The sequence below is a fragment of the Kitasatospora sp. NPDC001119 genome, assembly GCF_053598475.1.
The window spans coordinates 113,185-340,155 of record NZ_JBSFKI010000002.1 but is presented as its reverse complement, the minus strand read 5'-3'; the positions used below and the strand labels follow the sequence as shown (position 1 = coordinate 340,155).

At 72.9% G+C, this 226,971-nt stretch carries 198 protein-coding genes, 6 tRNA genes and 2 pseudogenes (1 of these 206 only partly in view); 109 read left to right on the top strand and 97 right to left on the bottom strand.

The features are described from left to right. Together ACWDD9_RS03890 and ACWDD9_RS03885 are read right to left on the bottom strand one after the other, a co-directional pair. Positions 1-843, bottom strand: a pseudogene (locus ACWDD9_RS03890) (sugar phosphate nucleotidyltransferase); its annotated part reaches 231 nt to the left of the window's first position; the annotation flags it as partial. Positions 844-1,185: 342 nt separating this feature from the next. Beyond that, positions 1,186-3,429, bottom strand: a complete 2,244-nt coding sequence (locus tag ACWDD9_RS03885) for a (Fe-S)-binding protein (protein WP_387976491.1) — start codon at positions 3,427-3,429, stop codon at positions 1,186-1,188. Between the two features lie 308 nt (positions 3,430-3,737). On the opposite strand from ACWDD9_RS03885, the gene dnaK reads away from it, so the two are divergent. The 5 genes from dnaK to ACWDD9_RS03860 all read left to right on the top strand — a co-directional run bounded on the left by dnaK (position 3,738) and on the right by ACWDD9_RS03860 (position 9,212). Continuing rightward, positions 3,738-5,579, top strand: coding sequence for a molecular chaperone DnaK (gene dnaK, locus ACWDD9_RS03880; protein WP_074001854.1), 1,842 nt, complete (start codon positions 3,738-3,740; stop codon positions 5,577-5,579). After that, a complete protein-coding gene (grpE, locus tag ACWDD9_RS03875; RefSeq protein WP_049650422.1) occupies positions 5,576-6,193 on the top strand; it encodes a nucleotide exchange factor GrpE in 618 nt (205 codons plus the stop codon). The genes dnaK and grpE overlap by 4 nt, the downstream gene beginning before the upstream one ends. Before the next feature lie 146 nt (positions 6,194-6,339). Beyond that, on the top strand, positions 6,340-7,503 hold the full coding sequence (gene dnaJ, locus ACWDD9_RS03870; protein WP_049650429.1) for a molecular chaperone DnaJ: 1,164 nt from the start codon (positions 6,340-6,342) through the stop codon (positions 7,501-7,503). 7 nt (positions 7,504-7,510) lie between these two features. After that, on the top strand, positions 7,511-8,041 hold the full coding sequence (locus ACWDD9_RS03865; protein WP_380741244.1) for a heat shock protein transcriptional repressor HspR: 531 nt from the start codon (positions 7,511-7,513) through the stop codon (positions 8,039-8,041). A gap of 163 nt (positions 8,042-8,204) precedes the next feature. Continuing rightward, positions 8,205-9,212 carry a helix-turn-helix domain-containing protein gene (locus tag ACWDD9_RS03860; RefSeq protein WP_449810707.1) on the top strand — a complete coding sequence of 336 codons (1,008 nt, stop codon included), beginning with the start codon at positions 8,205-8,207 and terminating at the stop codon, positions 9,210-9,212. A 91-nt stretch (positions 9,213-9,303) separates the two neighbouring features. Here the strand turns inward: ACWDD9_RS03860 and ACWDD9_RS03855 are convergent, their stop codons facing one another. Next, positions 9,304-9,474 (bottom strand): hypothetical protein, encoded by a 171-nt coding sequence (locus ACWDD9_RS03855; protein ID WP_181970623.1) that lies wholly within the window; start codon positions 9,472-9,474, stop codon positions 9,304-9,306. A 331-nt stretch (positions 9,475-9,805) separates the two neighbouring features. Here ACWDD9_RS03855 and ACWDD9_RS03850 point away from each other — a divergent pair, with 331 nt between their 5' ends. Beyond that, positions 9,806-10,423, top strand: a complete 618-nt coding sequence (locus ACWDD9_RS03850; protein WP_143204511.1) for a TIR domain-containing protein — start codon at positions 9,806-9,808, stop codon at positions 10,421-10,423. 7 nt (positions 10,424-10,430) lie between these two features. On the opposite strand, the gene ACWDD9_RS03845 is transcribed toward ACWDD9_RS03850, so the two are convergent. The 6 genes from ACWDD9_RS03845 to ACWDD9_RS03820 form a co-directional block, all read right to left on the bottom strand. Further along, positions 10,431-11,402, bottom strand: a complete 972-nt coding sequence (locus ACWDD9_RS03845; protein WP_449810706.1) for a LuxR C-terminal-related transcriptional regulator — start codon at positions 11,400-11,402, stop codon at positions 10,431-10,433. Further along, positions 11,395-12,360 carry a LuxR C-terminal-related transcriptional regulator gene (locus ACWDD9_RS03840; protein ID WP_449810705.1) on the bottom strand — a complete coding sequence of 322 codons (966 nt, stop codon included), beginning with the start codon at positions 12,358-12,360 and terminating at the stop codon, positions 11,395-11,397. Before ACWDD9_RS03840 ends, ACWDD9_RS03845 begins: the two co-directional genes overlap by 8 nt. Further along, positions 12,357-13,334 (bottom strand): LuxR C-terminal-related transcriptional regulator, encoded by a 978-nt coding sequence (locus tag ACWDD9_RS03835; RefSeq protein WP_449810704.1) that lies wholly within the window; start codon positions 13,332-13,334, stop codon positions 12,357-12,359. Before ACWDD9_RS03835 ends, ACWDD9_RS03840 begins: the two co-directional genes overlap by 4 nt. Then, on the bottom strand, positions 13,327-14,301 hold the full coding sequence (locus ACWDD9_RS03830) for a LuxR C-terminal-related transcriptional regulator (RefSeq protein ID WP_449810703.1): 975 nt from the start codon (positions 14,299-14,301) through the stop codon (positions 13,327-13,329). The genes ACWDD9_RS03835 and ACWDD9_RS03830 overlap by 8 nt, the downstream gene beginning before the upstream one ends. Beyond that, on the bottom strand, positions 14,291-15,280 hold the full coding sequence (locus ACWDD9_RS03825) for a LuxR C-terminal-related transcriptional regulator (protein ID WP_049650416.1): 990 nt from the start codon (positions 15,278-15,280) through the stop codon (positions 14,291-14,293). The genes ACWDD9_RS03830 and ACWDD9_RS03825 overlap by 11 nt, the downstream gene beginning before the upstream one ends. Before the next feature lie 712 nt (positions 15,281-15,992). Next, entirely contained in the window at positions 15,993-17,102 is a 1,110-nt protein-coding gene (locus ACWDD9_RS03820; RefSeq protein WP_449810702.1) for a TDT family transporter, read from the bottom strand. Positions 17,103-17,173: 71 nt separating this feature from the next. On the opposite strand from ACWDD9_RS03820, the gene ACWDD9_RS03815 reads away from it, so the two are divergent. Next, positions 17,174-18,115: a LysR family transcriptional regulator gene (locus ACWDD9_RS03815; RefSeq protein ID WP_449810701.1), complete on the top strand. Its 942-nt coding sequence runs from the start codon at positions 17,174-17,176 to the stop codon at positions 18,113-18,115. A gap of 97 nt (positions 18,116-18,212) precedes the next feature. Then, positions 18,213-20,819, top strand: a complete 2,607-nt coding sequence (clpB, locus tag ACWDD9_RS03810; protein WP_049650413.1) for an ATP-dependent chaperone ClpB — start codon at positions 18,213-18,215, stop codon at positions 20,817-20,819. 138 nt (positions 20,820-20,957) lie between these two features. Here the strand turns inward: clpB and ACWDD9_RS03805 are convergent, their stop codons facing one another. After that, positions 20,958-21,239, bottom strand: coding sequence for a helix-turn-helix domain-containing protein (locus ACWDD9_RS03805; protein ID WP_074001862.1), 282 nt, complete (start codon positions 21,237-21,239; stop codon positions 20,958-20,960). A gap of 439 nt (positions 21,240-21,678) precedes the next feature. Between ACWDD9_RS03805 and ACWDD9_RS03800 the strand changes: the two genes are divergently transcribed. The 6 genes from ACWDD9_RS03800 to pyrE all read left to right on the top strand — a co-directional run bounded on the left by ACWDD9_RS03800 (position 21,679) and on the right by pyrE (position 28,899). After that, positions 21,679-22,236 (top strand): type III secretion system chaperone family protein, encoded by a 558-nt coding sequence (locus ACWDD9_RS03800; RefSeq protein ID WP_049650411.1) that lies wholly within the window; start codon positions 21,679-21,681, stop codon positions 22,234-22,236. A 120-nt stretch (positions 22,237-22,356) separates the two neighbouring features. Beyond that, complete coding sequence (locus ACWDD9_RS03795) at positions 22,357-23,517, top strand: pyridoxal phosphate-dependent aminotransferase (protein WP_449810700.1); 1,161 nt, start codon at positions 22,357-22,359, stop codon at positions 23,515-23,517. Positions 23,518-24,030: 513 nt separating this feature from the next. Further along, entirely contained in the window at positions 24,031-24,561 is a 531-nt protein-coding gene (locus ACWDD9_RS03790) for a DUF2617 family protein (RefSeq protein WP_074001863.1), read from the top strand. 155 nt (positions 24,562-24,716) lie between these two features. Beyond that, positions 24,717-26,363, top strand: a complete 1,647-nt coding sequence (locus tag ACWDD9_RS03785; protein WP_234348276.1) for a polyamine aminopropyltransferase — start codon at positions 24,717-24,719, stop codon at positions 26,361-26,363. A gap of 902 nt (positions 26,364-27,265) precedes the next feature. Beyond that, complete coding sequence (locus ACWDD9_RS03780) at positions 27,266-28,297, top strand: hypothetical protein (RefSeq protein ID WP_449810699.1); 1,032 nt, start codon at positions 27,266-27,268, stop codon at positions 28,295-28,297. A gap of 65 nt (positions 28,298-28,362) precedes the next feature. Further along, complete coding sequence (gene pyrE, locus ACWDD9_RS03775) at positions 28,363-28,899, top strand: orotate phosphoribosyltransferase (protein WP_049659651.1); 537 nt, start codon at positions 28,363-28,365, stop codon at positions 28,897-28,899. 105 nt (positions 28,900-29,004) lie between these two features. On the opposite strand, the gene ACWDD9_RS03770 is transcribed toward pyrE, so the two are convergent. After that, positions 29,005-29,727, bottom strand: a complete 723-nt coding sequence (locus ACWDD9_RS03770) for a DedA family protein (protein WP_049659650.1) — start codon at positions 29,725-29,727, stop codon at positions 29,005-29,007. Between the two features lie 362 nt (positions 29,728-30,089). Between ACWDD9_RS03770 and fbaA the strand changes: the two genes are divergently transcribed. Further along, entirely contained in the window at positions 30,090-31,112 is a 1,023-nt protein-coding gene (gene fbaA / locus ACWDD9_RS03765; protein ID WP_049659648.1) for a class II fructose-bisphosphate aldolase, read from the top strand. 160 nt (positions 31,113-31,272) lie between these two features. Here the strand turns inward: fbaA and ACWDD9_RS03760 are convergent, their stop codons facing one another. Beyond that, positions 31,273-31,692: a DUF3151 domain-containing protein gene (locus ACWDD9_RS03760; RefSeq protein WP_049659647.1), complete on the bottom strand. Its 420-nt coding sequence runs from the start codon at positions 31,690-31,692 to the stop codon at positions 31,273-31,275. 218 nt (positions 31,693-31,910) lie between these two features. Between ACWDD9_RS03760 and ACWDD9_RS03755 the strand changes: the two genes are divergently transcribed. Beyond that, positions 31,911-32,708: a DUF3152 domain-containing protein gene (locus ACWDD9_RS03755; RefSeq protein WP_449810698.1), complete on the top strand. Its 798-nt coding sequence runs from the start codon at positions 31,911-31,913 to the stop codon at positions 32,706-32,708. Positions 32,709-32,740: 32 nt separating this feature from the next. On the opposite strand, the gene ACWDD9_RS03750 is transcribed toward ACWDD9_RS03755, so the two are convergent. The 4 genes from ACWDD9_RS03750 to purS form a co-directional block, all read right to left on the bottom strand. Beyond that, entirely contained in the window at positions 32,741-33,598 is an 858-nt protein-coding gene (locus ACWDD9_RS03750; RefSeq protein WP_449810697.1) for a sterol carrier family protein, read from the bottom strand. Positions 33,599-33,663: 65 nt separating this feature from the next. Continuing rightward, the gene (gene purL / locus ACWDD9_RS03745; protein ID WP_074001867.1) at positions 33,664-35,919 is read right to left on the bottom strand and encodes a phosphoribosylformylglycinamidine synthase subunit PurL; all 2,256 of its coding nucleotides are present in this window, start codon (positions 35,917-35,919) and stop codon (positions 33,664-33,666) included. After that, positions 35,919-36,596, bottom strand: coding sequence for a phosphoribosylformylglycinamidine synthase subunit PurQ (purQ, locus tag ACWDD9_RS03740; protein ID WP_049654011.1), 678 nt, complete (start codon positions 36,594-36,596; stop codon positions 35,919-35,921). Before purQ ends, purL begins: the two co-directional genes overlap by 1 nt. Beyond that, positions 36,593-36,847 carry a phosphoribosylformylglycinamidine synthase subunit PurS gene (gene purS / locus ACWDD9_RS03735; protein ID WP_049654013.1) on the bottom strand — a complete coding sequence of 85 codons (255 nt, stop codon included), beginning with the start codon at positions 36,845-36,847 and terminating at the stop codon, positions 36,593-36,595. The genes purQ and purS overlap by 4 nt, the downstream gene beginning before the upstream one ends. A gap of 465 nt (positions 36,848-37,312) precedes the next feature. Between purS and ACWDD9_RS03730 the strand changes: the two genes are divergently transcribed. From ACWDD9_RS03730 to ACWDD9_RS03700, 7 genes are all read left to right on the top strand, one after another. After that, positions 37,313-37,630, top strand: coding sequence for a histone-like nucleoid-structuring protein Lsr2 (locus ACWDD9_RS03730; RefSeq protein WP_030056585.1), 318 nt, complete (start codon positions 37,313-37,315; stop codon positions 37,628-37,630). A 143-nt stretch (positions 37,631-37,773) separates the two neighbouring features. Continuing rightward, a tRNA-Gly gene (locus tag ACWDD9_RS03725) sits at positions 37,774-37,846 on the top strand. A 39-nt stretch (positions 37,847-37,885) separates the two neighbouring features. Then, positions 37,886-37,958: transfer RNA gene (locus tag ACWDD9_RS03720), tRNA-Gly, on the top strand. Positions 37,959-38,146: 188 nt separating this feature from the next. Then, entirely contained in the window at positions 38,147-39,154 is a 1,008-nt protein-coding gene (locus tag ACWDD9_RS03715; protein WP_074001868.1) for an ABC transporter ATP-binding protein, read from the top strand. Beyond that, positions 39,151-39,996, top strand: a complete 846-nt coding sequence (locus ACWDD9_RS03710; protein ID WP_449810696.1) for an ABC transporter permease — start codon at positions 39,151-39,153, stop codon at positions 39,994-39,996. The genes ACWDD9_RS03715 and ACWDD9_RS03710 overlap by 4 nt, the downstream gene beginning before the upstream one ends. A gap of 97 nt (positions 39,997-40,093) precedes the next feature. Further along, positions 40,094-41,323 carry a sensor histidine kinase gene (locus ACWDD9_RS03705; RefSeq protein ID WP_388047268.1) on the top strand — a complete coding sequence of 410 codons (1,230 nt, stop codon included), beginning with the start codon at positions 40,094-40,096 and terminating at the stop codon, positions 41,321-41,323. 17 nt (positions 41,324-41,340) lie between these two features. Further along, positions 41,341-41,964, top strand: coding sequence for a response regulator (locus ACWDD9_RS03700; RefSeq protein ID WP_387829768.1), 624 nt, complete (start codon positions 41,341-41,343; stop codon positions 41,962-41,964). 33 nt (positions 41,965-41,997) lie between these two features. Here ACWDD9_RS03700 and ACWDD9_RS03695 read toward each other — a convergent pair whose 3' ends face one another. The 4 genes from ACWDD9_RS03695 to purD form a co-directional block, all read right to left on the bottom strand. Then, on the bottom strand, positions 41,998-42,897 hold the full coding sequence (locus tag ACWDD9_RS03695) for a phosphoribosylaminoimidazolesuccinocarboxamide synthase (RefSeq protein ID WP_049654021.1): 900 nt from the start codon (positions 42,895-42,897) through the stop codon (positions 41,998-42,000). A 125-nt stretch (positions 42,898-43,022) separates the two neighbouring features. Then, a complete protein-coding gene (locus tag ACWDD9_RS03690) occupies positions 43,023-44,561 on the bottom strand; it encodes a N,N-dimethylformamidase beta subunit family domain-containing protein (RefSeq protein ID WP_049654022.1) in 1,539 nt (512 codons plus the stop codon). Positions 44,562-44,788: 227 nt separating this feature from the next. Next, positions 44,789-46,375, bottom strand: a complete 1,587-nt coding sequence (locus tag ACWDD9_RS03685) for a hypothetical protein (RefSeq protein ID WP_449810695.1) — start codon at positions 46,373-46,375, stop codon at positions 44,789-44,791. A gap of 625 nt (positions 46,376-47,000) precedes the next feature. Continuing rightward, positions 47,001-48,248, bottom strand: a complete 1,248-nt coding sequence (gene purD, locus ACWDD9_RS03680) for a phosphoribosylamine--glycine ligase (protein WP_049659445.1) — start codon at positions 48,246-48,248, stop codon at positions 47,001-47,003. A gap of 367 nt (positions 48,249-48,615) precedes the next feature. Here purD and ACWDD9_RS03675 point away from each other — a divergent pair, with 367 nt between their 5' ends. Further along, positions 48,616-49,401, top strand: a complete 786-nt coding sequence (locus ACWDD9_RS03675) for an SLATT domain-containing protein (protein WP_074001872.1) — start codon at positions 48,616-48,618, stop codon at positions 49,399-49,401. A 37-nt stretch (positions 49,402-49,438) separates the two neighbouring features. Here ACWDD9_RS03675 and ACWDD9_RS03670 read toward each other — a convergent pair whose 3' ends face one another. The 3 genes from ACWDD9_RS03670 to ACWDD9_RS03660 form a co-directional block, all read right to left on the bottom strand. Then, the gene (locus tag ACWDD9_RS03670) at positions 49,439-50,086 is read right to left on the bottom strand and encodes a hypothetical protein (protein ID WP_049659440.1); all 648 of its coding nucleotides are present in this window, start codon (positions 50,084-50,086) and stop codon (positions 49,439-49,441) included. A 117-nt stretch (positions 50,087-50,203) separates the two neighbouring features. After that, the gene (locus ACWDD9_RS03665; RefSeq protein ID WP_074001873.1) at positions 50,204-51,220 is read right to left on the bottom strand and encodes a GntR family transcriptional regulator; all 1,017 of its coding nucleotides are present in this window, start codon (positions 51,218-51,220) and stop codon (positions 50,204-50,206) included. 208 nt (positions 51,221-51,428) lie between these two features. After that, the gene (locus tag ACWDD9_RS03660) at positions 51,429-52,226 is read right to left on the bottom strand and encodes a carbon-nitrogen family hydrolase (RefSeq protein WP_449810694.1); all 798 of its coding nucleotides are present in this window, start codon (positions 52,224-52,226) and stop codon (positions 51,429-51,431) included. Positions 52,227-52,400: 174 nt separating this feature from the next. Between ACWDD9_RS03660 and ACWDD9_RS03655 the strand changes: the two genes are divergently transcribed. Next, the gene (locus ACWDD9_RS03655; protein ID WP_375875054.1) at positions 52,401-53,222 is read left to right on the top strand and encodes a maleylpyruvate isomerase family mycothiol-dependent enzyme; all 822 of its coding nucleotides are present in this window, start codon (positions 52,401-52,403) and stop codon (positions 53,220-53,222) included. Between the two features lie 39 nt (positions 53,223-53,261). Here the strand turns inward: ACWDD9_RS03655 and ACWDD9_RS03650 are convergent, their stop codons facing one another. Both ACWDD9_RS03650 and ACWDD9_RS03645 read right to left on the bottom strand, forming a co-directional pair. Beyond that, a complete protein-coding gene (locus ACWDD9_RS03650) occupies positions 53,262-54,656 on the bottom strand; it encodes an MFS transporter (RefSeq protein ID WP_449810693.1) in 1,395 nt (464 codons plus the stop codon). Between the two features lie 60 nt (positions 54,657-54,716). Next, positions 54,717-55,949 (bottom strand): M64 family metallopeptidase, encoded by a 1,233-nt coding sequence (locus ACWDD9_RS03645; protein ID WP_387829754.1) that lies wholly within the window; start codon positions 55,947-55,949, stop codon positions 54,717-54,719. A gap of 365 nt (positions 55,950-56,314) precedes the next feature. Here ACWDD9_RS03645 and ACWDD9_RS03640 point away from each other — a divergent pair, with 365 nt between their 5' ends. Together ACWDD9_RS03640 and ACWDD9_RS03635 are read left to right on the top strand one after the other, a co-directional pair. Further along, positions 56,315-57,241 carry an LAETG motif-containing sortase-dependent surface protein gene (locus tag ACWDD9_RS03640; protein ID WP_449810692.1) on the top strand — a complete coding sequence of 309 codons (927 nt, stop codon included), beginning with the start codon at positions 56,315-56,317 and terminating at the stop codon, positions 57,239-57,241. A 213-nt stretch (positions 57,242-57,454) separates the two neighbouring features. After that, positions 57,455-58,411 carry an LAETG motif-containing sortase-dependent surface protein gene (locus tag ACWDD9_RS03635; RefSeq protein WP_449810691.1) on the top strand — a complete coding sequence of 319 codons (957 nt, stop codon included), beginning with the start codon at positions 57,455-57,457 and terminating at the stop codon, positions 58,409-58,411. Between the two features lie 81 nt (positions 58,412-58,492). On the opposite strand, the gene ACWDD9_RS03630 is transcribed toward ACWDD9_RS03635, so the two are convergent. From ACWDD9_RS03630 to pdhA (ACWDD9_RS03620), 3 genes are read right to left on the bottom strand one after another with little or no spacing between them, the layout of a single operon-like run. Next, on the bottom strand, positions 58,493-59,929 hold the full coding sequence (locus tag ACWDD9_RS03630; protein ID WP_449810690.1) for a dihydrolipoamide acetyltransferase family protein: 1,437 nt from the start codon (positions 59,927-59,929) through the stop codon (positions 58,493-58,495). Between the two features lie 15 nt (positions 59,930-59,944). After that, the gene (locus tag ACWDD9_RS03625) at positions 59,945-60,919 is read right to left on the bottom strand and encodes an alpha-ketoacid dehydrogenase subunit beta (protein WP_049658928.1); all 975 of its coding nucleotides are present in this window, start codon (positions 60,917-60,919) and stop codon (positions 59,945-59,947) included. After that, positions 60,919-62,073, bottom strand: a complete 1,155-nt coding sequence (gene pdhA / locus ACWDD9_RS03620) for a pyruvate dehydrogenase (acetyl-transferring) E1 component subunit alpha (RefSeq protein WP_049658931.1) — start codon at positions 62,071-62,073, stop codon at positions 60,919-60,921. Before pdhA (ACWDD9_RS03620) ends, ACWDD9_RS03625 begins: the two co-directional genes overlap by 1 nt. 426 nt (positions 62,074-62,499) lie before the next feature. Between pdhA (ACWDD9_RS03620) and ACWDD9_RS03615 the strand changes: the two genes are divergently transcribed. Further along, positions 62,500-63,159: a response regulator gene (locus ACWDD9_RS03615; RefSeq protein ID WP_074001879.1), complete on the top strand. Its 660-nt coding sequence runs from the start codon at positions 62,500-62,502 to the stop codon at positions 63,157-63,159. 64 nt (positions 63,160-63,223) lie between these two features. Beyond that, the gene (locus tag ACWDD9_RS03610; RefSeq protein WP_234348650.1) at positions 63,224-64,324 is read left to right on the top strand and encodes a phosphotransferase; all 1,101 of its coding nucleotides are present in this window, start codon (positions 63,224-63,226) and stop codon (positions 64,322-64,324) included. Between the two features lie 19 nt (positions 64,325-64,343). Here the strand turns inward: ACWDD9_RS03610 and ACWDD9_RS03605 are convergent, their stop codons facing one another. The 10 genes and pseudogenes from ACWDD9_RS03605 to ACWDD9_RS03560 form a co-directional block, all read right to left on the bottom strand. After that, positions 64,344-66,062, bottom strand: a complete 1,719-nt coding sequence (locus ACWDD9_RS03605; protein ID WP_449810689.1) for a protein kinase domain-containing protein — start codon at positions 66,060-66,062, stop codon at positions 64,344-64,346. A gap of 112 nt (positions 66,063-66,174) precedes the next feature. After that, the gene (locus ACWDD9_RS03600) at positions 66,175-67,620 is read right to left on the bottom strand and encodes a protein kinase domain-containing protein (RefSeq protein ID WP_074001882.1); all 1,446 of its coding nucleotides are present in this window, start codon (positions 67,618-67,620) and stop codon (positions 66,175-66,177) included. A 301-nt stretch (positions 67,621-67,921) separates the two neighbouring features. Next, a complete protein-coding gene (locus tag ACWDD9_RS03595) occupies positions 67,922-68,536 on the bottom strand; it encodes a bacterial proteasome activator family protein (RefSeq protein ID WP_198959330.1) in 615 nt (204 codons plus the stop codon). Positions 68,537-68,828: 292 nt separating this feature from the next. Continuing rightward, positions 68,829-69,617 carry a hypothetical protein gene (locus ACWDD9_RS03590; RefSeq protein ID WP_449810688.1) on the bottom strand — a complete coding sequence of 263 codons (789 nt, stop codon included), beginning with the start codon at positions 69,615-69,617 and terminating at the stop codon, positions 68,829-68,831. A gap of 149 nt (positions 69,618-69,766) precedes the next feature. Continuing rightward, a complete protein-coding gene (locus ACWDD9_RS03585) occupies positions 69,767-70,744 on the bottom strand; it encodes an NAD(P)H-quinone oxidoreductase (RefSeq protein WP_049659602.1) in 978 nt (325 codons plus the stop codon). 42 nt (positions 70,745-70,786) lie between these two features. Next, the gene (locus tag ACWDD9_RS03580; RefSeq protein ID WP_117488713.1) at positions 70,787-71,848 is read right to left on the bottom strand and encodes a potassium channel family protein; all 1,062 of its coding nucleotides are present in this window, start codon (positions 71,846-71,848) and stop codon (positions 70,787-70,789) included. A gap of 55 nt (positions 71,849-71,903) precedes the next feature. Then, a complete protein-coding gene (locus tag ACWDD9_RS03575; RefSeq protein WP_449810687.1) occupies positions 71,904-73,088 on the bottom strand; it encodes a molybdopterin molybdotransferase MoeA in 1,185 nt (394 codons plus the stop codon). A 20-nt stretch (positions 73,089-73,108) separates the two neighbouring features. After that, positions 73,109-74,050, bottom strand: a pseudogene (locus ACWDD9_RS03570) (NTP transferase domain-containing protein). 16 nt (positions 74,051-74,066) lie between these two features. Further along, positions 74,067-75,020 (bottom strand): MBL fold metallo-hydrolase, encoded by a 954-nt coding sequence (locus tag ACWDD9_RS03565; protein ID WP_449810686.1) that lies wholly within the window; start codon positions 75,018-75,020, stop codon positions 74,067-74,069. Positions 75,021-75,129: 109 nt separating this feature from the next. Further along, the gene (locus ACWDD9_RS03560) at positions 75,130-75,777 is read right to left on the bottom strand and encodes an FMN-dependent NADH-azoreductase (protein ID WP_049651105.1); all 648 of its coding nucleotides are present in this window, start codon (positions 75,775-75,777) and stop codon (positions 75,130-75,132) included. Positions 75,778-75,884: 107 nt separating this feature from the next. Between ACWDD9_RS03560 and ACWDD9_RS03555 the strand changes: the two genes are divergently transcribed. After that, a complete protein-coding gene (locus tag ACWDD9_RS03555) occupies positions 75,885-76,292 on the top strand; it encodes a winged helix-turn-helix transcriptional regulator (RefSeq protein WP_117488718.1) in 408 nt (135 codons plus the stop codon). A 96-nt stretch (positions 76,293-76,388) separates the two neighbouring features. Here ACWDD9_RS03555 and ACWDD9_RS03550 read toward each other — a convergent pair whose 3' ends face one another. Next, positions 76,389-77,156, bottom strand: a complete 768-nt coding sequence (locus ACWDD9_RS03550; RefSeq protein WP_074001887.1) for a polyprenol monophosphomannose synthase — start codon at positions 77,154-77,156, stop codon at positions 76,389-76,391. A 336-nt stretch (positions 77,157-77,492) separates the two neighbouring features. On the opposite strand from ACWDD9_RS03550, the gene manA reads away from it, so the two are divergent. Then, positions 77,493-78,671 (top strand): mannose-6-phosphate isomerase, class I, encoded by a 1,179-nt coding sequence (gene manA / locus ACWDD9_RS03545; protein ID WP_380779769.1) that lies wholly within the window; start codon positions 77,493-77,495, stop codon positions 78,669-78,671. 22 nt (positions 78,672-78,693) lie between these two features. On the opposite strand, the gene dnaB is transcribed toward manA, so the two are convergent. After that, positions 78,694-80,298 carry a replicative DNA helicase gene (dnaB, locus tag ACWDD9_RS03540; RefSeq protein WP_079271991.1) on the bottom strand — a complete coding sequence of 535 codons (1,605 nt, stop codon included), beginning with the start codon at positions 80,296-80,298 and terminating at the stop codon, positions 78,694-78,696. A 451-nt stretch (positions 80,299-80,749) separates the two neighbouring features. On the opposite strand from dnaB, the gene ACWDD9_RS03535 reads away from it, so the two are divergent. Beyond that, the gene (locus ACWDD9_RS03535; protein WP_049651108.1) at positions 80,750-82,096 is read left to right on the top strand and encodes an MATE family efflux transporter; all 1,347 of its coding nucleotides are present in this window, start codon (positions 80,750-80,752) and stop codon (positions 82,094-82,096) included. An 83-nt stretch (positions 82,097-82,179) separates the two neighbouring features. Here the strand turns inward: ACWDD9_RS03535 and rplI are convergent, their stop codons facing one another. The 4 genes from rplI to rpsF form a co-directional block, all read right to left on the bottom strand. Beyond that, the gene (rplI, locus tag ACWDD9_RS03530) at positions 82,180-82,626 is read right to left on the bottom strand and encodes a 50S ribosomal protein L9 (RefSeq protein ID WP_049651109.1); all 447 of its coding nucleotides are present in this window, start codon (positions 82,624-82,626) and stop codon (positions 82,180-82,182) included. 17 nt (positions 82,627-82,643) lie between these two features. Next, entirely contained in the window at positions 82,644-82,880 is a 237-nt protein-coding gene (rpsR, locus tag ACWDD9_RS03525) for a 30S ribosomal protein S18 (protein ID WP_030059640.1), read from the bottom strand. A 79-nt stretch (positions 82,881-82,959) separates the two neighbouring features. Beyond that, positions 82,960-83,577: a single-stranded DNA-binding protein gene (locus tag ACWDD9_RS03520; RefSeq protein ID WP_380779771.1), complete on the bottom strand. Its 618-nt coding sequence runs from the start codon at positions 83,575-83,577 to the stop codon at positions 82,960-82,962. Between the two features lie 96 nt (positions 83,578-83,673). Next, a complete protein-coding gene (gene rpsF / locus ACWDD9_RS03515; RefSeq protein WP_049651111.1) occupies positions 83,674-83,964 on the bottom strand; it encodes a 30S ribosomal protein S6 in 291 nt (96 codons plus the stop codon). A gap of 321 nt (positions 83,965-84,285) precedes the next feature. Here rpsF and ACWDD9_RS03510 point away from each other — a divergent pair, with 321 nt between their 5' ends. The 3 genes from ACWDD9_RS03510 to ACWDD9_RS03500 all read left to right on the top strand — a co-directional run bounded on the left by ACWDD9_RS03510 (position 84,286) and on the right by ACWDD9_RS03500 (position 86,976). Then, complete coding sequence (locus ACWDD9_RS03510) at positions 84,286-84,585, top strand: hypothetical protein (RefSeq protein ID WP_074001889.1); 300 nt, start codon at positions 84,286-84,288, stop codon at positions 84,583-84,585. Between the two features lie 224 nt (positions 84,586-84,809). Continuing rightward, positions 84,810-85,928, top strand: a complete 1,119-nt coding sequence (locus ACWDD9_RS03505) for a lipid II:glycine glycyltransferase FemX (RefSeq protein WP_074001890.1) — start codon at positions 84,810-84,812, stop codon at positions 85,926-85,928. A gap of 13 nt (positions 85,929-85,941) precedes the next feature. Continuing rightward, a complete protein-coding gene (locus tag ACWDD9_RS03500; protein ID WP_049651114.1) occupies positions 85,942-86,976 on the top strand; it encodes an alanine racemase in 1,035 nt (344 codons plus the stop codon). A gap of 40 nt (positions 86,977-87,016) precedes the next feature. Here the strand turns inward: ACWDD9_RS03500 and ACWDD9_RS03495 are convergent, their stop codons facing one another. Continuing rightward, positions 87,017-88,594, bottom strand: coding sequence for a glycosyltransferase family 87 protein (locus ACWDD9_RS03495; RefSeq protein ID WP_049651115.1), 1,578 nt, complete (start codon positions 88,592-88,594; stop codon positions 87,017-87,019). A gap of 169 nt (positions 88,595-88,763) precedes the next feature. Next, positions 88,764-91,250, bottom strand: a complete 2,487-nt coding sequence (locus ACWDD9_RS03490; protein ID WP_380781122.1) for a transglycosylase domain-containing protein — start codon at positions 91,248-91,250, stop codon at positions 88,764-88,766. A gap of 518 nt (positions 91,251-91,768) precedes the next feature. Here ACWDD9_RS03490 and ACWDD9_RS03485 point away from each other — a divergent pair. From ACWDD9_RS03485 to ACWDD9_RS03465, 5 genes are all read left to right on the top strand, one after another. Continuing rightward, positions 91,769-92,467 carry a PadR family transcriptional regulator gene (locus ACWDD9_RS03485; RefSeq protein WP_049651118.1) on the top strand — a complete coding sequence of 233 codons (699 nt, stop codon included), beginning with the start codon at positions 91,769-91,771 and terminating at the stop codon, positions 92,465-92,467. Between the two features lie 126 nt (positions 92,468-92,593). Beyond that, positions 92,594-93,676 (top strand): inositol-3-phosphate synthase, encoded by a 1,083-nt coding sequence (locus ACWDD9_RS03480; protein WP_049651119.1) that lies wholly within the window; start codon positions 92,594-92,596, stop codon positions 93,674-93,676. A gap of 189 nt (positions 93,677-93,865) precedes the next feature. Further along, positions 93,866-95,188, top strand: a complete 1,323-nt coding sequence (locus tag ACWDD9_RS03475) for an MFS transporter (protein ID WP_449810685.1) — start codon at positions 93,866-93,868, stop codon at positions 95,186-95,188. A 108-nt stretch (positions 95,189-95,296) separates the two neighbouring features. Next, positions 95,297-95,968 (top strand): LppU/SCO3897 family protein, encoded by a 672-nt coding sequence (locus ACWDD9_RS03470; RefSeq protein ID WP_387970928.1) that lies wholly within the window; start codon positions 95,297-95,299, stop codon positions 95,966-95,968. Between the two features lie 32 nt (positions 95,969-96,000). Continuing rightward, positions 96,001-97,014, top strand: coding sequence for an LppU/SCO3897 family protein (locus tag ACWDD9_RS03465; protein ID WP_159028681.1), 1,014 nt, complete (start codon positions 96,001-96,003; stop codon positions 97,012-97,014). Positions 97,015-97,113: 99 nt separating this feature from the next. On the opposite strand, the gene ACWDD9_RS03460 is transcribed toward ACWDD9_RS03465, so the two are convergent. Further along, the gene (locus ACWDD9_RS03460; RefSeq protein ID WP_049659839.1) at positions 97,114-98,538 is read right to left on the bottom strand and encodes a CCA tRNA nucleotidyltransferase; all 1,425 of its coding nucleotides are present in this window, start codon (positions 98,536-98,538) and stop codon (positions 97,114-97,116) included. Between the two features lie 367 nt (positions 98,539-98,905). On the opposite strand from ACWDD9_RS03460, the gene ACWDD9_RS03455 reads away from it, so the two are divergent. From ACWDD9_RS03455 to trxA, 7 genes are all read left to right on the top strand, one after another. Beyond that, positions 98,906-101,437 (top strand): DUF6049 family protein, encoded by a 2,532-nt coding sequence (locus tag ACWDD9_RS03455; RefSeq protein ID WP_074001893.1) that lies wholly within the window; start codon positions 98,906-98,908, stop codon positions 101,435-101,437. A gap of 58 nt (positions 101,438-101,495) precedes the next feature. Then, on the top strand, positions 101,496-103,958 hold the full coding sequence (gene murJ, locus ACWDD9_RS03450) for a murein biosynthesis integral membrane protein MurJ (protein WP_117488736.1): 2,463 nt from the start codon (positions 101,496-101,498) through the stop codon (positions 103,956-103,958). A gap of 303 nt (positions 103,959-104,261) precedes the next feature. Next, positions 104,262-106,283, top strand: coding sequence for a serine/threonine protein kinase (locus ACWDD9_RS03445; RefSeq protein WP_449810684.1), 2,022 nt, complete (start codon positions 104,262-104,264; stop codon positions 106,281-106,283). A 45-nt stretch (positions 106,284-106,328) separates the two neighbouring features. Beyond that, positions 106,329-107,063: an RNA polymerase sigma factor SigM gene (gene sigM, locus ACWDD9_RS03440; protein WP_449810683.1), complete on the top strand. Its 735-nt coding sequence runs from the start codon at positions 106,329-106,331 to the stop codon at positions 107,061-107,063. Next, positions 107,060-108,070, top strand: a complete 1,011-nt coding sequence (locus ACWDD9_RS03435; RefSeq protein WP_449810682.1) for a hypothetical protein — start codon at positions 107,060-107,062, stop codon at positions 108,068-108,070. The genes sigM and ACWDD9_RS03435 overlap by 4 nt, the downstream gene beginning before the upstream one ends. A gap of 173 nt (positions 108,071-108,243) precedes the next feature. Next, positions 108,244-109,209: a thioredoxin-disulfide reductase gene (gene trxB / locus ACWDD9_RS03430; RefSeq protein WP_449810681.1), complete on the top strand. Its 966-nt coding sequence runs from the start codon at positions 108,244-108,246 to the stop codon at positions 109,207-109,209. Between the two features lie 129 nt (positions 109,210-109,338). Continuing rightward, on the top strand, positions 109,339-109,665 hold the full coding sequence (gene trxA / locus ACWDD9_RS03425; protein ID WP_049655857.1) for a thioredoxin: 327 nt from the start codon (positions 109,339-109,341) through the stop codon (positions 109,663-109,665). Positions 109,666-109,800: 135 nt separating this feature from the next. On the opposite strand, the gene ACWDD9_RS03420 is transcribed toward trxA, so the two are convergent. The 9 genes from ACWDD9_RS03420 to rpmH all read right to left on the bottom strand — a co-directional run bounded on the left by ACWDD9_RS03420 (position 109,801) and on the right by rpmH (position 116,516). Then, the gene (locus tag ACWDD9_RS03420; RefSeq protein ID WP_049655856.1) at positions 109,801-110,415 is read right to left on the bottom strand and encodes a GNAT family N-acetyltransferase; all 615 of its coding nucleotides are present in this window, start codon (positions 110,413-110,415) and stop codon (positions 109,801-109,803) included. 132 nt (positions 110,416-110,547) lie between these two features. Further along, complete coding sequence (locus tag ACWDD9_RS03415; RefSeq protein WP_449810680.1) at positions 110,548-111,588, bottom strand: ParB/RepB/Spo0J family partition protein; 1,041 nt, start codon at positions 111,586-111,588, stop codon at positions 110,548-110,550. Further along, the gene (locus ACWDD9_RS03410; RefSeq protein WP_234348544.1) at positions 111,585-112,556 is read right to left on the bottom strand and encodes a ParA family protein; all 972 of its coding nucleotides are present in this window, start codon (positions 112,554-112,556) and stop codon (positions 111,585-111,587) included. The genes ACWDD9_RS03415 and ACWDD9_RS03410 overlap by 4 nt, the downstream gene beginning before the upstream one ends. Positions 112,557-112,803: 247 nt before the next feature. Continuing rightward, complete coding sequence (rsmG, locus tag ACWDD9_RS03405) at positions 112,804-113,622, bottom strand: 16S rRNA (guanine(527)-N(7))-methyltransferase RsmG (protein WP_079271995.1); 819 nt, start codon at positions 113,620-113,622, stop codon at positions 112,804-112,806. A 159-nt stretch (positions 113,623-113,781) separates the two neighbouring features. Then, positions 113,782-114,312: a Jag family protein gene (locus tag ACWDD9_RS03400; RefSeq protein ID WP_049655854.1), complete on the bottom strand. Its 531-nt coding sequence runs from the start codon at positions 114,310-114,312 to the stop codon at positions 113,782-113,784. 82 nt (positions 114,313-114,394) lie between these two features. Further along, on the bottom strand, positions 114,395-115,567 hold the full coding sequence (gene yidC, locus ACWDD9_RS03395) for a membrane protein insertase YidC (RefSeq protein ID WP_049655853.1): 1,173 nt from the start codon (positions 115,565-115,567) through the stop codon (positions 114,395-114,397). Then, on the bottom strand, positions 115,564-115,935 hold the full coding sequence (gene yidD, locus ACWDD9_RS03390) for a membrane protein insertion efficiency factor YidD (RefSeq protein WP_049655851.1): 372 nt from the start codon (positions 115,933-115,935) through the stop codon (positions 115,564-115,566). Before yidD ends, yidC begins: the two co-directional genes overlap by 4 nt. After that, positions 115,932-116,360, bottom strand: coding sequence for a ribonuclease P protein component (gene rnpA / locus ACWDD9_RS03385; RefSeq protein ID WP_049655849.1), 429 nt, complete (start codon positions 116,358-116,360; stop codon positions 115,932-115,934). Before rnpA ends, yidD begins: the two co-directional genes overlap by 4 nt. A gap of 18 nt (positions 116,361-116,378) precedes the next feature. After that, complete coding sequence (gene rpmH / locus ACWDD9_RS03380; RefSeq protein ID WP_030305394.1) at positions 116,379-116,516, bottom strand: 50S ribosomal protein L34; 138 nt, start codon at positions 116,514-116,516, stop codon at positions 116,379-116,381. A gap of 353 nt (positions 116,517-116,869) precedes the next feature. Here rpmH and dnaA point away from each other — a divergent pair, with 353 nt between their 5' ends. The 14 genes from dnaA (at position 116,870) to ACWDD9_RS03310 (ending at position 132,754) form a co-directional block, all read left to right on the top strand. Continuing rightward, on the top strand, positions 116,870-118,726 hold the full coding sequence (dnaA, locus tag ACWDD9_RS03375; protein WP_380777895.1) for a chromosomal replication initiator protein DnaA: 1,857 nt from the start codon (positions 116,870-116,872) through the stop codon (positions 118,724-118,726). A gap of 952 nt (positions 118,727-119,678) precedes the next feature. Further along, the gene (dnaN, locus tag ACWDD9_RS03370) at positions 119,679-120,809 is read left to right on the top strand and encodes a DNA polymerase III subunit beta (RefSeq protein WP_074001900.1); all 1,131 of its coding nucleotides are present in this window, start codon (positions 119,679-119,681) and stop codon (positions 120,807-120,809) included. Positions 120,810-120,979: 170 nt separating this feature from the next. After that, positions 120,980-121,855 carry a phosphogluconate dehydrogenase (NAD(+)-dependent, decarboxylating) gene (gene gnd / locus ACWDD9_RS03365; RefSeq protein WP_049654622.1) on the top strand — a complete coding sequence of 292 codons (876 nt, stop codon included), beginning with the start codon at positions 120,980-120,982 and terminating at the stop codon, positions 121,853-121,855. Positions 121,856-121,896: 41 nt separating this feature from the next. Beyond that, on the top strand, positions 121,897-123,030 hold the full coding sequence (recF, locus tag ACWDD9_RS03360; protein ID WP_049654621.1) for a DNA replication/repair protein RecF: 1,134 nt from the start codon (positions 121,897-121,899) through the stop codon (positions 123,028-123,030). Between the two features lie 193 nt (positions 123,031-123,223). Further along, complete coding sequence (locus tag ACWDD9_RS03355; RefSeq protein WP_049654619.1) at positions 123,224-123,763, top strand: DUF721 domain-containing protein; 540 nt, start codon at positions 123,224-123,226, stop codon at positions 123,761-123,763. A 259-nt stretch (positions 123,764-124,022) separates the two neighbouring features. Next, positions 124,023-126,047 (top strand): DNA topoisomerase (ATP-hydrolyzing) subunit B, encoded by a 2,025-nt coding sequence (gyrB, locus tag ACWDD9_RS03350; protein ID WP_369808323.1) that lies wholly within the window; start codon positions 124,023-124,025, stop codon positions 126,045-126,047. Positions 126,048-126,103: 56 nt separating this feature from the next. Further along, the gene (gene gyrA, locus ACWDD9_RS03345) at positions 126,104-128,713 is read left to right on the top strand and encodes a DNA gyrase subunit A (RefSeq protein WP_049654618.1); all 2,610 of its coding nucleotides are present in this window, start codon (positions 126,104-126,106) and stop codon (positions 128,711-128,713) included. A gap of 150 nt (positions 128,714-128,863) precedes the next feature. Further along, positions 128,864-129,619, top strand: coding sequence for a DUF3566 domain-containing protein (locus ACWDD9_RS03340; protein ID WP_074002160.1), 756 nt, complete (start codon positions 128,864-128,866; stop codon positions 129,617-129,619). Positions 129,620-129,879: 260 nt separating this feature from the next. Beyond that, positions 129,880-131,274 carry an SAM-dependent methyltransferase gene (locus ACWDD9_RS03335; RefSeq protein ID WP_074001901.1) on the top strand — a complete coding sequence of 465 codons (1,395 nt, stop codon included), beginning with the start codon at positions 129,880-129,882 and terminating at the stop codon, positions 131,272-131,274. Between the two features lie 16 nt (positions 131,275-131,290). Further along, a tRNA-Ile gene (locus ACWDD9_RS03330) sits at positions 131,291-131,367 on the top strand. 102 nt (positions 131,368-131,469) lie between these two features. Continuing rightward, positions 131,470-131,543: transfer RNA gene (locus ACWDD9_RS03325), tRNA-Ile, on the top strand. Positions 131,544-131,732: 189 nt separating this feature from the next. Next, the gene (locus tag ACWDD9_RS03320) at positions 131,733-132,107 is read left to right on the top strand and encodes a DUF6191 domain-containing protein (RefSeq protein WP_449810679.1); all 375 of its coding nucleotides are present in this window, start codon (positions 131,733-131,735) and stop codon (positions 132,105-132,107) included. Positions 132,108-132,366: 259 nt separating this feature from the next. Next, on the top strand, positions 132,367-132,495 hold the full coding sequence (locus ACWDD9_RS03315) for a DLW-39 family protein (RefSeq protein WP_014137031.1): 129 nt from the start codon (positions 132,367-132,369) through the stop codon (positions 132,493-132,495). Positions 132,496-132,681: 186 nt separating this feature from the next. After that, a tRNA-Ala gene (locus ACWDD9_RS03310) sits at positions 132,682-132,754 on the top strand. An 83-nt stretch (positions 132,755-132,837) separates the two neighbouring features. On the opposite strand, the gene ACWDD9_RS03305 is transcribed toward ACWDD9_RS03310, so the two are convergent. Then, positions 132,838-133,575 carry a DUF5324 family protein gene (locus ACWDD9_RS03305; RefSeq protein ID WP_074001946.1) on the bottom strand — a complete coding sequence of 246 codons (738 nt, stop codon included), beginning with the start codon at positions 133,573-133,575 and terminating at the stop codon, positions 132,838-132,840. 260 nt (positions 133,576-133,835) lie between these two features. Between ACWDD9_RS03305 and ACWDD9_RS03300 the strand changes: the two genes are divergently transcribed. Further along, entirely contained in the window at positions 133,836-134,729 is an 894-nt protein-coding gene (locus ACWDD9_RS03300; protein WP_074001947.1) for a rhomboid family intramembrane serine protease, read from the top strand. 347 nt (positions 134,730-135,076) lie between these two features. Here the strand turns inward: ACWDD9_RS03300 and crgA are convergent, their stop codons facing one another. After that, positions 135,077-135,325 (bottom strand): cell division protein CrgA, encoded by a 249-nt coding sequence (crgA, locus tag ACWDD9_RS03295; RefSeq protein ID WP_049656797.1) that lies wholly within the window; start codon positions 135,323-135,325, stop codon positions 135,077-135,079. A 169-nt stretch (positions 135,326-135,494) separates the two neighbouring features. Between crgA and ACWDD9_RS03290 the strand changes: the two genes are divergently transcribed. The 5 genes from ACWDD9_RS03290 (at position 135,495) to ACWDD9_RS03270 (ending at position 139,209) form a co-directional block, all read left to right on the top strand. Beyond that, positions 135,495-136,259 (top strand): DUF881 domain-containing protein, encoded by a 765-nt coding sequence (locus ACWDD9_RS03290; protein ID WP_380745407.1) that lies wholly within the window; start codon positions 135,495-135,497, stop codon positions 136,257-136,259. 69 nt (positions 136,260-136,328) lie between these two features. Then, complete coding sequence (locus tag ACWDD9_RS03285) at positions 136,329-136,508, top strand: hypothetical protein (RefSeq protein ID WP_049656795.1); 180 nt, start codon at positions 136,329-136,331, stop codon at positions 136,506-136,508. A 55-nt stretch (positions 136,509-136,563) separates the two neighbouring features. After that, on the top strand, positions 136,564-137,229 hold the full coding sequence (locus ACWDD9_RS03280; protein ID WP_449810678.1) for an aminodeoxychorismate/anthranilate synthase component II: 666 nt from the start codon (positions 136,564-136,566) through the stop codon (positions 137,227-137,229). Positions 137,230-137,234: 5 nt separating this feature from the next. After that, the gene (locus tag ACWDD9_RS03275; protein ID WP_053112322.1) at positions 137,235-138,329 is read left to right on the top strand and encodes a class E sortase; all 1,095 of its coding nucleotides are present in this window, start codon (positions 137,235-137,237) and stop codon (positions 138,327-138,329) included. A 37-nt stretch (positions 138,330-138,366) separates the two neighbouring features. Then, complete coding sequence (locus ACWDD9_RS03270) at positions 138,367-139,209, top strand: class E sortase (protein WP_449810677.1); 843 nt, start codon at positions 138,367-138,369, stop codon at positions 139,207-139,209. A gap of 130 nt (positions 139,210-139,339) precedes the next feature. Here ACWDD9_RS03270 and pknB read toward each other — a convergent pair whose 3' ends face one another. The 6 genes from pknB to ACWDD9_RS03240 all read right to left on the bottom strand — a co-directional run bounded on the left by pknB (position 139,340) and on the right by ACWDD9_RS03240 (position 147,843). Then, a complete protein-coding gene (gene pknB, locus ACWDD9_RS03265; RefSeq protein ID WP_416875743.1) occupies positions 139,340-141,457 on the bottom strand; it encodes a Stk1 family PASTA domain-containing Ser/Thr kinase in 2,118 nt (705 codons plus the stop codon). A gap of 260 nt (positions 141,458-141,717) precedes the next feature. Continuing rightward, on the bottom strand, positions 141,718-143,175 hold the full coding sequence (locus ACWDD9_RS03260) for a peptidoglycan D,D-transpeptidase FtsI family protein (RefSeq protein WP_387970903.1): 1,458 nt from the start codon (positions 143,173-143,175) through the stop codon (positions 141,718-141,720). Further along, positions 143,172-144,575: an FtsW/RodA/SpoVE family cell cycle protein gene (locus ACWDD9_RS03255; RefSeq protein ID WP_049656877.1), complete on the bottom strand. Its 1,404-nt coding sequence runs from the start codon at positions 144,573-144,575 to the stop codon at positions 143,172-143,174. The genes ACWDD9_RS03260 and ACWDD9_RS03255 overlap by 4 nt, the downstream gene beginning before the upstream one ends. A gap of 133 nt (positions 144,576-144,708) precedes the next feature. Then, positions 144,709-146,328, bottom strand: coding sequence for a PP2C family protein-serine/threonine phosphatase (locus tag ACWDD9_RS03250; protein ID WP_380777574.1), 1,620 nt, complete (start codon positions 146,326-146,328; stop codon positions 144,709-144,711). 53 nt (positions 146,329-146,381) lie between these two features. Beyond that, positions 146,382-146,927, bottom strand: a complete 546-nt coding sequence (locus ACWDD9_RS03245) for an FHA domain-containing protein FhaB/FipA (RefSeq protein WP_074001953.1) — start codon at positions 146,925-146,927, stop codon at positions 146,382-146,384. 46 nt (positions 146,928-146,973) lie between these two features. Further along, positions 146,974-147,843 (bottom strand): FhaA domain-containing protein, encoded by an 870-nt coding sequence (locus tag ACWDD9_RS03240; RefSeq protein ID WP_074001954.1) that lies wholly within the window; start codon positions 147,841-147,843, stop codon positions 146,974-146,976. Between the two features lie 421 nt (positions 147,844-148,264). Between ACWDD9_RS03240 and ACWDD9_RS03235 the strand changes: the two genes are divergently transcribed. Continuing rightward, positions 148,265-148,348, top strand: a tRNA-Leu gene (locus tag ACWDD9_RS03235). 84 nt (positions 148,349-148,432) lie between these two features. Here the strand turns inward: ACWDD9_RS03235 and ACWDD9_RS03230 are convergent. Continuing rightward, on the bottom strand, positions 148,433-149,578 hold the full coding sequence (locus ACWDD9_RS03230) for a sensor histidine kinase (protein ID WP_079272002.1): 1,146 nt from the start codon (positions 149,576-149,578) through the stop codon (positions 148,433-148,435). Further along, a complete protein-coding gene (locus tag ACWDD9_RS03225) occupies positions 149,575-150,228 on the bottom strand; it encodes a response regulator (RefSeq protein ID WP_234348583.1) in 654 nt (217 codons plus the stop codon). The genes ACWDD9_RS03230 and ACWDD9_RS03225 overlap by 4 nt, the downstream gene beginning before the upstream one ends. 338 nt (positions 150,229-150,566) lie before the next feature. Here ACWDD9_RS03225 and ACWDD9_RS03220 point away from each other — a divergent pair, with 338 nt between their 5' ends. Further along, complete coding sequence (locus ACWDD9_RS03220; protein ID WP_449810676.1) at positions 150,567-152,396, top strand: phosphatidylglycerol lysyltransferase domain-containing protein; 1,830 nt, start codon at positions 150,567-150,569, stop codon at positions 152,394-152,396. A gap of 169 nt (positions 152,397-152,565) precedes the next feature. Further along, the gene (locus tag ACWDD9_RS03215; protein WP_159028583.1) at positions 152,566-153,366 is read left to right on the top strand and encodes a hypothetical protein; all 801 of its coding nucleotides are present in this window, start codon (positions 152,566-152,568) and stop codon (positions 153,364-153,366) included. A gap of 82 nt (positions 153,367-153,448) precedes the next feature. On the opposite strand, the gene ACWDD9_RS03210 is transcribed toward ACWDD9_RS03215, so the two are convergent. Next, positions 153,449-156,292: a SpoIIE family protein phosphatase gene (locus ACWDD9_RS03210; RefSeq protein ID WP_449810675.1), complete on the bottom strand. Its 2,844-nt coding sequence runs from the start codon at positions 156,290-156,292 to the stop codon at positions 153,449-153,451. 215 nt (positions 156,293-156,507) lie between these two features. On the opposite strand from ACWDD9_RS03210, the gene ACWDD9_RS03205 reads away from it, so the two are divergent. The 4 genes from ACWDD9_RS03205 (at position 156,508) to ACWDD9_RS03190 (ending at position 161,930) form a co-directional block, all read left to right on the top strand. Further along, a complete protein-coding gene (locus tag ACWDD9_RS03205; protein ID WP_449810674.1) occupies positions 156,508-157,728 on the top strand; it encodes a rhodanese-like domain-containing protein in 1,221 nt (406 codons plus the stop codon). A 93-nt stretch (positions 157,729-157,821) separates the two neighbouring features. Continuing rightward, complete coding sequence (locus ACWDD9_RS03200) at positions 157,822-158,484, top strand: DUF5819 family protein (protein WP_049660264.1); 663 nt, start codon at positions 157,822-157,824, stop codon at positions 158,482-158,484. Continuing rightward, positions 158,481-159,749, top strand: a complete 1,269-nt coding sequence (locus tag ACWDD9_RS03195; protein ID WP_449810673.1) for an HTTM domain-containing protein — start codon at positions 158,481-158,483, stop codon at positions 159,747-159,749. Before ACWDD9_RS03200 ends, ACWDD9_RS03195 begins: the two co-directional genes overlap by 4 nt. A 9-nt stretch (positions 159,750-159,758) precedes the next feature. Then, positions 159,759-161,930: an FUSC family protein gene (locus ACWDD9_RS03190; protein ID WP_074001958.1), complete on the top strand. Its 2,172-nt coding sequence runs from the start codon at positions 159,759-159,761 to the stop codon at positions 161,928-161,930. Between the two features lie 217 nt (positions 161,931-162,147). Here the strand turns inward: ACWDD9_RS03190 and ACWDD9_RS03185 are convergent, their stop codons facing one another. Next, the gene (locus tag ACWDD9_RS03185; RefSeq protein ID WP_449810672.1) at positions 162,148-162,795 is read right to left on the bottom strand and encodes a hypothetical protein; all 648 of its coding nucleotides are present in this window, start codon (positions 162,793-162,795) and stop codon (positions 162,148-162,150) included. Positions 162,796-162,888: 93 nt separating this feature from the next. Between ACWDD9_RS03185 and ACWDD9_RS03180 the strand changes: the two genes are divergently transcribed. Continuing rightward, positions 162,889-163,524, top strand: a complete 636-nt coding sequence (locus ACWDD9_RS03180; RefSeq protein ID WP_449810671.1) for a TetR family transcriptional regulator — start codon at positions 162,889-162,891, stop codon at positions 163,522-163,524. After that, a complete protein-coding gene (locus tag ACWDD9_RS03175; protein ID WP_380740683.1) occupies positions 163,521-164,282 on the top strand; it encodes a TrmH family RNA methyltransferase in 762 nt (253 codons plus the stop codon). Before ACWDD9_RS03180 ends, ACWDD9_RS03175 begins: the two co-directional genes overlap by 4 nt. A gap of 40 nt (positions 164,283-164,322) precedes the next feature. Here ACWDD9_RS03175 and ACWDD9_RS03170 read toward each other — a convergent pair whose 3' ends face one another. The 5 genes from ACWDD9_RS03170 to ACWDD9_RS03150 all read right to left on the bottom strand — a co-directional run bounded on the left by ACWDD9_RS03170 (position 164,323) and on the right by ACWDD9_RS03150 (position 170,903). Next, positions 164,323-165,669, bottom strand: a complete 1,347-nt coding sequence (locus ACWDD9_RS03170) for a peptidoglycan-binding protein (RefSeq protein WP_387970874.1) — start codon at positions 165,667-165,669, stop codon at positions 164,323-164,325. Positions 165,670-165,826: 157 nt separating this feature from the next. After that, complete coding sequence (locus ACWDD9_RS03165) at positions 165,827-166,738, bottom strand: pyridoxamine 5'-phosphate oxidase family protein (RefSeq protein WP_449810670.1); 912 nt, start codon at positions 166,736-166,738, stop codon at positions 165,827-165,829. Positions 166,739-166,753: 15 nt separating this feature from the next. Then, a complete protein-coding gene (locus ACWDD9_RS03160; protein ID WP_449810669.1) occupies positions 166,754-167,224 on the bottom strand; it encodes a VOC family protein in 471 nt (156 codons plus the stop codon). Positions 167,225-167,408: 184 nt separating this feature from the next. Next, positions 167,409-168,431, bottom strand: coding sequence for a hypothetical protein (locus ACWDD9_RS03155; protein ID WP_079272005.1), 1,023 nt, complete (start codon positions 168,429-168,431; stop codon positions 167,409-167,411). Between the two features lie 315 nt (positions 168,432-168,746). After that, entirely contained in the window at positions 168,747-170,903 is a 2,157-nt protein-coding gene (locus tag ACWDD9_RS03150) for a protease pro-enzyme activation domain-containing protein (protein ID WP_449810668.1), read from the bottom strand. Positions 170,904-171,161: 258 nt separating this feature from the next. On the opposite strand from ACWDD9_RS03150, the gene ACWDD9_RS03145 reads away from it, so the two are divergent. Then, positions 171,162-171,728, top strand: coding sequence for a CGNR zinc finger domain-containing protein (locus ACWDD9_RS03145; protein ID WP_449810667.1), 567 nt, complete (start codon positions 171,162-171,164; stop codon positions 171,726-171,728). A gap of 61 nt (positions 171,729-171,789) precedes the next feature. Here the strand turns inward: ACWDD9_RS03145 and ACWDD9_RS03140 are convergent, their stop codons facing one another. The 3 genes from ACWDD9_RS03140 to ACWDD9_RS03130 all read right to left on the bottom strand — a co-directional run bounded on the left by ACWDD9_RS03140 (position 171,790) and on the right by ACWDD9_RS03130 (position 176,556). After that, positions 171,790-173,280, bottom strand: coding sequence for an FAD-dependent monooxygenase (locus ACWDD9_RS03140; RefSeq protein WP_449810666.1), 1,491 nt, complete (start codon positions 173,278-173,280; stop codon positions 171,790-171,792). 145 nt (positions 173,281-173,425) lie between these two features. Then, a complete protein-coding gene (gene paaN / locus ACWDD9_RS03135; protein WP_449810665.1) occupies positions 173,426-175,126 on the bottom strand; it encodes a phenylacetic acid degradation protein PaaN in 1,701 nt (566 codons plus the stop codon). A 161-nt stretch (positions 175,127-175,287) separates the two neighbouring features. Further along, entirely contained in the window at positions 175,288-176,556 is a 1,269-nt protein-coding gene (locus ACWDD9_RS03130) for a glycosyltransferase family protein (protein ID WP_117488785.1), read from the bottom strand. 129 nt (positions 176,557-176,685) lie between these two features. On the opposite strand from ACWDD9_RS03130, the gene ACWDD9_RS03125 reads away from it, so the two are divergent. Next, positions 176,686-177,270, top strand: coding sequence for a TetR/AcrR family transcriptional regulator (locus ACWDD9_RS03125; protein ID WP_049652808.1), 585 nt, complete (start codon positions 176,686-176,688; stop codon positions 177,268-177,270). Positions 177,271-177,318: 48 nt separating this feature from the next. Here ACWDD9_RS03125 and ACWDD9_RS03120 read toward each other — a convergent pair whose 3' ends face one another. Beyond that, positions 177,319-177,780, bottom strand: coding sequence for an Lrp/AsnC family transcriptional regulator (locus tag ACWDD9_RS03120; RefSeq protein WP_049652805.1), 462 nt, complete (start codon positions 177,778-177,780; stop codon positions 177,319-177,321). A gap of 149 nt (positions 177,781-177,929) precedes the next feature. On the opposite strand from ACWDD9_RS03120, the gene pdhA (ACWDD9_RS03115) reads away from it, so the two are divergent. The 4 genes from pdhA (ACWDD9_RS03115) (at position 177,930) to ACWDD9_RS03100 (ending at position 183,357) form a co-directional block, all read left to right on the top strand. Beyond that, complete coding sequence (gene pdhA, locus ACWDD9_RS03115) at positions 177,930-179,072, top strand: pyruvate dehydrogenase (acetyl-transferring) E1 component subunit alpha (protein ID WP_049652804.1); 1,143 nt, start codon at positions 177,930-177,932, stop codon at positions 179,070-179,072. A gap of 77 nt (positions 179,073-179,149) precedes the next feature. After that, positions 179,150-180,118 (top strand): alpha-ketoacid dehydrogenase subunit beta, encoded by a 969-nt coding sequence (locus tag ACWDD9_RS03110; RefSeq protein WP_449810737.1) that lies wholly within the window; start codon positions 179,150-179,152, stop codon positions 180,116-180,118. Then, positions 180,118-181,443 carry a dihydrolipoamide acetyltransferase family protein gene (locus ACWDD9_RS03105; RefSeq protein WP_449810736.1) on the top strand — a complete coding sequence of 442 codons (1,326 nt, stop codon included), beginning with the start codon at positions 180,118-180,120 and terminating at the stop codon, positions 181,441-181,443. Before ACWDD9_RS03110 ends, ACWDD9_RS03105 begins: the two co-directional genes overlap by 1 nt. 432 nt (positions 181,444-181,875) lie before the next feature. Continuing rightward, complete coding sequence (locus ACWDD9_RS03100; RefSeq protein ID WP_449810664.1) at positions 181,876-183,357, top strand: globin domain-containing protein; 1,482 nt, start codon at positions 181,876-181,878, stop codon at positions 183,355-183,357. Here the strand turns inward: ACWDD9_RS03100 and ACWDD9_RS03095 are convergent, their stop codons facing one another. Continuing rightward, positions 183,358-183,900 carry an NUDIX domain-containing protein gene (locus ACWDD9_RS03095; RefSeq protein WP_049653246.1) on the bottom strand — a complete coding sequence of 181 codons (543 nt, stop codon included), beginning with the start codon at positions 183,898-183,900 and terminating at the stop codon, positions 183,358-183,360. 238 nt (positions 183,901-184,138) lie between these two features. Between ACWDD9_RS03095 and ACWDD9_RS03090 the strand changes: the two genes are divergently transcribed. After that, positions 184,139-185,032: an IclR family transcriptional regulator gene (locus ACWDD9_RS03090; RefSeq protein WP_117488791.1), complete on the top strand. Its 894-nt coding sequence runs from the start codon at positions 184,139-184,141 to the stop codon at positions 185,030-185,032. Positions 185,033-185,229: 197 nt separating this feature from the next. Then, a complete protein-coding gene (locus tag ACWDD9_RS03085) occupies positions 185,230-185,655 on the top strand; it encodes an SsgA family sporulation/cell division regulator (protein ID WP_049653243.1) in 426 nt (141 codons plus the stop codon). 96 nt (positions 185,656-185,751) lie between these two features. Here ACWDD9_RS03085 and ACWDD9_RS03080 read toward each other — a convergent pair whose 3' ends face one another. Beyond that, on the bottom strand, positions 185,752-186,132 hold the full coding sequence (locus tag ACWDD9_RS03080) for a phage holin family protein (protein WP_049653241.1): 381 nt from the start codon (positions 186,130-186,132) through the stop codon (positions 185,752-185,754). Between the two features lie 163 nt (positions 186,133-186,295). On the opposite strand from ACWDD9_RS03080, the gene tenA reads away from it, so the two are divergent. After that, the gene (gene tenA, locus ACWDD9_RS03075) at positions 186,296-186,967 is read left to right on the top strand and encodes a thiaminase II (protein ID WP_049653239.1); all 672 of its coding nucleotides are present in this window, start codon (positions 186,296-186,298) and stop codon (positions 186,965-186,967) included. Positions 186,968-187,029: 62 nt separating this feature from the next. Here tenA and ACWDD9_RS03070 read toward each other — a convergent pair whose 3' ends face one another. Both ACWDD9_RS03070 and ACWDD9_RS03065 read right to left on the bottom strand, forming a co-directional pair. Next, a complete protein-coding gene (locus ACWDD9_RS03070) occupies positions 187,030-188,346 on the bottom strand; it encodes a hypothetical protein (protein ID WP_449810663.1) in 1,317 nt (438 codons plus the stop codon). Positions 188,347-188,542: 196 nt separating this feature from the next. Continuing rightward, a complete protein-coding gene (locus ACWDD9_RS03065; protein WP_416876056.1) occupies positions 188,543-189,850 on the bottom strand; it encodes a hypothetical protein in 1,308 nt (435 codons plus the stop codon). A gap of 262 nt (positions 189,851-190,112) precedes the next feature. On the opposite strand from ACWDD9_RS03065, the gene ACWDD9_RS03060 reads away from it, so the two are divergent. Then, a complete protein-coding gene (locus ACWDD9_RS03060) occupies positions 190,113-190,313 on the top strand; it encodes a DUF5326 family protein (RefSeq protein ID WP_049653234.1) in 201 nt (66 codons plus the stop codon). A gap of 87 nt (positions 190,314-190,400) precedes the next feature. Here ACWDD9_RS03060 and ACWDD9_RS03055 read toward each other — a convergent pair whose 3' ends face one another. Further along, positions 190,401-192,896 carry a PKD domain-containing protein gene (locus ACWDD9_RS03055; RefSeq protein WP_449810662.1) on the bottom strand — a complete coding sequence of 832 codons (2,496 nt, stop codon included), beginning with the start codon at positions 192,894-192,896 and terminating at the stop codon, positions 190,401-190,403. 367 nt (positions 192,897-193,263) lie between these two features. Between ACWDD9_RS03055 and thiC the strand changes: the two genes are divergently transcribed. Then, positions 193,264-195,078: a phosphomethylpyrimidine synthase ThiC gene (thiC, locus tag ACWDD9_RS03050; RefSeq protein WP_375876532.1), complete on the top strand. Its 1,815-nt coding sequence runs from the start codon at positions 193,264-193,266 to the stop codon at positions 195,076-195,078. A 58-nt stretch (positions 195,079-195,136) separates the two neighbouring features. Here the strand turns inward: thiC and ACWDD9_RS03045 are convergent, their stop codons facing one another. Both ACWDD9_RS03045 and ACWDD9_RS03040 read right to left on the bottom strand, forming a co-directional pair. Further along, positions 195,137-195,568 (bottom strand): SRPBCC family protein, encoded by a 432-nt coding sequence (locus ACWDD9_RS03045; protein WP_449810661.1) that lies wholly within the window; start codon positions 195,566-195,568, stop codon positions 195,137-195,139. 17 nt (positions 195,569-195,585) lie between these two features. Continuing rightward, complete coding sequence (locus tag ACWDD9_RS03040) at positions 195,586-195,942, bottom strand: VOC family protein (RefSeq protein ID WP_449810660.1); 357 nt, start codon at positions 195,940-195,942, stop codon at positions 195,586-195,588. Positions 195,943-196,055: 113 nt separating this feature from the next. Here ACWDD9_RS03040 and ACWDD9_RS03035 point away from each other — a divergent pair, with 113 nt between their 5' ends. Further along, on the top strand, positions 196,056-196,853 hold the full coding sequence (locus ACWDD9_RS03035) for a helix-turn-helix domain-containing protein (protein ID WP_449810659.1): 798 nt from the start codon (positions 196,056-196,058) through the stop codon (positions 196,851-196,853). A 15-nt stretch (positions 196,854-196,868) separates the two neighbouring features. On the opposite strand, the gene ACWDD9_RS03030 is transcribed toward ACWDD9_RS03035, so the two are convergent. Further along, on the bottom strand, positions 196,869-197,309 hold the full coding sequence (locus ACWDD9_RS03030) for a CBS domain-containing protein (protein ID WP_380740717.1): 441 nt from the start codon (positions 197,307-197,309) through the stop codon (positions 196,869-196,871). Positions 197,310-197,616: 307 nt separating this feature from the next. Between ACWDD9_RS03030 and ACWDD9_RS03025 the strand changes: the two genes are divergently transcribed. Beyond that, positions 197,617-198,066, top strand: coding sequence for a DUF5994 family protein (locus ACWDD9_RS03025; protein ID WP_375876529.1), 450 nt, complete (start codon positions 197,617-197,619; stop codon positions 198,064-198,066). Between the two features lie 205 nt (positions 198,067-198,271). Continuing rightward, complete coding sequence (locus ACWDD9_RS03020; RefSeq protein WP_049659222.1) at positions 198,272-198,709, top strand: SRPBCC family protein; 438 nt, start codon at positions 198,272-198,274, stop codon at positions 198,707-198,709. A 91-nt stretch (positions 198,710-198,800) separates the two neighbouring features. Here the strand turns inward: ACWDD9_RS03020 and ACWDD9_RS03015 are convergent, their stop codons facing one another. Next, the gene (locus ACWDD9_RS03015) at positions 198,801-199,187 is read right to left on the bottom strand and encodes a VOC family protein (protein WP_449810658.1); all 387 of its coding nucleotides are present in this window, start codon (positions 199,185-199,187) and stop codon (positions 198,801-198,803) included. 134 nt (positions 199,188-199,321) lie between these two features. Here ACWDD9_RS03015 and ACWDD9_RS03010 point away from each other — a divergent pair, with 134 nt between their 5' ends. Beyond that, positions 199,322-200,245: a LysR family transcriptional regulator gene (locus ACWDD9_RS03010; protein ID WP_449810657.1), complete on the top strand. Its 924-nt coding sequence runs from the start codon at positions 199,322-199,324 to the stop codon at positions 200,243-200,245. A gap of 21 nt (positions 200,246-200,266) precedes the next feature. Here the strand turns inward: ACWDD9_RS03010 and ACWDD9_RS03005 are convergent, their stop codons facing one another. From ACWDD9_RS03005 to ACWDD9_RS02985, 5 genes are all read right to left on the bottom strand, one after another. Further along, entirely contained in the window at positions 200,267-200,827 is a 561-nt protein-coding gene (locus ACWDD9_RS03005) for a hypothetical protein (protein WP_449810656.1), read from the bottom strand. 143 nt (positions 200,828-200,970) lie between these two features. Then, entirely contained in the window at positions 200,971-202,428 is a 1,458-nt protein-coding gene (locus ACWDD9_RS03000; protein ID WP_449810655.1) for an alpha/beta hydrolase family protein, read from the bottom strand. A 138-nt stretch (positions 202,429-202,566) separates the two neighbouring features. Beyond that, positions 202,567-203,442, bottom strand: a complete 876-nt coding sequence (locus tag ACWDD9_RS02995; RefSeq protein ID WP_449810654.1) for a hypothetical protein — start codon at positions 203,440-203,442, stop codon at positions 202,567-202,569. A gap of 272 nt (positions 203,443-203,714) precedes the next feature. Then, the gene (locus ACWDD9_RS02990; protein WP_449810735.1) at positions 203,715-204,827 is read right to left on the bottom strand and encodes a metallophosphoesterase; all 1,113 of its coding nucleotides are present in this window, start codon (positions 204,825-204,827) and stop codon (positions 203,715-203,717) included. A 421-nt stretch (positions 204,828-205,248) separates the two neighbouring features. Then, on the bottom strand, positions 205,249-206,406 hold the full coding sequence (locus ACWDD9_RS02985) for a LacI family DNA-binding transcriptional regulator (RefSeq protein ID WP_074001983.1): 1,158 nt from the start codon (positions 206,404-206,406) through the stop codon (positions 205,249-205,251). A gap of 342 nt (positions 206,407-206,748) precedes the next feature. Here ACWDD9_RS02985 and hisC point away from each other — a divergent pair, with 342 nt between their 5' ends. From hisC to ACWDD9_RS02960, 5 genes are all read left to right on the top strand, one after another. Further along, entirely contained in the window at positions 206,749-207,828 is a 1,080-nt protein-coding gene (hisC, locus tag ACWDD9_RS02980) for a histidinol-phosphate transaminase (protein ID WP_049651240.1), read from the top strand. A 323-nt stretch (positions 207,829-208,151) separates the two neighbouring features. Beyond that, complete coding sequence (locus ACWDD9_RS02975; protein WP_449810653.1) at positions 208,152-209,534, top strand: efflux RND transporter periplasmic adaptor subunit; 1,383 nt, start codon at positions 208,152-208,154, stop codon at positions 209,532-209,534. 9 nt (positions 209,535-209,543) lie between these two features. Continuing rightward, positions 209,544-210,407, top strand: coding sequence for an ABC transporter ATP-binding protein (locus ACWDD9_RS02970; protein WP_449810734.1), 864 nt, complete (start codon positions 209,544-209,546; stop codon positions 210,405-210,407). After that, the gene (locus tag ACWDD9_RS02965; RefSeq protein WP_449810652.1) at positions 210,404-211,615 is read left to right on the top strand and encodes an ABC transporter permease; all 1,212 of its coding nucleotides are present in this window, start codon (positions 210,404-210,406) and stop codon (positions 211,613-211,615) included. The genes ACWDD9_RS02970 and ACWDD9_RS02965 overlap by 4 nt, the downstream gene beginning before the upstream one ends. Before the next feature lie 12 nt (positions 211,616-211,627). Next, positions 211,628-212,290, top strand: coding sequence for a DUF5666 domain-containing protein (locus ACWDD9_RS02960; RefSeq protein ID WP_449810651.1), 663 nt, complete (start codon positions 211,628-211,630; stop codon positions 212,288-212,290). A gap of 83 nt (positions 212,291-212,373) precedes the next feature. Here the strand turns inward: ACWDD9_RS02960 and ACWDD9_RS02955 are convergent, their stop codons facing one another. Both ACWDD9_RS02955 and ACWDD9_RS02950 read right to left on the bottom strand, forming a co-directional pair. Beyond that, on the bottom strand, positions 212,374-212,625 hold the full coding sequence (locus ACWDD9_RS02955; RefSeq protein ID WP_049651245.1) for a hypothetical protein: 252 nt from the start codon (positions 212,623-212,625) through the stop codon (positions 212,374-212,376). Further along, positions 212,622-212,975: an ATP-binding protein gene (locus ACWDD9_RS02950; RefSeq protein WP_380743920.1), complete on the bottom strand. Its 354-nt coding sequence runs from the start codon at positions 212,973-212,975 to the stop codon at positions 212,622-212,624. Before ACWDD9_RS02950 ends, ACWDD9_RS02955 begins: the two co-directional genes overlap by 4 nt. A 227-nt stretch (positions 212,976-213,202) precedes the next feature. Here ACWDD9_RS02950 and ACWDD9_RS02945 point away from each other — a divergent pair, with 227 nt between their 5' ends. The 3 genes from ACWDD9_RS02945 (at position 213,203) to ACWDD9_RS02935 (ending at position 214,533) form a co-directional block, all read left to right on the top strand. Further along, positions 213,203-214,069 carry a helix-turn-helix domain-containing protein gene (locus tag ACWDD9_RS02945; RefSeq protein ID WP_117488826.1) on the top strand — a complete coding sequence of 289 codons (867 nt, stop codon included), beginning with the start codon at positions 213,203-213,205 and terminating at the stop codon, positions 214,067-214,069. Beyond that, the gene (locus ACWDD9_RS02940; RefSeq protein WP_117488828.1) at positions 214,062-214,265 is read left to right on the top strand and encodes a DUF397 domain-containing protein; all 204 of its coding nucleotides are present in this window, start codon (positions 214,062-214,064) and stop codon (positions 214,263-214,265) included. Before ACWDD9_RS02945 ends, ACWDD9_RS02940 begins: the two co-directional genes overlap by 8 nt. A gap of 64 nt (positions 214,266-214,329) precedes the next feature. Then, entirely contained in the window at positions 214,330-214,533 is a 204-nt protein-coding gene (locus tag ACWDD9_RS02935; protein WP_375876519.1) for a DUF397 domain-containing protein, read from the top strand. Positions 214,534-214,704: 171 nt separating this feature from the next. Here ACWDD9_RS02935 and ACWDD9_RS02930 read toward each other — a convergent pair whose 3' ends face one another. Next, the gene (locus ACWDD9_RS02930) at positions 214,705-215,091 is read right to left on the bottom strand and encodes a hypothetical protein (RefSeq protein ID WP_449810650.1); all 387 of its coding nucleotides are present in this window, start codon (positions 215,089-215,091) and stop codon (positions 214,705-214,707) included. Between the two features lie 227 nt (positions 215,092-215,318). Here ACWDD9_RS02930 and ACWDD9_RS02925 point away from each other — a divergent pair, with 227 nt between their 5' ends. From ACWDD9_RS02925 to ACWDD9_RS02890, 8 genes are all read left to right on the top strand, one after another. Further along, a complete protein-coding gene (locus tag ACWDD9_RS02925) occupies positions 215,319-215,612 on the top strand; it encodes a hypothetical protein (protein WP_143204522.1) in 294 nt (97 codons plus the stop codon). A 98-nt stretch (positions 215,613-215,710) separates the two neighbouring features. Beyond that, positions 215,711-216,112, top strand: coding sequence for a hypothetical protein (locus tag ACWDD9_RS02920; protein WP_049651250.1), 402 nt, complete (start codon positions 215,711-215,713; stop codon positions 216,110-216,112). A 305-nt stretch (positions 216,113-216,417) separates the two neighbouring features. Beyond that, positions 216,418-216,639, top strand: coding sequence for a hypothetical protein (locus tag ACWDD9_RS02915; protein ID WP_449810649.1), 222 nt, complete (start codon positions 216,418-216,420; stop codon positions 216,637-216,639). Beyond that, positions 216,623-217,144, top strand: coding sequence for a DUF6879 family protein (locus ACWDD9_RS02910; RefSeq protein ID WP_449810648.1), 522 nt, complete (start codon positions 216,623-216,625; stop codon positions 217,142-217,144). Before ACWDD9_RS02915 ends, ACWDD9_RS02910 begins: the two co-directional genes overlap by 17 nt. Further along, positions 217,134-217,982 (top strand): helix-turn-helix domain-containing protein, encoded by an 849-nt coding sequence (locus ACWDD9_RS02905; RefSeq protein WP_449810647.1) that lies wholly within the window; start codon positions 217,134-217,136, stop codon positions 217,980-217,982. Before ACWDD9_RS02910 ends, ACWDD9_RS02905 begins: the two co-directional genes overlap by 11 nt. Before the next feature lie 72 nt (positions 217,983-218,054). Continuing rightward, entirely contained in the window at positions 218,055-218,507 is a 453-nt protein-coding gene (locus tag ACWDD9_RS02900; RefSeq protein ID WP_449810646.1) for an NUDIX domain-containing protein, read from the top strand. Between the two features lie 248 nt (positions 218,508-218,755). Beyond that, a complete protein-coding gene (locus tag ACWDD9_RS02895; protein WP_449810645.1) occupies positions 218,756-219,526 on the top strand; it encodes a hypothetical protein in 771 nt (256 codons plus the stop codon). A gap of 56 nt (positions 219,527-219,582) precedes the next feature. Continuing rightward, the gene (locus tag ACWDD9_RS02890; RefSeq protein ID WP_449810644.1) at positions 219,583-220,686 is read left to right on the top strand and encodes a methyltransferase domain-containing protein; all 1,104 of its coding nucleotides are present in this window, start codon (positions 219,583-219,585) and stop codon (positions 220,684-220,686) included. Positions 220,687-220,746: 60 nt separating this feature from the next. Here the strand turns inward: ACWDD9_RS02890 and ACWDD9_RS02885 are convergent, their stop codons facing one another. Beyond that, positions 220,747-221,181 carry a VOC family protein gene (locus ACWDD9_RS02885; protein WP_074001997.1) on the bottom strand — a complete coding sequence of 145 codons (435 nt, stop codon included), beginning with the start codon at positions 221,179-221,181 and terminating at the stop codon, positions 220,747-220,749. A 159-nt stretch (positions 221,182-221,340) separates the two neighbouring features. After that, positions 221,341-223,575, bottom strand: a complete 2,235-nt coding sequence (locus ACWDD9_RS02880) for a transglycosylase domain-containing protein (RefSeq protein ID WP_416876041.1) — start codon at positions 223,573-223,575, stop codon at positions 221,341-221,343. Positions 223,576-223,976: 401 nt separating this feature from the next. Between ACWDD9_RS02880 and ACWDD9_RS02875 the strand changes: the two genes are divergently transcribed. Continuing rightward, complete coding sequence (locus tag ACWDD9_RS02875; protein ID WP_117488836.1) at positions 223,977-224,330, top strand: UBP-type zinc finger domain-containing protein; 354 nt, start codon at positions 223,977-223,979, stop codon at positions 224,328-224,330. Between the two features lie 281 nt (positions 224,331-224,611). Continuing rightward, positions 224,612-225,919 (top strand): aspartate--tRNA(Asn) ligase, encoded by a 1,308-nt coding sequence (gene aspS, locus ACWDD9_RS02870; RefSeq protein WP_449810643.1) that lies wholly within the window; start codon positions 224,612-224,614, stop codon positions 225,917-225,919. A gap of 125 nt (positions 225,920-226,044) precedes the next feature. Here the strand turns inward: aspS and ACWDD9_RS02865 are convergent, their stop codons facing one another. Continuing rightward, positions 226,045-226,758 (bottom strand): IclR family transcriptional regulator, encoded by a 714-nt coding sequence (locus ACWDD9_RS02865; RefSeq protein ID WP_030246527.1) that lies wholly within the window; start codon positions 226,756-226,758, stop codon positions 226,045-226,047. Between the last annotated feature and the right edge of the window lie 213 nt (positions 226,759-226,971).

The following is a 226,971-nucleotide window of genomic DNA, read 5'->3' as shown; positions in this document are numbered from 1 at the left end:
CTCGACCACCGCGTCCTCGGCGACCACGGTGCCGCCGCTGAGCACCGCGCCCGGGTGGACGGTGGCGCCGGGCAGCAGCAGGGCGTCGCCGGTCGGGCCGGGGACGGCCGGGGAGTCGACCTTGCCGAGCACCAGGTCGGCCGAGCCGCGGACGAAGGCCGCCGGGGTGCCCAGGTCCAGCCAGTACGAGGTGTCGACGACACCGCGCAGCAGCGCGCCGGTGGCCAGCAGTTCGGGGAAGGTCTCACGCTCGACGGACACCTCGCGGCCGGTCGGGATGCGGTCGATCACGGACCGGGTGAAGACGTAGCAGCCGGCGTTGATCTGGTCGGTGACGATCTGCTCCGGGGTCTCCGGCTTCTCCAGGAACTCCAGCACCCGCCCGTCCTCGTCGGTCGGGACGAGGCCGAAGGCCCGCGGGTCCTCGACCCGGGTCAGGTGCAGGGTGACGTCGGCCCCGGCGGCCACGTGGCCGTCGCGCAGGGCGGCGATGTCGACGCCGGAGAGGATGTCGCCGTTGAAGACCAGGACCGGTTCGTCCGGGCCGCAGGTCAGGCCGGAGGCGGCGTTGCGGATCGCCCCGCCGGTGCCCAGCGGCTCGCGCTCGGTCAGGTAGACGAGCTCGATGCCGTACGGGGTGCCGTCCTGGAAGTGGTCCTCGAACACCTCGGCCAGGTACGAGGTGGCCAGCACGACGCGGGTGACGCCGGCGGCGGCCGCGCGGGCCAACTGGTGCGCGATGAACGGGACGCCTGCCACCGGCAGCATCGGCTTGGGGGTGTGGGTGGTCAGCGGACGCAGTCGCGTGCCCTTACCACCGACCAGCATGATCGCCTCGGTCATGGTCTGCGCTGTTCCCCTTGTGGTCTCTGCGGCCCGGCCCGGCGGGCCGACACCTCGTCGTCGGTCTGGACCCGGCCGTGCGGCCGGCGCGGGTCGCCACCCGCCCGGGGCTTCCGTCCGGAACGGGTCGACCGGCACGAAGCCGGTCCGGGCCTACTGTATTTGCTTCCGACCGAATGCCCGTCCGGCGCCTGTGCGATTGCCGTCACCCCCCGTACGCCCGCCGTACCGGGGCAGGCCGTCCGGAGCGACCGAAAGCCCGGCCCGGCGGGCGCGTTCGCGGCGTCCACCGGGCCGGGCAGTTGTAGCAGAACTGTCGAACAGCGGGCTCGTCGGCGCCGGTCAGGCGCCGACCGTCGCGGGCTGCTCCTCGTCCCCGGTCGGCGGGAGGGCCTTCACCGAGTCGAGCAGCAGCTGGGCCACGTCGACCACCTTCAGGTGCTCCTTGGCCGCGCCCTCGTTCTTCTTGCCGTTGACCGAGTCGGAGAGCATCACCAGGCAGAACGGGCAGGCGGTGGAGACGATGTCCGGGTCGAGCGACAGCGCCTCGTCCACACGCTCGGTGTTGATCCGCTTGCCGATGCGCTCCTCCATCCACATCCGGGCACCGCCGGCGCCGCAGCAGAAGCCGCGCTCCTTGTGCCGGTGCATCTCCTGCTGGCGCAGACCGGGGACCTTGTCCATGATCTCGCGCGGCGGGCTGTAGACCTTGTTGTGGCGGCCCAGGTAGCAGGGGTCGTGGTAGGTGATCAGGCCCTCGACCGGGTTGACCGGGATCAGCTTGCCCTCGTCGATGAGGTGCTGCAGCAGCTGGGTGTGGTGGATGACCTCGAAGTGGCCGCCCAGCTGCGGGTACTCGTTGGCGATGGTGTTGAAGCAGTGCGGGCAGGTGGCCACGATCCGCTTGACCGGGGCGTCCTCCAGGGCCGCGTTCAGCGTCTCCACGTTCTGCGCGCCGAGCATCTGGAACAGGAACTCGTTGCCCAGGCGGCGGGCGGAGTCACCGGTGCAGGACTCCTCCTTGCCGAGGATCGCGAACTTCACGCCCGCGGTGTGCAGCAGCTCGGCGAAGGCCTTGGTGGTCTTCTTGGCGCGGTCCTCCAGGGCGCCGGCGCAGCCGACCCAGTAGAGGTACTCGACCTCGGCGGGGTCGATGTCCTCGCCGATCACCGGCACCTCGATGCCGGTCTCCTTCTTGAGCTCCTTGACCCAGTCCAGGCGGGCCTTGGTGGCCATGCCCCACGGGTTGCCCTTGTTCTCCAGGTTCTTGAGCATCGTCCCGGCCTCGGTCGGGAACGAGGACTCGATCATCACCTGGTAGCGGCGCATGTCGACGATGTGGTCGATGTGCTCGATGTCCACCGGGCACTGCTCGACGCAGGCGCCGCAGGTGGTGCAGGACCACAGCACGTCCGGGTCGATGACGCCGCCCAAACCACCGGAGTCAGGGGCCTCGGCGGTGCCGATCAGCGGGCGCTCGGCCTCGGCCAGGGCGGCCGCCGGGACGTCCTTGAGCTGCTCGGAGGTGGCCCGCTCCTCGCCCTCCATGTCCTTGCCGCCGCCGGCCAGCAGGTACGGCGCCTTGCCGTAGGCGTGCTCGCGCAGGCTCATGATCAGCAGCTTCGGCGAGAGCGGCTTGCCGGTGTTCCAGGCCGGGCACTGCGACTGGCAGCGGCCGCACTCGGTGCAGGTGGAGAAGTCGAGGATGCCCTTCCAGGAGAAGTGCTCGACCTGGGAGACGCCGAAGACGGCGTCCTCGGCCGGGTCCTCGAAGTCGATCGGCCGGCCGCCCGAGGTCATCGGACGGAGGGCGCCGAGCGCGGTGCCGCCGTCCTCCTCGCGCTTGAAGTAGATGTTGAAGAAGCCGAGGAAGCGGTGCCAGGCCACGCCCATCGAGGGGTTGAGGCCGATGGTGGTCGCCCACGCGAACGAGATGCAGATCTTCAGCATCGCGAACAGGTAGATCAGGTTCTCCAGCGTGCCGTGCGACAGGCCGCCCAGCGCGGAGACCAGCGGGTACGAGACCAGGTGCTCCGGCCCGTACGAGTCGACGCCGTTGAGGGCGCCCTCCAGGCCGCGCAGCATCAGGATGCACAGGCCGATGCCGAGGATCGTGTACTCGACGTAGAAGGCCTGCCAGGCGATCGAGCCGGCGAACCGGGACTTGCGGCCGGACCGGGACGGCAGGCTCATCAGCCGGATCACGATCAGGACGGCGATGCCCAGCGTGGTCAGGGTGCCGACCAGCTCGACGAAGAGCTGCCAGATCATCCAGTGGCCGATGATCGGCAGCGCGAAGTCGGCGTCGAAGAGCTGGCCGAAGGCGTTGACGATGGTCAGCACCAGGCTGAAGAAGCCGACCGCCACGAACCAGTGGGCGATGCCGACGATCCCCCAGCGGTTCATCCTGGTGTGGCCGACGAACTCGGTCGCGACGGTCTTCACCCGCTGGGCGGGCTGCCCGAAGCGGGTGGAGTCCGGCGCACCGGTGCGGACCACCTTGTAGATGTACAGCGCCGCACGGGCGGCGAGCGCGGTGCCGATCACGAATGTGACCAGCGAGATGACGATCGCTGCTAGCTGCATCGGCTCTCCGTCTCCTGCGGCTTTGCGGTTGAGCAGGCTCTGCGTTACACGGTCTTGGGAACTGAGTGTACTGGTCGGTAACTTGCCGGGCCGACGGCCCGGACATTACCGGTGACCGACCGTCGTCCAGAAGATTCCCAAGCTATGGCGGCAGTCACGTGGCCGCACCCCCGCCCCGGCGTGGCGCGCCCACTCCGCCCCGTCGCTCAGCAAAGTTGAGCGAGCGGCGCTCATAGCTGTTGACTCCGTCCACCGGGTCGTGCATCCTTGAGCCTGTAAAGCTCAACTCTTCCGTGGAGGTATCTACGATGGCACGCGCGGTCGGCATCGACCTCGGTACGACGAACTCGGTCGTCAGCGTTCTGGAGGGTGGCGAGCCCACCGTCATCACGAACGCCGAGGGCGCTCGGACCACGCCGTCCGTCGTCGCCTTCGCCAAGAACGGCGAGGTCCTCGTCGGCGAGGTGGCCAAGCGCCAGGCGGTCACCAACGTCGACCGCACCATCCGCTCGGTCAAGCGCCACATGGGCACCGGGTGGAAGATCAACATCGATGGCAAGGACTTCAACCCCCAGCAGATCTCGGCCTTCGTGCTGCAGAAGCTGAAGCGGGACGCCGAGGCGTACCTGGGCGAGACGGTCACCGACGCCGTCATCACCGTCCCGGCGTACTTCAACGACTCGGAGCGCCAGGCCACCAAGGAGGCCGGCGAGATCGCGGGCCTGAACGTCCTGCGCATCGTCAACGAGCCGACCGCGGCCGCCCTGGCGTACGGCCTGGACAAGGACGACCAGACCATCCTGGTCTTCGACCTCGGCGGCGGCACCTTCGACGTCTCCCTGCTGGAGATCGGCGACGGGGTCGTCGAGGTGAAGGCCACCAACGGTGACAACCACCTCGGTGGCGACGACTGGGACCAGCGCGTCGTCGACCACCTGGTCAAGGTCTTCCAGGGCGGCCACGGCGTCGACCTGTCCAAGGACAAGATGGCCCTCCAGCGTCTGCGCGAGGCCGCCGAGAAGGCCAAGATCGAGCTGTCCTCGTCCTCCGAGACCTCGATCAACCTGCCGTACATCACGGCCTCCGCCGAGGGCCCGCTGCACCTGGACGAGAAGCTCACCCGCGCCCAGTTCCAGCAGCTGACCGCGGACCTGCTGGAGCGCTGCAAGGTCCCGTTCCACAACGTCATCAAGGACGCCGGCATCTCGCTGTCCGAGATCGACCACGTCGTCCTCGTCGGCGGCTCGACCCGCATGCCGGCCGTCGCCGAGCTCGTCAAGGAGCTGACCGGCGGCCAGGACGCCAACAAGGGCGTCAACCCGGACGAGGTCGTCGCCATCGGCGCCGCGCTCCAGGCCGGTGTCCTGAAGGGCGAGGTCAAGGACGTCCTGCTGCTCGACGTCACCCCGCTGTCCCTCGGCATCGAGACCAAGGGCGGCATCATGACCAAGCTGATCGAGCGCAACACCACGATCCCGACCAAGCGCTCCGAGATCTTCACCACGGCCGAGGACAACCAGCCGTCCGTGCAGATCCAGGTCTACCAGGGCGAGCGCGAGATCGCGGCGTACAACAAGAAGCTCGGCATGTTCGAGCTGACCGGCCTGCCGCCGGCGCCGCGCGGCCTGCCGCAGATCGAGGTCACCTTCGACATCGACGCCAACGGCATCATGCACGTCGGCGCCAAGGACCTCGGCACCGGCAAGGAGCAGAAGATGACCGTCACCGGCGGCTCCTCGCTGCCGAAGGACGAGGTCGACCGCATGCGCCGCGAGGCCGAGCAGTACGCCGAGGACGACCACAAGCGCCGCGAGGCCGTCGAGACGCGCAACTCCGCCGAGCAGCTCGTCTACTCGACCGAGAAGTTCATCGCCGACAACGCCGACAAGCTGCCGGGCGACGTCAAGACCGAGGTCGAGACCGCCATCGGCGAGCTCAAGGAGGCCCTGAAGGGCGAGGACATCGCGAAGATCCGCGAGGCCTCGGAGAAGGTCTCCACCACCGCGCAGAAGCTCGGCCAGGCGCTGTACGCCAACGCCGACGCCACCGCCGGTGCCGCCCCCTCCGGTGACTCCGCCCAGGCCAAGGACGACGACGTCGTCGACGCCGAGATCGTGGACGACGAGAAGCCCAAGGGCGGTGCGGCATGACGGACAAGCCGCAGGGCGGTAAGCCCGGCGACGACTCCGCCGCCGAAGAGGCCGTGATCAAGGCTGCCGAGGAGGCCGCCGCGGCCGGCAGCGGGGAGTCCGGTTCGGAGGGTCTCGCCGCCGCCAAGCGCGAGCTCGCCGAGCGCACCGGTGACCTGCAGCGCCTCCAGGCCGAGTACCAGAACTACCGCAAGCGGGTCGAGCGCGACCGGCTGACCGTCCGCGAGATCGCCGTCTCCAACATCCTGGAGTCGCTGATCCCGGTCCTGGACGACATCGGCCGCGCCCGCGAGCACGGCGAGGTCACCGGCGGCTTCAAGTCCGTCGCCGAGTCGCTGGAGACGGTCGTCGCCAAGCTGGGCCTGCAGCAGTTCGGCAAGGAGGGCGAGCCCTTCGACCCGACCATGCACGAGGCGCTGATGCACAGCTACTCCTCGGACGTCACCGAGGACACCTGTGTCCAGGTCCTCCAGCCCGGCTACCGCATCGGCGAGCGGATCATCCGCCCGGCGATGGTGGCCGTCGCCGAGCCCCAGCCCGGCAGCCAGGCGTCCACGGACGCCGAGGCCAAGTCCGCCGACGCGGACAAGTCCGACGGTGGCTCGGACAGCTGACAACCTGTGACGGGTGACAACCAGTGCGCTGCGGAGTCGTACGCCGGCCAGTACGGCGGCCGGCTCCGCAGCGCGCTGTCAGCAGTCGTGCTCGCAGCCGCTGTTGACAGCTCAGTGACGATGGACATCGGGAGGTGGCGTACGCCATGAGTGGCAAGGACTTTGTCGAGAAGGACTACTACAAGGTCCTCGGCGTGCCCAAGGACGCCACCGCCACCGAGATCAAGAAGACCTACCGCAAGCTCGCGCGCGAGTTCCACCCCGACGCCAACAAGGGTGACGCCAAGGCCGAGGAGCGGTTCAAGGACATCTCCGAGGCGTACGACGTCCTCTCCGACGAGAAGCGCCGCAAGGAGTACGACGAGGCCCGCAGCCTCTTCGCCAACGGCGGCTTCCGGGCCGGCGGCGGCCCCGGCGGCACCGGCAGCTACAGCTTCGACTTCGGCGACCTCTTCAGCGGCAGCCAGGGCGGCGCCGGCAGCGGGGGCGGCATCGGCGACGTCTTCGGCGGCCTCTTCAACCGCGGCGGCACCCGGCAGGCCCAGCCCCGGCGCGGCGCCGACGTCGAGACCGAGGTGACGCTCTCCTTCGAGGAGGCGGTGGACGGCGCGACCGTCCCGCTGCGGATGACCAGCCAGGCCCCCTGCCGCAGCTGCAACGGCACCGGCGCCAAGACCGGCACCACCCCGCGGGTCTGCCCGACCTGCGTCGGCGCGGGCACCGTCAGCCGCGGCCAGGGCGCCTTCGCGCTCTCCGAGCCGTGCAAGGACTGCCGCGGCCGGGGCATGATCGTCGACGACCCGTGCACCGACTGCCACGGCAGCGGCCGGGCCAGCTCGGCCCGCACCATGCAGGTCCGCATCCCGGCCGGCGTCCAGGCCGACCAGCGCATCCGGCTCAAGGGCAAGGGCGCACAGGGCGAGCGCGGCGGACAGCCCGGCGACCTCTACGTCACCGTGCACGTCGACCCCCACCCCGTCTTCGGCCGCAAGGGCGACAACCTCACCGTCACCGTGCCGGTCACCTTCCCCGAGGCCACGCTCGGCGCCACCATCGAGGTGCCCACGCTGAACGGCCCCGCCGTGAAGCTCAAGCTGCCCCCGGGCAGCGCCAACGGCCTCACCATGCGCGCCCGCGGCAAGGGCGCCACCCGCAAGGACGGCACCCGCGGCGACCTCCTCGTCACCGTCGAGGTCGTGGTGCCGCAGCACGTCACCGGCGACGCGCTGAACGCCCTCGAGCAGTACCGCGAGGCCACCGCCTCCGACGATCCGCGCGCCGCCCTCTTCCGGGCGGCGAAGGGAGCGTGACGACCAGATGTCCCCGATGAACCCGATCGACCCCGACACTCCGATCGGCCCCGGCCTCGGCGAAGGCCTGCCCGGCGCCGGCCCCCGCCGCACCCGCCGCGCCGCCACCGCCCCGCCGGCGTACGTCCTCACCGAGGACACCCCGGTGTACGTCATCTCCGTGGCCGCCGAACTGTCCGGCCTGCACCCGCAGACCCTGCGCCAGTACGACCGCCTCGGCCTGGTCTGCCCCGACCGCACCGCCGGCCGCGGCCGCCGCTACTCCGCCCGCGACATCCAGCAGCTGCGCGAGGTCCAGCGGCTCTCCCAGGACGAGGGCATCAACCTGGCGGGCATCAAGCGGATCATCGAGCTGGAGAACCAGGTCACCGCCCTCCAGTCCCGCGTCACGGAACTGGTCGACTCCCTGGAAGGCGCCGCCACCGCCCTCCAGCAGCGCGAGGCCGCCGTCCACGCCTCCTACCGCCGCGACCTCGTCCCGTACCAGCCCCCCACCCCGCAGTCCAGCGCCCTCGTCGTCTGGCGCCCCAAGCGCTGACCGGGCACCCACCGGCCGCCGGCCCCTCCTCTCGGGGGGTGCCGGCGGCTGCCGTGTGGTGAGAGAGTGACACCCTGACAAACTGACCGAACGGTCGCACGGTCGACGTGCCGCAGGATTCGCAGCCTAGACTTCAGGGCCGACAGATCCTGAACAGCCCCGGATGGACGGCAAGGAGCCGAAGATGAGTGGACGGGCTCAACTCGGTCCCACCGCGGGTGGGACTCCCGCTCTGTCACCCGAGGCCCGGGCCCTCTACCTGGAGATCGTCAGGGCCGGCGGGCGGGTTTCCTCGGAATCCAGGTGCCACCAGCCCAACACGCTCACCGAACTCCTGGAGATCGGGCTGCTGATGCCCGATGCCGACGAACGCAGCGACTTGGTCGCCGTCGATCCAGCACAACTCTCGGCACGACTGAGCGGTACTTGGCAGCGCCAGGCCCTCGACCTCCTGTCCCGGGCGGTTTCCCTTCCGGTTGAACTCCAGGAGCTTTCCCAGGAATTCCATGCGCCGGAAAAGAGCAGTGGCGCGATCGAATACGTCCAGGGCAAGGTTCTGATAAACCAGAGAATCGACCAACTCATGGCGGCGGGGGTCGAAGAAGCTCTTGCCCTGCAACCGGGCGGACCACGCCCGCCCGAACTGCTGGCCTCGATGGTCGAACGCGACCTCGATGCACTGAACAGTGGCACGGCCATGCGCACCATCTACCACGCCAGCACGCGCTACCACCAACCCACCAGGGACTACGTGGCCAGACTTGCGAAGGCCGGTGGGCAGTTCCGCACGCTGGACGAGCCGTACACGCGACTCATCGTCATCAACCGGCGGGCAGCTGTCATACCGGTGGCCGACGACATGACGCTGGCAGCATTCATCTTCGAACCGGTGATCGCCAATTATCTGGCAGAGGAAGTATTCGAACCAAGCTGGAACAGGGCTCTCGAATTCGACGGCAACCGCGCTGTTCCCCAGCAAGTAGTGTCGCGGCTCCGCCAGACCATCATCGACCTGCTGCTCGCCGGGATCAACCACCGGGTCATCGCACGCCGCCTGGGCATCAGTGAACGAACTCTCGCCCGGCACATAGCCGAAATGCGCGAAGACTACAACGTGGAGTCACTGTTCCAGCTCGGATATGCCCTCGCCCGCGCATCAGAGCACTCCTGACAGCAGGAACACACGAGGGATGTCGGCCTCGCCGGGCCAACAGGACTCAGTGCACCGACAATCCCGGGAAGCTCCGCAGTCCGTATCGGGATTAGGACCAGCCGACATCCAAGTCGCTGACCACACCACGCTGCATGGAGACCGTGACCGCGCCCGCCGGAGTGCCCACGTCCGAAGCCGCGGAATACGCAAGAGCCAACAAGGCCACGCCGGCAACCGACATCAATGCGGTCTTGCGGACAAATCGGCGCAGACGAGACATGCACCTACCCCTTCCTCATGCGTACGGCATCAACCGACAAGAGAAGCACTATCGTCCACATGCTGCCTCAAGTCGTACAGACATGCCAAGCCCTACCTCCGCGTCATCTCCCTGCCAGGCATCCACATGACACCGGTGAACCCTGGACGCGACGGCTGTTAGCGATGGACGATCAGTTCGCTCTCGATGGTCCGACAGAGCCCCCAATCCTGGCAATGTTCAATCAAATACGCCATCACCGCCCATCCGTTGTAAGCCGTCCAGCCTGATCACACGCATCCGCTCAAGCAGTGCCCCGATCGCGCCGGAAGGCCACTTCCCCGGAGTCGACATGACCGAGCCCTACCTGCGTCACCACGACAGCCAGGCCCCTGAGGGTCGGCGTGCACGTGTGTTCCTGGCCGCCCCGCTGATGCGACTGACCGGGCCGGCCGACAGCGTGGTGACCCTCGCCAGCCGGACGCGGCTGACGACGCTCCGCACCACCCTCCTCCGCAGCGGTGCCGCCGTGTACAGCGCGCACCACAGCGACGCCTGGACCATCTCCGGCCGCGCGCCGGAGCCCCGCGTCCCCTCCGACTTCCGCGCCCTCCAGTCCGCGGACCTCGTGTTCGCCTACGTCGGCGCCCCGCTCTCGGCCGGCGTGAGCCTGGAGCTCGGCTGGGCGTCCGCGCTGCGCAAGCCGATCGTCCTCCTGGTCGACGAGGCCATCACCCACAACCCGCTGATCGCCACCATCGAGCAGGTCGCCCCCGTCCTCCCGCTGGTCTTCGACGACACCTGGTCGCAGGAGGCCCTCAACCACACGGTCGAGACCGCGCTCGACTGGGCCGGCATGGCGCTCTCCCTGCGCGAGGGCTTCTGGACCGCCCCCGGCGAGCAGTTCAACGTCCCCCGGCAGCAGCCCGCCGTCCCCGGCTACTGGCCGACCGGCGCCGCCACCGGCTGAGCAGCGGCTACCCACCGGGCTCCCCCGCCCGGGCTCCCCGCATCTGCCAGCCCAACTGGAACAGCGTCTCCGCGTCGTACAGCTCACGCAGCCGGGCGATGTGACCGGCGACGGTGCGTTCGCTCAGCCCCAACCGGCTGGCGATCGCCCGCTGCGTGAGGCCGCGGGCGAGCAGCCGCCCGACCTGCTCGTGGGCGGCGGGTTCCGTCGACGTGGCCGCCAGGTCGACCCAGTCCACGACCTGCGCCTGCCGCCACTGTTGTTCGAAGACCCCGACCAGGTACGTGACGGTCGCGGGATCCTCCACCACCGCAGCGGCCCTGTTGTCGGGGGCGGCCGGGATCAGGGCAACGGTTCGGTCGAAGATGAGGGTCCGGCTGAAGGCTGCGTCGAGGACCCGGATCCGCGAACCGAGCTTCGTGGTCTCCGCCGCGTACTCGACCTGATCCCGGTCCAGCCTGGCCTGCGGTTGGTAGATCGTGCGCACCGAGCCACCGCGCTCGATGTAGCGGCACGTCTGCGCGAGGCTGTCCTCCCGCTGAGCCGGAGGATGGAACCTGCCCGGCTGGGCGGTCAGGCATTCGTGCGGATAGTCCTTGATGAGCTGGGAGAGCAGGTGCCGGATCTCCACCATGCCCGCCACCTGCCGGACGCCACTCGCCACGTCCCTACGACGCGGAGCCGCGTCGTAGGCCTGGGTGAGGTCCTCCAGCAGATCCGGGAGACTGGCTGCCCTGGCGAGCAGACGGCTGCTCTCCTCCCGTAGGTCGGCGCCCAGACGCTCGCTCACGGCCCGGGGGTTGATCGCGCTGTAGACGCCGTCCGCCGCGTGCAGAACCAGGAAGCCGAGGTCGGCGAGCTGCCTGACCCCCGCTTCGTCCTGCGCTCGGACCTCACTGAGCCGGAGACGTCCGCCGTCCCTGAGGATCTCCCGGTAGAGCTCCCGGGCCGCGGCGTCCGGCAGGCCGGCGTCAGGCATCGTGGGCTCCCCGCATCTGCCAGCCCAGTTGGAACAGCGTCTCGGCGTCGTACTGCTCCCGCAGCCGGGCGATGTGGGCCGCGACCGTCCGCTCGCCCAGGCCCAGGCGGGTGGCGATCGCCCGCTGGGTGAGGCCGCGGGCGAGCAGCCGGCCGACCTGCTCGGGCACGGACGGCTCGCTGGAACCGGATGCCAGGGAGGCCCAGTTGACGCCCTCGGCGTCCTGCCAGTGCAGTTCGAAGGTCCGCACCAGGAAGTCGACCACGGCCGGGTCGTCGATGACGGCCGCGCTGGTTACCCCCGGTGCGGCGGCGACCACCGCCACGGTGCGGTCGAAGATCAGCATCTTGGGGAACGAGAACGCCGCGACCCTGATGTGGCAGCCGATCCCGGTCAGCCGGGCAGCCAGTCGGACGGTCGAGGCGTCGAGACGGGCCGCGGACTGGTAGAGGGTGCGGATCGAACCGCCCGTCTCCAGGAAGCGGCGGGCGTGGTTCACGGTGTCGTCGGCGGCGTCCACCGGCCGGGCGCCGCCGGGGTGGGCGCAGAGTGCCTCGTGACGGAGCTCCTCGGAGAGTTGGGAGACCTGGTGCCGGATGTTCTCCATGCCCTCGACGACCCGGGTGCTCCCGGAGCGGTCGCGGCGGCGGGACGCCGCGTCATAGGCGACGGTGAGGTCGCCGAACACGTCCGGGAGTTCCTCGGCCCGCGTCAGCAGACGCGTGCCGGCCGCCCGCAGGTCGGCGCCGATCCGGGCCGTGACCGAGCGCGGGTCCACCGCGCTGAGCGAGCCGTCCAGGACGTACGGCTTCAGCAGCCCCAGGTCCATCAGGGTCTGGACGGTCTGCGCGTCCTCCTCCGCCACGTCCGCGATCCGGATCCGGCCGCCCTCGCGCAGGATGGCCAGGTAGAGGGCGCGGGCGGTGTCGTCGGGCAGGGCGAATCCGGTGTCGGTCACAGCCGCTCCCCCCGCATCTGCCAGCCCAGCTGGAACAGCGTCTCGGCGTCGTACTGCTCCCGCAGCCGGGCGATGTGGCCGGCCACGGTCCGCTCGCCCAGGCCCAGGCGGGTGGCGATCGAGCGCTGGGTGAGGCCCTGGGCGAGCAGTCGGGCGATCTGCTGATGGCTGGGCGAGTCGGCGGAACCGGCGGCCAGGGCAGCCCAGTTGACTCCCTCGGCGCGCTGCCAGAGCTGCTCGAAGGCGTCCACCACGAAGGACACCATCGCCGGGTCGTCGACCACGGCGGCGCTGGTGTGATCGGGAGCGGCCGGGATGACAGCCACGGTGCGGTCGAAGACCAGGAAGCGTGTGAACGGGACGTCGAGGATCCGGGTGGTGCAGCCGAGCAGGGCGACCTCGGCGGCGAAGCGGACGGTCGGCGGGTCCAGTCTGGCCGAGGCCTCGTAGAGCGAGCGCACGGTGCCACCGCGCTCGTGGACGCGGCGGGCGCGGTCGAGGGAGTCGGGTAGCAGTTCGGCGGGACGAGGGCCGCCGGGCTGGGCGGTCATCGTCTCGTCGGGGAACTCCTGGGCCAGCAGTTCCAGTCCGTGCCGGATGTCCTCCTTCGCCGTGAGGTAGCGGACCCCGGCCGTGCCGCTCCGCCGTTTCGGGGTCGCGTCGTAGGCGCGGGACAGTTCGCCCATCAGCTCGGGCAGTTGCTCGGCCTCCACGAGCAGGCGGGCGCTCTGTCGGCGGATCTCGGTGCCGATCCGCTCCGTGGCCGCCCGCGGGTCGACCGCGCTGTACGCCGCGTCCTGCAACTGCGGCACCAGCAGCCCGACTTCCACCAGCCGTCGGAGCGCAGGACCGTCTTCCTCGCCGACCTCGGCCGCCCGGACCCGGCCGCCCTCGCGCAGGACGGCGAGGTAGAGGGCGCGGGCGGCGGCGTCCGGGAGGGCGGCGGAGAGCGGGGTGGCGGGGGTGTCAGTCATGGTGTTCTCCGCGGAGCTGCCAGCCGAGGTGGAAGAGGCTGTGGGCGCCGTAGCGGTCGCGCAGCCGGGAGATGTGGGCGGCGACGGTGCGTTCGCTCACGCCGAGCCGGGTGGCGACGGCCCGTTGGGTGAGGCCTCGGGCGAGCAGCCGGCCGATCCGGACGGTGGTGACGGACGGCGGGTCGAGGTGGCGGTCGGCGGGGGTGGCGCGGGCCCAGTCGCGCTCGAACTGGGCGACCAGGTAGGCGACGGTGGTGGGGTCGGTGAGGAAGGCGGCCCGGTTGCGGTCCTCGTCGGCGGGGATGACGGCCACCGCGCGGTCGAAGACCAGTACCCGCTCGTACGGTTCGGCGAGGACGCGGACCTGGGCGCCGTGCCCGGTGCGCAGCGCGACCTGGCTCCGCGCGGCGGGGTCGGCGAGGGTGACCGGCTGGTAGACGGTGCGCAGTGAGCAGCCGCGGCGGAGCAGCGAGAGGTCCTGGGCGAGGGCCATCCGGAGGGCTTCGAGGGGACGCGGTCCGGGCTGGGCGGCGAGGACCTCCTCCCGGCATTCCGAGACGAGTTCGCCGACCCGCCGGCGGACTTCGGCGGCGTCGTCGACGGTGCCGGCCGCGGGATCGCCGGCACCGGGATCGCCGGCACCGGAGTGGATAGCCGGGAGGTCGACGCCCGGGTGGCGGGCGGCGTCGTAGGCGCGGGCCAGTGGCCCGAGGGTGCCCGGGAGCCGCTCGGCGTGCCGTAGCAGGCGGAGGGCGCGGGTGCGCAGTTCGAGGCCGATCCGGTCGCCGAGGGCGCGCGGGCTGGCGGCGGTCCAGCCGGTGGCGGTGGGGGTGAGCAGGCCGCGGGCGACGAGGGCGGCCAGGGTGGGGCGGTCGGCGGGGGCGAGGTCCTCGGGGCGCAGTCGGCCGCCGCCCCGGACGGCGGTGAGGTAGAGCGCCCGCTCGGCCGGGCTCGGCTCATCGGTCATCGCGGGAGCCTCGCATCAGCCAGCCGAGTTGGAAGAGGGTCTGGGCGCCGTAGCGGTCGCGCAGCCGGGAGATGTGGGCGGCGACGGTGCGTTCGCTCAGGCCCAGCCGGGTGGCGACGGCGCGCTGGGTGAGGCCGCGGGCGAGCAGCCGGCCGACCCGGTCGGGGATGGTGCGGGCGGGTGTCTGGCCGGGGGCGGCGGCGCCGGCGGTGTCGGCGCGGGCCCAGTCGCGTTCGAAGGTGCCGACCAGGTAGGTGATGGTGGCCGGGTCGGTGATGAAGGCGGCGGTGCTGTTGTCGTCGTTGGCGGAGATCACGGCGACGGTCCGGTCGAAGACGATCAGCCGCTGGAAGGGCTCGTCGAGCACCCGGATGAGCGAGCCGTGCCGGGTGACCTCCTCGGCGTAGGCGAGGGCGGGCGGGTCGGCGAGGGCGACCGGCTGGTAGATGGTGCGCAGCGAGCAGCCGCGCCGGAGCAGTTGGACGTCCTGGAGGAGGGCGACCTGGAGGGTGTCGGCGGGCCGGTGGCCGGGTTGCGCGGTGAGGACCTCGGAGCGGCAGTCGGAGACCAGTTGGGAGATCCGCTGGCGGATGTGGACGTGCCCCTCGACGTGGACGGCGCCGCCGGCCCGGTCGGTCGGCCGGGGCATCGCGTCGTAGGCCCGGGTGAGGCCGTCGAGGGCGCCCGGGAGGTTCTCCGCGCGGACCAGCAGCCGGGTGGCCTCGCTGCGCAGTTCGGCGCCGAGGCGGTCGCTGACCGAGCGCGGGCTGACGGCGGTGTAGCAGCGGTCCATCCGGTTGACCATCAACAGGCCGATGTCGATGAGCTGTTGGAGCGCGCCCCGGTCGGCGTCCGCGACCTCGCCGGTGGGGACGCGGCCGCCCTCGGCGATGATGGCCAGGTAGAGCTGCCGGGCGGCCTCGTCGGGCTCCTCGCCCACCGGTCCCTGCTGCGGTGTGACCGCCGGTTCCGCCGTCACGTCGCACTCTCCCTGCCGGACGCCTCTCCCCTGGTGCTGCCCCTGTTCCTCGCCGCGCGGGCCGCGGCACCGGTGGGCCGGGCGGGCTCACGGTGCCGGTGGGCGGTACGGCGTGATCATGGATCAGGCGGTCACGGTACCGGGTGGGACGGCGGACCCCCGGGCCCGGGTGCCGTCGCACGCCGGGTCGTCCGGGGGCCGCCATCGGTACGCCAATGCCAAGGCGCTCCCGTCGAGGCGGAGCAGCAACGCCTCGACGGGTCCGGCCGGGAGGCCATCACCACACATGGTCCCGGCCGGCGCCCTTCCCCCCCGTTCCACCGGTGCGGGTTGTCGCACCTGCGGTCAGTTTCGAAGAGCGAGTCGCCACCATCAGGCTGCGGTTGCCTGGACGACTTGGCGTGCCTCCACCCTCACAGCGTGACGGCCGGTGAACAAGTGCCGCCCGAGTGCATGTTCGCGCAATTGCAGCTATCTGCATCCGGGGCGGCCGCGGGCGGTTCGGGCGGTGGGGCGGATTCCGGTGGGAACCCGGGCCTGGAAGGGGAGTCGGCGCCGACCGGCACTTCCGCCGGGCGGCTGTGCGCGGTCGTCCCGGCCGTGCACGTTCCTGCATCGGCGGCGTGCTCCTGAGCCCTACCGTCCGCGCGCGGGGACGGGCCCCGCACCACGCGGACGGCCGCCCCGGGCGACGGGCACCTCAGCGGGCCCCTCAGCGGGCCAGCAGCCGCCCCCGCGCGAGCCCGGCCGCGGTGCCGCCCGCGGCGAGCACCCAGGCGGACGCCAGCAGCAGGTAGAGGCCGACGGCCAGCGCGCTGAAGCCCGCGAAGCCGGTGTGCCGGGCGAGCGCGGAGGCGCCGGTGACGCAGGTGCCGACCGGGAAGGTGTACGCCCACCAGGTCATCGCGAACGGCATCCCGGCCCGCCGGGCCCGCAGGTTGGCGGCGAGCGCGACGGCCAGCCAGAGCATCGCGACGCCGATCACCGCCACGCCGTACAGCTCGGCGAGGTCGGTCATGGCGGGGGCCAGCGCGGGCAGTACCGGGCGGGCGGCGTCGGCGAGCTGGTGGACCGCGGTGACGGACTGGCCGAGCGGGCCGAGCACCAGGAACAGCGTGGGGGTGAGCGCCAGGGCGGGCAGCCTGCTGTGGAACAGCCCGGTGAACACCACCGGCAGCAGCACCAGGGTGGCCAGCAGGCCGACGCCGAACAGCGCCCAGCAGCCGTACAGCATGGCCTGCTGGGCCGTTCCGGCCGGCAGGTGCGGGACGAGCGCCGGGCCGCAGGCGGAGGCGACCAGCGGGGCGACCACCGGCAGCAGCCAGGTCGGGTTGGCCTCCAGGGCGGAGACCCGGTGCCGGGTGATCATCAGGTACGGGATGCCGCCGGCCACGGCCAGCGCGTACACGGTGCCGAGGCCCCACAGCACCGCGTCCAGGGCGACCGCCGGGCCGGTGCCGATGACCCGGGAGCCGAGCAGCATGGTGCCCAGTCCGACCGAGAGCAGTGCCATCGGCGGGCAGCCGTAGAAGACCGCGGTCGCCGGGTTGTCCAGCAGCTGGGCGCGGGCCGCCTCGCGGTGCCGGGTGAGGTGGACCAGCCGGGCCCCGGCCAGCACCAGCAGGGCGGCCAGCGCGAGCGCCCACAGCACCTCGCCGAAGCCGGTCAGCCCGGGCGGCCGCACCGGCAAAACGGCGGCGCCGTTCGCCAGGATCGCGGTGCCCATCACGGCGGCGTACCAGTTGGGGCCGAGCTGGGCGAGGTCGGGCCGGCGGCGGGCGGCGGGGCGGGCGAGGGGTCGGATACCGGCCAGAGTGGACATGCTCCCACCGTCGCCCGGAGGGCCCGGCGGCCGGTAGCGCCGGGGCTTCTATGGGGGCATAGCCTGGATCTATGCCCCTCTCCTCGCACGTCCCCGAACTCGGCGCCCTGGAACTGCTGCTCGCGGTGGCCCGGCTGGGCAGCGTCGGACGGGCGGCGGCCGAGCTGGGCGTCAGCCAGCCGACCGCCAGCGCCCGGATCAAGGGCATGGAGCGGCAGATCGGCGTCGCGCTGCTGGACCGCTCGCCCCGGGGCAGCCGGCCGACCGAGGCGGGCCGGCTGGTGGTCGAGTGGGCCCGGCAGGTGGTGGAGGCGGCGCAGGCGCTGGACGCCGGGATCGACGCGCTGCGCGAGCGGCGGGACGCCAAGCTGCGGGTGGTGGCCAGCCTGACCGTCGCCGAGTACCTGATGCCCGGCTGGCTGCTGGGCCTGTCCGAGGCCAGCCCGGGCACCGCGGTGACGCTGCGGACCGCGAACTCGGCGGAGGTCGCCGGGCACGTCCTGGCCGGGGACGCCGACCTCGGCTTCGTCGAGGGCCCGTCCACCCCGCCCGGGCTGGCCGGCGCGGTGGTGGCGGCGGACCGGCTGGTGGTCGTGGTGGCGCCCGGCCACCCGTGGGCGCGCCGCCGCGTCCCGCTGACCGGGGCCGAGCTGGCGGCCGTCCCGCTGGTGCTGCGCGAGCCCGGCTCGGGCACCCGGGAGGTGCTGGAGGCGGCCCTGAAGCCGTACGGGGGCGCGGCGCGGCCCCGGATGGAGCTGGCCTCGTCGACCGCGCTGAAGGCGGCGGCGATGACCGGGGCGGGGCCGGTCTGCCTGAGCGAGCTGGCCGTGGTGGAGGAGCTGGCCACCCGGCGGCTGGTCGAGGTGCCGCTGGTGGAGGAGCTGGACCTGCGGCGGCCGCTGCGCGCGGTCTGGCCGGCCGGGCAGCGGCCGAGCGGGCCGGCCCGGGAGCTGCTGGGGCTGACCCGGCGGCCCGTCGGGCGTCCGGCGGCACGTCGGCTTCCCCCGGCCTGAAGAAGCCCTGTTCCCGAAAGGTTGAGCGGAATAGACTCAACTTAGTGCATGCTGTACGTAGCAGTAGTGAAGGACGACCAGGGAGGACCCCCCAGCAGTGGACGCCAGCAAGTTCACCACCAAGACGCAGGACGCCCTGTCCGCCGCGATCCGGCAGGCGGGCACGGCCGGCAACCCGGACGTCAGGCCGGTGCACATCCTGATCGCCCTGCTGGAGCAGCCCGAGGGCATCGCCCGGCCCCTGCTGGAGGCGGTCGGCGCCGACGTCGCCCGGGTCGACGCCGAGGCCCGCCGCCAGGCGGCCGCGCTGCCCAGCGCGATGGGCTCGACGGTCTCCGCGCCGCAGCTCGCCCGGGACACCATCGCGGTGCTCACCGAGGCCGGCAAGCGCGCGAGCGACCTCGACGACCAGTACGTCTCCACCGAGCACCTGATGGTCGGCCTGGCCGCCGAAGGCGGGCAGGTGGCCGAGCTGCTGGTGCAGCAGGGCGCCACGCCGAAGGCGCTGCTCGCCGCGTTCAAGGACGTCCGGGGCAGCGGCCGGGTCACCTCGCCGGACCCGGAGGGCACCTACAAGGCGCTGGAGAAGTACGGCACCGACCTCACCCAGGCCGCCCGGGACGGCAAGCTCGACCCGGTGATCGGCCGCGACCACGAGATCCGCCGGGTGGTCCAGGTGCTCTCCCGCCGGACCAAGAACAACCCGGTGCTGATCGGCGAGCCCGGCGTCGGCAAGACCGCCGTGGTCGAGGGCCTGGCCCAGCGCATCGTGGCCGGCGACGTGCCGGAGTCGCTGCGCGGCAAGCGGCTGGTCTCGCTGGACCTCAGCGCGATGGTCGCGGGCGCCAAGTTCCGCGGCGAGTTCGAGGAGCGGCTGAAGGCCGTCCTGAACGACATCAAGGCCTCCGACGGCCAGGTCGTCACCTTCATCGACGAGCTGCACACCATGGTCGGCGCGGGCGCCGGCGGGGACTCCGCGATGGACGCGGGCAACATGCTCAAGCCGATGCTGGCCCGCGGCGAGCTGCGGATGGTCGGCGCCACCACGCTGGACGAGTACCGCGAGCGGATCGAGAAGGACCCGGCCCTGGAGCGCCGCTTCCAGCAGGTGCTGGTCGGCGAGCCCAGCGTGGAGGACTCGATCGCCATCCTGCGCGGCCTCAAGGGCCGGTACGAGGCGCACCACAAGGTGCAGATCTCGGACGCCGCCCTGGTCGCCGCGGCCACCCTGTCCAACCGCTACATCACCTCCCGCTTCCTGCCCGACAAGGCGATCGACCTGGTCGACGAGGCGGCCTCCCGGCTGCGGATGGAGATCGACTCCTCCCCGGTCGAGATCGACGAACTCCAGCGCTCGGTCGACCGGTTGCGGATGGAGGAGCTGGCCCTGGAGAAGGAGTCGGACCCGGCCTCGGTCGACCGGCTGGCCCGGCTGCGGCGCGACCTCGCCGACCGGAACGAGCAGTTGAGCGTGCTCACGGCGCGCTGGGAGCAGGAGAAGAAGAGCCTCAACCGGGTCGGCGAGCTCAAGGGACGGCTGGACGACCTGCACGGCGCGCTCGAACGCGCCCAGCGCGACGGGGACTTCGAGCGGGCGTCCAAGCTGATGTACGCCGAGATCCCGGCCGCCGAGAAGGAGCTCACCGACGCCCAGGAGCGGGCCGCCGACCAGGACGCCTCCGCCTCGATGGTCAAGGAGGAGGTCGGCCCGGACGACGTGGCCGACGTGGTCGCCTCCTGGACGGGCATCCCGGCCGGCCGGCTGCTGGAGGGCGAGAGCGCCAAACTCCTGCGCATGGAGGAGGAGTTGGGCCGCCGCCTGATCGGCCAGAAGGAGGCCGTGCAGGCCGTCTCGGACGCGGTGCGGCGCACCCGCTCCGGCATCGCCGACCCGGACCGCCCGACCGGCTCCTTCCTCTTCCTCGGCCCGACCGGCGTCGGCAAGACCGAACTCGCCAAGGCCCTGGCCGACTTCCTGTTCGACGACGCCCGGGCCATGGTCCGGATCGACATGAGCGAGTACGGCGAGAAGCACTCGGTCTCCCGCCTGGTCGGCGCCCCGCCCGGGTACGTCGGCTACGAGGAGGGCGGCCAGCTCACCGAGGCGGTCCGCCGCCGCCCGTACAGCGTGGTGCTGCTGGACGAGGTGGAGAAGGCCCACCCGGAGGTCTTCGACGTCCTGCTCCAGGTGCTGGACGACGGGCGGCTCACCGACGGCCAGGGCCGCACGGTGGACTTCCGCAACGCCATCCTGATCCTCACCTCCAACCTGGGCTCGCAGTACCTCGTCGACCCGGCCACCCCGGAGGCCGAGAAGCGGGAGCTGGTGCTGGGCACCGTCCGGTCCGCGTTCAAGCCGGAGTTCCTCAACCGGCTGGACGACATCGTGGTCTTCGAGCCGCTGGGCACCGGCGAGCTGAGCCGGATCGTCGACCTCCAGGTGGCCCTCCTGGGCGAGCGGCTGCGGGAGCGGCGGCTCACCCTGGACGTCTCCGAGGCCGCCCGCGACTGGCTGGCGCTCACCGGCTACGACCCGGCGTACGGCGCCCGCCCGCTGCGCCGGCTGGTGCAGTCCGCGATCGGCGACCAGCTGGCCCGGGCGATCCTGTCCGGCGCGGTGCACGACGGGGACACCGTCGTGGTCGAGCGGGACGAGGAGGGCGACCGCCTCACCGTCCGCGGCCGGGGGCCGCTGGAGAAGTAGCACCGCCGGGCGTCCGGCGCACGGGCCGTTCCCTCCGCTCCGGCGGCGGGGGACGGCCCGTTCCGCATCCCCGGCCCCTTCCGCATCCCCGGCCCGTTCCGCATCCCCGGCCCGGTTCGCGCCCCGGGCCGGACGCCGTCACTCCGCCGCCTGCCGCAGCAGCCGCCGCGTCCGGTCCCGCCGGCTGCGCGCCAGCCGGTGCAGTTCGGCCACCTGGGCGTCCGGCAGGTTCCAGGTCTGGGTCAGCAGCCGCAGCGTGGACACCCGCGGGCAGGACACCTCCCGTTCCAGGTCCCGGATCGACCGCACGCTCAGCCCGGTCGCCTCGCCCAGCTGCTCCTGCGTCATCCCCCGGTCCAGCCGGATGCTCCGCAGCAGCGCCCCGAGCGATGCGCCGTCCCCCGTCGCCGCTCCACCCACTCCTGTTCCCCCCTCAATTCCGGACAGTCCGCCTCAGGACAGCTCAACTCACCCGGCTGGGCCGGGATTTGACCGAAGCGATTTCCGTCGCACGCTAACCGCATCCGGCCCGCACGGCAGCCGAACCGGCGCGCCAGGCGCGTGACGTGGCTCACGCGCGCTCTCCGGACGGCCTCCAGCCCGCCCCGGACACCCTCCGTGACGGCCGCCCGCTCCACCCCGGCCGGAACCGCCGGGGAACACCCTGGGGAAGCCCGGGAAGAACCCGGGAAGGACACCCGGAACGACACCGCGAAGAACGCCGTGAAGAACGCCGGACGAAGATCGACTCGCCCCTCGGCTGCCCCTGTGAGCGGAGCCCCGAATGAGGCAGGATGGGAGGTGGAAAGGGCGGCCTCTCATTGCCGGCCACCACGTGCACTGAGGAATGAGGACCCCCATGAGCATCGACCCGTCGTCCATCCCGTCCTTCGGCGTCCCCCAGGGCGGCCAGCCCGGCGGCCAGGGCGGGCGGCCGGCCGGCCCGCCGCCGATCATCGTCCCGGACCAGGGCCTGGTCACCCAGCTGCTGGACCAGATGCAGCTCAAGCACGTCGTGGACGAGGAGGGCGACCTCACCGCCCCCTGGGAGGGCTTCCGCGTCTACTACATGTTCCGCGGCGAGCAGAAGGAGCTCTTCGCGGTGCGCGCCTTCTACGACCGCGCGTACCCGCTGGAGAAGAAGGGCGAGATCCTCGACCTGATCGACGAGTGGAACCGCGAGACCCTCTGGCCCAAGGTCTACACCCACACCCACGAGGACGGCGTGGTCCGCCTGATCGGCGAGGCCCAGATGATCGTCGGCGCCGGCGTCAACCTGGACTACTTCGTCACCACCACCGCCAACTGGACCCAGGCCGCGGTCGGCTTCGAGCAGTGGATCGTCGAGCGCCTCGGCCTCCAGAACGAGATCGAGGGCGAGGACGGCGAGGGCGCCGAGGGCACCGACGAGGCCTGATCCCGCCCCCGCACCGCCCGTTCGGCCCGCCACCCGCCCCCGCGGCGGTGGCGGGCCGTTCTTGTCCCCGGCTCCCGGCTGACCCAGGATGGCCTGACAACGAGCCGTGAGGAGCCACCGATGGGTACCAGGCCACTGCTGAACCGCCGACTGGCCGGGATGGGCACGACGGTCTTCGCCGAGATGTCCGCCCTGGCCACGGCCACCGGTTCGATCAACCTCGGCCAGGGCTTCCCGGACACCGACGGGCCCGAGGAGGTCCGCGAGGCGGCCGTACGGGCCCTGCGCGAGGGCCGCGGCAACCAGTACCCGCCCGGCCCCGGCATCCCCGAGCTGCGCACCGCGATCGCCGAGCACCAGCAGCGCTTCCACGGCCTCGCGTACGACCCGGACAGCGAGGTGCTGGTCACCGCCGGCGCCACCGAGGCCATCGCCGCCACCCTGCTGGCCCTCCTGGAGCCGGGCGACGAGGTGATCGCCTTCGAGCCGTTCTACGACTCGTACGCCGCCTGCATCGCGATGGCCGGCGCCACCCGGGTGCCGCTCACCCTGCGGGCCCCGTCCTTCCGCCCCGACCTGGACGAGCTGCGCTCGCTGATCACCCCGCGCACCCGGCTGCTGCTGATCAACACCCCGCACAACCCGACCGGCACCGTCCTCACCGCCGAAGAGCTCGCGACCATCGCCGAACTCGCCGTCGAGCACGACCTGCTGGTCGCCACCGACGAGGTCTACGAGCACCTGGTGTTCGGCGCCGCCCACCACCCGATCGCCGCCCTGCCCGGCATGCGCGGACGCACCGTCAGCATCTCCTCGGCCGGCAAGACCTTCTCCTTCACCGGCTGGAAGGTCGGCTGGGTCACCGCGAGCCCGGACCTGGTGGCGGCCGTGCGCACCGCGAAGCAGTACCTCACCTACGTCAGCGCCGGCCCCTTCCAGTACGCCGTCGCCGAGGCCCTACGGCTGCCGGACACGTACTTCGACACCCTCCGCGCCGACCTGCTGCGCAAGCGCGACCTGCTGGTCGACGGCCTCACCGCGGCCGGCTTCCGGGCCTTCACGCCCGAGGGCACGTACTTCGTCACCACCGACATCACCCCGCTCGGCGAGAAGGACGGCATCGAGTTCTGCCGTGCCCTGCCCGGCCGTTGCGGCGTCGTCGCCATCCCGAACGCGGTGTTCTACGACGACGTGGAGGCCGGCCGTAGCCTGGTCCGCTTCACTTTCTGCAAAAAGGACGAGGTCCTTCAGGAGGCCGTCGCCCGCCTGCGGCGCCTGTGAGGGGCCGCACGCCCCCTTTCACGCCCTTCTCCGCACCCTTCGAACAGGACTGCCCGCAGCCCGACACCAGTTCTGATGGATCATCAACTTCCTTGATCGGCTTGCTTGTTTGCCGCCACTGAGGCACGCTGGCCGACCCTCCGGGCACTCTCCCGCCGCCCTCCACGCCCCGCGCCTGGAGGGCGGCGGCGCGTGATGCGCCCGAACAGCGCACACCCGGCGCGCACGGCGCGCAATCCGGTGATAGGGGCGCGCGCTGTGCAGACTCGTACACGGGCTCGATCAGAGCCGGGAAGCAGGTGTGCTCGAAACGGTGAATGCTTGACAAAGTTGGGTAAATCACCGGCGGGCCCGACGTATTCGTGCTTCTCTGCTGCTGAATCTCCAGCCGGAATCCTTCCTTCCACGGTCGGCCGCGCCCAGGGCCGCACAGCCACGAACAGCCTCGCCATCGCCTAGGCCTACTCGGTGCTGCTCGGCGGGCGCGCACGGAGCTGAAACGCGGAGCCGAGCATGCTCACCACACTGCAGACCTCCTACACGGACACCCGCGCCGGTGACCTCGCCTGGTGCCTCGGCGGCGACCCGCTGCCCGCTCTCGCCGTCCGCGACCTGAGACTCGACGGAGGCGGCCGCCCGGGCGCGTCCGGCACCCTCCAGCTGCGCCTGCTGGGCGCCTCCCACCAGGTGGTGATCGACGCGGGCCCCGGCCGATGTCTGGAGACCGTCGCCTGCCTGCCCGGCCGCCGCACCCCGCTGCCGGCCCGGGTGGCCAAGCAGGTCGGCGGCTGGGAGTACGAGTTCGCCGCCCGCATCGAGGCGCTGCCGCCGCACGACTTCGCGGCCCGCGCCCAGGAGCTGCTGGCCCTGGTCGAGGGGCACCCCCGGGGCCTCGCCGGGGTCTTCCCGGGCGACCCGAGCGCCTTCACCGCGCTGGTCACCCAGGGCGGCCCGGACCGGCTCCTGTGGCGCACCTGGCACGCCTATCCGCAGGAGGGGCAACTGGTGTGCACCCGCTCCTCGCTGGTGGTGTCCGGGGCATGACCGCCCCCAAGTCCGGAGCGGAACACCGGTCCGGCCGTAGGCCGCCCAACCCGGGCCTACGAATCGTACGCAGGAACGATTCGTCAATTCGACGTCGCTCACTGTCCGTCGGATGGGCGCAGCCATCCGTCCCGCACGTCCCCTAGCGTTTGTTCGTGATCAACCATCCGGCCGGTCCGCCCGCACGCCCGCGTGTGGACCTCGACGACGGCACCCCACCCCGGCCCGGGCGAGCCCACGCCCCACTCCTGCCCGCCCGCCGTCGGCCCCGGCTGCGCTCCCGACCACGGTTCGCCCGCCTGACCGTCCTGCTGGCCGCGTTCGTCTGCGCGGCCTGCGGACTCGTCTACGAGCTCGAACTCGTGGCGCTCGGCGACTACCTGCTCGGGGACACGGTCACCCAAACCTCCGTCGTGCTCTCCGTCATGGTCTTCGCGATGGGCCTCGGCTCCCTCCTCGCCAAACGGCTCACCAGCCGGCCCGCCACCGCCTTCGCCCTGGTCGAGTGCGCGCTCGCGCTCACCGGCGGACTCTCCGTCCTCGCCCTCTACTCCTGCTGGGCCTGGATCGGCCGCTACCAGGCCGCCATGGTCGGCCTCACCTGCCTGATCGGCATCCTCATCGGCGCCGAGATCCCCCTGCTGATGACCCTCATCCAACGGATCCGGCGCGAGGACGCCGGCCGGGCCGTCGCCGACCTGTTCGCCGCCGACTACGTGGGCGCCCTGATCGGCGGCCTCGCCTTCCCGTTCCTGATCCTGCCCGGCCTCGGGCCCGGCGACGGAGCACTGCTCACCGGCGCCGTCAACGCCGTCGCCGGGGCCGCCGTGGTGCTCTGGCTGTTCCGCGAGGAACCCGCCCCCCGGATACGACGGCTGCTCTGGGGCGGCTGCCTGCTGGTGCTCGCCGTGCTCGCGGCGGCCGCGGCCGGCTCCGACGCCGTCGAACGCGCCGCCCGGCACGCCCTCTACGGCGACCAGGTCCGCTACGCGACCCGCAGCCGGTACCAGGAGATCGTGCTCACCGGCCCCGCCGAAGGCCCGCTCCGGCTCTACCTCGACGGCCGGCTCGCGGTCTGCGGACCCGACGAGTACCGGGGCAGCGAGGGCCTCGTCCACCCCGCCATGGCGGCCGGCCCGGACGCCCGGGTCCTGCTGCTCGGCGGCGGCGACGGACTCGCCCTGCGGGAAGTGCTGCGGCACCGGGGCGTCCGCACCGTCCGGCTGGTCGACGCCGACCCCGCCCTCCCCCGGCTCGCCCGCACCGACCCCGGGCTCGCCGCCCTCGGCGGCCGCTCCCTGGACGACCCCCGGGTCCGCACCACCGCCGCCGACCCGATGGCCTGGCTGCGCGGCGCGGGCGCCCCCGGCGGGGACGGACCGTACGACGTGGTGCTCGCCGACCTCCCGGCACCGGCCGACGGCGGACCGGTCAAGTTCCACTCCCAGGAGTTCTACGGCCTCGCCACCCGGCTGCTCTCCCCCGGCGGCCGGATCGCCGTCCGCGCCGGGAGCGACCTGGACGGCCTCTGGCAGATCGAGTCCGGCCTGCGGACGACGGGCCTGCAGACCGCCCCGTACGCCGTCCCGGGCAGCGCCACCGCCGCCTGCCGCCCCGGCCCGCCGGACGGCGCCCAGAACTTCCTCCTCGCCGCCGCCACCCGCCCCCCGCTCACCCTCGCCCCCGACGCCCCGGCCCCCCGCGCCCTCACCCCCGACACCCTCCACGCCACCACCACCCGCCTCACCGCCCTCCGCCCCGCCCACCCCCCGGCCGCCCTCACCCTCCTCGGCCCCCGCTGAGGTCGCCGCTGAGCCGCGGCCCGGCGGCCCTCCTGCGCCACCGTTGAGGCCGACAGCCGGAAACCCCGCACCCGCACCGCCGCTCCGACGGCCCCGCGGCCGCCACCGGCCGCACCCGACGCCCCGGGAAGAGCGGCCGGAGGAAGCGGCCCCCGCCGGACACGGCAGGGGCCGCCCGGCATCCGCGAAGCGGGCCGAGGCGGGCAGAAGCCCCCTCCGCTCCCCGGGGTCCGCCCGCAGTCGGAACGGTGATCGACTCGCCGCCCCATCGCCGCTGCGCGAGAAGTCGATCCAGCCGACTTCCCACGCGGGGAAGCCCGGAAGAACGGGCGCCTCGACCGGCAAGCCCCCGCACGGGCGGGGCCGCTCGGCAGCTGGGGAGCGGACCCCGGCAGGAGAAGGCCCATGGCCCCGGCCCACCTTGCGGGGGCGGACGGCCGCCGGACGACGGGCGACGGAGCGGGTCCCGTCACGGTGCGGGGCCGATGGGGAGGGCAGCCCCGGGCCCGGGGGCCGCTGGATAGGCGCGGGCCCAATGGGCAGGACCGTGGGCGGCCCCGGGCCTGCGGGGCCAAGTGGGCGAGGCGGGGCCGGAGGGTGCCGGGCCCGTGAGCGGGGCGGCCCCGGGCCTGGGGCCGGTGGATGGGCGCGGGCCCGGTGCGCAGGGCTGTGGGCGGCCCCGGGCCTGGGGCCGGGTGGGTGGGGCAGCACCGGAGGGCGCGGGGTCGGTGGGCGTGCGCAGCCTCGGGCCTGCGGGGCCGGAGGGCGCCGGGCCGGTGGGCGGGGCGGCCCAGGCTCGGGGCCGGGACGATGGTGCGACGGCCAAGGGAACGGGTGGGGCGGGGAAAATCTGGTGGTGGTGGGTAGGGACCGGGCGGGGACCAGTCGGTAGGCTCCGTGGCATGGAGCATGAGGTTGTCGTCCCGATGTCCGCCGAGCTGGTGCGGCAGGCCTTGCAGGATCCGGCGCTGCTGGCGCGGAGCGTGCCGGGGCTGAGCACCGAGCCGGCCGCGGTCGGGTCCGGTGCGGCCGAGGAGATCGGCGGCCGGCTGAAGCTGCGGATCGGCGGCTCCACGATCACGTACAAGGGCGTGCTGTCGCTGATCGAGGGCCGGGAGGGCGTGCTGACCGTGCTCGCCGAGGGCGAGGAGGCCCGGGGCAGCGGTGAGGCGACCGCGACCGTCCGGGTCAGCGTCGTGGACGGCGCCGAGGAGGGCACCGCGGCGATCCGCTTCACCGGCGACCTGAGCGCCACCGGCCGGCTGACCGAGTTCGACGAGGAGACCCTCGACGCCACCGGCCGCCGTCTGCTGGACAGGTTCGCCGCCGCGCTGGTCGCCCCGGAGGGCGAGCAGCCGCAGGACCAGGAGGGCTCGGAGGACCTGGACGAGCAGGAGGACCAGGCCGCGGAGACCTCGACCGGCGCGGGTGTGGTCTTCATCGAGGAGCGCCAGGACCAGCCCGGCGACGACCTGGACGACGACCTCTCCGACCTGATCGCCTTCTCCGACGCCGACGCCGAGCGCTTCGGTCTGCCCACCGGCTCCGCCGACGACGACGAGGACGACGTCGATGGCGAGGGCGAGGGCGAGGGCGAGGACGGCTCCGCCGAGCAGGACGGCGTCGCCGAGGAGCTGCCCGCCGAGCCGCTCTTCGCGTACGAGGACGAGCCCGTGCTCTCCGGCCCGGTGCGCCGCAGCATCGTCGGCCGGTCCGCAGAGGAGGTGGACCACGCCCCGCCGCGCGGCCCGTACGCCCCGGCGCTGCCCGCCCGCAGCGCGCGGGCCCGGGCGGCGTCCCGCTGGGGCGGGGAGGCCGGCGGGATCGTGGTGCCGGGCGCGGGCGGCCGCAACGCGGTGCCGTGGGTGATCGGCGGCTCGGTGGCCCTGCTGGGCGGTGCCGTGGTGCTGGTCAGGGCGCTGCGCCGCCGCTGACCGGGCGCCGGCCGGGTGCGAGCCCGGAGAGCCGCGGGGACTGCCAGGGCCTAGACTGAACGCTCATGAGCAACGACCGCGACGCCCTGCTGGCACAGATCAAGGACAAGGCCGTCGTGCACGGCAAGGTCACCCTCTCCTCCGGCAAGGAGGCCGACTACTACGTCGACCTGCGCCGGATCACGCTGGACGGCGTGGCCGCCCCGTTGGTCGGCCGGGTGATGCTGGACGCGACCTCGCACCTGGAGTACGACGCCGTCGGCGGTCTGACCCTGGGCGCCGACCCGGTGGCCGCCTCGATGCTGCACGCCGCCGCCGCGCGCGGGCAGCAACTGGACGCCTTCGTGGTCCGCAAGACCGGCAAGGCGCACGGCCTGCAGCGCCGGATCGAGGGCCCGGAGGTCAAGGGCCGCCGGGTGCTGGCCGTCGAGGACACCTCCACCACGGGCGGCTCGGTGCTGACCGCCGTGGAGGCGCTGCGCGAGGCGGGTGCCGAGGTGGTCGGCGTCGCGGTGATCGTGGAGCGCGGCGGCGCGGCCGCCGTCGAGGCCCAGGGCCTGGAGTACGTGACCGCGTACACCCTGGACGACCTGGGTCTCTGACCCCGACCCGCCGGGACGACAAGGCCGGGACGACGAACGACCGAGGGCCGGTGCTGTTTCACGTGAAACAGCACCGGCCCTCGCCGTGTCCGGAGCGGCGGGCGCTCAGCCCCGCCGGTGCCGGCCGCCGCCGGCCTGGACCTGGCTCTCCTCGTCGACCTCGGCGCCGACGCCGGCCCGCTTCTTCTTCCGCTCGCGCATGACCTCGATCAGGATCGGCGAGATGGACAGCAGGACGATCAGCAGCACCGCCGGGATCAGGTACTTGTCGATCACCGGGGCGAGCGCGTCACCGAAGAAGTAGCCGATCAGCAGCATGGACTCGGTCCACAGCACGCCGCCGATCACGTTCCAGACGAAGAAGGTCCGGGCGGGCATCTCCAGGGTGCCGGCGACCGGGTTCAGGAAGGTGCGGATGATCGGCATGAAGCGGGCCAGCACGACGGCCTTGCCGGAGCCGAACTTGTTGAAGTACTCCTCCGCCTTCACCACGTAGTCGCGGCGGAAGATCTTCGAATCGGGCTTGTCGAACATCTTCGGCCCGACCTTGGCGCCGATCAGGTGCCCGAGCTGGGCGCCGGCGATCGCCGCGATCGGGCAGCCGATCAGCAGGACGGCGATCGGCAGCTTGGCGCCGTCGCCGAGCACCGAGGAGGCTGCGTTCGAGGCGGCGACGCCCGCGAGGATCAGCAGCGAGTCACCCGGGAAGAAGAAGCCGACCAGCAGGCCGGTCTCCGCGAAGATGATCGCGATCAGCCCGATGGCGCCGAGGGACGAGATCAGGGATTTGGCGTCGAGCAGGTTGACGGCCAGCTGGTTGTAGTCCACGGGCGCAGGATAGCGGGCGCACCTTGCCGGCGACGCGGGCGTACCGTGCCGACGGCGCCCGGCCGGGACCGGTTCCGGCCCCCGCCGGGGCCGCCCGGGTGCCGCCGTGCGCCCGTACCGTGCGACGTTCCGCATGGCGGGCTCCTGCTGACCCGCGGGCACGAGTCTGGGAAGATGGCACAGGCGTCCGGTCCGCGGTGGCACACCACCCTCATGGCCGTACCGCGCAGGTCGCCGCGAACGTGCCGGAGAGCCACCACCGCAACGCCGCGCGTCGGCGGGCCGGCACGGAGTCGTCACGAAGGCGTACACAGCGTCGGACAGCACCGTCCGTACGCCGCAACCCGACAGGAGCGGATCGCATGCCCATCGCAACTCCCGAGGTCTACAACGAGATGCTCGACCGGGCCAAGGCGGGCAAGTTCGCCTACCCGGCCATCAACGTCACGTCGTCGCAGACCCTGCACGCCGCGCTGCGTGGTTTCGCCGAGGCCGAGAGCGACGGCATCATCCAGATCTCGACCGGTGGCGCGGAGTTCCTGGGCGGCCAGCACAGCAAGGACATGGTGACCGGCGCGGTCGCGCTCGCCGAGTTCGCCCACATCGTCGCCGCCAAGTACGACGTCACCGTCGCGCTGCACACCGACCACTGCCCGAAGGACAAGCTGGACGGCTACGTCCGCCCGCTGCTGGCGGTCTCCGCCGAGCGCGTGGCCAAGGGCGAGAACCCGCTGTTCCAGTCGCACATGTGGGACGGCTCGGCCGAGACCCTCGCCGACAACCTGGCCATCGCCCAGGAGCTGCTGGCCCAGGCCGCCGCCGCCAAGATCATCCTCGAGGTCGAGATCACCCCGACCGGCGGCGAGGAGGACGGCGTCACCCACGAGATCAACGACGAGCTGTACACCACCGTCAACGACGCCGTGCGCACCGCCGAGGCGCTGGGCCTGGGCGAGCAGGGCCGCTACCTGCTGGCCGCCTCCTTCGGCAACGTGCACGGCGTGTACAAGCCGGGCAACGTCGTGCTGAAGCCGGAGCTGCTGCGCGAGCTGCAGGACGCGATCGGCAAGCAGTACGGCAAGACCGACCCGTTCGACTTCGTCTTCCACGGCGGCTCGGGCTCGACCGCCGAGGAGATCGCCACCGCGCTGGAGAACGGCGTCGTGAAGATGAACCTGGACACCGACACCCAGTACGCCTTCACCCGCCCGGTGGCCGGCCACATGTTCGCCAACTACGACGGCGTGCTGAAGGTCGACGGCGAGGTCGGCAAGAAGAACACCTACGACCCGCGCACCTGGGGCAAGCTGGCCGAGGCCGGCATGGCCGCCCGCGTGCGCGAGGCCGCCGAGCAGCTGCGTTCGGCGGGCAAGCGCCTGAAGTGAGGCCCGCGCCCCGCGTAGGACCCGCGCCCCGAGCGTGAGAAACGGGTGCCCCCGGCGGACTCCGCCGGGGGCACCCGTACGTCGGGGGGTGTCTACCGCTCTACAGCTCTGCCGCTCTCTACGGCTCTACCGATCTCTACGGCTCTGCCGCTCGACCGCTCTACTGCTTGAGCTCCGCGTACGCCTCCGCGCTGCTGTCCTTCAGGAACTGCCAGCAGCGGGCCTCCTCCTCGGTCTCCTTGATCGCGCCGGCCGCCCGGGCGAGCGCCGCCAGGCAGCGCAGGAAGCCGCGGTTGCCGCGGTGCTCCCACGGCACCGGGCCGTGGCCCTTCCAGCCGTTGCGCCGCAGCGCGTCCAGACCACGGTGGTAGCCGGTACGGGCGTAGGCGTACGACTCGACGTACCGGCCGGCCGCGTAGGCGTCGTCGGCCAGCATCGCCCAGGCGAGGCAGAAGACCGGGAACTCGGCCGCCACCTGGGTCGGGGAGGCCGATTCCTCCGCCAGCATCCGGTAGGGCCGCTCCTCCTCCGGGAGCAGGGTCGGTTCGGGACCGTCGAGAAGATTCCTGTGAATCGCCATGCCCTGAAGTCTGCCACCCGAGACGCAGGGGTCAACCGCCGTCCCGGACGGGCGGCCGCCACGGGCACCGGCACTGCCCGCGGGAAGGTGGACATTCACCCGTTCGCCATGCCAGTGTGAAGATCATGTCTGCAGCCCGATCCGTCGGCAGGCGCACCGCACCGCCCCGGAAGGGCGGTCGCCGACGCCGCCGGCAGCGGCGCAGACCCGGTCCTGGCATGCTCACGGCACTGGTGCTCTCCGTGCTGGTTCTGGGCGCCACGGCGGTCGTGCTGAACCGCCCCTCGGCCACCCCGGCCACCACCCCGACCACCCAGGCGAGGGTCGCCCCGCCGGCCGAGCAGGCCGCCACGGCGGCACCGGCGCCGGCTCCCGCACCGGCCGACACCCCGCCGCCCCCGCCGGCCCCGACACCGACCCCGCCGCCCGCCCCCGCCGCGCCGGACCCCGGCCCCGCCAAGGGCGCCGGCACCTTCACCGTCGCCCCCGCCACCGCCAAGCCGGTCGGGCGCGGCACCGTGCGCCGCTACCGGGTCGAGGTCGAGGACGGCATCGGCATCGACGCCCCGTCCGCCGCCGCGCAGGTCCACGGCATCCTCGGCGACAAGCGCGGCTGGACCAACGACCGCAAGAACGGCTTCCAGCTGGTCGCCGACGGCCCGTACGACTTCACCGTGAAGATCGCCTCACCGGCCACCGTGGACCGGATCTGCGGCGCCTCCGGACTGGACACCCACGGCGAGGTCAACTGCAACGTCGGCAACCAGGTGCTCGTCAACTCCAAGCGCTGGAACACCGGTTCACCGCAGTTCAGCGGCCCGCTGGAGGAGTACCGGGCGCTGATCGTCAACCACGAGGTGGGCCACCGGATCGGCCACGGGCACGAGGGCTGCCCGGGCGAGGGCAAGCCCGCGCCCGCGATGATGCAGCAGATCTACGGTCTCAAGGGCTGCGCGCCCAACGCCTGGCCGTACTCGGCGGAGGGCACCTACCTCAGCGGGCCGTCCGTCCCGTAGCCCGCGGGACCGGAGCCGCACCGGGGAGCCGGTCAGCCGAGCACCGGCAGGTACGCCCGCAGGTCGCTGCGCTCCCCCGAGGCGGACACCTCGGCCGCGTCCACCGCCGCCGCCCAGTCCGTCCGGCCGGTGGCCAGCCGGATCCAGGTCAGCGGGTCGGTCTCCACCACGTTGGGCGGGGTGCCCCGGGTGTGCCGAGGGCCCTCGACGGCCTGCACCACCGCGTACGGCGGGATCCGCAGCTCGACCGCGCCGCCCGGGGCGCGGTCGGCGAAGGCGTCGGCCAGCAGCCGGGTGACGGCCGCGACGGCCTGCCGGTCGTGCGGGAACGCCGGGAGGGCCTGGGAGGCCGAGGAGACCGGGGAACCGGGGAAGGCGTCGGGCCCGAGCGCGGCGGCCAGGTCGTCGGCGTGCACGACCGTCTCCACCAGCCTGGTCACCAGCATGTCGGAGAGCATCATCGAACCCAGCCGGATCTCGAACCGCCGCGCCGGGTCGGCGGCTTCGGGCCGCTCCAGCAGGGCGAGCAGCGCGTCCGCGGCCCGGCCGAAGGCGGCCGCCACCGAGGCCGCGTCCCCGGCGAACTCCGCCGCGCCCCGCGCCCGGGCCTGCTCGTCCAGCAGCGGCGCGACGGTGGCGACCCCGGCCGCCCAGCCCGACAGGTCCAGCGGTGCCCGCCCCTGCGGCCGGTCGTCCAGGTGCGCCGGGACGTAGTCGAGTTGGACGGCCAGGTGGGCGAGCAGCTCGCGGACCCGCCACCGCCCCAACCGGGTCGGCAGGTCCAGCTGCTCCGTGCCGAGCGCGTCCACGGCGGCACGCAGCGCCCTGGTCTGGGCGGCCAGCGCGGCGCGGACCTTCTGCGGCTGGTACGTACGGGGCTTGGCAGGCATGGGGCTCAACATATGACGAGGGGCGGACGGTTCACCAGGAACCGCCCGCCCCTCGAACAGGCCGATCAGGCCAGCAGGGCCTCGATGACGCCGGTGTGGGCGTCCTTCAGCTCCGCCAGCGAGACGCTGAACTGGCCCTGGACGTCCAGGCTGTCGCCGTCCACGACACCGATCCGGGTGGCCGGCAGGCCGCGCGCGGTGCACATGTCGTTGAAGCGGAGCTCCTCGCTGCGCGGCACCGCCACGACGGCGCGGCCGGCCGACTCCGAGAACAGCAGGACGAACGGGTCCTGGCCCTCCGGCAGGACGATCCGCGCACCGTGGCCGCCCTTGAGGCAGCTCTCCACGAGCGCCTGGCCGAGGCCGCCGTCGGACAGGTCGTGCGCGGCGTCGATCATGCCGTCGCGCGAGGCGGCGATCAGGATGTCGCCGAGCAGCCGCTCGCGCTCCAGGTCCACCGCGGGCGGCAGGCCGCCGAGGTGGTCGTGGACGGCCTGCGACCAGGCCGAGCCGCCGAGCTCGTCCGCCGTGTCGCCGAGCAGGTAGAGCAGCTGCCCCTCCTCGGCGAAGGCCAGCGGGGTGCGCCGGGTGACGTCGTCGATGACGCCGAGCACCGCGACCACCGGGGTCGGGTGGATGGCGACCTCGCCGGTCTGGTTGTACAGCGAGACGTTGCCGCCGGTGACCGGGGTGCCGAGCACCAGGCAGGCGTCGGCCAGGCCGCGGGTGGCCTCGGCGAACTGCCACATCACGTCCGGGTCCTCGGGGGAGCCGAAGTTGAGGCAGTCGGAGACGGCGAGCGGCTTGGCACCGCCGGCCGCGACGTTGCGGTACGCCTCGGCCAGGGCCAGCTGGGCGCCGGTGTACGGGTCCAGCTTGGCGAAGCGGCCGTTGCCGTCGGTGGCGACCGAGACGCCGAGGTTGGTCTCCTCGTCGATCCGGATCATGCCCGAGTCCTCGCCGACCGAGAGCACGGTGTTGCCGAGCACGTAGCGGTCGTACTGGTCGGTGATCCAGGACTTGGAGGCCTGGTTCGGGTGGCTCGCGACCTTCAGCAGGTCGGCCTTGAGGCCCTCGCCGGTGGTCGGGCGGGCCAGCCGCTCGGCGGTCGGGGCGTCGGCCTGCAGCGCGTCCTGCCAGCTGGGGCGGGCGTACGGGCGCTGGTAGGTCGGGCCCTCGTGGGCGACGGTGCGCGGCGGGACGTCCACCACGAGCTCGCCGTGCCAGTAGATCTCCAGGCGCTCGCCGTCGGTCACCTCACCGATGACGTTGGCGATGACGTCCCACTTCTCGCAGATCTCCAGGAAGCGGTCGATCTTGTCGGGCTCCACGATCGCGCACATGCGCTCCTGCGACTCGCTCATGAGGATCTCCTCCGGCGAGAGCGTGTGGTCGCGCAGGTGCACGGTGTCGAGCTCGATCCGCATGCCGCCGGAGCCGGCCGAGGCCAGCTCGCTGGTGGCGCAGGACAGGCCGGCGCCGCCGAGGTCCTGGATGCCCTTGACGAGCTTCTCCCGGAAGATCTCCAGGGTGCACTCGATCAGGAGCTTCTCCTGGAACGGGTCGCCGACCTGGACCGCCGGGCGCTTGGCCGGCTTGGTGTCGTCGAAGGTCTCGGAGGCGAGCACCGAGACGCCGCCGATGCCGTCGCCACCGGTGCGGGCGCCGTACAGGACGACCTTGTTGCCGGCGCCGGAGGCCTGCGCGAGGTGGATGTCCTCGTGCTTCATGACGCCCACGCACAGCGCGTTGACCAGCGGGTTGCCCTGGTAGCAGGAGTCGAAGACGACCTCGCCGCCGATGTTCGGCAGGCCCAGGCAGTTGCCGTAGCCGCCGATGCCCGCGACGATCCCGGGCAGCACGCGCCGGGTGTCCGGGTGGTCGGCCGCACCGAAGCGCAGCGGGTCCATCACGGCGACCGGGCGGGCGCCCATCGCCAGGATGTCGCGCACGATGCCGCCGATGCCGGTGGCCGCGCCCTGGTAGGGCTCGATGTACGACGGGTGGTTGTGCGACTCGACCTTGAAGGTGACCGCGTAGCCCTGGCCGACGTCGACGACACCGGCGTTCTCGCCGATGCCGACGAGCATCGCGTCCGAATCCGGCTTCTTCTCGCCGAACTGCTTCAGGTGGACCTTGCTGCTCTTGTACGAACAGTGCTCCGACCACATGACCGAGTACATGGCGAGCTCGGCGCCGGTGGGACGGCGGCCGAGGATCTCGCGGATGCGCGCGTACTCGTCCTCCTTGAGGCCGAGGTCGGCCCAGGGCTGGGCGGCGTCCGGGGTCTGCTCGGCGTTCTTGACGGTGTCGAGGCTCATCAGGCGTTCACCAGCTGCTTCAGGACGGAAGTGAAGAAGCCCAGGCCCTCGGTGGTCGGACCGGTGAGCGGCTCCACGGCGTGCTCCGGGTGCGGCATCAGGCCGACGACATTGCCGGCGGCGTTGGTGATGCCGGCGATGTCGCGGTACGAACCGTTCGGGTTGACGTCCAGGTAACGGGCGACGACCCGGCCCTCCGCCTCCAGCTCGTCGAGCACCCGCTCCTCGGCGACGAAGCGGCCCTCGCCGTTCTTCAGCGGGACGACGATTTCCTGGCCGACGGAGTAATCCCCGGTCCAGGCGGTGCCGGCGTTCTCGATGCGCAGCTTCTGGTCGCGGCAGATGAAGTGCAGCGAGTCGTTCCGGGTGAGCGCACCGGGCAGCAGGTGCGATTCGCAGAGCACCTGGAAGCCGTTGCAGATACCGAGCACCGGCATTCCGAGCTTCGCCTGCTCGATGACGGTCTCCATCACCGGCGAGAACCGGGAGATGGCACCGCAGCGCAGATAGTCGCCGTAGCTGAATCCGCCCGGCAGGACGACGGCGTCGACCTGGTGGAGATCCTTGTCACGGTGCCAGAGGGCGACCGGCTCGGCGCCGGCGAGACGGACCGCCCGCCGGGCGTCGCGGTCGTCGAGGGAGCCGGGGAAAGTGACGACGCCGACGCGGGTGGTCACTTGCCCTCCTCCTCGACCCGGACGGTGAAGTCCTCGATCACGGTGTTGGCGAGAAAGGTCTCGGCGGCTTCGCGGATACGGGCGAGCGCCGCGTCGTCGACCGGGCCCTCCACATCCAGCTCGAAACGCTTGCCCTGGCGGACGTCGGCGATCCCGGTGAATCCGAGACGGGGCAGTGCACGCTGCACCGCCTGTCCCTGGGGGTCGAGGATCTCCGGCTTGAGCATGACGTCGACTACGACGCGTGCCACTGGCACTCCCGGTGGTGTCTTCGGTGAGGCGGGGGAACTCCAGACTACCGGTGGTTTCGGGCAGGATTGCTGGCCGGGCATAGCGACGCGCGTAGACCCCAGACCCTTACGCAGCAAGGGATCCAGCGCCCCGATCACCTGCCCGGGCCGGCCGGTTTCCCCGGATTCGGCACTCGGAACGACGCCCTCCGGAGAACACCCGAATACGGCACTTGGGGACAGAACCGCCCGACCCGCACATCGGTATCAAGGAACCCGCCGAAGAGACGTGAATATCCGGAAAAGAATGCCGGACTCTTCGATTTCGGCCCCCTTCGGGTGCAGAATAGGGCCACCTGTCGCGGCAAGTGCTGCGTATCAGGCGAGCCGCCCGGCCCGCCCGTACGCGCTTGCGCGAGTTGGTGCACATCAGGCCCCGGTACCCCCTCGGACCGGCGGCCGAATTGCCCGAGAGGATTGACACCCATGGCTCAGCGTGTAGTTGTCACGCTCTCCGACGACCTGGACGGCGGCGCCGCCGCCGAAACCGTCCACTTCGGCGTCGACGGAAAGTCGTACGAGATCGACCTGTCCGTGGACAACGCGGAAAAGCTGCGGGAGGCCCTCGCTCCGTTCGTCGCCGCCGGCCGCCGGCAGAGCCGCACCGGAAAGTCCTTCCGGCGCACCGCCCTCACCCCGGACCCGGCCGCCGTCCGCGCCTGGGCCCTGTCCCGCGGGATGGAACTGCCGGCCCGCGGCCGCATCCCCAAGCACGTGTACGAGGCGTTCGCCGAGGCGAACTGACCCCGCGGGGAGCCCGCTCCCCGGTCGCCCCGCCCGCCCGGTCCGAAAGGGTGGGGCGACCACCCCGAACGATGCTGTAGAGTATTCCTCGTCGCCGCAACGGAGAGATCCGAAGAGGCGGCGGGTGCCCCACCAGGCACCATGCGGACGTGGCTCAGTTGGTAGAGCATCACCTTGCCAAGGTGAGGGTCGCGAGTTCGAATCTCGTCGTCCGCTCGCAGTGCGCGAGCACAGCACAACTCAATAGTTTGACCTGCGGACGTGGCTCAGTTGGTAGAGCATCACCTTGCCAAGGTGAGGGTCGCGAGTTCGAATCTCGTCGTCCGCTCAGATACGAAGGGCCCCCTCAATCGAGGGGGCCCTTCGGCATTCCCTCCCGGGGCGTCCCGGCACCCCCGCACCCGGCGGCCGGCGATATCGGCCATGACATTTGTCATCGCCGACCCGTGCGTCCCCACCGCGATGTCATGACGGCGCGCACTGCCCGTACCGCCCGGCCGACGGGAGGCTTGGGGCATGGAAACGAGCCGGCCCTCCCGCCCCAGCGACGACGTGATCGAGGTCACCGACCTGCACCGCCACTACGGCGGCGGCAGCACCGGGTACCACGCCGTACGCGGCGTCGACCTGACCGTCCGCCGCGGCGAGCTGTTCGCCCTGCTCGGCACCAACGGGGCCGGCAAGACCTCCACCATGGAGGTCATCGAGGGCCTGGCCGCGCCCACCGGCGGCACCGTCCGGGTGCTCGGCCGGGACCCCTTCACGGAGCGCGGCGCCGTCCGCCCGCGGATCGGCATCATGCTCCAGGAGGGCGGCTTCTCCGGCGAGCTCACCGCCGCCGAGACCGGCCGCACCTGGGCCGGGATGACCAGCGGCGCCCGCCCGGTCGCGGAGGCGCTGGAGCTGGTCGGCCTCGGCCACCGGGCGAACGTCCGGGTCAAGCAGCTGTCCGGCGGCGAGAAGCGCCGACTGGACCTCGCGATGGCCCTGCTCGGCCGCCCCGAGGTGCTCTTCCTGGACGAGCCCAGCACCGGCCTCGACCCGGAGGCCCGCGCCGCCGTCTGGCGGCTGGTCCGCGAGCTGCGCGCCCAGGGCACCACGGTGCTGCTCACCACGCACTACCTGGAGGAGGCCGAGGAGCTGGCCGACCGGCTGGCCATCATGCACGGCGGCCAGGTCGTCACCTCCGGCACCGTCGCCGAGGTGATCGCCGGCCGGCCCTCCCGGATCTCCTTCGAACTGCCCGAGTTCACCGGGACCGCGCTGCCCCTGCTGCCCGGCGCCGAGCTGTCCGTCGACGGCCGCAAGGTCACCGTGCAGACCGTCGGGCTCCAGGACACCCTCACCGACCTGCTCGGCTGGGCCCGGCACCACGGCATCGCGCTCGGCGCGCTGGACGCCCGCAGCGCCTCGCTGGAGGAGGCCTTCCTCGCGATCGCCTCCGAGGCCGCCCACCAGCACCCCCCGCAGGCGCCCGCCGCCACCCGCCCCGCCCGCCGCCGCCTGATCGGATCCGCCCGATGACCACCGCCACCACCGCCACCGCCACCGCCGCCACCACCGCCGGTCCGCAGAGCACCGCCGTCCGCCGGCTGCTCGCCCTCGGCCGGGCCGAGGCCACCCTGCTGCTGCGCAACCGCACGGCCCTGTTCACCGCCCTGGTGCTGCCGTTGTTCCTGGTCGTCGTCCTCCGGAGCACGCTGGCGCAGCAGGCCGAGTCCAACCCCGGCCTGGACGTCGACTCGCTGCTGGTCTACGGCTCGGTCGGGATGGTCCTGGCCTTCGTCGTGTACTACAACCTGACCGCCGCGTATGTCGGACGGCGCGGCGAGCTGGTCCTCAAGCGGCTGCGCACCGGCGAGGCCCGGGACATCGAGATCCTGCTCGGCACCGCCGTCCCCTCGCTCACCCTCGGCCTGCTGATGGCCGCCCTGATCGGGATCGGCGGCAGCGTCGCCCTGCACCTGACCGTGCCGGTCAACCCGCTGCTGATGCTGGTCGGCCTGCTGCTGGCGCTGGCCACCATGATCGCCCTGGCCGCGCTGTCCAGCGCCTTCACCAGGACCGTGGAGAGCGCCGGCATCACCACCCTGCCGGTCATGCTGGTCATGCAGTTCGGCTCCGGCCTGTTCGTCCCGCTGGACGTCATGCCCGAGCAGCTGGCGAACATCTGCCGCCTGCTGCCGACCACCCCGGCCTTCCAGCTGATTCGCGTCGGCTGGTTCGGCACCGACGGCTCGGCCGCCGCGACCGGTTTCGCCGGCTCCTGGGGCGCCGCCGGCTCGCACCTGGTCACCGGGGGCATCTGGCTCGCCCTCGCGGTCTGGGGCGCGGTGCGCTACTTCCGCTGGGAGCCGCGCCGCTGAGCATCCGGCAGTAATCCGAAGGAACGCCCCCGGTCCGACCTCTGATATGAAGGCAGCAAGCATGATCGTGGTCGAACTGGGGGCGGAAGAAATGAGAATGCGGTCGCCGCTTCGCAGCTGGACGAGCCTGAGCAATCCCCAGCGCACCGAGCTGTACCTGCGCTGGTCGCTCTACCTGATGGCGCTGTTCATCCTGCCCGGCATCCTGCTCACCGTCGGGAGCGTCGCCGACCAGGCCGAGAACATCCCGGTGATCCGGATCTCCCTGCTGATCGGACTCGCCGTCACCCTGGTGCTGCTGCGGGCCTACCGCACCGCGCTCGACCACTACCTGGGCCGCCCCGCCGACCACCGGCTCTGGACCGCCCTCTCGGCCGGCCTCGCGGTGGCCGGCTCCTGGACGGTCCTGCTGTTCGGGCCCGCCGACGGCGGGACGCGGAACCCGGGAGGCGCGCCCTTCACCCCGTTCGTCGCCAGCGTCCTGCTGATCGCCTCCTTCGGGCCGGTGTGCGTGGCGCTGACCCCGCGCTGGGCCGCCGTCACCGGGGTGGGCATGCTGGCGGCCGTCTTCCCGGCCGGGGTGCTGTCCGGGGGCGACCCCGCCGGCGTCGCCGGGTACCTGACCGGACTGACCATCGGCATGGCCTTCATCGGCTTCAGCTGCCGCAGCTTCGCCTGGCTGACCTCGATCGTCTGGGAACTGGACACCGCCCGCGAGGCGCAGTCCCGGCTGGCCGTCGCCGAGGAGCGGCTGCGCTTCTCCCGCGACCTGCACGACGTGATGGGCCGCAACCTCACCACCATCGCGCTGAAGAGCGAGCTCGCCGTACAGCTCGCCCGCCGGGGCCGCACCGAGGCCGCCGACCAGATGGCCGAGGTGCAGAAGATCGCCCAGGAGTCGCAGCGCGAGGTCCGGGACGTCATCCGCGGCTACCGCACCGCCGACCTGCACGCCGAGGCGATCGGCGCCCGCGCGGTGCTGCGCTCGGCCGACGTCGTCTGCGAGATCGACCTCGGCGAGCAGGCGGACGAGCTGCCGGCCCCGGTCCAGTCGGTGTTCGGCTGGGTCATCCGCGAGGCCACCACCAACGTGCTGCGGCACAGCGAGGCCGACCGCTGCCTGATCCGGCTGCGGACCGAGGACGGACGGGCCGTGCTGGAGCTGGAGAATGACGGGGTGCCCGACGTCCCGTTCCCCTCCCAGGGCAGCGGCACCGGGCTGCGCGGACTGCGCGAACGGCTCGCCGCCCACGGCGGCGAGCTGGCCGTGCCGACCGCCGGGCAGGGCGTCTTCCGGATGCTCGCCACCGTCCCGCTGCCGAGCTGAGGAAGAAAGACCGCCCGATGACCGAGAACGCCGCGCCCGTCCGCGTCCTGCTCGCCGACGACGAGCACCTGATCCGGGGCGCGCTGGCCGCGCTGCTCTCGCTGGAGGACGACATCGAGGTGGTCGCCCAGGCCGGCTCCGGGACGGAGGCGCTGGCGATGGCCCAGGCGCACCGCCCGGACGTCGCGGTGCTGGACCTCCAGATGCCCGGCAAGGACGGCATCGAGGTGGCCTCCGCGCTGCGGCTGCTGCTGCCGGACTGCCGCTGCATGATCGTCACCGGCCACGGCCGCCCGGGCTACCTGAAGCGGGCGCTGGAGGTCGGAGTGCGCGGCTTCCTGCCGAAGACCGTCTCGGCGGCCGACCTGGCGGGCATCATCCGGACCGTGCGCTCCGGCGGCCGGTACGTGGACCCGGAGCTGGCGGCGGACGCGATCAGCGCCGGCGAGACCCCGCTGACCCCGCGCGAGACGGACGTCCTGGAGCTGGCCGCGGACGGCACCCCGATCGCCGAGATCGCCGAGCGCGCCTCGCTCTCCCAGGGCACCGTGCGCAACTACCTGTCCTCGGCGGCCACCAAGCTGGGCGCGGAGAACCGGCACGCGGCGGTGCGGATCGCCCGCGAGCACGGCTGGATCTGAGGGATCCGGCGCCCGCGGGCGATCGTTCCGGGCTCAGGCCCAGGTGGTGCCGGTCAGCCGCTCGTACACCTCGATGTACCGGGCCCGGGTCTGCTCGACGATCTCGGTCGGCAGCGCCGGCGGCGGCTGCTCGCCGTGGCGGTCCCAGCCGGAGGCCGGGGAGACCAGCCAGTCGCGGATCAGCTGCTTGTCGAAGGACGGCTGCGAGCGGCCCGGCTGCCACTGGTCGGCGGGCCAGTAGCGGGAGGAGTCCGGGGTGAGCACCTCGTCGCCGATCAGCAGCTCGCCGTCCAGCAGGCCGAACTCGAACTTGGTGTCGGCCAGGATGATGCCGCGCTCGCGGGCGATGTCCCGGGCCCGGGCGTAGACGTCCAGGGTGGTGCGGCGCAGCTGGGCGGCGAGCTCGGCGCCGATCCGGCGGGCGGTCTCCTCGTAGGAGACGTTCTCGTCGTGCTCGCCGACCTCGGCCTTGAGCGCCGGGGTGTAGATCGGGGCGGGCAGCTCGGAGCTGTTCTCCAGGCCCTCGGGCAGCGCGATGCCGCAGACCGTGCGGCTCTCCTGGTACTCGGCCAGGCCGGAGCCGGCCAGGTAGCCGCGGGCGACCGCCTCGACCGGGACCATCTCCAGGCTGCGGCAGACCAGCGTGCGGCCCTTCCAGTCGGCCGGGGCGCCGGCCGGGACCTCGGTGGAGATCACGTGGTTGGGGACGATGTCCGCGATCCGCTCGAACCACCACAGCGACAGCTGGGTGAGGATGCGGCCCTTGTCCGGGATCTCGTTCGGCAGCACCCAGTCGTGGGCGGACGTCCGGTCGCTGGCCACCATGACCAGCTCGCCCGATCCGGTGCGGTAGAGGTCGCGCACCTTGCCGGTGTGCAGGTGGACCAGGCCGGGTACCTGGACCGGCTCGGGCTTGGTGACAAATCCGCTCAAGGTGTTCAGTCCTCAGGGGTCGTTCGCGGGTGGGGCACCGCGAAAGGGGAGGTCACTGCCCCCGCAGTCTTTCACGACCGGGTTCGCCCGCCCCGACCCGTCCCCGGCCTCGGGGGACGGAGCGCCTAGTTCTTGCACAGTCGGTCCAGCAGGTTGGCGGTGGCCCGCTGGATCCGCTCGTCGGTCAGGCCCGGGCGGCCCAGTGCGGGCGACCAGGCGAAGGTGCCCGCCGCGAAGACGTACGCGCCGCTGGGCGCCCGGTACAGCGAGGTCTCCTGGTAGCGGGTGCGGCCGCCCAGGTCCTGGTACGGCGAGTGCGCCAGCAGCACCCGCTCGATGTGCTCGGGCAGCGCCACCTTGGGGTAGTAGCGGTCGGCCTCGCCGGCGACCAGCCCGGGCAGCTCGTCGCCCTCCTGGAGGCCGGTGCCGTCCCAGAGCCAGTGCGCGGTGTGCCGGGCGACCAGCGGGACGGGCGCGGCGACCCGCCCCGAGTACTGCACCCCGAGCAGCTGCTGCTCGGGCTCCCCGGCGTCCCGCCACAGCGCGCTGGCCGCGCCGGGCGCCCCGGCGGCCGGGCTGCCGGGGCGGACCTTCTGCCGCTTGCGGCAGTTGAGCAGCCGGTTGGGCTCGCCGGAGGCGGCGGCGCTCAGCTCGACCCGCCAGTACATGGTGTTGGCGGAGAGGAACACCAGCGAGGTGCCGCCGTCCCGGGCCCGCTCGGCGGCCCGGCGCATCGGCTCGGACCAGTACTCGTCGTGGCCGGGGAAGACCAGCGCCCGGTGCCGGGACGGGTCCACCAGGCCGGCGTGCAGGTCGGTGGCGGTGGCGTAGGAGAGGTCGTAGCCGAAGCGCTCGGCCCAGCGGATGAAGTCGTACGCGTGGCCGACGTGCAGCGGCAGTCCGGCGGTGGCGTGCGGGCGGTCGAAGGAGACGGTGACGGCCGCCTCCGGCTCGCCGACCAGACCGCCCAGGCCGTCCCAGGCGTGGTAGAGGCTGGCGCCGGTGCGGCCGTCCTCGGGAAACAGGTTGTACGCCTGCCAGGTCACGTCGGGGAGCACCAGGAGCAGCTCGGCGGTGCGCGCCCGCTCGTCGAAGTCCCGGACGGTGAAGGGGATGTGGCTGCGGTGCAGCATGTCCGCGGTGGTCAGCACGGCGACGTACGAGCCGGGCTTCCAGTGCGCCGGGATCTGGAGCCGCCAGGAGTGCCACCAGTGGTGGCAGGAGACCGTCCGGTCGACCACCAGCGGGGCGGGCTGGGCGAGGCCGGAGATCAGCGGGCTGGAGGTCATGTGGCGGGCGCCGTCGCCGCCGTAGTGGCCGATCCGGAAGACGTCCACGGTGAACTCGCGGGGCGGGTTGACGGTGACCCGGAAGTCCACCGAGCCGCCGGGGCGGATCACCCCGGCCGAGGCGAAGCCCTTGATCTGCTGGTCCACGTCGTTGGCGCCCTGCGGGCTGCCGACCGACGGCTTGGGCCGGGTGCCCGCGGCCAGCGGCTGCTGGCCGGGCGCGTCCACCGAGACGTACCAGGGGACGGCGCCCTCCGCCCCCGCCAGGTACTGGTCCGGGCTGCGCAGCCAGGGCAGCGGCCCCTGACCGAAGGGGTCGGAGACGCTGTAGGCGTGCGTCCCCGACTCCCAGCGGCGGTTGAGTTCGGTCCCCACGCGCCCCTCCCAGGTGCACTTCCGCCCGGTGGCACGTGCCCCCCGGATGTGCGTGCGGTCTAATACACCACAGAGTGCTGCCGTAACGTCACCCTCCGGTAGCAATTGGTGCAGGGAATCTCGCGCGCCTCCCGGGCAGGGCCTCCGGCCTGCGAAGACGCCGGGCGGCCAACCGATTTGGGGGCGCGCACCGGGGCACCGAGCGCCCTCCTGGAACGCCTGGGACGTCAGAGGCGGACGGGTTTCTCGAGACGGACGTCGGCCGCGTCCAGCCAGGCGCGCAGCGGGCCGTCCTGGCCCTGTTCGACGGCCTGGGCGACCGGGCCGGCCAGGTCGGTGCGGCGCACCCCGCCGAGCAGCAGCACCGGGCCGTCCAGCCAGTCCAGGCCGGGGGCGCCGCCGGCGGTGTCCACGGCGGCGCAGCAGACCATCGCGGTGACGTGGTCGACCAGCAGGTCGCGGCCGCTGCGGTCGGGTTCGAGCAGCGGGGCCGGGGCGGTGGTGCGGGCCAGCTGGGCGGCGAGCGCGGCGGCCAGCAGCTCGCCGTCGCCCTCGGCGAGCCGGCCCAGCAGCCGGGTGAGGGTCGGAGCGCCCGGGCGGGACTGCGGGGCGAGCCGGTCCAGGGCGGTCTGCAGGGCGGCGGCGCCCGCCCGCCAGCCGGCGTCCACCACCTCGGCCGGGTAGTCGGCCCACTCCAGCTCGTGCCAGCCGCCGGCCGCCGGGCGGCCGAAGAACAGGTCGGCGGCGAGCCGGGAGACCGCCCGGTCGACGGTGCCGGGCTCCTCCAGCAGGTCGCAGGCGGGGCGGTCGCCGAGCCGGCTGCCGTAGCCGTCGGCCAGCCGGTCGCGCCGGGACAGCTCGGTGAGCGCGGAGACCACGCCGGCGTTGAGGTGGGCCGGGTGGCGGCCGAGCCGCCAGGCGGGCAGCGCGACCCGGGTGAGCAGCCGGTCCCAGCCCGCGTAGGCCAGGCCGACCTGCTCCTGGGCGGCGATCCGCAGGCCGTAGTCGACCGCCCTGGCCTGCTCGGAGGCCCAGCCCGCGACCGAGCGCTCCAGCTCGGCGGAGTGGCCCCGGCAGGCGCCGAGCAGACGGCGGACGACCCGGCGGACGACCCGGTCGGCGAGTGCGGCCGGACCGCGCCGGGGCGGCCGGGGCGGGGCGGCCAGGATGCCGCCGCCGAGGCCGGGGGCCGTGCCGCCGCCGGAGTCCAGGCAGGCGTCCAGGCGGCGCAGGAAGCGCCGGGCGGCCGCGATCTCCGGGTCGGCGCAGGCGGCGGTGCCGGCCACCACGGGGGCGAGCAGGGCCCGCAGCTCGCCGGCCCGCATCCACCAGAGGAAGGGCGAGCCGATCACCAGGACGGGGGCGGGCTCGGCCGGGTCCGGCTGCGGCGGCGCGGCCGTCGGCCCGGCGGGCGGGACGTCCTCCAGCCAGCTGTCGCAGTCCGGGGTGAGGGCGACGGCGGAGGGCGCGGGCACGTCCAGCCGGTCCGCCAGCTCGTCGATCAGCCGGTACAGCTCGGGTGCCTCGGCGCGGTCCAGCGGGACGGCCGGGGTGGACGGCGGGACGGCCCGGCGCAGGGCCCGGGCGGTCAGCCCGGCCACCAGCAGGGTCAGCGCGGCGACCGCGCAGACCGCCCAGCGGGCGGCGTCCCAGCCGGCCGCGTCGGCGGCCCCGGGCGCGCCGATCCGGCCGGTGAACCGGCCCGCGAGCAGGACCACCGCGACGGCGGTGGGCAGGGCGGCGGCGGCCCGGGCGAGGCCTCGGACCCGCAGGACCGCCTGGGCGTGAGCGCGCGCGATGTCGACTGCTGCCATACGGTGCGGCACCCCCTTCGGAGCCCTCGGGCGCCCGGCTTCGGGCCCTGAGCCGACTCGAAATGATCAGTTCCGACCGGGAAGCGGAGGCGTCCGATCCCCGGTAGTGCATGCTGCGTGGCGCTACTGACATTTTCGACGCCCCGGTCCGGGTGGGCGTTCCGGATCACCCCGGTTTCCACTCGTCCCGGTGACACTGCCCGGATTCCGGACGCCGGCGGCCGGTCCGGTGCGAAGCACCCGACGACCGCCCGGCCGGACGCCGTCCAGCATCCCCCCGTGGGAGCACCGCTACCCGGCGGCGACCCCGGCGCACGGGCCCCGCGCACCGCGATCCAGCGCACCATAAGGCCGCACAGCCGGTTGCGTCAGCCGGATGCGGGTGCTGTCACCCGATGGGCTGGAATCCGTCGGCCGAACGGTGAGTCCGCCCCGGTGGGCCCTCCAGCCCCGAAACGCCCGGGGCACTGCGCCCATGGGGGTTGACCGGCCAGCTCGGTTGTTCGATCTTCGCTCGCCCCTGCCGGCGGTCCCCCGCCGCGGGCCCGAGCGGGGCCGTCACACGCCGCGGCCCCCGTGCGAACGGTTCGCACGGGGGCCGCGGTCGGCACGGGCACGGGTGGCCTCAGGCGGTGGCCGCCTTCAGCGCGATGTCGGTGCGGTGCTGGCCGCCCTTGAGGGAGATCCGGTCCACCGCGGCGTACGCGCGCTCGCGCGCCTCGGCCAGGTCGGCGCCGGTCGCGGTGACCGACAGCACGCGGCCGCCGGCGCTCAGCACCTGGCCGTCCTCGCCCGCCGTCGTCCCGGCGTGCAGCACGAACGCGGTGCCGTCCGCCTCGGCCTCGGCCAGGCCGTCGATCGGGTCGCCGGTGCGCGGGGCGGCCGGGTAGCCCTCGGAGGCGACGACCACGGTGACGGCCGCGCCCTCGTCCCAGCGCAGCGGCTCCAGCTGGTCCAGGGTGCCGTTGGCGGAGGCCAGCAGCACGCCCGCCAGCGGGGTGCGCAGCCGGGCCAGCACGACCTGGGTCTCCGGGTCGCCGAAGCGGGCGTTGAACTCGATCACCCGGGTGCCGCGCGAGGTGAGCGCCAGGCCCGCGTACAGCAGGCCGGAGAACTCGGTGCCGCGGCGGCGCAGCTCGTCCACGGTCGGCTGGAGGACGGTCTCCAGGACCTCCTCGACCAGCCCGGCGGGCGCCCACGGCAGCGGCGAGTAGGCGCCCATGCCGCCGGTGTTGGGGCCCTCGTCGCCGTCCAGCGCGCGCTTGAAGTCCTGGGCGGGCTGGAGCGGGACGACGGTGGTGCCGTCGGTGATCGCGAACAGCGAGACCTCGGGGCCGTCCAGGTACTCCTCGATGACCACGCGCTCGCAGGCGGCGGCGTGCGCCAGCGCCTCCGCGCGGTCGGAGGTGACCACGACGCCCTTGCCGGCGGCCAGGCCGTCGTCCTTCACCACGTACGGGGCGCCGAAGGCGTCCAGCGCCTCGGCCGCCTCGGCGGCGGTGGTGCAGACGTAGGAGCGGGCGGTGGGCACGCCGGCCGCGGCCATCACGTCCTTGGCGAAGGCCTTCGAGCCCTCCAGTCGGGCGGCCGCCGCGGACGGGCCGAACACCGGGACGCCGGCCGCGCGCACGGCGTCCGCGACGCCGGCCACCAGCGGGGCCTCCGGCCCGACCACCACCAGGGCGGCGCCGAGCCGGCCGGCCAGCGCGGCGACCTGCGCACCGTCCAGCTGGTCGACCGGGTGGACCGTCGCGACCTGCGCGATCCCGGCGTTGCCCGGGGCACAGTGCAGTTCGGACACAGCGGGATCTTGGGACAGAGAGCGGCACAGGGCGTGTTCGCGGGCGCCGCCGCCGATGACGAGGACCTTCACGCCTGGCAGCGTAGTCGGTGGCCTGTTCCGGCCGCTCTCCGGTCCCGTCGGATCCTCCAGGCGGAACGCTCCGTACGCCGAGCACACTGGAGGATCGTCCAAGCCCGACCGGGCCGATTCGGCGACGGGTGCCCGGGTCACGACGGCGGGTCACCGGACCCTCGCTCGGACGGGTGAAATCTCGCCGACCCCCGCAACCCGCCCACCTCGGGTTCCGTTGGCCGAAACCGGTAACGATCAGCGGAGAAGCGCCCCCACGGTCAGCCATTTGGCGGTAAGAAGTGCTGTTGGAGAACCACCGGCGGACACCACGTCAGCCGTTGCGCCGACAGACCCAGCAGTCCGCCCGCCACAGGGAGCCCCACAGGTGAGCCAGCCGGAAATGCAGCCCGAGGAGAGTGCCTGGGGCAAGGAGATCGGCGAGGAGGACCCGCCCGCCGCCGCCGTCGTCCGACGGGCCTCCACCCGACGCCGGGACGATCTGAGCACCCGACAGTTCCCGCTCGGGGACTGGGGCGAGCCCGCCGAACGGCTGGAGGAGCTCTACCGCTGGTCCGAGGAGCGGGCGGTCGAGGCCATCGAGTGGTACCGCCGGGACCGGATCTGGAAGCGCCGCTGGGCGCGCCTGCTGCGGTTCGGCGCGGCCGGCTTCGCGGTGGGCGGGGTGACCGCCCCGCTGGTCGACCTGGCCGGCGCCTTCGCGAACGGCACCGGCTGGGGCTACGTCGGCTTCGCGCTCTCCGCCGGCTGCCTGGCCGTCGACCGGGTCTTCGGCCTCACCTCCGGCTGGATGCGGGACGTCTCCACCGGACAGGCGCTGCAACGCCGCCTGGAGGCCTTCCAGTTCGACTGGGCGTCGGAGTGCGTGCGCGAGGTGCTCGGCCCGACCGAGGGCACCGCGGGCGAGGCCGCCGAGCGCTGCCTGGGCGTGCTGCGCCGGTTCTGCGAGGACGTCTCCGACATGGTCCGCTCCGAGACCTCGGAGTGGATGCTGGAGTTCCGCGCCTCGATGACCCAGCTGCCCACCCAGTCCGGCGGGGCCTGGGGCGGGCGCAGCGAGCCCGGGGTGGGCGCCCAGGTGCGGGTGCTGCCGCCGCCGGGCACCCGGCCCACCATGCCGCGTCAGCGGCCGCCGGAGGGGCCGCTGCGCTAGCGGCCGGGAGGCCGGCTCGCGGCTCGGGGCTCAGGGCTCAGGCGAAGACGATCATCGAGCCCTGGGCGACGCTCCTGGTCGCCGCCGCGTACAGGCCCGACCAGGCGTGCCGCTCCCGGGCGAAGGGGTGGACGTCGTCGATCGGCGGCCCGAACGGCTGCTCCAGGCCGGTCGGGCCGAGCGGCCGGGTCGGGTCCGGCGGGTTGAGTGGGTCGATGCCCAGCGCCGGTGCGACGGCCTGGAGTTCGCGCAGCAGCCCGTGGCTGGAGCCGAGCGGGCCGCCGGAGGCGAGCAGCGTCTCGTCCACCAGCGGCACCGCGAACTCGACCGGCACGTACGCGCCGGCGTGGTCGAAGTGCCAGACCAGGTGCGACTGTTCGGCGCCGCTCTCGAACATCTCCAGCAGCTGCTCGTAGTCGCCGCCGAGCGTGTCGACCGGGGTGATGTCCAGTCCGGTGAGGCCCAACAGGTAGGCGCGGCGCAGGAAGTGCAGCGAGTCGTAGTCGAAGGCGGCTATCGGCTCGACCGCACCGCTGATGCCCGGGACGAACTGGTAGACCGGCACCTCGGGCAGCCCGCGCGAGGCCAGCACCGCGTTGTAGAGCGCGAGGTCGTCCCGGAAGGGGTTGTCGGGACTGTGGCTCAGCACGTCCACCAGCGGGACGAGCCAGAGGTCGCAGGCCATGGCCGGCAGTTCCTCTCCGGAGGCGGGGATCGCCCGCGGAGACGGGGCGACGACGGGGGCTTGGGTCGGTACCCGGACGGCCCGTTGGCGGGGCGCCCGGTCCGACGCCCGCCCACCCTACCGGCCCGGCGCGGCGTGCGGGTCGGACCGCCCCCGCGGGGCCTCCGGGGGCGGCTCCGGCAGCCGCCGGCCGAACCGGCCGTACGGCGTCGCGCGCGGCTGCGGCACCAGGCCGAGGCCCAGGCCCAGTTCACGGCCGAGCTCCCGGCCGACCTCGTCGCTGCGGCGGCTCCGCTCGGCGCGGGCCGCGCCGGGCCCGGCGGCGGACTCGGCGGCCGGCTCCGGCGGGGCCGGCGGCGCGGGCGGAGGCTCGACCGGCACCGCCGGCGGCTCCTCCCCGGCGAACTCGGTGAGCAGCCCGAGGACCGTCACCGACTCCAGCGGCTGTCCGGCCAGCCCGGCCAGCAGCCGGACGGTGTACAGGTTGTACTCGCAGATGATCCGGTGCGCGGCGAGCGGGTCGCGGGCCTCGATCGCCTCGACCAGGTCCGGGTGGCGCTCCCAGCAGACCCCGCCCAGCGCGGGCAGCTCCCGCAGGTAGCGGGCGGCGAACATCCAGGACTGCACCCGCAGCCAGTCCAGGTAGTCGGCGATCCGGCGGTTGCCGAGCAGCGCGCCGACCTCCTGCCAGAACCGGCGGTCGCAGCCCACCATCACGTCCAGGTTCCCGGCCCGGGCGGCCCGCACCGCCGCGTCGGCCCGGCGGTGCAGCGAGGACAGCCGGCTGAGGTCGGGCAGCGCCCGGCGGGCGGTGTACTGGCGGTGGAAGCTGTCGGTGATCAGGACCCGGGACTCGAAGATCTCCAGGAAGTCGTCCCAGCCGAGCTCGGGCACGGTGAAGCCGCGGTGGTGCTCGGCCCGCAGCAGGCCCTGCGCGCCGAGGTCGACCAGGGCCTCGCGGGCCGGGGTCGCGGAGACGCCGTACAGCTCGGCGATCTCCTTGACGGTGAAGTTGCGGCCGGCCGCGAGTCGGCCGGCCATCATCTCCTCGCGCAGCGCGCCGGCGATCTGCTCGCGCAGGCTGTTGCGGTGGATGACGGGACGGGGGGTGTCGCCTGCGCCGTTGTCAGGCATGGGCGCGACCTCCTCGGGCGGGCCGACCGGGCAGGCCCTCGTACGGGCCGGCGGGGAACACGACGAGTGCTCATCTTCTCAAACCCGATCGACCCAGGTACGAACCAACCCTCCGGAACGCCGTCCACGGCGCCCCGGCGCCGTCCCGACCGCGCCCCGTCCCCCGCTCCCGCCGCCGCGCCGGCCCCGCTCGGGGCGCCGCTCCGGCTCAGCGCTGGACCGGCGCCGGGATCCCCAGCAGGCGGTCCCGCAGCACCGGGAACTCCTCGCGCGCCTTGGCCACCTCGGCCGGGTCGAACCCGACCGTCAGGACCTCCTCGTCCGCCCCCGCCTCGGCCAGCACCCGGCCCCACGGGTCCACCACGATGCTGTGCCCGGCCTGCTCGACCCCGGCGTGCGTCCCGGCGGTGTTGCAGGCCAGCACGAAGGCCTGCTCCTCCACCGCCCGGGCCCGGGCCAGCAGCGTCCAGTGCTCGCGCCGCCGGGCCGGCCAGGCCGCCGGGACCACCAGCAGCTGCGCGCCGGCGTCCAGCAGCGCCCGGAACAGCTCCGGGAAGCGCAGGTCGTAGCAGGTGGCCAGGCCCAGCGTGGCGAAGTCGGTGGGCGCGGTGACGATCTCCTGCCCGGCGCCCATCACCACCGCCTCACCGCTGTCGAAGCCGAAGCGGTGGATCTTGCGGTACGTGTGCACCAGCTCGCCGTCCGGGGAGAACAGCAGCGAGGTGTTGTAGATCGGACCGTCCGGATCGCGTTCGACGATCGAACCGGCGTGCAGCCAGACCCCGGCGGCCCGGGCGGCGGCCGACATCACGTCCGAGGTGGGCCCGTCCAGCGTCTCCGCGCCGTCCGACCAGAGGTCGTAGGCGAAGCCGCCGAGCGGCCACAGCTCCGGGAGGACCACCAGGTCGGCACCCTGTTGCGCCCGCACCAGGGCGGCCGCCCGAGCCCTCCGCTCGGCGGGCGGCTCCGCGTCGGAGACCGCGAGTTGGATCAATGAAGCGCGCACAGTACCACCGTCCACGGCAAGAGACCTACGATCGTCACCCGAAAGCGCTGCCCAGCTGTCTCCCGGCAGCGTAACGTGCGGTTAGCGTGTGCGCCGGGAAAGCCGGACCATCCCGGTCGGCCGTGACGGCGGGGCACAGGCGGCAAGGAAGCTGACGGAGGGCCGGAGATTCCCGTGACGGACAACCAGACCGTGCAGGCTTACACCGAGGCGTGGACCCAGACCATCGAGTCCATATCGGAGCTGGTCGCCCCCCTTCCCGAGGGCTCCTGGAACCGGGCCACCGAGTGTCCGGGCTGGTCCGTCCGGGACGTCGTCTCGCACGTGATCGCGGTCGAGTCCGACCTGCTCGGCGACCCCCGCCCGATCCACTCGCTGCCGCGTGACCTCCGTCACGTGACCTCCGAGTTCGCCCGCTACGTCGAACTCCCGGTCGACAAGCGCCGCTGCCACACCGCGCTGGAGATGACCAGCGAGCTGGAGTACACGATCATCCGGCGCTCCCGGGCGCTGCGGAACGCCAAGCAGACGCCCGAGGAGCCGGTGCGCTGGCCGGCCGGGCCGCTGGCCAGGGACGTCCCGTACCACGAGCTGCTGCGGAGGCGGGCCTTCGACGTCTGGGTGCACGAGCAGGACCTGCGCCGGGCCCTGGAGGCCCCGGGCAACCTGGACGCCCCGGCCGCGCTGATCACCCGGGACGTGCTGCTGGAGCTGCTGCCCCAGGCCGTCGCCACCAAGGCCGGGGCCCCGGCCGGAACGGCCCTGGTGCTGGACGTCACCGGCCCGGTGGAGTTCCTGCGCACCGTCCGGGTGGACGCCACCGGCCACTGCACCGTGGACGAGTCGATCAGCCTGGCGCCCGACGTCCAGCTCACCATGGACTGGGAGACCTACCTGCGGCTCGCCTGCGGCCGCGGCCGGCCCGGCCCGGTCTCCGTCGAGGGCGACCAGGAGCTGGCCGAGCGGGTGCTGGCCAACTTCTCGGTCACCATCTGAGGCGGACCGCCCGGGGCCCGGGGCCGGACGGCCCCGGGCTCAGCCCGCCTGCGCCGCGACCTTCCGGCGCAGCCGCAGGATCATCGCCGTGCCCACCGCCAGCGGGACGTACTGCCAGCAGAACGCCCAGCGGAAGGCGTCGGCCGAGTACCCGACGGCCCCGTCCGGGGAGAGCGCGTCCAGCAGCACGCCGATGCCGAACAGGGTGATCATCGTGCCGATGAAGCCGCCCATGTTGACGATCCCGGAGGCGGTGCCGAGCCGCTCCGCGGGGTTGCGGGCGCGCGCGTAGTCGAGGCCGACCAGCGAGGCCGGGCCGTTGCTTCCCATCACCAGGATGATCCCGACCAGCAGCCAGGTCGGCGGGTGGCCGCCGGGCCAGGCCAGCACCAGCGCCCAGCCGAGCGCGGTGGTCACGACGACGGTCAGCACGATCGGCATCCGGGCCCGCGCCGAGGCGGAGAGCAGCCGGCCGAACAGGAAGCCGAAGCTCATGTTGCTGAGCACCAGCAGGGTCAGCAGCCCGCCGGCCCCCGCTCGGGACATGCCCTGCGCCTGCACCAGGTAGGGCAGGCCCCAGAGCAGGCCGAAGGCGTTGCCGGGGAACTGGGTGGTGAAGTGGATCCAGAGCCCGAGCCGGGTGCCCGGCTCCCGCCAGCAGGCGAGGACCTGCTGGCCGACCTTCGGCCGTGCCCCGGTCGCCCCGCCCTTCCCGGCCTCCCCGGGCCGGGCGGCGGCGGCCTCCTGCGGGGGCGTGTCCTTGAGGAAGAGCGCGACCAGCGCGAACACCGCCACGCCCAGCAGCGCGATCGCGGTGAAGGTGGGCGTCCAGCCCTCGCTGTGCAGCGCCTGGGCGAGCACCACGGTGGTGACCAGGTTGCCGCCCATCCCGGCCAGGCCGGTCAGCTGGGCGACGAACGGGTTCCGGGCCGCCGGGAACCACCGGGCGGCGATCCGCAGCACGCTGATGAAGGTCATCGCGTCGCCGCAGCCGAGCACCGCGCGGGAGGCCAGCGCGGGGCCGAAGGAGGAGCTGAACGCGAAGGCCAGCTGACCGGCGCTCAGCAGCAGGACGCCCAGCAGCAGCACCCGGCGCGGCCCGAACCGGTCGACCAGCAGGCCGACCGGGATCTGCATGGCCGCGTAGACCAGCACCTGGAGGATCGAGAAGGTGGAGAGCGCCGAGGCGCCGATGCCGAAGCGGTCGGCGGCGTCCAGTCCGGCCACGCCGAGGCTGGTGCGGTGGATGACGGCCAGGATGTAGACGCTGACGCCGACGGACCAGGCCAGCCAGGCCGCGCGGCCGCCGGGCGGCTCGAACGCGGGTCCGGGCACCGGCGCTGACGCCGGCGCGGGGCCGCCCGGGGGCCCGGCGGCGGGTCGGGGAGCGGGGACGGACGGGGACGGGGCTGGACGGGCGGGCTCCACGGTCATAGTCCGACCAGATTAGTCATCCCATGATTGGACGCCCAGATCCGGGGCGCGCACCGCGCCTCAGCCGGTCAGCGTCCAGGACACCGAGCGGGTCATGTGGCGCTCCCGGAAGGCCTCGTCCCGCACCCAGTCGGTGGTGTCCTTGACGGTCGCCGTCACGGTGGCCGGCCGGCCCGGGGCCAGCTCCAGCGGGGCGGTGTCCAGCCAGGAGCCGTCGGGGGACTGCGGCGTCACGGGGACGCCGTTCACCTTCCACTCCACCTTCAGCTGCCGCGGGCCGGTCAGCGGCAGCGGCCGGACGTCGAGCCGGGGCCGCCCGGACACCTCGCCGGGGGCCGGCACCGGGGCGTCGGTCGGCCGGACCCTGCGGTACAGCTCCTCGATGATCGCCTCGCGCGAGGGGAGGTTGTACGCGCTGCCGAGGGTGCGCATCACCGAGTCCGGGGTGGGCCGGTAGAGGCCGTTGGCACTGCGGTACGCCCCGACCACCCCGGCCCCGTCCGGGGACTCGGCGCCCAGCCAGCGCCACCACTTGGTCTGCTTCCTGCGCATGTCGTCGGCGTTGAGGGTGGCGAGGTTCGGATAGTCGGCGTCCTCCGGGGCGCTGTCGTACTCGTCGCCGAGGTCCCCCACGGTGTGCCCGATCTCGTGCTGGATGATCCGCCCGGCGTCCGGGCTGCCGCCCGCCAGGGTGGTCACCCCGGTGCCGCCGGCGCCGCCGTACTCGGTGGAGTTGGCCAGGGCTATCAGGTACTGCGGCCCGGCGCCGCCCCCCGCGTACCGGGCGGTGGCGGCCTCGTCGGCGCAGAGCAGCCGGGCGGTGCCCTCGCACCAGAAGTGCATGCCGAGCGGGGTGGCGGTCTTGCGCCCGCGGCTCTCGGACTCCGCTATCCCGGAGACCGGGGAGACCACCTCGACCCGCCTGATGTTGAAGAAGCCCTGGTAGGTGCGGAAGGGCTCGATGTCCATCAGCGCGTGCCAGGCCTTGTCGGCCTGCTGCCGGAAGAGCTCCTGCTCGCCGGCCGTGTAGCCGTCGCCGAGCAGCACCAGGGTGATCCGGTTGGCCGGGTCCCCGGTGCGGCGTATGTCGACGGTGGGGGCGGCCGCGGGTATCCGCTGGTCGGCCTGGAGGGCCGCGTGCGGCGGCACCGCGCGGTCGGCGGCGGCCCCCGGCCCGATCACGCCGAACGGCGAGGGGCCGACCAGCTCCAGGGCGCCCGGGAGGGCGGCGGCGGACACCAGCACGAGTGCGGCCAGACTCCGGACGAGACGGCCAGGGTTGCCAGGCGGCATACGGGTGCGTCCTCCGGGTTCCGGTCACCCGGCGTCGCCCGGGTGGTGGAGCGGAGACGTACCCGGGCGGCCGGGACTCCCCTATCCGGCCGCGAAAAAGTCACCGACCTGGCCGAACGATCCGTACTTTCCGGATCATTCAGGTCATACCAACCATCACTCGGACGGTCTCCGAGGCCCGCCGAAGAACTCCGAAAAATTCTCGGAACCCACCTGCAACCCCTGACGGGGATGCGCGTCTATACGGATGAAGGCACGGAGAGCGAGACCGGCGGAGCCGGGGGGCGCTTCCGCTCGTGAAGCAGCGGGGCCGGTCGTCTTCGCCCACACACACCGTCAGACCCATGACCCTGGGGAGTCACGTCATGCGCACGTCCGTTATCACCCGTTTTGCGAAGAACGACCGCGCCTTCTCCGGCCGCCGCCGCATCGCCACCGTCGCCGCCACCGTCGTCCTCGCCGGCGGCGTCCAGCTCCTCGCCACCGACACCGCCTGGGCCTGCGGGGACCACCGGCTCAACGGCGCGTACGAGGCTCCGGCCAACGTGCCCGGACTGTCCCCGGACACCGCCATCGTCTCCGCCAAGTCCTCCGTGGTGGCGGACGGCAGCTGGAACGAGGTCTCCGTCAAGGTCACCAACAAGGCCGCCGAGGACGCCCACGGCATGGAGCCCTTCCTCGGCATCCACACCCCGGGCTCGGGCGCCGCGGCCCGCCTCAAGGACGTCAAGATCCAGTACGAGGACTACACCGGCGCCTGGAAGAACCTCCAGCTGCTCGACGGCTGCTCCCGCGTCGTCGACATCACCGGCTCCCAGCGCCAGCGGATGGCCGCCAACAGCTCGGCGACCTTCAAGTTCCGCTACTCGCTGGCCGCCGGCACCCCGGCCGGCGTGACCACGATCGACCTGCTGGCCTCGACCGAGATGGCCGGCTCCCAGGGCCCGGGCGACTCGGGCTTCAAGACGGTCAAGGTGACCCACCCCCAGGACACCGCCGGCACCAAGCCGACCACCCCGGCCAAGCCCAAGCCCACCCCCACCAAGGACACCAAGCCGGCCCCGGCCAAGCCCGCCGCCGAGCAGACCAAGGACACCGCCGCGGCCGCCCCGGCCTCAAAGCCGACCACGCCCTCCGCCGCCCCGGCCACCACCGCGCCCGCCGGCACCCCCGAACTCGCCCAGACCGGCTCCTCCTCCACCAACACCTTCCTCGCCGCCTCCTCCGCCGCGCTCCTCGCCCTCGGAGCGGGCGCCCTGATCGCCGTGCGCCGCCTCCGCCGCCAGCACTGACCTGCGGTCGTCGGCACCGAGCGGACCCCGGCGCCGACGGTCGAAAGATTCTCGGAACCCACCTGCAACCCCCGGCGGGGATGCACGTCCATACAGATGAAGGCACGGAGAGCGAGACCGGCAGAGCCGGGGGGGCGCTTCCGCTCGTGAAGCAGCGGGGCCGGTCGTCTTCACCCACACACCACCAGCACGACGACTTTGGGGAGTCACGTCATGCGCACGTCCGTTATCACCCGTTTCGCGAAGAACGACCGCGCCTTCTCCGGCCGCCGCCGCATCGCCACCCTCGCCGCCACCGTCGTCCTCGCCGGCGGCGTCCAGCTCCTCGCCACCGACACCGCCTGGGCCGCCGGGAACGGCGGCACCGCCGCCGCCGGCGCGCCCGCCGCGACCGCTCGGCAGGCCACCGCGGACCACCACGGGTCGTACAAGGCCGGGTTCCACATGACCCCGGACGGCCAGACCATCATCGCGGGCGGCCCCAAGGTCGAGATCGGCGTCGCCGTCACCAACTTCACCGGCGCTCCCTACCAGAACGTCTCCGCGGTGCTCGCGCTGTTCAACCCGAACTCCGGCACCGGCCTGCGGATCGAGGACCTGACGGTCGAGGTCGCCTCCGCGGGAGGCTGGAAGCCGGTCAAGCTGCGGCACTACGGCGACTCGACGCTGTTCACCGTCGAGTCCCCGGCGACGACCACCCCGCGCCTGGAGGACGGCCGGGCCGCGAACTTCATGTTCCGGGTGGGGCTCTCCGCGAAGGCGCCCAAGGACCTGACCGAGCTCGGGGTCGGCACCATCGCCAAGGCCCCCGGGTTCCCGGCCGACGGCACCGGCGACGCCAACCACACCTTCCAGGTAGCACGGTCCACCGCCCCCGGCACCAAGCCGACCACCCCGGCCAAGCCCAAGCCCGTACCCACCAAGGACGCCAAGCCGGCCCCGGCCAAGCCCGCCGCCGAGCAGACCAAGGACACCGCCCCCGCCGCCGCGGCCCCGAAGCCGACCACGCCCTCCGCTGCCCCGGCCACCACCGCGCCCGCCGGCACCCCCGAACTCGCCCAGACCGGCTCCTCCTCCACCAACACCTTCCTCGCCGCCTCCTCCGCCGCGCTCCTCGCCCTCGGAGCGGGCGCCCTGATCGCCGTCCGTCGACTCCGTCCCCAGCGCTAGTCGAACGGGCGGTCACACCGAAGGGGCCCTCCTCCGCACGGCGGTGCGGAGAAGGGCCCCTTCTTCGGTGCTACCGGGCCGTCAGCCCCAGGTGATCAGGCGCTTCGGGCGCTCCAGCAGCGCGGCCACGTCGGCCAGCACCTTGGAGCCCAGCTCCCCGTCCACTAGGCGGTGGTCGAAGGAGAGCGCGAGCGTGGTCACCTGACGCGGGACCACCTTGCCCTTGTGCACCCACGGCAGTTCCCGGACCGCGCCGAAGGCCAGGATGGCGGCCTCGCCCGGGTTGAGGATCGGGGTGCCGGTGTCGACGCCGAAGACGCCGACGTTGGTGATGGTGATCGTCCCGCCCTGCATGTCGGCCGGCGAGGTCTTGCCCTGACGGGCGGTCTCGACCAGCTCGCCGAGCGACGTGGCCAGCCCCGAGAGGGTCCTGGACCCGGCGTCCTTGATGTTCGGGACGATCAGGCCGCGCGGGGTGGCCGCGGCGATGCCGAGGTTCACCTGGCCCTTGAGGACGATCTCCTGGGCCGCCTCGTCCCACTGGGCGTTGATCCCGGGGTGCCGCTTGATCGCGGTGAGCAGCGCCTTGGCGACGATCAGCAGCGGGCTGACCCGGACGTCCCGGCCCAGCTCGCCGCTCTCCTTGAGCCGGCGGACGAACTTCATCGTGCGGGTCACGTCGACCTGCACGAACTCGGTGACGTGCGGGGCGGTGAAGGCCGAGGCCACCATCGCCTGCGCGGTCGCCTTGCGGACGCCCTTGATCGGCACCCGGACGTCGCCCGCGCCGGACACCGGCGCCTGCGGCGCGGCCGGCTCGGCCACGGCGGTCTCGGCCACCGGCGCCACCGGGGCCGCCGGAGCGGCCTGGGCGGCGGCGTGGGCGTGCACGTCCTCGCGGGTGATCACGCCGTCCCGGCCGGTCGGGGTGACCGCGCGCAGGTCGACGCCGAGGTCCTTGGCCAGCTTGCGCACCGGCGGCTTGGCCAACGGCCGCTCCCCGACCGGTACTTCGGCGACCGGGGCCGGAGCCGCGGGCGCCGGTGCGGCGACCGGGGCCGGGGCGGCGGTCGGAGCCGGCCTGGTCGCGGCGACCTTGGTGGTGGTCGTCCGCCGGGCCCGGCGCTGGCTGCCGCCGGTGCGCGGGCCGTACCCGACCAGCACCTCGCGCCGCTCGGGCTCGGGCTCCTCGGCGGGAGCCGGAACCGGCGCCTGGGCCGGTGCCGCGGCGGGGGCGGCCGGAGCCGCGGCACCCGCCTCCCCGGCGACCGCGATCGAGATGATCACGGTGCCGACGTCGACCGTCGCGCCCTCGGGGAAGTGCAGCGTCTCGACCACCCCGTTGAACGGGATGGGCAGCTCCACGGCCGCCTTGGCGGTCTCCACCTCGCAGACGACCTGCCCGTCGGTGACGGTGTCACCGGGCTTGACGTACCAGCTGAGGATCTCGGCCTCGGTGAGGCCCTCGCCCACATCGGGCATCTTGAACTCGCGGAGCGAGCGAACTTCGGTGGTCATCTTCGCTCCCCGGAGTCAGTACGCGAGCGCGCGGTCGACGGCGTCGAGCACGCGGTCCAGGTCGGGGAGGAAGGCCTCCTCGACCCGGGACGGCGGGTACGGCGCGTGGTAGCCGCCGACCCGCAGCACGGGTGCCTCCAGGTGGTAGAAGCACTTCTCGGTGAGCCGGGCGGCCAGTTCGGCGCCCATGCCCAGGAAGACCGGTGCCTCGTGCACCACGACGGCCCGACCGGTGCGCTTGACCGACGCCTCCAGGGCGGCGAAGTCCACCGGGGAGAGCGAGCGCAGGTCGACGACCTCCAGCCGGCGGCCGTCCTCCTCGGCGGCCGCGGCGGCCTCCAGGCAGACCTTGACCATCGGCCCGTACGCGATCAGCGTCAGGTCGGTGCCGGGCCGGACGACCCGGGCCTCGTGCAGGCCCAGGTCGGCGGCGTCGCCGACCTCGCCCTTGTCCCAGTAGCGGCGCTTGGGCTCCAGGAAGACGACCGGGTCGTCGGACTCGATCGACTGCCGCAGCATCCAGTGCGCGTCGTGCGCGCTGGACGGGGTGACCACGCGCAGACCGGCGGTGTGCGCGAAGTACGCCTCGTGCGACTCGCTGTGGTGCTCGACCGCGCCGATGCCGCCCGCGTAGGGGATGCGGATGGTGACCGGCATCTTGACGTGCCCGAGCGCGCGGGCGTGCATCTTCGCCAGCTGGGAGACGATCTGGTCGAAGGCCGGGTAGACGAAGCCGTCGAACTGGATCTCCACCACCGGGCGGTAGCCGCGCAGCGCCAGGCCGATCGCGGTGCCGACGATGCCGGACTCGGCCAGCGGGGAGTCGATCACCCGGTCCTCGCCGAAGTCCTTCTGCAGGCCGTCGGTGATCCGGAAGACGCCGCCGAGCTTGCCGATGTCCTCGCCCATGAGGAGGGTCTTCGGGTCGTTCTCCAGCGACTTGCGCAGCGCTCCGTTCAGCGCCTTGGCGATGCTCAGCTGACCGGCCATCAGTGGGTCTCCCCCGCCTCGAAGGAGGCCGCGTACTCGACGTACTCGGCCCGTTCCTCATCGACCAGCGTGTGCGGCTCGCTGTACACGTGGTCGAAGATCAGGGTCGGGTCCGGGTCCGGCATGCCGCGCACGCCCTCGCGCACCCGCAGCCCCAGCTGCTCGCTCTCGGCGTCGACGGCGGCGAAGAACTCCTCGTCGGCCAGGCCCTCCTTCTCCAGGTGGGCGCGGAGCCGGGAGATCGGGTCCTTGGCCTTCCAGGCCTCGGTCTCCTCGGTGTGCCGGTAGCGGGTGGGGTCGTCGGAGGTGGTGTGGGCGCCCATCCGGTAGGTGAACGCCTCGATCAGCACCGGGCCGTTGCCGTTGCGGGCGTGGTCGAGCGCCCAGCGGGTGACCGCGAGGCAGGCCAGCACGTCGTTGCCGTCGACCCGCACGCCGGGGAAGCCGAAGCCGGAGGCGCGGCGGTACAGCGGGATCTTGGTCTGGGTGGTGGTGGGCTCGGAGATCGCCCACTGGTTGTTCTGGCAGAAGAAGACCACCGGCGCGTTGTAGACCGAGGCGAAGGTGAAGGCCTCGTTGACGTCGCCCTGGCTGGAGGCGCCGTCGCCGAAGTACGCGATGACCGCGTCGTCGGCGCCGTCCTTGGTGATGCCCATCGCGTACCCGGTGGCGTGCAGGGTCTGCGCGCCGATCACGATGGTGTACAGGTGGAAGTTCTTCTCGTTCGGGTCCCAGCCGCCGTGGTTCACGCCGCGGAACATGCCGAGCAGGTTCAGCGGGTCGACGTCGCGGCACCAGGCCACGCCGTGCTCGCGGTAGGTGGGGAAGGCGTAGTCGCCGGGGCGCATGGCGCGGCCGGAGCCGACCTGGGCGGCCTCCTGGCCGAGCAGCGAGGCCCACAGGCCCAGCTCGCCCTGGCGCTGGAGCGCGGTGGCCTCGCCGTCGAACCGGCGCACCAGCACCAGGTCGCGGTAGAGGGCGCGCAGCTCCTCGGGAGTGGTGGTGAGGGGGTAGTCCGGGTGCTCGACCCGCTCGCCTTCCGGCGTGAGCAGCTGGACGAGCTCCGGCTGGGCGTCCTTGCCCGTGGCGCGGAGGGTGTCAGGGACGCCGGGGGCCGCCTTCTTGCGGGCCCTCGCCGTGCTTTTGACGGTCACGTTCACTCCTCGGTCTGTCCGGCCGCCCGGGGTCGCCGGTGACCGGTCCGGTCACCGCCTCGCGGGGCGCGCGTGGGTGTGCGCTCCCACTGCGGGGCAGGTGGTGATCCTGTTCCGACGGCGTCCCTCACGAGAACGTTACCCAGCGTCCGCCCTCGACGCGCTTGCGCTAGGACGTCCTACTTGTTCAGGGCCTACAACCCCGAGGGTGCCGCGTTCGGCTCGCCGTCGGAAGGGTGGGGGTGACGGTCGGCGTGACGCAGCTCTCAATTCGAGCGCCTTCAGGACACCAGCGCACGTTATCCGGGCAGACGCCCGTACGTAAGGGGGTTCTCGGTATCGGTTTCGGACGGCTGTGGCCGGATCGCGTTGGTATGGAGGTCCGGGCGATAGGTCTTTCGTACGGTGTTATGGGAGGCTTTGGACGTGACTGATAACGGACAAATCAGGGTATTCCTGCTCGACGATCACGAGGTCGTCCGGCGGGGCGTGCACGATCTGCTCTCGGTCGAGGACGACATCGAGGTCGTCGGCGAGGCCGGCACGGCCGCCGAGGCGCTCACCCGGATCCCCGCGGTCCACCCGGACGTGGCGGTGCTCGACGTCCGGCTGCCGGACGGCAACGGGGTCGAGGTCTGCCGCGAGATCCGGTCCAAGCTGCCGGAGATCAAGTGCCTGATGCTCACCTCGTTCTCGGACGACGAGGCGCTGTTCGACTCGATCATGGCCGGCGCCTCCGGCTACGTACTGAAGGCGATCCGCGGCACCGACCTGATCACCGCCGTCCGGGACGTCGCGGCCGGCCGCTCGCTGCTCGACCCGGTCGCCACCAGCAGGGTGCTCGCCCGGCTGCGCGACGGCGGGGAGAAGGAGGACGAACGGCTCGCCCAACTCACCAAGCAGGAACGGCGGATCCTCGATCTGATCGGCGAAGGTATGACAAATCGTCAGATCGGCAACGAGTTGCACCTGGCGGAGAAGACGGTGAAGAACTACGTCTCCAGTCTGCTCGCCAAGATGGGCATGGAGCGGCGCACCCAGGCGGCCGCCTTCGTGGCGCGGCACCAGGCCGACCACCAGTACTGATCCGGCCCTTCACAGAACTGACGGTTTGTCAAGGGCCCCCACAAGGGGGCCATAACCTCTGCACGTGACTTTCAGCCAGACCCTTGCCTGCGCACCGGCCCGCCCCGATCTCTCCGCACCACCGATGGGGACCCTCAGTCCCCCCGTCCCGGGGGGTGCGCTCGCCGAGGTCCTGGCCCGCTACCGGGTCGGACGGCCGCTGACCACCGAACCCGTCGCCGAGGGCCTGTTGAACCGGGGGTACCTGGTCACCACCGAGGCCGGTCCGTACTTCCTGAAGTGCTACGTCGACTCCGCCACCGCCAGCCGTCCGAAGATCCTCGCCCACCACCGCGCGATGGCCGCGCTGAACACCCTCGGCCTGCCCGTCGCACCCCCGCTGGCCTGCGCCGAACGGTCCGGCACGGTGGCCGCCTGGGGCGGCCGGCTGTTCGCCCTGTTCCCCTGGGTCGAGGGGCGGCACCGGCACGGCGACGAGCTCGACCCGTCGCAGTGCGACGCGCTCGGCACGCTGCTCGGCCGGCTGCACGGCGCGCTCGACGACGTCTGCGCCCCCCTCGAACAACCCGCCGGGTACCGGAGCGCCGACCCCGTCGACAGCGCCGCACTCGCCCGCGACCTGCGGCGCCGCGCCCGGGAGCACCAGCCGGCCGGGGAGTTGGACGCCCTCGTGGTGGAACGGCTCACGGAACGGCTGGAACTGCTCGCCGAGCACGCCCACCGCCGCCCCGCCCCGGAGGCCGCGCCGCCCACCGGCTGGACCCACGGCGACTTCCACGGCCTCAACCTGCTGTACGAGGACGACCCGCGGGGCGGCCGGGTGGCGGCCGTCCTGGACTGGGACAAGCTCGGCCCCCAGCCACGCGCCGAGGAGGCGGTCCGGGCCGCCACGCTGCTCTTCAACGACCGCTCGTCCGGCGCCCTCGACCTGGTCCGGGTCCGCCGCTACTCCCAGGCCTACCGGGCCTCCGGGGCGGCCACCGCCGAGCACCTGGCCGCCGCCGTCCACCGGGTCTGGTGGGAGCGGCTGAACGACTTCTGGATGCTGCAGTGGCGCTACCAGCGGGCCGACCACCGGGCCGACCCGCTCTACCCCGCCTCCGCGGGCCAGCTGGCGTGGTGGTGCCAGGAGTACGAGCAGGTCCTGGACGCCTTCGCCAACTGACCCGCCGCCGCCGACCGGGTCAGGGGGTCGGCGGCACGACCGGGATGGACGGCTTCGGGTCCGTCGGCGGCTTCGGCGACCCGGTGCCGGGGCCCGCGGTCTGCGGCGGCGCCGTCGTGGCCGGCGCCGTCGTCGCGGGCGCCGTCCCGGTCGGCGTGTGGCTGGCCGTCCCGGTCGGCGTCGGGGTCGGGGTGTGCTTGCCCGTGTTCGGCGACGGCGACATGTTGTTGCCGCTGTTCCCGTTGTTGTTCCCGTTGTTGTTGCCGGGGTCGGTCGGCTGCTGCGGCTTCTTGCTGCCGGAGGCCGAGGCCGGCGGGGTCGCCAGGCCGCTCTGGGACGGGGGCGCGGTCGTCTCGGTACTGGTGGCCGCCGGGGGCTGCGGCGAGATGTCCGAGTGGCCGGTGGGCTCGCTGCCGCTGAGCGCGAACGCGATGCCCGCACCGGCCGCGACCAGCACGGCGATCGCGCCGGCCACCCAGGCCCAGGGCCCGCGCCGCCGGCCGGGGCCCTCGTCGTCCCCGCCCGCACCGGTACCGCCGCCGTACGGGCCGCTGGCCGCCGGGTAGGGCGAGGAGGGGGTGTGCGGGCCGCCCGTCGAGTACGGCAGCACGGAGGTCTGGTCGGCCGGTCCCACCGCGCCGAAGGCCGCGGTGGCCGCGGCCTGGTCCGGCCGGAGCACCTGGGTCGCGCCGGTGTCGACCGCGGCCCCGCCGGCCCAGGCGGCCCCGCCCGCGCCGTGCATCTCGCGCAGCGCGTGCTGGACGTGGGCGCGGAACTCGTCGGCGTCCTGGAAGCGGTCGTCCGGGTTCTTGGCGAGCGAGCGCAGCACCAGCGCGTCGAGGCCGGCCGGCACCCGGCCGTTGGCCTGCGAGGGCGGCACCGGCGGGTCCTGGACGTGCTGGTAGACCACCGACAGCGGGGTGTCGCCGGTGAACGGCGGTCGCACCGTGAGCAGTTCGTAGAGCATGCAGCCGGCCGCGTACAGGTCCGAGCGGTGGTCGACCGGCTTGCCGAGCGCCTGCTCGGGCGAGAGGTACTGCGGGGTGCCCATGACCATGCCGGTCTGGGTCATCGTGGTGGCCCCGCCGGTCAGCGCCCGGGCGATGCCGAAGTCCATCACCTTGACCGCGCCGGCGTTGGTGATGCTCACGTTGGCGGGCTTGATGTCGCGGTGGACGATGCCGCTGCGGTGGCTGTAGGCGAGCGCCTCCAGCACCCCGGCGATGATGATCAGCGCCTGGTCGACCGGCGGCGCCTCCTCGTCCGCCAGCAGCTCGCGGACGGTGCGGCCCTCGACCAGCTCCATCACGATGTACGGCGTGGACTCGTCCCCGTCGTACTCCTCGCCGGTGTCGTAGACCGCGACGATCGAGTGGTGGTTGAGCGCCGCGACGGCGTGTGCCTCGCGGGTGAAGCGCAGCCGGGCGACGTCGTCCTGGGCCAGCTCGCCACGCAGCAGCTTGACGGCGACGGTGCGGCCGAGCCGCACGTCCTCGGCGGCGAACACCTCGGCCATGCCGCCGCGCCCGAGCCGGTAGGTCAGCCGGTAACGGCCGTCCCCGACGGTGCTCAGCGGCACGGCGGTGCCACGGCCCGGGGTGTGCGGGCCGCCCGTGGCGACCGGCGGCAGCGCCGAGGTCGGGGCCTCGCCGCCGGGCTCGGGAATCCTCGGGGTTCCGCCGGTCCGGCCGACCGCCCGGACACCCGCGTCGTCGTCCGGCTGCTGCGTCTGTGCCATCGCTCCTCGCCCCGGGCGTTCGCTCGGATCGCGGTGCCCTGTCGCTTACGTATCCCCGAACGCTACCGCCTCCGGCGGACGACCGTGGTACCCCCGAACCTGCCGGAAACCGTCAGAGCAGGCCATTCCGGTCGGCCGGGAGGTCGAGGACCAGCACGTCGGCGGGACGGTCCGCGTGGCTGAACTTGCCGCCCGTCTTCTCGTCCGCCTTGTTGACCACGATCGCGATGATGATGCCCGCGAGCACCAGCACGCCGACGATGATCCCGATCACGACCACGGCCGTCGAGCAGCCGCCGCCGCTGGTGGGCGCCTTCGGCTGCTGGTACGGCGGCATCGGCTGCGGCATCGGCTGCGGCGGCGGGGTGTGCGCCCCCTGCTGGAGGTACTGCGGGTGCGGCGTGTGCGGGGCCTGCGGCCGCGGGGTCTGGTAGGCGGGCGGCGGCGTCTGGTACTGCTGCCCGCCCTGCTGGAGGTACTGCGGGTGCGGGGTGTGCGGGGCCTGCGGCTGCGGCGTCTGGTAGGCGGGCGGCGGCGTCCGGTACTGCTGGGCCCCCTGCTGGAGGTACTGCGGCTGGGGCGTCTGCGGGGCCTGCGGAGCGGCGTGCACCGAGCGCGGGCCCTCGTTGATCACCAGCGGGGTGCTGGCCTGCAGCCGGTGCCCGTTGTCGCCGCCCTTGGCGGCCGCGATCAGCCGCTCCGCCTCGTCCCGCATCGCCGCCGCGCTCTGGAACCGGTGCGCCGGGTCCTTGCGCAGCGCCTGGGCGACGAAGGCGTCCACCTCGGGCGTGATCGAGCGGTTGAGGGTGGAGGGGGCCGGCGGCTCCTCCTGGACGTGCTTGTAGGCGATCGAGAACGCCGAGTCCCCGTCGAAGACCAGCTGCCCGGTGATCATCTCGAAGAGCATCACGCCGACCGAGTAGAGGTCGGAGCGGGCGTCCACCGGCTTGCCGAGCGCCTGCTCGGGCGAGAGGTACTGCGGGGTGCCGACCACCATGCCGGTCTGCGTCATCGACGTGACGCCGGATTCCAGCGCACGGGCGATGCCGAAGTCCATGACCTTGACGTTGCCCTTGCGGTCGAACATGACGTTGCCGGGCTTGATGTCGCGGTGCACCAGGCCCATGTCGTGCGAGGCCTCCAGCGCGTTCAGCACGCCGACGGTGACCTTCAGGGCCTCCTCGGCCGGCATCGCGCCGTACTGGCCGACCGCCTCGTTGATCGCCTCGCGCAGGCCGTTGCCGTCGATCAGCTGCATCACGATGTACGGCGTGCTGGAGCCGTCCGGGGCGATGTCCTCGCCGCTGTCGTACACGGTGACGATGTTCGGGTGCTCCAGCCGGGCCACCGCCTGGGCCTCGCGGCGGAACCGCTCCTTGAACGAGTCGTCCCGGCCCAGCTCGCTGTGCATGCTCTTCAGCGCGACCTGCCGGTCCAGCACGCGGTCGTGGGCGAGGTGCACGGAGGCCATGCCGCCCTCGCCCAGCAGCCGCTGCAGCACATAGCGGCCGTTGCCCAGGGAGAAGCCCTCGACCGCCGCGTTGCCGTGCTCGCTCATGGTCCTCTGCTCCCCCTCGGCGCGGCCGTGCTCGCCGCAACCTGACGTTCGGTCTCGTCCGTGCGTGGTGGGCCCGGCCCGCTGGCCTGGCGGGCCCCTGCCGCGGCGGTTCCACCGGCCGGCGACAGGGGCCAGGGTATCGGCTCGCGCCGACGGTGATCGGTCCAGGGCCGGGGCCGGTCCCGGCCCTGGGCCGCCCGGCCCGGCGGCCCGGGACCGGGGAGGATCGTCGTGGTACGTCCGGTCCGACGGCGGTCCGGGCGGCCCGGAGGCGCCTACCGGCGGGTACCGCCGGGTGCGGCTACAGGTAGGGGCCGGAGCGGATGCCGCGGCCCTGGCCCGGCTCGTCCTCGTCCGGCTCGCCGCTGTGCAGCCCGGGCGGCAGCGCCCGCCGCATCTGCTCCAGCTGCGCCCGCGCCGCCATCTGCTGCGCGAACAGGGCGGTCTGGATGCCGTGGAACAGGCCCTCCAGCCAGCCGACCAGCTGGGCCTGGGCGATCCGCAGCTCGGCCTCGGTCGGGATGGTGTCGTCGGTGAACGGCAGCGACAGCCGCTCCAGCTCGGCGACCAGCTCCGGGGCCAGCCCCAGTTCGAGCTCCTTGATCGAGCTCGCGTGGATGTCCTTCAGCCGGACCCGGCTCGCCTCGTCGAGAGGCGCCGCCCGGACCTCCTCCAACAGCTGCTTGATCATGCTGCCGATGCGCATGACCTTGGCGGGCTGCTCGACCATCTCGGTCACCGGGAGCTCGCGCGGCACGTCGCCCTCGTCGTCCCCGTCCCCAGCCGCACCGGCGAACCCCTGGCCCACGGGCAGCCCGTCCGGTCCGACGATCAGCACCTTCTGGCCGTCCTGCGACTGCCCGCCGCCGGCCCGGAAGGGCTCCTGCGACGGGCGCTCGTTCATCGGATTCGTCATGAACAACATTCTCTCTCACTGGGGTTGGTCGGGCGGAAGCCCCCGGTCGTCCCGCCGTCCTGCGCCACCCGTGACGACGCTACGCCTCCGGACGCCCTGCGGGAATCCGTACGGATACTCAGTTCCCGCACCCGGTCCGCCGACCGGCCACCGGCGGCCCGGCGACGGCACCCCGGCCCCGCGCACGGCGGTCCGCCGCTCCGTGGCCGCCGAAACCCCGGGCCGCTCCGGGCGCGCCGCGCCCCGCCGGGCCCCCAGCCCTTGCGCTACCGCAGCCCCGGCCCTGGGGGGCTCAGTCCTTGCGCAGCCGCAGACCGACCAGCCCCAGGCCGCAGCCGATCAGGCCCAGGCCGACGCCCAGCGGGAGCTGGGTGGTGGAGGCGTCCTGCCAGCGGGCGGGGAAGAGCGCGGGCACCCCGGCCACGGCCGCGACCGGCTGTCCGGCGACCGCCTCGGCCGTGTTCGCCGCGGCCGGGTCCGGGACGGCGGCCGCGCCGGGGGCCTCGGCCTCCGCGGCGTCCCCGTCGGCCTCCGGCTGCTCGGCCCCGACGGCCTGGTCCGGGGCCTCATCCGGGGTCTGCTCGGCAGCCTGGTCGGGAGCCTGCTCCGGGGCCTGCTCGACGGCCTGGTCGGCGGCCTGGTCCGGCAGCTGCTCGGGAGCCTGGTCGGGAGCCTGCTCCACGGCGGCGTCGGAGCGCTCGGGCAGCGAGGCCAGGTGGTGCCGGTGGGCCTGCGGGGCGTTGCCGGCCGGGTGCGGACGCGGCAGCGGTCGCCGCGGCGGCGCGGCCACCGGCCCGGGGACGCCCGGTTCGTCGTCGGCTTCGTCGTCCTGCTCGGCGGCCGGCCCACCGCCCGGCTCGGCACGCGTCCCCGCGTCCGGCGAGGGATACGCCGCCGGCAGGGGGAGCGCCCCCGGCGAGGGCAGCGCCACCGCCGCCGAGGCGGCGGCCAGCGGGAGCGTGAGCCCCAGCACGGCCGCCGCGAACAGCCGCTGGGCGCGGCCCGGAGAGCGCCGGGACGGACGACGGTGGTGCGGCGCGACGGGCAGCGGCCCGAGGGATGCGTGCGGAGATGCGGCCACGGTCGGAGTCCTTCCGACGGCCGACGGCGCCCGGGGGCGGGATCGGCGGCGGGACTGCTCCGGACCAGATTCGCACGCGCCCGCCGTTACGGCATTTCGGGCAATTCACACCCGTCCGGCCGCCGCCCCGCCACCGGGGTCCCCCGTGCTCAGGCCCGCAGCACGACCTTCCCGACCTGCTCCCCGCGCTCCAGCACCCGGTGCGCCTCGGCCACCTCGGCCAGCGGCAGCACCCGGTCCACCACCGGCTTCACCACCCCGGACTCGACCAGCGGCCACACGTGCTCCCGCACCGCCGCCACGATCGCCGCCTTCTCCGCCAGCGGCCGCCCGCGCAGGTTGGTGGCGATCACCGCCCCGCGCTTGCGCAGCAGCGTGTTGAGGTCGAGCTCGCCCTTCACCCCGCCCTGGAGTCCGATGATCACCAGCCGCCCGTTGACCGCCAGCGCGTCCACGTTCCGCTGGAGGTACTTGGCGCCCATGATGTCCAGGATCACGTCCGCCCCGGCCCCGTCGGTGGCCTCCCGGAGCACCTCGACGAAGTCCTGCTCGCGGTAGTCGATCAGGATGTCCGCGCCCAGCTCGGCGCAGCGCGCCAGCTTCTCCGGGCCGCCCGCGGTGACCGCGACCCGGGCGCCGACCGCCTTGGCCAGCTGGATCGCCATCGTCCCGATCCCGCTCGCGCCGCCGTGCAGCAGCACCGTCTCGCCGGGCCGCAGGTGCGCGGTGAGGAAGACGTTGGACCAGACCGTGCAGGCGACCTCGGGCAGTGCCGCGGCCTGCTCGGCGGACAGCCCCGCGGGCAGCGGCAGCAGCTGCCCGGTCGGCACCGCGACCCGCTGCGCGTAGCCGCCGCCGGCCAGCAGCGCGCACACCTCGTCGCCGACCGCCCAGCCGGCCACCCCGGGCCCGAGCGCGACGATCCGCCCGGCGCACTCCAGCCCCGGGTAGGGCGGGGCGCCGGGCGGCGGGTTGTAGAAGCCCTGCCGCTGGAGCAGGTCGGCGCGGTTGACGGCGGTGGCCGCCACCTCGACCAGGACCTCGCCCTCGGCGGGGACCGGGTCGGGCACCTCGGCCCAGACCAGTGCCTCGGGACCGCCGGGTACGGGAATCGTCATCGCATGCATGCCCCGAACCTACTGCGGGCGGGGGCGGTTCCACGGCGCGGCTCAGCCCGTCGGCGCGGCCGCGCTGGACTTGATGACGATCACCCGGTCGGTGAGCTGGAGCACGGCGGCCTCCGGCTCGGTGTAGTTGAGCACCCGTCGGCCCCGGACCACCGCGACCACCAGGTCCGCGCACTCGCGCGGGCTGTGCCCGGCCTCGGCCCGGGTGACCGGGCGCTCCACCACGTCCAGCCCGTTGCCGTACGTCAGCAGGTCCTCCATCACCGCCCCGGCGTGCGGGCTGAGCATCGACAGCCCGAGCAGCCGCCCGGCCGAACTGGAGCTGGTCACCACGACGTCGGCGCCGCTCTGCCGCAGCAGCGGCGCGTTCTCGTCCTCCCGTACGGCGGCGACCACGGTGGCGGCCTTGTTCAACTGGCGGGCCGTCAGCGTGATCAGCACGGCGGTGTCGTCCCGCTCCGGCGCGACCACCACCCGTGCGGCGGTGGGCAGCCCGGCGCGCACCAAGGTGTCGGTGCGGGTGGCGTCGCCGACCACCCCGACCAGGCCGTGCTGGGCGGCGGCGTCGACCACCTTGCGCTGCGGGTCGACGACGACGATCTCCTCCTTCTTCACCCCCTGCCCGATCAGGGTGTCGACGGCGCTGCGGCCCTTCGTCCCGTAGCCGATGACGACGGTGTGCTCGCGCACGGTGGACCTCCAGCGGTTCAACCGCCATTGCAGGCGGGTCCGTTCGGTGAGCACCTCCAGGGTGGTGCCGACCAGGATGATCAGGAACACCACGCGCAGCGGGGTGATCACGAAGATGTTGGTGAGCCGGGCGCCGTCGCTGAACGGGGTGATGTCGCCGTACCCGGTGGTGGAGAGCGTCACGGTGGCGTAGTACGCCGCGTCCAGGAAGCTCAGCCCGCCGCCGGCGTTGTCGTTGTAGCCGTCCCGGTCGAGGTAGACGATGAACGTGGTGGCGACCAGGACGGCGAGCGCCAGCAGCAGCCGGGAGCCGACCTGCCGCACGGCGGGCTCGGCCCGTCGGGCGGGCAGCACGATCCCGGCGTCCGCCCACGGCTCGGTGCCGGGCGCGAGGTTGCGTCGGATCCGGCTCATGCGCCCACCCCGGCGGCCCCCGCGCCGGACGCGCGGCTCTTGACGGTTCCCTCGTTCACGGCGCCTCCAGCAGTTCGACCGTCTCCCCCGCCGCCGCCCCGCCGGGCGGCACCACGGCGAGCGCCTCGGCCCGGGCGAGCCCGCGCAGCATCGCCGGGCCGTCGAAGGCCAGCGGCAGGACGCCCTCGGCGGTCCGCCGGACCGGCTGGAGCCGGGTGTCCGTCCGGTGCCCGGCCAGCGGGGCCGCGGCCGGGGCGAGGGCGGGCGGGCCGACGGTCCGTCCGCTGCGGGCGTGCAGCAGCGGCAGGACGAGGGTGACCATCCCGGCGACGGCGGCCAGCGGGTTGCCCGGCAGGCCCACCAGGTGGCGGCCGCCGGGGAGTTCGGCCAGCAGCATGGGGTGCCCCGGCCGGACGGCGACGCCGTCCACCAGCAGTCGGGCGCCGGCCTCGGCGAGCGCCCGGTGCAGGAAGTCGACCGGTCCGGCGGCCGTTCCGCCGGTGGTGACCACCAGATCGGCGGTGGAGTGCCGCAGCGCGTCCCGGAGCAGCCCGAAGTCGTCCCGGACGTACCCGACCTCGGGCGTCCCGGCGCCGGCGGCCCGCAGCCAGGGCGGCAGCAGCGGCCCGAGCGCGTCCCGGACCAGGCCCGACCCGGGCACCCCGGAGGTGAGCAACTCGTCCCCCAGGACGAGCAGTCGGACCTCCGGACGGCGGCGGACCGGCAGCCGGTCGTGGCCGCAGGCGGCGGCCAGGCCGAGCACGGCCGGCCCGACCGGGGTGCCGGCCGGCAGCAACTCCTCGCCCAGGCGGCACTCCTGGCCGCGCGGGCGGACGTCCTGGCCGGTGGTCAGCGGCCGCGGGCCGCGGTCGTGCAGCAGCGCGGCGTCCGTCCACCCGTGCTCACGGCGCAGTACGGCGGTGGCGCCGGGCGGCAGTTGGGCGCCGGTGGCGATCTCCACGGCGGTGCCGTCGGCCAGCGGCGCCGGCTCGGCCCGTCCGGCCAGCACCCGGCCGGCGACCCGCCACGGGCCGGGACCGGCGACCGCCCAGCCGTCCATCGCGGAGGTGTCGAAGGCGGGCAGGTCGGTCAGCGCGCCGAGCGGCTCGGCGAGGGTGCGGCCGAGCGCCTCGGCCAGCGGGACGGGGACCCCGGGCAGCGGGCGCAGCCCGGCCCGGCGCGCGGTCTCCCGGGCGCCGGGCCAGCTCAGCACGCCGGGACCGGTGGACGGTGCGGCCACGGTCGGCTGTCCGACCGCGCTCACGACTCGCCCGGCCGGTCGGCGGGGCCCCAGCCCTCGGCGAGGGCCTCGGTCCGCCGGGCCGCCTCGGCGACGGCCTCCGCCCCGCCGCCCCGCTGGGCGGCCGCGTAGCCGATCAGGAAGGCGGTCAGCGGCGCGGCCGGCCGGGCCACCCCGTGCGCGACCACCCGGGCCGTGTCGAGCAGACCGTGGACGTCGACGTCCAGGTCGATGCCCAGGTCGGCCTTGACCTCGGCGATCCAGTCATCCAGCGTGCGCTCCATGCGCCCATGCTGCCTGATCGGTGGTTTCCCGAAGTGTTCGCCCCGTGTGCGGGGCGCGTCGTTTCGCTCACACGTCGGTGGCCGGGGCGGTGCGCCTCAGGTCCGGTCGCGCTCGCGGGCCTGCTCCAGGTCCTCCCAGGTGTCGCAGTCGTAGGCGACGTTGTCGGTGTCGGCCACCCGCAGCCGGGGCAGTCCGCCGACCAGGCGGCGCAGCGGCTGGTCGGCGGGATCGCCGAGGGCGGCCAGCGCGGCGCGCAGCGGGGCGGTGCGGTAGGCGGCGGCGAGCGGCTGGTCGCGGCCGCCCGCGTCGACCAGCACGGCGGCGTCCCCGTGCGCCCCGGCCCGGTCGAGGGCGGCGACCAGCCGGTCCACCGTCCGCCGGTCCAGGAAGGGCAGGTCGGCGGCGAGCAGCAGCACGGTGTCCGCGGTGACCAGGTCGAGCCCGGCCGCGACGGCGGCGACCGGCCCGCCGCCGGGCGGCCGCTCCCTGGTCCAGTGGACGCCGCCGCGCGCGGTCGGCCGGACCGGGCCGACCACGACGGTGGTGCGGGCGCCCGTGCAGGCGGCGAGCACCCGGTCGAGCAGGGTGGTCCCGCCGACCGTCAGCCCGGGCTTGTCGGCCCCGCCGAGGCGCCGGGCGGCCCCGCCCGCCGGGACGATCACGTCGTACGGCGTCATGCGGCCAGTATCCGCCCTACGCCTGCTCGGGCCCGCCGTCCTCCTCGGACTCCCGGTCCTCCTCGGGCTCCCCGGCCGCGCGGGCGGTGTTGGCCGCCGCGCCCAGTTGCAGGAAGGACGGCAGGGTCAGCTCCCCGTACCGCTCGTTCATCGCCGTGACCAGCGCCTCCGGGTCGTCCGGGTGCTCGGCCAGCAGCCGGTCGAAGTCCTGGAGGTACTCGCCGGTGAAGGCCAGCACCCGGGCGGCGTCGTCGCCCTGGTCCGGGGCCCGGTGGCCGGCGATCACCCGGTCCGCGCCGAGGTCGGCGATCCGGCCGAGGTTGTGCCCCCACGTGGTGCGCTGGGCCGGGGTGGTGTCGGCGGTCCAGACGTGGGTGCCGTTGTGGACGAAGTCCCCGGCGATCACGGTGCGGATGCTCGGCACGTGGACGACCGTGGAGTCCCCGCAGTCGGCCTGGCCGAGCAGCAGCACGGGGATCACCTGGCGGTCCAGCATCAGCGGCTGCGGCAGCAGCGGGGCGGGGATCAGCGGGTGGTCCGGGATGTCGTCGCCGTACACCGGCTTCCACTGCGCGACCTTGGCGGCGACGGTGCGCCGGATGCCCTCGACCACGGCCGGGGCGGCCAGCAGCTGCGCGTCGGGGAAGAGCCGCAGCACCTCCTCGGCGCCGAAGTAGTGGTCCGGGTGCTGGTGGGTGACGACGACGGCGAGCAGGCGTCTGCCCTTGCCGGCGACCCACTCGGCCAGCTCGCGCCCGGCGCTGCGGGTCAGCTGGGCGTCCACCAGGATCGCGGTCCGCTCGCCGAGGATCAGTGTCGAGGTGGCGAAGAAGGCCGACTCGGGGCCGGTGAAGACGGCGACCTCCAGCGGCCGGGCCGGCTGCCCGGGCTCGGGCGGCACCGCGCCCGCGGCCGGCCGGGCCTGGGCACGCTCCGCGCCGGCGCTCTCCTCGGACGGGGACGTCGTCACGGGCTGCTCCCTCTGGTCGGCGGTCGGATTCCCTGCGCCCTACAGCATGGGAGCACCGACGGCCGATTGCGCGGAAGGCGCGCCCGGTGGGGCGCGCCTCCGGTGCACGTCACACCGCGGCTCGGGCGGCCGCTTCCTTGGCCCGGCGGGCGGCCTGCTCCAGGGCCTGGGCCTTGGACTCGACGGCCTTCGGGACGAAGTCGGCCATCGCCGGGACGGCGGCCGCCAGGGTGAACTCCGGGACGATGAAGTCGACCTCCAGCCCGAGCATGCCGGTCAGCACCTTCTCCAGGTAGGTGGTGACGAACTCGAACGGCTCGCGCGGGGCGCCGGGCGCGTACGAGCCGCCGCGGGAGGCGACCACGGTGACCGGGGTGCCCTTGGCGGAGGGCGTCTCGCCGGCGGTGCGGCCGACCAGGATCACGTGGTCCAGCCAGGTCTTGAGGGTCGACGGGATCGTGAAGTTGTACATCGGGCTGCCGATCAGCACGGCGTCGGCCTGCTCCAGCTCGGCCATCACCTGCTCGCGCAGCGCGAAGGCGGCGGCCTGCTCGGCGCTGTGGGCCTCGGCGGGGGCGAATCCGGCGCTGATGCCGTGCACGTCGAGGTGCGGGAGGGGGTCGGCGGCGAGGTCCCGGTAGATCACCGTGCCCTCGGGGTGCTCGGCCTGCCAGGCGGCGCGGAAGGCGGCGGTGACCTCGCGGGAGACGGAGCCGTCGGCGATCGCGGAGGAGTCGAGGTGCAGGAGCGTGGGCATGGCAGTGCCTCCAGATAATAAGTAGCTGCTGATTTCGCTGCGACTGCAATTACCGTAGCAGCTTACTTTTCTATAGTCACTAGTAGGGGTTCGAGTAGGCTGGACCCATGGCCGAGCACGAGGCAGTGACCGACGGAGTCCCGATCGCCACCGACGCGTGCGGCGCCGAGGGCCCCGGCCCGTGCCGCAACGTCGACCTGGCCCTCACCCGGGTGTTCACCCTGCTCGGCAAGCGCTGGACCGGCATGCTGCTGGGCGTCCTCACCAACGGCGGCCCCGCGTACTTCTCCGAGCTGCGCCGCGCCGTCCCGGGCATCAGCGAGCGGATGCTCTCCGACCGGCTGACCGAGCTGGCCGAGGCCGGGCTGGTCGTCCGCGAGGTCGACGCCGGCCCGCCGCTGCGGGTCAGCTACCGGCTCACCGAGGCCGGCTTCGCGCTCAAGCCCGCGCTCACCGAACTGGCCGTCTGGGCCGACCGCTACCTGCCGGAGGGCGTGCTCAGGAGCGGCTGCTGAGCCCCCCGGGCGCCCGGCGCACCTCCCCCGGACATGCGGAAGGGCCCGTCCACCGGTTCGGTGGACGGGCCCTTCGGCCAGGAACGGTTCGGTCGGTCAGCGCTTCGCGGTGGCCCCGCGCAGCTTGGCCAGCCGGTCGGTGACACCCCAGGTGGTCACCCGCCACAGCGCCTCGACCACGATGCCGCGGCTCATCTTGGACGCCCCCAGCTCGCGCTCGACGAAGGTGATCGGCACCTCGGCGACCTTGAACCCGGCCTTCACCGTGCGCCAGGCCAGGTCGACCTGGAAGCAGTACCCGGCCGAGGCGACCTCGTCCATGCCCAGGCCCAGCAGGGTCTCCTTGCGGAACGCCCGGTAGCCGCCGGTGACGTCCCGGATCGGCACGCCCAGCATCAGCCGCGAGTAGGTCGAGCCGCCGCGCGAGAGCAGCAGCCGGGACTTCGGCCAGTTCACCACCCGGCCGCCCGGCACCCAGCGCGAGCCCAGCACCAGGTCGGCGCCGCGCAGCGCGCCCAGCAGCCGGTCCAGCTCCTCGGGCTGGTGCGAGCCGTCCGCGTCCATCTCGACCAGGACGTCGTAGCCGTTGTCGATGCCCCAGCGGAACCCCGCGAGGTAGGCGGCCCCGAGGCCCTCCTTGCCCTTGCGGTGCATGACGTGGACGTGCTCGTCCTCGACGGCCAGCTTGTCGGCCAGCTCGCCGGTGCCGTCGGGGCTGTTGTCGTCGGCGACCAGGACGTGCGCCTCGGGGACGGCGGCACGGACCCGGCCGACGATCCGCTCGACGTTCTCCGCCTCGTTGTAGGTCGGGATGATCACCAGGACCTTGCCGAGATCAGCAAAACTCTGCTGGTTCACGGTCACGTACAAACCTCTCGGCCGATGACGGGGGGTCTCGGAACACCGGCGCCCGCACTCTGGAACGCGGCTCCGCCGGCAGCCCGCCGGGAGGACCTCGGTGGCGAACTGCGCGCAGGGCGGAGGCTACTGCGTCCTGGCATCCTACTACCGCGCCGGGAACCGCAGGTCCGGCCGTGGCACTCCCACCCGGTGGCCACCGTTTCCCCGTGGGTGACACCGTTCGGCTAGGGTCGTTTCCCTTGCCCGTGCCCGGACCGCCCGCACCGCCGGGCCCGCCCCGGCGATCCGGACTCGGGACATCCGGGGCCGCCCAGACTGCGAAGGAGTAGGACCGCGCGCATGGACAGGCTCGTCAACACCGTCCGCCCGTACGCCTGGGGGTCGCTCACCGCCCTGCCCGAGCTGCTCGGGCAGCGGCCGACCGGTGAACCGCAGGCCGAGCTGTGGATGGGCGCCCACCCCGGCGCCCCGTCCCGCGCCGACCGCGGCGAGGGCCCGCGCCGACTGGACGAGCTGATCGCAGCCGACCCCGAGGGCGAGCTGGGCGCCGCGAGCGTGGCCAGGTTCGGCCCGACCCTGCCGTTCCTCTTCAAGGTCCTGGCCGCGGGCATCCCGCTGTCCATCCAGGCCCACCCCACGCTCGACCAGGCCCGGGCCGGCTTCGCCGCCGAGAACGCCCTCGGGATCCCCCTGGACGCCCCCGAGCGCAACTACCGGGACGCCAACCACAAGCCCGAAATGGTCTGCGCGCTGGGCGACTTCGACGGCCTGTGCGGCTTCCGGCGGCCCGCCGACGCGGCCCGGCTGCTGACCGGGCTCGGGGTGCCCGGGCTCGCCCCGGTGATCGGGCGGCTGGCCGCCGAGGACGACTCCGAGGCGCTGCGCGGCGCCCTGACCGCCGCCCTCGCGCTGGACCCGGAGACCGTCCGGCGGACCGTCGAGGTGCTGGCGGCGACCGACCCGGACGGGGAGTACGCCCCGTACGCCCGGATCGCCGAGGACTTCCCGGACGACCGCGGCGTGGTCGCCGGCATGCTGCTCAACCACGTCCGGCTGCGGGCCGGCCAGGCGCTCTACCTGGGCGCCGGGGTCCCGCACGGCTACCTGTCCGGCGTCTGCGTCGAGCTCCAGGCCAACTCCGACAACGTGCTGCGGGCCGGCCTCACCCCCAAGCACATCGACGTGCCGGAGCTGCTGAAGGTCGTGGTCTTCGAGGCCGGCGCCCCCGAGCCGCTGGAGCCGGCCCCGGTCGAGGGCACCCCGGGCGAGGAGCTCTACCCCGTCCCGATCGACGAGTTCCGGCTCTCCCGCTTCGTCCTGGACGGCGCCGAGCGCGAGATCGACGGCCGCACCCCGCAGATCCTGCTCTGCACCGAGGGCGCCACCCGGCTGACCGCCGCCGACGGCACCGTCCTGGACCTGGCCCGCGGCCAGGCCGCCTTCCTCCCCGCCACCGGCACCCCGACCCGCCTCTCCGGCACCGGCGGCACGCTCTTCCGCGCCACCGTCACCGTCTGACCGCTCCGGACGGGGCCCGGGCTCAGTCCCGGGTCATGTCGACGAAGCGCGAGTAGTGGCCCTGGAAGGCCACCGTGATCGTCGCGGTCGGACCGTTACGGTGCTTGGCGACGATCAGGTCGGCCTCGCCCGCGCGCGGGGACTCCTTCTCGTAGGCGTCCTCGCGGTGCAGCAGGATGACCATGTCGGCGTCCTGCTCGATCGAGCCGGACTCGCGGAGGTCCGAGACCATCGGCCGCTTGTCGGTGCGCTGCTCGGGACCACGGTTCAGCTGGGACAGCGCGATGACCGGGACTTCCAGCTCCTTGGCCAGCAGCTTGAGGTTACGGGACATGTCCGAGACCTCCTGCTGGCGGTTCTCGGCCCGCCGGGAGCCGCCGGACTGCATCAGCTGGAGGTAGTCGATGACGACCAGCTTGATGTCGTTGCGCTGCTTCAGCCGGCGGCACTTGGCGCGGATCTCCATCATCGACAGGTTCGGCGAGTCGTCGATGAACAGCGGCGCCTCGCTGACGTCGGGCATCCGGCGGGCCACCCGCGTCCAGTCGTCGTCCGTCATGTTCCCGGAGCGCATGTGGTGCAGCGCCACCCGGGCCTCGGCGGAGAGCAGGCGCATGGCGATCTCGTTGCGGCCCATTTCGAGCGAGAAGATCACGCTCGGCAGCTTGTGGTGGATCGAGCAGGCCCGGGCGAAGTCCAGCGCCAGGGTGGACTTGCCCATCGCGGGACGGGCCGCGATGACGATCATCTGGCCGGGGTGGAGGCCGTTGGTGAGCTGGTCGAAGTCGGCGAAGCCGGTGGGGACGCCGGACATCTCGCCGTTGCGGGAGCCGATCGCCTCGATCTCGTCGAGGGCGCCCTCCATGATGTCGGAGAGCGGGGCGTAGTCCTCGTTGGTGCGCTGCTCGGTGACGGCGTAGATCTCCGCCTGGGCGGCGTTGACGATCTCGTCCACGTCGCCCTCGGCCGCGTAGCCCATGCCGGCGATCCGGGTGCCCGCCTCGACCAGCCGGCGCAGCACCGCGCGCTCGTGCACGATCTGGGCGTAGTACTCGGCGTTGGCCGCGGTCGGGACGGAGTTGACCAGGGTGTGCAGGTAGGAGGCGCCGCCGACGCGCTGGAGCTCGCCGCGCTTGGTCAGCTCGCCGGCCACGGTGATCGGGTCGGCCGGCTCGCCGCGGGCGTAGAGGTCGAGGATCGCGCCGTGGACCATCTCGTGCGCGGGCCGGTAGTAGTCGACCGGCTTGAGCACCTCGACGACGTCGGCGATGGCGTCCTTGGAGAGCAGCATGCCGCCGAGGACGGACTTCTCGGCGTCCAGGTCCTGCGGCGGGACGCGCTCGAAGCCGTCCACGCCCCCGCCCCCGTCGCCGCCGCCCTCGTCCCGGCGCTGCCAGCCGCCGTCCTTCCGGTCGCCCTTGCCGCCCTTCTGGAAGCCGCCCTTCTGGCCGTCACGGCCACCGCCCTGACCGCCCTGGCCACGGCCGCGCGAGACCGGCAGCCGGTCCCCCGGGCCGTCCGGGAAGGGGGCGTCGTCGAAGGCGCCGGCCGGGAAGGGGTCCTCGGCGGGCTGCCAGTCCTCCTCCGGCGGCGGGGCGTCGTGGTCGTCGTACTGGGGGCCGGTCACGCGTGTTCCCCGATCAGCGAGTGGTGCGAAGGTGGAGCGGGCTTGCCGGTGGCTGGGTGGAGCGGAGCCGCTCCTCTTTGTACGCCACGGTCCCGACAAAACGGACGCCGGGGCGGCGGGAGTGTCGGGCGGAGGGCCCACGCTAAGGCGCCGGACGCCGTTGCGCCAAGGCGGTTATCCACAGGGGGTGTGGATGACCGGCCCCGTCCTGTGGAGAACTGCCGCAAAGCTGTGGACACCCCTGTGGACGTCCCTGTGGATAACCGAACAATCGATCCACCGTCAACCTGTTGACCTGGGATTACCTCTTCCCGGTCCTGTGCATGAGAAATTCTTCACACACCTCCGAACGGCTGTGGGCGCAGAGCGGACGAACCGCGCCGCTCAAGATTTCGAGTAATAGTCAATAGGCCCTTACATCCATTACCTGTGGATGAGTAGCCTGGAGCCCATGACCGCCTCGCCCCCGACCCCGGCCCCGAAGCCCTCGCGACGCCGGCACGACCGGGAGATCCTCGCCCTGGCCGTCCCGGCCTTCGGCGCGCTCGTCGCCGAACCGCTCTTCCTGATGGCCGACTCGGCGATCGTCGGCCACCTCGGCACCCCCCAGCTGGCCGGGGTGGGCGTCGCCTCCGCCGCGCTCTCCACCGCGACCGGCGTGTTCGTCTTCCTCGCCTACGCCACCACCGCGGCGGTCGCCCGCCGGATCGGCGCCGGGGACCGCCGGGGCGCCGTGCAGCAGGGCATCGACGGCATCTGGCTCGCCCTGGGCCTGGCCGTCCCGGTGGTCCTCCTCACCCTGGTGCTGGCGCCCTGGGCGGCCGACGCGCTGGGCGCCTCGGCGACCGCCGCGCCGCACGCGGTGACGTACCTGCGGATCAGCTCGCTGGGCATCCCGGCGATGCTCATGGTGCTGGCCGCCACCGGGGTGCTGCGCGGCCTCCAGGACACCCGCACGCCGCTGGTGGTGGCCGTCGCGGGCTTCGCCGCCAACATCGGCCTGAACGCCGGCCTGGTGTACGGCGCCGGGCTCGGGGTGGCCGGCTCGGCCTGGGGCACCGTGCTCGCCCAGACCGGGATGGCCGCCGCCTACCTGGTCGTGGTGGTCCGCGGCGCCCGCCGGGAAGGGGCCTCGCTGCGGCCGGACACCGCGGGCATCCGGGCCAGTGCCAGGGCCGGCGGCCCGCTGCTGGTCCGGACGATCAGCCTGCGCGCGGTGCTGATGACCGCCACCGCGGTCGCCGCCCGGCTCGGCGACGACCAGGTCGCCGCCCACCAGATCACCATGGCGCTGTTCAACTTCCTGGCCTTCGCGCTGGACGCGATCGCGATCGCCGGCCAGGCCATCATCGGCCGCTACCTGGGCGCCTCGGACGTCCCCGGCGCCAGGGCCGCCACCCGGCGGATGGTCGAGTGGGGCGTCGTCTCCGGGCTGGTGCTCGGCCTGCTGGTGGTGGTCGCCCGCCCGCTGTACGTCCCGCTCTTCACACCCGATCCGGCCGTCCGGGCCCAGCTGGACACCGCCCTGCTGCTGCTCGCGCTCACCCAGCCGGTGGCCGGCCCGGTCTTCGTGCTGGACGGCGTGCTGATGGGCGCCGGGGACGGCCGCTACCTGGCCTGGGCCGGGCTCGCCACCCTGGCGGTGTTCGTCCCGGTGGCCCTGGCGGTGCCGGCCACCGGCACCGGACTGGCCGGGCTCTGGTGGGCGATGAACCTGTTCATGCTGCTGCGGGCCGGCTTCCTGGCCTGGCGCGCCCGCGGCGGCAAGTGGCTGGTCACCGGAGCGGTGCGCGGCTGAGACCCGAAGAGAACCGGGCCGGAAAAGACCGAGGGCCGGACTCCCGGAGGAGTCCGGCCCTCAGGCCTTGTGCTCTACGGAGCTCAGGCAGCCACGACGGCGACGTCGAGGTTGGCCACGACGTCCGAGTGCAGCTTGACCGAGACCTTGTGGGAGCCCACGGTCTTGATCGGCGAGGCGATCGCGACGGCGCGCTTGTCCACGGCCGGGCCGCCGGCGGCCTTGATGGCCTCGACGACGTCGGCCTGGGTCACCGAGCCGAACAGACGGCCGGCGTCGCCCGAGCGGACGGCCAGCTTGACCTGGACGCCCTCGAGCTGACCCTTGACCGCGGTGGCGGCCTCGAGGGTCTGGATCTCGTGGATCTTCCGGGCGCGACGGATGGCGTCGACGTCCTTCTGACCACCCTTGGTCCAGCGGATGGCGAAGCCACGCGGGACCAGGTAGTTGCGGGCGTAGCCGTCCTTGACCTCGACGACCTCGCCGGCGGAGCCGAGACCCGGCACCTCGTGAGTGAGGATGATCTTCATTACTTGGTCACCCTCTCTTAGCGCGCGGTGCTGGTGTAGGGCAGCAGCGCCATCTCACGGCTGTTCTTCACGGCCGTGGCGACGTCACGCTGGTGCTGGGTGCAGTTGCCGGTCACCCGACGGGCACGGATCTTGCCGCGGTCGGAGATGTACTTCCGCAGCAGGTTCGTGTCCTTGTAGTCAACGTAGTTGACCTTGTCCTTGCAGAAGACGCAAACCTTCTTCTTCGGCTTGCGAGCAGGCGGCTTCGCCATTGTGTGCTCCATTTGGGGTTCACGGCCCGGCGGGCGTCCGGGGACGCCGGCGGCCGGGCCGCACGAAATCTGTCAGCTCTTAGAACGGGGGCTCTTCCGAGTAGCCGCCACCGCCGCCGGCCGGGGCACCCCAGCCGCCGCCCTGGTTTCCACCGGACGGGGCGCTGGAGGCCCAGGGGTCGTCGGAGGGGCCGGACTGGCCGCCGCCGGAGTTTCCACCCCAGCTGCCGCCGCCCTGCTGGCCGCCGCCGCCGGAGTTTCCACCCCAGCTGCCGCCGCCGCCCTGGCCGCCACCCTGCTGGCCGCCGAAGCCGCCACCGGGGCCGCCGGACCGGTTGGCCCGGGTGACCTTGGCGGTCGCCGAGCGCAGGCTCGGACCGACCTCGTCGACCTCGACCTCGAAGACCGTCCGCTTCTCGCCTTCCTTGGTCTCGTAAGACCGCTGGCGCAGTCGGCCCTGCACGATGACGCGCATGCCGCGCTGCAGCGACTCGGCCACGTTCTCCGCCGGCTGCCGCCAGACGTTGCACGTGAGGAAGAGGCTCTCGCCGTCCTTCCACTCGTTCGTCTGACGGTCGAAGGTGCGGGGGGTGGACGCGATGCGGAACTTCGCGACCGCCGCACCCGACGGGGTGAAGCGCAGCTCGGGGTCGTCGACGAGATTGCCGACGAGGGTGATGACGGTCTCGCCTGCCATGGTGGTGATGACCTCTCGGGAAGATGTCCGTTCACCGCTGTTTCACGTGAAACAGCGGACGCGAGCTACCCGAGACCCGAAGGCCTCAGAGGTGGCTCAGTGGGTGTCCGGGCGCAGGACCTTGGTCCGCAGAACCGACTCGCTCAGGCCCAGCTGGCGGTCGAGCTCCTTGACGACCTCAGGCGTGGCCTTGAGGTCGATGACCGAGTAGATGCCCTCGGACTGCTTGTTGATCTCGTAAGCCAGACGGCGGCGACCCCAGGTGTCGACCTTCTCCACCTTGCCACCCGCGTTGCGGACGACGGTGAGGAAGTTCTCGATCAGGGGGGAGACAGCGCGCTCCTCGACCGAGGGGTCGAGGATGACCATCAGCTCGTAGTGACGCATGAGTAACCCACCTCCTTTGGACTCAGCGGCCACGGTCTCTCCGTGGCAGGAGGGTTGTGCGTAGCGTCGGCACCGGAGCAGTGACGACTCCGGCCCACCGTAGCGGCCGGGTCGGACAATCGGCCCCCGCTCCGCCCGGAGGCGGATCCCACCCGGTAGAGGGTGCAGAGGGGGCACAACTACACCAGTGCAGACGGCACAGCCTACCTGCACCCGGACGGCCGAACAAAACGCATAGGGGTTGTGAGAGCGGCCCAAGCGCCGCAATCTGGACGGAACGGGATTCCTGCCCGTTCGTCTCCACGCCAGGAGGTGGGACCCATGGCACAGTCCGTCCACCGCATGCCCGCCCTCACCCTGAACACCGACGGCCACCCGCACCCCCGCGAGAACGCCCTGGTGGGCGTCACCGCCGTGCTGGGCGTGATCGCCTTCACCACCTCGTTCTTCCACAACCTGCACCTGCTGACCTCGTGGACCGGCCTGTTCGGCATCGTCACGGGCCTGTGGGGCATGTTCGTCTCGGTCACCACCGCCGAGCGCTTCGTCCTGATGATCACACTCGGCGCCGCCGCGATCGGCTTCTACCTCGGCATCGCCCGCGGCGGTCTCTGGGGCTGAACCGGGCCCCCGCGCCCCCTCGCACGCCCCCGGACCGCACCGCTGGGACCGAGCCCACAGGCCCCGCCCGGAACCCTCGCCGCCCCCGTCGCGTATCTGCAGAGGAGACAGGTACCCGACGGGGGCGCCGCCGTGCCCGCAGCGACGGGCGCCCGGACCCCGGACGATAAGGTCAGCCCGAGAACCTGGGCCACCGCAGCCCGACGACGAGGAGCACCGAGCACATGAGCCTGCGCCTGAGGACGATCACCCGCGAGGAGCACCTCGCCTTCATCAGGAGCCGCGCCTCGGCCAGCCACATGCAGGTGCCGTCGTGGGGCGACGTGAAGGCCGAGTGGCGCTCCGAGTCGATCGGCTGGTTCGACGAGACCGACCAGCTCGTCGGCGCCGGCCTGGTCCTCTACCGCCAGCTGCCCAAGCTCAAGCGCTACCTCGCCTACCTGCCCGAGGGACCGGTCATCGACTGGTTCGACCGCGACCTCGACCGCTGGCTCTCCCCGATGCTGGCGCACCTCAAGTCGCAGGGCGCGTTCTCGGTGAAGATGGGCCCGCCGATCGTCATCCGCCGCTGGAACGCCCCCACCATCAAGGAGGCCATCGCCGGCAAGCAGGCCAAGCGCCTGCGCGACGTCGAGGCCGACTGGTACGAGGCCCGCGCCTTCGAGGTGGCCGACCGGCTGCGCAAGGCCGGCTGGCTGCAGGGCGAGGACGGCGGCGCCGGCTTCGGCGACGTCCAGCCCCGCTACGTCTTCCAGGTGCCGCTGGCCAACCGCTCGCTGGACGACATCCACAAGAACTTCAACCAGCTCTGGCGCCGCAACATCAAGAAGGCCGAGAAGAGCGGCGTCGAGGTCTACCAGGGCGGCTACGACGACCTGCCGATCTTCCACCAGCTCTACCTGGTCACCGCCGAGCGCGACAAGTTCACCCCGCGCCCGCTGGCCTACTTCCAGCGGATGTGGAAGGCCCTGGTGGCCGAGGACCCGAACCGCATGCGGCTCTACATCGCCTACCACGAGGGCGAGCCGCTGGCCGCCACCACGATGCTGGTGGTCGGCGAGCACGTCTGGTACTCCTACGGCGCCTCGGCCAACCACAAGCGCGAGGTCAAGCCGTCCAACGCCATCCAGTGGCGGATGATGCGCGACTCCTACGCCCTCGGCGGCGGGGTGTACGACCTGCGCGGCATCAGTGACACCCTGGACGAGAACGACCACCTGTTCGGCCTGATCCAGTTCAAGGTCGGCACCGGCGGCCAGGCGGCCGAGTACCTCGGCGAGTGGGACTTCCCGCTCAACAAGCTGCTGCACAAGGCCCTCGACCTCTACATGTCCCGCCGCTGAGGAGGCTGACCCGATGACGCTGTCGCTCTACCTCGAGACCGAACGCTGGCGCACCCACCAGCGCTCCGTCCTCGCCGAGTTCCCCGGCCTGGTGCCCGTCGCCAAGGGGAACGGCTACGGCCTGGGCAACCACCGGCTGGCCGAGGAGGCGACGCTGCTGGGCACCGGGGTGCTCGCCGTCGGTACCGCGTACGAGGCGGCCGACGCCGCCGAGTGGTACGGCGGCGAGCTGCTGGTGCTCACCCCGTACCGGGTCGGCGAGGAGGTGCTCCCGCTGCCGCACGCCCGGGTGATCCGGACGGTGGCCAGCGTGGAGGCGCTGCGCTCGCTGCACGGCGCCCGGGTGGTGCTGGAGTGCATGACCACCATGCGCCGGCACGGCGTGAGCGCGGCCGACCTGCGCACCGTCGCCAACGAGCTGGAGGGCGTCGCCTTCGAGGGCCTGGCGCTGCACCTGCCGATGGACCGGCCGGACGGCTCCAGCCCGATCGAGGAGGTCGCGTACTGGGTGGACACCGCCCGGGCGGCCGGCATCCCGGTGCACACCGTGTTCGTCAGCCACCTCGGCGCGGCCGGCATGGACCAGCTGGCCCAGCGCTACCCGGAGACGGTCTTCCGCGCCCGGATCGGCACCCGGCTCTGGCTCGGCGACCACGCCGCGCTGGAGGTCCGGGCCACCGTCCTGGACGTCACCCCGCTGCAGAAGGGCGACCGCTACGGCTACCGCCAGCACCCGGCGCCCTCCGACGGCCACATCCTGGTGGTCGCCGGCGGCACCGCGCACGGCATCGGCCTGGAGGCGCCCAAGTACCTCCAGAGCATGGGGGCGCGGGCCAAGGGCATCGCCCGGGCCGGCCTGGCGACCGTCAACAAGACCAAGTCGCCGTTCCACTGGGCCGGCAAGCAGCTGTGGTTCGCCGAGCCGCCGCACATGCAGGTCTCGCTGCTCTTCCTGGACGGGGAGACCAAGCCCCCGGCGATCGGCGAGGAGCTCGGTCTCCAGGTCCGGCACACCACCACGCACTTCGACCGCGTGGTGGACCGCTGACCCGCCAGGCCTTTCCGACCCGCCAGGCCTTTCCGACCGGCTAGGCCTTTTCGGCCGGCTCCGGCAGCTCGGGCTCGTTGAGCCACTGCTCGGGGCCGGCCGGCGCGTACCCGGCGTAGCTCTCCTCCTCGCGCAGCCGGCGGGCGGTGCCCAGCACGGACACGTCCGGGGCGTGGTCCAGCACCCCGCCGGAGGGGTCGTCGCTGCCGTCCCAGCGGACCGGGTCGCGGTCCGGGTGGAGGACGTCGCGGACCACCAGGGCGACCAGGTACAGCGTGCCCAGCAGGTGCAGCCCGATCGCGAAGTGGTACCAGCCCTCGCCGATCCCGTGCTGCTTGGAGCCGGTGACCAGGCCCAGGTGGGACCAGATGCCCAGGGTGTAGAGCACCTCGCAGGCCTGCCAGACCAGGAAGTCCCGCCAGCGCGGCCGGGCCAGCACCGCGAGCGGCAGCAGCCAGAGCGCGTACTGCGGCGAGTACACCTTGTTGACCAGCACGAACAGCGCGACCACCAGGAAGGCCAGCTGGGCGAAGCGCGGCCGGCGCGGGGCCGAGAAGCCGAGCCACGCTATGGCCAGGCAGCCCAGCACCATCAGCACGCCGATGTAGACGTCGAGGTCGGCCAGCCCGGCGCCCCGGCGCTGCATCAGGATCAGCCAGAACGAGCCGTAGTCCTCGCCGCGGTGCTTGCTGAACACGTAGAAGGTCGACCAGCCCCGCCAGTTGGCCAGCATGATCGGCAGGTTGACCACCAGCCAGGAGCCGACCGCGCCGCCCAGCATCACCCGGAACTCGCGCCACCGGCCGGCCCGCCAGCAGAGCACCAGCAGCGGGCCGATCAGCAGCAGCGGGTAGAGCTTGGCCGCGGTGGCCAGGCCGATGAAGACACCGGCCCAGCCCGGGCGGGCACCGCTCCACCAGGCCATCGCCACGGCGGCCAGGGCGACCGCGAGCAGGTCCCAGTTGACGGTGCCGTTGAGCAGCAGGACGGGGGCGAGCGCGAACAGCAGCGCGTCCCATGGACGGCGCCGGTGGGTGCGGGAGAGCGCCACCGCGGCGACCACCGCGCAGGCCATCAGCATCCCGGCGTTGATCGCCCAGAACCACTGCTCCTGGCTCTGCTGGTCCCCGCCGCCCGGCGTCAGCCAGGCCGCGACCTGCATGAACAGGCCGGTCAGCACCGGGTACTCCAGGTACTGGAGGTCCCCCGAGGAGCCCGGGACGCGGTCCACGTACGGGTGCAGCCCGGCCGCGAAGCCGCGTCCGGAGAACAGGTGCGGGATGTCGCTGTAGCAGGCGTGGATGTACTGCGGCGAGCCCGGCTGGAACCAGGCCTGCTCGTAGCAGGGCAGCTTCTGCACCATCCCGAGCACCGACACCACGATCACCGCGAGCGCCAGGAAGCGCGCCGGGACCCACCAGGAGACGCCGAGCAGCGCCCGGCGGCCCGGGGGCCCGCCGAACACCTCGCTGCCGGCCGCCGCCACCGGGTCCTCGTCGGCCGGCACGACCACGGTGTTGGCCGGCGGCGCGGCCGTGGCGACGGCTGCCGGGAGGGGCCCTGCGGCGGCGCCGGACCCGTCCGGCCCGGCGGTTTCGTCACGATCGCTCGACGTCATGCCGGACATCCTGCCGCACCCGTCCCGCCGGGACGAGGAGGACCCCGCAACGGTCTGTACCTCTTCGCCGCGGGCGGGCGCGGCGGGCGCGACGGAAACGGCGGTGGCGGCCCTCCGAGGAGGACCGCCACCGCCGTGGTTCCGGGTTCCGGGTTCCGCCCGGCCGGGGCTACTGCCCGGCCGCCCCGCCGCCCTGGAGACCGCCCGTGCTGCTCGGCGTCGGCTTGCCGCCGCCGGTCGGGCGTCCGCCACCGCCACCGTTGCCGCCGCCCGGCGGCGTGGTGTCCGTCGGTCCCGGCGGCTGCGTCTGGCAGCCGATCACCGGCAGGCAGCTGTTGCCCGGGTTCGGCCTGGTGTGCGAGGGGGTCGGCTGGTCGCCGGGGCAGTCCACGCCGGGCACGCAGGTCTGGGTGGGCTGCGGCTGCACGGGCGGCTGCGGCGCCTGCGTCTGGGCGGCCGGCGGGGCCGTCGGGCTGTCGGTCGTGGTCGGGGTCGCCGCCGCGCTGGCCGTGGACGGCGCGCCGGAGGAGTCGACCTCGGTGCCGACCGGCTGCGGGGTCGGGAAGTCCATCTTCTTCTCGTTGGCCAGTGCGGCCTTCATGTACCGGGTGAAGACATCGGTCGGGATGTCACCACCGTGGATGGACTCCTTGCCGCCGGTGCCGTTGAGCGACTGCCGCTCGTGCTTGGTCGGGTCCTCGCGCCACATCGCGACGCTGGTCGCCAGCTGCGGGGTGTAGCCGACCCACCAGGCCGACTTGTTCTGGTCGGTGGTACCGGTCTTGCCGGCCACCGGGCGGCCCAGGTCCTTCGTCTTCTTACCGGTACCGTTCACCGCCACGTTCACCAGCGTGTCGGTGACGTTGTCGGCGACGGCCGGCTCCAGCGCGACCTTGGGCTCCTTCTTGCCGAAGCCCGGCCGCTCCACGCCGCTCACCTCGACCTTGGTGACCGAGTACGGCTCGGCCTCCTTGCCGCTGGCCGCCAGGGTGCCGTAGGCGGTGGCCATCCGGATCGGGCTGATGGTGGAGGTGCCGAGCGGGAAGGTCGCCGTCTTCGGGTCGGCGAGGCTCTCCTTCTTGATGCCCATCTGCACCGCGATGTCGGCCACGTTCTGGCCGCCGACGTCCTGGTTCAGCTGGACGAAGGGCACGTTGTACGAGTACTGCATGGCCATCCGCAGCGAGACGTAGCCGCGCTTGCCGGCGTCCTCGTTCTTCTGCCGGTAGGGCTTGCCGTCGTCGCCGATCACCAGCGAGCCGTCCGCCTTGCGGATCTCGGACATGTCGTCGGCCAGGTAGCGGCTGTCGGCGTTGATCCGCTTCGGCTTGCCCTTGTCGTCCTTCGCGGTCTGCACGCCGGTCTGCATCGCGGTGGCCAGCACGAAGGGCTTGAAGGTCGAGCCGACCTGGACGCCGGTGGCGTCGGCGTTGTTGTCGAAGTGGCCGTTCTCCACGCCGTCGCCGCCGTAGAGGGCGACGATCGCGCCGTCGCCGGGGCGGATGCTGGCGGAGCCGAACTGGATGTTGGTGTCGTTGTCCGGCCGCTTCTGCGGGTTGAGGTTCTCCGCCTTGACGGCGTCGACGGCGCTCTTCAGCGCGTCGACCTTGTCCTTCTCGAAGGTGGTGTAGATCTTCAGGCCGCCCCGGTCGATCATCTGCTGGGTGATCGTCTTGTCGGTGGCCATCACGTACTTGTTGGCGGTGTCGACCAGGTAGCTGATCTCACCGTTCATGTTGGAGTTGGGCTTCTGCGTGATCGGGTCCGGGAACGCGGTGCACTTGGCGCGCTCCTCCGGGGTGATGGCCTTGGTGTCCACCATCTGGTCCAGGATCCAGTTCCACCGGCCCTGGGCCCGGTCCTTGTTGGCCGGGTTGGTGGGGTCGTAGTACGCCGCACCCTTGAGCAGACCGGCCAGCATGGCGCTCTGACAGACGTTGAGGTCCTTGGCGTCCACCCCGTAGTACGCCTGGGCGGCCGCCTGGGCACCGTTCGCACCGCGGCCGAACCAGCTGGTGTTCAGGTAGCCGGTGAGGATCTCCGGCTTCTCCTTCTCCTGGTTGATCTTCAGCGTGATGAAGAACTCCCTCACCTTGCGGCTGAGGGTCTGCTCCTGGCTCAGGTAGGCGTTCTTCACGTACTGCTGGGTGATCGTCGAGGCGCCCTGGGTCTCACCGCCCTTCGCCATGTTCCAGACCGCGCGGAGCATGCCCTTGGGGTCGATGCCGCTGTCGGTCTTGAAGCTCTTGTTCTCCGCGGCGATGACGGCGTCCTGGAGGTGCGGACTGATGTCCTTGAGCTCGACGATCTGACGGTTGGTCTGGCCCTTGCGGGTCATCTCCGTGTTGTCGGCCCAGTAGTAGATCGTGTTCTGGTCCTTCACCAGATCGTTCAGCTTGGGGACCTCGGTGGTCTGGTACAGGTAGAACACCAGGCCCACGAAGCAGCCGAAGACCAGTACGAAGGCGCTCAGCCACTGCTTCCAGGACGGCAGCCAGCGCCGGACGCCGGTCTTGCCGAACCGCGGGTAGTCGATGAAGCGCTTCTTGCCGGGGCCGGCGGCCGCGGCGGCGGAGGCGGCCGCGGCGTCACCGCGCCGGCCACCCCCCTTGGCGCCCTTCTTCTGGGCGGCCTTGCGCATCTCCGCACGGGTCATCCGGGGCTGCTGTGCGGTCTCCCTGACCCCCGAGGGGCGTCGCCGACCGGCGCCGTCCGAGCGCAGCTCGTCGGGTCCCGGCCCCTCGCCCTGACGGCCACCGCCTCCCGGGGGCTGCTGCCCCTCACCGCCCGGGTTGGGCGTCCTTCGCCGTCGCTCGCTCATCTTCCAGCCACTCCTCGCCAGGCGTTTCCAGCCTGAAGGCAGGGTTCACGTCCGATGCCCGCCAACCGCCCTGATCCCGGAGGTGGTCCTCGTGCACACGCGACAGCGTACGCAGCACGGATATACAACTAATCGGACATCAGTTGCCAATGCCCGCAAAACGGCAACAGATCATTACAAGCCCGTTGCCAACACCAGCCGCGCGTCGGCTTGTGATCACATTCACGCGCGCCCCTCTTGCCCGTTCCGGGGGTCGGGTTTACTGTTCTCGATATATCGAGCCGATACATCGAAGCGGTATACCGCCGGATGCAGCGGCCGATCGGACACCGAGCGGGAGGAGGGCGGCGACAGTGGGCAGGCGCTCAGGAGTGCTGGAGTTCGCCGTCCTCGGGCTGCTCCACGACGCCCCGATGCACGGCTACGAGCTGCGCAAGCGGCTGAACATCCTGCTCGGGACGTTCCGGGCGCTCTCCTACGGGACGCTCTACCCCTGCCTGAAGAGCCTGGTCGCCCAGGGCTTCCTGGTCGAGGACAACCCCGACGTCGAGTACGTCCCGGCCACCGCGCTCAACGGCAAGCGGTCCAAGATCGTCTACCGGCTCTCCGCCGAGGGGAAGCAGCGCTTCGAGGAGCTGCTCGCCGACTCCGGCCCGGACGCCTGGGAGGACGAGCACTTCGGCGTGCACTTCGCCTTCTTCGGCCAGACCGACCGGGCCGTGCGGATGCGCGTCCTGGAGGGGCGCCGCAGCCGGCTGGAGGAGCGGCTGGAGCGGATGCGCAACTCGCTGGCCCGCGCCCGCGAGCGGTTCGACGACTACACCGTCGAACTCCAGCGGCACGGACTGGAGTCGGTGGAGCGCGAGGTCCGCTGGCTCAACGAGCTGATCGAGACCGAGCGGTCCAACCGCACCGGAAAGACCGGCCCCGACGCCGGCGGCAGCGCCGCCGGACCCCGCAAGACTTCGGACGGCCGTGGCCAGGAGACCGGGTCCCCGGACCCGTCCGGGCCACCGTACGACCGCCCGGGGCGCTCCGCCCAGGAGCGCTGACACCGCGCCAGCCCTGTGCCGCGCGGCAGGAATGGGCGCCTCGCGCCCGTGCACGCAGTCATCGAAGAAGCAGGACGAGTTCCGCCTACCCCGGCGGGCCTCATGAGATCACAGGGAGCAACCGGAATGGGTTCGGTTCGCGTAGCCATCGTGGGCGTGGGCAACTGCGCCGCGTCGCTGGTGCAGGGTGTCGAGTACTACAAGGACGCCGACCCGGCCGGCAAGGTCCCCGGGCTGATGCACGTCCAGTTCGGTGAGTACCACGTCCGCGACGTGGAGTTCGTCGCCGCCTTCGACGTCGACGCCAAGAAGGTCGGCTTCGACCTGGCCGACGCCATCGGCAACAGCGAGAACAACACCATCAAGATCTGCGACGTGCCGCCGACCGGCGTGACCGTCCAGCGCGGCCACACCCTCGACGGCCTGGGCAAGTACTACCTGGAGACCATCGAGGAGTCGGACGAGGCGCCGGTCGACGTCGTCCAGGTCCTCAAGGACCAGCAGGTCGACGTCCTCGTCTGCTACCTGCCCGTCGGTTCCGAGGACGCGGCCAAGTTCTACGCCCAGTGCGCCATCGACGCCAAGGTCGCCTTCGTGAACGCCCTGCCGGTGTTCATCGCGGGCACCAAGGAGTGGGCGGACAAGTTCACCGAGGCCGGCGTGCCGATCGTCGGTGACGACATCAAGTCCCAGGTCGGCGCGACCATCACGCACCGCGTGATGGCCAAGCTGTTCGAGGACCGCGGTGTCATCCTCGAGCGCACCATGCAGCTGAACGTCGGCGGCAACATGGACTTCAAGAACATGCTCGAGCGCGAGCGCCTGGAGTCCAAGAAGATCTCCAAGACCCAGGCCGTCACCTCGCAGATCCGCGACCGCGAGCTGGGCGCCAAGAACGTCCACATCGGTCCCTCGGACTACGTGGCCTGGCTGGACGACCGCAAGTGGGCGTACGTCCGCCTCGAGGGTCGCGCGTTCGGCGACGTCCCGCTGAACCTGGAGTACAAGCTCGAGGTCTGGGACTCCCCGAACTCCGCCGGTGTCATCATCGACGCCGTGCGCGCCGCGAAGATCGCCAAGGACCGCGGCATCGGCGGCCCGATCCTGTCGGCCTCCTCGTACTTCATGAAGTCCCCGCCGGTGCAGTACTTCGACGACGAGGCCCGCGAGAACGTCGAGAAGTTCATCCGCGGCGAGGTCGAGCGCTGAGCGCAGCGAAGTTCGCGACTGTTGAGCGCTGAGCGCTGAGCGCAGCGAAGTTCGCGACTGTTCAGCGCTGAGCGCTGAGCGCCGCCAGCTCGCAGGAAGGGCCCGTGGTCTCCGGATCGCGGGCCCTTCACGTTCTCGCGGCCAATGTTTCACGTGAAACAGCGGCCGGTTCCATGGCACTCTGGGCGGGTGGCGATCACCGAGAACGGCAGCACCCACCAGTCCGCGCACCGCGCCACGCTCCTCGACCTGATGAAGGGCCGCGACTTCCGGCGGCTGCTGACCGCCCGGGTGCTCTCCCAGCTCTCGGACGGCGTCTTCCAGGTCTCGCTCGCCGCGTACGTGGTCTTCTCCCCCGAGAAGCAGTCCTCCCCCGCCGACATCGCCTCGGTGCTGGCCGTGATGCTGCTGCCGTTCTCGGTGATCGGCCCGTTCGCCGGTGTGCTGCTGGACCGCTGGCGCCGCCGCCAGGTGCTCTACTTCGGCAACCTGGCCCGCTTCGGACTGGGCCTGGGCACCGGCGCGCTGCTGCTGGCACAGGCCCCGACCTGGCTGTTCTTCGCCTCGGCCCTGCTGGTCACCGCGCTCAACCGGTTCATCCTGGCCGGCCTGTCCGCCGCCCTGCCCCGGGTGGTGGAGCAGGACCAGCTGGTCACCGCCAACGCCCTCTCCCCCACCCTCGGGACGGTCGCCGCCGCCTCCGGCGGGGGCATCGGCTTCGCGCTGCACCAGCTGATGGCCCCCGGGCCGAAGGCCGACGCCGCCCTGGTCACGGTGGCCGCGCTGCTCTACCTGTCGGCCGCGCTGGCCGCCCGGCGGATGGACCGCGACCTGCTCGGCCCGGAGCAGCACCGGGACCGCCCGGGGCTCGGCCAGGCACTGGTCCGGGCCGCCGTCGAACTCGGCGCCGCGGTGCGCCACCTGGTCCGGGACTGCCGGCCCGCCGTGCACGCGCTGGCCGCCGTCACCGCGGCCCGGTTCTGCTACGGCGTGCTGATCGTGGTGGTGGTGATGCTCGCCCGGTACACCTTCAACGACCCGACCGACAGCGCGGCCGGGCTGGTCACCCTCGGCCAGGCGGTCGGCCTGTCCGCCGCCGGGTTCTTCGTCGCCGCGCTGGTCAGCCCCTGGTGCACCCGCCGGCTGGGCCTGGCCGGGTGGATGACGGCCTGCCTGGTCGCCCCGGTGGTCTTCGTCCCGGCGCTGGGCCTGAGCTTCACCCTGGTGCCCTGCCTGCTCGCCGCCCTGCTGCTCGGGGTGGTCACCCAGGGCACCAAGATCTGCGCCGACACGGCGGTCCAGGAGTCGGTCGAGGACGAGTACCGCGGCCGGGTCTTCGCCATCTACGACGTGCTGTTCAACGTCGCCTTCGTGGCCGCCGCCCTGGTCACCGCGATGGTGCTGCCGCTGTCCGGCCGCTCGGTCGCGGTGGTGCTCGGGGTCGCCGGGGTATACGCGCTGACGGCGGTCCTCTACCTGCGCTCCGCCCGCCGGAGTCCCCTCCCCCGCTGACCAGGCCTCCTGGAAACCCGCGGGACTCGGGGCCGACGGCGTCCGACCGACTCGCTAAGGTACTCGAACCTGTCGTAGCGACAGAACTCTGTCTCGGGGGACGAACTGATGAGCACACCGCCCAATCCGTACGGGCCGCCCTCGTCGGCCCCGGTGGGCCGGCCCGCAGCACCGCCGTACGGGGCACCCGTCCCCCCGCCGGCCGCGCCGTACGGGCCGCCGCCGGCCTACGGACAGCCCACGCCGCCGCCCCCGCCCGGCTTCGGCCCGCCGCCCGCCTACGGGCAGCAGCCGAACGGCCAACCGCCGTACGGGCAGCAGCCGTACGGGCAGCCGGCCCCCGGGCCGTACGGGCAGCAGCCGCCCCCCGGGCCGTACGGCTACCCGCAGCCCGCGCCGCCGGTGCAGCCCGCGCCGGCCGCCAAGCGCGGCATCCGCTCCAAGCTGCGGATCGTCGGGGTGGTCGGCGGCTGCCTGGCGCTGGCGGTGGGCTACTTCGTGGCCGGGCCGAGCGTCAGCAGCGCCAAGGCCGGCGACTGTGTGCACGCCAGCGGCTCCCGAGACGTCGAGATCGTCAAGTGCACTGACACCAAAGCGAATTACCGGGTGCTGTCGAAGTTCGAGGGCACCACCGACGTGACCCGCTGCCAGCAGACGCCGCAGACCACGACCGCCGTCTCGGGCAAGAGCGGCCGCCGCTGGAACAAGAAGCGGTACGTGCTCTGCCTCGGCCCGCTGGCGCCCGCCACCACCGGCGTCCCGCCGGTGAAGAAGTCCTGAACTCTTCCGCTCTTCCTTTCCCGGGGGACCCCTTGTCCGTTCCGCCTCCGCCCCAGATGCCGTACGGCCCGCCACCGGGCGACGGCAACCCGTACGCCTCCGGCGGTTCCTACGGCGCCCCGCCGCCGCCCCCGCCGCCGCCCGGGTACGGCTACCCGAGCGCGCCGCCGCCGCCCGAGCAGCCGTACGGCGTCCAGCCCCCGCCGGGCGGTTACGGCTACGGGTACCCGCCGCCGCCCCCGATGGACGGGACCACCTGCCGGTTCTGCGGCGGCTACCCCGCGGTCAACGCCACCGTCCGCGGCCACCAGGGCCTGATCATCGCCTACCGGATGCTGCGGATGACCGGCCCGTTCTGCCGCACCTGCGGAACGGCGACGGTGCGCGACATGTCGGCCCGGACGCTGGTCCAGGGCTGGTGGAGCCTGGTGTCCTGGCTGCTGACCCCGATCACGCTGCTGCTGAACCTCGGCCCGCACAACAAGTTCAAGCGGCTGCAGCCGCCCGTCCCGGGCAGCCACGGCCCGCAGCTGAACCCGGGCGTCCCGCTGACCAGCCGGCCGCACATCGCGATGCTGCTGGTGCCGGTCTCGCTGGTGGCCGCGGTGACCCTGGCCGCCACCGGCGTGCTCGGCCCCGGGAAGACCGACCCGGCCGCCGACCCGACGCCGACCCCCACCCGGCTGACCCTCTCGCCCACGCCGCCGCCGGTCATCCCCTCGCCGACCTACACGCTGCCGGCACCGACGCTCACCCTCCCGCCGGTCAGCACCCCGACCGACTCTGACAGCAAGGTGGACGCGGCCGGGGTCGGCGACTGCCTGTACAACGCGAACGGCACCAACCAGACCAACGACACCCACCCGAAGATCACCGTGGTGCCCTGCACCGACGCCAAGGCGCAGTACAAGGTCGTCTACAAGTACCTCGCCACCTCCGACGAGAAGTCCTGCGAGAAGCAGCCGAAGTCGGACAGCTGGTACACCAGCAAGCACCCGAGCTTCCCGGCCCTGGACTACGTGCTCTGCATGAAGCAGATCAAGTAGCCCGGTACGGACGAGGGGTGGCCCCGGCGCTCGGCCGGGGCCACCCCTCTCGTCGTGCCCGGAGCTCCCGTGGCGCCGTCGCGCCGTCTGGAGCCGGGCTCAGCCCTGCTGCTCGGCCCACCAGGCCCGCAGCGCCCCGACCGCCTCGTCGTGCTCCATCGGGCCGTGCTCCAGCCGGAGTTCGAGCATGTGCTTGTACGCCTTGCCGACCTGCGGGCCGGGCTTGAGGCCGAGCAGCTCCATGATCTGGTTGCCGTCCAGCGCCGGGCGGACGGCGTCCAGCTGCTCCTGCTCCTTCAGCTCGCCGATCCGGGTCTCCAGGCCGTCGTAGGTGCGGGAGAGCGCGGCCGCCTTCTTCTTGTTGCGGGTGGTGCAGTCGGAGCGGGTCAGCTTGTGCAGGCGCTCCAGCAGCGGCCCGGCGTCGGTGATGTAGCGGCGCACCGCGGAGTCGGTCCACTCGCCGCCGCCGTAGCCGTGGAAGCGCAGGTGCAGCTCGACCAGGCGCGAGACGTCCTCGGTGAGCTCCTTGGAGTACTTGAGCTCGCGCATCCGCTTGCGGGTCATCTTGGCGCCGACCACCTCGTGGTGGTGGAAGGAGACCCGGCCGTCCGACTCGAAGCGGCGGGTGCGCGGCTTGCCGATGTCGTGCAGCAGCGCGGCCAGCCGCAGGGTGAGGTCCGGGCCGTCCTGCTCCAGGTCGATGGCCTGCTCCAGGACGGTCAGCGAGTGCTCGTAGACGTCCTTGTGCCGGTGGTGCTCGTCCCGCTCCAGCCGCAGCGCGGGCAGCTCGGGCAGCACGTACCCGGCCAGGCCGGTGTCGACCAGCAGCCGCAGGCCCTTCACCGGGTGCTTGGCCAGCAGCAGCTTGTTCAGCTCGGCCTGGATCCGCTCGGCGGAGACGATGGTGAGCCGCTCGGCCATCGCGGTCATCGCGGCGACCACCTCGGGCGCCGGGTCGAAGTCCAGCTGGGCGGCGAAGCGGGCGGCCCGCATCATCCGCAGCGGGTCGTCGGAGAAGGACTCCTCGGGGGTGGCGGGGGTGCGCAGCACCCGGGCCTCCAGGTCCTCCAGGCCGTGGTGCGGGTCGACGAAGCCGCGGCCGGGCAGGTCGACGGCCATCGCGTTGACCGTGAAGTCCCGGCGGACCAGGTCCTCCCCGATGGTGTCGCCGTAGCTGACCTCGGGCTTGCGCGAGGTGCGGTCGTACGCCTCGGAGCGGTAGGTGGTGATCTCGATCAGGAAGGAGCCCTCGGGGGTGTCCTTGCGGGCGCCGACCGTGCCGAAGGCGATGCCGACGTCCCAGACCGCGTCCGCCCAGCCCTTGACCAGCTTGAGCACCTGCTGCGGACGGGCGTCGGTGGTGAAGTCCAGGTCGTTGCCGAGCCGGCCGAGCAGCGCGTCCCGGACGGACCCGCCGACCAGCGCCAGCCGGTGACCGGCCGCCTGGAACCGGCTGGCGATCTCGTCGGCGACCGGCGACACCCGCAGCAGCTCTTGGAGGCCGAGCGTCTGGGCCTCGCTCAGCCCTGGGACGACCTGGACGTCGGTGCTGGAACGGTCGGTGCGCGCGGTGGGCTCATTGGCAGTGGACACGGCTCACAAGGGTACGTGCCCCGACAGGTCAACCGCCCGCGCGTTCTGGGCGTCTCACCCCACAGCCCGCAACACTGCGCCGCGGGCTGCATCGTTACCATGCCGGTGGACGAGTCTCGGGCACCGGACAGGGGATGCGGTGCCGCGCGCCGCCGCCGTCCGCGGGATCCCCGTGGCAGCGGTGCGGCGACGGCGTCGGGCGAAGAGCTCCACCAGAGTCAAGCGAAGACCGTCGGGCGGACCGCGCCGGACGGACAGCATCAGCAGCGAACGATCGAGAACGGCGAGGGCGAAGCGAGTGAGTGAGCCGGCACGGCACTCGGGCCTGGGGGCGCACCGACAGCCTGGACGGGCCGAGCGCCCCGCCGGGGGGCGCCATCCGGCCCGCCGGGCGCGCCGTGCGGGCCGGCGCCTGGCCGCCGCCTGCGCGGCCGCCCTGACCCTCTTCACGGCTTCCCCGGCCGGTGCGCTGCCCGCCGGCGGCAACGTCCGGCCGGCCGGCGACTCCACCGCCACGGCCGAGTACCCGGTGGTGATGACCATCGACACGCTGAACCCGCAGGTGGCCGCCCCGGGCGGGATCGTGACGATCACCGGCCAGGTCACCAACGCCGGCAAGTCGGCGATCAAGGGCGCCCACGCGGCCGTCCGCAAGCCGTACTCCGGCAAACCGCTGGACCGGCGCAGCGACCTGGCCAACGTGGCCGACCGCTCCACGCCGGACAGCAAGGACGGCGTGGAGCTGGACAGCCCGCAGTACGCCCTGCCGGAGCTGAACCCGGGGCAGAGCCAGCCGTACACCCTGAGCGTCGCGGTGAGCGACCTCGGCTTCTCCGCGAGCGGCGCGTACGAGCTCGCGGTGGACGCCTGGGGCGGGACCGGCGACAACCCGCGCGACCGCGCCCTGGGCATCGCCCGGACCTTCCTGCCGTACAACCCGGGCGGCGCCGAGGCGCAGCCGACGAAGGTCGCCACGATCTGGCCGCTGGTGCACGCGCCGGTGCTGGCCGCCCAGACCACCGCCGACAACAGCGACCAGCCGACCCCGGTGCTGCGCGACGACAGCCTGGCCGGCGAGTTCGCCCCGGGCGGCCGGCTGTACGAGCTGGTCGACACCGGCGCGAAGCTGAACGGCCTGACCTGGGTGATCGACCCGGACCTGCTGGACGCCGCGCTCGCGATGACCAAGCCCTACCGGGTGCAGAAGCCGGGCACCGAGGCCGCGGGCAAGTCCGCCAAGGACGACAACACCGTCCAGGTGCCCGCCTCGGCCGCCGCCGTCGCCTGGCTGGACAAGCTGCGGGCCGCCGTCGCCAAGCCGGGCAGCCAGGTGGTCTCGCTGCCGTACGCCGACCCGGACCTCGCCTCGATCGCCCACAACGGCTCCGACCTGGCCGGGATGACCACCGCGCTGAGCAAGGCGTCCACCGCCGGCCGGCTGACCGTCGAGGGCCGGCTCTCCGTGGACACCCGCTCGGACGTCGCCTGGCCGTACCGGGGCTACCTCGACCAGCAGATCGCCGCCCTCGCCCAGCAGTCCGGCAACGGGCTGGTGCTGGTCGACGGCGCGAGCATGCCGGAGCCGGACTCGCTCACCTACACCCCGACCGCGGTCCGCCCGATCGGCGGCGGGCAGAGCGCCGTGGTGGCCGACGAGACCGTCTCCGCGCTCTTCGACAAGGACCTGAGCAGCCCGCAGGCGCAGACCGACGCCACCCAGCGCTTCCTCGCCGAGACCTTCGCGATCACCCACGAGCAGCCGCAGAACCAGCGCGGGCTGCTCGTCCTGCCGCCCCGCGAGCTGAGCACCGCCGGCGCCAAGGCGCTGGCGAACGCCCTCCAGACGGCGGACGGCAAGTGGATCTCCTCGGTCAAGCTGGACGCGGTGGCCCAGTCCGCGGCCGACCCGAAGGCCAACACCGCCGTCCCGGCGCCCACCGACTACCCGACCCAGATCCGCGCCTCGGAGCTGCCGGCGGCCGACCTGAGCCGCACCGACGACATCCAGCACGACCTGGACACCCTGATGCGGGTGCTCACCCTGCCGCAGCGGGTGCGCGGCCCGTTCAGCGCCGCGATGGTCCGCTCGCTGTCCACCGAGTGGCGCAGCCAGCCGCCGGCCGGGAGCACCTACCGGGCCGGCGTCACGGGGTACCTGAAGGAGCTGACCAAGGCCGTCCAGGTGCCGAGGAAGAACGTGGTCACCCTGGCCGGCGAGTCCGGCCTGCTCCAGGTCAGCGTCCGCAACGACCTGACCCAGACGGTCACCAACCTGAAGCTGGTGCTCACCTCGGCCCAGCCGAACAGGCTGCGGGTGAGCAAGGAGGAGGAGCTGGTCCTCCCGGCCTCGCAGAGCGTGACCCTGCGCTTCAACGCCGAGGCGCACAACAACGGGCCGGTCGCGATGACCGCCCAGCTGTGGACCACCGGCCCCGACTCCCGGCCGTACGGCGAGGCGCAGAAGTTCACGGTGGAGGTCACCTCGGTGACCAACGGCGTGCTGTACGTCTTCGCGGGCGCCGGCGTCCTGCTGCTGCTGGCCGCGCTGCGCTTCGTGCGCCAGCGCAAGCGCCTCGGCGGGCAGCCGCACGAGGACGGCGACCAGCCGGTCGGCGACGCCCCGCTCGGGGACGCCCCGGCCGCGGGCGGCGCCGCGGCGGCGGAGCCCGCCCCGCGGGCCCCGGCGGAGGACACCGCGGAGGGGGCCCCGGCGGCGGACGGGACCGACGGGACGGACGACACCCCTGGTGACGGTCCCGCGCAGACACCGCGTGGCAGCAGCCCGGATGGCCGGGATCGGGCCGCCGGTGATGAGAAGGTTGGTCCTTGATACCGCCGACCCCCTGCCTTGCCGGGCCGGCCTCCCCCCACGACAGCGAAGAGGTGACATGACCGGGCGCAGCGAGGAGCGGCCGTCGGGCCGCGGTGAGAGCCGGCCGGGCGCCGAGTCGCCGTCCGGCGACTGGTACGTGGCCGACACCTACGCCCAGGACCCGTACGCGGTGGACGCGTACGGGAACCCCCAGGACGGCCAGGACCCGTACGGTCTGCGGGCCGGTCGGCCCGCCGCGCCCCAGCCGCCGGCCGCCGCGTACGACGTGCCGCCGCAGCTGCCGCCGCAGGGCGTCGGCTACCCGACGCCGGTGCCGCCGACCCCGTACCAGGCCCCGGAGCACTTCGGGGCCCCGGTGCCGCCGGTGCAGCCCGGCTGGGACACCCCGGTGCAGCCCGCCTGGCCGCAGGAGCCGGCCCCGGCGCAGGCCGCCGGCGGCCACTGGGGCGGCGTCGAGCAGCCCCGGCAGCAGTGGCAGCCCGGCCCGGCGCACTCCGCCTGGGACACCGAGACCACCGAGTACGTCGGGGTGGACGGCCTGTTCGGCGGCCGCGAGGCGCAGGCCGCGGTCCAGCCGCCGGTCCCGCAGCCCGCCCCGGCCCCCCAGCCCGGCCCGCCGCCCGGCCCCGCGCCGTACCCGCCGATGGGCGGCCACCCGGGACAGCCCCCGTACGGCGCCGCTCCGGGCGGGCAGCAGCACTTCGTGCCGCCGATCGAGTTCGACCCGCCGCTCTCCGAGGCGGAGGCCACCATGCAGGTGGCCGCCGTCGCGGTGCCCCCGGCGGTCGAGCCGCTGGCGGACATCGTCGCCGAGGAGCGGGCCGCCGAGCAGGCGCCCGCCCCCGCCGCCGAGCCCGGCAAGGCGGCCGGCGGCGGCAAGGTCTCCAACCTGCTGAACTCCAGCGCGATCATGGCGGCCGGCACGCTGGTCTCCCGCGGCACCGGCTTCGTCCGGACCATGGTGATCACCGCGGCCATCGGCGTCGGCATCATGGGTGACTCGTACAACGCCGCGAACACCCTGCCGACCCTGCTGTACATCCTGATCGGCGGCGGCGCGCTGAACGCGGTCTTCGTGCCGCAGCTGGTGCGCAGCATGAAGAACGACGAGGACGGCGGCACCGCGTACGCCAACCGGCTGCTCACCCTGGTGATGGTCGGGCTCGGCGGCGTGGTCTTCCTGGCGGTGCTCGGGGCGCCCGTGCTGGTGCGGCTGATCGCCCAGCCGATGATGGCCAACCCGGAGCGCGCCGAGACCACGGTGGCGATGGCCCGCTACTGCCTGCCGACCATCTTCTTCATGGGCATCCACGTGGTGATGGGCCAGATCCTCAACGCCCGCGGCCGCTTCGGCGCGATGATGTGGACGCCGGTCCTGAACAACATCGTGGTGATCTTCACCTTCTCCGCCTACATCTGGGTCTACGGCGGGTTCGGCACCACCCAGGTCACCCCGGAGGGCATCTCCCCCGAGGGCGTGCGGCTGCTCGGCCTCGGCACCCTGATCGGTCTGGGCGTCCAGTCGCTGGCGATGATCCCGTACCTGCGGGCCGCCGGGTTCCGCTTCCGGCCCCGCTTCGACTGGCGCGGCCACGGCCTGGGCAAGGCCGCCCGGCTGGCCAAGTGGACGTTCTTCTTCGTGCTCGCCAACCAGGCCGGCTACCTGGTGATCACCCAGCTGTCCACCAAGGCGGGCGCCGCCGCGGCGGCGGCCGGCCACAACGGCGTCGGCCTGGCCGCGTTCTCCAACGCGCTGCTGATCTGGCAGCTCCCGCAGGCCGTGATCACCGTCTCGATCATGAGCGCGGTGCTCCCCCGGCTCTCCCGGGCGGCGGCCGACGAGGACGCCGGTGCCGTACGCGACGACATCTCCTACGGTCTGCGCACCACCGCGGTGGCGGTCGTCCCGGCGGCCTTCCTGTTCCTGTCGCTCGGCCCGGTGGTCGGCCGGGCGATCTACGCGATCGGCGGCAACGACACCGTCCTGAACGACGCCACCAACGTCGGTCTGATGCTCTCCGCGTTCGCGCTGGGCCTGATCCCGTACTCCGCCCAGTACGTGATGCTGCGCGGCTTCTACGCCTACGAGGACACCCGGACGCCGTTCTACAACACCGTCTGGGTCGCCGCCTGCCAGGCCGGCTTCGCGCTGCTGTGCTGGCTGGTGCTGCCCTCCGAGTGGACGGTGACCGGCCTCGCCTTCGGCTACGGCCTGGCCTACGCCATCGGGGTGATGGTCGCGATGCCGAAGCTGAAGAAGCGGATCGGCGGGCTGGACACCAAGCGGATCGGCCGGACGTACAGCCGGCTGGCCGCCGCCTGCGTCCCGGCCGCCCTGGTCGGCCTCGGCGCCAGCCTGGGCGTCCAGCAGGTGCTCGGCGGCTGGCCGGGCAGCGTGGCGGCCCTGGTCGTGGCCGGCGGCCTCCAGCTGGCGGTCTTCGTGCTCATCGCGAAGCGCCTGCGGATCGAGGAGCTGAACTCCATGCTGGGCATGGTCCGCGGCCGACTGGGCCGCTGACCGCCCGACCACCGGCCGGACGAGCGGGCGCCCTGACCGGGCGTCAACCGGAGCAGAAGGCTCCTCCGCTCGTCCGGCCGAGTGCTGGGCCACCGGTTGGTTCGGGTCCGCCCGACCGCCGGATGGCGACCAGGTGTCGGATCTGCACCACATCTCTCCACCCGTATGCAACCGAGCGGACGTCTCAGCGGTCGTACCCGGTGGAGAAGAGTGGGCACAATTGTCCTGGAGCACAGGGCCGCCGACCCTAGGGCTCCAGCGACTCTCTCAAGCCGCGGCGACACAAGGGGAGGCAGGACCACGGTGGCTGATGGCACCAAGGCGGTCGTCGACACGTCAGCAGCTGACGCGGCGACGGACGAGGCCGCGCTGGCCGCGGCGATCGACGAGCTCGCGGGCTCGGACGACGCCGGCGAGAGCACCTCCGCGGACGCCCGCGAGGGCGCCCCCGCCGCCCCCACCGCTGCCGCCGCCCCCGGGCGCCCCGACGCGGACGAGAACACCGACCAGGACGGGGAGAAGGGCCGGGGCGAGGAGCGGGACCGCGACGACGTGCCGGCCGCGGGCCCGGAGCCCGCCGCCGGCGAGGAGACCTCGGAGATCACCGCCCCGCTCTCGGTCCAGGAGCTGCGCGCCGAACTGGCCGCCGGGTCCCCCCGGAAGAAGCCCGCCCCCGAGCCCACCCGCCCCGCGCGCCGCCCCACCGACCCGCAGCCCACGGTCGACCCGCGCGACACCGCCACCCTCCCGCGCACCCTCCCCGCCCCGCAGCGCCGCAGCGGGGACATGATCGGCCACCGGTACCGGCTGGAGGAGTGCATCTCCCAGACCGAGACCTTCAGCAGCTGGCGCGCCGTCGACGAGAAGCTGCGCCGGGCGGTCGGCGTCCACCTGATGGCCTCCGGCCACCAGCGGGCCCGCAAGGTGCTGGCCGCGGCCAAGTCCGCCGCGCTGCTCGGCGACCCGCGCTTCGTCCAGGTGCTGGACGCCGTCCACGAGGGCGAGCTGGTCTACGTCGTGCGGGAGTGGCTGCCGCACTCCTCCGACCTGGCCAGGCTGCTCGCCAACGGCCCGATGGAGCCGCACGAGGCGTACCAGATGGTCCGCCAGGTCGCCGACGCCGTCGCGGCCGCCCACCGGCGCGGCCAGGCCCACCTGCGGCTCACCCCGCGCTGCGTGCTGCGCACCGACAGCGGCCAGTACCGGATCAACGGCATCGCGGTGGACGCCGCCCTGCGCGGGCTGCCCGCCGAGGACGCCGAGGACGCCCAGCGGGCCGACACCCGCGCGATCGGCGCACTGCTGTTCGCCGCGCTCACCCACCGCTGGCCGTACCCGGAGGACCGCTACGACCTCCAGGGCCTGCCCAAGGGCCTCCAGAACGCCGCGCCGGACCAGGTCCGCGCCGGGGTCCACAAGGGCCTGTCCGAGCTCGCCGCGCGGGCCCTGTTCGACCAGCCGCCGCACCATGCCCAGCCGATCACCACCCCGGAGGAACTGGTCCGGGCGATCGCCAAGCTGCCCAAGATCCGCCAGCCCGCGCCGGAGCTGCCCGCCTTCCCGGCCCCGCCCCGGCACAACACCCACGCGCTGCCCACCGCGCCCAACCCGACCCGGGTCGCCGACACCACCGTCTCCCCGCTGCCGGCCTCCTCCCGCCCGGCCCCCTCCCGGCGCACCCGCACCCGGCGGCGGCTGCGCCGGGTGGTCAAGGCCACCGCGTGGACGGTCGCGCTGGGCGCGATCGGCGTCGCCTCCTGGCAGTTCGTCGACAGCCTGCGCCACACCGGGGCGGCCACCGCGTCCCCGCTGACCTCGGCCAGCAGCACCGCGCCGAGCCCCCAGGCGAGCACCCACAACCCGGTGTCGATCGCCATCAAGGAGGCGCAGTCGTACAACCCGCTGGGCGACGGGCCCGAGGGCACCGAGAGCATCGGGAAGGCGATCGACAACGACGCGAACACCTCCTGGACCACCGGCTGGTACGTCGACCAGCTCGGGCCCAAGCCGCCCGCGCTCAAGTCCGGCACCGGTCTGCTGATCGACCTCGGCTCACCGCAACCGGTCTCCTCGGTGAGCGTCCTGTTCTCCGGCGGCGAGCAGTCCGCGGAGCTGCGGGTGCCCACCGCGGCCGCCGCCGGCAACCCGCTGCAGGCCAAGCCGGACGCCTTCACCGTCGTGGGCAAGAAGACCGGGACCAATGTCGAGTACGCCCTCGACTCCCCGACCACCACGCGGTACCTCTTGATCTGGCTGACCGGTCTGGCGAAGGATGCCGACGGCAAGTACCGGGGCCACGTCGCCGAGGTCAAGGTCTCCGGCTGACCCGGGGCGGACGGCCCCGGCACGACGGCACGACGGCAGAGGGGGGTGACGGTGGCGGACGACGACGCGGCGCTGCTCGCCCGGCACGTCGCCGGCGACCGGGCGGCCTTCGGCCTGCTGGTGGACCGCCACCGCGACCGGCTCTGGGCGGTCGCCCTGCGCACCCTGGGCGACCGCGAGGAGGCCGCCGACGCCCTCCAGGACGCCTTGGTGTCCGCCTTCCGCGCCGCCGCCGGCTTCCAGGGCCGCTCGGCGGTCACCACCTGGCTGCACCGGATCGTGGTCAACGCCTGCCTGGACCGCGCCCGGCGCAGCGCCACCCGGCGCACCACCCCGCTCGACGATGACCCGCAGCGGCTGGACACCCTGGTCGGCGCCGCCGAGCCGGCCGACTCCCCGGTGGTCCGGGCCGAGCTGCACCGGGAGCTGACCGCGGCGCTCGCCGAACTGCCCGCCGAACAGCGGGCCGCCCTGGTGCTGGTCGACATGCAGGGCTACCCGGTGGCCGAGGCCGCCGAGCTGCTGGGCGTCCCGGTGGGCACGGTGAAGAGCCGCTGCGCGCGTGGCCGGGCCCGGCTCCTCCCCCTGGTCCGGCACCTGCGCGAGCCCGATGTTTCACGTGAAACACCGCCCGCCCCCGGCTCGGCCCCGCCACGCCGGGACGCCCCCGGGAACCCGAAGCGCCCCGGCTCCGTCACAGGGACGGGGCCGAGCACCGGCACAGGGACGGGGCAGAGCACCGGTCGGACGATGCTGGAAGGAGACGTGAGCACCCGATGAACGCCCATCCCTCCTTCCCCGACCCCGCCGACGACCACCCCCCGGTCGAGCAGCTGGCCGACCTCGCCGAGGGGCTGGTCGACTCCCCTTCCACCGTCGAGGCGCTGCGGCGGCACCTGGACGGCTGCGCCGAGTGCCGGGAGACCGTCGACGCGCTCGCCGAGGTCCGGGCCCTGCTCGGCGACGTCGAGACCCCGCCGATGCCGGCCGACGTCGCCGCCCGGCTGGACGCGGCCCTCGCCGCGGCTGTCGCCGAAGCCACCGAAGCCACCGAAGCCGCCGGGAGCGCCGACGAGGCCGTCGAGCGGCCGCAGGAGGCCCCCGCGGCCGACCGTCGACCCGACGCCCCGGCCCGGCCCGTACGCACCGCCACGGCGCCCCTCACGCCGTCCTCCGCCCCGCCCTCCAGGCCCGCGGGGCGTCCCGCCGGCCGGTCCGGCCCGGCCACCGGCCCCGGCCGCCCCCGGCGGCGGCGGTTCGCCCTGCTGATCGGCACGGCCGCCGCCCTGGCCGCCCTCGGACTCGGCGGGGCGCTGCTGCTGCAGCCCGACGACCGGTCCGGCACGGTGACGGCCAGCGCGGGCGGCGCCCCGACCGCCACCGCCGACAGCCACGACGCCCGGGCCCCGCACACGGCCGCCGGCACCGACTACCGCGAGGACGAACTCGCCACCCAGGTCCAGCGGTTGCTGGCCCGCTCGGAGAACGTCCCGGGGCTGCGGGCCACCGGGCCCGCCATGTCCGAAGGCGCCCTGCCCGCCGCCGGCGGCCGGCCGGAGTCCGACCCGCCCTCCCCCGCGGGCTCCCCCACCGGCTCCCCCACCGCGCCGGGCTGCCCGGCCCCGGCCTCCGGCACCCCGCTGGCCACCGACCGGGGCACCTTCCAGGGCGCCCCGGTGGACGTCCTGGTCTACCTGCTGCCCGGCCGGCCCGGTTTCGTCGACGTCTACCTGCGCTCCCCCGACTGCGGCCCAACCGTCCTGCACCAGGCCGTTCCCAGCCACTGACCGGCGGTTTCCATGCGATCCACGCCAACTCCGCCACGCCGCTTCCGGACTTCGGGCGGCTGGTACTGATCCGCCTGGGAATGCGAGACACTGGTCAGTCGTTGTCCCGGGCGGCGGAGCAGGACCGCCCTCCCCGCAGCAAACGCGGGTCGCGATGCGAACCAGGAGAAGCAGTGAGCGACGTCCGTAACGTGATCATCATCGGTTCCGGCCCGGCCGGGTACACGGCCGCGCTCTACACGGCCCGTGCCTCCCTCAAGCCGCTGGTCTTCGAGGGGGCCGTCACCGCCGGTGGCGCGCTCATGAACACCACCGAGGTCGAGAACTTCCCGGGCTTCCGGGACGGCGTCATGGGCCCCGAGCTGATGGACAACATGCGCGCCCAGGCCGAGAAGTTCGGCGCCGAGCTGATCCCCGACGACATCGTCGCGGTCGACCTCACCGGTGACGTCAAGACCGTCACCGACTCCGAGGGCAACGTGCACAAGGCACGCGCCGTGATCGTCACCACCGGCTCCCAGCACCGCAAGCTCGGCCTGCCGAACGAGGACAAGCTCTCCGGCCGCGGCGTCTCCTGGTGCGCGACCTGCGACGGCTTCTTCTTCCGCGACCAGGACATCGCGGTGGTCGGCGGCGGCGACACCGCGCTGGAGGAGGCGACCTTCCTCTCCCGCTTCGCCAAGAGCGTCACGATCATCCACCGCCGGGACTCCCTGCGCGCCTCCAAGGCGATGCAGGAGCGCGCCTTCGCCGACCCGAAGATCCGCTTCGAGTGGGACAGCGCGGTCGAGGCCATCCACGGCGACCCGAAGCTGACCGGCGTCACCCTGCGCGACACCACCACCGGCGAGACCCGTGAGCTGGCCGTCACCGGCCTGTTCATCGCGATCGGCCACGACCCGCGCACCGAGCTCTTCAAGGGCCAGCTGGACCTCGACGCCGAGGGCTACCTCAAGGTCGACGCCCCCTCGACCCGGACCAACATCCCGGGCGTGTTCGGCGCCGGCGACGTCGTCGACCACAGCTACCGCCAGGCCATCACGGCCGCCGGCACCGGCTGCTCCTCCGCCCTGGACGCCGAGCGCTACCTGGCCGCGCTGGACGACCTGGAGGCCAAGGCCGCCGCCGTCGCGGTCTGAGCCCTTCCCGCTCCACCCGCGGGGGTGTTCCACGTGAAACACCCCCGCCCCGGCCGGGCAGAAACAGAACGGGCCCACCCGTTGTTCTCCTGGCAGCAGCCCCCTCCGTCCGAACCCCGAGGAGTTCCCGTGGCCGGCGCCACCACCACAGTCACCGACGCGACGTTCGAGAAGGACGTCCTCGAGAGCGAGAAGCCCGTACTGGTCGACTTCTGGGCCACCTGGTGCGGCCCGTGCCGCCAGGTCGCCCCGGTCCTGGAGGACATCGCGGCCGAGCACGGCGACAAGCTGACCATCGCCAAGCTCGACGTGGACGCCAACCAGGCGACCGCCGCCAAGTACGGCGTCATCTCGATCCCGACCCTGATCGTCTACCAGGGCGGCGAGCCGGTGAAGTCCATCACCGGTGCCCGTCCGAAGGCCGCGCTGCTGCGCGAGCTGGCCGACTTCATCTAGGTCTTCCGGTCGTCGACCACGCGGAGGCGGGGCTCCCCTCGGGGGGAGCCCCGCCTCCGTCGTTCCCGGCCCCTCGAAGGACGTCTCCGGCCCCTTGAAGGGCGTCTCCGGGCCCTAGAAGGGCGTCTCCGGGCCCTAGAAGGGCAGCACCGGCTCCTTGCGCCCGCCGCCCAGCAGCCGCTCCAGCGCCCCCTCCACGTCGCCCCGCCAGGAGAGCGTGGTCCGCGCCTCCAGCCGCAGCCGCGGGTAGCGCGAGTGCGGGCGGACGGTCCTGAAGCCGACCGCGAGCAGGTGGTCGGCCGGCAGCACGCAACTGGTCGGCGCCCGCCCGGAGGAGCCGAAGGCCTCGATCGCCCGCACCCCGCGCCCGATCAGGTCCTTGGCCACGGTCTGCACCAGCACCCGGCCGATCCCCTGGCGCTGGTATCCCGGCAGCACCCGGCTGACCATCAGCTGAACGGCGTCGGGCGAGACCGGGCTGGTCGGGAAGGACTGCGAGCGGGGGACGTAGGCGGGCGGCGCGTACAGCACGAACCCGGCGGGCCGGTCGTCCACGTAGACGATCCGGCCGCAGGAGCCCCACTCCAGCAGCACCGTGGAGATCCACCCCTCCTTCTCCAGCTCCGGCTTGCCCGACTCCACCGCTTCCTTCGCACTGACCGGGTCCAGCTCCCAGAACACGCAGGAGCGGCAGCCGGCCGGCAGGTCCCCGAGGTTGTCCAGCGTCAGCGGAACGATCCGCCGTCCCATGGCCGCACCTCCTCCTCCCTCTCACGGTCGAGCATTCCCCCACGAACGCCGATGGGTGCATGTTTCACGTGAAACAGCGCTCACGTGGAACACGCACCCATCGGGTCGTCGCCCTCGGCCGGCCGGGCCGGCTCAGCCCTGCGACAGCCGCAGACCGTCCTCCCCCGGGGCCATGCTGTCCAGGATCCGGTTCAGGTCCTCGACCGAGCCGAACTCCAGCACCACCTTGCCCTTGCCCAGCCTGCCGCCGCGCTGCGACACCTCGACCTTGACCCGGGTGTCGAAGCGGTCGGACAGCCGGCTCGCCAGGTCGTTGAAGGCCGGGGAGTTCAGCTTGCCCGCCTTCGGCGCCTGGCGCCTGGGCTGCTCCGGCTCCTCCGAGCGCATCAGCACGACGAGCTCCTCGACGTTGCGCACCGTGAGGCCCTCGGCGATCACCCGCGCGGCCAGCCGCTCCTGCTGCTCCGGGTCCGACAGGCCGAGCAGCGCCCGGGCGTGCCCGGCCATCAGCGTCCCGGCCACCAGCCGGGTCTGGACGGAGGGCGGGAGCTTCATCAGCCGCAGGGTGTTGGAGACGTGCGTCCGCGAGCGGCCGATCCGATCGGCCAGCTCCTCGTGGGTGCAGGAGAAGTCCCGCAGCAGCTGGTCGTAGGCGGCGGCCTCCTCCACCGGGTTCAGCTCGGCGCGGTGCAGGTTCTCCAGGAGGGCGTCCAGCAGCAGCTTGTCGTCCTCGGTGGCCCGGACGATCGCCGGGATCCGCTCCAGCCCGGCCTCCCGGGAGGCGCGCCAGCGGCGCTCGCCCATGATCAGCTCGAAGCTGTCCACGCCGACCTGGCGGACCACGATCGGCTGGAGCAGACCGACCTCCTTGATGGAGGTGACCAGCTCGGCCAGCTTGTCCTCGTCGAAGACCTCACGCGGCTGGCGCGGATTGGGGGTGATCGCGTCCAGCGGCAGCTCGGCGAAGTACGCGCCGGCCGGCTGCGCCTGCTCGGCCCGCTTCTCGGCGGCCGCCCTGGCCGCCACCGTGCCGCGGACACTCGGCAGCGGCGTCACCGGGGCCGGTACGGGCACGGCTGCCGCAGTCTTCGCCTCCACCCCGCCGTCCACCGGCGCGGCGGGGCGGATCAGCGCCTCCAGCCCTCGACCCAGACCAACCCTGCGAGCACTCACTGATGACCCTCCGTCGTACCGTGCTGTGCCACCGGGGCGCCGTGCCCCTGCTGGCCGTCCCGCTGCTGACCCACCAGTGAGCCGCCCGGGCCCACCGCACGCTGCGCGAGCTCGCGGGCGGCCTCCAGGTAGGAGAGCGCCCCGGTCGACCCCGGGTCGTAGGTGAGCACCGTCTGCCCGTAACTGGGCGCCTCCGAGATGCGCACCGACCGCGGGATCGCCGTGCTCAGCACCTCTTGGTGGAAGTGGGTCCGGACCTCCTCGGCGACCTGGGCGGCCAGCCTCGTCCGGGCGTCGTACATGGTGAGCAGGATGGTCGACACGTGCAGTGCGGGGTTGAGGTGCGCGCGCACCAGCTCGACGTTGCGCAGCAGTTGGCCGAGGCCCTCCAACGCGTAGTACTCGCACTGGATCGGGATCATCACCTCCTGGCCGGCGACCATGGCGTTGACCGTCAACAGGCCCAGCGAGGGCGGACAGTCGATCAGGATGTAGTCGAGCGGCTGCTCGTAGGCGGTGATGGCGCGCTGGAGCCGGCTCTCCCGGGCCACCAGGGAGACCAGCTCGATCTCGGCGCCGGCCAGGTCGATGGTGGCGGGGACGCAGAACAGCCCCTCGACGTCGTGCACCGGCTGCACCACGTCGGCCAGCGGCTTGCCCTCCACCAGGACGTCGTAGATGGACGGCACTTCGGCGTGGTGGTCGATGCCGAGCGCCGTGGAGGCGTTGCCCTGCGGGTCGAGGTCGACGACCAGGACGCGCAGGCCGTGCATGGCGAGGGAGGCGGCCATGTTCACGGTGGTGGTGGTCTTGCCCACCCCACCCTTCTGGTTGGCGACCACGATCACCCGGGTGGCGGCCGGCCGGGGCAGTCCCTCACCCGCTCGGCCGATCGCCCGGACCGCGGCCTGGGCGGCCCGCGCGATGGGCGTGTCATCGATCTGGTCGACGGTCTCCGAGTCCTGCATGGGGGTCAGTGTTTCACGTGAAACCGGAGCGGCAACAGTCGCCGCCCGGTCACGGCGGAGGATGCCCGAGAGCAAGGAGCGACGTTTCACGGGAAACACCATGCCCGCTATGCCGGAAATCTGACGTTGCGACACTCCGGTGTCCAGCCGTCGACCCCACCGACACCTGAACGACGACGGGCGGACGTTCCCCCCTCGCAGGAGGACCGTCCGCCCGTGGTCGTCAGGTGCCCGACGTCACGCCCGATCAGCGTCCGCGGCGCCGTCCGCCCCGGCCGCGCTCGCCGTTCCGGACGCTCGCGGTGCGGCCCGCCCGGGCCGCCTTGGCGCGCCGGGTGGCCGCCTTCACCCCGCCGGGGCTCTCCCCCGCCTTCACCTGGACCACCCGGGTCGAGGTCTCCAGGGTGCCCTCGCCGACGGCGATGACGCTCCACTCGACCGCACCCAGCTTGGCCAGCCCGGCCCGCGAGTCGGCCAGCTCCTGCTCCGCGCTGTCCCCCTTGAGCGCCAGCATCTGCCCGTGCGGGCGCAGCAGCGGCATGCCCCAGCCGGCCAGCCGCTCCAGCGGCGCCACCGCCCGGGCGGTCACCACGTCCACCGCGAGCTTGCCGACCATCTCCTCGGCGCGGCCGCGCAGCACCGTGACGTTGTCCAGCCCCAGCTCCCGGACGACCTCCTCCAGGAAGGTGGTCCGGCGCAGCAGCGGCTCCAGCAGCGTCACCGAGACGTCCGGACGGGCCAGCGCCACCGGGATGCCCGGCAGGCCGGCCCCGGAGCCGACGTCGCACAGGGTGATGCCGGAGGGCAGCAGCTCGGCCAGCACCGCGCAGTTCAGCACGTGGCGGTCCCAGAGCCGGGGCACCTCGCGGGGCCCGATCAGCCCGCGCTGCACGCCCGCGGTGGCCAGCAGCTCGGTGTAGCGGACCGCGGCGTCGTAGCGCTCCCCGAAGACCTCCCGGGCGGCAGCCGGTGCCTCGCCAGGGTGCTCCAGCTCGGTGGCCGGCCCCTCAGCGGCCGGGTCCACGTCCGCCCCCGGCCGGCCGGCAGCCGCGTTCTCCGTGTCCATCTCGACCTCTCCGATCCCCGGATCCACCGACCCGCTCAACGCACTGTTTCACGTGAAACATCCCAGAAGGGACGACGACCCCGCCCGCACGAGGCGGACGGGGTCGCGTCCGGTGAAGCTCTCCGGCCGCCGCGGCGGCCGGTCGTCGACCTGTCGGCCTCAGACCGGCAGCACGACCACGAACCGCTGGGGCTCTTCGCCCTCGGACTCGCTGCGCAGGCCGGCCGCGGCGACCGCGTCGTGGACGACCTTGCGCTCGAAGGGAGTCATCGGCCGCAGCTTGACCTGCTCGCCACTGCTCTTGGCCTGCTCGGCGGCCTGGGCGCCGAGCACCGCCAGCTCCTCGCGCTTGCGGGCCCGGAAGCCGGCAATGTCCAGCATGAGGCGGCTGCGCTCGCCGGTCTCCCGGTGGACAGCCAACCGGGTCAGCTCCTGGAGGGCCTCCAGCACCTCGCCGTCCTGGCCGACCAGGCGCTGCAGCGCACGGTCGTTGCCGTCGCTGACGATGGAGACCAGGGCGCGGTCGCCCTCGACGTCCATGTCGATGTCACCGTCGAGGTCCGCGATGTCGAGCAGACCCTCCAGGTAGTCCGCCGCGATGTCGCCCTCCTGCTCCAGGCGGGAGATGAGGCTCTCGTCGGCGCTGGCGGCGGCCTCGGCCTCGACGGCGGAGGTGGTGCCTTCCGTCACTGATGGACTCCTTCGGAGATGGGCCCGTCTGTCGGGCCGGGGACGAAGCTCTTCGCGGCGGTCACAACGGGCTCGGGACCGGTCAGGACTTCTTCTTCGGCCGCTGGCCGCCACCGCGCTTCGGCTGCTGCCGGGTGCCCTGCTTGGTACCGGCGGGCTTCGCCGCGGCCTGCTTGGCGGCCGCCGGCTTGGCACCGGAGTCGGACGGCACGCTGTCGGACGGAGCCGTGTCGGCGGCTTCCTCCGCCTGGCTGTCCTTGTCCGGCTCGCCGGTCGGCTGTCCGACACCGGCCTGCTGGCGCTGGGCCTTGCTCTGCCGACGGGGCTGCTGGCGGCGCACCTGCACCGACTCCTCGACCACCGCGGCGGCGCTGGCCGCCTCGCTGACGGCCGCCTTGGACGGGGGCAGCATGCCCCAGAGCGCGCCCTTGATCTCCGTACCGTCCGGACGCAGCCGGCCGGCCTTCTTCAGACGGGCCTGACGCTCCTCGAAGGCCTTGCTGCCCGGGGTCGGGTTGTTGTGGATCACGACCAGCTGCTGGCCCATCGACCAGACGTTGGTGGTCAGCCAGTAGACCAGGACACCGACCGGGAAGTTGATGCCCATCACGGCGAACATGATCGGGAAGACGTACATCAGCATCTTCTGCTGCTGCATGAACGGCGTCTTCACCGAGAGGTCGACGTTCTTGGTCATCAGCTGGCGCTGGGTGACGAACTGCGACAGCGACATCAGGATGATCATCACGGCGGTGACGATCTTGACGCTGGTCTCGGGGCTGCCCACGAAGGTCGCGGAGAGCGGGGCACCGAAGATGTGCGCCTTGCCGGCGCTCACCAGCAGGTCACCGTGGATGACGCCGATGTCCTGGCCCTTGGCGACCTTGGCGAGCACCCCGTAGAGCGCGGTGAAGAACGGCGCCTGCACGATGATGGGAAGGCAGCTGGAGAACGGGTTGGTACCCGCCTCCTTGTACAGCTTCATCATCTCTTCGGACTGGCGCTGCCGGTCGTTCTTGTAGCGCTCCTGGATGGCCTTCATCTTCGGCTGGATCGCCTGCATGGCCCGGGTCGCCTTGATCTGCTTCACGAAGAGCGGGATCAGGCAGATCCGGATGACGACCACCATCGAGGCGATGGCAAGACCCCAGGCCCAGCCACCGTCCGGGTTGAAGATGTGGCTGTACAGCGAGTGGAACTGGACGATGATCCAGGACACCGCTGTGTACAGGGGATTCAGGAAGGAGAAGGTCACCGGTCAGGCTCCTTGGACAGGTGGATTGGCCGCACGGGGCCAATGGTCGCCGGGCCCTCGGGGTCCGGACCGGCGGGGGTGGCGGTCACCGGGTCTCCGGTGGCGGACCGGCTCTTCAGCCAGTCTCGCAACCGCCGGTGCCACACCGGATGCTTGCGCGGCGGGACATGATCGACCCCACCGGGCGTCCACGGATTGCAGCGCAGGATGCGCCACACGGTCAGCCCGCCGCCCTTGACCGCTCCGTGCACCTTCACGGCCTCGTAGCCGTAGTGCGAGCAGGAGGGGTAGTAACGGCAGACCGGACCGAGCAGTGGGCTGATGGTCCACTGGTAGACCCTGATCAGACCCATCAGCAGGTACTTCATCGACCTGCTCCCGTCGGCGCCGTGGCGGCGGGCTCCGTCCTCAGCAACCGCTTCAGTGCCGCGTCCAGGTCACGTTCGAGGTCCTGGTACGAGGCGGTCGCGGCCTGGGGCAGCGCACGCACCACTATCAGGCTACCGGCGGGCAGCCTGGAGAGACGATCACGAACGAGATGGCGCAACCGGCGCTTGACCAGGTTGCGAACGACCGCCGGGCCAACGGCCTTGCTCACGACGAAACCCGCACGCGCCGAAGGAGTCCCCTCGGCGACGTGCGGGCGGGAGTCGCTGGTCCGGTCGGTCTGCCCCTGCGGGTCACCGTCTCTGCTGAGATGGACGACCAGAAGGGGCCGGCCGGCCCGGCGACCGCGTTTCACCGCGGTCGCGAAGTCCTGGCGCCGCCGCAGCCGATTCTCGGAGGGCAGCACAACAGACTCTGGCGCGGATCAGGCGGACAGGCTGCTGCGGCCCTTGCCACGGCGGGCGGCCAGGATGGCGCGGCCGGCGCGGGTACGCATACGCAGCCGGAAGCCGTGGGTCTTCGCGCGACGACGGTTGTTCGGCTGGAAGGTGCGCTTGCTCACTCGGGGGCTCCTGAGGTGAATCGTAGGATGACGGGGAATCGCTTGGCCGTCACCGTGCGTCCGCGTGATCTCCCCTGATTCGGAAATCCGGCCCATCGCCCCAGTTCGGCTGGGGTTTGAGGCAATCCACGGCGCCCGTGCTGCGCGCCTTATGGAGCGGGTGGACCCGCGGACATGCGGCAGCGGCCATCGACAACTCGACCTGGTTACGGTACGCGGGACGGGGCACGGGGGTCAAACCAGCCGTCTCCCGCCCGTCTTACCCACAGCCTGTGGACAACGACTTGATCCGTCCCTGTTCGCTGACTACCGTTGCAGAACTTGTCTGGTTTGTTCTTGGAAAGCGTGCACCAGTGGCTGATGTCAACAGCGACCTCGTCCCGGTCTGGGCCAGGGTCGTCGAGCGGCTGGTCGCCGACCCCGATGTCGGGGAGATGGACAAACAGTGGGTGCAGCGCACCCAGCCGATGTGGATGATGCACGACACCGCCCTGCTGGCGACCCCGAACGAGCGGGCCAAGCAGGTGCTGGAGGGCCGGCTGCTGCCGCAGCTGACCGAGGCCCTCAGCCGTGAGCTCAGCCGCCCGGTCCGGATCGCCGTGATGGTCGACGCCAACGCGGTGCCGACCACCCCCGCGCCCGCCCCCCAGGCCCCCGCCGAGCCCTACCCGGGCCCGGCCGAGGACGACGCCCCCGGCTACGGCGGCCAGGGCTACCAGCAGCCGTACGAGCACGGCCAGCCCTACGAGCAGCCGCAGCCGTACGAGCAGGGCCAGGGGTACGAGCAGGACTACGAGCGCCCCCGCTACGACACCGGCGGCTACGAGCAGCGCCAGGCCCCGTACGGCGGCCCCGGCGGCGGGCCCGGCTGGCAGGGCTACCAGGAGCAGCCGCCCGGCTACCGCGACGCGGAGGAGCCCGCGTCCCGTCCGGCGCCGCGGCCCGTCCCCGGCCCGCCCGCGACCACCCAGGGCGACCTCTTCGGCGGCGCCTACGGCCCCGGCCCGAACGAGCAGCCCCGCACCGGCGCCGGCCGTCGGGCCGGCGGCTCCCGCCCCACCGGCGGCCGCCCGGCCGAGAAGGCCGCCCCGGAGCGCTCCGCCGAGCGTCCCGGCGTCCCCGGCGTGCCCGCCCCGCCCGGCGCTCCCCCGGCCGGCGGCTCCCGCAAGGACGAGCCGGCCGCCCGGCTGAACCCCAAGTACCTGTTCGACACCTTCGTCATCGGCGCCAGCAACCGCTTCGCGCACGCGGCGGCGGTGGCGGTCGCCGAGGCTCCGGCCAAGGCGTACAACCCGCTCTTCATCTACGGCGAGTCCGGGCTGGGCAAGACCCACCTGCTGCACGCCATCGGGCACTACTCGCGCAGTCTCTTCCCGGGCACCCGGGTGCGCTACGTGTCCTCGGAGGAGTTCACCAACGAGTTCATCAACTCGATCCGGGACGGCAAGGCGGACACCTTCCGCCGCCGCTACCGGGACATGGACATCCTGCTCGTGGACGACATCCAGTTCCTCGCGAGCAAGGAGTCCACGCAGGAGGAGTTCTTCCACACCTTCAACACCCTGCACAACGCGAACAAGCAGATCGTCCTCTCCTCGGACCGGCCGCCCAAGCTGCTGACCACGCTGGAGGACCGGCTGCGCAACCGCTTCGAGTGGGGTCTGATCACCGACGTCACCCCGCCGGAGCTGGAGACCCGGATCGCGATCCTGCGCAAGAAGGCGATCCAGGAGCAACTCAACGCTCCCGCCGACGTGTTGGAGTTCATCGCCTCCCGGATCACCCGCAACATCCGGGAGTTGGAGGGCGCGCTGATCCGGGTGACCGCCTTCGCCAACCTCAACCGGGCCCCGGTGGACCTGGAGTTGGCCGGGATCGTCCTCAAGGACCTGATCCCGGGCGGGGACGAGGACGCCGGGCCGGAGATCACCGCGCAGGTCATCATGCAGCAGACCGCCGCCTACTTCGGCCTGGGCGTGGACGACCTCTGCGGGTCCTCGCGCAGCCGGGTGCTGGTGACGGCCCGGCAGATCGCGATGTACCTCTGCCGCGAGCTCACCGACCTCTCGCTGCCGAAGATCGGCGCGCAGTTCGGCGGCCGCGACCACACCACGGTGATGCACGCGGACCGCAAGATCCGCTCGCTGATGGCCGAGCGGCGCTCGATCTACAACCAGGTCACCGAACTCACCAACCGCATCAAGAGCTAGCCGGAGCAGGCACGGCGGGCCCCGGGTCCGAAGACGGGCCCCAAGGGCGTCAGGAGCGAATCCTGACGCCCTTTCTCGTGTCCACAGGTGTGCGTCGCGCGCGGGCTGGGCAGGGATGCCCTCGACGGACGGTCCGCCAGTCCACAGCCCGCGCCGAACAACTGACCGGTGATTCGAAACCCGGGGGCGCGCAAGGCCGTTGTCCACAGGACGGGCCCCTCCGCCGCCGTCCACAGGGTGGGGAGTGCGGAGTTATCCAGAATTCGTCCACAGGCCCGTCGCCGCTACGCTCTTCCGCGCAGGTCAGGTGCCTGTGGACTTGTGCACAACGGTTATCCACAGGGTGTGGACAATTGACGGGTCCACAGTGGGCCGTCCGGGTTATCCACCGGTTGTCCCCAGGGGAGGGCCGGTTATCCCCAGGTTGTCCACAGCGGCGTCCACAGTTCGACAACCGTGGGCTGGCGTTCATACCCTGGTGTGAAAGGCGTCACGTAAAGTTGACCGGCGCCCGTGGATAACCGGGCCCGGATCTGGGGACAGCCCTGGGGATAACCTGTGGATACCCTGCGTGCCCTGTGGGTAACGCTCGGCTGTCCACAGCGCGGCCTGCCCGTCCACAGCCGCCGTCCACACCCGCTGTGGACAAAATTCGGGCTCTGACCTGCGGAAACAGGGTTATCCACGGTTTCCACAGGCCCTACTACTACCACTACACATTTAGACCCCGGACTTGCTTTCAAAGTGGGTGGGCCCCGAATCTGTGGACAACCGGGCCCCGACAACAGTTCGGGTCGCTTCCGCCCGTCTGCCCCGTCTGTCGGCGGAGTACGTCAGACTGTCCTTGCGACTGGAAGCGGAGTGACCGAGCTCGGTGGACAGCCGAACCGACGATCAAGATCAGACGAACCAGAGTGCGAGCGGGAGCGCTCGATCCAGGAGGCGGTTACCGGTGAAGTTCCGGGTGGAGCGTGACGTCCTCGCGGAGGCGGTGGCCTGGGCTGCCCGCAGCCTCCCGGCACGGCCGCCGGTGCCGGTGCTGGCCGGCCTGCTGCTGACCGCGCAGGAGGGCAGCCTGGCGCTGTCCGGCTTCGACTACGAGGTCTCGGCCCGGGTCGAGCTGGAGGCGGACGTCGAGGAGGCCGGCACCGTCCTGGTCTCCGGCCGGCTGCTGAACGACATCTCCCGCAACCTCCCCAACCGGCCGGTGGAGATCTCCACCGACGGCCAGCGGGTCAGCGTGGTCTGCGGCAGCTCCCGGTTCACCCTCCCCACCCTCCCGGTGGACGAGTACCCGGCGCTGCCCCAGATGCCGACCGCCACCGGCACCGTCTCCGGCGACGTCTTCGCCTCGGCCGTCAGCCAGGCCGCGGTCGCCGCCGGCCGGGACGACACCCTCCCGGTGCTCACCGGTGTCCGGGTCGAGATCGAGGGCGACCGGATCACCCTGGCCGCCACCGACCGCTACCGCTTCGCCGTCCGCGAGCTGCTGTGGAAGCCCGAGCAGTCGGACATCTCCGCCGTCGCGCTGGTCCCGGCCAAGACCCTCCAGGACATCGCCAAGTCCCTGGGCAGCGGCGACAACGTCTCCATCGCGCTCTCCTCGGGCGGCGCGGGCGAGGGCCTGATCGGCTTCGAGGGCGCCGGCCGCCGGACGACCACCCGGCTGCTGGAGGGCGAGTTCCCCAAGTTCCGCAGCCTCTTCCCGACCGAGTTCAACGCGATCGCCGCGATCCAGACCCAGCCCTTCCTGGAGGCGCTCAAGCGCGTCTCGCTGGTCGCCGAGCGCAACACCCCGGTCCGCCTCAACTTCGAGGAGGGCGTGCTGACGCTGGAGGCCGGTTCGGGCGACGACGCCCAGGCCACCGAGCGGATCGAGGCCTCCCTGGAGGGCGACGCCATCTCGATCGCGTTCAACCCGGGCTACCTGGAGGAGGGCCTCAAGGCCATCGACTCCCCCTTCGCCCAGCTCAGCTTCACCACCCCGACCAAGCCCGCGCTGCTCAGCGGCAAGGTCTCGGTGGACGCCGAGGAGGACAAGGCCTACCAGTACCTGATCATGCCGGTCCGCCTCTCCGGCTGATCCCGCCCGTCCTTCGTCCACAGGCTGTGCACACCCGCTGTGCACAGCCTGTGGCCGTCTCCCCCGGCCGGCCCCGACCGCAGCCGGGCGGGGCCGCTCCAGCGCGTAGGCTCAAGGAGTGCGGCAACGGCGCCGCCGGCAGGCACGTCACCACAGGTAAGGACTTGGTCATGGAGCTCGGCCTCATCGGTCTCGGCAAGATGGGCGGCAACATGCGCGAGCGGATCCGCCGCGCCGGCCACACCGTCATCGGCTACGACCGCAACCCTGACATCTCCGACGTCGAGAGCCTCCAGGAGCTCGTCAGCAAGCTCCAGGGCCCGCGCGTGGTCTGGGTCATGGTCCCGGCGGGCGCCGCCACCCAGGCGACCGTCGACGAGCTCGCCGAGCTGCTCTCCCCCGGCGACGTGGTGGTCGACGGCGGCAACTCCCGCTGGACCGACGACGTCAAGCACGCCGAGGCGCTGGCCGCCAAGGGCATCGGCTTCGTGGACTGCGGCGTCTCCGGCGGCGTCTGGGGCCTGGAGAACGGCTACGCGCTGATGTACGGCGGCGACGCCGAGCACGTCGCGAAGGCCCAGCCGGTCTTCGACGCCCTCAAGCCCGAGGGCGAGTTCGGCTCGGTGCACGCGGGCGCGGTGGGCGCCGGCCACTTCGCCAAGATGGTCCACAACGGCATCGAGTACGCGATGATGCAGGCCTTCGCCGAGGGCTGGGAGCTGCTGGAGGCCGCCCCCGAGGTCACCGACGTGCGCGACGTCTTCCGCAGCTGGCAGGAGGGCACCGTCATCCGCTCCTGGCTGCTGGACCTGGCCGTCCGCGCCCTGGACGAGGACGAGCACCTGGACAAGCTGCGCGGCTGGGCCGCCGACTCCGGCGAGGGCCGCTGGACCGTCGAGGCCGCGATCGACCACGCCGTGCCGCTGCCGGCGATCACCGCCTCGCTGTTCGCCCGCTTCGCCTCCCGCCAGGAGGACTCGCCGCAGATGAAGATGATCGCCGCGCTGCGCAACCAGTTCGGCGGCCACGCGGTCGAGTCCAAGTAACCAGCAGGTCCTCCCCAAGAAGGCGGGCGCAGTCCACAGCCATGCACGTCGCGCACCTGTCGCTCGCCGACTTCCGGTCGTACGCCCGGGCCGAGGTTCCCCTCGACCCGGGCGTGACCGCCTTCGTGGGGCCCAACGGCCAGGGCAAGACCAACCTGGTCGAGGCGATCGGCTACGTGGCCACCCTGGGCAGCCACCGGGTCGCCACCGACGCCCCGCTGATCCGGCTGGGCGCCGAGCGGGCGGTGGTCCGCACCTCGGTGGTGGACCGCGGCCGGTCCACCCTGATCGAGCTGGAGCTCACCCCGGGCAAGGCCAACCGGGCCCGGATCAACCGCTCCGACAACGTCCGCCCGCGGGACGTCCTGGGCCTGCTGCGCACCGTGCTGTTCGCCCCCGAGGACCTCAGCCTGGTCAAGGGCGACCCGGGTGAGCGGCGGCGCTTCCTGGACGAGCTGCTGACCGCCCGGGCACCCCGGCTGGCCGGGGTGCGGCAGGACTACGAGCGGGTGCTCAAGCAGCGCAACGCCCTGCTGAAGACCGCCGCGATGGCCCGCCGGGCCGGCGGCGGCAAGGGCGCCGACCTGTCCACCCTTGAGGTCTGGGACGGCCATCTGGCCCGCGCCGGCGCCGAGTTGACGGCCTTCCGGATCCAGCTGGTGGCCGCCCTGCAGCCCCTGGTGGCGGCCGCGTACGGACAGCTGGCCCCCGGCGGCGGCGAGACCGCCCTGGAGTACCGCAGCTCCTTCGAGGGCGAGCTGCCGACCAGTCGCGAGCAGGCCGAGGAGCAGCTGCTGAACGCGCTGCAGGCGGTCCGCAAGCAGGAGGTCGAGCGCGGTGTCACCCTGGTCGGCCCGCACCGCGACGAGCTGGGGCTCAAGCTCGGCCCGCTGCCCGCCAAGGGCTACGCCAGCCACGGCGAGTCCTGGTCGTTCGCGCTGGCGCTGCGGCTGGCCTCGTACGAGCTGCTGCGCGCCGACGGCGGCGAGCCGGTGCTGATCCTGGACGACGTGTTCGCCGAGCTGGACGCCGCCCGCCGGGACCGGCTGGCCGAGCTGGTGGCCGGCGGCGAGCAGGTGCTGGTGACCGCGGCGGTCGCCGAGGACGTGCCGAAGGCGCTGGCCGGCGCCCGGTTCGCGGTCTCCGACGGCGCGGTGCGCCGGGTCGACGCCTGACCGCGCCCCCGCGTCCGCACCGCTGCACACCCCTCCACCCGCACCACCACACCGCCGTCACCGGACCGCGACCGCTTCCGCGCACCGCGCGCCCCTGCCCCGGCCCGAGGGGCCCGGCGGCTCCCGTAGGCTGGACGGCTCGGCGGGCGCGCGACCGCGACCGTTGTCCACAGGCTGGGGAAAGGAGATCGCCGTGAGCGAGCCGGCGGAGCACTCCCCCGAGCCCGGTGCCCCGGCGCCGACCGGTGCCGATCTCGCCCGCTCCGCGCTGCGCGCGGCCCGGGCCCAGGCCCGTCAGCGCGGCGAGCAGGTCCGGGAGAAGCGCGAGGCGAAGCGGCACGGCCTGCGCAGCGGCGCCCGCTCGGACGGCCGCGACCCGGTCCCGCTGGGCGCGGCGCTCAACCGGCTGCTGACCGAGCGCGGCTGGGAGTCCTCGGCCGCCGTCGGCGGGGTGATGGGCCGCTGGCCGCAGATCGTCGGCCCGGACATCGCCGCGCACTGCCACCCCTCCTCCTACGACGAGGCCGCCGCGGTGCTCACCGTGCAGTGCGACTCCACCGCCTGGGCCACCCAACTACGCTGGCTGGCACGGCAGTTGGTGGCCCGTCTGAACCACGAGCTGGGCCACGGGACGGTCCGGACCATCAAGGTGCTCGGCCCCGCGGCGCCCGCCCGCGGCTACGGCCGGCTGCGCGCGCCCGGGAGCAAGGGGCCGGGCGACACCTGGGGCTGACCGGGACCTCGGACGGCCGGCGGGGGCGCGGATCGGATGGCGATCTTCCGGAACCCCTGACAGCCCTTCCAGGCGCCCTGGGCCCCCCGGGCGAGTATCGGGACATGTCCCGAGGGGATTCAGGGCGGCATATCTGCCCTCAAGGGCTGCCAAACGCCCATCTCTGTCAGTCGTACCGGTAGACTGAAAGCCAAACACTGTTGCTAGTGGCAACCGAGTCGAAACGCTGTGGTCGCACGCCCGCCCGTACGGGGTGGGCATGCGACCCGTGCTGTGCCAGAGAGGGCGCTTCGTGGCCGATTCCGGCAACCCCAGCCAGACCCCAGACCAGTCCGAGCAGGCTTCCTACACCGGTAGCAACATCCAGGTGCTGGAAGGCCTCGACGCCGTCCGCAAGCGCCCCGGCATGTACATCGGTTCGACGGGCGAGCGCGGCCTGCACCACCTGGTGCAGGAGGTCGTGGACAACTCCGTCGACGAGGCGATGGCCGGGCACGCCGACACCATCGACGTCACGATCATGGCCGACGGCGCCATCCGCTGCGTCGACAACGGCCGCGGCATCCCGGTGGACATCGTCCCCGGCCAGGACAAGCCCGCCGTCGAGGTCGTGCTCACCGTCCTGCACGCCGGCGGCAAGTTCGGCGGCGGCGGCTACGCCGTCTCCGGCGGTCTGCACGGCGTGGGCGTCTCCGTGGTGAACGCGCTGTCCACCCGGCTCTCGGTGGAGATCCACCGGGACGGCCACATCTGGACCCAGGACTACAAGATGGGCGCGCCGACCGCCCCCCTGGTCAAGGGCGCGGAGACCGACCGCACCGGCACCACGGTGACCTTCTGGGCCGACGGCGACATCTTCGAGACCACCGTCTACTCCTTCGAGACGCTCTCCCGGCGCTTCCAGGAGATGGCCTTCCTCAACAAGGGCCTGTCGATCTCGCTGACCGACGAGCGCCCCGAGCACGCGGACGAGGAGGGCAAGCCGCTCACCGTCACGTACAAGTACGACGGCGGCATCGCCGACTTCGTCGCCCACCTCAACTCCCGCAAGGGCGAGGTCGTCCACCCCTCGGTGATCGACTTCGAGGCGGAGGACAAGGACAAGGCGATCTCGGTGGAGATCGCGATGCAGTGGAACTCCTCCTACACCGAGGGGGTCTACAGCTTCGCCAACACCATCCACACCCACGGCGGCGGCACCCACGAGGAGGGCTTCCGCGCCGCGCTGACCGGCCTGGTCAACCGCTACGCGCGGGACAAGAAGCTGCTCCGCGAGAAGGACGACAACCTCTCCGGCGAGGACATCCGCGAGGGTCTGACCGCGATCATCTCGGTCAAGCTCGGCGAGCCCCAGTTCGAGGGCCAGACCAAGGACAAGCTCGGCAACACCGAGGCCAAGACCTTCGTCCAGAAGGTCGTCCACGAGCACCTCAACGACTGGCTGGACCGCAACCCCAACGAGGCCGCGGACATCATCCGCAAGTCCATCCAGGCCGCCACCGCGCGCGTCGCCGCCCGCAAGGCCCGCGACCTGACCCGCCGCAAGGGCCTGCTGGAGTCCGCCTCGCTGCCGGGCAAGCTCTCGGACTGCCAGTCCAAGGACCCGTCCGAGTGCGAGATCTTCATCGTCGAGGGTGACTCCGCCGGCGGCTCGGCCAAGCAGGGCCGCGACCCGCGCACCCAGGCCATCCTGCCGATCCGCGGCAAGATCCTGAACGTCGAGAAGGCCCGGATCGACAAGGTCCTCCAGAACACCGAGGTCCAGGCGCTCATCTCGGCCTTCGGCTGCGGCATCCAGGAGGACTACGACGAGTCCAAGCTGCGGTACCACAAGATCGTCCTGATGGCCGACGCCGACGTCGACGGACAGCACATCCGCACCCTGCTGCTCACCCTGCTGTTCCGCTTCATGCGGCCGCTGGTCGAGTCCGGGTACGTCTACCTCGCCATGCCGCCGCTGTACAAGATCAAGTGGGGCAAGGACGACTTCGAGTACGCCTACTCCGACCGCGAGCGCGACGCGCTGATCGCGGCCGGGGTGGAGGCCGGGCGCCGGCTGCCCAAGGACGACGCGATCCAGCGCTTCAAGGGTCTCGGCGAGATGAACGCCGAGGAGCTCCGGGTCACCACCATGGACGCCGAGCACCGCCTGCTGCTCCAGGTCACCCTGGAGGACGCCGCCCGTGCCGACGAGCTGTTCTCCGTGCTGATGGGCGAGGACGTCGAGGCGCGCCGCTCCTTCATCCAGCGCAACGCCAAGGACGTTCGCTTCCTGGACGTGTGACGCCTGCACCGCAGGCCCCGCACGTTCCAGTCCGCGTGAAAGGAAACTGACCACCAGTGGTCGACGACAACCGTCCCGAAGGCGAACAGCCCGAGACCCCCGCAGCCGAGGGCACCGCCCAGGTGACCATGCGGATCGAGCCGGTCGAGCTCGAGACCGAGATGCAGCGCTCCTACCTCGACTACGCGATGAGCGTGATCGTCAGCCGGGCGCTCCCCGAGGTCCGCGACGGCCTCAAGCCGGTGCACCGCCGCGTGCTCTACGCGATGTACGACGGCGGGTACCGGCCCGAGAAGGGCTACTACAAGTGCGCCCGCGTCGTCGGCGACGTCATGGGCAACTACCACCCGCACGGTGACACCTCGATCTACGACACCGTGGTCCGCCTGGCCCAGCCGTGGTCGCTGCGGATGCCGCTGGTGGACGGCAACGGCAACTTCGGCTCCCCGGGCAACGACCCGGCGGCGGCCATGCGCTACACCGAGTGCAAGCTGATGCCGCTGGCCATGGAGATGATGCGCGACATCGACGAGGAGACCGTCGACTTCGCGCCCAACTACGACGGCCGCTCGCAGGAGCCGACCGTCCTGCCCGCGCGCATCCCCAACCTGCTGGTCAACGGTGCCACCGGCATCGCGGTCGGCATGGCCACCAACATCCCGCCGCACAACCTCCGCGAGGTCGCCTCCGGCGCGCTCTGGTACCTGGAGAACCCGGAGGCCTCCGCCGAGGAGCTGCTGGACGCCCTGGTCGAGCGGATCAAGGGCCCCGACTTCCCGACCGGCGCGCTGATCGTCGGCCGCCGCGGGATCGACGACTACTACCGCACCGGCCGCGGCTCGGTCACCATGCGGGCCGTGGTCGAGGTCGAGGAGATCCAGGGCCGCCAGTGCCTGGTGATCACCGAGCTGCCGTACCAGGTCAACCCGGACAACCTCGCGCTGAAGATCGCCGACCTGGTCAAGGACGGCAAGATCGCCGGCATCGCCGACGTCCGGGACGAGTCCTCGTCCCGCACCGGCACCCGCCTGGTGGTCGTGCTCAAGCGCGACGCGGTCGCCAAGGTCGTGCTGAACAACCTGTACAAGCACACCGAGCTGCAGACCAACTTCGGCGCCAACATGCTGGCCCTGGTCGACGGCGTGCCGCGCACGCTGTCGCTCGACGCCTTCATCCGGCACTGGGTCAACCACCAGGTCGAGGTCATCGTCCGGCGCACCACCTTCCGGCTGCGCAAGGCCGAGGAGCGCGCGCACATCCTGCGCGCCCTGCTGAAGGCCCTGGACCTGATCGACGAGGTCATCGCGCTGATCCGGGCCTCGGCCAGCGCCGACGCCGCCCGCACCGGCCTGATGGGCCTGCTCGACATCGACGAGCTCCAGGCCAATGCGATCCTGGAGATGCAGCTGCGCCGACTGGCCGCCCTCGAGCGCCAGCGGATCATGGACGAGCACGACGAGCTCCAGCGCAAGATCGACGAGTACAACGCGATCCTGGCCTCGCCGGTCCGCCAGCGGGAGATCATCTCCGAGGAGCTCACCGCGATCGTCGACAAGTACGGCGACGAGCGGCGCTCCACCCTCATCCCCTCCGACGGCGACCTCTCCATCGAGGACCTCATCGCCGAGGAGGACATCGTCGTCACGATCACCCGTGGCGGCTACGTCAAGCGGACCCGCTCCGACCTCTACCGCTCGCAGAAGCGCGGCGGCAAGGGCGTGCGCGGTGCCCAGCTGAAGCAGGACGACATCGTCGACCACTTCTTCGTGACGACGACCCACAACTGGATCCTGTTCTTCACCAACAAGGGCCGGGTCTACCGCGCCAAGGGCTACGAGCTGCCGGACGCCGGGCGCGACGCCCGCGGCCAGCACGTCGCCAACCTGCTGGCCTTCCAGCCGGACGAGCACATCGCCCAGGTGATGGCCGTGCGGACGTACGAGGACAAGCCGTACCTGGTCCTCGCCACCCGGGCCGGCCTGGTGAAGAAGTCCGCGCTCAAGGACTACGACTCGCCGCGCTCCGGCGGCCTGATCGCGATCAACCTGCGCCAGGACGAGGAGGGCCAGGACGACGAGCTGATCGGCGCCGAGCTGGTCTCCGCCGAGGACGACCTGCTGCTGGTCTCCAAGAAGGCCCAGTCGATCCGCTTCACCGCGACCGACGACGCCCTGCGCCCGACCGGCCGCGCCACCTCCGGCGTCAAGGGCATGGCCTTCCGCGAGGACGACGAACTGCTCTCGATGAACGTCGTCCGTCCGGGCACCTACGTCTTCACCGCCACGGACGGCGGCTACGCCAAGCGCACCGGGGTGGACGAGTACCGTGTCCAGGGACGCGGCGGCTACGGCACCAAGGCGGCGAAGATCGTCGAGGGCCGGGGCTCGCTGGTCGGCGCGCTCGTGGTCGACGAATCCGACGAGATCATGGCGATCACCCTCTCGGGTGGGGTGATCCGCACGAGGGTTTCCGAGGTTCGTGAAACCGGACGTGACACCATGGGCGTCCAACTGATCAACCTCGGAAAGCGCGACGCGGTCGTGGGCATGGCCCGCAACGCGGAGGCCGAGGACGAGGAGACGGCGGAGGACGAGGTGGCGGGTACCGAGTCCACCGAGACGGCCGAGGGAGCGGAGACGGCGGTCGACGGAGACGTCGAGGCCTGAACCGAACCGCAGACCGGTGCCGCCGCGTCCAGAGTATGGATGCGGCGGCACCGGACGCCGACCAGTTCCGGGCAATCCCGCCGGGCGCTGGATGACGAGTGACGAAGCAGGGCGGCGCCGCCGTCCTGGTGGGAAGTGCGGGAGGACCAGGTGAGTGGAGCCACGGGTGCTGCGGGAGGAACCTCCGGCGGCCGTCCGGGCGCGCAGGGCGGGGGTGCGTACGGCGTTCCGCAGCCGCCGACCGAGCACTCGGCCGCGTCCACCTCGCTGATGCCGCCGGCCGGTGGAGCGGGCCAGAGCGGTGCGACCTACGGGGGGCAGACGCCCGCGCCGCCGAGCGGCCAGGCCGGCTTCTCGCAGCCGACCACGTACGCCAAGGGGCAGCCGACCCCGGCCCGGGGCACCCGGAGCCCGGGCCACACCCCGGCGGGCGGGACCCCGGTCGGGGCGACCCCGGCCGGCGGCACCCCCACCGGGGCGGCGCGCCGCCCCGCCGGTGCCCCCGCGGCCGCGACCGGCGGGGCCGGCCTCGGCCGGACCCGCAAGGCCCGGCTGCGGGTGACCAAGGTGGACCCGTGGTCGGTGATGAAGGTCAGCTTCCTGCTGTCGCTGGCCGTCGGCATCATCATCATCGTGGCCGCGGCCGTGCTGTGGATGACGCTGGACTCGCTCGGCGTCTTCGACTCGCTGACCAAGACCCTCAAGGACGTCACCGGCTCGGACAGCAGCGGCGGCCTCAACCTGATGGACTACGTCGGCTTCGGCAAGGTGATGACCTTCACCACGCTGATCGCCGTGGTCGACGTCGTCCTGCTGACCGCCCTGTCCACGCTCTCCGCGTTCATCTACAACGCGGCGGCCGGCTTCACCGGCGGCGTCGAGCTCACCCTGGCCGAGGAGGACTGATCCCGGCCGGATCCTGACGCTCGCTCAGCTCCCCGTCCGCGGACGGAATGCACGGGCCCCACCCGCTGTTGCAGCGGGTGGGGCCCGTCGGCATTTCGGGTGACAGCCGGCCGCCCGCGGCGTGCCACCCGGAAACCGGGCGGCCGCGGTGGGACAAGCTGGGTGCCGCCCGTCCCGCGCCTGGGAGTGCCGCAGGCCGCCCCCGGTCCGCCCGACCGGGTCAGCTGAGGTTCCGCAGGACGACTGGACGGAGGCGCGCGGTGGCGAAGCTCGCAGGTCAACTGGTCGAAGCCCTCGAAGGGCTGTTGGGGGTCCCGGTACCGCTGCGGGTACAGGCCTGGGACGGCAGCACCGCCGGGCCGCCGGGCGCGCCCACCGTGGTCCTGCGCAACCGCCGGGCGCTGCGCCGGCTGGTCTGGCAGCCGGGCGAGCTGGGCCTGGCCCGGGCCTACGTCGCGGGGGACCTGGAACTCGCCCCCGGCACCGACCTGTACGAGACGCTCTCCGCCGTCGCCCGCTTCGCCGAGCGGCCGGAGGTCCGCACCCTGGCCCTCGGGCCGCGCGAGGCGCTCGGCCCCAAGGGCCGCCGGGTGCTCGCCGCCGCGCTGCGGGCCGGGGCGGTCGGCCTCGAGCCCGAGCCGCCCCGCGAGGAGGTCCGCAGGGCCCCCGGGCGGCTGCACAGCCGCAGCCGCGACCGCGCGGCCATCAGCCACCACTACGACGTCGGGAACGACTTCTACCGGATCGTGCTGGGCTCCTCGATGGTCTACTCGTGCGCCTACTGGGCGCCCGAGGCGAAGAGCCTGGAGGCGGCCCAGGAGGCCAAGCTCGACCTGATCTGCCGCAAGCTCGGCCTGCGCCCCGGGATGCGCCTGCTGGACGTCGGCTGCGGCTGGGGCTCGCTGCTGCTGCACGCGGCGAAGCACTACGGGGTCACCGCGGTCGGCGTCTCCATCTCCACGGAGCAGGTCGCGCTGGCCCGCGCCCGGGTCGAGGAGGCCGGGCTGTCCGACCGGGTCGAGGTCCGGCTCCAGGACTACCGGGAGATCACCGACGGGCCCTTCGACGCGATCTCCAGCGTCGGGATGGCCGAGCACGTCGGCTCCGAGCAGTACCGGGTCTACGCCGAGGGCCTGTACCGGCTGCTGGTGCCCGGCGGCCGGCTGCTCAACCACCAGATCGCCCGCCGCCCCGACATCCCCGGGGTGCCGCACCGCACCAGCCCCTTCATCGACCGCTACGTCTTCCCGGACGGCGAGCTCTCCCCAGTCGGGTCCACGGTGGCCCGGCTGGAGGAGGCCGGCTTCGAGGTCCGGGACGTCGAGTCGCTGCGCGAGCACTACGGGCTGACCCTGCGCGAGTGGGTGGCCAACCTGGAGGCGCACTGGACGGAGGCGGTCCGGCTGGTCGGCCGCGGCCGGGCCCGGGTCTGGCGGCTGTACATGGCGGCCTCCGCGCTCGCCTTCGAGCAGAACCGGATCGGGATCAACCAGGTCCTCGCCGTCCGCAGCACCGAGGAGGGCGCGGCGGGCCTGCCGCCGACCCGCGAGGAGTGGCTGCTGCGTCCCTCCGTGGGTGCGCCGCAGCTGGTCGCGGGGGGTGCCGCCGCAGCCCCGGCCGACCCGGATTTGGGAGATCGGCCGTCGGTCCGCTAATCTTTCAGTGCGGCAAGGGCCTATAGCTCAGACGGTTAGAGCGCTTCCCTGATAAGGAAGAGGCCACAGGTTCAAGTCCTGTTAGGCCCACCACCGCGAAGGGCCCGGAGTGATCCACTCCGGGCCCTTCGACAGTTCTTGAGATCGGGCGGGGCCGTGGATCGGCCGGCATCCGGTACGATCTCTCATCGGTGAGGGCCTATAGCTCAGACGGTTAGAGCGCTTCCCTGATAAGGAAGAGGCCACAGGTTCAAGTCCTGTTAGGCCCACCTCCCCGAAGGGCCCGGAGTGATCCACTCCGGGCCCTTCGACGTTTCCCGCCGCGCTGCCTCCGCGCGTCCCGCCGCGTGCCCGCCGCGTTCCCGCCGCGTGCCCGCCGCGTTCCCGCCGCCGGACCGGGAACCGCGCGCCCCTCCCGACGGTTCTCGGGGGAGGGACGGTGGAGGGTTGGTGACGGCATGGCGGTGTTCTGGGCGATGAGCATCCCCGGACTGGTCTGCGCCCTGGTGGTGCTGGCCGCGCTCGATCAACTGGCACTGCGGGCGCGCCGCGCCCGCTGGGTGCCCTGGCGGGGGACGGGCCGGGAGGGGCAGATCTCGGCCACCGGGTTCGAGCAGCTGCACGCGCAGTTCGCCGCGGGCAAGCAGCACGAGCTGGACGAACGTCGCAGCACCCTGATGCTGCGGGACGAGGAGGGCGAGGGGGCGCCGCCGCGGACCAGGGTGGACCTGGCGAACGGCACCGCCGTGGTGGTGGCACCGGGCCGCCCGGCGGGCGGACCCGCGGACGGCTCGGCGGGCGGACCCGCGGACGGCTCGGCGGGCCGGGTCTGATCCGCGGGCGCGCGGGACGGTCCGGGCACGGTCGGACCGCCCGCCAGGAGGTGCGGCGTCAATCCTGGGACCGGACCGCCGGGTTGGCCGCACCGGTGGCTGGTCACGATTGGGACACCGGTGTGTATCATCGGCCGCAAGGGCAGTCTGGCACCCGGCCGCCCGTTCGCGCTCGAAACACAACTGGACTCGTCGGCCCGGTCAGTCCGGCCGGATCCGGCTCTTGAGTCCACCAACGCAAGAAGGACGAGGTCCCGCGGTGAAGAAGCTTCTCCTGGTCGCCCTGGTCGCCCTCGGCGGCTTCTTTGTCTACCGTCAGGTCCAGGCGGACCGCGCCGAGCAGGACCTGTGGACCGAGGCCACCGACCCGGTCCCGGCCGGTCGCTGAGCCCCCGGCGATCTGACGATCGACGAACTCCGGAGGCGCCCGTCGGCGCCTCCCGGGCCGGCCGGCCCGGTCGACGAACCGGACCGGCCGACCCCTTGGAACGGCACCGTTCCGGGGGGACGGCGCTGGGAATCGCGCCGGAAACCGGTACGCTAGTGCCCGTTGGCACGCGCGCGGTGCCGTCGAGGGGCATTAGCTCAGTTGGTAGAGCGCTGCCTTTGCAAGGCAGATGTCAGGAGTTCGAGTCTCCTATGCTCCACAGCCCACAGCAGTAGCCGATCGGCCGTCGACCAGGATCCTGGTCGGCGGCCGATCGGCGTTTGCGGGCGCTCGCCCGTACGGTCAGCGCGACCCGGGGCCGTCCTCGGCGGCGGGGCCGTCCTTCCCGGCGGTCGGGGACCCGTCCGTCGACTCGGCGACGGCCTCCGGGCCGGAGCCGTTCACCGGCGTGGAGGCGGCGTGCGCGCCGGCCGGCCGGGGCTCCTGCGGGGCCGGGGGCTCGACCAGCCACTCCGGGTTGCTGTGCCGGCGCCACCACTGCCAGGCCACGATGCCGCCGCCGATCGCCAGCAGGCCGGCCACGGCGAGGCCGGTGGCCAGGCGGTTGCACTGCTCCTTCCTGGCGTTCCGGGCGGCCAGCTCGCTGATCTCGGCCGAGCTGACGTTGCCCTGGAGGGCGGTCAGCGCGGCGGCGCCGCGGGCCTGGGCCTCGTGGGCGACCGGGCCGACGGTGGCGCGGGCCTCCTCGACCGCCTGGGCGACCCTGGGGCCGACGGTGGCGCGCGCCTGGTCCGCGGCCCGGGCGGCGGACAGGCGGGCCGCCAGAGCGGCCTCCTGGGCCCGGTGGAGGGCCTTCAGGGTGTTCTGCTGGGCCTCCGGCGGCAGGTTGGCGAAGGCCTGGCCGAACTGGGGGGCGAGGTGCCGGTCGTACTGGCAGCGGAGGTGGTGGGCGGCCTGTGCGGCCTTCGGACCGAAGGCGTCCAAGGCGGGGCCGAGGCGCTGCTTGGCGCCGTCCGCGAACTGTGCGGCGGTGTCCCGGGTCCTGGTGGCCGTCTCACGGGCCGAATCCGAAAAGCTCACGAGTCTCTCCTCCTGGGTGGTGTCCTTTATGCACATATCCACCTGAATGCTGATCATGCATGCTGATTTGTCCGGAGGCATGTCGGGGTGGGCCGTACGCGGGGCCCCTGCCGGGGCGGGCCGGACGGGGCGGGCGTGAGGACAGGGCCCCCGGCGGGGCGGAGAAAGCCGGGTCCGGCTGTGGGGGAGCCGGTCCGGGGGCGGGGGCGCGGCAGTAGGCTGGCGGTTTCGGAGGTCGTGTACGGGAAGGGGACCCGCTGATGCTCCCGGACGAGCCGAGGCCGTCGGTCGACCGGTCCCCGGAGGCCGGACCGCCCGACTGCTACCGGCACCCGCAGACCCCCACCGGGGTCTCCTGCACCCGCTGCGAGCGGCCGATCTGCCCGCAGTGCATGGTGACCGCCTCGGTGGGCTTCCAGTGCCCCGAGTGCGTCGGCAACGGCCACACCGGGTCGCGGCAGGCGACCACCCGGTTCGGCGGGGCCCTGGCCGCCGACGGCGGGCTGGTCACCCGGGTGCTGATCGGGCTCAACATCGTGGTCTGGGTGCTGGCCGCCTTCGTGCTCACCCCGCGGCTGGGCCAGACCTGGTCGCTGTTCAGCGCCGGGCGGGACATCCTCGGCGGCCCGGCGGGCATCGCCGACGGCCCGGACCAGTGGTACCGGCTGCTGACCGCCACCTTCCTGCACCTGGAGTGGTGGCACGTCGGGATGAACATGCTGGTGCTGTACTGGCTCGGCCCGTCGCTGGAGGAGGCGCTCGGCCGGCTCCGCTTCCTGGCCCTCTACCTGGTCTCCGGCCTGGGCGGCAGCACCTTCGCCTTCCTGGTGGCCGGCGGCTGGATGAACTCGGTGGGCGCCTCCGGGGCGGTCTTCGGGCTGATCGGCGCCACGATCGTGCTGCAGCTGCGGAACAGGGGCCCGCTCGGCCCGGCGATGGCGTTCCTGGTCTTCAACCTGGTGGTCACCTTCTCCCGTCCGGGCGTCGACTGGCGGGCGCACGTCGGCGGCCTGCTGCTCGGCTCGCTGACGGCGGTCGGCCTGATGTACGCCCCGCGCGAGCGCCGCGGCCTGGTGCAGGGGCTGACGGTGGCGGGCGCGGTGGCGGTCGAGGCGGGGATGCTGCTGGCCGGGACGGCCCTCTACGGGGCCTGACCCCTCGGACGTTTGTCCACAGCGGGTGCGGGGTTGTGCACAGGCTGTGCGACCACCCGGGTGCGGACTGGTGTTCTACGCGTGTCCTGCTGTGCGGTTCTCCCGTTCCCGGGGAGTTGTGCACAGCTGTGGACGGGCCCGCCGGGGAAAGTTATCCACAGGCCCGGGGGACTTTTCCCCAGTGTGGATAACCATGTGGATAAGCCCGACAGTCCGATGGTGGGGATAACCGACCGGATTCCGGTGCGCTCCCGCCCGGCTCCGGGCATGCCTGACCGCCGCCCCGGGACGAGCGATCCGGAGCGGCGGGAAACGGCTCGAAGCCGAGCCTCAGGACGGGCGGAGCGTCACTTCCACTGGGTGGAGACGCCGAAGCCGGCGGCGATGAAGCCGAAGCCGACCAGGATGTTCCAGTTGCGCCAGCTCTCGACCGGGTAGGTGCCGCTGGTCACGTAGTAGGTGACGATCCACACCAGGCCGATCAGGAACAGCGCGAGCATCAGCGGCGCGACCCAACCACGGCCCGAACTGATCTTCACCGCGGCCGTGGTCGGCGGGGTGTAGTCGGACTTCTTGCGGAGTCGAGACTTCGGCACGAGGAGCTCTCCTGTCGATGCGCTGTGAGACCGCGCAGGGTGCAGCGGGTGGAATCGGCCGCGGTCGGCTGTGGAGAAACGTCCTGGGGACCGCTCCGCCACATGCCACCGGCGTCCGTTAGCGTAGTGGCTCGGCGGGTCTAGAGGAGATAAGGGTACGGTGACTAATTTGTCGATTCCCCCTGAGCCGGCCCGTACCCGCCGTTCCGGCACCCGAATTGTCGGACGTGCCCTGACCTGCGCCGTCTTCGCGCTCGCCGGACTGCTCTTCTACATCAGCGCGCAGACCGCCCGCGGCACCGACCTGCGGACCGACAACTCGTTGCTCAGCCTCGGCGACGTGGTCCGCCAGCGCAGCGCCCAGAACCAGCAGGCGCAGTCCCAGCTCGCCGACCTCCAGGCCCGCGCCCAGCAGCTCACCGAGCAGCAGGGCCACGACCCCGCCAACGCCGCGCAGCTGGGCGGCCTGCGCTCCGGCGCGGCCCTGGAGCCGCTCCAGGGCGGCGGCCTGACCGTCACCCTCAACGACGCCCCGCCGAACGCCACCGCGCGCATCCCGGGGGTGCCCGAGCCCGGCGTCAACGACCTGGTCATCCACCAGCAGGACATCCAGGCCGTCGTCAACGCGCTGTGGCGGGGCGGCGCCGAAGGGGTGCAGGTGATGGACCAGCGGCTGATCTCCACCAGCGCCGTCCGCTGCGTCGGCAACACCCTGCTGCTCCAGGGCCGGGTCTACTCCCCGCCGTACGTGGTCAGGGCGGTCGGGCGGACGGACACCCTGCGCTCGGCCGTCGAGGCGGACCCGACGGTCCGCAACTACCTCCAGTACGTCCAGGCGTACGGGCTGGGCTGGAAGGTCCAGGAGAGCGGCGAGCTGAGCCTGCCCGGCTACTCCGGCACCACCGAGCTGCGTTCGGCGGGCGGCCAGCAGTAGCGGACCGGCCCCGCGGGCGCGCACGGCGGGTCTACTCTTTAACCCAGTCCGCTACGTCGAGGGAGCACCATGTACGGCTGGATCTGGCGTCACCTCCCGGGGAACACCCTGGTCCGGGCCGTCATTTCGCTGCTCCTCGTGCTGGGGATCGTCTACCTCCTCTTCACCTACGTCTTCCCGTGGGCGGAACCGCTGCTCCCCTTCGGCGACGTCACAGTGGACGGCGGCGACGGCGCCGCGACCGGCTGAGCCGGCGGGCCCGGCACTCCCTTCCCGCACCGCACCCCACGGAGACCACGCGCGCATGACGACCCGGCCGACCACTCCGCCCCGCATCCTGGTGGTGGACAACTACGACAGCTTCGTCTTCAACCTGGTCCAGTACCTGTACCAGCTCGGCGCCACCTGCGAGGTGGTGCGCAACGACGAGGTGACCGTCGAGCACGCCGTCCGCCGCTCCGGCGACGAGGGCTTCGACGGGGTGCTGCTCTCCCCCGGGCCCGGCGCCCCGGAGGAGGCCGGGGTCTGCATCGAGATGGTGCACCACTGCGCGCGGATCGGGCTGCCGGTGTTCGGCGTCTGCCTGGGCCTCCAGTCGATCGCGGCCGCGTACGGCGCCGTGGTCGGCCGGGCGCCCGAGCTGCTGCACGGCAAGACCTCGCCGGTCGAGCACGAGGACGGCGGGGTGTTCGAGGGCCTGCCCTCGCCGCTGACCGCGACCCGCTACCACTCGCTCGCGGTCGAGCCGGCCACCGTGCCGGCCGAACTGGTGGTCACCGCGTGTACCGGGAGCGGCGTGATCATGGGGCTCAGGCATCGTGAACTGCCGGTCGAGGGCGTGCAGTTCCACCCCGAGTCGGTGCTCACCGAGGGCGGGCACCGGATGCTCGCCAACTGGCTCGCGGAGTGCGGCTTCCCGCAGGCGGTCGACCGGTCGGCCGGGCTCGCCCCGGTGATCGGCCGGGGCTGACCGGCGTGACCTCGCTGCGTCCGGAGGGGCGTTTCCAGCCGGAGGCGGACCCGTACGGCACCGCGCAGCAGTACGGCGGGCCCCGGTACCCGGGCCAGGACGACGGCACCGGCGGTGCGCCGTACCGGCAGGGGATCCCGGTGCAGACCGTGCCCGAGGACGCCTGGGGCGTGTACGAGCAGGCCCAGGAGCCCATCGTGGACGGGCCCGAGTACCCCTGGCTGCCCGACCAGACCCTCCAGCTGCGGCTGCCCCTGGACCTCGGCGCGCCGGCCGCCGAACCGGCCCCCACCGGTGGCCGGGCCGAGCGCCGCCGCGCCGCCCAGGGCCGCACCTCGCTGCGCTCCGGCAGCGGCCGGCGCCGGTCGAACGGCCGCGGCGCCGGGCGGGTGCGCCCCCGGGAGTCCGTGCTCGTGGTGGCCGCCCGGAGCGTCGGCGAGCTGTGCATCACGCTCGGCGTGGTGATGCTGCTCTTCGTCGCGTACCAGCTCTGGTGGACCAACGTGCAGGCCGACGCTGCCGCCGACGGGGCCCGCAACCAGCTGGAGCAGCAGTTCAACGCGGCCGTCGCGCCCGTCCAGCCGGGGCAGCCGGCCCCGGCGCCGGACAAGCCCGAGGTGTTCGAGCCCGGCAAGGGCTTCGCCATCATCTACCTGCCCAAGCTGGGGCTGAAGTTCCCGATCGCCGAGGGCACCTCCAAGTCGGGGGTGCTCGACAACGGCCTGGTCGGCCACTACACGGGAACCGGGATGCCGGGCGACAAGGCGGGCAACTTCGCGCTGGCCGCCCACCGCAACACCCACGGCGAGCCGTTCCGGTACATCAACCAGCTCGGCAAGGGCGACAAGATCGTGGTGGAGACCGCGGCCGGCTACTACACCTACGAGGTCACCGGGGGCATCCCGGAGACCTCCCCCAACAACGTGAGCGTGATCAAGCCGGTGCCGAACGGCGCGGGGTACGCCGGTCCGGGCCGCTACATCACCCTGACCACCTGCACGCCGGAGTTCACCTCCAAGTTCCGCCTCATCGTCTTTGGCAAGATGATCGAGGAACGGCCGCGTGCCCAGGGCAAGCCGGCCGCGATCACGGGCGGGTAGCCGCCCGGCCGCCCGGCCCGGAGGGGGAGCACCGCAGATGCAGGACGAGAGCGCGCGATCGGCCGAACCGGCGCAGGAGGCCTTCGCCCCGCCCGAGCCGCGGGCCGGGCGGGGCCGGAGCCGGGCGCTGGCCGCGCTCGGGGTCTTCGGCGAGCTGCTGATCACCATGGGCCTGGTGCTCGGCCTGTTCGTGGGCTACTCGCTCTGGTGGACCAACGTGCAGGCGGACCGCTCGGCCTCGGCGGCCGCCGACCGGCTGCGCGGCAGCTGGGCCGCGGGCCCGCGCCCCGGCCCCGGGGCGACGCCCGGCGCCGCCCCGGCCCCCGGCGCGTCCGCTGCTCCCGGCGGCCCCGGTGCCGAGCCCGGGTCCGTGCCGAAGCAGTTCGCGGCCGGGGACGACGTCGGCTTCCTGCACGTCCCGGCGATGGGCCGGGACTACCAGGTGCTGATCCGGATGGGCACCTCCACCGAGGTCCTGGACGACGGCGTCGCGGGCGTCTACGAGCAGCCGTACCGGGCCGCGATGCCGTGGGACCAGCAGGGCAACTTCGCGCTGGCCGCCCACCGGGACGGCCACGGCGCCAAGTTCCACGACCTGGACGCCGTCCACCGGGGCGACGCCGTCGTGGTCGAGACCCGGGACAAGTGGTACGTCTACAAGGTCGACAGCACCCTGGCGGAGACGTCCAAGTACGACACCGGCATCGTGGCGCCCGTCCCGGCCCGCTCCGGCTACGAGGGCCCCGGCCGCTACATCACCCTGACCACCTGCACGCCGGTGTACACCTCGCGCTACCGGATGGCCGTCTGGGGGAGCCTGGTGCGGGTGGACGACATGGACGCCAAGCGCACCCCGCCGCCGGAGCTGCGGCACTCCTGAAGCCGCCCAGGGGCCTCCTGGAGCCCGTACGGAACGCCCGAGGGCCCGCCGCGACGAACGCGGCGGGCCCTCGGGCGTGCTCCGTGCTGCTCGTTCCCCGGCTCAGCCGAACCAGGGGAATACCGGAGGCCTAGTGGTCCCCTTTGGGGGGTGTGGTGGTGGGGTCGCTCCCTTTCGGGGGCTCGGCCGCCTTGGTGTACAGCTGGATCTGGGTGTTCGGGTCGACCTGGGTGCCGGCCGGCGGGTTGCTCTGGAGGATCGTCGCGTTCGGGTCCGGGGGACCGCTGACCACGACGTAGGTCAGGCCGAGCGCCTTCAGCTGGTCCGCGGCGGCGCCCAGCTTGACGTTCGCCAGCGGCGGGACCTGGGGCTTGTCCTGCGCCTTGAAGATCGTCAGCGAGATCTTGCTGTTGGCCGGGGCCTTGGTGTTGGCCGGGACCGACTGCGAGGCGACGGTGTTGACCTTGCTCGGGTCGGGGGCCGGGGCGGTCTTCGAGACGTCCACCTGGAAGCCGAGGCCCTGGAGGGTCGCCTGCGCGTCCTCCTTCTGGGCCCCGGCCACGTTCGGGACGGTCACCTTGGCCTTGCCCTGCGACACGGTCAGCTTGATCGGGGCGCTCGGGTCGACGGCCGCGTTGGGCGCCGGGTCCTGGGCGGTGACGGTGTCCTGCGCGGCGGTGTCGTCGTCCTTGTACTCGGTGGTCACGTTGGTGAAGCCGAGGTCGGCGAGCGCCTTGGTGGCCTGGTCCTTGGGCTTGCCGACCACACCGGGGACCTGCGCCTTGGCCGGGCCCGAGGAGACCTGCACCGTGATGGTGGAGGTCTCGGCGACCTGGGTGCCGGACTGCGGGGTCTGGGTGCAGACCTGGTCCTTCTTGATGTTGGTGTCCGGGCAGGCGATCTTGTCGCCCTCGGTCACCACGAGCTTGGCACCGGCCGCGGCGGCGGCCGTCTTGGCCTCCGCCAGGGTCTTGCCGACCAGGTTCGGCGCGGTGACCTTCGCGGTCTCCTTGGTGCCCTTGTCGGCGAACATCGCCTGGGCGACGAAGAAGGTGCCGACCAGGACCAGCACGGCGGCCACCGCCAGCACGATCCAGGAGGTGTTGCTCTTCTTCGGCGGGTCCTCGCCCCGTCGGCCCCCGCCGCGGCCGTAGCCGTCGTCGTAGCCGTCGTTGCCGCCCGCCTGGCCGGCGTAGGTCTGGCCGTAGCCGTCGTCCTGGTAGCCGCCCTGCTGCCCGTAGCCGGGCTGCCCGGAGGCCTGCGGCAGGACGGTGGTCGGGCCGCCGGGCTGTTGCGGCAGCACGTTGGTCTGGCCGTACGGGTCGTGCTGCTGCGGGTAGCCGTTCTGGTCGTAGCCGTAGCCGCCCGGGCCCATGCCGTACGCGGCCTGCTGGGCGGCGGCCACCGGCAGGCCGTCGAGGAAGCGCTCGATGTCGTCGCGCATCTCGTCGGCGCTCTGGTAGCGGTAGTCGCGGTCCTTGGCGAGCGCCTTCAGCACGATCGCGTCGACCTCGGGGCGCACCTCGGGGTCGAAGACCGACGGCGGCTGCGGCTCCTCCCGGACGTGCTGGTAGGCCACCGCGACGGGCGAGTCGCCGACGAACGGCGGGCGCACGGTCAGCAGCTCGTAGAGCAGGCAGCCGGTGGAGTAGAGGTCGGAGCGGGCGTCGACCTGCTCGCCCTTGGCCTGCTCGGGGGAGAGGTACTGGGCGGTGCCGATGACGGCCGAGGTCTGCGTCATGGTCATCCCGGCGTCACCCATCGCACGGGCGATGCCGAAGTCCATGACCTTGACGTTGCCCTGCCGGGTCAGCATCACGTTGGCCGGCTTGATGTCGCGGTGCACGATGCCGGCCCGGTGCGAGTACTCCAGGGCCTGGAGGATGCCGATGGTCATCTCCAGCGCGCGCTCGGGCAGCAGCCGGCGGCCGGAGTGCAGCAGCTCGCGCAGCGTGGACCCCTCGACGTACTCCATCACGATGTACGGGATGGAGATGCCGTCGATGTAGTCCTCGCCGGTGTCGTACACGGCGACGATGGCGGGGTGGTTCAGGGACGCCGCCGACTGCGCCTCGCGGCGGAACCGGGCCTGGAACGACGGATCCCGGGCCATGTCGGCCCGGAGCGTCTTCACAGCGACGGAGCGGCCGAGTCGGGTGTCATGGGCGAGGTACACCTCGGCCATGCCGCCGCGTCCGAGGACGCCGCCGAGCTCGTACCTGCCGCCGAGGCGACGAGGCTCTTCCATAGTTCCGACCCTCTCCCTCACCCGCCGGTGAGGTTGTGACGTAGGTGTCCCCGCACGCTCTGGGTGACGCCGCGCGGTCCGCGACCGGTTCTCCGGCCGGGCCGTGCGGTGCCTCGCGGGCGGCAACGGGCACACCCGCTGCTGGCGGATACGCTACCGGTCGGACCGCAGCGGACCGGAGTCAGCCGTCGGCCGATACCAGACCGGTATCCGGACGGGGCTGCCCATCGTGACATTCCCCTCACCCCGGACCCGCGCTCCTACTTGCCGAGTGCGGCCTGCATCACCGCCTTGGCGATCGGGGCGGCGAGGCGGCCGCCGCTGATGCCGTCGCGGTTCTGGGAGCCGTCCTCGACCACCACCGCGACCGCGACCGACTGGCCGTCCGGGGTCTTGGCCCAGGAGGTGAACCAGGCGAACGGGAGCCCGGCGTTGTCCTCGCCGTGCTGCGCGGTGCCGGTCTTGCCGCCGACCTGCAGGCCGGGGATCTTGGCGTTGGTGCCGGTGCCGTTCTCGACCACCGAGACCATCAGGTCCTGCATCTTCTGCGCGGTGGCCGGGCTCATCGCCTGGGAGAACTGCTTCTCGGTGTGCTTGGAGACGGTGGTCAGCGTGGCCGAGCGCTCCTGGTCGACCAGGTACGGCTGCATCAGGCTGCCGTTGTTGGCGATCGCGGCGGAGACCATGGCCATCTGGAGCGGGGTGGCGCGGGTGTCGTGCTGGCCGATCGAGTCCTGGGCGGTGCCGTCCGGGCTCGAGCTGTCCGGGAAGACGCTCTTCTCGGAGCGGACCGGGGTGTCGATCGTGCTGTTGAAGCCGAACTTCTCGGCCTGCGCCCGCATCCGCTCCTTGCCCAGGTCCGCGCCCATCTTGGCGAAGACCGTGTTGCAGGACTGGTCCATCCCGGACTTGACGGTGGCGTTCTCGCAGCGCTCGTTCGGGCTCTCGTTCTTCAGCTGGGTGGTCGTGCCGGGCAGGACCCACGGGTCCGGGGTGTCCGTGGCGTCGTCGATGCTCTGGTAGCGGCCGTTCTCGAACGCCGCGGTCGCGGTGACCAGCTTGAAGGTCGAGCCGGGCGGATAGGTCTCCTTCAGCGCCCGGTTGAGCATCGGCTTGTTCGGGTCCGCGTTGAGGTCCGTCCAGGCCTTGGTGTCGGCGGCCTCGCCGCCGGCGAAGGTGCCGGGGTCGTAGGACGGGGTGGAGACCAGGCCCAGGATCGCGCCGGTCTTCGGGTCGAGGGCGACCACCGCGCCCTTCTTGTTGCCCATCGCGTCGAAGGCGGCCTTCTGCACCTTGGCGTTGATGGTGGTGACGACGTCGCCGCCGCGCTTCTGCTCGCCCGTCAGCATGTCCAGGGTGTTGCGGAAGAACAGCCGGTCGTCGGTGCCGGAGAGGATGCCGTCCTCCAGGTTCTCCAGCTGGCTGGAGCCGTAGGCCTGGGAGGAGTAGCCGGTCACCGGGGCGTACATCGGGCCGTCGACCCAGGACCGCTTGTACTTGTAGCGCAGGCCGTTGACGAAGTCGGACTTCGTGACCGGCTGGCCGCTGACGATGATGTTGCCGCGCGGGTGGGCGTACCGGTCGTACAGCTGGCGCTTGTTGTTCTTGTTGGTGGCCCAGGACTCGGCCTGGACGCCCTGCACCCAGTTGGTGCGCACCATCAGGGCCAGGATCAGGACGAGGCAGAAGATCGAGACCCGGCGGATCGGCTTGTTCATCGGGCTGGTCCCTCCTGGCCCTCGGTGGGCGGGGCCGGTTCGGCCCCCGGTCGGCGGGCGCTGTCGCTGATCTTCAGCAGGATCGCGACCAGCGCCCAGTTGGCGACCACGGACGAACCGCCCTGCGCGAGGAACGGCATGGTCATACCGGTGAGCGGGATCAGCCCGGTGACACCGCCGGCCACGACGAACACCTGGATCGCCATCGCCGAGGAGAGGCCGACGGCGAACAGCTTGCCGAACGGGTCGCGGGCGGCGAGCGCGGTGCGCAGGCCGCGCTGCACCAGCAGGGCGTACAGCAGGAAGATCGCCATCAGGCCGGTCAGCCCGAGCTCCTCGCCGAACGAGCCCAGGATGAAGTCGCTCTTGGCGGCGAAGGCGATCAGCCAGGAGCGGCCCTGGCCCAGGCCGGAGCCGGTGACCCCGCCGGAGCCGAGCGCCATCAGCGACTGGCCGATCTGCTCGGTGGCGCCCTTCGGCGGGTTGGCGCCGAAGGCGGCCATCGGGTCGAGCCAGGCGTCGATGCGGACCTTCACGTGGCTCGCGGTCGAGGCGACCGCGACCGCGCCGCCGACCGACATCAGCAGGCCGAACAGGATCCAGCTGGTCCGCTCGGTGGCGACGTAGAGCATCACCACGAACAGGCCGAAGAACAGGAAGGACGTGCCCAGGTCGTTCTCGAAGATCAGGATCAGCAGGCTGAGCAGCCAGATCACGATGATCGGGCCGAGGTCGCGGCCGCGCGGCAGGTACAGGCCCATGAACCGGCGGCTGGCCAGCGCCAGGGCGTCCCGCTTGACCATCAGGTAGCCGGCGAAGAACACGGTCAGGACGATCTTGGCGAACTCGCCCGGCTGGATGGAGAAGCTGCCCATCCGGATCCAGATCTTGGCGCCGAAGTCCTCCGCCCGGGACGGGAAGAAGGCCGGCGCCGCGAGCAGGACCAGGGCCACCACCATCGAGATGTAGGTGTAGCGCTGGAGCACCCGGTGGTCCTTCAGCAGCACCATCACCCCGATGAAGCCGGCGATCCCGAGGGCCGACCACATCAGCTGGTTCTCGGCCGCCGGGTAGTTGCCCCGGAGCAGCTTGCCCGCCTTGTCCAGCCGCCAGATCATCACCACCCCGAGGCCGTTGAGCAGGGTGGCGATCGGCAGCATCAGCGGGTCCGCGTACGGCGCGAAGCGGCGCACCAGCAGGTGCGCGACCAGTGCCAGGGCGCCCATGCCGAGCCCGTAGCCGAGCATGCCCGCGGGCAGCTTGGCGTCCATCGCGAGGCCGACGTTGGCGTACGCGAGGACCGGCAGCAGCACCGCGAAGACCAGCAGGGCCAGCTCGGTGTTGCGCCGGTTCGGCGCCTCCTGCGGGGAGATCGTGGTGTTGCCCCGCCGACGGGGGATCGTGCGTTCGGCCGCCGCCCGGCGTCGGCCGGACCGGGTGGTTTCCTGGCTCAGGTCGTAGCTGCTCACGTGGTGACCGCTCCCTGACGGCCGGCAAACCCGCTCGGGGCGGTCCTATGTCGGATCACGGACGTCACTGCTTCGGGCAGGAGTTGGCCCGGCTGAGTTCCTCTTCGGTCAGTGGGGGGGCCTGGTCGCCCTGCGCGCCGGTGGCCGGAGGGGTCGCGTTCGGCGCCGGGGCGGGTGCCGTCGGGGCGGTCGGCGAGGCCGGGGGCGCGGTGGTCGGCGTGGTGGCGGCCGGACCGCGGTTCTTCTCGGTCGGGGTGGGCGTGCTGGCCAGGTACGCGGCCTGCGTCGCCTGGGTGGCGGGCGGTACGGCCGGGGCGGTCGCCCTGGCGGCCTTCTGGCAGAGCTGGACCCAGCCGTCGAGCTCGTTGACCGTCGACTGGGCGTCCTTCATGCTGCCGACCGAGATGGTCTTCTTCACGTGGACCTGCTGGTCCTCGGGCAGCCACTTCAGCTGGATCCTGCTGTACGAGGAGTGCACCGAGGACAGGCTCACCCCGGCCAGGTTCTGGTTGATGCCCTGGTAGATCGCGACGTGGTCGTCCTGGGTGCCGACGTAGTACTGGTCCTGGGTCCACTGGTAGCCGAAGTAGCCGGCGCCGCCGAGCAGGCCCAGCGTGACCAGGGCGGCCAGCGAGACCGTCAGGCCCTTGCGCTTGCGCCTCGAGGGCCGCTCCTCGTCGAAGTCCTCGGTGCCGTACACCGAGGGCTCGCCGGAGCCGGGGCCGTACTCGCCCTCGTAGCCCTCGGCGGGACCGAAACCGTTCTGCGCGGGGCCGAAGCCCTCCGCGTAGCCCTCGGCCGGGCCGAAGGCGCCCTGCGGGCCGCGGCCGAGACCGGCGGCGCGGCCGGCCGGGGTGTCCGCGATCGAGCGGTCGGCGGCGGCCGAGGACGGCGGGGCGTCGGCGACCGCGCCGACCACCACCGGGACGTCGTTGAACTGGCCGCTCATGGTGTCCGTGGCGCCGACGTCGATGACGTCCGCCACGATGCAGGTGATGTTGTCCGGACCGCCGCCGCGCAGCGCGAGCTGGATCAGCTCCTGCACGGTCTGCTCGGGCGCGTAGTAGCTGCCGAGGGTGTCCTGGAGGGTCTGGTGGCTGACCGGGCCGGAGAGGCCGTCGGAGCAGATCAGGTAGCGGTCGCCGGCCCGGACCTCGCGGATCGACAGGTCGGGCTCGACCTGGCCGCGGCCGTCCAGCGCCCGCATCAGCAGCGAGCGCTGCGGGTGGGTCTCGGCCTCCTCGGGCGTGATCCGGCCCTCGTCGACCAGGCGCTGCACCCAGGTGTGGTCCTGGGTGATCTGCACCAGGGAACCGTCGCGCAGCAGGTAGGCGCGGGAGTCGCCGACGTGCACCATGCCCATCCGCTGGCCCGTCCACAGCATGGCGGTGAGCGTGCAGCCCATGCCCTCCAGCTGCGGGTCCTCCTCGACCATCTGCCGGAGCCGGTCGTTGGCGCCCTGGACGGCGTCGCCCAGCAGGGTCAGCAGGTCGGGGCCGGGCACGTCCTCGTCCAGCCGGACGATCGAGCCGAGCACCTCGGAGGAAGCGACCTCGCCGGCCGCGGCGCCGCCCATGCCGTCGGCCACGGCCAGCAGCCGCGGCCCGGCGTAGCCGGAGTCCTCGTTCCCCTCCCGGATCAGTCCCTTGTGGGAGCCGGCGGCGAAGCGCAGCACCAGGGTCATGCGACCTGTGCCCCCCTCTGGGTCATGGACGGGATGCTGTCCCTCATGCGCTACTACTTCCGCAGTTCGATGACGGTCCTGCCGATACGGATCGGCATGCCCGGCTGGAGCGGAGTGGGCGCGGTCAGGCGCTGCCGGTCCAGATAGGTGCCGTTGGTGGAGCCTAGATCCTCGACCGTCCACTGCCCAGTCTGATCCGGATAGATCCTGGCATGCCGGGAGGACGCGTAGTCGTCGTCCAGCACGATGGTGGAGTCGTGCGCGCGGCCGAGCGTGATGGTCTGGCCCTGGAGCGCCACCGTGGTGCCGGCCAGCGAGCCCTGCACCACGACGAGCTGGGTCGGACCGCCGCGGCGGCGCCCGCCGCCGCCCTGGGTCTGGGCCGCCGCGGGGCCGGCCTGGGTCGGCGCCGCGGCGCGTGCGGCGGTCGAGGTGGCCGCGCCGCCGCCGGTCGTGGCGCTCGCGCCCCGACGGGAGGAGCGCGGGTTCACCTTGGTGCCGAACAGGTCGCTGCGGATCACCTGGATCGCGACGATGACGAACAGCCACAACACGGCCAGGAAGCCCAGCCGCATGACCGTGAGGGTCAGTTCTGACATGACCGTCCCGCCAGTCGGTGAGCGAGGCGCGCGAACAATTCGGACACTACCCTTCGACCTGCCGGTAGACGATGGTGGTGGAGCCCACGACGATTCGCGAGCCGTCGCGGAGCGTAGCGCGCTGGGTGTGCTGTCCGTCCACCACGATGCCGTTGGTGGACCCCAGGTCGAGCACCATCGAAGGGGTGCCGGGCCGGATCTCGGCGTGCTTGCGGGAGACCCCGGGGTCGTCGATCCGCACGTCCGCCTCGGTCGAGCGGCCGAGCACGCAGGCCGAGCCGGTGATCTGGTGGCGGGCGCCGTTCACCTCGATCCAGCGGCGCGTCCCGGCGCCGCCGTGGCCCGCGCCGGGGAACGCCCGGACGTTGCCGCCCGCGGGCGCCGGCTGACCGGGGGGCATCGCGGGGGGCGCGGCCGGCGGCGGGGGCGCGTTGTACTGGCCGGCGCCGGGCTGCTGCCACGGTGCGCCGGGGGCCGGGGCGGCCGGCGCACGGTCGTAGCCGGGCTGCGGCGGCGCGTACTGCTGCTGCTGCGGGGGCTCCTCGGCGGCGAGGGTGCGGCTGCGCACCCGGTACAGCCCGGTGTCCAGGTCGTCGGCCTTCTCCAGGTTCACCTGGAGCGGGCCCATGAAGGTGTACCGCTGGGCCTCCGCGTACTCGCGGACCATGCCGGCCAGTTCGGTGCCGAGCTGCCCGGAGTAGGGGCTCAGCCGCTCGTGGTCGTGCGGGCTCAGCTCGACGATGAAGTCGTTCGGCACGACGGTGCGGTCGCGGTTCCAGATGCTCGCGTTGTTGTCGCACTCGCGCTGCAGCGCTCCGGCGATCTCCACGGGCTGGACCTCGGACTTGAACACCTTGGCGAAGGTGCCGTTGACGAGACCCTCGAGCCGCTGCTCGAACTTCTTCAGCACTCCCATGGGGCACCCCCTTCCAGGGTTCGTTCGCCTGCCTGCCGGCCGGATCCCGCCCGGGACCCGGTCGCGCCTCCTACTTGCGGTACTTCCGTACTGATCGTATCCACGCCGGGCCCTTCCGTACGGTTCCCGGACCGTGTGGTGCCCGGGGGTGGGCTCGGACACACAGGGTGACGCATGTCGGGTACGGCACGCCAGGTGTGCCCGTCGGAGCACCCTTCCGGCAGTCGCACGGGCGTGCGTCGGGCATCGGTTCGGGTGCCGTGGGCCTCCCCGGACAACGGATTCGGAGCAGCCCCCCAGGTCGTGCTAATGTTTTCCACGTCGGAAGGGCCGCCCGAAAGGGAGGCCGGTCCAGGAAGCGCGAAGTACCGATGGTACCGAGTGGTTCGGAAGACCGGTCGGCAACGAGGACAACACCCATGCGCGGGTGGCGGAATAGGCAGACGCGCTGGATTCAGGTTCCAGTGCCCGAAAGGGCGTGGGGGTTCAACTCCCCCCTCGCGCACAGCGAAGCCCCGCAGATCTACGGATCTGCGGGGCTTTTTTGTCGTCCGCTCCCCGGTGGCGTGGATTTCGGGGGCGGGCGGGATCAGCCGCGGCTGGCCGGGAGTTCGGCGCGGACCTCGAAGCCGCCGTCCTGGGTCGGCCCGGCGGTGAGGGTGCCGCCCAGCAGCTGGGCGCGCTCGCGCAGGCCGACCAGGCCGTGGCCGCCGCCCGGCAGGGTCTCGGCCGGACGCACCGGCGGGGCCTCGTTGCGGACCTCGACGCGCAGCCGGCGGCCCTTCGCCCGGACCCGGACGTGCACCGCCGCCTCCGGGGCGTACTTGGTGATGTTGGTGAGCGCCTCCTGGACGGTGCGGTAGGCGGCCCGCTCGACCGCCTCCGGCCACGGGCGGTCGCCGGGGACCAGCTCGGTGTCCGCGGCCAGGCCGCTCTGCTCGATCAGCCGGGGCAGGTCGGCCAGCCGGGGCTGCGGGGCGAGCGGGGCGTCCGGCAGTCCGCCGGTGCCGCGCAGCACCCCGACCATCTGCCGCAGCTCGTCCAGGGTCCGTACGGACAGTTCCCGGATGGTGCGGGCGGCGGTCACGGCGGCCGGGTCGGGGCTGCTCACCTGGAGCGCGCCCGCCTGGATGCTGATCAGGCTGACCTGGTGCGAGACCACGTCGTGCATCTCCCGGGCCAGCCGGCCGCGCTCGCTGATCAGCACCCGCTCGGCCAGCAGCCGGCTCTCCCGCTCCTGGCCACGGGTCAGCTCGTCCAGCCGGGCGGCCAGCTCCCGCCGGGTGCGGGCGAGCAGACCGGTGGCGGCCGGGCCGGCCGCCAGCATCACGGCCTGGATGGCGTCCAGTGCGGTGGCGCGGCTGAGGTCGAGGACGTCCTGGGGCAGCGGCCAGTGGAAGAACTCGACCAGCGCGAACAGGACGCCGCAGGGGATCACGACCCGGGGGCGGGGGCGCTCGGCGGCCACCGAGTAGACGGCCGTGATCGGGGCCAGCCAGATCTCGTCCACCCAGCTGCCCGGCATGGTGAGGAGCAGTGCCACCACCGGGAAGCGGCGGCGCCAGAACAGGGCGACGGCGGCCAGCGTGGACAGCGCCACCTGCCACCAGGCGGCCTCCCGGGCCACCAGGGCGGCGTCCAGCAGGGCGTACAGGACGGGCAGCAGCAGCATCAGCCAGGGGGCGGTGCACCAGGCCGGCAGCCGTCGGGACGGCAGTTGGTCGGCGGTCGTCATGCCCCGTCGCCGGGCTTGGGCCGGACCAGACCGGCCCGGTGGGCCAGGACGGCGGCCTGGACCCGGTTGGCGGCGCCGAGCTTGCCGAGGATCGCGCTGATGTGGTCCTTGACCGTGCCGGTGCCGAGGAACAGCCGGTCGGCGATCTCGGCGTTGGACAGGCCCTCGCCGAGCAGCGAGAGCACGTCCAGCTCGCGGCCGGTGAGGGTGCGGGCGAGCGCGGTGGCCTCGGCGTCCGGGCCGCCGCCGTCCACGTAGCCGCCGATCACGGTGCGGGTGACGGTCGGGGAGAGGATGTTGCCGCCGGCCGCGAGCACCCGGACGGCGTGCACCAGCTGGTCGGGGGCGGTGTCCTTGAGCAGGAAGCCGGCCGCGCCGGCCCGCAGCGCGGTGCCGATGTACTCGTCGGTGTCGAAGGTGGTGAGCATCGCCACGGCGGGCGGGTCGGGCAGGGCGCGCAGGCGGCGCAGCACCGAGATGCCGTCGAGGTCGGGCATCCGGATGTCGAGCAGCACCACGTGCGGGCGCAGCCGCTGGACGTGCTCCTCGGCCTGCCCGCCGGAGCAGTCGCCGACCACCTCCAGGTCGGCGGCGGAGCCGACGATCAGCCCCAGGCCGGAGCGGACCAGGATCTCGTCGTCGACGATCAGCACGCGGGTGGTGGTGATGGTGCCTCCTCGGTTCGGGCGGCCGGGTCGGGGCGGTCCGCGTGGGTCGTTTCGAGGGTAGGGGTAGGCGGGGCGGGGTGCCGAACGTGCGGCGGGCGGTCACCCCCGCCGTTCGGCGGGGGTGGGAATCCGCTACCCGGTTCACGCAATTCTCAGGCTGGGTGGGGAAACATGGAGTTGGCTGACTCTTTTCCGGCCGCTTCTCCATTTCGGGCGGTCGGCCGGGCGAGGTCGCCGGTCAGTCCGTCGGGCCCGAGCGGGCGCCCGGCGCCGGGCCGTTCGCGGATGCGCCCCACCATCTGATCGTTTGGAATTGAGCTGTGTCGTCCACTGTGAAGTCGGAGCCGTCCGCCACGTCCCCCGGGCCCCGGCCCGTCGACGAGCCCGGTCGCTGGCGTCCGAGGGCCGCCGCGGCCTCCGTCTGGTACCTGCGGCTGATCGCGCTGCTGAACGTGGCGACGGTCCTGCTGGTGCCCTTCCGGAACCAGGTCAGCGAGCACAACGAGGGTGAGTACTTCACCCCGTACCTGATGACCTCCGGGCTGGCCAGCGCGGTGCTGTCGGTCTTCCTCGCGATCGCGATGCGGCGGCGCAAGCGGGCCGCGTGGATCTTCAACACGGCGCTCGGCGGTCTCTTCGCGCTGCTCTACCTGGCGTTCATGCTGGTGCCGGACGAGCGCTTCAACAGGCACCCGCTCAACTACTTCTCCACCGTCCTGACCTGCCTGTTCGTCCTGGCGCTGCTGGTCGGGCGGAAGGAGTTCACGTCCAAGGGCGACAGCTCCAACCCGAAGACCGCGGCGGCCACCTTCGTCGGCGGGCTGGCGTTCGGCGGCGGGGTCGGCGCGCTGCTGGTCTGGATGACCAACGAGCTCTCCGGCGCCGGCTTCTGGGACCTGTTCCGGTACTCGGTCGGCCGGATGATCACGATCACCCCGACCGAGCACCTGCGCTCGGTGATCGCCGCGCCGACCTGGGTGAACGCCGCGATCAACGCGATGGGCGCGGTGCTCTTCCTGCTGGTGCTGTACGTCGCCTTCCGCAGCCCGCGCGGCAAGGAGCTGCTCACCGCCGAGGACGAGGCCAGGCTGCGCGGCCTGCTGGAGAAGCAGGGCGAGCGGGACTCGCTCGGCTACTTCGCGCTGCGCCGGGACAAGGCGGTGGTCTTCTCCCCCAGCGGCAAGGCGGCGGTCACCTACCGGGTCATCGGCGGCGTCTCGCTCGCCTCGGGCGACCCGATCGGGGACCCGGAGGCCTGGCCGGGCGCGATCGACGCCTGGCTGTCCGAGGCCCGCGAGCACGCCTGGGCGCCGGCCGTGATGGGCGCCTCCGAGGAGGCCGGGGTGATCTACGCCCGGCACGGGCTGGACGCGCTGGAGCTGGGCGACGAGGCGATCGTCGAGCTGGACGAGTTCTCGCTGGACGGCCGCGCGATGCGGGTGGTCCGGCAGGCCTACAACCGGGTCAAGCGGGCCGGGTACACGGTGCGGATCCGCCGGCACGAGGACATCTCCGAGGCGGAGATGGCCGAGCTGGTGGCCAAGGCCGACGAGTGGCGCGACGGGGCGACCGAGCGCGGCTTCTCGATGGCGCTCGGCCGGCTCGGCGACCCGGGCGACGGCCGCTGCGTGATGCTGGAGTGCCACGACGGGGACGGCGAGCTCAAGGCGCTGCTGAGCTTCGTGCCGTGGGGCCCGGACGGGCTCTCGCTGGACCTGATGCGCCGGGCCCGGGACACCGAGAACGGCCTGATGGAGTTCATGGTCATCGAGCTGCTGCAGCGCGCCGACGAGGTCGGGCTGAAGCGGGTGTCGCTGAACTTCGCGATGTTCCGTTCCGTCTTCGAGCGCGGTTCGCGCCTCGGCGCCGGCCCGGTGCTGCGGCTGTGGCGCTCGATCCTGGGATTCTTCTCTCGCTGGTGGCAGATCGAGTCGCTGTACCGCGCCAATGCCAAGTACCGCCCGATCTGGGAACCGCGTTACCTGCTCTTCGAGAAGAGCAGCGAGATTCCGCGGATCGGTATCGCGAGCGCGCGCGCCGAGGGTTTCATCGTCGCGCCGAGCCTGCCCGCCCTGTTCCGCCGCCGGCACGCCCGGGCCGCCGTGGTGGCGCCGCGGGTCCCGGTGGCGGCCCGGGACGGGAAGGGGTAGCCCTCCGTCGGGGGGCGGAGGGGACCGGCCGGTCGAATTGGGGGGCTGATGGGGGGATTGCCTCCCCCCAGAGGATGACCCGACTCCCCATCCGTGCCGATGTGGCTTTGTTAACTGGCTTCTAATGTTGGAGTAGTAGAGCGTTCGGGGATTCGGAGAAACTGTTGTGATGCACAGGACCCACGCGGGGGGCGTGCGAAAGGGGCCGCTGGCAATCGCCGGAGCGGCCGCTGTCGCCGAGTGGGGAACGCTGTTCGCGACGGTCCGGGACGCGGTGGTGCGAAAGAAGTTCGCCGCCGTTCCCCTGGCCACCGTCGCGACGTTTCTGATCCTGCTGTTCAGCGTCGTCCAGCACCTGCCGGGCGGCGAGCGTTTCGTGAACAACATCGGGGTGGTGCGGGCGGCGCTGCCGCTGGACGTCTCGCTGCTGCGGACGCCGCTCTCCCTGTACGTGCCGGCGCTGGACCTTCCGGTCTGGGGGGCGCTGGCCCAGGTGTTCGTGGTCTTCTCGATCGCCGAGATCGTGCTCGGCCGGCGGATGACCCTGGTGGTCGCCTACACCTGCACCCTGGCGGGCACGCTGTTCGCCCGGGTCGGCGTGGCGATCGGGCCGCACCACCTGTTCGGCTTCCCGAAGTGGGTCGCCTACGTGCGGGACACCGGGCCCTCGGCCGCGGTGGTGGCGCTGGCGATCTGCATCGCGTTCCGCTGCCGGGCCTGGCTCACCGCCGGCCTGGTGGTGGCGGTGATGATCGGCGAGGCGGTCGTGCTGCCGAACCTGGCCGGTCTGGAGCACGTGGTCGCGGTGATCACCGCGCTGCTGATCGCCGTCTCGGTCGAGGTCTTCGGGGACTTCTGGCCGCGGGTGCTGGCCGGGGTCGGCGCCGCCGCCTCGGTGGCCGCGGCCGCCTCGCGGGAGGTCGCGGTGGAGGCCCGGCGGCGCACCTCGGCGGGGGCCGTCATCCCCTGACGGGCGCCGACCGCGCTCAAGCCGGCCGCGTACGGGTGCCCGTACGCGGCCGTTCGGCGTCCGGGGCCCCTCGGTGCGGCCGTCAGGCGTGCGGGAGCGGGAGCTCGAACCAGACGACCTTGCCCACCGCCTTGCGGGCGGTGCCCCAGCGCTCGGCGAGCTTGGTGACCAGGGTGAGGCCGCGGCCGGTCTCGCCGAGCTGCTCGGCCGGCTCCAGCGAGGGCAGGTTGTGGTTGTCGTCGCTGACCTCGACCAGCAGTTTGTCCACCCGGATCAGCTGGAGCTTCACGGTGTCCCGGGCGACCCGGACGGCGTTCGTCACCAGCTCGCTGACCAGTAGCTCGGTGGTGTCGCTGAGCGCCTCCAGGTGCCAGCCGGCCAGCTGCTCGCGGACCAGCGAGCGGGCCCGGCCGACCTCGCGGTGGTCCACGGTGAGGTCCCAGGTGGCCACCTCGGACGGGGCGACCCCGTCGAAGCGGGCCACCAGCAGGGCGACGTCGTCCTTGCGGTCGTCCGAGTGCAGTCGGCGCAGCACCACGTCGCAGGCCTGCTCGGGGCTCTCCCGGGGGTCGATCAGGTTGCCGCAGAGCGCGGCCAGGCCGGCTCCTATGTCCCCGCCCCGGACCTCGACCAGGCCGTCGGTGCAGAGCACCAGCATCGAGCCGTCCGAGACGTCGATGGTCTTGGCGACGAACGGCACCCCGCCGACGCCGATCGGGGCGCCGGCCGGGATCTCCAGCAGCTCGCCGGTGCCGTCCGGGTGCACCAGGACGGGCGGGACGTGGCCGGCGCTGGCCAGCTCGCAGGTCCGGTTGATCGGGTCGTAGACCGCGTACAGGCAGGTCGCGAGGTGGTCGTCGCCGAGCTTGTGGGCCAGGTTGTCCAGGTGGCGCAGCAGCTGGCCGGGCGGCAGGTCCAGGGCGGCGAGGGTCTGCATCGCGGTGCGGAAGCGGCCCATCGCGGCGGCGGAGTGGATGCCGTGGCCCATCACGTCGCCGACCACCAGGGCGACCCGGCTGCCGGGCAGCTGGATCGCGTCGAACCAGTCGCCGCCGACCTCGGCCTTGGGGTCGCCGGGCAGGTAGCGGTGGGCGATCTGCACGCCGGGGATCTGCGGCGGGCGGGTCGGGATCATCGAGCGCTGCAGGGTGGTGGCGACCCTGGCCTCGGCGCGGTGCAGCCGGGCGTTGTCCAGCGACAGCGCGGCGCGGACGGCCAGCTCCTTGAGCGTCGCGGCGTCGCTCTCGTCGAAGGGCGCGCGGTCCGGCAGCCGGAGCAGCTTGAGGATGCCCAGCACGGTGCCGCGGGCGGAGAGCGGGACGACCAGCATCGAGCGGCCGGTGACCACCGGGGTCAGCCGGGCGTCGCCGAGCGCGATCGCGTAGTCGACCGCGACGTCCGGGCTGACCACCGGGACCAGCACCGGCTGGTTCAGCTGGAGGGCCATCCCGGGCGGGGTGCGGCGGGGCATGCTGACCAGCGAGCCCTCGGAGAGCACGTGGTCCCAGACGCCGCCGGTCTCGTTGTAGACCAGGGCGACCCGGCGCAGCATGGTGTCGTCGTCCGGGCGGGCGGCCGGCAGCTCGGAGTCCGAGATCAGCCCGTCCACCAGGTCCACGCAGGCGAAGTCGGCGACCCGGGGGACCAGCACCTGGCAGAGCTCGTGGGCGGTGAAGCCGAGGTCCAGCGTGGTGCCGACCTTGCCGCCGACCTCGTTCAGCAGGGCCAGCTGCTCGCCGGCCTGCCCGTTGGTGAGGAACGGGCCGAGCCGGCCGCCGGTCGGGCCCTCGCCGCCCGCGGGGGCAGGGACCGGGACGGCGGCGGGCGGGGCCTGGTCGGTGCGCAGCGGCGGACGGCCGGTGGCGGACGGCTCGACGGTGGCGTGCTCGATGGCTGCGGCTCCTGCGGTGGGCGGGGGCACCTCCCGGCCGGAGGCGGGGGGAGGGACGGACGGGCCGGCGCCCGCCGAGCCGCCGCCGACGGCGGCCACCGGCCGGACGGCGGAGGGGGCCGCGGGCTGGGCGGCGGGGCGGTCCGGGGTCTCACGCTGGACGGGCAGCGGGCCGGGCGGACGGCGGCCGGGCGCGCCCTGCTCGGGCTGCGGCGGCGGGCCGACCCGGGCGACCCGCTGCTGGGGCGTCGGGTAGCGGCGGCCGAGGCCGGCGGCCGCCTGCGCCCTGCCGGTTTGGGCGTCGGCGGGCAGCACCGGCAGCACGGTGGCCGGGTCCAGCCGCAGGGCGGGCAGTCCGCCCCGTTCCAGCGCGGCCAGCAGCGCCGCGCGGTGGGCGGCGGGCAGCAGCCGGACCAGCGGCTCGGGCACCGGCAGGCCGGCCGGGGTGAGCGCCGCGGCCAGGGCGTGGAAGCCGCCCCGGACGCCGGGCGCGGCGGCGAAGGGGAGTAGCCGCTCGCCGAGCGCGAGCCGCGGCCCGGTGGCGCGCAGCGGGCGGGCGTCGGCGGCCAGCGCCAGCAGCCCGCCGACCGGGCCGGGCAGCGGGTACGCCCACCAGAGCACGTCGCGCTGGTGCTCCTCGCGGTCGGTGACGGTCAGCCTTCCGATCCAGGGGCAGCCGTCGGCGGTCCGCTCGGCGAGGGTGTCGAACGCGTCGCAGGGGCGGCGGACGGAGCAGCGTTCGAGCACCCGCGACTCCAGGGCGGGCAGCAGGCCGGAGGCCGGGCGGTCGTGGGCGACGTCGGCGCGGTGGCCGAAGAGCTCCTCGGCGGCTCGCCCCCACCGCGCGATCCGGCCGGACCGGTCGACCAGGACGGGGGCGAGCCGGACCAGGGCGGCCACCCCCGTCGGGTGGTCGCCCGGCGCGGTTCCGTCGCCCGCCGGCCGCGGTGTGGAGTTGGACTCGGCCACCATGGATTCGCTCTGCTCCCGCCTGGCCGCCGCGCCCGGGGCGGCCGTCTCTCCGGAGGAAGGCACGCTGTGCGGATACCAGCGAAGCACGGACCGGGCCGGGCTCGACACCGAAACGGGGAGATTCCTCAGGATCGGTTGCGTGTCGCGCGCCGCACGCCGGTCCGTACCCCCGGTTCACCCGGACGGGGCCCGCGATCACGGCGGTAGGGTGGCAGGCCGGACCGCCCGTACGAGTGGTCCGCAGGACGCCGCCGGCCGGACGAGACAGAGGCGAGAAGTTGAGCGCGCAGAGCCCCGCCCGCTGGACCGACCCGGAGCAGCAGGCACTGGAGGAGCGGGTCGCCGCCGCCGAGCTGGCCTGGCTCAGCATGGACGTGGACGTCCAGACGCTGCGGGTCGAGATCGACAACTTCGCGCTGATCCACCACCAGCTGCTCGGCCCGCTCTACGCCCGGCTGGACGAGCTGGACGCGCTGGTCGCCGAGGCCGTGGCGGCCCGCACCGGCCTGCCGGAGGACCTGCGCCGGGCCGCCGAGGCGCGCCGGCAGGTCGACGAACTGCCCGACCTGGACGCGCTGTTCGACTCGGTGCGGGAGCAGACCGGCCAGGACGGCGAGCCGGCCCCGCCGCCGCCCGCCGCGCCGGAGCGGGTGCGGCCCGGCAAGGAGGCCCAGCGGATCTACCGCGAGCTGGTCCGCCGCGCCCACCCCGACCTGACCACCGACCCGGGCGAGCAGCAGCGCCGGGCCGCCTTCCTGGTCCGGGTCAACGAGGCCTACGCGTACGGGGACGCGGGCGCGCTGGGGGCCCTGGCCGCCGAGTGGTCCACCGCGCCGGAGGCCGCGCCGGCCGTCGACTCCCCCGACCGCTCGGACTGGCTGCGCCGCCGGCTGGACTGGCTGACCGCCAAGATCGCCGAGACCGCCGCCGAGCAGGTCCGGCTGGAGCAGACCCCGATGGGGCAGCTGCTCGCCCTCGCCCCGCAGGACCCGGACCGGCTGCTGGAACAGCTCGCCGAGGAGCTGCTGGCCAAGGCCGCCGGGCAGCAGGCCGAGCTGGCGCGGCTGCTCGGCGGCCCGGCCCCGGCGGACGGCCCGTCCTCCGGCGCCCACGACACGGCGCCGGTGGGCGACAATGGCACGCACCCGACCCAATCCCAGGAGAGCCACACGATGTTCCCGCAGATCCCCTCCGCCGACGCCGCCGCCGTGCCCGCCGACGCCGCCCTGCTGGACGTGCGCGAGCAGGACGAGTGGGACGCCGGCCACGTGGACGGCGCCCTGCACATCCCGATCGGCGAGGTGATCGCCCGGCTCGGCGAGCTGCCGGACGAGAAGCTGTACGTGCTCTGCCGGGTCGGCGGCCGCTCCGCGCAGGTCGTCCAGTACCTGGTGCAGCAGGGCCGGGAGGCCGTGAACGTGGACGGCGGGATGTACGCCTGGCAGGGCGCGGGCCGTCCGATGGTGAGCAGCACCGGCCAGGAGGCCTTCGTCCTCTGACGGCCCCCGCCCCACGGCCCTTAGGGCAGGATGGGCGCGCGCGAGCGCGCCGGCACCGGGCCGGCGGTGCCCGCCGACCGGTCGGGGGAGGCCATGACCGAGACGACGGACCGGCCGGCTGCCGGACGGGCCTGGTCCAGGCCCGCGCAGCTGGTCCTCGGCTTCGCCGGGGCGGTGCTGGCCGGCGGCACCGGGCTGTTCCTCGCCGCGGTCTTCCTGCACGTCGCGCCCGCCAACTCGGTGTCCCGGCAGTACCGGGACGAGGTCGACGGCCTGGTGTACCCGGAGTTCGAGCAGAACTGGAAGCTGTTCGCGCCCAACCCGCTCCAGCAGAACGTGAGCGTGGACGCCCGGGTCCGCACCGCCGCGCCCGCCGGGGCCACCCGTACCGGGGACTGGATCGGGCTGACCGCGCAGGACATCGCCGCGATACGGGGCAACCCGGCGCCCAGCCACGTCGACCAGAACCTGCTGCGCCGGGCCTGGGACTTCTACGACGGCACGCACAACCCTCAGGACGAGAGCCCGGCCTCCCCGCGCGGCCGGCTCGCCGAGCAGTACCTCAAGCGGATCGCCCTGCAGCGGATCGGCCGGGAGGCGGACGGCGAACGGGTCCTGGAGATCCAGTTCCGCTCGACCGCGGTCACCGTCCCGCCGCCGTCCTGGAGCGGCGAGCCCGCGCCGGCGGCGCCCCGGGTGCGTGAGCTGCCGTGGTGGCCGGTGGCGGACGAGGACTACCGGGGGCTGCTCGGATGAACGAGGCGACGGTACGGGCCGACGGGGCGCTGCCGCCGGGTGCGGCGGTGCCGTCCGGCGGTGTGCCGCGGCAGGCCGGGGCCGGGCGGCCGGCGGAGCCCGGTGCGGCGCGGGAGGCGCGGCAGGCGCGCGGGCCGCGGGCGCCGCTCGGGCGGGCGGCGGAGGCCTTCACCGGACGGGTGCTCGGCCGCCACCAGGCCGCGGTGGTGCGGATCGGCTTCGGGCTGGTCTGGCTGGCCTACCTGCTGCGCGAGTGGCCCCACCGGCGGGTGCTGTACGGCGACCGGTCCCCCTGGTCGACGGAGCTGGCCCAGCGGCTGCTGGCCGACAACGGGGCGCTCACCGTGCTGCCCTGGTTCGGCGGGCGGCTCTGGTTCGAGCTGGTCTACCACCTGGCGGTGCTGGCCGCCCTGGCCGTGCTGCTGGGCTGGCGGACCAGGGCGAGCACGGTGCTGTTCCTGGTCACCGTGCTGTCCCTGCAGAACCGCGACGTCTTCCTCGGCGACGGCGGCGACAACGTCGTCCACCTGATGGCGGTCTACCTGGTCTTCACCCGCTGCGCCGAGGTCTGGTCGCTGGACGCCCGAAGGCCCCGGCCGGGGCGGACCGGGGTGGTGCTCTGGGCGGTGCTCGGGGCCGTCCTGGCGGCCTGTCAGTTCGGCGGCTTCGCGGGCGACACCCTGACCTGGACCGACCGGGCCTTCCCGTACCTCGGCTGGTCGCCGCTGTTCTGGGGGCTCTGGGCGGTGGCCGGGCTCTGGTGGACGCTCGGCCGGCTGCGGCCGGACGGCGAGCCGCGGGCGGTGCTCGACGCACTGGCGACCATGGTGCACAACTGCGCGATGCTGGTGATCGCCGTCGAGGTGGTGCTGATCTACGCCACGGCCGGCTGGTACAAGGTGCAGGGCTCGCGCTGGCAGGACGGCACCGCGCTGTACTACCCGCTGCACCTGGACTACTTCGCCCCCTGGCCGGGGCTGTCCACGCTGGTCGGCTCGGCGCTGCTGCCGGTCTTCCTGGTCTCGTACGGCACCGTGGTCCTCCAGGTGGCGTTCCCGTTCACGCTGGTCAACCGGCGGGTCAAGAACGTCCTGCTGGCCGTCATGGTGCTGGAGCACGCGGGGATCGCGGTGGTGCTCGGGCTGCCGGTGTTCTCGCTCGCGATGATCGCGGCGGACGCGGTCTTCCTGCCGACCGGGGCCCTGCTGTGGGTGGCGGCGCGGCTCCGCCGGAGGTCGGGCCCGGCCCCGGAGATCACGCCCTAGGATGGCGCTATGTCCTGGTTCGCCGCACTTCGTGACACCGCGCGGACCGGGCTCACCCTGGACCGGGCGCTCACCGACCCCAAGCGGGCGGTGCGCGGGGCGGTCGCGGTGGCGCTGGTGCTCTTCCCGACCCTCGCGCTCGGCGGGGTCGCGCTCGCCACCTCGGCCGCGATGGGCGCGTTCATCGCCGGCTCGGCGACCTTCCAGCGCAGCTTCCGGCCCCGGGCCAGCCTCGCCGTCGCGGCCGGGGCCGGACTCGGCATCAGCACCTTCCTCGGCTACCTGGCCGCCGGCGTCCCCGGACTGTTCCCGGTACTGCTCGCGGTCTGGGCCTTCGGCGCCGGGCTGGCCTGGGCGATCGGGCCCACCGCCGGGGTGGTCGCCACCAACACCGTCTCGGTGATGCTGATCGTCGTCCAGCTCCCCGTCAGCACCGTCACCGCGCTCAGCCACGGGCTGGTCGCCGCCCTCGGCGGGGTCGTCCAGGCCACCGTCATCACCGTCTGGCCGATCGGCAGCTGGACCGCCCAGCGGCAGGCCCTCGCCGACACCTACGCCGAACTCGCCGACTACGCCCGGCGGTTGCGGCAGGACCCGACCGCGCACGTGGACCCGGAACCGTTCATGACGGCCCGCCACGCGGCCGCCCTCACCCCCTGGCAGGACCGCCACCGGCCGCCCGAGCTGCGCGGCCTGCGCGGCATCGCCGAGCGCATCCGGCCCACCCTCGCCGCACTCGCCGACCCCAAGGTGGGCGCCCCCGAGGAGGGGCCCGAACGGGACCGGGCCCGGGAGGTGCTGGCGGCCGCCGCCGAGGTCATGGACGCCCTCGCCCGGGCGATCCGCACCGGCGACCCGGTCCGGCTCCCCCGCTCCGCGCCCTCGCTCACCCTGGTCGGCTCCGACGACGGGCCGCGGCTCCAGGGCGCGGCCCGGCGCTCGGCCCGGCGGCTCGGCGGGCTGCTGCGCAAGGCCGCGGACACCCTGGACCGCAACGACGAGGACACCATCACCACGCCCGTGGTCGGGGCCGGCGGGGCGCTGCGCAAGCCCACCATCGCCCGGATGCTGCCGGTCGCGGCGCGGGCCGTCCGGCGGCAGCTGCACCCGCGCTCGGCGATCTTCCAGCACGCCGTCCGGCTCGCCGGGGTGGTCACCGTCGCCTACCTGCTGGCCCGGCTCGTCGGGTTCCACCACGGGTACTGGGCGCCGATGACCGCCGCGATGGTGATGCGGCCGGACTTCGCGCAGACCTACAGCCGGGGCGTCGCCCGGCTGGCCGGGACGGTGGTCGGAGTCGCCGTCTCGACGCTCGTGGTGCAGCTGCTCCACCCCGGGGAATGGGTGCTGGCCGCGCTGGCGGTGGTCTGCATCGGCGGGGCGTACCTCGCGTTCCGCACCGGGTACGCGCTCACCACCGTCGGGATCTCCACGTACGTGGTGTTCCTGCTCGGGCTGCAGGAGGGCAACCCGCTGGTGACGGCCTTCGAACGGGTCGGGCTCACCCTGCTCGGCGGGTCGATCGCGCTCGTCACGTACGCGCTGTTCCCGACCTGGCAGACCGCCCGGCTCGGCGAACGGCTCGCCGAGTGGCTGGCGGCCGCCGGACGGTACGCGGGAGCGGTGATCGCCTGCTACGAGAAGCCGGCGGCGCCGCGCGGGCGGGTCGTGCGGAGCGCGCTGCTGGACTCGCGGGAGGCGCGGTCCGAACTGATCCAGGCGATGCAGCGGGCCGACGCCGAACCGGGACGGCACGAGACCGGGCTGGCCGGGGTCAGCCGGCGCCAGATCGACCGGGCCCGGGCGGCGGTCGGGGCCCTCGGGCGGGCGGCCGTCCTGCTGGAGGCCCACCTGCCGGCGGCGGACGCGGAACCCGTGCCGGGGACCGGGGAGTACGCGGAGGAGCTGCGGCTGGCGACGGCGCTCGCGGCGGCGGCGCTGCTGACGGGGCAGGCGGTGGAGTTCGGGGCGGTGCGGGATGCGCAGGCGCGGTTGGAGGAGGGGTTGGCGGGGGCGCCGGCGGGGGTGCAGCGGGATGTGGTGCGGGCGGGGGTTCGGTTGGTGGGGCAGGCCCTGCGGGACTTGGAGCGGGCTCTGCGGGGGTCTTCTGTGGGGGAGGGCTCTCGGGAGGGTGGGGGGCCGGGGGCGGCTCCGGGGGTGGCCGCTCCGGGGGCTGGGTGATTTTCAGACTGCCAACCCTGGAGGTGGGGCGTTCAGACCGTTGGCAGTCTGAAAATCACCCGTCACGCCCCTCTCCGCGGCCACCCCCTGCGCCACCCCCTCCCGCAGCGCGTCCCTCTCGCCAGAGGGGAGGGGCGGGGCGGGTGGGGGTGCGGGAGGTGGCCCTGGTGCGGGAGGTGGGGGGCTGAGGGGGTGGGTGTTGAGGGGAGTGGGGCTGTCAGGCGGCGTGGGCGGCTTGGAGCCAGTTGGTGAACTCGCAGGCGAAGTGCCACTGGTGGCCGATGGGGAGGAGGTCGGGGGCGGCTTCGGGGAACTGGACGGTGAGGCGGATGCGGAGGCCGTCGGGGGTGTCGGCGAACTCGTGCATGACGTGGAGGACTTCGGTGCCGTCGGCGAGGGTGCCGGTGCCGCCGATGCGGACGGGGAAGGTGGCGTTGCCGGGGGTGTCGTGGAAATGGAGGAAGAAGCGGGTCGGGGTGGTGCCGAGGGTTTCGATGATCTCGACCCGGTCGCCGGTGGAGTCGGCGAGGTAGTGCTCGGGGTTGGCGGCGAGGAGGGCGGTGCGGTCGCCGGAGTGGAGGCGGGTCTGCCACCAGGTGAGGAAGGTCCGGGCGTCGATGCCGGTGGCGGTGAGTTCGGTGACGGCGGTGCTCCAGTGGCCGGCGGAGGCCTGGGCCCAGGTGGTCAGGGCGGTGTCGGCGGCGGTGGTGTCGGGGGTGAGGAGTTCGCGGGTGCGGGTGTCGCCGAGGCGCTGCTTGAGGAGGTGCAGGGCGGCGCGGGCGCGGTCGAGTTCCCAGGCGAGGACGGCCTCGCGGGGGTGGGGGGTGCCGTCGATCTCGGTGCGGATGGTGAGGCTGGTCGGCATGGTGGCGCTCCTCCGGGAGAGGCGGAGAGTTTTTCTCCGCTTCTGGTGACGCTAGCATAGGGGGAGAGATTTTCTCCGGTTAGGGAGTTGTGGATGAGGGCCGACGCGGAACGCAGCCGGCGCAGGATCCTGGACGCCGCCTGCGAGGTGTTCCTGGAGCGGGGCCCGGACGCCCCGTTGGACGCGGTGGTGCGGCGGGCCGGGGTCGGCCCGGGCACGCTCTACCGGCGCTTCCCGGACCGGGAGGCGCTGGTCCGAGCGCTGGTCACCGACCTGCTGGCCCGGCTCGGCGAGGCCGCGCAGGAGGCGCGGCGCGTCGAGGCGGACCCTTGGCAGGCGCTGCGCCGCTTCGTGCACGCCGCCGCCGATCTGCGGATGGGGGCGGCGATCGTGGTGCTGCTGGAGCGCCTGGTGGTGGACGAGGAGCTGCTGGCGGTCCGGCGGGGCACCGTGGAGGCCGTCGAGGATCTGCTGCGCGCCGCGCGGGAGGCCGGGCGGCTGCGCCCCGACGTCGGGATGGGGGACCTGGTGCTGCTCTGCGTCCGGGTGTCCCGTCCGCTGCCGGGCGCCCTGGCGGCGCTGGACGCGGACGGCTCGCTGGTCCACCGGCACCTGGACCTCGCGCTGGCCGGCCTGGCCGCCACGACGGACGGCCCGCCGGGGCGGGCGCTCGGTTTCGACGAGGTGATCGCCGCGGCGGGGCGCCCGGGGGAGACGATGGCGGAGTGAACAGGACGGACGAGGACGGGCTGGTGCGGGCGTGGCGGGCGGCCGAGCGGGAGCCGGGGGCGGTGCTGCTGGACGGCTTCCACGCGCTGAAGCACGCGCTGCGGTTCGGCGGCGAGGTGCGGCGGGTGCTGACCGCGGACCGGGGCGCGCTGCTGGCGCTGGCGGGTGAGTTGGCGCCGGACGTCGTTCCGGCGCTGGAGGGGCTCGCGGTGGAGCTGCCGGAGGCGGCGCTGCGGGGGCTGGTGCCGCGGCTGCACCCGACCGGGGTGGTCGCGCTGGCGGTGCGGCCCGGGGTCGAGGCGAACCGGGCGGTGCTGGGCCGGCTGCCGCGCCGGGCGCCGGTGGTGCTGTTGGAGAACCCGCGCAACCTGGGGAACGTCGGGGCGGTGATCCGGCTCGCGGCGGGCTTCGGTGCCACCGGGGTGGTGACCACCGGGGACCTGGATCCGTGGCACCCGAACGTGCTGCGGGGGAGCGCCGGGCTGCACTTCGCGACCGCAGTGGAGCGGCTGGCCCTGCCGGAGCTGCCGGACGGGCCGCTGTACGTGCTGGACCCGGAGGGCGCGGACATCCGGGACGTGCCGTTCCCGGACGACGCGCTGCTCGCCTTCGGGACGGAGCGGCACGGTGTGTCGGCGGAACTCAAGGACCGCGCCGACCGGTTGGTGGCGGTGCCGATGCGGCCCGGGGTGTCCAGCTTCAACCTGGCGACCAGCGTCGGGATGGGCCTGTTCCACTGGATGTCGGGGAAGCGCTGAGGCGCGGCGCCCGGGTGGGCACCGCGCCTCGGAGGGGGCGTCAGGAGAAGAGCCGGCGCCAGGTGTCGGGGCCCGGGTAGCCGTCGGCCTCGCTGCCGCGCCAGCCCTGGGCCTGCTGGAAGGCCTGGACGGCCCGGCGGTCGCTCTCCGTCCAGCGCGGTCCCGGGCCGACGCTGTACGAGCCGCCGAAGCCCTTGCGGACCAGCTGCTCGCCGAGCTGCCGGATGTGGTCGTTGCTCTGGCCGGGCCCGAAGTACTGCGCGCCGGGGAAGGCGGAGCCCCCGGTGACGGGCGGCGGCGGAGGCGGCAGCGGGGTGCCTCCCCCGCCGCCGATGTTGCGGCCCTTGCCGTTGACCAGGTAGTCCCAGGTGTCCTTGCCGGGGATGCCGTCGGCCTCGGCGCCGCGCCAGCCCTGGGCCTGCTGGAAGGCCTGGGTGGCCTTGCGGTCGGCCTCGCCCCAGCGCGGGCCGGGGCCCTCGGAGTAGAACCCGGCGCCGCCGCGCTGCACCAGCAGTTGGCCGAGCCTGGTGACGGACGCGTTGTTGGCGCCGGGGCCGAACTTGTCGGCCCCGGGGAAGGCGGTGGAGGAGGTGCCGCCGCCGTCGTTGCTGCCGGAGGACAGGCCGGTGTAGCGGTACGGGACGTAGGAGCCGGAGTTGTTCCAGTACGCGTACGGGGTGGAGCGCTTCTTGGCGGATGGGCCGGTCTGCTCGTAGGCGACGTACTTGGTGCGGGAGGAGTCGGCCCAGCCGCCGAAGATCGTGACGTGCGAGCCGGCCTGGGGGTTGGCCGGGTTGTTGTAGATGAGGACGTCGCCGGGCTGGAGGTCGTTCTTGCCGATCCGTTCGGCGAAGTTGGGCAGTGTCCAGGTGGTCTGACTGCTGCCCAGGCCCCAGGCCATCGAGACGAAGCCGGAGCAGTCCTGGCGGTAGCCGTCCGACCAGTAGCGGCTCATGCTGTACGGCACGCCCTGGTCGACCCAGGTCTGGGCGCGCTGGATGATCTGGGCCCGGGTGAGCGGCGCCGCGGCGGCGCGCGGCGCGGCGAAGGTACGGGCGCCGGGGGCCTGGCCGTAGAGGCCGCTGACCTCGCCCTGGGGGGTCTGGGACTGGCTGCTGCTGTTGCCGCCCGGGGTGGGGCCGGGCGCGGGGGCCGCGGTGGCGGTGCCGGCGGCGGCCGCTCCGCCGCCCAGCGCGGTGCCCACGGCGGCCATCAGGACGGCGGCCCGGCGGCGGACGCTGCGGGCGGAGGCGTGTCCGCCCTCGTGGACGGGCGCGGCGTGCAGCCGTGCTCGTCGGCGGGCGTTGCAGCCCCCGCATATGCAGTCCTCCGCCGGTTCGACGTCGTCGAACTCGATGAGCGGGGACAGGGGGTCGGTCAGGGTCATGCTCCGCCTCTTTCCCGGACTATTCCGCGTGTTATCCGGACCAAAGTCCCAAAGCGGGCGCGATGAGTCACGGTGGGTTAGGCCGAACGGGTGAGACCCGTTCGGCTCCCGGGCGTGGCGTGGGTCGGTGGGAGGGCTTAGGAGAGGTGAGGCGGGGTCAGCGCGGGATGGCGGGCGAGTACTCCGGGTCGGTCCAGGTCAGCGGGGTGGCGTCGGCCAGTTCGAGCACGCCGGTGACGGTCAGTTCGACCATCCGCTCGGCGCCCGGGACGCCCTGCCGGGCCTCCTCGGACCAGTCGGTGCGGGCCTCGCCGGTGACGAGCAGCGCCCCGCCGGTCTCCCAGTCGGGCAGCAGCAGGCCGGCCCGCGGGTCCAGCTCCAGGTTCCCGAGCGTCAGGAACATGCTGTTGCCCGGGTACTCGGGCCAGCGCAGTCGGTTCGGCGCCACCGGTTCCAGGAAGCCGGGGAAGCCGCCGCGGTGGGAGGCGTCCACGCTGCCGTCCGGGCCGGTGCTGGCGATGAAGAAGGTGTCCGCGGTGGCCGCCGCCAGCCGCTGGGCGGTGGTCAGCACCGGTCCGGCGGCGACCGTACGGGGCGGGCCGGCGGCCGGGCGGTCCGTCGGGGTGCGGCGCTGGATGTACTTCGGGCAGTTGGCGACCACCTCGTCGGCGTGCACCCGCAGTCCGCCCCGGCCGTCCGGGACGGAGCGGCCGTTGAGCCGCATCCGGCGCCGGCCGGCCGGGTCCAGCGTGATCGTGCCGACCCGGGCGGGGCCGGCCAGTGCCTCGGCCAGGGGGTCGGCCCCGGCCGGGAGGGCGGCGACGGCCATGGTGCGTTCGTCCGGGGCGGTGAGGAAGCCCGCCGGGCCGGCCAGCTGGGTGGCCCAGACCCGGCCGTCCCGGTCGGCGGCGCCGAGGACCAGCATCCGGCGCTCGGCCAGGAAGCGGGCGGCGACCGCCGGGACGGTGCGGCGGATCGACCGGCCGGCGTGGTCGGCCCGCTCGGTCCGGCCGGCCCGGGCCTGGGCGGCCCGCTCGCCGGGGTGGTACGGCGTGCTGGTGGTGGTCATGGCCGGGCCCGGTTCCTAGAAGAACCCGCAGGTCGGGGCGGTGGCGGTGGGGGCGGCGGCCGCGGTCCCGGCCACGCCGGTGCGGGTGTAGACCTCCAGCCGGATGCCGTCCGGGTCGGTGAAGAAGATGCCGCCGGAGGCCGAGCCCTCGCTGTGCGGGACGACGCCGTCGTAGGCGAACTCGGCGCCGAGTTCGCGCAGCAGCCGCTCGGTGGCGCGGACCTCGTCGAGGCTCTCGACCTCGAAGGAGAGGTGGTGCAGGCCGGGGTTGCCGGGGGCGAAGCGGCCCGCGCTCTGCTGCCAGAGCGTCACCACCAGGCGGCCGTCGCGGCCGAGGAAGGCGTGGCGGCGCTCGGGGTCGGTGCCCTCGGCGGTGACGTCGAGGCCGAACACGGCGCGGTAGAAGGCGATCGAGCGGGCCAGGTCGGTGACGTTCAGGCCCACGTGGCCGGTCTGCAGGGTGCGGAGCTGGGCGGTGCTGGACATGCCTGGTCACTCCCGGAGGCTTCGGCTGCCGGTGAGGCAGCTGCCTAACCGGTATTCACGAGAGTAGGAGTTAGGTGATGCAGCGTCAACCAGTGGAGGGAGCCGGAAGGGTCAGGTCTTCGGGCGGGCATGCGAAAGACCCGCCGGACCGTGAGGTCCGGCGGGTCTCGAAGGAGCGGAAGGGCTACGCCCACTCCCAGCGGATGCCGATGTGGCCCGGCTGCTGGTCCGGGGCCAGGACGTGGGCGCTCGCCGAGGCGCCGATCCACAGCTGCTCGCGGCGGTGGTCGACGTCGGCCCCCGGCTCGCGGTCGTAGCGCTCGCAGTGCGCCGGGACGGCCGCCGGGTCGAAGTGCACCTGGAGCACGTACTCGCGCACCGGGGTGGCGAAGCGGCGGCTGTACTCCGTGGTCGGGCCGCCGGGCGGGATCTCCACCTCGTACTCGAAGACCGTGCTGTCGCCGAGGCCGAGCGGGCGGTCCAGCATCAGCTCGCCGACGATCAGCCCGGCCTCCGGGCGGCGGCGCACCCGGCCCAGCCGGCCGTGCCGCACCGCGGTGATCTCCGGGCAGCCGGCCGCCTCCTCGTCGGCCATGTGCACCACCAGGCAGCGGCCGACGCCGCCGACCGTGGCGCGCACCACCTGGCGCATCCGCAGCAGGTTGCCGCGCCGCTCGGCGTCCACGTAGTAGGAGTCGTGGATGCTCAGGCGCTCCAGTTCGCCGGCCGGCGGGGCGTTCAGCTCGGCGAAGATGTTGGCGATCTCCTGCTCGCCCGGCCAGACGTCCTCCAGCCCGAGGTGGCAGGTGTTGGCCGCGGCGGCCCAGCGGCCGCGCGGGCGCGGCGGGCCGAGCAGCGAGGAGAGCGCGCTGTGCGGCAGCCCGAGCAGCTCCTCCAGCAGGTGGACGGCGCGCAGCGAGCTGGCCCGCTCGGGCTGGCTGCGGCCGCGCCGCCAGTAGCTCAGGGTCGTGACGCTGACCCTGACGCCGCGCCCGGCGAGGGCGGCGCGGATGCGGTCCAGGCTGAGGCCGCTGGCCTCGATCGCGAGGTGGAGGGTGTCCGCGAAGCCGCCGACCGGGGCGAGCCGGCCGGGGGGCGGTCCGGGGGTGGCGGGAGTCGGGCCGGGCGGCCCGGGCGGGCCCGGGCGCTCCGTGTGCGATCCGACCAGCCGCAGCCGCGCGGCGTCCTGAGGTTGCTGTGCGGCCATACGGTGACCCTCCCCACCAGGTGAGTTCGGCGGGACCGGGTCGGCGCCGGGGCGCGCCGCCAGCGGCTTCACCGAGCTTTGGGGAACCCTATGCACGGTCGAGAGGCTACGTCATCAGTCGTGCGTATGACAGTGGTCACGGCAGGTGGACCGAAGGGTTATCGATCTTGAAACAGTCCGGAAACACGGGCCGCTGACCGGGGCCCGACCGGGCCGGCGGACGGCTCCGGCAGGGCCCGGGACGGACACCGCCGGGGCGGGCCCTGACGGCTCCGCCCCGGCGGGGATCGGGTGGTGCGGTGGTGCGGCCGGTGGTCAGCCGACGTTCAGCGCGACGTCGTCGATCACGAAGCTGGTCTGCAGCGAGGAGTCCTCGGTGCCGGTGAACTTGACGGTCACGGTCTGGCCCGCGAAGGAGGTCAGGTCCAGGGTGCGCTGGACGTAGCCGGCGGCGGCGTCCACGTTGGAGTAGGTCGCCAGCGTGGTGCTGTTGGCCTGGACGGTCAGCTTGTCGTACGCGGTGGTGCCGGTCTCCGCGGTGTCGACGTGCAGCCAGAAGGTCAGCTTGGCGGAGGCGCAGCCGGCCGGGATCGAGACGGTCTGCGACAGGGTGTCGGTGTGGGCCGAGCCGTAGCCGTCCAGCCAGGCCTTCCAGCTGCCCGAGTGGGCGGCCTCGGAGGAGCTGTTGCTGACCACTCCGCTGGAGGCGGTCCACGGGGAGGCGGTGCCGCTCTCGAAGCCGCCGTTGGCGACCAGCTGGGCGGCGGTGCAGCCGCCGGACGGCGGGGTGGTGCCGCCGCCGAGCAGGGCGGTGGTCAGCGCGTCGGCGACCGGGGAGCCCCAGCCGGTGACCTGGTCGTAGCCGGCCTTGGCGGAGAAGTCCTGGTTGGCGCCGGTGGTCACGTCGTGGAAGGTGCTGCCGTAGCCGCTGCCGTTGGCCACCGAGTACAGCCGCGGGCTGGCCTCGCCGAGGACGGCCTGGCCGGCGGCCTTGGCCTTCTGGTTGAACTGGGCCGCGTAGCCGGACCAGAGCGGCGCGGCCGCGCTGGTACCGCCGTAGACCTGCCAGGCGCCGGCGGTGTAGATCGCGAAGCCGCTCTGCGGGTCGGCGTTGGAGGAGACGTCCGGGACGGTGCGCATGGTGCCGCTGACGCCGGTGCCGGTCTGCCAGCTCGGCTTGGCGAACACGGTGGAGACGCCGCCGCCGGCGGTGCTCCAGGCGCTCTCCGAGGAGTAGGCGTTGCCGCTGGAGACCTTGAGGTTGGTACCGCCGACGCCGGTCTGGTGCGGGCTGGAGGCCGGGAAGTCGACCGCCTTCACGCCGGAGCCGCTGGTGGAGCGGGTGCAGTCGCGGGAGCCGTCGTCGCCGGAGGCGGAGAAGATCGAGATGCCCTGGGCGGCGGCCTGCTTGAAGGCGTTGTCGACCGCGGTCATCGAGGCGGCGGTGGTGTCCGGCTCGCAGGAGCCCCAGGAGATCGAGATCACCGAGACCCTGTTGTCGGTCACGATCTTGTTGGCCATGTCGATCTCGCCCTGGTCGCTGTTGGGCGCCTCGTAGACCAGCTGGGTGGCCTTGGGCGCCGCGCCGCGGACGATCTCGCTGTCCAGCTCGACCTCGCCCTGGCCCTGGCCGGGGGCGGAGTCGTAGGTGGCGCCGTCCACCGAGACGGTGGAGACGGCCGGGCCGGACAGGCCGTACTGGGAGTCGTAGGTGGTCAGGTTCGAGGACTGGTAGCCGTCGAACTCCCACAGCGCGACCGTGGTGCCGGTGCCGTCCGCGCCGGTCTTGTTGAGGTTGTACGCACCGGTGTACTGGGCCGGGGCCATGCCGCTCGGGCTCGCGCTCGCCGTGTTCGGGGTGACCGAGTTCGGGGTGGCCAGGCGGTTCTTGCGCACCGCGTGGTTGTCCAGGCCGCTGACGCCCTGGACCACGGAGGCCAGGTCGGACGGGATCGAGGCGGCCGCGTCGTTGGCGAAGAAGGCGCGCTGGAGCTGCGGGTCGAGGTACGCGCTCTCGTGCGTCCCGAAGGCCTGGGAGACCTGGGCGGCGGTGCCGCGGGCGTTGACCACCTGGCGGTTGGCGCTCACGTCGGAGACGGTCAGGCCCTGCTGGGCCAGGTACGTCCGGACCTGGTCGACGGCGGCCTGGGTCGGGCCGAACCGCGCGGTGAACTGCTCCGGCGTCAGGTAGTGGCCGTACTCCGGGGCGCCCGGGGTGGTGACGGCGGTCAGGAAGCGGTCCAGGGCGTCGGTGTCGCGCAGCTTCAGGCTGACGGACACCGAGATCTGCTGCGCGGCCGGGACGTCACCCTTCTTCTCCGAGTGGGCCACCGCCGGGTTCACGGTGTTCGGCAGGGCGACGCGCGGGGAGGCGTTGGGAGTGGCGGCCTGCGCGGTGGAGACACCGAGCGAGACGGCGGTCAGCGGCAGCACGGCTATCGCCGCGGCGAGGGCAAGGGAGCGGGGACGCAACGGATCCTCCTCCAGCCGGCTGTGGGGGGCCGGCAAGGGACCAGGCGTTCAGGGGGGTCGAGAACGCTGGCTCGAACATGACAGAACCCGTGTGCGAATTGGCTCATGGCCGGGCAATTCGTTGCTAAAAAACAGTCAACTGTGGAGGGCTCCCAACTCGGCGGTTCCATACAGTGAATGACCGTGGTTCCGGGGCCGGTCCAGACCAGTCCGGGCGGAAGGGGCGGACGTAGAATCGGACCGATCCGAGGGAGAGCGATGACTGACGTGCAGCCGGACCCGAGGGACCCGCGACCGCTGATCGGTGAGCCGCTCGCACTGGACCTGCTCAACACGCGCTGGGCCGGAACGCCCGTCAACGACCTGCTCGCCGAACCGGACGGCTACCCGATCTGGCTCTCCTCGGCCGGCCTCGCGGACCGCTGCCGGGCCGCCGGGTCGGGGCTCGCGGCCCTGCGGGAGACCCGTGAGGTGATCGCCGGGGCCGTCCAGGAGCTGTGCGGGCAGGGGCAGTTGGGGCCGGAGGCGGTGGCCCGGCTGAACGGCGTGCTGGGCCACGGGCGGCTGCGCCGGGAGCTCGGCCCGCAGGGGCCGACCGCGCACGTCGAGGTGGACCGGCCCGAGTGGCTGGCCTCCTGGCTGGCGGCGGACGACTTCCTGGACCTGCTGGACCGGGGCGCCCAGCGGATCAAGCAGTGCGCGCACGAGGCGTGCGTCCTGTACTTCTTCGACACCTCGCAGAACGGCCGCCGGCGGTGGTGCCGGATGGCGGTGTGCGGGAACCGGGCGAAGGCGGCGCGGCACTATGTGAAGGCCCGGGGCTGAGCGGCCGGCGAACGACGGGCCGGGCGGGCGCGCGGGGATCGCGGGCCCGCCCGGGGGGTGGTCAGGCCGGGGCGCCGAGCCAGTCGGTGAGGGCGGCGCGCAGCTCGCCCTGGCCGGGGTCGACGGCGGCCCAGGCGACGTAGCCGTCCGGGCGGATCAGCAGGACGGTGTCGCGCAGCTTGCCGTGCGGGTCGGCGGGGGCGGCGGAGACCATGCGGTCGGCCCAGGGCTCGGCGGCGGCCAGCTCGTCATTGCTGACCAGGACGAACCTCCCGGCGCGCAGCGCCTCGTAGAGCCGCTCGGGCGCGTCCGGGGCGCCCTCGACGGGCTTGCTCAGGGCGGTCAGCCGCAGGTCCGGGACGCGCTTGCCGACCTGCGGGTGGGCGTCCTTGGGCGCGGGGTAGGAGATGGCGATGCCGGAGACCAGCCGGGCGCCGCGCTCGGTGACCGGGTCGAGGTGGCCGCCCAGCGCGGTGAGCGCGCCGCGCAGGGCGCGGGTGGGGGCGGACTCGGCGAGGGCCAGCCGGATCAGCGCGCCGGAGGTGCGCAGCACCGTCTTGCCGACCGGGTGCCGCTCGGTCTGGTAGGTGTCCAGGAGGGCGTCGGTGGCGTGGCCCCGGAGTGCCGCGGCGAGCTTCCAGGAGAGGTTGGCGGCGTCCTGGAGGCCGGTGTTCATGCCCTGGCCGCCGGCCGGGGAGTGGCAGTGCGCGGCGTCGCCGGCCAGGAAGACCCGGCCGGAGCGGTAGTTGGGGGCCTGCCGCTCGTCGCTGTGGAAGGTGGAGCTCCAGCGCACCTCGTGCAGGCCGTAGTCCTCGCCGAGGATGGCCCGGACGAGGGCGGTGAGCTGCTCGGCGGAGGGGGTGGTGCCGTCCGGATAGCGCTCCTCGCGGTCCCAGGCGATGATCCGGAACCAGCCGTCGCCGAACGGGGCGATGAAGGCGAAGCCGGCCTGGTTGGCGCCGACGGTGATCGCCTGGGCGGGCTCGCGGTCCAGCCGGACGTCGGCCAGCACCACCGAGTCGACCACCGACTCCCCGGGGAACGGGATGCCCAGCAGGTCGCGGACGGTGGAGTGGACGCCGTCGGTGGCGACCGCGTACGCGGCGCGGTGGCTCTGCCCGTCCCGGGTCTCCAGGGTCACGCCCTCGGCGTCCTGGCGCAGCCCGGTGACCTCGGCGCCGCGCAGGACGGTCGCGCCGGCCTTCTCGGCGCGGTCCAGCAGCAGCCGTTCGACGTTGTACTGCGGGGTGATCAGCACGAACGGGAAGCGGGTGGGCAGCGCGGCGAGGTCGATGCCGAAGCGGTCGAACATCCTCAGCTCGGCGAGCGGGCGGCCGGTGGCGATCAGCTCCTCGGCCAGGCCCCGGGCGTCCAGCAGCTCCAGGCTGCGGGCGTGCACGGCGAAGGCCCGGGTGAGGTTGGACTCGGCGGCGCGCTTCTCCAGTACCGTGACGCCGACTCCGGCGGCGGCGAGGTCGCCGGCCAGCAGCAGTCCGGTCGGTCCGGCGCCGACGATCAGGACGTCGGTTTCGGTCGTCGGCTTCACGGCCATGTATCAGCTCCCGTTGTTCGGAGGGCGGTCGTACGCCGTTCCCGGCGTTCTCCCAGCCTCCATCATCGCGGGCGCCGTCGGAGCTGTGAACCGCCGGGCCCCGGCGGTGGGTGACCGCCGGGGCCCGGTGACGGGGGTGAACGGCTCAGGCGTGCCGGCGGATCTCCACCGTGCGGAACCGGTTGGCGACGAACGCGCCGTCGCAGTAGGCCGAGTTGGCGGCCGGGTTGGCCCCGGTGCCGTGCAGGTCGGAGAAGGCGGCGGTCTGGTTGGGGAAGACGCCGCCGGTCAGGTTGAGCGAGAGCGAGACGCCGGAGTCCAGCGCGGCCTCGACCAGCAGCGCCTCCACCTCGGGCGAGGTGGTGTAGCCGGAGGCCGTCATGGCGCCCTTCTCGCGGACCGTGGTGCGCAGCAACTCGACGGCGGCGGCGGTGGATTCGACGGCGACGGCGAAGGAGACCGGGCCGAAGCACTCGCTGCGGAAGACCGCGCGGTCGTCCGGCTTGTCGGCGTCCAGCTTGACCAGCGCGGGGGTGCGGACGGTCGCGCCGGGGAAGTCCGGGGAGGTCACCGCGCGCGGGGCGAGGGCGAGTTCGCCGTACTCGCCGCCGGCCGCGGCGGCCGAGCGCTGGAGCACCCCGGGGTTGACCACGGCGCCGAGGATCGCCGCGGCGCGGGCGTCGTCGGAGAGCAGGCCCTCGATGGCGCCGGCCAGGTCGGTGACCACCTGGTCGTAGGACTTGTCGCCCTGGTCGGTGGCGATGCCGCCGCGCGGGATCAGCACGTTCTGCGGGGTGGTGCACATCTGGCCGCTGTAGAGGGAGAGCGCGAAGGCCAGGTTGCCCAGCATGCCCTTGTAGTCGTCGGTGGAGTCGATGACGACGGCGTTCACGCCGGCCTTCTCGGTGTACACCTGCGCCTGCCTGGCGTGCTCCTCCAGCCAGTCGCCGAAGGCGGTGGAGCCGGTGTAGTCGATCAGCCTGACCTCGGGGCGGACCGCGAGGGCGGCGGCGACGGTGCCGCCCTCGTGCTCGGCGGCCAGGACGACCAGGTTCGGGTCGAAGCCGGCCTCGGCGAGCACCTCGCGGGCGACGGCGACGGTCAGCGCGAGCGGCAGGACGGCCCGCGGGTGCGGCTTGACCAGGACGGGGTTGCCGGTGGCCAGCGAGGCGAACAGGCCCGGGTAGCCGTTCCAGGTGGGGAAGGTGTTGCAGCCGATCAGCAGCGCGAGGCCGCGCGGGACGACGGTGAACTCCTTGGTCATCACCAGTGGGTCGCGCTTGCCCTGCGGCTTGGTCCAGCCGGCCTGCTTCGGCAGCCGGGTCTGCTCGGCGTACGCGTAGGCGACCGCCTCCAGGCCGCGGTCCTGGGCGTGCGGGCCGCCGGCCTGGAAGGCCATGCCGTAGGCCTGGCCGGTGGTGTGCATGACGGCCTGGGCGAACTCGTGGGAGCGGGCGTTGATCCGGTGCAGGATCTCCAGGCAGACGGCGGCGCGCTCCAGCGGGGTCGCGGCGGCCCAGCCGGGGCGGGCGACGGTGAGCGCGGCGATCAGCGCGTCCGGGTCGGCGTGCGGGTAGGTGATGCCCAGCTCGACGCCGTACGGGGAGGCCTCGCCGCCGACCTGGTCGCCGTCGGTGGGGTGGCCTTCGAGGGTGAAGGGCCTGCCGAGCAGGGCGTCGAAGGCGGCCTTGCCGTCCGCCGGCCCGCTCTCGCCGTACGCCTTGGGGAACTCGGGGTAGGGCGACCAGTAGTCGCGCTCGGCGGCGGCGGCGAGCGCGGCGTCCAGGGTGGCCTGGTGGCGCTCGACCAGCTCGCTGACGAGGGGGTGGGTGACCGCTGCGGACATCTGTGCGCTCCTCGGAGGGCCTCGGAAAGCAGGACGGGACACGTCACAGAGTAACCGAACGATCGGTCGGGCCACGAGGGTGTGGTGGGAGGAATCCACCGGGAAACGCGCGGGGGCGCGTCCGTGGCGGACGCGCCCCCGGGGGCTCGGGTGGTCCGGGTCTACGGCACACCCAGCTCGAAGATGACGTACCCGGCGTACCAGCCGGAGGCGACCGCGCCGGTGCCCAGGACGGTGGCCAGCACCGGCAGGCTCAGCTTGCGCATCCCCACCGCCAGCGCGATGAACAGCGGGAACGCGGGCAGCAGGTAGCGGGAGACGTTGCCGAAGATGCCCAGGCTGCCGAGCACCGAGACGATCGTGGCCAGCGTGTAGGCGGTCAGCACCAGCGGCGGGCGCAGCCGGACCAGCAGCACGATCAGCATCGGCAGGCTGAGCACGATCAGGGTGGCGAACAGGTCCGGTATCGGGAAGGCGAAGGGGTAGTCGCTGCGGCCCAGCAGCACCCCGCGGATCGCGTGCCAGGTGCCCTGGCCCCAGTCGAAGTAGTGCAGCCAGGCGTCGTGCTGGAGCCGGAAGTAGCCGCCCCACTCGCCGGTCCGCCAGCCCACCCAGCCCACGTAGCCGAGCAGGCCGAGCGGGGCCAGCAGCATCGCGGCCAGCGGGCGCAGGACGCCGCTCTCGCGGCGGTACAGCTCGACCAGCGCGGCCAGGCCGACCGCGCCGATCAGCGCCGCGGAGGTCGGCCGGTTGAGCCCGGCGACCAGGGTGATCACCCCGGCCGCGACCCACTGCTTCGTCATCACGCAGTAGCAGGCCCAGGCGGCCAGCGCGACGAAGAGGGAGTCCGAGTAGACCGCCCACTCGGCGCCGGAACCCGGGGCGATCGCCCAGATGCCGGCCGCGATCACACCGGAGCGGGCATCGCCGGTCAGCTTCTCCACCACGGCGTAGATGCCGGCCGCGGCGAACAGCGAGGCCAGCACCGAGACCAGCATCCCGGCGCCGTACAGGCCGAGGCCGGTGACGTCCGAGGTCATCCGCATCAGGCCGGGGTAGAGCGGGAAGAACGCGGCCGAGTTCTGCTCGACGCTGAAGCCGACCGGTCCGTTCGGTATCGGGACGAGCGCCGGGTGGTAGCCGAACCGAGCCACCTGCTGGTACCACCAGCCGTCCCAGGTGGCCACCACGTCCCAGGGGTTGGCGCCGCCGCCGAACCGGGCCGGCTTCTTGGCGTACTCCCCGGAGAAGGAGAGCAGCTTCATGAAGACGGTGAAGCCGATCAGCTTCAGCACCGCGTAGCACCACACCGCCGGTCCGAAGCGGACCACCAGGGCCCGGCCGCGCTCCTGCCAGGTGCGCGCGGGTCCCTCCGGCTCCTCGCTGCGCTTCTCTGGCACGTCGGAGGCGACTGCCGGTATTGCGTTCATGTCCCCAGCCTTGGACGTGGACGGATCGTCCGCAGAGTCTAGGGCCTGACCCCGTCGGCGTCCCTTGGTTGGTGTGGACCAGTCGGACCCGCTCGCGTGACGGGGGTGACGGCCGGGGATACTCGGAGGATGGCCGATCACACCACGCGCACCGCCTACACCGTGGAGTCACTGCTCGCGGTGACCGTCGACGTGTTCAACGAGCGCGGCTACGACGGCACCTCGATGGAGGACCTGTCCCGGGCGGCCGGGATCTCCAAGTCCTCCATCTACCACCACGTGCGCGGCAAGGAGGAGCTGCTGCGGCTGGCGGTCGGCCGGGCGCTGGACGGGCTGTTCGCGATCCTGGCCGAGCCCGAGGCGGTCGCGGGCCCGGCGGTGGAGCGGCTGGAGCACGTGGTGCGCCGCACCGCCGAGGTGCTGCTGGACGAGCTGCCGTACGTGACGCTGCTGCTGCGGGTGCGCGGCAACACGGCCACCGAGCAGTGGGCGCTGGAGCGCCGGCGGGACTTCGACCACCAGGTCGCCGAGCTGCTGCGGGCGGCGGTCGCGGACGGCGCGCTGCGCGCGGACGTGGAGCCGCGGCTGGCCACCCGGCTGCTGTTCGGGATGATCAACTCGATCGTGGAGTGGTACCGGCCGGGGCTCAAGGCCGCCGACGGGGTCGCGGACGCGGTGGTCCACCTGGCCTTCGACGGGCTGCGGGCGCGCTGACCGGTCCTTCCCCCGGGCCCGGGCTCCGCCCTTGAGGCGGAGCCCTCCTCAGAGCGGCGGCACCTGGTCGGTCTCCTCGAAGACCAGCATGGTGCGGGTGCCGAGCACCTGCGGGATGGACTGGATGCTGCCCAGCACCAGCTCCCGCAGGGCCTTGTTGTCGGCGGTGTGCACCAGCAGCAGGACGTCGAAGTCCCCGCCGACCAGCGCGATGTGTGCCACCCCGGGCAGCTCCAGCAGCTGCTCGCGCACCGTCCGCCAGGAGTTCTGGACGATTTTCAGGGTGACGTACGCCGACGCGGCCTGACCGGCCCGTTCGTGGTCCACCCTGGCGGTGAAGCCGCGGATGATGCCGTCCTCGACCATCCTGGAGATCCGGGCGTACGCGTTGGCCCGGGACACGTGCACCCGCTCGGCCACCGAGCGGATGGAGGCGCGACCGTCCTGCTGCAGCAGCCGCAGGATCGACCGGTCGACCCGGTCGAGTCTGGACATCTGTTCAGCCGACATGACCCCCCACCCCCACCGATTGGACGCACTGCCACCAGTCGACCGCCGTACAGGCCGAATGTCCACCACCTTGTCACGCTTCTGGTCAAGATGAACAGACGACCGAACAATCGGTAGGGAGCCCCCGCAACCCCTGGAGGTGCCCCGAGATGACCGTTCTCGACCACAGACACCACGCGGGTGTACCCGGCTGGCTGCCCGGGGCCACCGCCCCGCGCACCGATCCGGCACCCCTCCTCCCGGACCCCTCCCCCGTCCGGGCGATCGGCACCCCCGCGCTGGAGAAGTACGACCCCGCCCTGCTGCGCGAGCTGTACCGCCGCCTGGTCGTCGGCCGCCGGTACAACCAGCAGGCCACCACCCTGACCAAGCAGGGCCGGCTCGCCGTCTACCCGGCGTCCACCGGCCAGGAGGCCTGCCAGGTCGCCGCCGCGCTGGTGCTCGGCGAGCACGACTGGCTCTTCCCCAGCTACCGCGACACCCTCGCCGTGGTCTCCCGGGGCGTCGACCCGCTGGAGGCGCTGACCCTGCTGCGCGGCAGCGCCCACACCGGCTACGACCCGCGGGCCAGCCGCACCGCCCCGCTCTGCACCCCGCTCGCCACCCAGGCCCCGCACGCCGTCGGGCTGGCGCACGCCGCCCGGCTGCGCGGCGAGCCGGTGGTCGCGCTGGCGATGCTCGGCGACGGCGGCACCAGCGAGGGCGACTTCCACGAGGCGCTGAACTTCGCGGCCGTACTGGACGCCCCGGTGGTCTTCCTGGTGCAGAACAACGGCTACGCGATCTCCGTGCCGCTCAGCGCGCAGTCCGCCGCGCCGAGCCTGGCCCACAAGGCCGTCGGCTACGGGATGCCGGGCCGGCTGGTGGACGGCAACGACGCGCCCGCCGTGCACTCGGTGCTGACCGAGGCGGTCGAGCGGGCCCGGGCCGGCGGCGGCCCGACCCTGGTCGAGGCGCTGACCTACCGGATCGACGCCCACACCAACGCCGACGACGCCACCCGCTACCGCACCGAGCCCGAAGTGGCCGCCTGGCGCGAGCACGACCCGATCCTGCTGATGGAGCGGGCGCTGCGCGGACTCGGCGTGCTGGACGACCGCTTGGTGCGGGAGGCGGCCGACGAGGCGGAGGCGCTGGCGGCCCGGATGCGGGCGGAGTTCCACACCGACCCGGAGCTGGACCCGATGTCGCTGTTCGCCCACGTCTACGCCGAGCCGACCCCGCAACTGCGCGAGCAGGCCGCCCAGTTGGCCGCCGAGCTGGCCGCCGAGGCGGAGGTGGCGGACCGATGAGCACGGCCCACCCGTCGCCCACCCCCACCCTTGGCGGAGCCTCTGCGCGGCGCCCCTCTGATGTCCGTACCGCCTCGATGGCGCAGGCGCTCAACTCCGCGCTGCGGGACGCCATGCGCGAGGACCCGGCGGTGCACGTGCTCGGCGAGGACGTCGGCGCGCTCGGCGGGGTCTTCCGGATCACCGACGGGCTCACCGCCGAGTTCGGACCGGAGCGCTGCCTGGACACCCCGCTGGCCGAGGCCGGCATCCTCGGCACCGCGATCGGCATGGCGATGTACGGGCTGCGCCCGGTCGTCGAGATGCAGTTCGACGCCTTCGCCTACCCGGCGCTGGAGCAGCTGTTCTCGCACGTCGCCAAGATGCGCAACCGCACGGCGGGCCGGCTCCCGCTGCCGATCACCGTCCGCATCCCGTACGGCGGGGGCATCGGCGGCGTCGAGCACCACAGCGACGCCTCCGAGGCCTACTACACCAGCACGCCCGGCCTGCACGTGGTCACCCCGGGAACGGTGGCCGACGCGTACGGGCTGCTGCGCGCCTCGATCGCCTCCGACGACCCGGTGGTGTTCCTGGAGCCCAAGCGGCTCTACTGGGGCAAGGCCGAGTTCGACCCGGACGCGCCCGTCGAACCGATCGGCCGGGCGGTGCTGCGGCGCACCGGCACCTCCGCCGTGCTGATCACCTACGGTCCCTCGCTGCCGGTCTGCCTGGCGGCGGCGGAGGCGGCGCAGTCCGAGGGATGGGACCTCGCGGTGCTGGACCTGCGCACCCTGGTGCCGTTCGACGACGAGACGGTCTGCCGGGTGGTGCGCTCGCTCGGCCGGGCCGTGGTGGTGCACGAGGCGAGCGGCTTCGGCGGCACCGGCGCGGAGATCGCCGCCCGGGTCACCGAGCGCTGCTTCCACCACCTGGCCGCGCCCGTGCTGCGGGTCACCGGCTTCGACGTCCCGTACCCGCCGCCGATGCTGGAGCACCACCACCTGCCCGGGGTGGACCGGATCCTGGACGCGGTCGCCCGGCTGCAGTGGGAGGACCGAGGATGATGCCCGTCGTACGGGAGTTCCGGCTGCCCGATCTCGGTGAGGGGCTCACCGGGGCCGAGGTGGTGCGCTGGATGGTCGAGGTCGGCGAGGTGATCGCGGTCGACCAGCCGGTGGTGGAGGTGGAGACCGCCAAGGCCGTGGTGGAGGTGCCCTGCCCGTACGGCGGGGTGGTCACCGCGCGGTACGGCGAGGTGGGCGAGGAGATCGCCGTGGGCGCGCCGCTGGTGACGGTCGCGGTGGCGCCGGCGGCGGGGAGCGGGCCGGAGGATGCGGCGGGGCCGGGCTCTGCCGCTGCGCCTGCCGCTGCCGCCGCCTCTGCCGAGGTGGAGCGGCCGTTGGTCGGGTTCGGGGTCGCCGAGCCGGGCCGGGGCGGGCGGCGGCGCCGGGTCGGGGCACCGGCCTCGGCCTCGGCCGTGGTCGCCGCCGGTGCCGTGGCCGTGCGGGCTCCGGTCGTCCCGGCCGGGCCGGCGGTGGTGCCGGTGATCTCGCCGCTGGTGCGGCGGCTGGCCCGGGAGCAGGGGGTCGACCTGGCCGCGCTCACCGGGAGCGGGCCGGACGGACTGATCATGCGCGCGGACGTCGAACGGGCGGTCGCGGCCAAGGTGGCCGCTCCGGCGCCCGCCGGGCCCGCCGGGCAGGACGGCGTGGTCCCGCTGCGCGGGCTGCGCAAGGCGGTGGCCGAGAAGCTGAGCCGCAGCCACCGGGAGATCCCGGCGGCGACCTGCTGGGTGGACGCCGACGCCACCGAACTCATGGCACTGCGGCGGCAGTTGAACGCCGCGCCGGGGCCGAAGGTGAGCGTGCTGGCGCTGCTGGCGCGGATCTGCACCGTCGCCCTGGCGCGCTTCCCGGAGCTCAACTCCTCGGTGACCGGGGACGGTTCGGGCATCGTCCGGCACTCGGCGGTGCACCTGGGCTTCGCCGCGCAGGGCGAGCGCGGACTGGTCGTCCCGGTGGTGCGGGATGCGCAGAACCGCAGCACCGGGCAACTCGGCGAGGAGCTGGGCCGGTTGACCGAGGCGGCGCGCAGCGGCGCGCTCACCCCGGCCGAACTGACCGGCGGCACCTTCACGTTGAACAACTACGGGGTGTTCGGCGTGGACGGATCGACCCCGATCCTCAACCACCCGGAGGCGGCGATGCTCGGGGTCGGTCGGATCGTCGCCAAACCCTGGGTCCACCAGGGGGAGTTGGCGGTCCGCGAGGTGACCCAGCTGTCGTTCACCTTCGACCACCGGGTCTGCGACGGCGGGACGGCGGGCGGCTTCCTGCGGTTCGTCGCGGACTGTGTGGAGCAGCCGGGGATGCTGCTGCGGCAGCTCTGAGGACCGCCGTCGAGCCCGGCTCTCCGGTCGCCCTGGGTGTGCGGACGGACACCCGGGGCGACCGGGGGCGGGGAGAGTAGCGCGTTCCGGGCCCGGATGTCCGGGCTTCGCGTGATTCGTCGGTCGGTCGGTCGGGCCGTGCCACGCTGCCTTGGCGCCAGTAGCGACAAGCCAGGTGGTGGCGCAGGCCGGCCGGAGGGCGAAACGATTCTCTTGGGTACTCGAAACGTAGCGGTGAAGTCCCGCGGAACAGTCCTGGTCCGTACCGGGCACGGCTCGGCGGGGGTCTCGTCCGTCCCGGGCCTGCGGCAGTCCGCGCCCGACGGGGGCCCGTCGCGGGAGGCGGTCGCCCGGCCGCCGGTGCCCCTGGACCCGCCTGCGCCCCTGGCCCCGCCGGTGCGCCTGGACCCGCCTGCGCCCCTGGCCCCGCCGATGCCCGTGGCCCCGCCGGACCTGCCGCCGCTGGTGGCGGCGGAGGCACCGACGGAGGTGCTGCCGCCGGTGTCGCTGCTGGAGCCCGTCCGGCCGCCGCAACCGCCGTTCGTCCCGGCTCCGGCCCACGTCCACGTCCACGCCCCGGCTCCCGCCCCCGCCGCCGACTTCCGCCCGCTGTTCGCCGACGCTCCCGGCCTCAACCGGGTCGGCCCGGGCGACCGGTGGAGCGACGCCTGGGGCGTACGGACCCCCGCCGGGCAGCCCGCCGCCGCGCTCCCCGCCGCCGGGCAGGACCAGGCCACCGCCCGCCGGCCGCTCACCGCCCGGGAGGTCGGGCTGGTCCGGGCCGGCCTCGCCGCCGTCGAGCCGGTCGCCGACCGGGCCACCGCGCACTTCTTCGCGCTGCTCTTCCTGCGCCACCCCGAGCTCCGCTCGTCCTTCCCCGCCGCCATGGACGTCCACCGCGAGCGGCTGTTCCGCACCCTGCTGGCCGTGGTCCGCGAGCTCGACCGGCCGGCGGCCCTGCGCGCCACGCTGGCCGGGCTCGGCCGGTCCCACCGCCGGTACGGGGCGCTGGCCGGGCACTACGCCGTGGTGGAGGAGTGCCTGGTGGGAACGCTGGCCCGGTACGCGGGCGACCGCTGGGACGCCGAGGCCGAGTCGGCCTGGCGCCGCGCCTACCGGATGATCTCCTCGGCCATGATCGAGGCCGCCGAGGAGGACGCCCGCACCTCGCCGGCCTGGTGGCAGGGCGAGATCGTCCGGCACGAGCGCCGCACCCGGGGCGTCGCGGTGGTCACCGTCCGGCCGGACCAGGCCTACCCGTTCCGGGCCGGGCAGTACACCGCGCTGGAGACGCCCTGGTGGCCGCGGGTCTGGCGGCACTACTCCTTCGCCGGCGCGCCCCGCCCGGACGGGCTGCTGACCTTCCACGTCAAGGCCGTCCAGGCGGGCTGGGTGAGCAACGCGCTGGTCCACCGGGCCGCGCCCGGGGACGTGCTGCGGCTCGGCCCGGCGGCCGGCGCGATGACCGTGGACCACGCGGCCGGCCGGGACCTGCTCTGCCTCGGCGGCGGCACCGGGATCGCGCCGGTCCGCGCCCTGGTCGAGGAGGCCGCCGAGCACGGTGCGTCCGGCCGCCGGGTCGAGGTGTTCTACGGGGCCCGCCGGGCCGAGGAGCTGTACGCGCTGGACGGGCTGCGCGAACTGGCCGCTCGCCACCCCTGGTTGACGGTCCGTCCGGTGCTCTCCGGCGGCGGCCACGCCGGGGGCCCGCTGGGCGGCGAACTGCTGGCCGGCGGGCTGATGACCGGCGAACTGCCCGATGCGGTGGGCCGGTTCGGCCCGTGGACCGGTCGCGAGGCGGTGCTCAGCGGGCCGCCGGCGATGGTGCGCCGGGGCGTCGGGGTGCTGCTGCGGGCCGGGGTCCCGGCCGAGCTGATCCGGCACGACCCGGTCGGCGACCCGGCCGCCGTGTGATCACCCGAGGTCGGGGGCGAGGAGCGCCCGGATGCCCTCGATGTTGGCCGCCAGGTACGCCCGCAGCCGGGGCGGGACCACGTTGACCGAGGTGACGCCCTCGCGGGTGAACGGCAGCCGGACCACCTCGTACTCGCCGTTGGGGTCGGTCACCTCGGGCCCGTGCCGTCGGTCGAGGTCCATCGAGGCGAGCCGACAGACGAAGAAGTGCTGCACCTTGACCCCGTGCGGGTGCAGCGGGGTGCCGTCGTCATGGTGCGTGTGGCTGATGGTGTCGACGAAGGCGGGCACCACGTCCACGACCTTGCCGCCGAGCTCCTCGTCCACCTCGCGGTGCAGCGCCTCGACCACCGTCCGGTCCTCCCGCTCGACCCCGCCGCCGGGCGTGATCCAGTACGGGTGCGGCGAGTCCGGCCGGACCCGCCGGATCAGCACGATCGAGGCCGGGCCGTACGGATCGTCCGGGTCCAGCTCCAGCAGGATCGCCCGCGCGGTGCGCTTCACGACCGGGCGCGGTGGCGCGGTGCGGTTCTCGGGGCCCATGGCCACCTCCGGGACTGGCGCGTTGTGCGGAAGTCTCCCGCGCCGGGGGAGGAACGAAACCCGGGGAACGGGTCGAAACACGCCGGGAACGGGTCGAAACGCCGACCCGGTCGGGTGCATCCGTTCGGGGTCCCGCTGTGCTGCAATGAGCAGCTATCGGGCAAATCGGAGGTTTCGTTCCGCATGCCCGTTCTGGGCACGGACCTGTACGAGGGACTCGGGCTGGGGGTTGGGTGTCATGGATCGGATCGCACAGCCGTTCGAGAAGACGCAACCGTTCGAGACAGCACGACCGTTCGGGGAGCACCCGTTCGGAGAGCAACCGTTCGAGGCGGCACGACCGCTCGGGACCGCGCGGGAGGCCGGACCCGCCGCGCCGCGGCCGCCCGAGGTGGACCGCGGGCCCACCCTGATCGGCTCCGTCCAGCGGGCGCTGCGGCTGCTGGAGGCCGTCGGGGGCTTCCGGCGCGGCGCGACCGCCAAGCAGCTGGCCCGGGCCGCCGAACTGCCCCTCGGCACGGCCTACCACCTGCTGCGGACCCTGGCCCACGAGGGCTACCTGCGGCGCTCCGAGGGGCGCTTCTTCCACGGGGAGGCGCTCGACGGCATAGCCCGCTCCCGCGGCCGGTGCGGCGACCCCGACCTGCGGACGCGGATGCGGTCCTTACGGGACGAGCTCGGCGCCGCGGTCTACTTCGCGCTGTACCGGGACGGCGAGGTCCACGTGGTGGACGTGGCCGAGGACCCGAACCGCCCGGCCGTCGAGCCCTGGGCGGACTTCCGGGCCACCGCCCACGCGCACGCCATCGGCCAGTGCCTGCTCGGCCAGCTGCCCGAGGAGGAGCGCCGCGACCACCTCGCCCGCCACCCGCCGGCCGGGCTCACCCCGTCGACCCTCACCGGCGAGACCGCGGTGCTGCGCCGGCTCGCCTCGCTGCGGCCGACCATGCCGGTGCTGGAGCGTCAGGAGTACGCGCTCGGCACGGTCTGCGCGGCCGTCCCGATCACCATCGGCCCGGTGGTCGCCACGATGGCCCTGTCGCTCCCGGTCGAGCGGGCCGACCGGCTGGTCTCCGTCGCGTGCCAACTGCGGCGCGGGGTCGGGGCGATGAGTCCGTCGTTCATCTTCTGACACCACTTGGTCTGGACCTGCTCCGGCTCGTTCACCATTTGAAAAAGCACGCCTTGTCCACTACATCCCCAAACATGGACGATGATGATCGAACGTGGATTGGTTGCATAAACCGTCACAAAAACCGTCGAAAACATGTCCGCCGCCATCGGACCAAGCGAACCGACGGCGCGGGCAGAACGAGAGGTACTGGCGCCATGCAGCACAGCACAGTCCAGGGTCACCTGGTGATGAACCTCGTGGTCTCGCACGAGCTCTCCTTCCGCCTCCCGGTGGACCTGGCGTACGAGGCCGACGACCCGTACGCCGTCCGGCTCACCTTCCACCTGCCCGGCGACGCCCCGGTCACCTGGTACTTCGCGCGGGAGCTGCTGCTCGACGGGATCAGCGGACCGGCGGGCGAGGGCGACGTGCACATCCGCCCGGTCGGCGACGAGCTCTCGGAGGTCCGCATCGTGCTGCACTCCCCCGACGGGGACGCCCTGCTGTGCGCCTCGTCCGCGCCGCTGATCGCCTTCCTGGCGCGGACCGACCGGCTGGTGCCGATGGGGCAGGAGTTCTCCGGGCGGGACATCGACGCCCAGCTCGCGGACCTGCTCAAGGGGCGTGAGAACGCGGGGTGATCGCCCCGGCCGCGGTCGCACAGGAACGGCGAAGGGGCCCGTACCCGGTGGCAACACCCGGGTGCGGGCCCCTTTCGGCCGTCCGCACGGCACCGGTCAGTCGTCGTCCAGGGCCAGGTGCAGGCCCCACGCGACCAGGCTGATGATCAGTGAACCGACCAGCGCCGAGCCGAAGTTGGTCACGTGGAAGTCCAGGCTCAGCTTCCCGGAGGCCCAGGAGGTGAGCAGGAGCATCAGGGCGTTGATCACGAAGGTGATCAGTCCCAGCGTGAGGATGAACAGCGGGAACGAGAACAGCTTGACCACCGGCTTGATCAGCCAGTTCACCACGCCGAACACGACGGCGACGCCGAGCACCGTCAGCGCCTTGTGCTGCCAGTCGGCCTTGCCCTGGGCGAGTTGGATGCCGCTGACGATCCAGGCGGCGACCCAGATGGCCGCCGCGTTGATCAGTGTCTTGATGAGGAAACCCTTCATGCCGCCCAAGCCTGACAGGAACCACCCTCCCGGCGGAACCACCACACGGCGGGGTCGTGCTGAATGCCCCTGGTCCGGGAGGTGGACGGACGGGCCCGGGGACGAGGGCGGACGGCGGCACGCTGGCCGGAGGACCAGCCGCCCCGGCGGTTAGGGTCGCGTCATGAGCACCAAGACGCTGACCGAAGAACTCTGGGCGGCCATCGAGCCGGTGTACGCCGAGATCCTCGCCCACCCCTTCCTGGCCGGGCTCACCGACGGCACCCTGCCGCGCGAGGCCTTCCGCCACTTCGTCGTCCAGGACTCGCACTACCTGCGCGACTACGCCCGCGCGCTCGCCGTCTGCGCCGCCAAGGCGCCCGGCGAGGAGGACGTCCGGGCCTTCGCCGACGACGCGGTCGGCGCGCTGGCCGCCGAGCAGGGCATGCACGCCGAGTTCCTGACCGCCTTCGGCGGCAGCGCCGAGGAGGCCGCCGCCGAGCCGGTGCTGCCCACCACCCGGGCCTACACCAGCTACCTGCTGGCCACCGTCTACGGCGGCTCCTTCGCCGAGGCGCTCGGCGCGGTGCTGCCCTGCTACTGGATCTACGCCCGGGTCGGCGAGGCGCTGCTCGCCCAGGGCTCGCCCGACCCGCTGTACGCCAAGTGGATCTCCACCTACGGCGACGAGGCCTTCCAGTCGGTGGTCCGCCGGGTGCTGGCGCTCACCGACCGGCTGGGCGAGGAGCTGTCCGCGGCCGAACGCCGGAAGGTGGTCGGGCACTTCGTGACCACCTCGCGCTACGAGTGGATGTTCTGGGACGCCGCCTGGCGCGGCGAGCGCTGGCCGGTCTGAGCCGTCCGGGAACGTCCGCCCGCCGTCCGGGACGCCCCGGGCGACGGGCGGACGGTGCCTGGTCAGCCGGTGACGTAGTAGCCGTTCACGTCGGCGACGAGGTCCAGGTCGGCCCCGTGGTTGTAGACGGCGTAGGTGCCCGTGCTTTCGAGCACCTCGGCGGTCGCCGAGTTGGAGGTGGTCTGCCCCCGCACCACGTTGACGGTGGAGGTGCCCGTCTGCAGGTTCGGTTCGCGGGTCACCGCGAGGTAGCCGTCGGCGAGGACGTTGGTGGCCGTGATGTTGGCTTCGACGGCGAAGGCGTTCGGTACGGAGCCGTCGGTGGGGACGGCCTGGATCATCCGGGTGCCCGACCCCGGCACCGGTCCGCCGCCGAGCCGGGAGTCGAGGCTCCGCACCGGTGTCCTGAGCGCGCTGTACCGGCCCTTGCCGGACGGTCCGTAGTAGCCGACGATGTCGACCACGACGTGCACCGGGCCGACGTGGTTGTAGAGGTTGATCCTGCCGTCCTGGCCGACCGGCACCACGACGCGGTTCGCGACCGTCGAGCCCGCCGGGAAGTTGACGTTCGAGCCGGCGTCGGGCCGGGGTTCCCCGGCCGGGTACGCGGTCAGGAAGCCGTCCCGGTAGCCGTCGACCGCGGTGACGTTGAGGACCACCACGGTGGCGTCCGTGGTCCCCAGCTCGGTGCGGGCGACGTGGTAGCTGCGCACCGAGTCGGTGTCGATCCGGCCGGTGGTGTCGCGGCGGCTGTCGGCGATCCGGCTCGGGTACAGCGGGCGGAACGTGTCGGTCGCCGCGGTCCGGAAGTAGCCGACCACGTCGAGGACGACGTCGGTGGTGCCCGCGTTGTTGTAGAGGGTGAGCCACGGGACGTCGTGGCTGACCGGGCCGGTCGCGACCGTGACCAGGTTCGAGACGGTCTGGCCGGGCCTGAAGTTGATGCTGGAGGTGGCGGGCTTGGTGCCCGGCGCGCCGGGGGCGGAGCCGAGCGTGACGAAGCCGTCGGCGGTCGGGTCGGTCACGGTCACGTTGACCACCACGGCCGTGGCATCGGTCGGGACGACGCCGAAGCACTCCTGCCGCGGGGGGTTGAGGCAGCCCGTGGCGATCGGGGTCGAGAAGTACTCGCCGGCCCGCAGCGGCCGCGCGGTGCGGGTCTCCGGGACCTTGCTGTCGTCGCGGGTGTCCAGGACCCGGATCGGGGACATCCCGACGTACCCGGCCGGTGCGGTGACGTCGGGTGCGGCCGTGGCGGCGGCCGGGGCGGTGACAGGTGCCGCGGCGGGTGCGGCGGTCGCCGGGACGGCGGCGAGGGCCGGGGCGGTGAGGACGAGCGCCGCCAGGGCGGCGAGGGACATGGCTGTTCTGGCCCGCATGATCGGATCCCCCCGGGGGTCGACGGTGCTGGACGGGCTTGCTTCCAGTACTGGTTGGACGCATCGGGCCGCCCGGGGTTGTGCCCCTCCGGCGGAATTCCCGGCGGGGTGCCCGGACGCCGCTCGTCGCGGGCCCCGCCCGGCCCGCCGACCCGGGTGCTCCGGGGCCGGCGGGCCGGGCGGGATCGTGGCCGGCTCAGCCGGTGACGTAGTAGCCGTTCACATCGGCGATGAGGTCCAGCCCGAACCCGTGGTTGAAGACGGAGAACCTGCCCTCGGGGGTCACCGCGGTGGTCGCCGAGTTGGAGGTGTCCCGCGCCGCCCTCACGTTGAGGGTGGAGGTGTTCGGCGCCTGGCCGGGCCCGGGGAAGACGGTGAGGTGGCCGTCCGCGAGGACGTTGGTGGCCGTCACGTTCGTCTCGACCCCCATGGCGTTCGGCACGGAGCCGTCGGTGGGGACGGCCTGGACCTGCACGGTCGACCCGGTGGCCACCGAGTAGCCGTTCCGGGTGTCCAAGGCCCGCACCGGGTTCTTGAGCGCGCTGAACAGGCCCTTTCCGGACGGTCCGTAGTAGCCGACGACGTCGACGATGACGTGCACCCAGCCGGCGTGGTTGTAGAGGTTGATCCTCCCGTCGGGCCCGACCGGCACCACGACGCGGTTCGAAACCGTCGTGCCCGCCGGGAAGTTGACGTTCGAGCCGTTGGTGGGCCGGATCGTCCCGGTCGGGTACGCGGTCAGGAAGCTGTCCCAGGTGCCCTCCGTCGCGGTGACGTTGAGGATCACCGAGGTGGCGTCCGCGGTCCCCAGCTCGGGGCTGGCGACCAGGTACGAGCGCATCTCGTCGCCGCGGAGCCGGCCGGCGGTGCCGTTGTCGCGGCTGTCGGCGATCCGGGTGGGGGTCAGGGGGCCGTACTTGTCGGTCGCCGTGGGGTTGTAGTAGCCGACCACGTCGAGCACCACGTGGGCGGTGCCCGCGTTGTTGTACAGGGTGAGCCACGGGACGAAGCGGTTGACCGGGCCGGTCGCGACCGTGACCAGGTTGGAGATGGTCTGGCCGGCCCTGAAGTTGATGCTGGAGGTGGCGGGCTTGGTGCCCGGCGTGCCGGGGGTGCCGCTGACCGTCACGAAGCTGTCGGCGGTCGGGTCGGTCACGGTCACGTTGACCACCACGGCCGTGGCGTCGGCCGGGATGACGCCGTAGCACTCCTGCGGGGGGTGGTTGTGGCAGCCCGTGGCGATCGGGGTCGAGTAGTACTCGCCCTCCTGGACCGGCCAGACGCTGTGGGTCGCCGGGTTGCCCGCGCGGGTGTCCAGGATCCGGGTCGGGGCCATCCCGACGAATCCGGCCGGTGCGGTGGCGCCGGGGGCTGTGCCGGCGGCAGCGGTGGCGGCCGCCGGGGCGGTGGCCGGGGCGGCGGTCGCGGGCACCGCGGCGAGGGCCGCGACGGTGAGGCTGAGCGCCGCGAGAGCGGCGGTGGACATGGCTGTGCTGGCCCGCATGGGTCGGGTTCCCCCCTGGTAGACGGCGCCGGGAGGGCATGGTCCCGGCACTAGGTAGGACGTTCCGGAAGGCCGGGGGTTGTGCCGCGTCGGAGGAATTCTCGGGGGTCACCCGGGGGGTCGGGATCGGGGGGATCTCGGGGTTCTCTCCGGGCCGTTGGGCCTCGTTCCGGCACTCGCGCCACCGTACGATCGAAGTACCGAAAGCAAGCGGGATGCGGCACCGGACGGCGGCCGACCCGAGGGGAGAAGAGGAACCGACATGGCTGAGCTCTGGAAGTCGCTGCCCTCCTGGGTGCGCAACATCGTCATCCCGGTGCTGGTCCTGGTGCTGGCCTGGAACATCGTCGCCTTCGTGTTCGGCGTCGTCGGCGCACTGCTCTCGATCGTGATCAAGCTGCTGGTGGTGGTCGGTATCGCGGCCGCCGTGGTGGTCCTGGTGAAGAAGGCGGCCAAGAGCTGACCGGCCGCCCCGACCGCCGCCCTGAGGCCCGGCCCCCCGCGAGACGGGGAGCCGGGCCTCTGGCGTTCTCCGGTGTCCGGAGTGCTGCTACTGGTTGCGGTAGTAGCCGAAGAGGTCGGCGATGACCTGGGTGGTGCCGGCGTGGTTGGCGATGTCGAACCGGCCTCCGTCGTCGACCGGGACGGTGGTGTGGTTGGAGACGTCCAGCCCCGGGCTGGCGTTCAGGTTGCTGGTGTCGGGCTGGGGCGTCCCGGACGCCCACGCGGTGAGGTGGGTGGCCCCGGTGGTGCCGGTCGCCGTCAGGTTGACCACCGCGGCGGTCGCGCCGGAGGGCACGCCCCGGACCTGCTGGGTGGAGAACGGGGTGAAGGTGACGTTGCCCCGCGAGTCGAGCAGACGGGTCGGGGGGACCGGGGTGAACAGGCCCTTGCCGTCCGGGCCGTAGTAGCCGAAGACGTCGACCACGAGGTGCGAACTGGAGGCGTTGGTGAAGAGCTCGACGCTGCCGTCCGCGCCCAGCGGGACCACCACCTGGTTGGGGATGTTCCGGCCCGGGGCGGTGTTGAGGTTGGAGCCGGCCGCGGGGCGCTGGGTTCCGCCGGGGTAGACGGTGACGAAGCCCGCCGAGGCGGACTCGGTGGCGGTCACGTTGAGCACCGCCGAGGTGGCGCCCGCCGGGACGCCGCCGGCGCCGGCCACCTGGAGCCGTCGGGGGGTGCCTCCGGTCAGCGGGGTGGCGTCGGAGCGGGTGTCGAGCAGCCGGGCCGGGGCGACGGAGGTGAAGCGGTCGGGGCTGCCGGCCGTGAAGTAGCCGAGGACGTCGGCGACGGTGTGCACGTAGCCCGCGTTGTTGCGCACCACCACCCTGCCGTCCGGGCCGATCGGCACGGTCACCAGGTTGGCGACGTCCTGGCCGGGGCCGAAGTTCACGTTCGAGGTGGTCGGCCGGGCGGCGGCGGACGGGTAGACGTCCAGGTGGCTGTCGGCGGTGCCCTCGGTGGCGGTCAGGTTGAGCACGACGGCCGTGGCGCCCGGGGGCACCAGGGTGCCGGCCGAGCCGGAGACGCGGTTGCGCAGGTCCAGATCGATGGTCTCGCCGGGGCCGAGCCGCGGGTAGCGGCCGCCCGGCTGGCGGGAGTCCAGGATGCGGGTCGGCGCGATCGCGGTGTAGCCGGCCGGGGTGTAGTCGACCTTCCTCCACTGCACATCCGTCCGGCTGGCGCCGAACTCGTCGGTGGTCGTGAGCTGCACCCGGTAGTCGCCGGGCTTGGCGTACACGTGACGCACGGTGGGGCGGTTCGGCCCCGACGCGGTGGTGCCGTCGCCGAAGTCGTAGGAGTAGTCGGTGATCCGCGACGGGACGACGGGGTTGGCGTCGACCGTGACGGCCAGCGGGTCGGAGCCGGTCTCCGGGGTCACCTTGAGGTCGGTCTTGAAGGAGCCGACGACCTCGTACGCGCCGCGGTCGCGGAAACCGCCGTTCGGGCCGGTGTTGGGGACGTCCGGGTGGTCCGTCGCGCCGTGGCCGAGCAGGTCGACGGCCGAGACGCCGGGCACCTCGGGGCCGGCGGAGTCGATCACGCCGTTGGGCAGCCAGCCGAGGGCGGCCACCGGCATCGAGTACCCCCACAGGTCGGGGTCGAACTGCACGCTGACGTTGAGGTCGTGGCCGCCCTGGCCGGTCGCGGCCTTCAGGTTCTCGGCCCACTGGTACTTGGTGCCACCCCACTCGTAGGTGGGGATGTGGCCGAGCCCGGGGGGCTGGATGGTGTTGTAGTCGAGGACGGTGCCCTCGGTCGAGCCGGCCGACACCCGGACGACGGACATGTCGGCGAGGTTGTTCGTGATCGTCGCGTGGTGGGACGCGCCGGCCAAGTCGAAGGCGGTCGACACCGACCACTGGAACCGCACCGTGTTGTGGGTGATGACGGTGTTCGGCGCGTCGGTCAGCGACACGGCCGACCCGAACGTGGAGTTGAAGTCGTTGCCGGCGATCACTGTCCCGGAGATGCCCGGCCCGACCTTCACGCCGCCGCTGGCCAGACTGACGATCGAGCGCTCGACCCGGACGTGGTCGCTGGCGCCGGTGACGTTGACGGCCGGCCGGAGGACGTCGCCGTTCGGCTGCTCGATCAGGTTTCCGGAGAGCTCGACCCGGCTGACCCCGTCGAGTTCGAAGTGGGTCACGTCGAAGCCGGAGAAGACGACGTCGTGCTGGCCGGAAATCCGCACCGCCTGCTTCTGCGGACCGGTGATGACCGGAAGGGTCTTCTTCAGGGCGAGGCGGCCGGCGCCGCGGAAGGTGATCGGCCTGCCGGGCTCGCCGGAGCGCCGGACGGTCAGGTCCTCGGCGTAGGTGCCCGACGCGACCTCCACGGTCTGGCCCGGCAGCACCTGGTCGGCGGCGGCCTGGACGGTGCAGAACGGAACCGCCCGGGTGCCCGGACCGCTGTTCGAGCAGGCGGAGTTGGAGCCTTCGACGTACAGGACTGCGGCCGGTTCGGCCGCCACCGCGGGCAGTGGCAGGCCCACCACGGCGGAGACCACGGCGGCGCTCAGGCCGGCCGCGTGACGGATGCGCACGGAGTACTTCCCCCAAGAATCGTCAGAGCCGCGACACCCCGGGCCGGTCGCCCGCACGGAGGGGCCGTGCGCGACCCGGTGGAGTGCCTGCGGAGCATTCGTGAGCATTATGAGGGTGCGTTCGGACACTTTCGGCCACTGGGGTGCCGTCGAAGCGGACCCGCCGCCGGCCCGTGAGGCGCTCTGGACCTGCGGCGATCCGCTCGCTACGGTGTTGGGCGTCGTGTGCAGGCAACACCGCCTGCGACGCGGGAGCTCGGAGCACCGGGCTGAGAGGACGCTGACCGGGACGTCGACGGACGGACCGACGGCTGCGTCGACCGCAGGAACCTGACCGGGTAATGCCGGCGTAGGGAGTAGAGGTCAGATGACCACGTTCGAAGCACAGCCGCAGTCTGTCCGGAGCGCCCCCAGCAGCGAGCGCACCGGCTACCCGACCCCGGCCTGGCACAAGGCCTACCGCGAGGGATCGCGCCCCGACCTGCGCGTCCCGTACCGCGAGGTGCGGCTCACCAACGGCGGGACCGTCCCGCTGTACGACACCTCCGGCCCGTACACCGACCCGTCGTACGAGCCCGACGTGCGGCGCGGCCTGCCCGCGCTGCGGGACCCCTGGATCCGCCAGCGCGGCGACGTCGAGGAGTACGACGGCCGCGAGTCGCGCCCCGAGGACGACGGGATCAAGCACACCTCGCCGCGCGGCGGGAACCTGCGCAACCTGGACGCCGTCTTCCCCGGCCGCCCGCGCCGTCCGCTGCGCGGCCGCGGTGGTGCCGCCGTCACCCAACTCGCCTACGCCAAGCGGGGCGTGGTGACGCCCGAGATGGAGTTCGTGGCGCTGCGCGAGGGCCTGGCGCCCGAGTTCGTGCGGGCCGAGGTGGCCCGCGGCCGGGCCGTCATCCCGGTCAACGTGAACCACCCCGAGGTGGAGCCGGCCGTCATCGGCACCAACTTCCTGGTGAAGATCAACGCCAACATCGGCAACTCGGCCGTCACCTCCTCGATCGAGGAGGAGGTGGAGAAGATGACCTGGGCCACCCGCTGGGGCGCCGACACCGTCATGGACCTCTCCACCGGCCGCAACATCCACACCACCCGCGAGTGGATCCTGCGCAACTCCCCCGTGCCGATCGGCACCGTGCCGCTGTACCAGGCCCTGGAGAAGGTGGACGGCCGCGCCGAGGAGCTGAGTTGGGAGGTGTACCGGGACACCATCGTCGAGCAGTGCGAGCAGGGCGTCGACTACATGACCGTCCACGCCGGCGTGCTGCTGCGCTACGTCCCGCTCACCGCGCGCCGCAAGACCGGCATCGTCTCGCGCGGCGGCTCGATCATGGCGGCCTGGTGCCTGGCCCACCATCAGGAGAACTTCCTCTACACCAACTTCGAGGAGCTCTGCTCCATCCTCGCCTCCTACGACGTCACCTTCTCGCTCGGTGACGGCCTGCGTCCGGGCTCGATCGCGGACGCCAACGACGAGGCGCAGTTCGCCGAGCTGAAGACCCTCGGCGAGCTCGGCCGGATCGCCCGCGAGCGGGACGTCCAGGTGATGATCGAGGGCCCGGGCCACGTCCCGATGAACAAGATCCGGGAGAACATGGATCTCCAGAAGGAGATCTGCGACGAGGCGCCGTTCTACACCCTCGGCCCGCTGACCACGGACGTCGCCCCCGGCTACGACCACATCACCTCGGGCATCGGCGCCGCGATGATCGCCTGGTGGGGCACCGCGATGCTCTGCTACGTGACCCCCAAGGAGCACCTGGGCCTGCCCAACCGGGACGACGTCAAGACCGGCGTGATCACCTACAAGATCGCTGCCCACGCCGCCGACCTGGCCAAGGGCCACCCCGGCGCCCAGGCCTGGGACGACGCCCTCTCCGACGCCCGCTTCGAGTTCCGCTGGGAGGACCAGTTCAACCTGGCCCTCGACCCGGAGACCGCCCGCGACTTCCACGACGAGACCCTCCCCGCCGAGCCCGCCAAGACCGCGCACTTCTGCTCGATGTGCGGCCCGAAGTTCTGCTCGATGAAGATCTCCCAGAAGATCCGCGACGAGCACGGCGACGGATCCACCGCCGTCTCCAGCGAGTTCGACGCCGAGGCGCTGGCCGGCATGGCCGAGAAGTCCGCCGAGTTCGCGGCCCAGGGCAACAAGGTCTACCTCCCGCTGGTGGACTGACCCGGGACGCCGGAGCGCCGCCCCGATCAGCTCGGGGCGGCGCTTTCGCGGTCCTCCGCTACCTCCCGGCGTCGGGGCCGGCGATCGGTGCGGCGGCCTCCAGCGTGCGGCGGATCACCGCCGAACCGTGCTCGACGGACTCGGCGATCGGTGCGGCCAGGGCCTCGGGTAGGACGTCGGTGTGCCACACGAACCTCGTCCGGCCGCCGGCCTCCGGAAGGGCCTGCATGGACGCGTGGTGGTGGGACGGGTGGAGGCTGCCGCCGACGACCGTGTAGGCGACCCGCATCGCCTCGTGGTCGAGGTCGACGAGCCGTTCGAGCACGATCGTGCCGTCGGCGAAGGTGACGGTGCGCGTGTCCGAGCTCAGCCGGGTGTCGGTGACGAACCCGGGTGCCAGCCGCTCGTGCACCGCGCCGTAGTCGCTGAGCACCGACCACACCGCTTCGGGGCGGGCGTCGATGACGAGTTCCTTGTGGATCGAGGCCATGGGTGGTCGACTCCTCGTCAGGCCGAAGCGATGCAGAACAGGTGGCCCTCGGGGTCGGCGAGAACGGTCCAATCGCCTTCGCCGGGCTGGAAATCCGGCCTGGTCGCCCCCGCCGCGAGCAGCTCCTGCACCGCGGCCTCGGGATCGGCGACGGCGAAGTCGAGGTGGGCGTGCTTCGCGGCGTCGGGCCAGCCGGGCCCCCGGTAGCCGGCGACCCGCTGGAAGGCCAACCGGACCGGCCCCGCGCCGAGTTGGACGAAGTCGTCGTCGGCCTGCCCGAGGTCCCAGCCGGTGACCTGGCGGTAGAACCCGGCGAGGGCCCGGGGGTCGGCGCAGTCGATGGTGATCGCGGTGAGCTCCGCGTGGACGGCCATGGATGGCTCCCTTCCTGTCGTCACGTGGGCCCCAGCATCCGGGGTGACGGCACCGGAGGTCTTGAAGATCCTTGCGGGCCGTCCTGTCGTACCCGGCGGGTACCGTCCGCGGCATGCTGTCCGCATCGACCCTCGCCGCCCGGCCGGAGTTCACCGTGACCGTGGTGGGGTGCCGCTCCGACCACACCCGGTGGTCGCGGCCGGAGAGCCGCGACGACCACCGCCTGGTGCTGGTGCGACGCGGCAGGTTCCGGCGGTCGGCCGACGGCACCGACACCGATCTGGACGCGACCACGGCCTACCTGGGCGCGCCCGGCGAGCAGGAGCGCTTCGCGCACCCGGCCGGCGGCGACGTCTGCACGTCGGTCAGGTTCGAGCCCTCCCTGCTCGGGCGCCCGCCCGCCGCGACGACGGTGTACGTCGACGCGCGCGTCGACCTCGCCCACCGCCGTCTGGTCGCCGCCGCGGGCACCGGCGACATCGACTACGCGCTGGCGGAGGAACTGCTCCGCCTCGTCGCGGCCGCTGTCGGTGAGCCGACCGCCCGCTCCCGGCGGGCAGGCCGGCCGGCCGACCGGGCGCTGGCCGCGGCGGCGCGCGAGGCGATCATCGAGGAGGCCCCGGAGGCCGGTGGGCTCTGCGCGCTGGCCGCGCTGCTGGAGGTGTCGCCCTACCGGCTGAGCCGGGTGTTCTCCAGGGAGACGGGCGTCTCGCTGACCCGCTACCGCAACCGCGTACGCGTCACCCGGGCCATGGACCGGATCGTCGAGGGCGAACCCGGCCTCGCCGCCCTGGCGGCCCAGCTCGGCTTCGCCGACCAGGCGCACCTGACCCGCGTCGTCCGCGAGCACGTGGGGCACACACCCACGGCACTGCGCCGGCTGCTCGCCCCGGGCCCGGGCCCGTCATGAGCCGGCGGGGCGGGGTCACGCGGGCACGGTGACGACCAGGTCGGGGGCGAGCAGGCCGGCGGCGCGGTCCGCGGTCAGCGCGCCGAGGATGTAGCCGTCCTCGTCGACGACGGGCCAGACCGCGAGGTGCTTGACCCGCATGGCGATCGCGGCCAGGGCCAGGCCCATGGTCGGCCAGGCGAACGGGCCTCGCTGGTGGGTGGTCGAGCTGATCGCGGTCCGCTCGGCGTACCAGGAGCGGGTGAGGAACGGATGGAGTCCGGTGCGGGTGACCAGCCCCTCGCAGCGGCCGTCGTGGCCGCGGACGAGCAGGTAGTCGAGGTGGGCGCCGCGGAGGACGTCGTCGGCCTGGTCGACGGTGCTGTCGTCGGCTATCTGGTAGTCGCAGGGGTCCATGGCATCGGCGACCGTGAGGCCGTGGCAGGGTCGTGCGGGCTGGGGCGAGTGAGTGGTCACGGCGTTCACCGCTTCCCGTCTCCGGCCGCCCGCCGGAGCGGGGCCTGCCGGGCTGTCCTTCACCCAGAACGAAGCCGGAACGGGACCGGGATGCGGGTTGCCCTGGATGTCTCCGAGGCTACTCCCCGGGCGGACGGGGCGGCGGGCGGTGCGCGGGACGGGGCGGAGAGCGGGGCGGCGGTCGGCCCGGGGGAGGCCGTGGCGGAGTAGCGTGGGAGGCAGCCAAGGACATTCCGCACACCGGCATCAGCGTCGACGTCGCCCTGGGTCATGACGGGTCCCTCGTGGACCGGACGGGCGGCCTCAGATGATGCCGATCCCCCTCCCCAACCCTTCGCCCACCGGGCCGTGGACGGTGCCCGGTGCGCCGCTGCTGCCGCGCCTGGAGCTGGAGCCGACGCAGTCGCGGGAGGGTGTCTTCGACGGGGCCTGGTGGCCCCGCTCGAACCAGGTCAGCACCGAACTGCCGGACCTGATCACCGCGCTCGGCGCCCACTTCGGGCGCATCCTCCGGGTCGGCCTCGACACCTCGGCGTGGGACGGTGTGCCCCGGTCCGTGATGGCGAACGGCCTGATGATCAGGATCAACTGGTTCCCGGGCAGCGACGCGACGATCAGCGTCACCCGGGGCCTCCAGGACCACTTCCTGCTGCTGGTGGTGCCGCCCGGCACCGACCCGACGACGGCCGCCTCGGCGATGGCCGGCGCCTCCGCGACCGGGAACCACACCCCGGCGGCGGAACTCCTGCTCGGCTGACGGCCGTCGGCGCTGCGCGGGCAGCGGGCAGCGGGCAGCGGGCAGCGGGCAGCGGGCACCGGCTCCGGGTCAGGCTCAGGAGAGCTCGTCGGAAGAGCTCCGGAGAACTCGTCGGAAAAACTTTCGCGGGGAGCGATGAGTTCTCGGGGCGGTCCCGGTCTACCCCTGTGCAAGCGACAGACGTGACCACGGAGGAGATTCCGAGATGACCGAGAACCTGGGCGAGCTGACCATCACCCGCGAGCTGCCGGGCGCCCCCGCCGCCGCGTTCGAGGCGTACTTCGAGCCGGAGCAGTTCGTCCGCTTTTGGGGTCCGGTCGGCACCCACGTGCCGCTGGACACCGTGACCATCGAGGCGAAGGAGGGCGGGCGCTACGACAGCACCATGGTGGTCGACGAGACCGGCGACCGGTACCCGTTGAAGGCGGAGATCACCGAGATCCGGGCGGGCGAGTTCTTCGCGATGGTGGAGGAGGGCTCGGGCATGCGGTCCACCCTCACCTTCACCGGGCTCGACGAGGGCCGCACCCGGGTGGTGCTGCACCAGACCGGGGTGCCGGAGATGTACCGCGGCCCGGAGGCCGAGGCGGGGCTGAACTCCAGCTTCGACCGGCTGGTCGAGCACCTCGCCGGCCGGAGCTGACCCGGCGGCCGGCCGCGTGCCGTCCCGGCCCGGTGCACGGGCCGGGGGCGGCGCCGCTCGGCGGTCGGCGCCCTTCGGCGGTCGGCGCCGCTCAGCGGTCGGTGTCCTGGGGGTACCAGCGGAGTTCGACGGTGTTGCCGTCCGGGTCCTGGACGTAGACGGAGGTCGCGGTGCCGCGGGCGCCGTAGCGGGGGACGGGGCCTTCGAGGACGGTGAAGGTGCCGGCGTCGATGACCTCCTGCCAGTCGAGGGGCTCGACGGTGAGGCAGAAGTGGTCGACGTTGGACTCGTGCCGGGGGCGGTGGACCAGGTCGATGATGGTCTCGGCGCCGACCCGGACGGACGGGAACGGCGCCCGGCCGGCCCGCCACTCGTCGACCCGGACGGGGGCGAGGCTGAGCTGGCCGGAGTAGAAGGCCAGCGAACGCTCGACGTCGGCGACGTTGAGGACCAGGTGGTCGAAGGCTACGACGCGCATGGGTGATCGGCTCCGCTCGGGTGCGACTGCTGGGGACGGGTTCCACGATCCTCCTGGCCGGAGGCCTGATCAACGCGTGATCGTCGTACGATCGTTGAGCCGCATTCAACGATCGAGGGGCGGGCGGGGCCGGGATGCTGGAGCGGCTGGAGATCGAGGTCGTCCTCGCGCTCGCCGAGGAGCTGCACTTCGGGCGGACCGCCGAGCGGCTGCACCTGACCACGGGGCGGGTCAGCCAGGTGGTGCGGAAACTGGAGCGCCGGATCGGCGCGCAGCTGTTCGACCGCACCAGCCGGTCGGTCCGACTCACCGCGGTGGGGCGGCAGTTGGCCGAGGACCTGGTGCCGGTGGTAGCGGCGACGGAGGCGGCGCTGCGCCGGGCGGAGGACGCCGCCCGGGGCGTCACCGGGGAGCTCCGGGTGGCGTTCCTCGGGGAGTGGACGGCGCCCGTGCTGCTCAAGGCGGCCGCGCTGTTCGGCGAGCGGTACCCGGACTGCCGGGTGGACGTGCGCGAGGTGCAGCTGTCCAACTCCCGGTCGAGCCTGGAGGACGGCTCGGTCGACGTCCTGATCGCCTCCTACCCGTTCGACGGCATGGCCCGCGGGCCGGTGCTGCTGACCGAGCGGCGGGTCCTCGCGGTGGCGGCCGGGCACCCGTTGGCCGCGGAGCGGTCGGTGTCGGTCGAGGTGCTCGCCGACCACCCGGTGGTGCAGTACCCGGCCGTCACCTCGGCGGGCTTCAAGCGCGACCGCACCCCCGACCGCACCCCGTCCGGCCGTCCGGTGCCCAAGGGCCCGTCCGGCGGCACCTTCTCCGAGCTGCTCAGCCTGGTCGCGATGGGCCGCGGCGTCCTCCCGGTCGGCGAGCACTCCCGCCACTACTACCCGCGCCCGGACGTCGCGTACGTGCCGATCCACGACGCGCCCCCGATCGAGCGCGGCCCGGTCTGGCTGGAGAGCAACACCACCGCCCGGGTCCGCGCCTTCGTCCGGGCGGCGACGGACGTCGTCGCGGAGCGGCCCGGGGGCGCGCCGCTCCGCGCGCCGGCGACGGACTGACCGCGCCCGCCCCGAAGCGGTTCAACTCGCCCTGCGCCGACGGTAGTAGTGCACGGTGAGCACGGCGAGGAGCGGACCCCAGGCGGCCAGCGGCAGGTAGCCGATCCAGAACACGACGGTCTGCCAGCCGTGGGTGACGACCCCGCCCCGGTCGCCCCGGACGGTCAGGCCGAGCGAGAACATCACCATCGCGTACGGGAAGACCATCAGCACCGCAGAGCCCAGTCCGGCCGGCACGACGGCGGCGAGCACCGGGACCGGGCGGCCGCCGAGGAGGGGGATCCAGCGCGGCCACACCTCGCCCCAGCGGGCGACCAGGCCGAAGCAGAGGAGGGCCAGCGCCTCGCTGACCACGCTGAGCGCGAGGATGTAAGCCCAGCCTCCGTCGAACGGGGCGGGGTCCCGCTCCGGTGGTGTCGGGCCGTGGTCGAGCAGCGGCAGGCCGACGATGAAGCCGCCGATCCGCCAGAGGCAGGAGGGCAGGACGGCCAGGGTGATCGCGTACCCGGTGCGGACCGCCCAGCGGGGCACGCCCGGTGCGGGGGTGCCGTGCAGTCGTGCCGCGATCGTCCGTGCGCCCATGGTTCCGCCTCCCGACCCGGGCGGACGCGGTCCGTCCGCCACCGGCTCCGACCCTCCCGGAGCGGGCCGGCCGGGGCGTCCTCATCCGGGCCGAACCCGCTCCCCCGGGCGAGGGAGCGGGCCGTTGCCCCGATGGCGGGGGGTCAGGGCAGCAGCAGTCCCCAGGACAGGGCCCAGGGCAGGAACACCAGCCCGGCCAGCAGCAGGGCGCCCAGCCGCGCCCGGTCGGCCAGGGAGGCGGCGGTCAGGGCGGCCCGCTCCCGCCGGGCACCGGCCGCGGCGACGGCGGCCGCCCCGAGGGCGAACAGCGCGAGCAGCTGGACGGCCAGCCAGACCACCGGGCGGCCGAACAGGACCGGGCCGGTGAACATCGCGGCGGTGAGCATCAGGAAGAGCAGGTAGCCGAGGGCGCCCAGGAGGGCGGCCGTTCCGGCGAGGGCGGCCCAGCGGGCGGCCCGGGGCAGGGCGGCCGGGCGCGGCCGGCGGCGCAGGCGGCGGACGGCGCCGCTCAGCGCGTAGCCCGCGAAGCCGGTCAGGCAGAGCAGGGTGGCGACGACCTCGAACCAGGTGGACTCGTACCAGGGGAGCGGGTCGAGCGCGAGGCTGCGGGTGTCCTGGTGCGGGGCCGGGTCGGCGGAGGCGGCGGGGAGGCCGGTGGCGAGCCGCTGGATCCAGGCGGACTCGGTCCCGGCGTAGTCGGCGGGGAGCAGGTCGGGCCGGTCGTAGCCGTCGTCCCGGGTCAGGTGCAGGTTGTGCCGGACGTCGGGGACGGTCCGCAGCGTGTAGTGGGTGTTGCCGCCGCGGTCGAGGGCCCGGCGGATGATCGTCGCGCTCTCCTCGGGGGCGGCCTCGCGGTCGAGCGTGCCCCACTCGGCCAGGACGGGCTGCCGGACCCGCTCCCACACCGGCACCGGGTCGTAGTCGGCCTCCGGGAAGAGCCCGGCCGCCGAGAGCAGGCGGACGGAGGTGTCCGAGAGGGCGGTGACCAGCGAGCCGGAGACGCCGGCGTGGCGCAGGTAGCCCCGGTACGCCCAGGCCTGCTGGCGGGCCGGGGTGAGGCCGACGGCCCCGACGGTGACCAGGTACGCAGCCTCGGTGGTGCGGGTGGCGGCGAGCGAGGCCACCCAGGCGCCCTCGGACAGGCCCCACAGGCCGACCCGGTCCGGGGCGACCTCCGGCCGGGCGCGCAGCAGCCGGACGGCGGCCAGGGCGTCGTCGGCCAGCTGCCCGTAGTCCCGGTGGGTCGTCGAGTAGCCGTCGGTGCGCTTGTCGAAGACGAGGACGGTGACGCCGTGCCGCGCGTACGACTCGGCGGCGGCCCGCAGCTCGGCGAGCGGGCCCGGGCCGGCCCCGGGGAGCATGACCAGTCCCGGGCCGGGGGTGCCGGCCTTCGCGCCGGGCGCGGCCAGCACCAGGCCGTGCAGGACGGTGCCGCCGGCGCCGGTGAAGTCGACCGGGCTGGGGACCGGACCGCCCGCCGCCTCGGCTGCGGCTGCTTCGGCTCCGACGCCGGGGAGCAGCCCCAGCAGGGCCGCCAGCAGGGCGGTGACCAGCAGCAGGGCCGGTCCGGTTCGGGCCGGTCGGACGGGTCCGGTGCGCATCGCTGGTCTCCCCCGGGTCGTGCTCCACTCGTGGGTTCCAGCCTGGCGGGCAGCGGGGCCCGGGACGATGGTGGCCGCCCCCGGACCGGGGGTGGGGATGTCCCCCGGTCCGGGGGCGCCGGCCGGGGAGCGGAGGGTTCAGCGGACCTCGTCGGGTCCGGTGAAGTCGGGTGGGGTGTACCCGGGTCCGGTGAAGTCGGGTGGGGTGAAGCCGGCCGGGCGGGGGACGCGGCCTTCGCGGTCGGTGAGTCCTTCGGCGCCGGGGCTGGTGAACGAGGGTGAGCTGTAGCCGGGGCCGGTGAAGTCCGGGCTGCTGAAGTCGGGGCCGGTGCCGTCGGGGCGGCTGACGCCGGGTCGGGCCGCCGGGGCCGGCACCGGCGGCAGCGCGTCGAGCAGGTACGGGAGGAGTCCGCGCTCGCGCAGCGCGGTGCGCCATTCGCCGTGGGCGTCGCCGAGTTCGGCGGCGAGCTCCGGGTCGGTGCCGACCGGGGCGGTGGCGGCGCCGTCGCGCAGGGCGGTGAGCAGCAGCCCGATGATGCCGATGGCCATCGCGGCGACCCCGGCGGCGAGCGCCACCCAGCCGGCCGTGACCAGGGAGCCGGCGAGGGCGAGGCCCGGCTCGGCGGCGCGCAGCAGGTAGCCGATCAGCAGCAGGAACAGGGCGGCGGCCCAGGCCAGGATCGGGGTGAGCACGGTGAGGACGGGGAACGGTCCGCCTCCGCCGCCGCCGGTGCGCAGCTGGGTGAGCAGCCCGGGGTTGGCGGGTTCGCCGCCGGGCGGTGGCGGGGGCGTGCTGTGCAGGGCCTCGCGCAGCCGGGTGTAGTGGGCGTACTCGGTGGCGGCCGCGGCGTTGACGCGGTCGGCGTCGCGCAGGGCGCGGAGGCGCAGTTCGGCGGTGGCGAGCGCGCCGGGTGCGCGCAGGGCGGTGAGGACGGTGCGGTCGCGCAGGGCTTCCGTGAGGAGGCGCTCGTACTCCGGGCGGTCCTCGGCGAGCAGGGGCGGGGGGTTGGTCATGGGGACCCCGTTCGTGCGGACCCCGTTCGCTCGGCCCCGGGGGCGCACGGCCCTCAGGACGCCGAAACGGGCGCGGAGGCGGGCCGCCGGACGGGCGGCCGGGTGTGGTGTGCCTCATGGTAGGGGCGGGCACGCCCGGGCTGACAGTCGGTTTCCGGAATTTCGCGCCCCCGGACGCGCGCGTGCGACGGTTCGGGCGCCGGGAACAACTGTTCTATGCCTGGCGTCAGTTGGCGTACGGTCGGGCGGTCGGGTGACAGGCGGCCGGGCGGTCAGCCGATGGGCAGCCGGGCGACCAGCAGCCGCCCCTCCATGGTGACGCCGCCGTCCATCGCCACCGCGAGGTCGTCCGCGTACACGTACGGCCCGGGGATGTGCGGCGGCTGGCCGTCGTCGTTGTGCACCGCGCCGGTGAGGTACGGGATCGGGCTGTGCCCGTGCACGATCCGGCTGCCGCCGTAGGTGTCCAGCAGCTCGTGGACGGCCAGCGGCCCGGCTTCGCCGCGGAAGGCGAACCGCTTGGTGAAGCGGCGGAAGCAGTCCCACCACTCGTCCACGCTGCCGTCGGCGAGCAGGCTGTGCACCGCGTCGTTGACGTCGGGGATGGACTCGCCGTACTCCAGGTACGCGGTGGTGTCGGAGTGCAGCAGCAGGTGGCCGTCCTCCACCGCCATGGCGGGGAGCCGGGAGAGCCAGCTGATGTGGTGCGCCTCCAGGCGGTCCAGGTCGTTCTGCTGGCCGCCGTTGAGCCGCCAGGCGGCGAGGAAGGAGGCGGTGCCGGCGGTGGACTGGACGGGCTCGTCGCCGTACTTGGCAGCGCCGAGGAAGAGCAGTTCGTGGTTGCCCATCAGGGCGCGGCAGTAGCCGCCGGCCGCGGCGGCCTCGGCGGCCAGCTGCATGACCAGGTCGATGACGCCGATGCCGTCGGGGCCGCGGTCGGTGAAGTCGCCGAGGAACCAGATCCGGGCGCGGCCGGCGGACCAGTGGCCGTCGGCGTCGATCAGGCCCTGGTGGCGCAGCTCGGCGCGCAGCTCCTCCAGGTAGCCGTGGACGTCGCCGACGACGTAGACCGGGCCGGGGGGCTCGCCGGGGCCGGGGGCCGGGTACGGGTAGGTCGGCGCGGCGGGGTCGGGCAGCGGCGGGCCGAGCTCGATGGTCGGCGGGTCGTCGCGGCCGGCGAGCTGGAGCGCCGGGGAGGGCTGGTCGGGCAGGGTGGGTTCGTAGCCGCCCTGGTCCTGGCCCTCGTACCCGCTCCGCTCCTGGCCGCCCTCGTACCCGCCCTGCTCCTGACCGTCGTACCCGCCCTGCTCCTGGCCCCCCTCGTACCCCGGTCCGTTCTCGTAGCCGCCCTGTCCCTGCTGCGCGAAGGCCGGGCTGTGGTCCATGCCGATCCCCTGGGCGTGCACGGTGTGACCCTGGCCGTCGGCGGGCCAGTGCTGCTCCAGGTAGCGGGCTCCGCCGTAGCCGCTGTAGGTCTCCCCGTCGTGGGTCTCCCCGTCGTACGGGGCCGCGGGGTAGCCGGTGGAGGGATCGGGTTCGTAATAGGTGCCGTACGGCAGCACGTCGAGGTCCGGCTGGTGGCGGGGGCCTGAGTGGGGGTGCTCAGGCCCGGGGAAGCGGTCCTCGGGTGTCATTCGCCCATCATAGGAAGACCACTCTCCCGGCGTCGTCACCTGGTGGGTATCCAATCCTCCGGAGCGTCAGCCGGGCGGCCCCACAAGGTCCGTTTTGTCCCGGCTCGGTACGGTCTCGTCAGCTCTGCCCGGGCGCGGCGGCCCGGTCCCGGGGCCGCCGCGGCGCGGTGGTCTAAACCTCGCCCGGCGACCGGGGCGGGCTGACGGTGGTGCGCGGACTCCGGCGCTGGGAGGACGCGCGGACGATCAGTTCGGTCGGCATCAGGGTGCCCGGCGGCGGCCCGGTGCCGGCGGTGCGGAACCGCGGCGGGAAGAGCCGGGCGATGTCGACGCCCGTCCCGGAGTCCACGCCCTCGATCGCGTCGATGAGCAGGTTGACCACGGTGGTGCCGATCTTGCGCGGCTTGAGCGAGAGCGTGGTGATCGGCGGTTCGGTGGTCGCGTAGACGTCGCTCTCGCTGCAGCAGACCAGCAGCAGGTCGTCCGGCACCCGCAGGCCGTACCGGCGGGCGGCGGCCAGCAGGTCGGTGCCGTTGGGGTCGAACAGCCCGTAGACGGCGTCCGGCCGGTCGGGCCGGGCGAGCAGCCGGTCGGCGGCGACGGCGCCGGCGGCCGGGTCGTGCGCCGGGTAGGTCTCGTACACCGGTTCCTGGCCGACCTTGGCGCACCAGCCGAGGTAGGCCTCGGTGGAGAGCCGGGTGTAGGTGTCGGTGCTGGTGCCGGTGAGCAGGCCGATGCGGCGGGCGCCGGCCTCGGAGAGGTGGTCGAGGATGCCGAGCACGGCGGCCTCGTGGTCGTTGTCGACCCAGGCGGTGACCGGGCAGTTGCCGGGCTTGCCGTCGCTGACCACCGGGACGCCGGACCGGTACAGCTCGCTCACCAGGGGGTCCTGGTCGGGCGGGTCGATGACCACGGTGCCGTCGAGGGCGATGTTGCCCCAGACGTCGTGGCGGGAGGAGGCGGGCAGCACCACCAGCGCGTAGCCGCGGCCGAGGGCGGCGCTGGTGGCGGCCCGGGCCATCTCGGCGAAGTACGCGAACTCGGTGAAGGTGAACGGCTCTTCACCGTAGGTCGTGACGGTCAGGCCGATCAGGCCGGACCGTCCGGTGCGCAGGGTGCGGGCGGCCGCAGAGGGGCGGTAGCCGAGGCGCTCGGCGACCTCGCGCACCCGGCTGCGGGTCTCGTCGGGCAGGCGGCCCTTCCCGTTCAGCGCATCGGAGACAGTGGTGATCGACACTCCGGCGGCTGCTGCCACATCCCGGATGCCGGCCCGCTCCAGACGCCGTGAGGTGGTGGGACGCCGACCGCTCTGGTTGGCTGCTGCTGTCATGGCGGACCGATCGTATGGCTCCTGACAAGGGTCTGTGACCGGCGCATCGGGAGCCCGCAAAGATACGTTTCTCCACGAGTGAGCCGGGGTGCGCCCCTTCGATACCCGCCTGAAACCAGGCCTCTTACCTCTGACATGTGCCAAAGGAACCGGGCAGAATGGCTGATCTGCGCCTGTAACCCGACCGGGCATCTCACTCCTACGGGTGAGGGCGGTCGGTATCGTGCAAGGCACCCGACCGGGGTGGTCCGGACGCGTCACGAGGTCCCGGGCACGGCGGCGACCCCGTCCGTGGCGGGCGAGCGCACCGGAGAGTTCCGCAACTGGAAACGGAGTACGACCGTGAGCAGTGGTACGTCAGCGCAGGGCCCGCGGCTGCGGCCGACCCTCGACGGCATCCCCACGTACAAGCCCGGCAAGCCGGCCGGCGCCGACGCCTACAAGCTGTCCTCGAACGAGAACCCCTACGAGCCGCTGCCCGGCGTGCTGGAGACGGCGGTCAAGGCGGCCGGCTCGTTCAACCGCTACCCCGACATGGGCGTCACCGAGCTGACCTCGGTGCTGGCCGAGCGCTTCGGGGTGCCCGCCGAGCACATCGCCACCGGCACCGGCTCGGTCGGCATTGCCCAGTCGCTGGTGCTCGTCACGGCCGGCCCGGGCGACGAGGTGATCTTCGCCTGGCGCTCCTTCGAGGCGTACCCGATCGTCGCCACCGTCGCCGGGGCCACCCCCGTCCCGGTGCCGCTCAAGGCGAACGGCGACCACGACCTGGACGCGATGCTCGCCGCGATCACCCCGAACACCCGGCTGGTCTTCGTCTGCAACCCCAACAACCCCACCGGCAACGTGATCCACCGCGCCGAGCTGGAGCGCTTCCTGGACGCCGTCCCGGCCGACGTCCTGGTCGTGGTCGACGAGGCCTACATCGAGTTCATCCGCGACCCCGAGGTGCCCAACGGCATCGACCTCTACCGGGACCGCCCGAACGTCTGCGTGCTGCGCACCTTCTCCAAGGCGTACGGCCTGGCGGGCCTGCGGGTCGGCTTCGCGATCGCGCACGAGCCGGTGGCGGCCGCGCTGCGCAAGGTCGCCACCCCGTTCGGCGTGAGCCGGCTCGCCCAGGACGCGGCCGTCGCCTCGCTGCGCGCCGAGGAGGCGCTGCTGGAGCGGGTGGAGGCGCTGGTCGAGGAGCGCACCCGGGTGGTGGCCGGGCTGCGCGCCCAGGGCTGGGAGATCCCGGACTCGCAGGCCAACTTCGTCTGGCTCTGGCTCGGCGACCGCTCGCAGGAGTTCGCCGCCGCGTGCGCCGAGGCCGGCGTGATCGTGCGGCCGTTCCCGGAGGGCGTGCGGGTGTCGATCGGCGAGGCCGAGGGCAACTCGATCTTCCTGGCGGTGGCGGAGGCCTTCCGCAAGTCGCTCTGACTCTTCCCTTGGGGCCCGCAGGGGCGCGTCGGTCCTCCGGCGCGCCCCTGCGGCGTTTCCGCGCGGGTGCCGCGTGGCGCCGCGCGCCTCCCCGGAGCTCCCGGCAGCTCCCCGCGCCTCCGTGAGAACGTCCTCAGAACGCCCTCCCGGATGGCTGGAGATCGCTGGGAGCCCGCTGGGAGTTCGCCCAACGGCCGCCCACGGGACGGCCAAGGCGCCCGCGCGGGACGGGTGTTCTGTCCGCAATGCCCGGATCCGGCCGGTCAGGCTTCTCCCAGCCGCCGCCCAGCACGACGCAAGAGCCCGCCGGGAAGCTGTCCGCCATGAAGGTGCTCCCACGGCGGCGAGGCGCCGTCCTCGTCAACTCCGCGCTCGGCGTGGCCCTGCTGGGCGGCGCCGCCCTGGTGTACGCCACGGTCAGCGGCAGCTCGGGCCCGGCTTCCGCGAAGCCCGCGGCCCGTACCGCCACGGTGTCCAAGGGCACCGTCCTGGCCACCGTGTCCGGAACCGGCACCCTGGTCTCACCGACCGACGCCGCCCAGGACTTCACCACCGGCGGGAAGCTCACCGCGGTGAAGGTCGCGGTCGGGGACGCCGTGCAGAAGGGCCAGGTGCTCGCCACCGTCGACACCACGGCGGCCCAGCAGCAGGTGGACGCGGCCCAGGCCGCGCTCACCACGGCCCAGGCCAACCTCACCAAGGCCCAGGCCGGGGTCACCACCACGACCACCGAGCAGCTGCCGGGCGCCACCTCCGCCGCCTCCCCCGGCGGCGGGGCCGGCAGCGGTGGACGCGGGGCGGGCGGGAGCAGTACGCCCGCCCCGCAGACCACCACCGTCACCACCACCAAGGTCGACGACGCGGCCGTGGCCCAGGCCCAGCAGCAGGTCGCCACCACGCAGACCAACCTGGCCAACGCCCAGGCGGCGCTGACCGGCACCACCCTGACCGCCTCGGTGGACGGCACGGTCGCCTCGGTCTCCGGCAAGGTCGGCGACACCGTCGGGGCCACCGGCTCCGGCGCCTCCGCCTCGTCCTCCACCGGCAAGTCCACCGGGACCGGCACGGGTTCGGCGGCCGCCCCGAGCGGCTTCATCGTGCTCACCAACCCGACCGGGATGCAGGTCACCGCGAACTTCTCCGAGCTCGACTCGCTCAAGCTGAAGAAGGGCGAGGCGGCCACCGTCACCCTGAACGCGCAGTCCGACACCAAGCTCAACGCGACGGTCCTGTCGGTCAGTTCGCTGCCCACCGGCAGCGGCTCCGGCGGCGCGGCCGGCTCCGCCGCCGTCCAGTACGCGGCCACGCTGCAGATCACCGGCGACACCAGCACGCTGCGCACCGGCCTCAGCGCCACCGTCCAGGTGATCACCGGCGAGGCCGACAACGCGCTCTCCCTGCCCACCTCCGCGCTGTCCGGCACCGGCACCTCGCGCACCGCGACCCTGGTGCAGCCGGACGGCGCCTCCGAGCGGGTCACCGTCGGGGTCGGGGTCGAGGGCGACAGCACGGTGCAGGTGGTCTCCGGGCTGAAGGAGGGCGACAAGGTCGAACTCCCCACCACCAGCGGCGGGAACGGCTTCCCGAACGCCTCCTTCCCGGGCCTCGGCGGCAACCGGGGCGGGGCCGGCGGCGGGGTCTTCCCGGGCGGCGGTGCCGGCGGTGGCGGCGCCGGTGCCGGGGCCGGTCGCGGCGGCAAGGGCTGACTCGTGAGCATGCGTCACGTCATCGACAAGCGCGTCCCCGCGCACCCCGTCCCGGTGATCCGCATCCGCGGGCTCACCAAGGCGTACGGGCACGGCGACGCCACCGTGCACGCGCTGCGCGGCCCCTCCGACCCGGAGACCGGCGCGCCGCGGGGCGTCAGCCTGGACATCGAACAGGGCGACTTCGTCGCCGTGATGGGCAGCTCCGGCTCCGGCAAGTCCACCCTGATGAACATCCTCGGCTGCCTGGACGTCCCGACCGCCGGCCGCTACCTCCTCGACGGCACCGACGTCGGCCACCTGGACGAGCAGCAGCTCGCACTGGTGCGCAACCGCAAGATCGGCTTCGTCTTCCAGTCCTTCAACCTGGTGCCCCGCACCACCGCCCTCGCCCAGGTCGAGCTGCCGCTCGCCTACGCGGGCGTCCGGACCGCCGAGCGGCGCCGCCGGGCGATGGCCGCGCTGTCGCTGGTCGGGCTCGCCGAGCGGGCCGGCCACAAGCCCAACGAGCTCTCCGGCGGCCAGCAGCAGCGCGTCGCGGTGGCGCGGGCCCTGGTGACGGCGCCCGCGATGCTGCTCGCCGACGAGCCGACCGGCAACCTCGACAGCCGCTCGACGGAGGAGGTGCTGGCCCTGATCGACGGGCTCAACGCCACCGGCCGTACGGTCGTGCTGATCACCCACGAGGACGAGGTCGCCCGGCACGCCAAGCGGGTGCTGCGACTGGTCGACGGGCAGATCGTGAGCGATCTGCGGCAGGCGCCCGTGGAGGGGCCGCCGCCCTTCCTGGACGCGGCCTACGCGGAGCTCGCGGCGGGCCCGGCGGGCCCGGCGGGCGAGGCCGGCGTGGCGGGCGCGGAGGTGCCGGCGTGATCCTCTGGCAGACGCTCCGCTTCGCGGTCGGCGGCCTGGCCGCCAACAAGGTGCGCTCGGCGCTCACCATGCTCGGCGTGCTGATCGGCGTGGCCTCGGTGATCCTGCTGCTGGCGGTCGGCAACGGCTCGTCGGTGGCGGTGAAGGACTCGATCACCTCGCTCGGCACCAACTCCCTGACGGTCAGCTCCGGTTCGGCCAACGGCGGCTCCCGGGCCACCTCCTCGGTGAAGAAGCTGACGGTCGCCGACGCCAAGGCGCTGGCGAGCGACACCGACGCGGGGGTGATCAGGTCGGTCGCCCCGGTGGTCACCACCAGCGGCACCGCGCTGTACGGGAACATCTCGTACAGCCCCGGTTCGATCGTCGGCACCTACCCGTCGTACTTCGAGACCGCCAACCAGAAGGTCGCGCACGGCGAGTACTTCACCGACGACGACGTGCTCGACTCGCGCAAGGTCGCGGTGCTCGGCGCGACGACGGCCAAGCAGCTGTTCGACACCGAGAACCCGGTCGGCAAGTCGGTCGTCCTCGGCGGCACGCCGTTCACCGTGGTCGGCGTGCTCCAGGCCAAGGGCGGCAGCGGCTTCACCGACCCGGACGACGTCGTCATCGCCCCGCTGCCGACGGTGCAGAACGCCTTCACCGGCTTCGGCTCCGTCAACCAGATCCTGGTCCAGGCCGTGAACGCGGACAGCACCACGGCCGCCCAGTCCGAGATCACCCGCGTCCTGCTCGGCACGCACGCGATCGCCGACCCCGCCAAGGCGGACTTCCGGATCACCAGCCAGGCCTCCCTGCTCACCGCGAGGGAGAGCACGACGAAGACCTTCACCGTGCTGCTCGGCGCGGTCGCCGCGATCTCGCTGCTGGTCGGCGGGATCGGGATCACCAACATCATGCTGGTGACGGTCACCGAGCGGACCAGGGAGATCGGCATCCGCAAGGCGCTCGGCGCCCCGCGCGCGGTGATCCTCGGGCAGTTCCTCACCGAGTCGACGCTGCTCTCGGTGATCGGCGCGGGGTTGGGCGTGGCCGCCGGAATCGCCGGCTCGCACTTCAGCATCGTCGGCATCAAACCCGTGGTGATCCCCGAATCGGTGCTCGGCGCCTTCGCCATCGCCGTCGCCATCGGGCTGTTCTTCGGCAGCTACCCCGCCAACCGGGCCGCCTCGCTGCGGCCGATCGACGCCCTCCGGCACGAGTAGGACTCCACTGTCATGAGCAAAGAGATCGCCACCGTCGGGCCCGGAACCCCCGCCGAGCAGGTCGCCCTCCTCGCCACCCCGCCGGACGCGCGGGACGTGAGCGCCGAACTGGCCGCGCCGCCGAGGCGGAAGCTGCCCTGGCTCAGCCTGCTGCTGGCGGGCGGAGTGATCGCCACCGGGGCGTTCGCGGGCGGGGTCTGGTACCAGCAGAACAACGGGCCGACGGGCGGCGGGAAGTCCTCCGCCCGGCCGGCTGCCGCCGCTGCGGGTGCGGCTGCTCAGGGAGGCGGCTACGGGCAGGGGCAGGGCGGCTCCCGCCGTGGGGGCCAGGGCACCGGGCAGGGCGCTGGGCAGGGCGGGCAGGGGCAGGGCGGGCAGGCCGGCTTCGCCCGGGGCACGGTCAAGGCCGTCGACGGCAACACCGTCTACCTGACCGACACCAACGGCAACACCATCAAGGTCACCACCGGCGACGCGACGAAGGTCCAGCTCAACAAGGAGGGCAAGGTCGGGGACCTGCAGCCCGGCCAGAGCGTAACGGTCGTCGGCACCCCCGACGCCAACGGTGGCTACACCGCCAGCCAGCTGGTCGAAGGCGCCGCCGGCGGATTCGGTGGTGGTGGCTTCGGCGGCGGTGCCGGTGGCGGCGCCCCCAGGAACCCGTCCGGCGGCTGACCCGGAGCCGACGGACGCCGCGAGGCCCTCGCCCCTTCGGTGGGCGAGGGCCTTCGCATGTGTTCAGCGCGGTTCGAGGAGGCTCACCGCTCCCACGCCGCCTCCCGGTCCAGGTCCCGCAGCAGGTGGAGGAGGTTGACGAGGGTGCTCACGGGCGCGTTGCCGAAGTCGACCAGGAGACGCCCGTCGAGGATCGTCTCGCCCGCCGAGGCCGAGCCCCAGAGCAGCCCGTACGGGAGGCCCCGACGGTGCAACTCCCCGAGCAGGCCGGTGATGTGCGGGGCGGCGAAGTTCCGCATCCGGGGGTCGTCGGGGGCGATCGGTTCGCGGGTCACGCGGCGGAGTCCAGCTCGTACCAGACCGTCTTGCCACGCTCCTGGGGGTCGACGCCCCAGCGGTGGGTGAGCCCGGCGACGAGCTGGAGGCCCCGGCCGGACTCGGCGAGCAGGGACAGGGGCTTCTCCTGGGGGAGCAGGGCGCTCTCGTCCGCGACGCAGACCCGGAGGGTGTCGACGTCGAGGGAGAAGTAGACGACGGGCGAGGCGGTACCGGCGTGCCGCCACGCGTTGACGATGAGTTCGCCGAGGGCGAGTTCGGCGTTGAAGATGGTCTCGGTGTCCCAGGAGGCGCGGGTCAGGGCGCTCCGCAGGGCCTGCCGGGTGAGGGTGAGGGAGGGGGTGTTCAAGGTGCACACGGGAACCTCCGAGAGGTATGGGTGTGGAGGGGGAGAGCCGCGAGCCGGACCAGGGCGTGGCCGCTCTTCGGCCGGAGGGCAGCAGGCGCCTACTGCCCTGAACCAAGGCGTGTCTGACGATCCATCGGATCGTTCTGAGGGTGACGATAGCGCGAGGCGCCACAGATTTGTGGCGATCCACGCGAAGTTCCCCCGAACGGGGCTGGCAGACTGGACCCATGGCCCTTCGATCGAACCCGACGCTTCGCCAGTTGAGGTTGGGTGCCGAACTTCGCAGGATGCGGGAACAGGCCGGCCTCGGCGGCAGCCAGCTCGCCCGCGCACTGGGCATCAACCCCGCCCACGTGACGCAGATGGAGAGCGGCAAGACCGGCATCAGCGTCGAACGCCTGCGCACGATCGCGGCGTTGTGCATGTGCGTCAACGAGCCCCTGATCGACGCGCTCGCGGACATCATCACGGACCGCGACAAGGGAGGTTGGTGGGAGGAGTACCGGGGTCGTCTCTCGCAGGAATTCCTTGAGATGGCCGAGATGGAGAGTCGTGCTTACGCGCTCTCCACCTACACCATGGCCTTCATTCCCGGGCTACTCCAAACCACTGATTACGCTTCTGCGGTCTTCGCCCGAGGGTTCCCGCCTCTTCCCCAGCATGAGGTTGACCTGAGGGCCGCCTTCCGTATGCATCGGCAGAACGTGGTCCGCTCCGGTGAGATTCCGTACTCGGCCTTCATCCATGAGGCGGCGCTGCGTATGCAGTTCAGCGGCCCCAAGGTCCAAGCCGAGCAGCTTGGCGGCCTCATCGAGGACTCCGAACGGTCGACCATCTCACTCCGAGTCGTCCTGTTCGATGTGGATACTCTTCCGGTCAACCAGGAAAACTTCACGTACGTTGAAGGCCGGATCCCTGAGCTTGACACCGTGCAGATGGACTCAGGCCTCGACAGTGTGCTCTTCGATGCGCCGGCCCACATCGCCCAGTTCCGGTCCCGGCTCGACCGGCTCGATTCGGCGGCTCTCTCGCAGGAGGAGTCTCGGGAGTTCATCCGATCCATCAAGAAGGATATGGAAAGTAAATATGTCTGACTCCACTTGGCAGAAGTCCAGCTACTCGGCTGCCAACTCCGAATGCGTTGAGGTTCGTACCGCTGGTGGTGTGATCGAACTCCGCGAGTCCGACGAGGGCGAGGTCATCGTCCGCACCATCGCCCCCAAGTTCGCGGCCTTCCTCCAGGGCGCGAAGGCGGGCGAGTTCGACCACCTGGTAACCGTCGGCGCCTAGCGAACTCTTCCGGCGGCGTGGCCCCTTGTTCACCAGCAACCACCGCGGATAGGTCGTGGCAACCATGAGTAGCCTCTTGTGGCAGAAGTCCAGTTTCTCGGGCTCGAACGCAGACTGTGTTGAGGTGCGAGCCGATGCTGGTGTGATCGAACTCCGGGAGTCCGACGAGGGCGACGTCATCGTCCGCACCACCGCCCGCAACTTCGCCGCGTTCCTCCAGGGCACTCAGGCGGGCGAGTTCGACCACCTGGTGACCATCACTGCCTAGCGAACTGTCCGGCGGCCCCTTGCTCCTCCGCAAGGGGCCGCCGGCGTGCTTCAGGAGTGGTCGGGGGCCGACCCTGCCACCGCGAACTCCACTCCGCCGTCGAGCAGTTCGGCGTCCCGGACCGGTTGACCCCCGATCCAGGCCGGGGTGCGGTCCGTCCCTCTCCCGTGCCTACGGCTGGATCACGAAATACACCACGGAGCCCGCGGTCACGCACAGGAAGAACTGCACCATGAAGCCCCAGGTGAGCGGCACTTCGTCCCTGTCGCCCGCCTCGTCGGCCGCCAGTTGCAGGCGCGCCATCCTCCCGAGGTGCCCGGCCGTTCCCAGCGTCAGCGAGAGCATCGCCAGCGAGTACATCGACAGCGCGCCGGCCGAGGTCGTCCCGTTCATGTGGGAGCGCCCGACCAGGAAGAGCGCTCCGACCAGCGGCGCCAGGGCAACCATGATCCGGTACTGCCGGGTCACCTGCGGCGGTATCGCCATCGCCCAGAACAGCACCGTCGTCAGCGCGACGATCCACCACCAGGTGGCCACGCTCAAGCCCAGTGGAGTCATGCCCCCACCCCCCACATCACGGACGTTCGCTCACATCCACTGACGATCACACTATTCAGACCAGCCCCCGCCCCGCGCCGCCCGGACCCCGCAAGATCCCGCCCGGTCCCCTGCCGGTTCCCGGCAAGAACCCGATAAGACCCGGCACAGGAAGTCGGCCGGCCCGACTTCCTGCGCACCGCCTCCGCCCCGGCGGCCCCTCCTGCCGGTGCCGCTACGGTTCCGGCATGGGAAAGCGGGAGCCGTACTGGCGCAGACTTGGCACTCCGGCGATGCTCGTCCTGTACCGGACCCCGAACCGGTGGCGGTACGCCGTCTACTTCACCGGACCGGGCGGCATTGCCGACGGGGGACTCGACGAACCCGCGCCCTCCTGCGAGCCCGTGATCGCGCAGACGGCCATGCACCGCAAGGCCGAGGAGCTCACCCACCGCACACTCGAGGTCACCTGGCAGGAGGCCGACCAAGACGGCTGCTGGACCGGAGTCATCACCAACCCGGGTCCACTGCCCGCTTCATGAGTGGGGCTGGACCCACCCCCTTGTGGGGCTGGACCCATACTCGGCCGCGCGTCCGCTCCGTAGCGTCGTTCCCACAACGACACGGAGGGGAAAGAACCATGGCGCCCACGGCCCACCAGTCCACCTTCACCACGGTGAAGAAGTGCATCACGCTCTTCGGCCTAGCCGGCGCCATCGTCCTCGGCACGGTCGCCGTGATGGCGTCCATCGGCCACCCGACGACCCCGTTCATGTGGATCCGCGGCGTCATCTTCCTCGCCGTCGCCCCGTACCTCCACCGCCTGGCCACCCGTGCCGCCGACGGCTCCGCCAAGGCCTTCGACCGCGTCCGCACCCTCTCCACCGTGATGCCGATCGCCATCATCGCCGTGGACCTCATCCCCGGCCTCTGCCCGCCCTGGTACGCCGTCCTCCAGGGCCTCTCCGCCCTCGCCCTCCTCGCCGTCGCCATCCTCACCCGCACCCCCGCCCTGCGCGCCGCCTTCCCCAACGCCGACTGAACCCCCACCCCCACCCCCACCCCGACTCGGCGCAGGAAGTCGGCCGTTCCGACTTCCTGCGCCGGTAGCCCTACCCGTCGGCTCCTTGCTCCCCGCAAGGAGCCGCCGGGTGGGGATGTTCGTTTCCTCTTGGCGTGGGGCGGAGCCAATGTCCTTGCAGGGGCGTGTTGTTGGTCGGGAGGCCTCGCGATCTTGATCTTTAGTCCGATACGGGAATACCCCCCTTCCGTCGTGGACAGCCGCTGACCAGCCCTCTAGCGTCGTGCCCAGGTGCTCTGGCGGGACCGCTCTCCAAGGGGGTTGAGATGGACACCAGGTCGGGTCTCACACGGCTGACCAACATGGGCGACGGCGGTGGCTCGGGGGAGTGCAATCAGAACGACTGTCCCAACGTCTACCGCACCGAGCGGGGGACGTTCGTGATCCAGGGGACCGTCTCCGGCGCCTTCGCGCCGCCCGGCGGCGAGGGCCTGGTGGAGATCCCCGAGAGTGTGCTTCGGGAGGCTGTTCGTGCGCTTGGATGGTGAGGCCTGGCAAGCCAGGTTCCGTCAGTTCGAGACGGAGGCTTGGCGGCTTGAGACCCTTCCGGCCTACAGGGTTCCGCAGGAGGAAGAGGAACTGCGAGCCTTTCGAGCCGATGAACGGATCGACCCGCATGCGCATTCCAACGAGTACACGGAAGACCTCAAGCGCGTGCGGCGGGAGGGGAAAACCAAGGGGCGGGTGCACATCGTCACGCGACCGCTCTCCGAATACCTCCGCTACGAGTTCATGTACTACCTGCCGCATGTGTGGGCCGGCGAGGACGTCCGGATCATGGACGTCACGGATCGGCCCAACCCGTTGGCGGGAGTCACTGACTACTGGATGTTCGACAAGGCGGAGGTGGTGCTCATGAACTACCTTCCCGACGGAACACAGATCGACCGCACCGTGTTCGAGGGGGATGTCGACCCGTTCATCGAATACCAGCGGATCGCCATCGCCGAATCGGTGCCTTTCGAGGAGTACGTGAAGGGAATTGGCGCTTGATCCGCAGGATCTAGGCCGATCGAGTACGGACCTGGCGGCGATCCTTCAAGAGCTTCGCAAGCGAGCTGGACTCTCCGGGGTCCAGCTCGCTCGGCGTGTCAACATGTCGCAGTCCAAGATCTCCAAGATCGAGACCGGCAAGGTCATACCGTCCCTCGTCGATGTCGAACTGATTCTGCGGGCGCTCGACGCGCCGGCGGAGCTGATCACGCGGGTGACCGCTCTCGCTCGCATCGCGAACGCGGAGTGGCAGGATGCCAAGGCCTTGCGCCGAAAGGGACTGGACAAGAAGCAGGTCGAGCTGGCCGCCCTTGAACGGCACTCGACGGAGTTCAGGTACTTCCTGCCGACCATGATCACCGGTCTGCTCGCGACGCCCGAATACATCAGGGCGAGCCTCGCCCTGTTCCCCGGCGATCATTCGGAGGCCATTGCCAGGAAGCTGGAAAGGCAGGCCGTTCTCTACGAGAGGGCCAAGAGCTTCACCTTCATCCTGACCGAGCAGGCCTGCCTCTGGCCGCTCGTCTCGGAACAGGCCATGGCCGTGCAGCTCGATCGACTGGTGTCGGTCTCCCGGTTGCCGAATGTCCGGCTGGGGGTCATCCCCATGGCCGGCCGCATGCCATGGGCTCCGCTGAATGTCTTCACGGTCTACGATGCCGTTCTGGCCACCGTGGAAGTGTCCACCGGTGCGCTCGTTTTCCATGATCCGAGGGATGTTCAGGAGTATCTGAACGAGTTCGGGAGATTCGAAGGCTACTCGCTCTGGGGTGATGAGGCCCGCGTCAGGATGGAGGAGTGGGCCGCCCGTTTTCGAGGGGGCCGGCGAGATCTTTAGTCGATTTCCGGAATAACGTTGATGGGATTTCCGAAATTCCCCTAACCTGATTTCTGCATGAAGGGCGGGTCCATGAAGAAGGTCGCCGTGAAGCTCTGGCGGATCATCCGTGGTCCGATGCAGTGGCGCGTTCTCTGGCTCTGGCACTCGAAGTTCATGGTGGGCGTCACGGGCATCGTGCGTCACCGGGACGGCCGGGTCTTGCTGCTGAAGCACCGGATGTGGCCGGAGGGCCGGCAGTGGGGCTTGCCGACGGGCTACGCGAACGCGGGCGAGAGCTTCGAAGACACGATCGTGCGTGAGGTCCGGGAGGAAACGGGGCTCACAGTGAAGGTGTGCGAACTGGCGCACCTGAAGAGCGGCTACAAGCTGCGCGTCGAAGTCGCCTACGAGGCCTTGTACGTCAGTGGACAGACCAGCGCCCCCTCGTTCGAGATCCTGGAGGCTCAATGGTTCTCACCGGACGAACACCCCGACGGATTGCAGGAATCGCACCGGAAGTTGATCAGCCGTCGACGTCGCTGACCCTCGGCCGCTCGCTCACGCCCTCCTGCCTGGGCCCGAACGAGTACCTGGCGGGCAGCCCGGACGAACGGGCTGAACTGGCACATCTCCTGGCCGTACGGTGGGCGACCGCCGCACTCGGCCAGGCGCACCCGCACATCGCGTTCTCGCTCCTGCACTGGGTTGTCGAGGCGTGGCAGGACGAGGGGGCCCGGGAGGTGTTCCGGCAGGGAGCGGCTCTTCTGGCCGATCGCTAGCGTGAGTTGGGGTTGGACCGGCTGTTGCCGATCGACCGGGTGTGGGTGGGGGTGCGTTCGACGCGCCCGGACGCGTTCGGCGGTTTCCACCACCCGAATCAGGGCTACCGGCATGTGCAGTTGGCGTCGGTGATCACGAGGTACGGCCGGCTGATCGATCCTCGATGGGCGTCGCCGGAACTCGTGGCTCTCGACCTGCTGCGGTCCTACGCCCATGACTGCCTGCACTGGGGCTCGTTCCGGGAGTACCGGCTCCGGGACGGCCAGGTGGTTCGTAGCCGTTACGGGATCAACTGTGTGGACGCGGAAGGGCGTACGTACTCGGCGAGGGACGGCGATGGAGCCTCCTCGACGCGGAATCTCGGCATCATCATGGAGGGGGCCACCGACCGGGAAGCACGGTCGATCGCCGCTGCGGTGGCCGATCTCCTCGGCATCGCCGAGCGCATCGAACCGGATGACCGTCTGGCCTTCCGAGACACCACCGGGCAGTTGGAGGCGGTCGACTTCGACCGTGTCGAACCGGGTGTTGCCACCGACTTCCATCAGGCCCTGGCCGGATACGAGTGTGGCGTCGGCATGAGGTACCAGTGCTTCCTCACCGATACGGGTGGAACCGCTGCGAACACCCTGCACGCACTCATTCTCTCCGCCGTGATCAGCGGAGACCTGTCCTGCCTGACCGACTGGCTCGACCAGCGGTACGGGCCGGAGGCGTTCCGTCGGCGTTTCCGCTCGCCGGTCTACACGGGGCCGGACCCCGGCAAGCAGGTCTCCCCCTGAGGTGAACCCCAGTGGGCTGCTGCCATCTGCGACTACTTGGAAGGGGTCCGTCAGGCATGACGACTGTCCTCCACAGCGAAGACCAACTCCTGCGGGCGCGGGTCGCGTTGGCCTCGGAGATCGAGCGGGTGAGCGCGGTGCTGTCCTCGCGGGTGGTCGAGGCGTTCCTCAATGTGCCGCGGCATCCGTTCGTTCCGGTGTTCTACCGGGAGGAAGGGGGTGTGCACCGCCCCTGGCCGGCCGGTGAGGCGTGGCTGCGGGAGGTGTACGCGGACCGGGTGCTGGTCACCGAGGTGGGCGGCGTGCACGCGGAGGATGCCGGGCCGGACGGCGTCCGCGGGGTGGCGACCTCCTCCTCCACGCTGCCGAGCCTGATGGCCGACATGCTCGACGCGCTGGATGTCCGGCCCGGGGACCGGGTGTTGGAGGTCGGGACGGGGACGGGCTACAACGCCGCTCTGCTCTGCCACCTCGCGGGGGCGGCCCACGTCACGACCGTCGACCGCACCGAGCACCTGGTGGCGACCGCCCGTGCCCGGTTGGGCGAGGCCGGCTTCGCGCCCGTCGTGGTCCAGGCGGACGGAGCGGACGGGTACCCGCCGGGGGCTCCGTACGACCGGATCATCGCTACCTGCGGTGTCCGTCGCGTGCCCCGGGCGTGGCTCGACCAGTGCGCGCCGGGTGGCCTCGTCGTCGCCCCGCTGGGCGGCGCGGTGGCCAGGCTCACCAAGGTGTCGGACGGGCGCGCGGTCGGGCGTTTTCTGCACCGTCCGGCCGCCTTCATGCCGTTGCGCGGCGGAGGGGACGCGGCCCCGGGAGTACCGGAGCCGCAGGCGGACAGCCGGAGGACGGAGATCGGCGCTCGCGTCCTGGACGACCCGGGGTTCGCGTTCTGGGCCGACCTCCACCTCGGTCCCACCGTCGTCCGGGACGGTCACGTCCTTCGCGATGTCGCGGACGGCTCGACCGCCCACGCGCACGGCGGCACCGTCGCCCGCAGCGGCCCCCGCGACCTCTGGCGAGCGGTCGAAGCCGCCCACCGGAGCTGGCTGGGCCAGAACCGCCCCCGCCGTGAGTGGTTCACGGTCGAGGCCGGGCCGGAGGGGCAGTTCGTGAGCTACTCGGCACCGGACGGCGGCGTGACCCGCTGGGCGCTCTGAGCGCATAGGAGTCGGCCATGTCGACTTCCTGCGCAGGGAGTTGTGGGATCCGGGCGGTGCTCAATCGAGGCAGAACTCGTTGCCCTCGACGTCCTGCATCGAGAGGCACGACTCGTTCTCCTCGTCGGCGACCAGCAGCTGGACGCGGGTCGCGCCGAGGGCGACCAGTCGGGCGCACTCGGCCTCCAGGGCAGCCACGCGCTCCGCGCCGACCAGGCCGGTGCCGGCCCGTACGTCGAGGTGCACCCGGTTCTTGACGACCTTGCCCTCGGGGACGCGCTGGAAGTACATGCGCGGGCCCGCCCCGGTGGGGTCACTGGCGGCGAACCACGAGCCCCGCTTCTCGGGCGGCAGCGAGCGCTGGTAGTCGTCCCAGGTGTCGAACCCCTCCGGCGTGGACGGCGGGACGTACCCCAGGGCCTCGCACCAGAAGCGGCCGACGCGCTCGGGCTCCGCGCAGTCGAAGGTGACCTGGAACTGCTTGATCGATGCCATCGGGCCACCATAGCCATGACAAGAAGGTCACACCGCTCAATTTCCGGCACCGCACAGGGGGGAGAGAACGACGTCGCCCCGCCGAGCCGGTGCTCGACGGGGCGACGTGCGGGGTGACGTGCGAGGCGATGTACGGGGCGACGCGCGGGGAACGCGGCGTCAGGGCTGCTGGTCGTTCTCGGGGTTGGTCGCCGGGCCCGCCGGGGCGGTCGCCTGGCCCCCGGGGGCGCCGGTGCCGGTGCCGGACGGGGTCTTGTTCGGGTCGGTCCGGGGGGCCGGGTCGGGGATGTCGGCCATCGGCAGGGACTGCTTGGGGGTGCCGCGCAGGGCCTGGTTCATGGCGTCCCGCCAGATCGGGCCGGGGCCGTCGGCGCCGAACACCTCGGCCCGGTACTTCCCGTTGATGGTGATGTTGCGCATCTCGACGCCGCCCTGGGGGCCGCCGATCCAGACGGCGGTGGCGAGCTGCGGGGTGTAGCCGTTGAACCAGGCGGCCCGCTTGCGGTCCGAGGTGCCGGTCTTGCCCGCGATCTGGCGGTTGTCGTCCAGGCTGAGCGCCGCGCCGGTGCCGTTGTTCTCGGTGACGCCGTTCAGGACGGTGTTCAGCGCCCGTGCCGTCGAGTCGGAGAACGCCTTCTCGCACTGGGAGGACGGGACGGGGACGTCCTTGCCCTCCACGGTGGTGATCCGGTTGATGGCGACCGGGGCGCAGTGGGTGCCCTGGGCGGCGAAGGTCGCGTAGACGTTGGCCATGGTCAGCGGGCTCATCTCCTCGACGCCCAGGGCCATCGCGGGGACCTCCTCCAGGGGCTTGCCGCTGGCCTTGGTGGTGATGCCGAGCTTGTTGGCCATCTGCTTGACCGCGCAGAGGCCGATCTCCTGCTCCATCTGGATGAAGTAGGTGTTGACCGAGAGGGCCATCGCCATCTTCAGCTGGTACGGGCCCTTCTCGCTCGCGGACTCGTTGGGCACCACCGTCCTGGGCCTGGCCTCGTTCTTCCAGGTGCCCTCGCAGGTCTTCATCGTCGGGTACTCGAGCTTGTTCGGGGACGAGTACTCCTGGGTCGCCGGCAGGCCCGCCTCCAGGGCCGCGGCCGCGACGACCGGCTTGAAGGTGGAGCCGGGCTGGAAGCCGTTGCCGCCGCCCATCGCCGCGTCGACGTTGAGGTTGACGACGGTCTGGTTCTGGTTGGTGTCCAGGCCGTACGGGCGGGTCTGGGCCATGGCGAGGATCTTGCCGGTGCCGGGTTCGACCATGGAGGCGGCGGCGGAGACGCTGTCCGTGACCCGGACGTTGCTGCTCACCGCGTTCTGGGCGGCGGCCTGCTTCTCCGGGTCCAGCGTGGTGTAGATGTTCAGGCCGCCCTGGTTCCAGAACTTCTTGCGCTCGTCGGAGCTCTGGCCGAAGGCCGGGTCCTGCTTGACCACGTGGCGCACGTAGTCGCAGAAGAAGCCCATGCCGGCCTGGGCGGTGATGCAGCCGTTCTGCGGCGCCTTGTAGTTCAGGCCGAGCGGGGCGGCCTTCGCCTCCTTCGCCTGCTCGGCGGTGATGTGCTTGTTCTCCAGCATCTTGTCGATGACGGTGTCGCGGCGGTTCTGCGCGGCCTGCGGGTGCAGCTTCGGGTCGTACTGGGAAGGGTTCTGCACCAGCCCGGCGAGCGTCGCCGCCTCGGCGACGGTGAGGTCCTTGTTGCTCTTGCTGAAGTAGCGCTGGGAGGCGGCCTCGACCCCGTAGGCGCCGTTCCCGTAGTACGTGATGTTGAGGTAGTTGGTGAGGATCTGCTCCTTCGGCACCTCCTCCTCCAGCTTGATCGCGACCTTGAGCTCCTGGATCTTGCGGCCCAGGGTCTTGCGCTGGGCCTCCAGGACGGCGTCCCGGTCGTCGCCCGCCTGCTCGACGTTGACGTTCTTGACGTACTGCTGGGTCAGCGTGGAGGCGCCCTGGGAGGCGGTGCCGCTCTCGGCGTTCTTGCTGATCGCGCGGAGGACGCCCTTGAGGTCGACGGCGCCGTGCTCGTAGAAGCGGGCGTCCTCGATGTCGACCTGGGCCTGGCGCATGAACGGCGACATCTGCTCGGCGGTGATGACGGTGCGGTCGCGCTCGTAGACCTTGGCGATCAGGCCGCCCTTGGCGTCGAAGATCTGGGTCGCCTGGGTGAGCGGCGGGGTCTTGAAGTCGGACGGGACGTCCTCGAACCCCTCCGCCGTGCTCTTGGCCGTCAGCCCGATGCCGCCGGCGACGGGTAGGACGAGGCCTGCCAGCAGCACACCGGACACGACGCTCACCCCCAGGAAGGTCGCACCGAGGCGGGCCAGCCGGAGCGGGGCCTTGCGGGACGGCTGGAGGTCCGCGTTCTCGGAGGAACTCCATATCGGGGGGAGGTTCGATTCCATTCCGGAATGCTAACCCTTGGAAGTCTCCGGTCGAACGGTTTTTCGCGTGCGGCTGTCACGGCTCTGCAACAGGCTCCGGGGTCGATTCCCGGGGGGTGAATCGCATACGTACCGAATGAATTCGGGGGAATTCGGCGGCCGGCCTCCGACTCGGTCCGCCCCGCCCCGCCCCCGGCCGCCCTGGTCCGCCCCGTCTGCGGCGCCCCTCCCGTGGCCCGCCCCCTACCAGGTTGATGCCGTGAGCGGGCCGAAAGGTTGCGGCGCCCGGACGGTCAGGTGCCCCGGACGGTCAAGTGCCCCGGACGGTCAAGTGCCGCGGACGGTCAGGTGCCCCGGACTGGCAGCGCCGCCACGGCCGGGCCAGGCTGGTGGGGACGGACCGCCCAGCCGAGGAGGCAGCTATGACCGGCGAGCCGATCCCGGGAATCGACCCCGCCGCGGTGCCCAGCGGCGACGGCTGCGCGGAGTGCCTGGCCGGCGGCGGATGGTGGTTCCACCTGCGCCGCTGCGCGGCCTGCGGCCACATCGGCTGCTGCGACTCCTCCCCCGCCCAGCACGCGACGAAGCACGCGCGCCAGGCCGGCCACCCGTTCCTGGTCAGCTTCGAGCCCGGCGAGGAGTGGTTCTGGAACCTGGACACCGGCGAGTACTACGAGGGTCCGCCGCTGGCACCGCCCACCGCCCACCCGGTCACCCAGCCCACCCCGGGCCCGGCCGGCCGGGTCCCCGCCGACTGGCAGTCGCAGCTGCACTGACGATCCCCACCGCGACGGCCACCGCCTCCTCCCCGTACGAGGCGGTCGGCCGACGGTGACCGCACCGTTCCGGCGGCCCCTCGCACCGCGCAGGGGCCGCCGACCCCTGTCCGCCGTCCGCCCGGCCGCCCGGACACCGTCCGCCGTCCGCCCGGACACGAGGGAAAACCCCGCGACTCCCACGGGCTTGATCCTCTACGGTGAACGCGCCCAGGGCGGCCGTTTACCGCCCGTCGACGTGGCGCGACCAACGCGCCCGCAAACCCGGGGAGTTCCCTGTCATGACGCGCACCCTTGTCGCCGAGCTGCCCGCGCACCTGGAGGAGACGGTCACCGTCTACGGGTGGGTGAACACGCTCCGACTCCAGCGGCGCATCCAGTTCGTCCTGGTCCGGGACCACACCGGTCTCGTGCAGGTCACCCACCTCCGGGGTGGGGAGGACGACGTCATCGAGGCCGCCTTCGAGGGCGTGACGGTCGAGTCCGCCGTGAAGATCACCGGCCGGGTGGTCGCCAACCCGCAGGTCAAGCTCGGTGGTCTGGAGATCGTCCCGACCCGCGTGGAGGTCGTCTCACCGGCCGAGCCGAAGCTGCCGATCGACGAGAAGACCGGGATCGACCAGCGCCTGGACTGGCGGTTCCTCGACATCCGGCGGCCCTCCCAGCAGCTGGTCTTCGACGTCCAGACGACCGTCGAGCGGGCGATGCGGGAGGTGGCGGCCGAGGAGGGCTTCACCGAGCTGCACACGCCGAAGCTCATGGGGACGGCCTCCGAGTCGGGCGCCGAGGTGTTCGAGGTCGGCTACTTCGGCCGGACCGCCTACCTCGCCCAGTCCCCGCAGTTCTACAAGCAGATGGCCATCGCGGGCGGCATCGACCGGGTCTTCGAGATCGGGCCGGTGTTCCGTGCCGAGCCGTCCTTCACCTCCCGGCACGCCACCGAGTTCACCGGGGTCGACGTCGAGATCGCCTGGGTCGACGGCGTCGAGGACGTGATGGCCTTCGAGGAGCGGATGCTGCACCGCGTCCTGACCGCCGTGGCCGAGCGCCACGGCGCGGCGATCGCCGAGCACTTCGGCACCCGGGTCGTCGTCCCGGAACTGCCGTTCCCCCGGATCACGATGGCCGACGCGCTGGCCCGGCTCCGCGCCACCGGCTGGGACCCGGAGGGCGTCAAGGAGGACCTCGACCCCGAGGGCGAGCGGGCGCTGTGCGGCCTGATCTCCGAGCAGACCGGGCACGAGTTCGTCTTCGTCACCCGCTTCCCGGCCGCCGTGCGGCCGTTCTACCACCTGCGGCCGGAGGACGACCCGACCGTCACCGAGTCCTTCGACCTGCTGTGGAAGGGCGTGGAGATCACCACCGGCGCCCAGCGCGAGCACCGGTACGACCGCCTCGTCGCCCAGGCCCGGGAGAAGGGCATGGACACCGGCCCGCTCTCCGGGTACCTCGACTGCTTCCGGTACGGCACCCCGCCGCACGGCGGGCTCGGTCTGGGGCTCGGCCGGCTGCTGATGCTGGCGCTCGGCCTGCCGTCGATCCGCGAGGCGACGTTCCTCTTCCGGGGCCCGCACCGCCTCGAACCGTAGGGCGTCGAACCGTAGGCGGGGGACCGGAAGACGGAACGGGCCGCGCCCGAGGAGATCCTTTCCTCGGGCGCGGCCCGTTCCGTTCGTGCGTTCCGTTCGTGCGTTCCGGCCGCGCTGCCCGGCGGTCAGCTGCGGCGGAGGGCCTCGGTGAGCCGGTTGGCGGCCTCGATGATGGCCTGGGCGTGCAGGCGACCCGGGTGGCGGGTGAGCCGCTCGATGGGGCCGGAGACGGAGACGGCGGCCACCACGCGGTTGGACGGTCCGCGGACGGGGGCGGAGACGGACGCGACGCCCGGCTCGCGCTCCCCGATGGACTGGGCCCAGCCGCGGCGGCGGACGCCGCTGAGCGCGGTGGCGGTGAAGCGGGCGCCCTGGAGGCCTCGGTGGAGGCGCTCGGGCTCTTCCCAGGCGAGGAGGACCTGGGCGGCGGAGCCGGCCTTCATCGGCAGGGTGCTGCCGACGGGGACGGTGTCGCGCAGACCGGAGAGTCGTTCGGCGGCGGCGACGCAGATGCGCATCTCGCCCTGGCGGCGGTAGAGCTGCGCGCTCTCCCCGGTGACGTCGCGCAGGTGGGTGAGGACGGGGCCCGCGGTGGCGAGCAGTCGGTCCTCGCCGGCGGCGGCGGAGAGTTCGGACAGGCGGGGGCCGAGGATGAAGCGGCCCTGCATGTCGCGGGTGACCAGGCGGTGGTGTTCGAGTGCGACGGCGAGTCTGTGGGCGGTGGGGCGCGCCAGACCGGTGGCGGCGACCAGCCCCGCCAGTGTGGCGGGGCCCGACTCCAGTGCGCTGAGCACCAGAGCGGCCTTGTCGAGAACGCCGACGCCGCTAGTGTTGTCCATAGCATGATATTGCAGTCTCAGGTAGCGAGACGCAAGTCTGTTTCGATGTCCGCCATCCTCTCAGATGCCCGCAAAGCACCACTTCCGGGACTCGGCGTCTCGGATGGCGGACGCGCCGCTGCGGGCGGGTCGGCGCCCGCACCGGAGGCGGGGAACGGCCGGGGAACGGCCGGAGAAACGCAAAAAGCCCCTGCCGTGTCTCTTGCGAAACAC

Bases quoted from the DNA above. Each gene is read 5' to 3' on its own strand.
- ACWDD9_RS03245 (WP_074001953.1), bottom strand. From the start codon at position 146,927: ATGTCAGAACTGACCCTCACGGTCATGCGGCTGGGCTTCCTGGCCGTG.
- ACWDD9_RS02975 (WP_449810653.1), top strand. From the start codon at position 208,152: ATGAAGGTGCTCCCACGGCGGCGAGGCGCCGTCCTCGTCAACTCCGCG.
- thiC (WP_375876532.1), top strand. From the start codon at position 193,264: ATGACCACGTTCGAAGCACAGCCGCAGTCTGTCCGGAGCGCCCCCAGC.
- ACWDD9_RS03045 (WP_449810661.1), bottom strand. From the start codon at position 195,568: ATGGCCTCGATCCACAAGGAACTCGTCATCGACGCCCGCCCCGAAGCG.
- ACWDD9_RS03855 (WP_181970623.1), bottom strand. From the start codon at position 9,474: ATGTCTCGTCTGCGCCGATTTGTCCGCAAGACCGCATTGATGTCGGTT.
- ACWDD9_RS03280 (WP_449810678.1), top strand. From the start codon at position 136,564: ATGACGACCCGGCCGACCACTCCGCCCCGCATCCTGGTGGTGGACAAC.
- ACWDD9_RS02880 (WP_416876041.1), bottom strand. From the start codon at position 223,575: ATGGAATCGAACCTCCCCCCGATATGGAGTTCCTCCGAGAACGCGGAC.
- ACWDD9_RS03040 (WP_449810660.1), bottom strand. From the start codon at position 195,942: ATGGCCGTCCACGCGGAGCTCACCGCGATCACCATCGACTGCGCCGAC.
- ACWDD9_RS02945 (WP_117488826.1), top strand. From the start codon at position 213,203: ATGGCCCTTCGATCGAACCCGACGCTTCGCCAGTTGAGGTTGGGTGCC.
- ACWDD9_RS03755 (WP_449810698.1), top strand. From the start codon at position 31,911: ATGCTCACGGCACTGGTGCTCTCCGTGCTGGTTCTGGGCGCCACGGCG.
- ACWDD9_RS02885 (WP_074001997.1), bottom strand. From the start codon at position 221,181: ATGGCATCGATCAAGCAGTTCCAGGTCACCTTCGACTGCGCGGAGCCC.
- ACWDD9_RS02935 (WP_375876519.1), top strand. From the start codon at position 214,330: ATGAGTAGCCTCTTGTGGCAGAAGTCCAGTTTCTCGGGCTCGAACGCA.
- recF (WP_049654621.1), top strand. From the start codon at position 121,897: ATGCACGTCGCGCACCTGTCGCTCGCCGACTTCCGGTCGTACGCCCGG.
- ACWDD9_RS02920 (WP_049651250.1), top strand. From the start codon at position 215,711: ATGGCGCCCACGGCCCACCAGTCCACCTTCACCACGGTGAAGAAGTGC.
- ACWDD9_RS03155 (WP_079272005.1), bottom strand. From the start codon at position 168,431: ATGGCCGCACAGCAACCTCAGGACGCCGCGCGGCTGCGGCTGGTCGGA.
- ACWDD9_RS03035 (WP_449810659.1), top strand. From the start codon at position 196,056: ATGCTGTCCGCATCGACCCTCGCCGCCCGGCCGGAGTTCACCGTGACC.
- ACWDD9_RS03410 (WP_234348544.1), bottom strand. From the start codon at position 112,556: ATGCAGGACTCGGAGACCGTCGACCAGATCGATGACACGCCCATCGCG.
- ACWDD9_RS03850 (WP_143204511.1), top strand. From the start codon at position 9,806: ATGACCGAGCCCTACCTGCGTCACCACGACAGCCAGGCCCCTGAGGGT.
- ACWDD9_RS03490 (WP_380781122.1), bottom strand. From the start codon at position 91,250: ATGACCCGTGCGGAGATGCGCAAGGCCGCCCAGAAGAAGGGCGCCAAG.
- ACWDD9_RS03605 (WP_449810689.1), bottom strand. From the start codon at position 66,062: ATGGCACAGACGCAGCAGCCGGACGACGACGCGGGTGTCCGGGCGGTC.
- ACWDD9_RS03560 (WP_049651105.1), bottom strand. From the start codon at position 75,777: ATGCCCACGCTCCTGCACCTCGACTCCTCCGCGATCGCCGACGGCTCC.
- ACWDD9_RS03120 (WP_049652805.1), bottom strand. From the start codon at position 177,780: ATGTCGGCTGAACAGATGTCCAGACTCGACCGGGTCGACCGGTCGATC.
- ACWDD9_RS03240 (WP_074001954.1), bottom strand. From the start codon at position 147,843: ATGGGAGTGCTGAAGAAGTTCGAGCAGCGGCTCGAGGGTCTCGTCAAC.
- ACWDD9_RS03815 (WP_449810701.1), top strand. From the start codon at position 17,174: ATGCCCCTCTCCTCGCACGTCCCCGAACTCGGCGCCCTGGAACTGCTG.
- ACWDD9_RS03865 (WP_380741244.1), top strand. From the start codon at position 7,511: ATGTCCCCGATGAACCCGATCGACCCCGACACTCCGATCGGCCCCGGC.
- ACWDD9_RS03800 (WP_049650411.1), top strand. From the start codon at position 21,679: ATGAGCATCGACCCGTCGTCCATCCCGTCCTTCGGCGTCCCCCAGGGC.
- ACWDD9_RS03685 (WP_449810695.1), bottom strand. From the start codon at position 46,375: ATGGCAGCAGTCGACATCGCGCGCGCTCACGCCCAGGCGGTCCTGCGG.
- rpsR (WP_030059640.1), bottom strand. From the start codon at position 82,880: ATGGCGAAGCCGCCTGCTCGCAAGCCGAAGAAGAAGGTTTGCGTCTTC.
- ACWDD9_RS02900 (WP_449810646.1), top strand. From the start codon at position 218,055: ATGAAGAAGGTCGCCGTGAAGCTCTGGCGGATCATCCGTGGTCCGATG.
- ACWDD9_RS03185 (WP_449810672.1), bottom strand. From the start codon at position 162,795: ATGCCGACCAGCCTCACCATCCGCACCGAGATCGACGGCACCCCCCAC.
- murJ (WP_117488736.1), top strand. From the start codon at position 101,496: ATGACCGGGCGCAGCGAGGAGCGGCCGTCGGGCCGCGGTGAGAGCCGG.
- fbaA (WP_049659648.1), top strand. From the start codon at position 30,090: ATGCCCATCGCAACTCCCGAGGTCTACAACGAGATGCTCGACCGGGCC.
- pdhA (WP_049652804.1), top strand. From the start codon at position 177,930: ATGACCGTTCTCGACCACAGACACCACGCGGGTGTACCCGGCTGGCTG.
- rsmG (WP_079271995.1), bottom strand. From the start codon at position 113,622: ATGGACACGGAGAACGCGGCTGCCGGCCGGCCGGGGGCGGACGTGGAC.
- ACWDD9_RS03795 (WP_449810700.1), top strand. From the start codon at position 22,357: ATGGGTACCAGGCCACTGCTGAACCGCCGACTGGCCGGGATGGGCACG.
- ACWDD9_RS03300 (WP_074001947.1), top strand. From the start codon at position 133,836: ATGCTCCCGGACGAGCCGAGGCCGTCGGTCGACCGGTCCCCGGAGGCC.
- ACWDD9_RS03060 (WP_049653234.1), top strand. From the start codon at position 190,113: ATGGCTGAGCTCTGGAAGTCGCTGCCCTCCTGGGTGCGCAACATCGTC.
- ACWDD9_RS03670 (WP_049659440.1), bottom strand. From the start codon at position 50,086: ATGGCCTGCGACCTCTGGCTCGTCCCGCTGGTGGACGTGCTGAGCCAC.
- ACWDD9_RS03180 (WP_449810671.1), top strand. From the start codon at position 162,889: ATGAGGGCCGACGCGGAACGCAGCCGGCGCAGGATCCTGGACGCCGCC.
- ACWDD9_RS03105 (WP_449810736.1), top strand. From the start codon at position 180,118: ATGCCCGTCGTACGGGAGTTCCGGCTGCCCGATCTCGGTGAGGGGCTC.
- grpE (WP_049650422.1), top strand. From the start codon at position 5,576: ATGACGGACAAGCCGCAGGGCGGTAAGCCCGGCGACGACTCCGCCGCC.
- ACWDD9_RS03125 (WP_049652808.1), top strand. From the start codon at position 176,686: ATGGCCGATCACACCACGCGCACCGCCTACACCGTGGAGTCACTGCTC.
- ACWDD9_RS03480 (WP_049651119.1), top strand. From the start codon at position 92,594: ATGGGTTCGGTTCGCGTAGCCATCGTGGGCGTGGGCAACTGCGCCGCG.
- ACWDD9_RS03845 (WP_449810706.1), bottom strand. From the start codon at position 11,402: ATGCCTGACGCCGGCCTGCCGGACGCCGCGGCCCGGGAGCTCTACCGG.
- ACWDD9_RS03885 (WP_387976491.1), bottom strand. From the start codon at position 3,429: ATGCAGCTAGCAGCGATCGTCATCTCGCTGGTCACATTCGTGATCGGC.
- ACWDD9_RS03170 (WP_387970874.1), bottom strand. From the start codon at position 165,669: ATGACCCTGACCGACCCCCTGTCCCCGCTCATCGAGTTCGACGACGTC.
- ACWDD9_RS03505 (WP_074001890.1), top strand. From the start codon at position 84,810: ATGAGCCTGCGCCTGAGGACGATCACCCGCGAGGAGCACCTCGCCTTC.
- ACWDD9_RS03535 (WP_049651108.1), top strand. From the start codon at position 80,750: ATGACCGCCTCGCCCCCGACCCCGGCCCCGAAGCCCTCGCGACGCCGG.
- ACWDD9_RS03420 (WP_049655856.1), bottom strand. From the start codon at position 110,415: ATGGGACGGCGGATCGTTCCGCTGACGCTGGACAACCTCGGGGACCTG.
- ACWDD9_RS03025 (WP_375876529.1), top strand. From the start codon at position 197,617: ATGATGCCGATCCCCCTCCCCAACCCTTCGCCCACCGGGCCGTGGACG.
- ACWDD9_RS03215 (WP_159028583.1), top strand. From the start codon at position 152,566: ATGCACAGGACCCACGCGGGGGGCGTGCGAAAGGGGCCGCTGGCAATC.
- ACWDD9_RS03470 (WP_387970928.1), top strand. From the start codon at position 95,297: ATGAGCACACCGCCCAATCCGTACGGGCCGCCCTCGTCGGCCCCGGTG.
- ACWDD9_RS03230 (WP_079272002.1), bottom strand. From the start codon at position 149,578: ATGACGACCGCCGACCAACTGCCGTCCCGACGGCTGCCGGCCTGGTGC.
- rplI (WP_049651109.1), bottom strand. From the start codon at position 82,626: ATGAAGATCATCCTCACTCACGAGGTGCCGGGTCTCGGCTCCGCCGGC.
- ACWDD9_RS02875 (WP_117488836.1), top strand. From the start codon at position 223,977: ATGACCGGCGAGCCGATCCCGGGAATCGACCCCGCCGCGGTGCCCAGC.
- ACWDD9_RS03750 (WP_449810697.1), bottom strand. From the start codon at position 33,598: ATGCCTGCCAAGCCCCGTACGTACCAGCCGCAGAAGGTCCGCGCCGCG.
- yidD (WP_049655851.1), bottom strand. From the start codon at position 115,935: ATGAAGTACCTGCTGATGGGTCTGATCAGGGTCTACCAGTGGACCATC.
- ACWDD9_RS03580 (WP_117488713.1), bottom strand. From the start codon at position 71,848: ATGAGCCGGATCCGACGCAACCTCGCGCCCGGCACCGAGCCGTGGGCG.
- ACWDD9_RS03820 (WP_449810702.1), bottom strand. From the start codon at position 17,102: ATGTCCACTCTGGCCGGTATCCGACCCCTCGCCCGCCCCGCCGCCCGC.
- manA (WP_380779769.1), top strand. From the start codon at position 77,493: ATGGACAGGCTCGTCAACACCGTCCGCCCGTACGCCTGGGGGTCGCTC.
- ACWDD9_RS03790 (WP_074001863.1), top strand. From the start codon at position 24,031: ATGCTCACCACACTGCAGACCTCCTACACGGACACCCGCGCCGGTGAC.
- ACWDD9_RS03010 (WP_449810657.1), top strand. From the start codon at position 199,322: ATGCTGGAGCGGCTGGAGATCGAGGTCGTCCTCGCGCTCGCCGAGGAG.
- ACWDD9_RS03700 (WP_387829768.1), top strand. From the start codon at position 41,341: ATGACCGAGAACGCCGCGCCCGTCCGCGTCCTGCTCGCCGACGACGAG.
- ACWDD9_RS03585 (WP_049659602.1), bottom strand. From the start codon at position 70,744: ATGCATGCGATGACGATTCCCGTACCCGGCGGTCCCGAGGCACTGGTC.
- gnd (WP_049654622.1), top strand. From the start codon at position 120,980: ATGGAGCTCGGCCTCATCGGTCTCGGCAAGATGGGCGGCAACATGCGC.
- ACWDD9_RS03650 (WP_449810693.1), bottom strand. From the start codon at position 54,656: ATGACCGTGGAGCCCGCCCGTCCAGCCCCGTCCCCGTCCGTCCCCGCT.
- ACWDD9_RS03000 (WP_449810655.1), bottom strand. From the start codon at position 202,428: ATGCGCACCGGACCCGTCCGACCGGCCCGAACCGGACCGGCCCTGCTG.
- ACWDD9_RS02995 (WP_449810654.1), bottom strand. From the start codon at position 203,442: ATGACCAACCCCCCGCCCCTGCTCGCCGAGGACCGCCCGGAGTACGAG.
- ACWDD9_RS02970 (WP_449810734.1), top strand. From the start codon at position 209,544: ATGCGTCACGTCATCGACAAGCGCGTCCCCGCGCACCCCGTCCCGGTG.
- ACWDD9_RS03730 (WP_030056585.1), top strand. From the start codon at position 37,313: ATGGCTCAGCGTGTAGTTGTCACGCTCTCCGACGACCTGGACGGCGGC.
- ACWDD9_RS03640 (WP_449810692.1), top strand. From the start codon at position 56,315: ATGCGCACGTCCGTTATCACCCGTTTTGCGAAGAACGACCGCGCCTTC.
- ACWDD9_RS03665 (WP_074001873.1), bottom strand. From the start codon at position 51,220: ATGCCTGACAACGGCGCAGGCGACACCCCCCGTCCCGTCATCCACCGC.
- ACWDD9_RS03710 (WP_449810696.1), top strand. From the start codon at position 39,151: ATGACCACCGCCACCACCGCCACCGCCACCGCCGCCACCACCGCCGGT.
- ACWDD9_RS03635 (WP_449810691.1), top strand. From the start codon at position 57,455: ATGCGCACGTCCGTTATCACCCGTTTCGCGAAGAACGACCGCGCCTTC.
- ACWDD9_RS03020 (WP_049659222.1), top strand. From the start codon at position 198,272: ATGACCGAGAACCTGGGCGAGCTGACCATCACCCGCGAGCTGCCGGGC.
- ACWDD9_RS03200 (WP_049660264.1), top strand. From the start codon at position 157,822: ATGACCGAGACGACGGACCGGCCGGCTGCCGGACGGGCCTGGTCCAGG.
- ACWDD9_RS02890 (WP_449810644.1), top strand. From the start codon at position 219,583: ATGACGACTGTCCTCCACAGCGAAGACCAACTCCTGCGGGCGCGGGTC.
- ACWDD9_RS03500 (WP_049651114.1), top strand. From the start codon at position 85,942: ATGACGCTGTCGCTCTACCTCGAGACCGAACGCTGGCGCACCCACCAG.
- gyrB (WP_369808323.1), top strand. From the start codon at position 124,023: ATGCGACCCGTGCTGTGCCAGAGAGGGCGCTTCGTGGCCGATTCCGGC.
- pknB (WP_416875743.1), bottom strand. From the start codon at position 141,457: ATGGAAGAGCCTCGTCGCCTCGGCGGCAGGTACGAGCTCGGCGGCGTC.
- ACWDD9_RS03510 (WP_074001889.1), top strand. From the start codon at position 84,286: ATGGCACAGTCCGTCCACCGCATGCCCGCCCTCACCCTGAACACCGAC.
- ACWDD9_RS03270 (WP_449810677.1), top strand. From the start codon at position 138,367: ATGCAGGACGAGAGCGCGCGATCGGCCGAACCGGCGCAGGAGGCCTTC.
- ACWDD9_RS03160 (WP_449810669.1), bottom strand. From the start codon at position 167,224: ATGTCCAGCACCGCCCAGCTCCGCACCCTGCAGACCGGCCACGTGGGC.
- ACWDD9_RS03065 (WP_416876056.1), bottom strand. From the start codon at position 189,850: ATGCGGGCCAGCACAGCCATGTCCACCGCCGCTCTCGCGGCGCTCAGC.
- ACWDD9_RS03095 (WP_049653246.1), bottom strand. From the start codon at position 183,900: ATGGGCCCCGAGAACCGCACCGCGCCACCGCGCCCGGTCGTGAAGCGC.
- ACWDD9_RS03190 (WP_074001958.1), top strand. From the start codon at position 159,759: ATGTCCTGGTTCGCCGCACTTCGTGACACCGCGCGGACCGGGCTCACC.
- ACWDD9_RS03520 (WP_380779771.1), bottom strand. From the start codon at position 83,577: ATGGCAGGCGAGACCGTCATCACCCTCGTCGGCAATCTCGTCGACGAC.
- ACWDD9_RS03555 (WP_117488718.1), top strand. From the start codon at position 75,885: ATGGCCGAGCACGAGGCAGTGACCGACGGAGTCCCGATCGCCACCGAC.
- ACWDD9_RS02925 (WP_143204522.1), top strand. From the start codon at position 215,319: ATGGGAAAGCGGGAGCCGTACTGGCGCAGACTTGGCACTCCGGCGATG.
- dnaJ (WP_049650429.1), top strand. From the start codon at position 6,340: ATGAGTGGCAAGGACTTTGTCGAGAAGGACTACTACAAGGTCCTCGGC.
- ACWDD9_RS02985 (WP_074001983.1), bottom strand. From the start codon at position 206,406: ATGACAGCAGCAGCCAACCAGAGCGGTCGGCGTCCCACCACCTCACGG.
- ACWDD9_RS03100 (WP_449810664.1), top strand. From the start codon at position 181,876: ATGCCCGTGGCCCCGCCGGACCTGCCGCCGCTGGTGGCGGCGGAGGCA.
- ACWDD9_RS02960 (WP_449810651.1), top strand. From the start codon at position 211,628: ATGAGCAAAGAGATCGCCACCGTCGGGCCCGGAACCCCCGCCGAGCAG.
- ACWDD9_RS03860 (WP_449810707.1), top strand. From the start codon at position 8,205: ATGGACGGCAAGGAGCCGAAGATGAGTGGACGGGCTCAACTCGGTCCC.
- rpsF (WP_049651111.1), bottom strand. From the start codon at position 83,964: ATGCGTCACTACGAGCTGATGGTCATCCTCGACCCCTCGGTCGAGGAG.
- ACWDD9_RS03435 (WP_449810682.1), top strand. From the start codon at position 107,060: ATGAACGCCCATCCCTCCTTCCCCGACCCCGCCGACGACCACCCCCCG.
- ACWDD9_RS02940 (WP_117488828.1), top strand. From the start codon at position 214,062: ATGTCTGACTCCACTTGGCAGAAGTCCAGCTACTCGGCTGCCAACTCC.
- ACWDD9_RS03715 (WP_074001868.1), top strand. From the start codon at position 38,147: ATGGAAACGAGCCGGCCCTCCCGCCCCAGCGACGACGTGATCGAGGTC.
- ACWDD9_RS03080 (WP_049653241.1), bottom strand. From the start codon at position 186,132: ATGAAGGGTTTCCTCATCAAGACACTGATCAACGCGGCGGCCATCTGG.
- ACWDD9_RS03705 (WP_388047268.1), top strand. From the start codon at position 40,094: ATGCGGTCGCCGCTTCGCAGCTGGACGAGCCTGAGCAATCCCCAGCGC.
- ACWDD9_RS02865 (WP_030246527.1), bottom strand. From the start codon at position 226,758: ATGGACAACACTAGCGGCGTCGGCGTTCTCGACAAGGCCGCTCTGGTG.
- ACWDD9_RS03195 (WP_449810673.1), top strand. From the start codon at position 158,481: ATGAACGAGGCGACGGTACGGGCCGACGGGGCGCTGCCGCCGGGTGCG.
- ACWDD9_RS03625 (WP_049658928.1), bottom strand. From the start codon at position 60,919: ATGGCCGGTCAGCTGAGCATCGCCAAGGCGCTGAACGGAGCGCTGCGC.
- ACWDD9_RS03780 (WP_449810699.1), top strand. From the start codon at position 27,266: ATGGAGCATGAGGTTGTCGTCCCGATGTCCGCCGAGCTGGTGCGGCAG.
- paaN (WP_449810665.1), bottom strand. From the start codon at position 175,126: ATGTCCGCAGCGGTCACCCACCCCCTCGTCAGCGAGCTGGTCGAGCGC.
- ACWDD9_RS03285 (WP_049656795.1), top strand. From the start codon at position 136,329: ATGTACGGCTGGATCTGGCGTCACCTCCCGGGGAACACCCTGGTCCGG.
- purL (WP_074001867.1), bottom strand. From the start codon at position 35,919: ATGAGCCTCGACACCGTCAAGAACGCCGAGCAGACCCCGGACGCCGCC.
- ACWDD9_RS02915 (WP_449810649.1), top strand. From the start codon at position 216,418: ATGGACACCAGGTCGGGTCTCACACGGCTGACCAACATGGGCGACGGC.
- ACWDD9_RS03495 (WP_049651115.1), bottom strand. From the start codon at position 88,594: ATGACGTCGAGCGATCGTGACGAAACCGCCGGGCCGGACGGGTCCGGC.
- tenA (WP_049653239.1), top strand. From the start codon at position 186,296: ATGAGCACCAAGACGCTGACCGAAGAACTCTGGGCGGCCATCGAGCCG.
- ACWDD9_RS03110 (WP_449810737.1), top strand. From the start codon at position 179,150: ATGGCGCAGGCGCTCAACTCCGCGCTGCGGGACGCCATGCGCGAGGAC.
- ACWDD9_RS03320 (WP_449810679.1), top strand. From the start codon at position 131,733: ATGGCGGTGTTCTGGGCGATGAGCATCCCCGGACTGGTCTGCGCCCTG.
- ACWDD9_RS03760 (WP_049659647.1), bottom strand. From the start codon at position 31,692: ATGGCGATTCACAGGAATCTTCTCGACGGTCCCGAACCGACCCTGCTC.
- ACWDD9_RS02990 (WP_449810735.1), bottom strand. From the start codon at position 204,827: ATGGACCACAGCCCGGCCTTCGCGCAGCAGGGACAGGGCGGCTACGAG.
- ACWDD9_RS03595 (WP_198959330.1), bottom strand. From the start codon at position 68,536: ATGACGAATCCGATGAACGAGCGCCCGTCGCAGGAGCCCTTCCGGGCC.
- aspS (WP_449810643.1), top strand. From the start codon at position 224,612: ATGACGCGCACCCTTGTCGCCGAGCTGCCCGCGCACCTGGAGGAGACG.
- ACWDD9_RS03130 (WP_117488785.1), bottom strand. From the start codon at position 176,556: ATGAACGCAATACCGGCAGTCGCCTCCGACGTGCCAGAGAAGCGCAGC.
- ACWDD9_RS03630 (WP_449810690.1), bottom strand. From the start codon at position 59,929: ATGACCACCGAAGTTCGCTCGCTCCGCGAGTTCAAGATGCCCGATGTG.
- ACWDD9_RS02930 (WP_449810650.1), bottom strand. From the start codon at position 215,091: ATGACTCCACTGGGCTTGAGCGTGGCCACCTGGTGGTGGATCGTCGCG.
- ACWDD9_RS03085 (WP_049653243.1), top strand. From the start codon at position 185,230: ATGCAGCACAGCACAGTCCAGGGTCACCTGGTGATGAACCTCGTGGTC.
- ACWDD9_RS03830 (WP_449810703.1), bottom strand. From the start codon at position 14,301: ATGACCGATGAGCCGAGCCCGGCCGAGCGGGCGCTCTACCTCACCGCC.
- ACWDD9_RS03835 (WP_449810704.1), bottom strand. From the start codon at position 13,334: ATGACTGACACCCCCGCCACCCCGCTCTCCGCCGCCCTCCCGGACGCC.
- ACWDD9_RS03005 (WP_449810656.1), bottom strand. From the start codon at position 200,827: ATGGGCGCACGGACGATCGCGGCACGACTGCACGGCACCCCCGCACCG.
- ACWDD9_RS03165 (WP_449810670.1), bottom strand. From the start codon at position 166,738: ATGACCACCACCAGCACGCCGTACCACCCCGGCGAGCGGGCCGCCCAG.
- dnaK (WP_074001854.1), top strand. From the start codon at position 3,738: ATGGCACGCGCGGTCGGCATCGACCTCGGTACGACGAACTCGGTCGTC.
- ACWDD9_RS03250 (WP_380777574.1), bottom strand. From the start codon at position 146,328: ATGACCCTGGTGCTGCGCTTCGCCGCCGGCTCCCACAAGGGACTGATC.
- ACWDD9_RS03145 (WP_449810667.1), top strand. From the start codon at position 171,162: ATGACTGACGTGCAGCCGGACCCGAGGGACCCGCGACCGCTGATCGGT.
- ACWDD9_RS03070 (WP_449810663.1), bottom strand. From the start codon at position 188,346: ATGCGGGCCAGAACAGCCATGTCCCTCGCCGCCCTGGCGGCGCTCGTC.
- ACWDD9_RS03090 (WP_117488791.1), top strand. From the start codon at position 184,139: ATGGATCGGATCGCACAGCCGTTCGAGAAGACGCAACCGTTCGAGACA.
- ACWDD9_RS03600 (WP_074001882.1), bottom strand. From the start codon at position 67,620: ATGAGCGAGCACGGCAACGCGGCGGTCGAGGGCTTCTCCCTGGGCAAC.
- ACWDD9_RS03140 (WP_449810666.1), bottom strand. From the start codon at position 173,280: ATGGCCGTGAAGCCGACGACCGAAACCGACGTCCTGATCGTCGGCGCC.
- pyrE (WP_049659651.1), top strand. From the start codon at position 28,363: ATGAGCAACGACCGCGACGCCCTGCTGGCACAGATCAAGGACAAGGCC.
- ACWDD9_RS03015 (WP_449810658.1), bottom strand. From the start codon at position 199,187: ATGCGCGTCGTAGCCTTCGACCACCTGGTCCTCAACGTCGCCGACGTC.
- ACWDD9_RS03645 (WP_387829754.1), bottom strand. From the start codon at position 55,949: ATGCCGCCTGGCAACCCTGGCCGTCTCGTCCGGAGTCTGGCCGCACTC.
- ACWDD9_RS03260 (WP_387970903.1), bottom strand. From the start codon at position 143,175: ATGAACAAGCCGATCCGCCGGGTCTCGATCTTCTGCCTCGTCCTGATC.